205 protein-coding genes and 7 pseudogenes (2 of these 212 only partly in view) are annotated in these 222,010 nt (G+C 72.9%); 90 read left to right on the top strand and 122 right to left on the bottom strand.

Annotated features, from left to right (window positions below):
* Together ACTWO6_RS12525 and ACTWO6_RS12520 are read right to left on the bottom strand one after the other, a co-directional pair.
* Positions 1-101 carry the start of an MFS transporter gene (locus tag ACTWO6_RS12525; RefSeq protein ID WP_446220638.1) on the bottom strand. It extends 343 nt beyond the left edge of the window, so only the first 101 of its 444 coding nucleotides appear in the window; its start codon is at positions 99-101; its stop codon lies beyond the left edge, outside the window.
* A 115-nt stretch (positions 102-216) separates the two neighbouring features.
* The gene (locus ACTWO6_RS12520) at positions 217-1,275 is read right to left on the bottom strand and encodes a S1 family peptidase (protein WP_446219801.1); all 1,059 of its coding nucleotides are present in this window, start codon (positions 1,273-1,275) and stop codon (positions 217-219) included.
* 248 nt (positions 1,276-1,523) lie between these two features.
* On the opposite strand from ACTWO6_RS12520, the gene ACTWO6_RS12515 reads away from it, so the two are divergent.
* Positions 1,524-2,354: an SGNH/GDSL hydrolase family protein gene (locus ACTWO6_RS12515; protein ID WP_446219800.1), complete on the top strand. Its 831-nt coding sequence runs from the start codon at positions 1,524-1,526 to the stop codon at positions 2,352-2,354.
* 81 nt (positions 2,355-2,435) lie between these two features.
* Here the strand turns inward: ACTWO6_RS12515 and ACTWO6_RS12510 are convergent, their stop codons facing one another.
* Positions 2,436-2,912 (bottom strand): winged helix-turn-helix transcriptional regulator, encoded by a 477-nt coding sequence (locus ACTWO6_RS12510; RefSeq protein ID WP_446219799.1) that lies wholly within the window; start codon positions 2,910-2,912, stop codon positions 2,436-2,438.
* Positions 2,913-2,968: 56 nt separating this feature from the next.
* Between ACTWO6_RS12510 and ACTWO6_RS12505 the strand changes: the two genes are divergently transcribed.
* Positions 2,969-3,484 (top strand): PaaI family thioesterase, encoded by a 516-nt coding sequence (locus tag ACTWO6_RS12505; protein WP_446219798.1) that lies wholly within the window; start codon positions 2,969-2,971, stop codon positions 3,482-3,484.
* 152 nt (positions 3,485-3,636) lie between these two features.
* Here the strand turns inward: ACTWO6_RS12505 and ACTWO6_RS12500 are convergent, their stop codons facing one another.
* From ACTWO6_RS12500 to ACTWO6_RS12490, 3 genes are all read right to left on the bottom strand, one after another.
* Positions 3,637-4,575, bottom strand: a complete 939-nt coding sequence (locus ACTWO6_RS12500; protein ID WP_446219797.1) for an acyl-ACP desaturase — start codon at positions 4,573-4,575, stop codon at positions 3,637-3,639.
* 70 nt (positions 4,576-4,645) lie between these two features.
* Positions 4,646-5,968 carry a histidine--tRNA ligase gene (gene hisS / locus ACTWO6_RS12495; protein ID WP_446219795.1) on the bottom strand — a complete coding sequence of 441 codons (1,323 nt, stop codon included), beginning with the start codon at positions 5,966-5,968 and terminating at the stop codon, positions 4,646-4,648.
* A gap of 55 nt (positions 5,969-6,023) precedes the next feature.
* On the bottom strand, positions 6,024-6,743 hold the full coding sequence (locus tag ACTWO6_RS12490) for an MBL fold metallo-hydrolase (protein WP_446219794.1): 720 nt from the start codon (positions 6,741-6,743) through the stop codon (positions 6,024-6,026).
* Between the two features lie 261 nt (positions 6,744-7,004).
* On the opposite strand from ACTWO6_RS12490, the gene ACTWO6_RS12485 reads away from it, so the two are divergent.
* Together ACTWO6_RS12485 and ACTWO6_RS12480 are read left to right on the top strand one after the other, a co-directional pair.
* Positions 7,005-7,871: a peptidylprolyl isomerase gene (locus ACTWO6_RS12485; protein WP_446219793.1), complete on the top strand. Its 867-nt coding sequence runs from the start codon at positions 7,005-7,007 to the stop codon at positions 7,869-7,871.
* 62 nt (positions 7,872-7,933) lie between these two features.
* The gene (locus ACTWO6_RS12480; RefSeq protein ID WP_446219792.1) at positions 7,934-8,770 is read left to right on the top strand and encodes a peptidylprolyl isomerase; all 837 of its coding nucleotides are present in this window, start codon (positions 7,934-7,936) and stop codon (positions 8,768-8,770) included.
* A 64-nt stretch (positions 8,771-8,834) separates the two neighbouring features.
* Here the strand turns inward: ACTWO6_RS12480 and ACTWO6_RS12475 are convergent, their stop codons facing one another.
* The 9 genes from ACTWO6_RS12475 to ACTWO6_RS12435 all read right to left on the bottom strand — a co-directional run bounded on the left by ACTWO6_RS12475 (position 8,835) and on the right by ACTWO6_RS12435 (position 18,712).
* The gene (locus tag ACTWO6_RS12475; RefSeq protein ID WP_446219791.1) at positions 8,835-11,324 is read right to left on the bottom strand and encodes a RelA/SpoT family protein; all 2,490 of its coding nucleotides are present in this window, start codon (positions 11,322-11,324) and stop codon (positions 8,835-8,837) included.
* A 219-nt stretch (positions 11,325-11,543) separates the two neighbouring features.
* Positions 11,544-12,110: an adenine phosphoribosyltransferase gene (locus ACTWO6_RS12470; RefSeq protein ID WP_446219790.1), complete on the bottom strand. Its 567-nt coding sequence runs from the start codon at positions 12,108-12,110 to the stop codon at positions 11,544-11,546.
* A 99-nt stretch (positions 12,111-12,209) separates the two neighbouring features.
* Positions 12,210-13,397, bottom strand: coding sequence for a protein translocase subunit SecF (secF, locus tag ACTWO6_RS12465; RefSeq protein WP_446219789.1), 1,188 nt, complete (start codon positions 13,395-13,397; stop codon positions 12,210-12,212).
* Between the two features lies 1 nt (position 13,398).
* Positions 13,399-15,342: a protein translocase subunit SecD gene (gene secD, locus ACTWO6_RS12460; protein WP_446219788.1), complete on the bottom strand. Its 1,944-nt coding sequence runs from the start codon at positions 15,340-15,342 to the stop codon at positions 13,399-13,401.
* A gap of 220 nt (positions 15,343-15,562) precedes the next feature.
* The gene (yajC, locus tag ACTWO6_RS12455) at positions 15,563-15,856 is read right to left on the bottom strand and encodes a preprotein translocase subunit YajC (protein WP_446219787.1); all 294 of its coding nucleotides are present in this window, start codon (positions 15,854-15,856) and stop codon (positions 15,563-15,565) included.
* 194 nt (positions 15,857-16,050) lie between these two features.
* Positions 16,051-17,115: a Holliday junction branch migration DNA helicase RuvB gene (gene ruvB / locus ACTWO6_RS12450; protein WP_446219786.1), complete on the bottom strand. Its 1,065-nt coding sequence runs from the start codon at positions 17,113-17,115 to the stop codon at positions 16,051-16,053.
* The gene (gene ruvA, locus ACTWO6_RS12445; RefSeq protein ID WP_446219785.1) at positions 17,112-17,714 is read right to left on the bottom strand and encodes a Holliday junction branch migration protein RuvA; all 603 of its coding nucleotides are present in this window, start codon (positions 17,712-17,714) and stop codon (positions 17,112-17,114) included. The genes ruvB and ruvA overlap by 4 nt, the downstream gene beginning before the upstream one ends.
* Positions 17,711-18,238 carry a crossover junction endodeoxyribonuclease RuvC gene (ruvC, locus tag ACTWO6_RS12440; RefSeq protein WP_446219784.1) on the bottom strand — a complete coding sequence of 176 codons (528 nt, stop codon included), beginning with the start codon at positions 18,236-18,238 and terminating at the stop codon, positions 17,711-17,713. Before ruvC ends, ruvA begins: the two co-directional genes overlap by 4 nt.
* Positions 18,239-18,364: 126 nt before the next feature.
* Positions 18,365-18,712, bottom strand: a complete 348-nt coding sequence (locus ACTWO6_RS12435; protein ID WP_446219783.1) for a DUF1905 domain-containing protein — start codon at positions 18,710-18,712, stop codon at positions 18,365-18,367.
* A 220-nt stretch (positions 18,713-18,932) separates the two neighbouring features.
* Here ACTWO6_RS12435 and ACTWO6_RS12430 point away from each other — a divergent pair, with 220 nt between their 5' ends.
* On the top strand, positions 18,933-19,715 hold the full coding sequence (locus ACTWO6_RS12430) for a 3-hydroxybutyrate dehydrogenase (protein ID WP_446219782.1): 783 nt from the start codon (positions 18,933-18,935) through the stop codon (positions 19,713-19,715).
* A gap of 14 nt (positions 19,716-19,729) precedes the next feature.
* A complete protein-coding gene (locus ACTWO6_RS12425; RefSeq protein ID WP_446219781.1) occupies positions 19,730-21,649 on the top strand; it encodes a helix-turn-helix domain-containing protein in 1,920 nt (639 codons plus the stop codon).
* 93 nt (positions 21,650-21,742) lie between these two features.
* Here ACTWO6_RS12425 and ACTWO6_RS12420 read toward each other — a convergent pair whose 3' ends face one another.
* The 3 genes from ACTWO6_RS12420 to ACTWO6_RS12410 form a co-directional block, all read right to left on the bottom strand.
* Positions 21,743-22,351: a TetR/AcrR family transcriptional regulator gene (locus ACTWO6_RS12420; RefSeq protein WP_446219780.1), complete on the bottom strand. Its 609-nt coding sequence runs from the start codon at positions 22,349-22,351 to the stop codon at positions 21,743-21,745.
* Between the two features lie 11 nt (positions 22,352-22,362).
* Positions 22,363-23,931: an MFS transporter gene (locus ACTWO6_RS12415; protein ID WP_446219779.1), complete on the bottom strand. Its 1,569-nt coding sequence runs from the start codon at positions 23,929-23,931 to the stop codon at positions 22,363-22,365.
* Between the two features lie 121 nt (positions 23,932-24,052).
* On the bottom strand, positions 24,053-25,114 hold the full coding sequence (locus ACTWO6_RS12410; RefSeq protein ID WP_446219778.1) for an FAD-dependent monooxygenase: 1,062 nt from the start codon (positions 25,112-25,114) through the stop codon (positions 24,053-24,055).
* A 55-nt stretch (positions 25,115-25,169) separates the two neighbouring features.
* Between ACTWO6_RS12410 and ACTWO6_RS12405 the strand changes: the two genes are divergently transcribed.
* Positions 25,170-25,727, top strand: coding sequence for a TetR/AcrR family transcriptional regulator (locus ACTWO6_RS12405; protein ID WP_446219777.1), 558 nt, complete (start codon positions 25,170-25,172; stop codon positions 25,725-25,727).
* Between the two features lie 232 nt (positions 25,728-25,959).
* Here ACTWO6_RS12405 and ACTWO6_RS12400 read toward each other — a convergent pair whose 3' ends face one another.
* The 6 genes from ACTWO6_RS12400 to ACTWO6_RS12375 form a co-directional block, all read right to left on the bottom strand.
* Positions 25,960-26,976, bottom strand: a complete 1,017-nt coding sequence (locus ACTWO6_RS12400; protein WP_446219776.1) for a branched-chain amino acid ABC transporter permease — start codon at positions 26,974-26,976, stop codon at positions 25,960-25,962.
* Complete coding sequence (locus tag ACTWO6_RS12395) at positions 26,973-27,854, bottom strand: branched-chain amino acid ABC transporter permease (RefSeq protein WP_446219775.1); 882 nt, start codon at positions 27,852-27,854, stop codon at positions 26,973-26,975. Before ACTWO6_RS12395 ends, ACTWO6_RS12400 begins: the two co-directional genes overlap by 4 nt.
* 7 nt (positions 27,855-27,861) lie before the next feature.
* Positions 27,862-29,118, bottom strand: coding sequence for an ABC transporter substrate-binding protein (locus tag ACTWO6_RS12390; RefSeq protein WP_446219774.1), 1,257 nt, complete (start codon positions 29,116-29,118; stop codon positions 27,862-27,864).
* Positions 29,119-29,163: 45 nt separating this feature from the next.
* Positions 29,164-29,856, bottom strand: coding sequence for an ABC transporter ATP-binding protein (locus tag ACTWO6_RS12385; RefSeq protein WP_446219773.1), 693 nt, complete (start codon positions 29,854-29,856; stop codon positions 29,164-29,166).
* The gene (locus ACTWO6_RS12380) at positions 29,843-30,604 is read right to left on the bottom strand and encodes an ABC transporter ATP-binding protein (RefSeq protein WP_446219772.1); all 762 of its coding nucleotides are present in this window, start codon (positions 30,602-30,604) and stop codon (positions 29,843-29,845) included. The genes ACTWO6_RS12385 and ACTWO6_RS12380 overlap by 14 nt, the downstream gene beginning before the upstream one ends.
* A 348-nt stretch (positions 30,605-30,952) precedes the next feature.
* Complete coding sequence (locus ACTWO6_RS12375; RefSeq protein ID WP_446219771.1) at positions 30,953-32,152, bottom strand: FAD-dependent monooxygenase; 1,200 nt, start codon at positions 32,150-32,152, stop codon at positions 30,953-30,955.
* Between the two features lie 190 nt (positions 32,153-32,342).
* Here ACTWO6_RS12375 and ACTWO6_RS12370 point away from each other — a divergent pair, with 190 nt between their 5' ends.
* A complete protein-coding gene (locus ACTWO6_RS12370; RefSeq protein WP_446219770.1) occupies positions 32,343-33,290 on the top strand; it encodes a TetR/AcrR family transcriptional regulator C-terminal domain-containing protein in 948 nt (315 codons plus the stop codon).
* Here the strand turns inward: ACTWO6_RS12370 and ACTWO6_RS12365 are convergent.
* The 3 genes from ACTWO6_RS12365 to ACTWO6_RS12355 are packed head-to-tail and all read right to left on the bottom strand — an operon-like array spanning position 33,274 to position 36,500.
* Positions 33,274-34,350, bottom strand: a complete 1,077-nt coding sequence (locus ACTWO6_RS12365) for an alcohol dehydrogenase catalytic domain-containing protein (protein WP_446219769.1) — start codon at positions 34,348-34,350, stop codon at positions 33,274-33,276. The two genes, ACTWO6_RS12370 and ACTWO6_RS12365, sit on opposite strands and share 17 nt — an antisense overlap.
* Positions 34,347-35,789 carry an aldehyde dehydrogenase family protein gene (locus ACTWO6_RS12360; RefSeq protein WP_446219768.1) on the bottom strand — a complete coding sequence of 481 codons (1,443 nt, stop codon included), beginning with the start codon at positions 35,787-35,789 and terminating at the stop codon, positions 34,347-34,349. Before ACTWO6_RS12360 ends, ACTWO6_RS12365 begins: the two co-directional genes overlap by 4 nt.
* A 45-nt stretch (positions 35,790-35,834) precedes the next feature.
* Positions 35,835-36,500 carry a TetR/AcrR family transcriptional regulator gene (locus ACTWO6_RS12355; protein WP_446219767.1) on the bottom strand — a complete coding sequence of 222 codons (666 nt, stop codon included), beginning with the start codon at positions 36,498-36,500 and terminating at the stop codon, positions 35,835-35,837.
* A 172-nt stretch (positions 36,501-36,672) separates the two neighbouring features.
* On the opposite strand from ACTWO6_RS12355, the gene ACTWO6_RS12350 reads away from it, so the two are divergent.
* On the top strand, positions 36,673-37,845 hold the full coding sequence (locus ACTWO6_RS12350) for an acyl-CoA dehydrogenase family protein (RefSeq protein ID WP_446219766.1): 1,173 nt from the start codon (positions 36,673-36,675) through the stop codon (positions 37,843-37,845).
* Positions 37,846-37,884: 39 nt separating this feature from the next.
* Here ACTWO6_RS12350 and ACTWO6_RS12345 read toward each other — a convergent pair whose 3' ends face one another.
* The gene (locus ACTWO6_RS12345; RefSeq protein ID WP_446219764.1) at positions 37,885-38,922 is read right to left on the bottom strand and encodes an aminotransferase class V-fold PLP-dependent enzyme; all 1,038 of its coding nucleotides are present in this window, start codon (positions 38,920-38,922) and stop codon (positions 37,885-37,887) included.
* Positions 38,923-39,169: 247 nt separating this feature from the next.
* On the opposite strand from ACTWO6_RS12345, the gene ACTWO6_RS12340 reads away from it, so the two are divergent.
* A complete protein-coding gene (locus ACTWO6_RS12340; protein ID WP_446219763.1) occupies positions 39,170-39,511 on the top strand; it encodes an NIPSNAP family protein in 342 nt (113 codons plus the stop codon).
* 133 nt (positions 39,512-39,644) lie between these two features.
* On the opposite strand, the gene ACTWO6_RS12335 is transcribed toward ACTWO6_RS12340, so the two are convergent.
* The gene (locus ACTWO6_RS12335; protein ID WP_446219762.1) at positions 39,645-41,039 is read right to left on the bottom strand and encodes a cation:dicarboxylate symporter family transporter; all 1,395 of its coding nucleotides are present in this window, start codon (positions 41,037-41,039) and stop codon (positions 39,645-39,647) included.
* A 135-nt stretch (positions 41,040-41,174) separates the two neighbouring features.
* Between ACTWO6_RS12335 and ACTWO6_RS12330 the strand changes: the two genes are divergently transcribed.
* Together ACTWO6_RS12330 and ACTWO6_RS12325 are read left to right on the top strand one after the other, a co-directional pair.
* Positions 41,175-42,761 carry an ATP-binding protein gene (locus ACTWO6_RS12330; protein WP_446219761.1) on the top strand — a complete coding sequence of 529 codons (1,587 nt, stop codon included), beginning with the start codon at positions 41,175-41,177 and terminating at the stop codon, positions 42,759-42,761.
* A complete protein-coding gene (locus ACTWO6_RS12325; RefSeq protein WP_446219760.1) occupies positions 42,758-43,441 on the top strand; it encodes a response regulator in 684 nt (227 codons plus the stop codon). Before ACTWO6_RS12330 ends, ACTWO6_RS12325 begins: the two co-directional genes overlap by 4 nt.
* A 280-nt stretch (positions 43,442-43,721) precedes the next feature.
* On the opposite strand, the gene dnaE is transcribed toward ACTWO6_RS12325, so the two are convergent.
* Positions 43,722-47,255, bottom strand: coding sequence for a DNA polymerase III subunit alpha (gene dnaE, locus ACTWO6_RS12320; RefSeq protein ID WP_446219759.1), 3,534 nt, complete (start codon positions 47,253-47,255; stop codon positions 43,722-43,724).
* Between the two features lie 235 nt (positions 47,256-47,490).
* Here dnaE and ACTWO6_RS12315 point away from each other — a divergent pair, with 235 nt between their 5' ends.
* Both ACTWO6_RS12315 and ACTWO6_RS12310 read left to right on the top strand, forming a co-directional pair.
* The gene (locus ACTWO6_RS12315; RefSeq protein WP_446219758.1) at positions 47,491-48,036 is read left to right on the top strand and encodes an RNA polymerase sigma factor; all 546 of its coding nucleotides are present in this window, start codon (positions 47,491-47,493) and stop codon (positions 48,034-48,036) included.
* Between the two features lie 78 nt (positions 48,037-48,114).
* Positions 48,115-48,624, top strand: coding sequence for a hypothetical protein (locus tag ACTWO6_RS12310; protein ID WP_446219757.1), 510 nt, complete (start codon positions 48,115-48,117; stop codon positions 48,622-48,624).
* A gap of 10 nt (positions 48,625-48,634) precedes the next feature.
* On the opposite strand, the gene ACTWO6_RS12305 is transcribed toward ACTWO6_RS12310, so the two are convergent.
* A complete protein-coding gene (locus ACTWO6_RS12305) occupies positions 48,635-50,005 on the bottom strand; it encodes a serine/threonine-protein kinase (protein WP_446219756.1) in 1,371 nt (456 codons plus the stop codon).
* A 144-nt stretch (positions 50,006-50,149) separates the two neighbouring features.
* On the opposite strand from ACTWO6_RS12305, the gene ACTWO6_RS12300 reads away from it, so the two are divergent.
* Complete coding sequence (locus ACTWO6_RS12300; protein ID WP_446219755.1) at positions 50,150-50,491, top strand: PadR family transcriptional regulator; 342 nt, start codon at positions 50,150-50,152, stop codon at positions 50,489-50,491.
* Complete coding sequence (locus ACTWO6_RS12295) at positions 50,488-51,432, top strand: HAAS signaling domain-containing protein (RefSeq protein ID WP_446219754.1); 945 nt, start codon at positions 50,488-50,490, stop codon at positions 51,430-51,432. The genes ACTWO6_RS12300 and ACTWO6_RS12295 overlap by 4 nt, the downstream gene beginning before the upstream one ends.
* Before the next feature lie 469 nt (positions 51,433-51,901).
* Here ACTWO6_RS12295 and ACTWO6_RS12290 read toward each other — a convergent pair whose 3' ends face one another.
* The 7 genes from ACTWO6_RS12290 to pgsA all read right to left on the bottom strand — a co-directional run bounded on the left by ACTWO6_RS12290 (position 51,902) and on the right by pgsA (position 57,868).
* Positions 51,902-52,654, bottom strand: a complete 753-nt coding sequence (locus tag ACTWO6_RS12290; RefSeq protein WP_446219753.1) for a YebC/PmpR family DNA-binding transcriptional regulator — start codon at positions 52,652-52,654, stop codon at positions 51,902-51,904.
* A 217-nt stretch (positions 52,655-52,871) separates the two neighbouring features.
* Positions 52,872-53,477, bottom strand: coding sequence for a pyridoxal 5'-phosphate synthase glutaminase subunit PdxT (gene pdxT / locus ACTWO6_RS12285; protein WP_446219752.1), 606 nt, complete (start codon positions 53,475-53,477; stop codon positions 52,872-52,874).
* Positions 53,478-53,482: 5 nt separating this feature from the next.
* Positions 53,483-54,400 carry a pyridoxal 5'-phosphate synthase lyase subunit PdxS gene (gene pdxS / locus ACTWO6_RS12280; protein ID WP_446219751.1) on the bottom strand — a complete coding sequence of 306 codons (918 nt, stop codon included), beginning with the start codon at positions 54,398-54,400 and terminating at the stop codon, positions 53,483-53,485.
* Between the two features lie 153 nt (positions 54,401-54,553).
* Positions 54,554-55,057, bottom strand: a complete 504-nt coding sequence (locus ACTWO6_RS12275; RefSeq protein ID WP_446219750.1) for a hypothetical protein — start codon at positions 55,055-55,057, stop codon at positions 54,554-54,556.
* A gap of 81 nt (positions 55,058-55,138) precedes the next feature.
* Positions 55,139-56,299: a glycosyltransferase family 4 protein gene (locus ACTWO6_RS12270; protein WP_446219749.1), complete on the bottom strand. Its 1,161-nt coding sequence runs from the start codon at positions 56,297-56,299 to the stop codon at positions 55,139-55,141.
* Between the two features lie 13 nt (positions 56,300-56,312).
* Positions 56,313-57,251, bottom strand: coding sequence for a phosphatidylinositol mannoside acyltransferase (locus ACTWO6_RS12265; protein ID WP_446219748.1), 939 nt, complete (start codon positions 57,249-57,251; stop codon positions 56,313-56,315).
* A complete protein-coding gene (pgsA, locus tag ACTWO6_RS12260; protein WP_446219747.1) occupies positions 57,248-57,868 on the bottom strand; it encodes a phosphatidylinositol phosphate synthase in 621 nt (206 codons plus the stop codon). Before pgsA ends, ACTWO6_RS12265 begins: the two co-directional genes overlap by 4 nt.
* A gap of 253 nt (positions 57,869-58,121) precedes the next feature.
* Between pgsA and ACTWO6_RS12255 the strand changes: the two genes are divergently transcribed.
* Complete coding sequence (locus ACTWO6_RS12255; RefSeq protein WP_446219746.1) at positions 58,122-60,284, top strand: elongation factor G-like protein EF-G2; 2,163 nt, start codon at positions 58,122-58,124, stop codon at positions 60,282-60,284.
* A 63-nt stretch (positions 60,285-60,347) separates the two neighbouring features.
* Here the strand turns inward: ACTWO6_RS12255 and ACTWO6_RS12250 are convergent, their stop codons facing one another.
* From ACTWO6_RS12250 to thrS, 5 genes are all read right to left on the bottom strand, one after another.
* Complete coding sequence (locus ACTWO6_RS12250; RefSeq protein WP_446219745.1) at positions 60,348-60,551, bottom strand: hypothetical protein; 204 nt, start codon at positions 60,549-60,551, stop codon at positions 60,348-60,350.
* 61 nt (positions 60,552-60,612) lie between these two features.
* Positions 60,613-61,671 (bottom strand): aldo/keto reductase, encoded by a 1,059-nt coding sequence (locus tag ACTWO6_RS12245; protein WP_446219744.1) that lies wholly within the window; start codon positions 61,669-61,671, stop codon positions 60,613-60,615.
* Positions 61,672-61,796: 125 nt separating this feature from the next.
* Positions 61,797-62,429 carry a CG0192-related protein gene (locus ACTWO6_RS12240; RefSeq protein ID WP_446219743.1) on the bottom strand — a complete coding sequence of 211 codons (633 nt, stop codon included), beginning with the start codon at positions 62,427-62,429 and terminating at the stop codon, positions 61,797-61,799.
* Between the two features lie 56 nt (positions 62,430-62,485).
* Complete coding sequence (locus ACTWO6_RS12235) at positions 62,486-63,043, bottom strand: HIT family protein (protein ID WP_446219741.1); 558 nt, start codon at positions 63,041-63,043, stop codon at positions 62,486-62,488.
* A 141-nt stretch (positions 63,044-63,184) separates the two neighbouring features.
* The gene (gene thrS, locus ACTWO6_RS12230) at positions 63,185-65,197 is read right to left on the bottom strand and encodes a threonine--tRNA ligase (protein WP_446219740.1); all 2,013 of its coding nucleotides are present in this window, start codon (positions 65,195-65,197) and stop codon (positions 63,185-63,187) included.
* 217 nt (positions 65,198-65,414) lie between these two features.
* Here thrS and ACTWO6_RS12225 point away from each other — a divergent pair, with 217 nt between their 5' ends.
* The gene (locus ACTWO6_RS12225) at positions 65,415-66,272 is read left to right on the top strand and encodes a DUF1775 domain-containing protein (protein ID WP_446219739.1); all 858 of its coding nucleotides are present in this window, start codon (positions 65,415-65,417) and stop codon (positions 66,270-66,272) included.
* Between the two features lie 36 nt (positions 66,273-66,308).
* On the opposite strand, the gene ACTWO6_RS12220 is transcribed toward ACTWO6_RS12225, so the two are convergent.
* Positions 66,309-67,229, bottom strand: coding sequence for an ADP-ribosylglycohydrolase family protein (locus tag ACTWO6_RS12220; protein WP_446219738.1), 921 nt, complete (start codon positions 67,227-67,229; stop codon positions 66,309-66,311).
* 73 nt (positions 67,230-67,302) lie between these two features.
* Between ACTWO6_RS12220 and ACTWO6_RS12215 the strand changes: the two genes are divergently transcribed.
* A complete protein-coding gene (locus ACTWO6_RS12215; protein WP_109800074.1) occupies positions 67,303-67,992 on the top strand; it encodes a response regulator transcription factor in 690 nt (229 codons plus the stop codon).
* Positions 67,993-68,021: 29 nt separating this feature from the next.
* Complete coding sequence (locus tag ACTWO6_RS12210; RefSeq protein ID WP_446219737.1) at positions 68,022-69,413, top strand: HAMP domain-containing sensor histidine kinase; 1,392 nt, start codon at positions 68,022-68,024, stop codon at positions 69,411-69,413.
* A 320-nt stretch (positions 69,414-69,733) separates the two neighbouring features.
* Here the strand turns inward: ACTWO6_RS12210 and ACTWO6_RS12205 are convergent, their stop codons facing one another.
* Both ACTWO6_RS12205 and ACTWO6_RS12200 read right to left on the bottom strand, forming a co-directional pair.
* Complete coding sequence (locus tag ACTWO6_RS12205) at positions 69,734-70,759, bottom strand: adenosine deaminase (protein ID WP_446219736.1); 1,026 nt, start codon at positions 70,757-70,759, stop codon at positions 69,734-69,736.
* Entirely contained in the window at positions 70,756-71,550 is a 795-nt protein-coding gene (locus tag ACTWO6_RS12200) for a trans-aconitate 2-methyltransferase (protein WP_446219735.1), read from the bottom strand. Before ACTWO6_RS12200 ends, ACTWO6_RS12205 begins: the two co-directional genes overlap by 4 nt.
* 85 nt (positions 71,551-71,635) lie before the next feature.
* Between ACTWO6_RS12200 and ACTWO6_RS12195 the strand changes: the two genes are divergently transcribed.
* Together ACTWO6_RS12195 and ACTWO6_RS12190 are read left to right on the top strand one after the other, a co-directional pair.
* On the top strand, positions 71,636-72,619 hold the full coding sequence (locus ACTWO6_RS12195; protein ID WP_446219734.1) for an aldo/keto reductase: 984 nt from the start codon (positions 71,636-71,638) through the stop codon (positions 72,617-72,619).
* 73 nt (positions 72,620-72,692) lie between these two features.
* Positions 72,693-72,887 (top strand): hypothetical protein, encoded by a 195-nt coding sequence (locus ACTWO6_RS12190; protein WP_446219733.1) that lies wholly within the window; start codon positions 72,693-72,695, stop codon positions 72,885-72,887.
* Between the two features lie 122 nt (positions 72,888-73,009).
* Here the strand turns inward: ACTWO6_RS12190 and ACTWO6_RS12185 are convergent, their stop codons facing one another.
* From ACTWO6_RS12185 to ACTWO6_RS12155, 7 genes and pseudogenes are all read right to left on the bottom strand, one after another.
* Positions 73,010-73,213, bottom strand: a complete 204-nt coding sequence (locus ACTWO6_RS12185) for a cold-shock protein (RefSeq protein WP_007458127.1) — start codon at positions 73,211-73,213, stop codon at positions 73,010-73,012.
* Positions 73,214-73,501: 288 nt separating this feature from the next.
* Positions 73,502-73,774, bottom strand: coding sequence for a DUF4235 domain-containing protein (locus tag ACTWO6_RS12180; RefSeq protein WP_446219732.1), 273 nt, complete (start codon positions 73,772-73,774; stop codon positions 73,502-73,504).
* Positions 73,775-74,010: 236 nt separating this feature from the next.
* Positions 74,011-74,211, bottom strand: a pseudogene (locus tag ACTWO6_RS12175) (DUF3618 domain-containing protein); the annotation flags it as partial.
* On the bottom strand, positions 74,208-74,642 hold the full coding sequence (locus ACTWO6_RS12170; protein ID WP_130334151.1) for a phage holin family protein: 435 nt from the start codon (positions 74,640-74,642) through the stop codon (positions 74,208-74,210). The pseudogene ACTWO6_RS12175 and the gene ACTWO6_RS12170, both read right to left, overlap by 4 nt.
* A gap of 368 nt (positions 74,643-75,010) precedes the next feature.
* Entirely contained in the window at positions 75,011-76,204 is a 1,194-nt protein-coding gene (locus ACTWO6_RS12165) for a mechanosensitive ion channel family protein (protein ID WP_446219731.1), read from the bottom strand.
* Positions 76,205-76,304: 100 nt separating this feature from the next.
* A complete protein-coding gene (locus ACTWO6_RS12160) occupies positions 76,305-77,126 on the bottom strand; it encodes a DUF1206 domain-containing protein (protein ID WP_446219730.1) in 822 nt (273 codons plus the stop codon).
* A gap of 61 nt (positions 77,127-77,187) precedes the next feature.
* The gene (locus ACTWO6_RS12155; RefSeq protein ID WP_446219729.1) at positions 77,188-77,553 is read right to left on the bottom strand and encodes a hypothetical protein; all 366 of its coding nucleotides are present in this window, start codon (positions 77,551-77,553) and stop codon (positions 77,188-77,190) included.
* A 74-nt stretch (positions 77,554-77,627) separates the two neighbouring features.
* On the opposite strand from ACTWO6_RS12155, the gene ACTWO6_RS12150 reads away from it, so the two are divergent.
* Positions 77,628-78,854 (top strand): cysteine desulfurase-like protein, encoded by a 1,227-nt coding sequence (locus ACTWO6_RS12150; RefSeq protein ID WP_446219728.1) that lies wholly within the window; start codon positions 77,628-77,630, stop codon positions 78,852-78,854.
* Positions 78,851-79,138, top strand: a complete 288-nt coding sequence (locus ACTWO6_RS12145) for a GNAT family N-acetyltransferase (protein WP_406043548.1) — start codon at positions 78,851-78,853, stop codon at positions 79,136-79,138. Before ACTWO6_RS12150 ends, ACTWO6_RS12145 begins: the two co-directional genes overlap by 4 nt.
* Positions 79,139-79,156: 18 nt before the next feature.
* On the opposite strand, the gene ACTWO6_RS12140 is transcribed toward ACTWO6_RS12145, so the two are convergent.
* Positions 79,157-80,668 carry a glycoside hydrolase family 3 protein gene (locus ACTWO6_RS12140; protein WP_446219727.1) on the bottom strand — a complete coding sequence of 504 codons (1,512 nt, stop codon included), beginning with the start codon at positions 80,666-80,668 and terminating at the stop codon, positions 79,157-79,159.
* Between the two features lie 108 nt (positions 80,669-80,776).
* Here ACTWO6_RS12140 and ACTWO6_RS12135 point away from each other — a divergent pair, with 108 nt between their 5' ends.
* Positions 80,777-80,929: a hypothetical protein gene (locus ACTWO6_RS12135; protein WP_446220877.1), complete on the top strand. Its 153-nt coding sequence runs from the start codon at positions 80,777-80,779 to the stop codon at positions 80,927-80,929.
* 93 nt (positions 80,930-81,022) lie between these two features.
* On the top strand, positions 81,023-81,973 hold the full coding sequence (locus ACTWO6_RS12130) for a TIGR03557 family F420-dependent LLM class oxidoreductase (RefSeq protein ID WP_446219726.1): 951 nt from the start codon (positions 81,023-81,025) through the stop codon (positions 81,971-81,973).
* Here the strand turns inward: ACTWO6_RS12130 and ACTWO6_RS12125 are convergent.
* Positions 81,956-82,174 carry a hypothetical protein gene (locus tag ACTWO6_RS12125; RefSeq protein WP_446219725.1) on the bottom strand — a complete coding sequence of 73 codons (219 nt, stop codon included), beginning with the start codon at positions 82,172-82,174 and terminating at the stop codon, positions 81,956-81,958. The two genes, ACTWO6_RS12130 and ACTWO6_RS12125, sit on opposite strands and share 18 nt — an antisense overlap.
* An 83-nt stretch (positions 82,175-82,257) precedes the next feature.
* Here ACTWO6_RS12125 and ACTWO6_RS12120 point away from each other — a divergent pair, with 83 nt between their 5' ends.
* Positions 82,258-83,889: a RecQ family ATP-dependent DNA helicase gene (locus tag ACTWO6_RS12120; protein ID WP_446219724.1), complete on the top strand. Its 1,632-nt coding sequence runs from the start codon at positions 82,258-82,260 to the stop codon at positions 83,887-83,889.
* Between the two features lie 69 nt (positions 83,890-83,958).
* Complete coding sequence (locus tag ACTWO6_RS12115) at positions 83,959-84,462, top strand: hypothetical protein (RefSeq protein ID WP_446219723.1); 504 nt, start codon at positions 83,959-83,961, stop codon at positions 84,460-84,462.
* 278 nt (positions 84,463-84,740) lie between these two features.
* Here the strand turns inward: ACTWO6_RS12115 and ACTWO6_RS12110 are convergent, their stop codons facing one another.
* From ACTWO6_RS12110 to ACTWO6_RS12075, 8 genes are read right to left on the bottom strand one after another with little or no spacing between them, the layout of a single operon-like run.
* Positions 84,741-85,724 carry a DNA topoisomerase IB gene (locus ACTWO6_RS12110; RefSeq protein WP_446219722.1) on the bottom strand — a complete coding sequence of 328 codons (984 nt, stop codon included), beginning with the start codon at positions 85,722-85,724 and terminating at the stop codon, positions 84,741-84,743.
* The gene (locus ACTWO6_RS12105) at positions 85,708-86,676 is read right to left on the bottom strand and encodes a glycosyltransferase family 9 protein (RefSeq protein ID WP_446219721.1); all 969 of its coding nucleotides are present in this window, start codon (positions 86,674-86,676) and stop codon (positions 85,708-85,710) included. Before ACTWO6_RS12105 ends, ACTWO6_RS12110 begins: the two co-directional genes overlap by 17 nt.
* A complete protein-coding gene (locus tag ACTWO6_RS12100) occupies positions 86,673-87,374 on the bottom strand; it encodes an SDR family oxidoreductase (protein ID WP_446219720.1) in 702 nt (233 codons plus the stop codon). The genes ACTWO6_RS12105 and ACTWO6_RS12100 overlap by 4 nt, the downstream gene beginning before the upstream one ends.
* Positions 87,371-88,906 (bottom strand): PfkB family carbohydrate kinase, encoded by a 1,536-nt coding sequence (locus tag ACTWO6_RS12095; RefSeq protein WP_446219719.1) that lies wholly within the window; start codon positions 88,904-88,906, stop codon positions 87,371-87,373. The genes ACTWO6_RS12100 and ACTWO6_RS12095 overlap by 4 nt, the downstream gene beginning before the upstream one ends.
* The gene (locus ACTWO6_RS12090) at positions 88,903-89,613 is read right to left on the bottom strand and encodes a D-sedoheptulose-7-phosphate isomerase (protein WP_446219718.1); all 711 of its coding nucleotides are present in this window, start codon (positions 89,611-89,613) and stop codon (positions 88,903-88,905) included. Before ACTWO6_RS12090 ends, ACTWO6_RS12095 begins: the two co-directional genes overlap by 4 nt.
* Positions 89,613-90,830: a glycosyltransferase gene (locus ACTWO6_RS12085; RefSeq protein ID WP_446219717.1), complete on the bottom strand. Its 1,218-nt coding sequence runs from the start codon at positions 90,828-90,830 to the stop codon at positions 89,613-89,615. Before ACTWO6_RS12085 ends, ACTWO6_RS12090 begins: the two co-directional genes overlap by 1 nt.
* Positions 90,815-91,789 (bottom strand): glycosyltransferase, encoded by a 975-nt coding sequence (locus ACTWO6_RS12080; protein WP_446219716.1) that lies wholly within the window; start codon positions 91,787-91,789, stop codon positions 90,815-90,817. The genes ACTWO6_RS12085 and ACTWO6_RS12080 overlap by 16 nt, the downstream gene beginning before the upstream one ends.
* Positions 91,786-93,501 carry an HAD-IIIA family hydrolase gene (locus ACTWO6_RS12075; RefSeq protein ID WP_446219715.1) on the bottom strand — a complete coding sequence of 572 codons (1,716 nt, stop codon included), beginning with the start codon at positions 93,499-93,501 and terminating at the stop codon, positions 91,786-91,788. The genes ACTWO6_RS12080 and ACTWO6_RS12075 overlap by 4 nt, the downstream gene beginning before the upstream one ends.
* Positions 93,502-93,706: 205 nt before the next feature.
* On the opposite strand from ACTWO6_RS12075, the gene ACTWO6_RS12070 reads away from it, so the two are divergent.
* The 3 genes from ACTWO6_RS12070 (at position 93,707) to ACTWO6_RS12060 (ending at position 96,023) form a co-directional block, all read left to right on the top strand.
* Complete coding sequence (locus ACTWO6_RS12070; RefSeq protein ID WP_446219714.1) at positions 93,707-94,144, top strand: SRPBCC family protein; 438 nt, start codon at positions 93,707-93,709, stop codon at positions 94,142-94,144.
* Complete coding sequence (locus tag ACTWO6_RS12065; protein ID WP_446219713.1) at positions 94,141-95,142, top strand: SDR family oxidoreductase; 1,002 nt, start codon at positions 94,141-94,143, stop codon at positions 95,140-95,142. Before ACTWO6_RS12070 ends, ACTWO6_RS12065 begins: the two co-directional genes overlap by 4 nt.
* A gap of 113 nt (positions 95,143-95,255) precedes the next feature.
* The gene (locus ACTWO6_RS12060) at positions 95,256-96,023 is read left to right on the top strand and encodes a polyprenol monophosphomannose synthase (protein WP_446219712.1); all 768 of its coding nucleotides are present in this window, start codon (positions 95,256-95,258) and stop codon (positions 96,021-96,023) included.
* 93 nt (positions 96,024-96,116) lie between these two features.
* Here the strand turns inward: ACTWO6_RS12060 and ACTWO6_RS12055 are convergent, their stop codons facing one another.
* Entirely contained in the window at positions 96,117-97,721 is a 1,605-nt protein-coding gene (locus ACTWO6_RS12055) for a phytoene desaturase family protein (protein WP_446219711.1), read from the bottom strand.
* A 72-nt stretch (positions 97,722-97,793) separates the two neighbouring features.
* On the opposite strand from ACTWO6_RS12055, the gene ACTWO6_RS12050 reads away from it, so the two are divergent.
* Positions 97,794-99,227, top strand: coding sequence for an aldehyde dehydrogenase family protein (locus ACTWO6_RS12050; protein ID WP_446219710.1), 1,434 nt, complete (start codon positions 97,794-97,796; stop codon positions 99,225-99,227).
* 56 nt (positions 99,228-99,283) lie between these two features.
* On the opposite strand, the gene ACTWO6_RS12045 is transcribed toward ACTWO6_RS12050, so the two are convergent.
* Entirely contained in the window at positions 99,284-99,688 is a 405-nt protein-coding gene (locus tag ACTWO6_RS12045; protein ID WP_446219709.1) for a ChaB family protein, read from the bottom strand.
* 153 nt (positions 99,689-99,841) lie between these two features.
* On the opposite strand from ACTWO6_RS12045, the gene ACTWO6_RS12040 reads away from it, so the two are divergent.
* From ACTWO6_RS12040 to ACTWO6_RS12025, 4 genes are all read left to right on the top strand, one after another.
* The gene (locus ACTWO6_RS12040) at positions 99,842-100,819 is read left to right on the top strand and encodes a YihY/virulence factor BrkB family protein (protein WP_446219708.1); all 978 of its coding nucleotides are present in this window, start codon (positions 99,842-99,844) and stop codon (positions 100,817-100,819) included.
* A gap of 65 nt (positions 100,820-100,884) precedes the next feature.
* Entirely contained in the window at positions 100,885-101,301 is a 417-nt protein-coding gene (locus ACTWO6_RS12035; protein ID WP_446219707.1) for a DUF2795 domain-containing protein, read from the top strand.
* Positions 101,302-101,353: 52 nt separating this feature from the next.
* Entirely contained in the window at positions 101,354-101,815 is a 462-nt protein-coding gene (locus ACTWO6_RS12030) for an SRPBCC family protein (protein ID WP_446219706.1), read from the top strand.
* Positions 101,816-101,923: 108 nt separating this feature from the next.
* Complete coding sequence (locus ACTWO6_RS12025) at positions 101,924-102,187, top strand: hypothetical protein (RefSeq protein WP_109800852.1); 264 nt, start codon at positions 101,924-101,926, stop codon at positions 102,185-102,187.
* A 146-nt stretch (positions 102,188-102,333) separates the two neighbouring features.
* Here the strand turns inward: ACTWO6_RS12025 and ACTWO6_RS12020 are convergent, their stop codons facing one another.
* On the bottom strand, positions 102,334-103,665 hold the full coding sequence (locus ACTWO6_RS12020; protein WP_446219705.1) for an MFS transporter: 1,332 nt from the start codon (positions 103,663-103,665) through the stop codon (positions 102,334-102,336).
* Between the two features lie 213 nt (positions 103,666-103,878).
* Here ACTWO6_RS12020 and ACTWO6_RS12015 point away from each other — a divergent pair, with 213 nt between their 5' ends.
* Complete coding sequence (locus ACTWO6_RS12015) at positions 103,879-104,040, top strand: hypothetical protein (RefSeq protein ID WP_446219704.1); 162 nt, start codon at positions 103,879-103,881, stop codon at positions 104,038-104,040.
* An 18-nt stretch (positions 104,041-104,058) separates the two neighbouring features.
* Here ACTWO6_RS12015 and ACTWO6_RS12010 read toward each other — a convergent pair whose 3' ends face one another.
* Complete coding sequence (locus tag ACTWO6_RS12010) at positions 104,059-104,676, bottom strand: transposase (RefSeq protein ID WP_446220637.1); 618 nt, start codon at positions 104,674-104,676, stop codon at positions 104,059-104,061.
* Positions 104,677-105,039: 363 nt separating this feature from the next.
* Positions 105,040-105,489, bottom strand: a complete 450-nt coding sequence (locus tag ACTWO6_RS12005) for a hypothetical protein (protein WP_446219703.1) — start codon at positions 105,487-105,489, stop codon at positions 105,040-105,042.
* A gap of 166 nt (positions 105,490-105,655) precedes the next feature.
* On the opposite strand from ACTWO6_RS12005, the gene ACTWO6_RS12000 reads away from it, so the two are divergent.
* Positions 105,656-106,018, top strand: a complete 363-nt coding sequence (locus ACTWO6_RS12000; RefSeq protein WP_446219702.1) for a DUF6401 family natural product biosynthesis protein — start codon at positions 105,656-105,658, stop codon at positions 106,016-106,018.
* 56 nt (positions 106,019-106,074) lie between these two features.
* Here the strand turns inward: ACTWO6_RS12000 and ACTWO6_RS11995 are convergent, their stop codons facing one another.
* Positions 106,075-106,923 (bottom strand): membrane protein, encoded by an 849-nt coding sequence (locus ACTWO6_RS11995; protein WP_446219701.1) that lies wholly within the window; start codon positions 106,921-106,923, stop codon positions 106,075-106,077.
* 199 nt (positions 106,924-107,122) lie between these two features.
* Between ACTWO6_RS11995 and ACTWO6_RS11990 the strand changes: the two genes are divergently transcribed.
* The 3 genes from ACTWO6_RS11990 to ACTWO6_RS11980 all read left to right on the top strand — a co-directional run bounded on the left by ACTWO6_RS11990 (position 107,123) and on the right by ACTWO6_RS11980 (position 111,425).
* Positions 107,123-109,258, top strand: a complete 2,136-nt coding sequence (locus ACTWO6_RS11990) for an ATP-binding SpoIIE family protein phosphatase (protein ID WP_446219700.1) — start codon at positions 107,123-107,125, stop codon at positions 109,256-109,258.
* Positions 109,259-109,302: 44 nt separating this feature from the next.
* Positions 109,303-109,980 (top strand): HAD family hydrolase, encoded by a 678-nt coding sequence (locus tag ACTWO6_RS11985; protein ID WP_446219699.1) that lies wholly within the window; start codon positions 109,303-109,305, stop codon positions 109,978-109,980.
* Positions 109,981-110,129: 149 nt separating this feature from the next.
* The gene (locus tag ACTWO6_RS11980; protein ID WP_446219698.1) at positions 110,130-111,425 is read left to right on the top strand and encodes a cation:proton antiporter domain-containing protein; all 1,296 of its coding nucleotides are present in this window, start codon (positions 110,130-110,132) and stop codon (positions 111,423-111,425) included.
* 74 nt (positions 111,426-111,499) lie between these two features.
* Here the strand turns inward: ACTWO6_RS11980 and ACTWO6_RS11975 are convergent, their stop codons facing one another.
* From ACTWO6_RS11975 to ACTWO6_RS11960, 4 genes are all read right to left on the bottom strand, one after another.
* The gene (locus tag ACTWO6_RS11975; protein WP_446220636.1) at positions 111,500-112,447 is read right to left on the bottom strand and encodes an NAD(P)/FAD-dependent oxidoreductase; all 948 of its coding nucleotides are present in this window, start codon (positions 112,445-112,447) and stop codon (positions 111,500-111,502) included.
* A gap of 58 nt (positions 112,448-112,505) precedes the next feature.
* The gene (locus ACTWO6_RS11970; RefSeq protein WP_446219697.1) at positions 112,506-113,006 is read right to left on the bottom strand and encodes a metallophosphoesterase family protein; all 501 of its coding nucleotides are present in this window, start codon (positions 113,004-113,006) and stop codon (positions 112,506-112,508) included.
* A 74-nt stretch (positions 113,007-113,080) separates the two neighbouring features.
* A complete protein-coding gene (locus ACTWO6_RS11965; RefSeq protein WP_446219696.1) occupies positions 113,081-113,860 on the bottom strand; it encodes an SDR family oxidoreductase in 780 nt (259 codons plus the stop codon).
* 11 nt (positions 113,861-113,871) lie between these two features.
* Positions 113,872-115,704 (bottom strand): glycoside hydrolase family 15 protein, encoded by a 1,833-nt coding sequence (locus tag ACTWO6_RS11960; RefSeq protein ID WP_446219695.1) that lies wholly within the window; start codon positions 115,702-115,704, stop codon positions 113,872-113,874.
* A gap of 166 nt (positions 115,705-115,870) precedes the next feature.
* Between ACTWO6_RS11960 and ACTWO6_RS11955 the strand changes: the two genes are divergently transcribed.
* Entirely contained in the window at positions 115,871-116,458 is a 588-nt protein-coding gene (locus tag ACTWO6_RS11955) for a general stress protein (protein ID WP_446219694.1), read from the top strand.
* 39 nt (positions 116,459-116,497) lie between these two features.
* On the opposite strand, the gene ACTWO6_RS11950 is transcribed toward ACTWO6_RS11955, so the two are convergent.
* Together ACTWO6_RS11950 and ACTWO6_RS11945 are read right to left on the bottom strand one after the other, a co-directional pair.
* Positions 116,498-117,085 (bottom strand): DUF1684 domain-containing protein, encoded by a 588-nt coding sequence (locus ACTWO6_RS11950; protein WP_446219693.1) that lies wholly within the window; start codon positions 117,083-117,085, stop codon positions 116,498-116,500.
* Positions 117,086-117,110: 25 nt separating this feature from the next.
* Complete coding sequence (locus ACTWO6_RS11945; protein ID WP_446219692.1) at positions 117,111-117,641, bottom strand: GNAT family N-acetyltransferase; 531 nt, start codon at positions 117,639-117,641, stop codon at positions 117,111-117,113.
* 163 nt (positions 117,642-117,804) lie between these two features.
* On the opposite strand from ACTWO6_RS11945, the gene ACTWO6_RS11940 reads away from it, so the two are divergent.
* The 3 genes from ACTWO6_RS11940 (at position 117,805) to ACTWO6_RS11930 (ending at position 121,202) form a co-directional block, all read left to right on the top strand.
* Positions 117,805-118,287 carry a MarR family winged helix-turn-helix transcriptional regulator gene (locus ACTWO6_RS11940; protein ID WP_446219691.1) on the top strand — a complete coding sequence of 161 codons (483 nt, stop codon included), beginning with the start codon at positions 117,805-117,807 and terminating at the stop codon, positions 118,285-118,287.
* Positions 118,288-118,297: 10 nt separating this feature from the next.
* Positions 118,298-119,284 (top strand): pirin family protein, encoded by a 987-nt coding sequence (locus ACTWO6_RS11935; RefSeq protein ID WP_446219690.1) that lies wholly within the window; start codon positions 118,298-118,300, stop codon positions 119,282-119,284.
* 328 nt (positions 119,285-119,612) lie between these two features.
* Entirely contained in the window at positions 119,613-121,202 is a 1,590-nt protein-coding gene (locus ACTWO6_RS11930; protein WP_446220635.1) for a phospholipase D-like domain-containing protein, read from the top strand.
* On the opposite strand, the gene ACTWO6_RS11925 is transcribed toward ACTWO6_RS11930, so the two are convergent.
* Positions 121,151-121,894, bottom strand: a complete 744-nt coding sequence (locus ACTWO6_RS11925) for a hypothetical protein (protein WP_446219689.1) — start codon at positions 121,892-121,894, stop codon at positions 121,151-121,153. The genes ACTWO6_RS11930 and ACTWO6_RS11925 overlap by 52 nt on opposite strands.
* Positions 121,895-122,267: 373 nt before the next feature.
* Here ACTWO6_RS11925 and ACTWO6_RS11920 point away from each other — a divergent pair, with 373 nt between their 5' ends.
* Positions 122,268-123,092: a SigB/SigF/SigG family RNA polymerase sigma factor gene (locus ACTWO6_RS11920; protein ID WP_446219688.1), complete on the top strand. Its 825-nt coding sequence runs from the start codon at positions 122,268-122,270 to the stop codon at positions 123,090-123,092.
* A gap of 91 nt (positions 123,093-123,183) precedes the next feature.
* Here ACTWO6_RS11920 and ACTWO6_RS11915 read toward each other — a convergent pair whose 3' ends face one another.
* From ACTWO6_RS11915 to ACTWO6_RS11900, 4 genes are all read right to left on the bottom strand, one after another.
* The gene (locus tag ACTWO6_RS11915; protein WP_446219687.1) at positions 123,184-123,915 is read right to left on the bottom strand and encodes a class I SAM-dependent methyltransferase; all 732 of its coding nucleotides are present in this window, start codon (positions 123,913-123,915) and stop codon (positions 123,184-123,186) included.
* A 97-nt stretch (positions 123,916-124,012) separates the two neighbouring features.
* The gene (locus tag ACTWO6_RS11910) at positions 124,013-124,603 is read right to left on the bottom strand and encodes a GNAT family N-acetyltransferase (RefSeq protein ID WP_446219686.1); all 591 of its coding nucleotides are present in this window, start codon (positions 124,601-124,603) and stop codon (positions 124,013-124,015) included.
* Complete coding sequence (locus ACTWO6_RS11905; protein WP_446219685.1) at positions 124,600-126,141, bottom strand: APC family permease; 1,542 nt, start codon at positions 126,139-126,141, stop codon at positions 124,600-124,602. Before ACTWO6_RS11905 ends, ACTWO6_RS11910 begins: the two co-directional genes overlap by 4 nt.
* A gap of 42 nt (positions 126,142-126,183) precedes the next feature.
* Entirely contained in the window at positions 126,184-126,810 is a 627-nt protein-coding gene (locus ACTWO6_RS11900; protein WP_446219684.1) for a GOLPH3/VPS74 family protein, read from the bottom strand.
* A gap of 138 nt (positions 126,811-126,948) precedes the next feature.
* Here ACTWO6_RS11900 and ACTWO6_RS11895 point away from each other — a divergent pair, with 138 nt between their 5' ends.
* The 3 genes from ACTWO6_RS11895 to hrpB are packed head-to-tail and all read left to right on the top strand — an operon-like array spanning position 126,949 to position 130,611.
* Positions 126,949-127,791, top strand: a complete 843-nt coding sequence (locus tag ACTWO6_RS11895) for a helix-turn-helix domain-containing protein (RefSeq protein ID WP_446219683.1) — start codon at positions 126,949-126,951, stop codon at positions 127,789-127,791.
* Between the two features lie 40 nt (positions 127,792-127,831).
* Entirely contained in the window at positions 127,832-128,032 is a 201-nt protein-coding gene (locus ACTWO6_RS11890) for a DUF397 domain-containing protein (protein ID WP_089015226.1), read from the top strand.
* A 23-nt stretch (positions 128,033-128,055) separates the two neighbouring features.
* Positions 128,056-130,611, top strand: a complete 2,556-nt coding sequence (gene hrpB, locus ACTWO6_RS11885) for an ATP-dependent helicase HrpB (RefSeq protein WP_446219682.1) — start codon at positions 128,056-128,058, stop codon at positions 130,609-130,611.
* 4 nt (positions 130,612-130,615) lie between these two features.
* On the opposite strand, the gene ACTWO6_RS11880 is transcribed toward hrpB, so the two are convergent.
* On the bottom strand, positions 130,616-131,341 hold the full coding sequence (locus ACTWO6_RS11880) for a PP2C family protein-serine/threonine phosphatase (RefSeq protein ID WP_446219681.1): 726 nt from the start codon (positions 131,339-131,341) through the stop codon (positions 130,616-130,618).
* 827 nt (positions 131,342-132,168) lie between these two features.
* Between ACTWO6_RS11880 and ACTWO6_RS11875 the strand changes: the two genes are divergently transcribed.
* Genes ACTWO6_RS11875 through ACTWO6_RS11855 form a run of 5 tightly spaced genes read left to right on the top strand, consistent with a single transcriptional unit; the run spans position 132,169 to position 134,950 of the window.
* Positions 132,169-132,894: a DUF5753 domain-containing protein gene (locus ACTWO6_RS11875; protein ID WP_446220634.1), complete on the top strand. Its 726-nt coding sequence runs from the start codon at positions 132,169-132,171 to the stop codon at positions 132,892-132,894.
* A complete protein-coding gene (locus ACTWO6_RS11870) occupies positions 132,882-133,082 on the top strand; it encodes a DUF397 domain-containing protein (RefSeq protein WP_446219680.1) in 201 nt (66 codons plus the stop codon). Before ACTWO6_RS11875 ends, ACTWO6_RS11870 begins: the two co-directional genes overlap by 13 nt.
* 55 nt (positions 133,083-133,137) lie before the next feature.
* On the top strand, positions 133,138-133,458 hold the full coding sequence (locus tag ACTWO6_RS11865) for a DMT family transporter (protein WP_446219679.1): 321 nt from the start codon (positions 133,138-133,140) through the stop codon (positions 133,456-133,458).
* Positions 133,459-133,514: 56 nt separating this feature from the next.
* A complete protein-coding gene (locus ACTWO6_RS11860) occupies positions 133,515-134,441 on the top strand; it encodes a hypothetical protein (RefSeq protein ID WP_446219678.1) in 927 nt (308 codons plus the stop codon).
* The gene (locus ACTWO6_RS11855) at positions 134,438-134,950 is read left to right on the top strand and encodes a hypothetical protein (protein ID WP_446219677.1); all 513 of its coding nucleotides are present in this window, start codon (positions 134,438-134,440) and stop codon (positions 134,948-134,950) included. Before ACTWO6_RS11860 ends, ACTWO6_RS11855 begins: the two co-directional genes overlap by 4 nt.
* Positions 134,951-134,954: 4 nt before the next feature.
* Here ACTWO6_RS11855 and ACTWO6_RS11850 read toward each other — a convergent pair whose 3' ends face one another.
* The gene (locus ACTWO6_RS11850; protein ID WP_446219676.1) at positions 134,955-135,467 is read right to left on the bottom strand and encodes a GNAT family N-acetyltransferase; all 513 of its coding nucleotides are present in this window, start codon (positions 135,465-135,467) and stop codon (positions 134,955-134,957) included.
* Between the two features lie 38 nt (positions 135,468-135,505).
* Here ACTWO6_RS11850 and ACTWO6_RS11845 point away from each other — a divergent pair.
* From ACTWO6_RS11845 to ACTWO6_RS11830, 4 genes and pseudogenes are all read left to right on the top strand, one after another.
* Positions 135,506-135,616 (top strand): annotated as a pseudogene (locus ACTWO6_RS11845) (hypothetical protein); the annotation flags it as partial.
* A gap of 67 nt (positions 135,617-135,683) precedes the next feature.
* On the top strand, positions 135,684-135,833 hold the full coding sequence (locus tag ACTWO6_RS11840) for an HAD-IA family hydrolase (protein ID WP_446220633.1): 150 nt from the start codon (positions 135,684-135,686) through the stop codon (positions 135,831-135,833).
* Positions 135,834-135,938: 105 nt separating this feature from the next.
* Positions 135,939-137,228, top strand: a complete 1,290-nt coding sequence (locus ACTWO6_RS11835) for an MFS transporter (protein WP_446220632.1) — start codon at positions 135,939-135,941, stop codon at positions 137,226-137,228.
* A gap of 13 nt (positions 137,229-137,241) precedes the next feature.
* The gene (locus ACTWO6_RS11830) at positions 137,242-137,775 is read left to right on the top strand and encodes a GNAT family N-acetyltransferase (RefSeq protein WP_446219675.1); all 534 of its coding nucleotides are present in this window, start codon (positions 137,242-137,244) and stop codon (positions 137,773-137,775) included.
* A 179-nt stretch (positions 137,776-137,954) separates the two neighbouring features.
* Here the strand turns inward: ACTWO6_RS11830 and ACTWO6_RS11825 are convergent, their stop codons facing one another.
* Genes ACTWO6_RS11825 through ACTWO6_RS11805 form a run of 5 tightly spaced genes read right to left on the bottom strand, consistent with a single transcriptional unit; the run spans position 137,955 to position 142,545 of the window.
* Positions 137,955-138,212 carry a UBP-type zinc finger domain-containing protein gene (locus ACTWO6_RS11825; RefSeq protein ID WP_446219674.1) on the bottom strand — a complete coding sequence of 86 codons (258 nt, stop codon included), beginning with the start codon at positions 138,210-138,212 and terminating at the stop codon, positions 137,955-137,957.
* 28 nt (positions 138,213-138,240) lie between these two features.
* Entirely contained in the window at positions 138,241-139,821 is a 1,581-nt protein-coding gene (locus ACTWO6_RS11820) for a Na+/H+ antiporter (protein WP_446219673.1), read from the bottom strand.
* Positions 139,822-139,858: 37 nt separating this feature from the next.
* Entirely contained in the window at positions 139,859-140,824 is a 966-nt protein-coding gene (locus ACTWO6_RS11815) for a TIGR03885 family FMN-dependent LLM class oxidoreductase (RefSeq protein ID WP_446219672.1), read from the bottom strand.
* Between the two features lie 41 nt (positions 140,825-140,865).
* Positions 140,866-142,278 carry an NADP-dependent succinic semialdehyde dehydrogenase gene (locus tag ACTWO6_RS11810; protein WP_446219671.1) on the bottom strand — a complete coding sequence of 471 codons (1,413 nt, stop codon included), beginning with the start codon at positions 142,276-142,278 and terminating at the stop codon, positions 140,866-140,868.
* Positions 142,279-142,290: 12 nt separating this feature from the next.
* The gene (locus ACTWO6_RS11805) at positions 142,291-142,545 is read right to left on the bottom strand and encodes a DUF6343 family protein (RefSeq protein ID WP_446219670.1); all 255 of its coding nucleotides are present in this window, start codon (positions 142,543-142,545) and stop codon (positions 142,291-142,293) included.
* Between the two features lie 172 nt (positions 142,546-142,717).
* Between ACTWO6_RS11805 and ACTWO6_RS11800 the strand changes: the two genes are divergently transcribed.
* The 4 genes and pseudogenes from ACTWO6_RS11800 to ACTWO6_RS11785 all read left to right on the top strand — a co-directional run bounded on the left by ACTWO6_RS11800 (position 142,718) and on the right by ACTWO6_RS11785 (position 145,796).
* A complete protein-coding gene (locus tag ACTWO6_RS11800; protein WP_446219669.1) occupies positions 142,718-143,329 on the top strand; it encodes an antibiotic biosynthesis monooxygenase in 612 nt (203 codons plus the stop codon).
* A gap of 112 nt (positions 143,330-143,441) precedes the next feature.
* Complete coding sequence (locus tag ACTWO6_RS11795; protein WP_446219668.1) at positions 143,442-144,320, top strand: hypothetical protein; 879 nt, start codon at positions 143,442-143,444, stop codon at positions 144,318-144,320.
* 10 nt (positions 144,321-144,330) lie between these two features.
* A complete protein-coding gene (locus tag ACTWO6_RS11790; RefSeq protein WP_446219667.1) occupies positions 144,331-144,825 on the top strand; it encodes a zinc ribbon domain-containing protein in 495 nt (164 codons plus the stop codon).
* 131 nt (positions 144,826-144,956) lie between these two features.
* Positions 144,957-145,796, top strand: a pseudogene (locus tag ACTWO6_RS11785) (GDSL-type esterase/lipase family protein).
* Between the two features lie 54 nt (positions 145,797-145,850).
* On the opposite strand, the gene ACTWO6_RS11780 reads toward ACTWO6_RS11785, so the two are convergent.
* From ACTWO6_RS11780 to ACTWO6_RS11770, 3 genes are all read right to left on the bottom strand, one after another.
* Positions 145,851-146,588 carry an EcsC family protein gene (locus ACTWO6_RS11780; RefSeq protein ID WP_446219666.1) on the bottom strand — a complete coding sequence of 246 codons (738 nt, stop codon included), beginning with the start codon at positions 146,586-146,588 and terminating at the stop codon, positions 145,851-145,853.
* 35 nt (positions 146,589-146,623) lie between these two features.
* Positions 146,624-146,770, bottom strand: a complete 147-nt coding sequence (locus ACTWO6_RS11775; protein WP_446219665.1) for a hypothetical protein — start codon at positions 146,768-146,770, stop codon at positions 146,624-146,626.
* Between the two features lie 105 nt (positions 146,771-146,875).
* A complete protein-coding gene (locus ACTWO6_RS11770; protein WP_446219664.1) occupies positions 146,876-147,769 on the bottom strand; it encodes a peptidase M23 in 894 nt (297 codons plus the stop codon).
* A 434-nt stretch (positions 147,770-148,203) separates the two neighbouring features.
* Between ACTWO6_RS11770 and ACTWO6_RS11765 the strand changes: the two genes are divergently transcribed.
* The 3 genes from ACTWO6_RS11765 to ACTWO6_RS11755 are packed head-to-tail and all read left to right on the top strand — an operon-like array spanning position 148,204 to position 150,356.
* Entirely contained in the window at positions 148,204-149,124 is a 921-nt protein-coding gene (locus ACTWO6_RS11765) for a proteasome assembly chaperone family protein (protein ID WP_446219663.1), read from the top strand.
* Between the two features lie 60 nt (positions 149,125-149,184).
* The gene (locus ACTWO6_RS11760) at positions 149,185-149,982 is read left to right on the top strand and encodes an exodeoxyribonuclease III (RefSeq protein ID WP_446219662.1); all 798 of its coding nucleotides are present in this window, start codon (positions 149,185-149,187) and stop codon (positions 149,980-149,982) included.
* A 53-nt stretch (positions 149,983-150,035) separates the two neighbouring features.
* Positions 150,036-150,356, top strand: a complete 321-nt coding sequence (locus ACTWO6_RS11755; protein WP_446219661.1) for an antibiotic biosynthesis monooxygenase family protein — start codon at positions 150,036-150,038, stop codon at positions 150,354-150,356.
* Between the two features lie 6 nt (positions 150,357-150,362).
* Here ACTWO6_RS11755 and ACTWO6_RS11750 read toward each other — a convergent pair whose 3' ends face one another.
* Together ACTWO6_RS11750 and ACTWO6_RS11745 are read right to left on the bottom strand one after the other, a co-directional pair.
* Positions 150,363-151,040 (bottom strand): class F sortase, encoded by a 678-nt coding sequence (locus tag ACTWO6_RS11750; RefSeq protein ID WP_446219660.1) that lies wholly within the window; start codon positions 151,038-151,040, stop codon positions 150,363-150,365.
* A gap of 8 nt (positions 151,041-151,048) precedes the next feature.
* Positions 151,049-151,612, bottom strand: coding sequence for a hypothetical protein (locus tag ACTWO6_RS11745; RefSeq protein ID WP_446219659.1), 564 nt, complete (start codon positions 151,610-151,612; stop codon positions 151,049-151,051).
* A 129-nt stretch (positions 151,613-151,741) separates the two neighbouring features.
* On the opposite strand from ACTWO6_RS11745, the gene trmB reads away from it, so the two are divergent.
* The 3 genes from trmB to ACTWO6_RS11730 all read left to right on the top strand — a co-directional run bounded on the left by trmB (position 151,742) and on the right by ACTWO6_RS11730 (position 157,335).
* Positions 151,742-152,476, top strand: coding sequence for a tRNA (guanosine(46)-N7)-methyltransferase TrmB (trmB, locus tag ACTWO6_RS11740; protein ID WP_446219658.1), 735 nt, complete (start codon positions 151,742-151,744; stop codon positions 152,474-152,476).
* Positions 152,477-152,610: 134 nt separating this feature from the next.
* Positions 152,611-155,124: a DEAD/DEAH box helicase gene (locus ACTWO6_RS11735; protein ID WP_446219657.1), complete on the top strand. Its 2,514-nt coding sequence runs from the start codon at positions 152,611-152,613 to the stop codon at positions 155,122-155,124.
* A gap of 921 nt (positions 155,125-156,045) precedes the next feature.
* Positions 156,046-157,335 (top strand): CDP-glycerol glycerophosphotransferase family protein, encoded by a 1,290-nt coding sequence (locus tag ACTWO6_RS11730; protein WP_446219656.1) that lies wholly within the window; start codon positions 156,046-156,048, stop codon positions 157,333-157,335.
* On the opposite strand, the gene ACTWO6_RS11725 is transcribed toward ACTWO6_RS11730, so the two are convergent.
* From ACTWO6_RS11725 to ACTWO6_RS11705, 5 genes are all read right to left on the bottom strand, one after another.
* Positions 157,304-158,329, bottom strand: a complete 1,026-nt coding sequence (locus ACTWO6_RS11725) for a phosphotransferase (protein ID WP_446219655.1) — start codon at positions 158,327-158,329, stop codon at positions 157,304-157,306. The two genes, ACTWO6_RS11730 and ACTWO6_RS11725, sit on opposite strands and share 32 nt — an antisense overlap.
* Positions 158,319-159,014, bottom strand: a complete 696-nt coding sequence (locus ACTWO6_RS11720; RefSeq protein ID WP_446219654.1) for a hypothetical protein — start codon at positions 159,012-159,014, stop codon at positions 158,319-158,321. Before ACTWO6_RS11720 ends, ACTWO6_RS11725 begins: the two co-directional genes overlap by 11 nt.
* 62 nt (positions 159,015-159,076) lie before the next feature.
* Complete coding sequence (locus ACTWO6_RS11715) at positions 159,077-160,258, bottom strand: hypothetical protein (RefSeq protein ID WP_446219653.1); 1,182 nt, start codon at positions 160,256-160,258, stop codon at positions 159,077-159,079.
* Entirely contained in the window at positions 160,255-161,553 is a 1,299-nt protein-coding gene (locus ACTWO6_RS11710) for a lipopolysaccharide biosynthesis protein (protein WP_446219652.1), read from the bottom strand. The genes ACTWO6_RS11715 and ACTWO6_RS11710 overlap by 4 nt, the downstream gene beginning before the upstream one ends.
* 25 nt (positions 161,554-161,578) lie before the next feature.
* The gene (locus ACTWO6_RS11705; RefSeq protein WP_446219651.1) at positions 161,579-163,702 is read right to left on the bottom strand and encodes a PKD domain-containing protein; all 2,124 of its coding nucleotides are present in this window, start codon (positions 163,700-163,702) and stop codon (positions 161,579-161,581) included.
* A gap of 280 nt (positions 163,703-163,982) precedes the next feature.
* Between ACTWO6_RS11705 and ACTWO6_RS11700 the strand changes: the two genes are divergently transcribed.
* The 3 genes from ACTWO6_RS11700 to ACTWO6_RS11690 are packed head-to-tail and all read left to right on the top strand — an operon-like array spanning position 163,983 to position 166,494.
* Positions 163,983-165,878, top strand: a complete 1,896-nt coding sequence (locus ACTWO6_RS11700; RefSeq protein ID WP_446219650.1) for a hypothetical protein — start codon at positions 163,983-163,985, stop codon at positions 165,876-165,878.
* Entirely contained in the window at positions 165,875-166,237 is a 363-nt protein-coding gene (locus ACTWO6_RS11695) for a hypothetical protein (RefSeq protein ID WP_446219649.1), read from the top strand. The genes ACTWO6_RS11700 and ACTWO6_RS11695 overlap by 4 nt, the downstream gene beginning before the upstream one ends.
* Positions 166,234-166,494, top strand: coding sequence for a hypothetical protein (locus tag ACTWO6_RS11690; RefSeq protein ID WP_446219648.1), 261 nt, complete (start codon positions 166,234-166,236; stop codon positions 166,492-166,494). Before ACTWO6_RS11695 ends, ACTWO6_RS11690 begins: the two co-directional genes overlap by 4 nt.
* A gap of 209 nt (positions 166,495-166,703) precedes the next feature.
* Here the strand turns inward: ACTWO6_RS11690 and ACTWO6_RS11685 are convergent.
* The 6 genes and pseudogenes from ACTWO6_RS11685 to ACTWO6_RS11660 form a co-directional block, all read right to left on the bottom strand.
* Positions 166,704-167,215 (bottom strand): annotated as a pseudogene (locus ACTWO6_RS11685) (IS1634 family transposase); the annotation flags it as partial.
* A 121-nt stretch (positions 167,216-167,336) separates the two neighbouring features.
* Positions 167,337-168,638 (bottom strand): glycosyltransferase family 2 protein, encoded by a 1,302-nt coding sequence (locus tag ACTWO6_RS11680; RefSeq protein ID WP_446220631.1) that lies wholly within the window; start codon positions 168,636-168,638, stop codon positions 167,337-167,339.
* A 64-nt stretch (positions 168,639-168,702) separates the two neighbouring features.
* Complete coding sequence (locus ACTWO6_RS11675) at positions 168,703-168,939, bottom strand: hypothetical protein (RefSeq protein ID WP_446220876.1); 237 nt, start codon at positions 168,937-168,939, stop codon at positions 168,703-168,705.
* 106 nt (positions 168,940-169,045) lie between these two features.
* A pseudogene (locus ACTWO6_RS11670) lies at positions 169,046-169,285 on the bottom strand (phosphotransferase); the annotation flags it as partial.
* A 133-nt stretch (positions 169,286-169,418) separates the two neighbouring features.
* Positions 169,419-170,375: a glycosyltransferase family 2 protein gene (locus ACTWO6_RS11665; protein WP_446219647.1), complete on the bottom strand. Its 957-nt coding sequence runs from the start codon at positions 170,373-170,375 to the stop codon at positions 169,419-169,421.
* A gap of 442 nt (positions 170,376-170,817) precedes the next feature.
* Positions 170,818-171,247 (bottom strand): annotated as a pseudogene (locus tag ACTWO6_RS11660) (IS5 family transposase); the annotation flags it as partial.
* 826 nt (positions 171,248-172,073) lie between these two features.
* Between ACTWO6_RS11660 and ACTWO6_RS11655 the strand changes: the two are divergent.
* Positions 172,074-172,718: a hypothetical protein gene (locus tag ACTWO6_RS11655; protein WP_446219646.1), complete on the top strand. Its 645-nt coding sequence runs from the start codon at positions 172,074-172,076 to the stop codon at positions 172,716-172,718.
* A 165-nt stretch (positions 172,719-172,883) separates the two neighbouring features.
* On the opposite strand, the gene ACTWO6_RS11650 is transcribed toward ACTWO6_RS11655, so the two are convergent.
* The 4 genes from ACTWO6_RS11650 to ACTWO6_RS11635 are packed head-to-tail and all read right to left on the bottom strand — an operon-like array spanning position 172,884 to position 176,831.
* Positions 172,884-173,828, bottom strand: coding sequence for an ABC transporter substrate-binding protein (locus tag ACTWO6_RS11650; RefSeq protein ID WP_446219645.1), 945 nt, complete (start codon positions 173,826-173,828; stop codon positions 172,884-172,886).
* Entirely contained in the window at positions 173,828-174,697 is an 870-nt protein-coding gene (locus tag ACTWO6_RS11645) for an ABC transporter ATP-binding protein (protein ID WP_446220630.1), read from the bottom strand. The genes ACTWO6_RS11650 and ACTWO6_RS11645 overlap by 1 nt, the downstream gene beginning before the upstream one ends.
* Before the next feature lie 26 nt (positions 174,698-174,723).
* Positions 174,724-175,788, bottom strand: a complete 1,065-nt coding sequence (locus ACTWO6_RS11640; protein WP_446219644.1) for a FecCD family ABC transporter permease — start codon at positions 175,786-175,788, stop codon at positions 174,724-174,726.
* Entirely contained in the window at positions 175,785-176,831 is a 1,047-nt protein-coding gene (locus ACTWO6_RS11635; RefSeq protein WP_446219643.1) for a FecCD family ABC transporter permease, read from the bottom strand. The genes ACTWO6_RS11640 and ACTWO6_RS11635 overlap by 4 nt, the downstream gene beginning before the upstream one ends.
* A 195-nt stretch (positions 176,832-177,026) precedes the next feature.
* On the opposite strand from ACTWO6_RS11635, the gene ACTWO6_RS11630 reads away from it, so the two are divergent.
* Positions 177,027-177,386: a YciI family protein gene (locus ACTWO6_RS11630; RefSeq protein ID WP_446219642.1), complete on the top strand. Its 360-nt coding sequence runs from the start codon at positions 177,027-177,029 to the stop codon at positions 177,384-177,386.
* A 5-nt stretch (positions 177,387-177,391) separates the two neighbouring features.
* On the opposite strand, the gene ACTWO6_RS11625 is transcribed toward ACTWO6_RS11630, so the two are convergent.
* On the bottom strand, positions 177,392-177,865 hold the full coding sequence (locus ACTWO6_RS11625) for a cytidine deaminase family protein (protein WP_446219641.1): 474 nt from the start codon (positions 177,863-177,865) through the stop codon (positions 177,392-177,394).
* Positions 177,866-177,981: 116 nt separating this feature from the next.
* Between ACTWO6_RS11625 and ACTWO6_RS11620 the strand changes: the two genes are divergently transcribed.
* The gene (locus ACTWO6_RS11620; RefSeq protein ID WP_446219640.1) at positions 177,982-178,659 is read left to right on the top strand and encodes an MFS transporter; all 678 of its coding nucleotides are present in this window, start codon (positions 177,982-177,984) and stop codon (positions 178,657-178,659) included.
* A gap of 89 nt (positions 178,660-178,748) precedes the next feature.
* On the top strand, positions 178,749-182,762 hold the full coding sequence (gene hrpA / locus ACTWO6_RS11615) for an ATP-dependent RNA helicase HrpA (RefSeq protein ID WP_446219639.1): 4,014 nt from the start codon (positions 178,749-178,751) through the stop codon (positions 182,760-182,762).
* A gap of 9 nt (positions 182,763-182,771) precedes the next feature.
* Here hrpA and ACTWO6_RS11610 read toward each other — a convergent pair whose 3' ends face one another.
* The gene (locus ACTWO6_RS11610; protein ID WP_446219638.1) at positions 182,772-183,704 is read right to left on the bottom strand and encodes a LysR family transcriptional regulator; all 933 of its coding nucleotides are present in this window, start codon (positions 183,702-183,704) and stop codon (positions 182,772-182,774) included.
* A gap of 134 nt (positions 183,705-183,838) precedes the next feature.
* Here ACTWO6_RS11610 and ACTWO6_RS11605 point away from each other — a divergent pair, with 134 nt between their 5' ends.
* From ACTWO6_RS11605 to ACTWO6_RS11585, 5 genes and pseudogenes are all read left to right on the top strand, one after another.
* Positions 183,839-184,471: a succinate dehydrogenase cytochrome b subunit gene (locus ACTWO6_RS11605; protein ID WP_446219637.1), complete on the top strand. Its 633-nt coding sequence runs from the start codon at positions 183,839-183,841 to the stop codon at positions 184,469-184,471.
* A 2-nt stretch (positions 184,472-184,473) separates the two neighbouring features.
* Positions 184,474-186,411 (top strand): fumarate reductase/succinate dehydrogenase flavoprotein subunit, encoded by a 1,938-nt coding sequence (locus tag ACTWO6_RS11600; RefSeq protein ID WP_446219636.1) that lies wholly within the window; start codon positions 184,474-184,476, stop codon positions 186,409-186,411.
* Positions 186,408-187,169, top strand: a complete 762-nt coding sequence (locus ACTWO6_RS11595) for a succinate dehydrogenase/fumarate reductase iron-sulfur subunit (RefSeq protein ID WP_446219635.1) — start codon at positions 186,408-186,410, stop codon at positions 187,167-187,169. Before ACTWO6_RS11600 ends, ACTWO6_RS11595 begins: the two co-directional genes overlap by 4 nt.
* Before the next feature lie 178 nt (positions 187,170-187,347).
* Positions 187,348-187,481, top strand: a pseudogene (locus tag ACTWO6_RS11590) (glutathione-dependent formaldehyde dehydrogenase); the annotation flags it as partial.
* 206 nt (positions 187,482-187,687) lie between these two features.
* Entirely contained in the window at positions 187,688-188,830 is a 1,143-nt protein-coding gene (locus tag ACTWO6_RS11585; RefSeq protein WP_446219634.1) for an MBL fold metallo-hydrolase, read from the top strand.
* Positions 188,831-188,855: 25 nt separating this feature from the next.
* On the opposite strand, the gene ACTWO6_RS11580 is transcribed toward ACTWO6_RS11585, so the two are convergent.
* Positions 188,856-190,367, bottom strand: coding sequence for a deoxyguanosinetriphosphate triphosphohydrolase family protein (locus ACTWO6_RS11580; protein WP_446219633.1), 1,512 nt, complete (start codon positions 190,365-190,367; stop codon positions 188,856-188,858).
* A gap of 97 nt (positions 190,368-190,464) precedes the next feature.
* Between ACTWO6_RS11580 and ACTWO6_RS11575 the strand changes: the two genes are divergently transcribed.
* Entirely contained in the window at positions 190,465-192,864 is a 2,400-nt protein-coding gene (locus tag ACTWO6_RS11575; protein ID WP_446219632.1) for a Tex family protein, read from the top strand.
* A 50-nt stretch (positions 192,865-192,914) separates the two neighbouring features.
* Here ACTWO6_RS11575 and ACTWO6_RS11570 read toward each other — a convergent pair whose 3' ends face one another.
* Complete coding sequence (locus ACTWO6_RS11570; RefSeq protein WP_446219631.1) at positions 192,915-193,559, bottom strand: class I SAM-dependent methyltransferase; 645 nt, start codon at positions 193,557-193,559, stop codon at positions 192,915-192,917.
* A gap of 458 nt (positions 193,560-194,017) precedes the next feature.
* The gene (locus tag ACTWO6_RS11565; RefSeq protein ID WP_446219630.1) at positions 194,018-194,992 is read right to left on the bottom strand and encodes an LCP family protein; all 975 of its coding nucleotides are present in this window, start codon (positions 194,990-194,992) and stop codon (positions 194,018-194,020) included.
* Positions 194,993-195,221: 229 nt separating this feature from the next.
* Between ACTWO6_RS11565 and ACTWO6_RS11560 the strand changes: the two genes are divergently transcribed.
* Positions 195,222-195,653, top strand: coding sequence for a hypothetical protein (locus tag ACTWO6_RS11560; protein WP_446219629.1), 432 nt, complete (start codon positions 195,222-195,224; stop codon positions 195,651-195,653).
* Here the strand turns inward: ACTWO6_RS11560 and ACTWO6_RS11555 are convergent.
* Complete coding sequence (locus tag ACTWO6_RS11555; protein WP_446220629.1) at positions 195,565-196,590, bottom strand: DUF389 domain-containing protein; 1,026 nt, start codon at positions 196,588-196,590, stop codon at positions 195,565-195,567. The two genes, ACTWO6_RS11560 and ACTWO6_RS11555, sit on opposite strands and share 89 nt — an antisense overlap.
* A 316-nt stretch (positions 196,591-196,906) precedes the next feature.
* Between ACTWO6_RS11555 and ACTWO6_RS11550 the strand changes: the two genes are divergently transcribed.
* The 3 genes from ACTWO6_RS11550 (at position 196,907) to ACTWO6_RS11540 (ending at position 201,438) form a co-directional block, all read left to right on the top strand.
* Positions 196,907-198,058, top strand: a complete 1,152-nt coding sequence (locus ACTWO6_RS11550; RefSeq protein ID WP_446219628.1) for a DegT/DnrJ/EryC1/StrS family aminotransferase — start codon at positions 196,907-196,909, stop codon at positions 198,056-198,058.
* A 1-nt stretch (position 198,059) separates the two neighbouring features.
* Positions 198,060-199,142: a GNAT family N-acetyltransferase gene (locus ACTWO6_RS11545; protein ID WP_446219627.1), complete on the top strand. Its 1,083-nt coding sequence runs from the start codon at positions 198,060-198,062 to the stop codon at positions 199,140-199,142.
* A 1,570-nt stretch (positions 199,143-200,712) separates the two neighbouring features.
* Positions 200,713-201,438: a sugar transferase gene (locus tag ACTWO6_RS11540; RefSeq protein WP_446219626.1), complete on the top strand. Its 726-nt coding sequence runs from the start codon at positions 200,713-200,715 to the stop codon at positions 201,436-201,438.
* 5 nt (positions 201,439-201,443) lie between these two features.
* Here the strand turns inward: ACTWO6_RS11540 and ACTWO6_RS11535 are convergent, their stop codons facing one another.
* The 6 genes from ACTWO6_RS11535 to ACTWO6_RS11510 form a co-directional block, all read right to left on the bottom strand.
* Entirely contained in the window at positions 201,444-202,613 is a 1,170-nt protein-coding gene (locus ACTWO6_RS11535) for a glycosyltransferase (RefSeq protein WP_446219625.1), read from the bottom strand.
* Between the two features lie 16 nt (positions 202,614-202,629).
* Positions 202,630-203,409: a glycosyltransferase gene (locus ACTWO6_RS11530; RefSeq protein ID WP_446219624.1), complete on the bottom strand. Its 780-nt coding sequence runs from the start codon at positions 203,407-203,409 to the stop codon at positions 202,630-202,632.
* Positions 203,406-204,524, bottom strand: coding sequence for a glycosyltransferase family 4 protein (locus ACTWO6_RS11525; RefSeq protein ID WP_446219623.1), 1,119 nt, complete (start codon positions 204,522-204,524; stop codon positions 203,406-203,408). The genes ACTWO6_RS11530 and ACTWO6_RS11525 overlap by 4 nt, the downstream gene beginning before the upstream one ends.
* Entirely contained in the window at positions 204,521-205,531 is a 1,011-nt protein-coding gene (locus ACTWO6_RS11520; protein ID WP_446219622.1) for a glycosyltransferase family 4 protein, read from the bottom strand. The genes ACTWO6_RS11525 and ACTWO6_RS11520 overlap by 4 nt, the downstream gene beginning before the upstream one ends.
* A 208-nt stretch (positions 205,532-205,739) precedes the next feature.
* Positions 205,740-207,008 carry a lipopolysaccharide biosynthesis protein gene (locus ACTWO6_RS11515; RefSeq protein WP_446219621.1) on the bottom strand — a complete coding sequence of 423 codons (1,269 nt, stop codon included), beginning with the start codon at positions 207,006-207,008 and terminating at the stop codon, positions 205,740-205,742.
* A gap of 288 nt (positions 207,009-207,296) precedes the next feature.
* A complete protein-coding gene (locus ACTWO6_RS11510; protein WP_446219620.1) occupies positions 207,297-208,916 on the bottom strand; it encodes an O-antigen polymerase in 1,620 nt (539 codons plus the stop codon).
* 643 nt (positions 208,917-209,559) lie between these two features.
* Between ACTWO6_RS11510 and ACTWO6_RS11505 the strand changes: the two genes are divergently transcribed.
* Positions 209,560-211,458: a polysaccharide biosynthesis protein gene (locus ACTWO6_RS11505; protein WP_446219619.1), complete on the top strand. Its 1,899-nt coding sequence runs from the start codon at positions 209,560-209,562 to the stop codon at positions 211,456-211,458.
* 31 nt (positions 211,459-211,489) lie between these two features.
* Here ACTWO6_RS11505 and ACTWO6_RS11500 read toward each other — a convergent pair whose 3' ends face one another.
* Positions 211,490-211,699, bottom strand: coding sequence for a hypothetical protein (locus tag ACTWO6_RS11500; RefSeq protein ID WP_446219618.1), 210 nt, complete (start codon positions 211,697-211,699; stop codon positions 211,490-211,492).
* Positions 211,700-211,761: 62 nt separating this feature from the next.
* Here ACTWO6_RS11500 and ACTWO6_RS11495 point away from each other — a divergent pair, with 62 nt between their 5' ends.
* On the top strand, positions 211,762-214,872 hold the full coding sequence (locus ACTWO6_RS11495; RefSeq protein WP_446219617.1) for a M14 family zinc carboxypeptidase: 3,111 nt from the start codon (positions 211,762-211,764) through the stop codon (positions 214,870-214,872).
* A gap of 90 nt (positions 214,873-214,962) precedes the next feature.
* Positions 214,963-215,886, top strand: coding sequence for an NAD(+)/NADH kinase (locus ACTWO6_RS11490; RefSeq protein WP_446219616.1), 924 nt, complete (start codon positions 214,963-214,965; stop codon positions 215,884-215,886).
* Between the two features lie 44 nt (positions 215,887-215,930).
* On the opposite strand, the gene pgm is transcribed toward ACTWO6_RS11490, so the two are convergent.
* Both pgm and glgC read right to left on the bottom strand, forming a co-directional pair.
* Positions 215,931-217,574 carry a phosphoglucomutase (alpha-D-glucose-1,6-bisphosphate-dependent) gene (gene pgm, locus ACTWO6_RS11485; RefSeq protein ID WP_446219615.1) on the bottom strand — a complete coding sequence of 548 codons (1,644 nt, stop codon included), beginning with the start codon at positions 217,572-217,574 and terminating at the stop codon, positions 215,931-215,933.
* Positions 217,575-217,624: 50 nt separating this feature from the next.
* A complete protein-coding gene (glgC, locus tag ACTWO6_RS11480; RefSeq protein ID WP_446219614.1) occupies positions 217,625-218,857 on the bottom strand; it encodes a glucose-1-phosphate adenylyltransferase in 1,233 nt (410 codons plus the stop codon).
* Between the two features lie 72 nt (positions 218,858-218,929).
* Between glgC and glgA the strand changes: the two genes are divergently transcribed.
* Together glgA and ACTWO6_RS11470 are read left to right on the top strand one after the other, a co-directional pair.
* Positions 218,930-220,138, top strand: a complete 1,209-nt coding sequence (gene glgA, locus ACTWO6_RS11475) for a glycogen synthase (RefSeq protein ID WP_446219613.1) — start codon at positions 218,930-218,932, stop codon at positions 220,136-220,138.
* A 38-nt stretch (positions 220,139-220,176) separates the two neighbouring features.
* Positions 220,177-222,010: the 5' portion of a maltotransferase domain-containing protein gene (locus tag ACTWO6_RS11470; protein ID WP_446219612.1), read on the top strand. The gene runs 260 nt beyond the window's last position; 1,834 of the gene's 2,094 nt are visible here — the first part of the coding sequence; it begins with the start codon at positions 220,177-220,179; the stop codon falls past the right edge of the window.

Below are 222,010 nucleotides of genomic sequence, written 5' to 3'. Positions count from 1 at the left end.
AGGGCGAGGTGCGGTTCGGGCCAGTAGATCGCCGGGTCGCGGTTGACCCCCCGGGTCTCCCGCAGCAGCCAGACGAGGACGCTCAGCGCGCTGACCGCCATCACCGCCCCGGCCGCGACGAGCGCCACCATCAGGCTGGTCAGCGCCAGCAGCAGCACGGGCAGACGCACCGGAGCGGGCCGCCGGTCACCCGGCGACCCGCTCGCGGCTGATCGGTCAGTAGACGCTGACGCCGTAGACGCTCAGCGCCTCGGTCACCGGCTGGAAGTAGGTGGTGCCGCCGGAGGAGCAGTTGCCGCTGCCGCCGGAGGTCAGACCGAGCGCGGTGTTGCCGGCAAAGAGCGAGCCGCCGCTGTCACCCGGCTCGGCGCAGACGGTGGTGCGGATCAGGCCGGAGACGCTGCCCTCGGCGTAGTTGACGGTGGCGTTGAGCGCGGTGACGGAGCCGCCGTGGACGCCGGTGGTGCTGCCGGAGCGCGACACCGACTGGCCGACGTAGGCGTTGCCGGCGCCGGTGATGTCACGCGAGGTGCCGTTGTAGAGGTAGACGGTGCCGGGGTGCGTCAGGCTGGTGTTGCTGTACCGGACGATGCCGTAGTCGTTGCCCGGGAAGCTGGTGCCGGCGCGCGGGCCGATGTAGGTCGTCTGGCTGGAGTTGGTGTACCAGCTCGCCGAGATGTTGGTGCAGTGCCCGGCGGTCAGGAAGTAGTAGGTGCCGGCGCTGTTGCGCACGTTGAAGCCGAGCGAGCAGCGGCCACCGCCCCCGGCGTAGATCGCCTGCCCGCCGTTGATCCGGGTGCTCAGCACGCCGGCCTCGGCCTCGATCCGGACGGCGCCTCCGGTGCGGGCTGCCGCGGCCTTGACCTTGTCCAGCTTCGCACCGGTGACGGTGCTGTCGACGGAGACCACGACCTGGTTGGTGGCCGGGTCGGTCCACCAGGCGGTGCCCGGAATCTTCGCGGACCGCTCCAGCTCGGCGGCGGCCCGGTTCAGCACAGCGGCGCCGCGGGCGACGAGCTTCGGGGTCGCGCCGGCGGCGCGGACCTCGCGGGCGGCGGCGTCGTCGGTAACGGCGACGACCATCCTGCCGCTGGCGTCGGCGTACGTGCCGGCGGCGCGGTCGCCGAGCCGAGTGGCCAGGTTGGCCGCGGCGTCGGGGGAAGCGGGCGAGGAGGGTGCCGCCTGGGCGGGCACGCCGAGCAGCGAGCCGGCTACCAGGGTTCCGGCGACGGCGACGGTGACGGCGCGACGGAGCGATGACCTCGTGGGTCGCATGAACAGCCTCCCGGATGGGGGATGGGGGGCCAACTCGTGGCGAGGGCCCTGGACCAACCCGGCCTAGCTGGGGGAACCGGCCGGGCTGAGTGAAGTATTCACATGTTTAAGATCCTATGCAAGACCATGGTTTGCCCGAATTCACCCGGCGGCCACAGGTAACTGCTCCGCAACATTGTGGACACAGACCGCCATCTATACCATCCGGTCACCGTCGCATTCCCGGCACCCGTGATCCGGAGGCCCCGATGACCATCCCCCGACGTGTGCTGGCCACCCTGGCCAGCCTGACCGCCCTCGTCCTGCTCGCCGCCAGCCCGGCTGCCGCCGCCACCACCCCACCCCCCAACTCGATGGCCAGCCTCGGCGACTCCATCACCCGCGGCTTCAACGCCTGCGGCTGGTACGTCGACTGCACCTCGCGGTCGTTCAGCACCGGTGACTACTCCACCGTGAACAGTCACTACCTGCGCATCCGCGCCGTCAACGCGAACATCCAGGGCCGCAACCACAACGACGCCCGCAGCGGCGCGAAGTCCGCCGACATGTACGGCCAGGCCGGCACCGCGGTCAGCCAGGGGGTCGAGTACGTCACCATGCTCATCGGCGCCAACGACGCCTGCACCAGCTCGGAATCGACCATGACCTCGGTGGCCACGTTCCGGGCCAACGTCGACAGCGCGCTCAACCGCCTCAAGGCCGGGCTGCCCAACGCCCGGGTGGCGGTGATCAGCGTGCCCGACATCCACCGGCTCTGGTACATCGGCAAGAGCAACTTCAGCGCGCTCAGCGCCTGGTCGACCTTCGGCATCTGCCAGTCGATGCTGGCCAACGCCACGTCCACCGCCCAGGCCGACGTCGACCGCCGGGCCCGGGTCCGGCAGCGGGTGATCGACTACAACAGCCAGCTCGCCCAGGCCTGCACCGCGTACGGCGCGAACTGCGACTTCGACGGCAACGCGGTGTTCAACTACCCGTTCGTGCTCAGCCAGGTCTCCGGCTGGGACTACTTCCACCCCAACACCAGCGGTCAGGCGGTGCTCGCCAGCGTCTCGTACGCCAACGGCTTCGGCTGGTAGTCCCTCCCCACGGCGCGCGGGCGGTCCGCCGCCCGCGCCGGCCCGCGCCCGTTCCGGCGTGCCGGACGCGGACATCGGCGGTCAGTCGACCCGGCGGCGCGTCCCGGGGCCCGGCCTGGGCAGCACGTCGCGGGGGTCCGCCACCTCGTGCCCCTCGGCGCAGCGCAGCTCGGCGTGGACCTCGGCGCCGCAGTCCCGGTGCGTCACCCGAAGCGGCGAGCCCTCGGGGTCGGCGAGGTAGCGGTCGCCCCAGCCGAGCACGGCCACCAGCACCGGCCAGAGGTCGAGGCCCTTCTCGGTCAGCCGGTACTCGTGGCGTACCCGGCTGCCCGGTTCCTGGTACGGCTCCCGGCGCAGCACTCCTTGCTCGACCAGGGTGGCGAGCCGCTTGGTGAGCACCTGTCGGGGAATGCCGGTCCGCACCCGCATGTCGTCGAAGCGGCGGATGCCGTTGAAGACCTCGCGGAGCACGACCAGCGTCCAGCGCTCGCCGAGGATCGCCATCGCCCGGGCGATGGTGCAGTTCTCCACCGACCAGTCCAGTGCTGCGGGTCTCATGCCGACCAGGCTAGGTCTGATTGACAGACTCAGCAACGCGCTGCCAGGCTGAGTCCATGACTCAGACGCAGGACCCGACGCGCAGCCGTACCTTCTCCTGGTCCGATCCGGTCGCGGGCGCGGCGCACGTCGGCCGGCGTAGCGGTCTGGAGCTGCTCCGCGCGATGATCGCCGGCGAGCTGGCCGCGCCGCCGATCATGCACCTGATCGACATGGCCCGGATGGAGGCCGAGGAGGGCCGGGTCGCGGTGGAGCTGATGCCGCAGGAGTTCCACTACAACCCCCTCGGCACCGTCCACGGCGGAGTCATCTCCACCCTGCTGGACACAGCCGCCGGCTGCTCGGTGCACACCACCCTGCCCGCCGGCGTCGGCTACACCTCGCTCGATCTGAACGTGAAGTTCCTCCGCCCGGTGACGGTCGCCAGCGGCACCCTCCGCTGCGAGGGCGCCGTCCTCCAGCGCGGCCGTCGCACCGCCCTCGCCGAGGCGAGGCTCACCGACGCGCAGGGCCGCCTAATCGCCCACGCCACGTCGAGCTGCCTCCTCTTCCCCCTCGACCCCCCCGCCTGACCCCCTCCCCTCTCCGCCCGCCCCGCCCCCGCCCCCTCCCCCGCCGATCTTGCACTTGGGGCCCTCGGCACGGGCAGGATGCGGCTTTTGCCGGGGCACCAAGTGCAAGATCGCCGAAGCGGAGGCGGGGGTGGGCGGGGGGTGGGGTGGGGTCAGCGGAGGGTGGCGAGGCGGGCGGCGCGGGCGGCGCGCTTCTCCTCGAAGCGGGACGCGGCCTGCTCCAGGTCGTCGAGGTGGCGGGCGATCTGGTCGCGGGCGACCTCACCGTCGGGGTTCAGGCCGGCCACCGTGAAGACGTCCCACTGGCGCAGCACGGGGACGACCACCTCGTCGCGGTGCTGGCGCAGGTCGTAGATGCCGGCCAGGGCGATCGCCACGGACTTGCGGGCGAAGCCGTCGATGCCCACGCCGGGCATCTGGAAGTCGGCCAGCACGTCGGCCACGGCCCGCATCGCCTGGCTCGGGGCCAGCTCGAAGGCCGCGGCGAGCAGGTTGCGGTAGAAGACCATGTGCAGGTTCTCGTCGGCGGCGACCCGGGCCAGCAGCGCCTCGCAGGCCGGGTCGCCGGTCGCCCGGCCCGTGTTGCGGTGCGAGATCCGGGTGGCCAGCTCCTGGAACGAGACGTACGCCAGGGAGTGCAGCACCTCGTCGCCGTGCGCATTGACGTAGCCGGCGGACATGTGGGTCATCCGGGCGCGCTCCAGGGCCACCGGGTCGACCGCCCGGGTCACCGTCAGGTAGTCCCGGATCGCGGTACCGTGCCGCCCCTCCTCGGCGGTCCACCGGTGCACCCAGTTCCCCCACGCGCCGTCCCGGCCGAAGAGGGTGGCGATCTCGTGGTGGTACGAGGGCAGGTTGTCCTCGGTGAGCAGGTTGACGATCAGCGCCGTGCGGGCCACGTCGGGGATGGTGGAGTCGCTGTCCGCCCAGGCTTCCCCGCCGAGCGGGCCGTCGAAGGTGCGTCCCTCGCTCCACGGGACGTACTCGTGGGGGAACCACTCCTTCGCCATCGACAGGTGCCGGTCGAGGTTCTTCTCCACCACGGCTTCGAGTTCGAGGAGCAGGGCGGTCTGGCTCATCGGGCCGGTCATACGAATCTCCCTACGGTGGCGTAACTTACGCTACCGTAGGTCCTCTACCCCGTACGCGCCAGTAAGGAACTCAGCTGACCAGTGGTTTCAGATCCGCCCGGGGCGGCGTCCACTCCCCCGCCGCCGCGGCGACCTGCTCGCCGGAGCGGATGTCCTTCACCTCGTCGCCCTCGGCGCCCGGGAACCAGACGTACGGGATGCCCCGCCGCTCGGCGTACCGGATCTGCTTGCCGAACTTCGCCGCGCTCGGCGACACCTCGGTGGGAATGCCCCGGGAGCGCAGCGCCTCCGCGACCTTGTTGCTGGCCGGGCGCTCGTCCTCGCTGGTGACGGCGACCAGCACACAGGTCGGCACGCTGCGGGAGATGGAGAGCTCACCAGCGCCGAAGAGCAGCCCGAGCAGACGGCTCACCCCGATGGAGATGCCGACTCCGGGGTAGGTGGAGCCACCCGCGCTGACCAGATTGTCGTACCGACCGCCGGAGCAGATCGAGCCGAACCGCTCGTACCCCACCAGCTGGGTCTCGTAGACCGTGCCGGTGTAGTAGTCGAGGCCGCGGGCGATCCGCAGGTCGGCAACGCAGAGGCCCGGCGAGTGCGCTGCCGCGGTCTCCACCACGGCGGTCAGCTCCGCGATGCCCTCGTCGAGCAGCGGGTGACTGACCCCGAGCGCACGCACGGCGTCGGCGAAGGAGCCGTCCGGCGCGGAGATCTCGGCCAGGGCCAGGCACGCCTTGGCCTGCGCCTCACTCGCCCCGGCCGTCTCGGCCAGCAGCTCGGCCACCTTCGCCGGGCCGATCTTGTCGAGCTTGTCGACCGCGCGCAGCGCCGCCTCCGGGTCGGTGAGCCCGATGCCCCGGTAGAAGCCCTCGCAGACCTTGCGGTTGTTGACCTGGATCTTCACCGGCGGAATCGGCAGCGAGCGCAGCGCGTCACCGACCACGAGGGGCAGCTCCGCCTCGTAGTGGGCCGGCAGGGTGTCCCGGTCGACGATGTCGATGTCGGCCTGGAGGAACTCCCGGTAGCGACCCTCCTGTGGCCGCTCGCCCCGCCAGGCCTTCTGGATCTGGTAGCGGCGGAACGGGAACTGGAGCTTGCCGGCGTTCTCCAGCACGTAGCGGGCGAACGGCACGGTCAGGTCGAAGTGCAGGCCGAGCGCATCGTCGCCGGTCGCACCCTCCGGGTCGGCGTGCAGCCGGCGCAGGACGTAGACCTCCTTGGAGGTCTCCCCCTTGCGCAGCAGCTGGTCGAGCGGCTCGACCGACCGGGTTTCGATCGGGGCGAAGCCGTACAGCTCGAAGGTGCCGCGGATCCGGTCGAGGACGAACTGCTCGATCATCCGCTGCGCGGGCGTCCACTCCGGGAAGCCGGAGATGGGCGTGGGCTTGCTCATGGCGTACTCCTTGCGTCCCGCGCGGGCCGCGCGGGGAGGTCGTGGGTGCGGTGAGTCAGAGACCGCGGGTAGGTGCCGCCGGGCGCGCGCCGCCGGTGCCCGCCACCTCGAGGAGGTACGGGTTGCTCGCGCGCTCGCGGCCGATGGTGGTCGCGGGGCCGTGGCCGGGCAGGACGACGGTGTCGTCGGCCAGCGGGAGGACCTTCTCCCGCAGGCTGGACAGCATCCGGGGCATGCTGCCGCCCGGCAGGTCGGTGCGGCCGATCGAGCCGGCGAAGAGCACGTCACCGGAGAGGCAGATCTGCTCGGCCTCCCAGGGCGAGCCGGCGCCGGGCATCCGGAACAGCACCGACCCGCCGGTATGGCCGGGGGCGTGGTCGACGGTGATCTCCAACCCGGCCAGGGCCAGGGTCGCGCCGTCGGTCAGCTCGGCCACGTCGTCCGGCTCGGTGTACGGCAGCCGGCCGCCGAAGACCTGGGTGAGGTCCGCCGAGAGCGCCTTGGCCGGGTCGGCCAACAGCTCCCGGTCGTCGGGGTGGACGTAGGCGGGGATGCCGCGGGCACCGCAGACCGGCGCCACGGAGAAGGTGTGGTCCAGGTGGCCGTGGGTGAGCAGCACGGCGACCGGGTGCAGGCGGTGCTCGGCGAGCAGGGCGTCGAGCCGGTCGAGCACCCCGATGCCGGGGTCGACCACCACGCACTGCTCCCCCGGCGCGGTCGCCACCACGTAGCAGTTGGTGCCGAAGGCGTCCGCGGGAAAGCCGGCCACGAGCACGTCCGCTCCCCTTCCGTCGAGTCGTCGTCTCCGCCCAGCAGCCTAGTCGGACGGGCGAGCGCATTGTTCCGACCCAGCGGTCCCAGCCGTCCCGGTGGGCACAGTGATGTACCCCGATAAACCGAGGCTGGACCTCGTACACCACTTTCACAGCGGCTACCCGTACACTCTGGCGGGCGTGTGGCGTGGCGCACTTGCCGCCCGACGGGCGGATGGCGCCCGGACGCCGGCGACGACCAGGGTAAAGGAAGGGGAGCACGGGTGGCTTCCAGCAGGGACCGGCAGCGCAAACTGGCGCGGGCCAAGCTCGACCGGCAGCTCGCCCGGCGGGCCTCGGCCGCGAAGCGCCGCCGGCAGATCCAGGCCGGCGTGGGCGCCGCCGTCGTGCTCGCGCTGATCGTGGTCGGGTCGGCCTGGGCGCTGGGCGCGTTCGACGCGAAGCCGGAGAAGAAGGCCGCCGAGGACGTCTGCGTGTGGACCCCGCAGGACGCCAGCGCGAACGCCAACCTCAAGGACGTGGGCACCCCGGCCACCACCGGGCTGCCGACCTCCGGCACCCGGGCCATGACGATCACCACGAACCAGGGCGCCCCGATCACCGCCCAGCTCGACCTGGCCGCCGCCCCGTGCGCCGGGGCGAGCATCGCCCACCTGGCCGGCAGGTCGTTCTACGACAACACCAAGTGCCACGAGATCACCGCCGAGGGCGCGCTGCGCTGCGGCGACCCGAGCGGCACCGGCATCGGCGGCCCCGCGTACTCGTTCTACGACGAGAACCTGCCCACCCCGGCGCCGAGCGCGTCCGGCAAGCCGGCCGCCGGGCAGCCCCCGGCATACCCGAAGGGCACGGTCGCCATGATCGCGAACCCGCCGGGCAGCAACGGCAGCCAGTTCCTCGTCTTCTTCAAGGACTTCAACCCGGCCAAGCCGGCCTACCCGGTCATCGGCAAGGTCACCGGCGGGCTGGACGTGGTGGAGAAGATCGGTGCCCTGCCGACCGTGGACAATGGGAGCGGGGCCAAGGTCAAGCCGAAGACCGACGTGGTGATCCAGAGCCTCACGGTCGGCGAGCCGACCACCGGACCGGCCGCCACCAGCGCGCCCACGGCCAGCCCCAGCGCCGGCTGACCCGGCCGCCCACCCACCGCAGCGGCACCGTCCGCGCCCGAGAAGTTTCGTAAGGAGTGACCGTGACGTCCACGAGAGAGCGGCAGCGCGCGGCGGCGCGGGCCCGACTCGAGCGGGAGATGGCCGAGCGCGCGGCCCGCGCCCGCAAGCGCCGGCAGACGCAGGCGATCGTCGGGGCCGGTGCGGTCCTGCTGCTGGTGGTCGCCGGCACCGTCTGGCTGGCCACCGCCCTCGGTGGCGACGACGACAAGAAGCAGACCGCCACGTCGGCGGGTGCCGCCCAGTGCGCCTACACCGAGGTCCCCAAGGAGGGGCGCACCAAGCAGATCAAGGACGTCGGGCTGCCCGGCGGCCAGCAGAAGAACACCGGCACCCAGACCATGACGATCGACACCAACCTGGGACCGATCACCGCGAAGATCGACCGGGCGGCCGTGCCCTGCACCGCGGGCAGCTTCACCCACCTGGCCAGCAAGGGCTTCTTCGACAACACCAAGTGCCACCGACTGGTCACCGAGGGCATCAAGGTGCTCCAGTGCGGCGACCCGAGCGCGACCGGCAAGGGCTGGCGCGAGACCGACGGCACCGGCGGCCCGAGCTACAACCTGGCCGAGGAGAACCTGCCGACCGACAAGCGCCCGCCGTACCCGGAGGGCGTCATCGCGATGGCCAACTCCGGCCAGCCGGGCAGCACCGGCAGCCAGTTCTTCATCGTGTTCGGCGACTCGCAGCTCGACCCGAACTACACCGTGCTGGGCACCATCACCGGCGGCATGGACGTGGTCAAGCAGGTCGCGGCGGCCGGTGACGACAAGGCCTTCGCGCAGCAGGCCGGCGGCGGCCACCCGAAGAAGGAAATCGTCATCAACAAGCTGGCGATGAGCGACATCCAGGGCTGAGCCCGCCCGTACGACGACGAAGCGCCCGCCGGCTCCAGCCGGCGGGCGCTTTCGTGTGCGTGCCTCAGGCGCCCGAGGTGACCCGGTACGCGTCGAAGACGCCGTCGACCTTCCGCACCGCGGCCAGCAGGTGGCCCAGGTGCTTCGGGTCGGCCATCTCGAAGCTGAACCGGCTCACCGCCACCCGGTCCCGGGTGGTGGTGACGGTGGCGGAGAGGATGTTCACCCGCTCCTCCGACAGCACCCGGGTGACGTCGGCGAGCAGCTTGTGCCGGTCCAGCGCCTCGACCTGGATGGCGACGAGGAAGGTGGAGGCGGAGGTGAGCTTCCAGCTGACCTCGACCACCCGTTCGCTCTGCGCCCGCAGGTCCTCGGCGTTGGCGCAGTCGTCCCGGTGCACGCTCACCCCGCCGGAGCGGGTGACGAAGCCGAAGACCGCGTCCGGCGGCACCGGGGTGCAGCAGCGGGCCAGCTTGATCCAGACGTCGCTGACGCCCCGCACCACGACGCCCGGGTCGCTGCTGCTCTGCCGGCTGCGCGGGGGCCGGGTGGCGACGGCGGTCTCGGCGATGTCCTCCGCCGCGCCCTCCTCGCCGCCGTACGTGGCCATCAGCTTCTGCACGACCGACTGGGCGGAGACCTGGCTGTCGCCGACCGCCGCGTAGAGCGAGGCGACGTCGGCCAGGTGCAGGTCCCGGGCGATCGCCATCAGCGCGTCCGAGGTGAGCATCCGCTGCAACGGCATGCCCTGCTTGCGCATCGCCTTGACGATCGAGTCCTTGCCGGCCTCGATCGCCTCCTCGCGCCGCTCTTTGTTGAAGTACTGGCGGATCTTCGTCCGCGCCCGGGGGCTCTTGACGAAGCCCAACCAGTCCTGCGTCGGGCCGGCCGTGTCCGACTTCGAGGTGAAGATCTCGATCACGTCGCCGTTGGAGAGCGTCGACTCCAGCGGCACCAGCTTGCCGTTGACCCGGGCGCCGATGCATTTGTGCCCGACCTCGGTGTGCACCGCGTACGCGAAGTCCACCGGCGTCGACCCGGTCGGCAGCGGGATGACGTCACCCTTCGGGGTGAAGACGTACACCTCCTGGCTGGACAGGTCGAAGCGGAGCGCGTCGAGGAACTCGCTCGGGTCGGCCGCCTCCCGCTGCCAGTCCAGCAGCTGGCGCAGCCAGGTCATCTCGTCGATGTGTGCCGGCGGGCCGACGATCTGGGTGCCCTTGTGCTCCTTGTACTTCCAGTGCGCGGCGATGCCGAACTCGGCGGTGCGGTGCATCGCGTACGTGCGGATCTGCATCTCCACCGGCTTGCCGGTGGGCCCGATGACCGTCGTGTGCAACGACTGGTACATGTTGAACTTGGGCATCGCGATGTAGTCCTTGAACCGGCCCGGCACCGGCTGCCAGTTGGCGTGGATGACACCCAGCGCCGCGTAGCAGTCCCGCACCGTGTCGACCAGGATCCGCACCCCGACCAGGTCGTAGATGTCGTTGAAGTCGCGACCCCGCACCATCATCTTCTGGTAGATCGAGTAGAGGTGCTTCGGCCGGCCGGTGGTCTCCGCCTTGATCTTGGCAGCCTTCAGGTCGGTCGACACCTTCTGGGTCACCTGACGCAGCAGCGCCTCCCGCTGCGGCTGGTGCTCCCCGATCAGCCGGTTGATCTCCTCGTACCGCTTCGGGAAGAGGGTGCCGAAGGCGAGATCCTCGAGCTCCCACTTGAGGGTGTTCATACCGAGGCGGTGCGCGAGGGGAGCCAGGATCTCCAGCGTCTCCTTCGCCTTCTGCTCCTGCTTGGGGCGGGGCAGGAAGGTGAGGGTACGCATGTTGTGCAGCCGGTCGGCCAGCTTGATCACCAGCACCCGCGGGTCCTTGGCCATCGCCACGACCATCTTGCGGATCGTCTCCGCCTTGGCGGCGTCACCCAGCTTGACCTTGTCCAGCTTCGTCACGCCGTCGACCAGGAGGGTCACCTCCGGGCCGAAGTCCGCCCGCATCTGGTCGAGGGTGTACTCGGTGTCCTCGATGGTGTCGTGCAGCAGCGCGGCGACCAGCGTGGTGGTGTCCATCCCCAGGTTGCCCAGGATGGTCGCCACCGCAAGCGGGTGGGTGATGTACGGGTCACCGGACTTGCGGTACTGACCGGAGTGCCAGCGCGCCGCGGTGTCGAACGCGCGCTGCAGCAGCCGGGCGTCGGCCTTGGGGTGGTTCTCCCGGTGGGTGGCGATCAGCGGTTCGAGCACCTCGCTGACCTGCGAGGTCTGCCAGGGCGCGTTGAACCGGGCCAGCCGGGCGCGGACCCGCCGGCCGGTGGGCGCGTTGGACAGCGCGAAACCACCGCTCGGCGTGGGATCGACCGAGCCGTCGGTCGGGAACGGCACCACGACCGCGCCGGCGGGCGACGTGCCGTCGTCCGTGCCGGCGTCGGGGGCGACGCCGCTGCCAGAGCCCGTCACCCGGGCCGGCGGGTTGCCGCTCCGCTCGGTCACCGAGCCGTCCGCGTCGCCTGTCGGGTGCACCGTGCCCTCCACCGGAGGGACGACATCGTGGGACACCGGCCTCCTCACCGCTCGCCGGGATGCGCCGACCGTACGGCCGACGTTCGTATCAACCGGCTGTGGGGCCGGTGTTGTTCCGCGCCGGCCCGCGGCCGGCGGTCTTCCCGCCGCAGGACGGTCGCCCGCCCGGTCAGCAAAGGGCAATGCTACCCGTACGCAGGGTGCCCCGCCGCTCCGCCGGACGGTCCGCGCGGGCTTGGCCCGACGGCCGCGGCATCAAACGGTCAGCAGGGCATGGACCGGACGCGGGGCCAGCCGCTCCCGCCCCTTCAGGAAGCTCAGCTCCAACAGCACGGTGAAGCCGGCGACGGTGCCACCGGCCCGCTCGACCAGGTCGAGGGTGGCCTCGGCGGTGCCGCCGGTGGCGAGCACGTCGTCGACGACCAGCACCCGGTGGCCGGCGGTGAAGGCGTCCTGGTGCACCTCCAGGGTCGCCTCGCCGTACTCCAGCGCGTAGGAGGCCGAGTACGCCGGGCGGGGCAGCTTGCCGGCCTTGCGCACCGGCACCACGCCGACCCCGGTCGCGTACGCGATGGCGGCGGCGATCACGAAGCCGCGCGCCTCGATGCCGACCACCGCGTCGAACGAGTCACGCCCGTGGTACCCGACGATCCCGTCGATCACCTCGCGGAACACGTCACCGTCGGCGAAGAGCGGCATCAGGTCCTTGAACATGACGCCGGGCTTCGGGAAGTCCGGCACGTCCAGCACCCGGCTGGCCACCAGCCGGGCGACCTCCGGGCCGCTGTCTCCCCGTACCGCCGTGCTGTGGGTCTCCGTCACGGTTGTCCCGCTTCCCTTCAAACGAGGACGGCGTCCGCCATGCTGCGCACAGCATGGCGGACGCCGTCAGGTCGATCGCTACCGGGTCCGGTGGAGCGGTCAGCGGCGCTTGGCGCCGCCCGGCCGGTTGCCCCCGGCGCCGGGACGACCGCCCCGCGCGCCGGTCGGGCGCTTGCTCACCGGTCGGGCGCCCACCTTCGGCGCCGAGCCGGCCAGCGCCGCCGTCTCCGGGTCGATGGCCTCCTCGCCGGCCTCGGCGGCGCGCGGCGCGCCCTTCGGGGTCAGCTCGCCCCGGGCGATGGCGCCCCGGCGGGCCAGCACCCGCTTGTTGTGCGCGCTGATCCGCGGGTCCTGGTTCTTCAGGAGCACCAGCAGCGGGGTGGCCAGCAGGATCGAGGTCAGGAACGCCACCGCCATACCGACGAAGAGCACCAGACCGAGGTCCTTCAGCGTGCCCGCGCCCAGCAGGCCGGCGCCGATGAAGAGCAGACCGCCGACCGGGAGCAGGGCGACCACCGACGTGTTCAGCGACCGCATCAGGCTCTGGTTCAGCGCCAGGTTGGCCGCCTCGCCGTAGGTCAGGTTGTTGTTCGCGGTGATGCCCCGGGTGTTCTCCTGGACCTTGTCGAAGACCACCACCACGTCGTACAACGCGAAGCCGAGGATGGTGAGGAAGCCGATGATCGTCGACGGGGTGACCTCGAAGCCGACCAGCGAGTAGATGCCGGCGGTGAGGAACAGGTTCATGAACAGCGAGCTGATCGCGGCGACGGCCATCCGCCACTCGAAGCGCAGGATCAGGTAGATCGCCACCACCGCGATGAAGAGCAGCAGGCCGAGCAGCGCGCGCTCGGTGACCTGGCTGCCCCACGCCTCGGAGACCTGATTGCCGCTGATCTGGCCGGGCTGGATGTCGAACCTCTCGGCGATCTCGCCCTTGACCGCGTTGGCCTGCTGCGGGCTGAGCTGCGTGGTGCGCATCTCGTAGTACTGGCCGCTGGTGCTGCCGACCTTCTGCGCGGTGACCACCTCGGCACCGCCGCCCTCGGCCTTGAGGGCGGCGTTGACCTGCTCCTCGGCCCCGTCCAGCGTGCCGACGCTGGCCGGCACCTGGAACGAGTTGCCGCCGGCGAACTCGATGCCCAGGCTGAAGCCGCGCACGGCGAAGCTGAGCACCGCGAGCAGCACCAGCCCGGCGGCGACGCCGAACCACAGCTTGCGCCGGCCGACGATGTTGAGATCGGCCTCGCCCCGGTACAGCCGGGACGCCAGACCACTCTTAGCCATCTCAGGCCTCCTTGACGCGCGGGTTGCGGGCGGTGCCCTGCTCGGTCGAACGGGCCGGCAGGGCCCGGCCGAGGCCGCTGACCCGCGGGGACAGGAACGCCCGGGTCCGGGCGAACATCGTCATGATCGGGTGACGGAAGAGGAAGACGACCAGCAGGTCGAGCACGGTCGCCAGGCCGAGGGCGAAGGCGAAGCCCTTCACCGTGCCGACCGAGACGATGTAGAGCACCACGGCGGACATCAGGGTGATGGCGTTCGCCGAGATGATCGTCCGGCGGGCCCGGATCCAGGCCCGCGGCACCGCGCTGCGCGGGCTGCGTCCCTCGCGGATCTCGTCCTTGAGGCGCTCGAAGTAGATGACGAACGAGTCCGCCGCCACGCCGAGCGAGACGATCATGCCGGCGATGCCGGCGAGGGTGAGGGTGAAGCCGATGGACCGGCCGAGCACCACCAGCGAGCCGAAGACCAGCAGCGCCGAGAGCACCAGGCTCAGGAAGATCACTGAACCGAGCAGCCGGTAGTAGAAGAACGAGTAGATGATGACCAGCAGCATGCCGATGCCGGCGGCGAGCAGACCGGCCCGGAGCTGGCTGTCGCCGAGGGTGGCGGTGACGTTCTGCTGCTCCTGCGGCACGAAGGTCACCGGCAGCGCGCCGTAGCGCAGCTGGCTGGCGAGCGCGTTCGCGGCCTTGTTGTCGAAGCTGCCGGTGATCTGGGAGTCACCGGTCAGCACGCCCTGGATCTCCGGCGAGGAGACGATCTGGTTGTCCAGGACGACCGCGACCCGGCACTTGCCGTCCTGCCCGATCGCGGTCTGGTCGCAGGCCTGGCCCTCGTTGTTGAACGCCTCGCGGGTCAGGTTGGTCCAGTGCTCCTGGCCCTTGCCGGTGAACTGGAGGCTGACCACCCAGGAGCTGGTCTGGTCGAGCTGGGCGGAGGCGTCCTTGACGTCGGTGCCGACCACCTTGGCCACGTCGAGCAGGTACTTCCCGCCGCTCTCGCAGGCGACTGCCTGCTGCTTCTCGTCCTTGATCGAGGCCGGCGGACGCTTGTCGAGCTGGGCGCAGGTGATGGTCGGGACGTTGAACTGCATGTCCACTGGCAGCACCGCGATCTCCTGCGGGGAGAGCGCGCCGAACGGCTTGAGCTTCTCGGCCAGCGACGGGTCGGCGGAGACGTCGGCCGGGGCCTTCAGGCCGCTGGCGGCGGCCCAGGCGGCCGGCCCGACCTTCTGCTCGACGGCCTTGCGCTGCTGCTCGACGCTCTGCGGCACCGGCGCGGCGCTGGCGCTCGGCGACGGCGAGGCGGCGCTCGGCGAGGCCGTCGGGGTCGGCGCGGCGGCGCTGGCGCTCGGCGTCGGGGCCATGCCGCCCTGCCCGCCGGCGCTCGGCGAGGCGGTGACCTTCGGGGCGCTCGCGGACGGCTTCGGGGCGGCGCTGCCGGACGGCTTCGGCGTCGCGCTGCCGGACGGCTTCGGCGTCGCGCTGCCGGCCGGGGCCGGGGTCGCGCTGGCGGTCGGGGCCGGGGCGGCGGTCGCGCCGCTGCCGTCGGTCGCCTTGAGCACCTTGCGGAAGCGCAGCTCGGCGGCGCTGCCGACGTCGGTCAGGTCCCGGTTCTCACCGGGCAGGGAGATGACGATGTTGCGGTTGCCCTCGGTGACCACCTCGGCCTCGGCCACGCCGTACGCGTTGACCCGGTTCTCGATGATCTGGCGCGCCTCTTCGAGGTTGGCGGCCGTCGGTGGCTTGCCGTCCACGCTGTTGGTGGCCTCGAGCGTCAGCCGGGTGCCGCCGATCAGGTCCAGGCCGAGCCGCGGCTCCAGCCGGTCCTTCCAGCCACCACTGGCGCCGCCCGAGAAGAACACCAAAAGATAGAGGACGACGAAGACGAGCCCGAGAACGGCGAGCTGCCGTCCGGGGCGCATCTGTCCCTGAGGTGGTGCCACGGCTGTCCTGTCTCCCTGTACGGTCGCGCCGCCGGCGCAGCGGCGACGAATGTCGGACCGGGGGTGTCCGGCCGACTGCTCTGGCGGGTCGACGCCGCCGACCGACACGCCTCCGGGTCACGACGCGGCGGCGTCGGGGGAGTTTCCGCGTGTCGGCGTCGGGCGCCGACCCAACTATCCACTTTTCGGGATGAATCCGCTGCCCCGTCGGGGCGGTCGGTCACTCCTTGACGGCGTCGGCTTCCTCGGCCACCGGCTCGGTCGCCTCGGGGCGCTCGGCCCGGGTGGTCACCCGGGCGATGGCCGGGCGGGCGTACCGGGTCTGCACGCCCGGAGCGACCTCGAGCAGGACGGTGTCGTCGTCCACCTCGGTCACCGTGCCGTAGAGACCGCCGATGGTGACCACCTCGTCGCCCGCGGAGAGAGCGGACTGCATCTGCTCGGCCTCGCGCCGGCGCTTCTGCTGGGGGCGGATCATCATGAAGTACATGACGCCGAAGAGCAGAGCGATCATGAGGATCGGCGTCAGACCGCCGGCTCCTCCGCCACCCGCTGCTAGGTAAAGCACGGTTGTCGACCTTCCCATTGGCCCCCGCGCCTGGCCCGAGGGCGCCGGAGCGGAGGCGGATTCTCACATCCTGTACAGACCGCGGCGAAGTCTAATCCCTGCACCTGAGAACACCGAATGCGGCAGAGATCACGTTCGGATCACGGCTGATCGGGCTGCGCGGAGAACAGATCGGGCACGGGAGGGGCATCCGTGCCAAATGTACCATTCGGCGGTGTACGCCCCAGATGCCGCCAGGCGGCCTCCGTCGCGACCCGGCCCCGCGGGGTACGCGCCAGCAGCCCCGCCCGGACCAGGAACGGCTCACAGACCTCCTCGACGGTGTCCGGCTGCTCCCCCACCGCGACCGCGAGGGTGGAGAGCCCGACCGGGCCGCCCCGGAACGAGTCGACCAGCGCGGTCAGCACCGCCCGGTCCAGCCGGTCCAGGCCCAGCGCGTCGACGTCGTACACGGTCAGGGCGGCCCGGGCGGTCTTCAGGTTGACCACGCCGTCGGCCCGGACCTCGGCGAAGTCCCGCACCCGGCGCAGCAGCCGGTTGGCGATCCGCGGGGTTCCCCGGGACCTGCCGGCGATCTCGGCCGCGCCCTCCTCGGTGATCGGCACGCCGAGGATCCGCGCGGAACGGCGCAGCAGCGTCTCCAGGTCGGCCGGGGCGTAGAAGTCGAGGTGGGCGACGAAGCCGAAGCGGTCCCGCATCGGCCCGGTGAGCAGGCCGGATCGGGTGGTCGCGCCGACCAGGGTGAACGGCTCGACGTCGAGCGGGATGGCGGTGGCCCCCGGGCCCTTCCCCACCACCACGTCGACGCGGAAGTCCTCCATCGCGCTGTAGAGCAGCTCCTCGGCCGGCTTGGCGATCCGGTGGATCTCGTCGATGAAGAGCACGTCGCCCTCGGCGAGGCTGGTCACGATGGCCGCCAGGTCGCCGGAGCGCTCGATCGCCGGACCGCTGGTCACCCGGATGCCGGCGCCCAGCTCGGCGGCGACGATGTTTGCCAGGGTCGTCTTACCCAAGCCAGGTGGCCCCGAGAGGAGGATGTGGTCGGGCGGGGAGCCGCGCCGCATCGCGCCCTGCAGCAGCAGGTCGAGCTGGTCGCGGACCCGGTGCTGGGCGATGAACTCGTCGAGTCGCTTCGGCCGGACGCTCGCCTCCGCGTCGAGCTCGGCGTCGCTGACGTACGCCGAGACCAGGTTCTCCCCGGTCATCGCGAGCGACCCAGCAGGCGGATGGCCTGCTTGAGCAGGACGGGCACCGGCGGGGTCTCCCCGTCGACGGTCTCGGCGACCACGGCCACCGCCTGTTCGGCCTGGGCGGTGGACCAGCCGAGCCCGACCAGCGCCTGGCGGACCTGCTCGGGCCAGGCGCCGCCGGTCACCCCGGCCGCGCCGTCGACGCCGACCGGCACCGGGCCGATCCGGTCCCGCAGCTCGAGGACCAGCCGCTCGGCGCCCTTCTTGCCGATGCCCGGCACCCGGGTCAGCGCGGCGGTGTCGGCGTTGGCGATGGCCTTGCGGACCGCGTCCGGGGTGTGCACGGCGAGCACCGCCTGGGCCAGCCTGGGGCCGACCCCGCTGGCGGTCTGCAGCAGCTCGAAGAGCTGCTTGGCGTCGTCGTCGGCGAAGCCGTACAGGGTGAGCGAATCCTCCCGGACGACCAGGCTGGTGGCGAGCCGGGCCGGCTGGCCGACCCGCAGCTCGGCGAGGGTGCCGGGGGCGCACTGCACCGCCAGGCCGATCCCGCCGACCTCCACCACCGCATGGTCGGGACCGGTCGCGGTCACCGTGCCGCGCACGCTGGCGATCATCGCGCTCCTTCTCGTCGGGCCCGCTCGGCCGCGGCGGCCAGCTTGGACCGGGTGCCGCCGCGCCACACGTGGCAGATGGCCAGGGCCAGGGCGTCGGCGGCGTCGGCCGGCTTCGGCGGCTCGGCCAGCCGCAGCAGCCGGGTCACCATGGCGGTCATCTGCGCCTTGTCGGCCTGACCGGAGCCGGTCACCGCCGCCTTGACCTCGCTCGGCGTGTACGTCTGCACGGGCAGCCCGGCTCGCGCCCCGGCGAGCACGGCGATCCCGCTGGCCTGGGCGGTGCCCATCACCGTGCGGACGTTGTGCTGGCTGAACACCCGCTCGACGGCCACCGCGTCCGGCCGGTGCTCGGCCACCAGGTCAGTCAGCGACCGGTCCAGGTGCAGCAGGCGCAGCGGCAGCTCGTCGGCCGGGTCGGTGTAGACGACGTAGTAGGCGACCAGCGTGCAGGGCCGGCCCGGCACCCCCTCGACCACGCCGACCCCGCACCGGGTCAGCCCCGGGTCGACGCCGAGCACGCGCACGCCGCCTCCTCCCCAGCCGTCAGCAGTACGTGTGTTCGACACCCTACTTGTGCTCCGGAACGGCCGCCGGTCGGGACACGCCGGGGCGGCGGACCTGGCAGCAGGCACACCGCACCGGACACGGGCCTACAGCCGCGCGTGGTCGATCTCGATCGCGACGCCGACCACGTCCCCGTGGTCCTTGCCGGCCCGGATCCCCGCTGGTACGGCCAGCAACCAGCCCGCCTTCCGGTCCCGCCACACACTGGTCCGCCAGGTGCGGGAGTCCACGGTCGCGACCACCGGCACCCGGCCGAACGGGCCCGCCGCGCTGGGCGCGTGTTCGTCCGGCACCGGGGCGAAGACCCATCCGCTCGCGCCGGACCAGCGGACGAGGACCGCCTCGAAGACCGTCGGGGAGGACGACGTCGGCTGCTGGCGGCCGTCATCCCGGGCGTCGGCGGCAGCTCGGCGGGACCGTGCTGTGGTTCCCATGGTCACGTCCGTTCGGTCGGTCAGCCGGGCGGTGATGGCGGCCGGCCCCGGGGTGCGGTCACTGTGCCACGGGCCGGCGACGTTTCTCGCCGGAGGGCCGGGGCACCGCCCGGTGGCGGGGCGGGCCTGTCGGAGGTCGGCGGGTCCACACAGAGCGGCAGTGGAGTATGTGTCGCCGCCCCATGTGCCGCCGGCCACACAGCTCGTAACTTCTTGCGCCATGACGGCAGAACCCGTGGCGGTCCCCCACGTCGTACGCGTCGACCTCTCCGGTCGTAGCGCACTGGTGACCGGTGGTGGCAGCGGCATCGGCCGGGCCTGCGCGCTGCGCCTGGCGGCGGCCGGGGCGAGCGTGCTGGTGGTGGACCGGAACGTGGAGGCGGCGAAGGCGGTGGCCGCCGAGGCGGGCGGCCGGGCCGAGGGGATCGACCTGGCCGACCCGGCCGCGGTGGACCGGCTCGACGCCGACGTGGACATCGTGGTGAACAACGCCGGCCTCCAGCACGTGGCGCCGGTGCAGGACTTCCCCACCGACCGCTTCGCCTACATCCACCGGGTGATGGTGGAGGCGCCGTTCCGGATCATCCGGCGGGCCCTGCCGCACATGTACGCCCAGGGCTGGGGGCGGATCGTCAACATCTCCTCCGTCCACGGGCTGCGCGCCTCGCCCTACAAGTCGGCGTACGTGTCGGCGAAGCACGCCCTCGAAGGGCTGTCGAAGGTGGTCGCACTGGAGGGTGCGGCGCACGGCGTGACCGCCAACTGCATCAACCCCGCGTACGTCCGGACCCCGCTGGTGGAGAGTCAGATCGCCGACCAGGCGGCCACCCACGGCATCGGCGAGGACGAGGTGGTCGAGAAGATCATGCTGGCCCGGGCGGCGATCAAGCGGCTGATCGAGCCCGAGGAGGTGGCGGAGCTGATGGCGTACCTCTGCGCCCCGCCGGCCGACTTCATCACCGGCGCCTCGATCGCCCTCGACGGGGGCTGGACGGCCAACTAGTGGCCTCGCGCACAATGTCGCTCATGTCGTCGCCGGTCGAGTTCCTGGAACTACTGGCCCGGGAGGCCGCCGCGGTCGAGTTCGAGGGACCGCTGGTGGCCGCCCGGGCCGCCGGCCTGCCCGCCGAGCGGCTCGCCGAGCTGGAGCAGGCGAAGGTGGTGGCGCTGCGGGTCCGCGCGCTGCTGGAGCGCCGGCGCCGCCGGGAGATCGAGCTCTCCGGCCTGTACGACACGGCGAGCGACCTGGCCGGGCTGCGCGACCTGGACGACGTGCTGCGGGCGATCGTGCACCGGGCGCGGATCCTGCTCGGCACCGACGTGGCGTACATGACGCTCAACGACGACGAGCGCGGCGACACGTACATGCGGGTCACCGACGGCTCGATCTCGGCGCGCTTCCAGCGGCTGCGGCTGGAGATGGGCGACGGCCTGGGCGGCCTGGTGGCGCAGACCGGCACCCCGTACGTCACCTCCAACTACCAGGAGGACGACCGCTTCAAGCACACCGGGGAGATCGACGGCGGGGTCGGCGAGGAGGGACTGGTCGCCATCCTCGGCGTGCCGCTACGGCTCGGCTCCAGCGTGATCGGCGTGCTCTACGCGGCCAACCGGTCGGCCCGGCCGTTCGCCCGGGAGGAGGTGTCACTGCTGGTGTCGCTCGCCGCGCACGCGGCGGTGGCGATCGACACCGCCCGGCTGCTCGCGGAGACCCGCTCGGCGCTGGCGGAGCTGTCGGGGGCGAACAGCACCATCCGGGCGCACAGCAGCTCGGTGGAGCGGGCCGCCGCGGCGCACGACCGGATGACCGCGCTGGTGCTGCGCGGCGGCGGGGTGGAGGACGTGGCGGCCGCGGTGACCGACGTGCTGGACGGGGCGCTGCTGGCGCTGGATGCCGAGGGACGCCAGCTCGCCCGGGTAGGGCAGATCGACGAGCCGGACCGGGCCGACATGGTGGAGGCGGTGGCCGCCTCGCGTACCGAGGGGCGCAGCGTGCGCCGGGGGCCGCTCTGGTACGCCGCGGTGGTGGCGGGCGCGGAGAACCTGGGCGCGCTGGTGCTGCGCCCCGACGGCGAGCTGGTCGACGCGGACCAGCGGATCCTGGAGCGCGCCGCGCTGGTCACCGCGCTGTTGCTGCTGTTCAGCCGGACCGTCGCCGAGGCGGAGGGGCGGGTCCGGGGCGAGCTGCTCGACGACCTGATCGCCCGGCCGCTGCGCGACGCCGACGCGCTGCGCAGCCGCGCCCGCCGCCTCGGGGTGGACCTGGACGCGCCGCACGTGCTGGTGGCGGTCGGCGACGACGCGATCGCCGCGACCGGCTCGGCCCGGCAGCGGGTGCTCTCCTGGGCCACCACGTACGCCTCGACGCGGGGTGGGCTGGCGGCGGCGCGCGACGGCCGGGTGGTGCTGATGCTGCCCGGGCGGGACGCCGGCGGCAGCGCCCGGGCGGTGGCCCGGGACCTGTCCCGGGTGACCGGCCGCCCGGTGACCGCCGGCGCCAGCGGCCCGTCCAGCGGTCCGGCGTCGCTGACCACCACCTTCGCCGAGGCGGAGCGCTGCCTCACCGCGCTGGGCGCGCTGGGCCGCTCCGGGCAGGGCGCCAGCACGGCGGAGCTGGGCTTCGTCGGGCTGCTGCTCGGCGCGGTCGGCGACTCCGGCGACCGGGACGTGGCCCGGTTCCTCACCACGACGGTGGGGCCGGTGGTCGACTACGACGCCCGGCGGGGCACCGCGCTCGTGAAGACCCTGGAGGCGTACTTCGGGGTGGGTGGCAGCCTGGCCCGCGCGGCGGAGCTGCTGCACGTGCACGTCAACACGGTGACCCAGCGGTTGGAGCGGGTCGGGCAACTGCTCGGCGCGGACTGGCAGAAGCCGGAGCGGGCCCTGGAGGTGCAGCTGGCGCTGCGGCTGCACCGCCTGCGTACGCCCGCCGGCTGACCCGGCGGGACCCGGCCGCCGGATCGCCGACTGGCGGCATCCGAGTCCTTCGGATACCCCCACGTCGGCGACCTGGAGTGGATGGGGCCGGGCTCAGCGGGGGCGGATGCCCTCCAGGACGGCGTCGACGACCGGCTCGGGCAGGATGCGGTCGTCCAGCTCGGGGTGCCAGCGCAGCATCCGCTGGATCAGCATCGGCCCGGTGAGCAGCGCCATCGTCAGCTCGATGTCGAGATCGGCCCGCAGTTCGCCGCTGGCGACGCCGCGCCGGAGCACCTCGCGCATCAGCTTTCGCCGGGGCTCGATGATGTTCTGGTAGAGCTGGAAGTGGTCGGGGCTGCGGTTCACCTCGGGCACCAGGCAGGGCATGATCTTGGCGGCCCGGGGGTCGATGTTGTGCCCGACCGCGCCGACCAGCAGCACCAGGTCGTCCCGGACGGAGTGGCCGGCCGGCTGCGGCAGGATGCCCTTGAGCCGGCGCAGCGCGTCGAGCAGCAGGGCGTCCTTGCCCGACCAGCGCCGGTAGATGGTGGCCTTGCCGACCCCGGCGCGGGCGGCGATCGCCTCGATGGAGAGCGTCTCGATGCTGCTGCCCTCGGCGAGCAGGTCGAGGGTGGCCTCGATGATGGCCTCGTCCGCGCGGACGCTCCGCGGTCGCCCGGGCGACCGCGGAGCATCGGCGGTGGAAGTCATGTCAGACATTGTCGCCCAACCTAGGCGGTCCCGGCCAACTCCGGCTCGACGACCGGTTGAGCCTCGGTGGGGCCGGCCGCCGGGCGCGCCGGCAGCCAGCGCAGCGCGATCAGGATGCCGAGCGCGGCCACCACCGCGGAGAGCCCGGCCGCCCAGTGCATCGCCGCGACGAACGAGTCGTTGGCCGCCGCGATCAGCTTGGGCGCCGCCGGCCCGAGCTGGGCCGCCGCCGCGTACGCGCCGGAGATGGACTCGTCGGCGGCGTCCCGGGCCGGCGCGGGCAGGCCGGCGAGCGCCGAGGCGATGTCCTCCCGGTAGACCGCGGAGAGCACCGAGCCGAGCACCGCGACGCCCAGCGCGCCGGCGACCTGCCGGACGGTGTTGCTGACCGCGGAGCCGACGCCGGCCTTCTCCCGGGGCAGCGCCGACATGATCGACTCGGTGGCCGGCGGCATGATGTTGGCCATGCCGGTGCCCTGGAGGAAGGTCAGGACCAGGACCACCCAGATCGGCGTGACCTCGTCGACGAAGACGAACGCGCCGAGCGCCACCGCGGTCAGCACGAGGCCGACGACGGCGACCGCCCGGCCGCCGAAGCGGCGGACCATCGCCGCGCTGCGCGGCGCGAAGAACAGCTGGGCGGCGGCGAAGGGCAGGAAGAGCAGACCGGTCTCCAGCGGGCTGTAGCCCCGCACCAGCTGCAGGTAGAAGGCGTTGAAGAACATCACGCCCATGGCGGCGAAGAAGACCAGCCCGACCAGCGCCACCGGGGCGGCGAAGCGGGGCACCCGGAACAGCCGGACGTCCAGCGACGGGTGGTCGCTGCGCAGCTCGTGGGAGATGAACCAGCCCAGCACGGCCAGGCCGCCGACGATCGAGGCCCAGACCAGCGGCCGGTCGAAGCCGTGCTCGCCGCCGTCGATGATGCCGTAGGTGAGCGCGACCAGGCCGACCACCGAGAGCAGCACGCCGAGCAGGTCGACCCGGCCCGGGTTCGGGTCGCGTGACTCGGGCACCAGGACGGCGACCAGCGCCACGCCGACCGCCACCACCGGCACGTTGATCAGGAAGACCGAGCCCCACCAGTAGTGCTCCAGCAGGGCGCCGCCGAGGATCGGGCCGATCGCCACGGCGAGCCCGACCGCGCCGGCCCAGATGCCGATCGCCCGGCCGCGCTCGCGCGGGTCGAAGACGTTGGAGATGATCGAGAGGGTGACCGGCATGATGGCCGCGCCGCCGATCCCCATCAGGGCACGGGCGCCGATCAGCTGCGCCGGGCTCTGCGCGTACGCCGACAGCAGCGAGGCGAGGCCGAAGACGACCAGGCCGACCATGAGGAAGCGCTTGCGGCCGGCGCGGTCGCCGAGCACCCCGAAGGTGAAGAGCAGGCCCGCGAAGACCAGCGTGTAGGAGTTGATCGCCCATTCCAGCTCGCCCTGGCTGGCCCCGAGGCCGTGCACCGGGTCGGCGAGGGTGCGCAGCGCGACGTTGAGGATGGTGTTGTCGAGGACGACCACGAGGAGGCTGATCACCAGCACCCCGAGGATCGCCCACCTCCTCGGGTGTCCGGTGTTCTCGTGCGGTTCCATGTCCGGTTCTCCCCCCGGCTTCCCCCGCGTCGAAATACGATACGGGGCAGACTCGTAACGATGCCGAGCGTAGGTGAAGGGGTTTCGATACGGAACCGGATCGTATCGTTTGTGTCCCAGCTCACCCGGGCGGGACGACGGCCAGCGCCAGTCGCAGCAGCGCGTCGCGGGCCGGCAGTAGGCGCCGGGCCTGCGACAACCGGCCCGCCCGCCGGGCCGTCGCGGCGATCCGCTGGGTGGGCCGCCGGCGCCGCCGGTCGTACGCCCGCAGCGCGGCCGGTACGTCGTCGGCGCCGCGCAGACACTCGGCCAGCGCCACCGCGTCGATCAGCGCCTGGCAGGCGCCCTGCCCCAGATCGGGGGTCATCGCGTGGGCGGCGTCGCCGAGCAGCGCCACCCGACCGGCCACATAGGAGGGCAGCGGCGTCAGGTCGCGTACCTCGTGCCGGAGGACGCCGTCCGCGGTGAGCGCGTCGAGCAGCCGCGGGATCGGCTCGTGCCAGTCGCCGAAGAGCCGGCGCAGCTCGACCCGGTCGTCGACGGGCGGCGGGTGCCCCTCGGGCAGGGCGACGGCGGCGTACCAGTTCGTCCGGCCCGGGCCCTCCGGAGTGACGCCGAACTTGCGGCCCCGCCCCCAGGTCTCGCCGCCGGTGGCCACCTCGACGTCGGCCACCCCGCGCCAGGCCACCATGCCGGTGTGACGCAGCGGGTGCCGGTCCCCGTACAGCGCGGTCCGGACCACGCTGCCGATCCCGTCGGCGCCGACCACCAGGTCGTACGCCTCGGCGAGGGCGGCCGGGTCGTCGACCGGCGAGCCGAACCGGACCGTCCCGGGCGGCAGCGCCCCGGCGAGGGCGGCCAACAGCACCGGCCGGGTCACCAGGTGCACCGGCTCGCCGTGCCGGCGTTCCAGCCGGCCGACGTCGATGGTGGCGATCCGGGAGCCGTCCGGGCGGCGGATCACCCCGTCGCTCTGCCGGCGCCCCCGCCGACGCACCTGCTCCCCCACGCCGAGCGCGTCGAGGGCCCGCAGCGCCGGCGGCCAGATGCCCAGTCCGGTGCCGGTCTCCGGCAGCCCGGCCGCCCGTTCGAGGACAGTCACCTCCCAGCCGGCGGCCCGCAGCCCGATCGCCGCCGCCAGGCCGCCGATCCCGCCGCCGACCACCGCCGCATGCATCCCCATGGCCGCACCGTACTACAGCTGTAGTCAGCCCGACTACGCCTGTAGTGTGACCGGTGTGGCGGATCGGCGACAGCACCTGCTCGACGCGGCGATCCGGGTGCTCGGCACCCGGGGGCCGCGCCAGCTCACCCACCGGGCGGTGGACGTCGAGGCCGGCCTGCCGGAGGGCTCGACGTCCAACCAGTTCCGCACCCGCGACGCCCTGGTCGCCGGCGTGTTCGGCCGCCTCGTGGAGGTGGAGACGGCCGCCTGGGACCAGCTCGCCACGGAGCTGCCGCCCGGTGACGTCGACGCGTTCGTCGCGGTGCTCGGTCGGCTCATCCGCCAACTCACCGGCGAGGGCCGGGTGATCGTGCTGGCCCGGCACGCGCTCTTCATCGAGGCGGCCGTGCACCCCGAGCTGCGCCGCGAGATCGGCATCGGACGGGAGCGACTGGCCGAGTGGGGCGTGCCACTGGTCGCCGGGCTCGGCTCCGCCGATCCGCCGGCCCACTTCCGGATGCTGCTGAGCCTCATCGACGGGCTGTTCAGCAACCAGCTCGCATACGCGGAGGACGACTTCGACCCGGAAGCGGCGATCGGCGCGCTGCTCCGCGGCCTGTTGCCCCGCTGATCGGCGGCGACCCTCCACCGCCCGGCGGTCACGGCCCGGCGCAGCCCGGGGCGCTTCGTCACCTCGGCGCGGGCGGGGCGAGGCAGGCCCCGACGGCGGCGGAGAGTGCGTTACGCGCGGCCGGTGACCGAGGTCTGCGCGGCTCCGTCAACACCAGACGTACCCCCGGGTAGACGTTCACTACCAGGGGGTCCGTCGGGACGGCGGCGTCCGGATACGCCGGTGGAAGAAATTATCGGCTGCGGGCGGCTCCCCACCGTCTGGCCAGGGCGGCGACCGTGCCCCAGATCCCCCGCCGGAACAGCAGGACGACGAGCACGAAGATGCCGCCGGTGACCAGGCCGATCGCCTCGAACCCGGAGAACGACAGCCAGTCCTCCAACCGGACCACGATCGCCGCGCCGAGCACGCCGCCCCAAAGGGTGCCGATGCCGCCGAGCACCACCACGATCACCGCCTTGCCGGAGGTGGTCCAGTGCAGCACGTCGAGGGAGACGAAGCGGTGGCTGACGGCGAAGAGCCCGCCGCCCAGCCCGGCGATGAAGCCGGAGAGGACGAACGCGGTCAGCTTGTACCGGTGCACCGGGTAGCCGAGCGCCCGGGCACGGGCCGGGTTGTCGCGGATGCCGACCAGCACCCGGCCGAACGGCGAGTGCACGATCCGCCAGGCGGCGGCCAGCCCGAGCAGCACGATCGGCAGGATCGCGTAGTAGAAGTAGTAGTCGTCGGTGAGGTCCACCCCGAAGAACTCCCGGGGCACGCCCTGCAGCCCGTTCTCGCCCCGGGTCACCGAGCGCCACTCGTTGGCCACGTAGTAGACCAGCTGCGCGAAGGCCAGGGTGACCATCGCGAAGTAGATCCCGGTGCGCTTGACCGCCAGGTAGCCGATCGGCACGGCGAGCAGCGCCGCGGCGAGCGCGCCGGCCAGCACCGCCGCCGGGAACGGCAGGCCGGCGTGGATCGCCACCAGGCCGGTCACGTACGCGGAGGTGCCCCAGAACGCGGCGTGCCCGAAGGACATCAGCCCGGTGAAGCCGAGCAGCAGGTCCACCGAGACGGCGAAGAGCGCCCAGCAGAGGATGTCCACCGCCACCGCCGGGTAGAGGCCGTTGGGCAGCCAGAACGCCACCAGCAGGCCGGCGGCGAGCAGCGCGTACCGGACCCAGCCCGGGGCGCGGGCGACAGCGACCAGGCCGGACGGTGGGACCGGCCGGGCCGCGTCGGCGGGGGTGTCGACGGCGCTGGTCATGCCGGTGCCTCCTCACGGCCGAACAGGCCGGCCGGGCGCCAGAGCAGCACCACGGCCATCACCACGAAGACGACGGTCTGGGACACGATCGGGAACTCCGACAGGTACGCCTCGCCCCAGGCCTGGACCAGGCCGATGCCGAAGCCGGCGGCGACCGAGCCGAAGATCGAGCCGAGGCCGCCGATCACCACCACTGCGAAGACCACGATGATCAGGTCCGCGCCCATCAGCGGGTTCACCGCCCGCATCGGCGCGGCGAGCACCCCGGCCAGGCCGGCCAGGCCGATGCCGAAGCCGAAGACCGGGGTGACCCACCGCCCCACGTCGATGCCGAAGGCCCGGGTCAGCTCGGGCCGCTCGGTGGCCGCCCGGACCACCATGCCGATCCGGGTCCGCCCCAGCACCCACCACACCGCGACGCAGAGCAGCAGGGTGAAGCCGAGGATGAAGACCCGGTACGTCGGGAACTCGAAGAGCCCGAAGTCCACCGAGCCGCTCAGCGCGGACGGCGTGGCGTACGGGCTGGACTGGATGCCGTACCGGGACTTCACCAGGTCCTGCAGGATCAGCGTCAGGCCGAAGGTGAGCAGGAAGTTGTAGAGCGGGTCGAGCCGGGTCAGCCGGTGGATCACCGCCCGCTCCAGCGCCATGCCGAGCACGGCGAGGGCCACTGGCATGATCACCAGGGCCGCCCAGAACGGCACGCCCGCCTCGGTGAGCAGGACGTACGCCCCGAACGCGCCGAGCATGTAGAAGGCGCCGTGGGCGAAGTTCACCACCCGGAGCATGCCGAAGATGACCGCTAGCCCGAGGGCGAGCAGGGCGTAGAACGCCCCGCTCACCAACCCGTTGAACGTGTTCTGCGCAAAACCGGACATCAGCCCGTCACATCTTGCAGTCGGCCGAGGGGGCGCGGAACGCCTCGGCGGCCGGGATGGTCTTGAGGATCTTGACGTAGTCCCAGGGCTCGGTCACCTCGGCCTGCGGCTTCACCTGGGCCAGGTACGCGTCGTGGATGACCCGGTGGTCCTCGGCGCGGATCTTGCCGTTGCGCAGGAAGACGTCGTTGATCTCCTTGCCCTCCAGCCCCTTGACCACGGTGTCGGCGTCGTCGGTGCCGGCGGCCTGCACCGCCTCCAGGTACTGCATCGCGGCGGAGTAGTTGGCCGCGTGGGCGAAGGACGGCCGGGTGCCGGTCTCCTTCTGGAACCGGTCGGCGAACTCCCGGTTCTGCTGGTCGAAGTTCCAGTACCAGGCGTCGGTGTAGGTGGTGCCGGCCAGGGCCGCCGGGGTCAGCGAGTGGATGTCGGTGATGAACATCAGGCCCACGGCCAGCCCGATGCCCTTGTCCCGGAGCTTGAACTCGTTGTACTGCTTCACCACGTTGACCAGCTCCGCGCCGGCCTGCATGGTGCCGAGCACCTGCGGCTTCGGGTTGAGGGTGGGCGCCTTCAGCAGGAACGACGAGTAGTCCCCGGTGGTGTTCGGGAACGGCGCGCCGTCCTTGCCGACCACCTGCCCGCCGGCCTGGGCGATCGCCGCGGAGAAGCTCTTCTCCATGTCCTGGCCGAAGGCGTAGTTCGGGTAGAGGATGTACCAGTTCTTGCCGACCTGCTCGGTGGTGGTCTTCCCGGTGCCGTTGGCCAGCATGTACGTGTCGTACGCGTAGTGGAACGTGTACTTGTTGCAGCTCTTGCCGGTCAGGTCGGTGGTCGCCGCGCCGATGTTGAAGTAGAGCTTCTTCTTCTCCTTCGCCACGTCGGCGACCTTGAGGGCGGCCGAGGAGGTCGGCACGTCGAGGATGATGTCGACGCCCTTGCGGTCGTACATCTCGGCGGCCTTGCTGTTGGCCACGTCCGGCTTGTTCTGGTGGTCGGCCGTCTCCACGGTGATGTCCTTGGTGACCGCCTTGTCGCCGTACTTCGCCTTGAAGTCGGCGATGGCCAGCTCCACGGCCTTGACCGAGTTCTTGCCGGACAGCTCCGAGTAGGCCCCGGACTGGTCGTTCAGGACCCCCAGCACGATCTTGTCGCCGGTCAGCTTCTGGTCGCCGCCGGACTGCGGACCACCGCCGCCGCAGCCGGCGACCAGCAGCACCGCCGCCGACGCGGCGGCCACACCCACGCTCCTACGCATGTCCATCCCTTTCGTACCGCGCGGTCCGCGCGGGTCAGCCGTCGAAATAATTCAGATCCCGAGGTACGCCAGCAGCTCGCGCTCCCGCGAGCGCACCTCGGAGTTGTCCATCGCCTCCGCGATGCGTCCCTCGGCCAGCAGGTAGTGCCGGTCGGCGACGCCGGTGGCGAAGTGCAGGTTCTGCTCGACCAGCAGCACGGTCACCCCGTGCTGCTTGGCCTCCCGCAGCAGGTCGCCGACCTGCTGCACGAGCAGTGGGGAGAGCCCTTCGGTGGGCTCGTCGCAGAGCAGCAGCCGAGCGCCCATCCGCAGTACCCGGGCCAGCGCGAGCATCTGCTGCTCGCCGCCGGAGAGCATGGTGGCCGCCGAGTCGCGCCGCGCGTACAGGGCGGGGAACGCCTCGTAGACCCGTTCGAGCGGCCACGGGTCGGGGCCGACCCGGGGCGGCAGCGTCAGGTTCTCGGTGACGGTGAGGGTGGCGTACGCGCCGCGGTCGTCGGGGACCCAGCCGAGCCCGAGCCGCGCCCGCTTGTACGCCGGCAGCTTCGTCAGGTCCCGGCCGTCCAGGGTGACGGTGCCGCGCTGCCCGGAGTGCAGGCCCATCACGCAGCGCAGCAGGGTGGACTTGCCGGCGCCGTTGCGGCCGACCAGGGTGACCACCTCGCCGGCGGCGACCTCGAGGCTCACCTCCCGCAGCACCTGCGCCTCGCCGTAGAACGCGGAGAGGTTCTCAATGCGCAGCATCAGCGGCTCCCAGGTAGGCGGTGATGACCCGCTCGTCGGCGCGGACCTGCTCGTAGGGCCCCTCGACCAGGACCTTGCCGGCCTGGAGCACGGTGACGGTGTCGGCGAGCCGCCCGACGACGCTCATGTTGTGCTCGACCATCACCACGGTCCGACCCTTCCGGACCTTCGCGATCAGGTCGACGGTGCGGTCGACGTCCTCCAGCCCCATCCCGGCGGTGGGTTCGTCGAGCAGCAGCACCTTCGGGTCGAGGGCGAGGGCGATGGCCAGCTCCAGGGCCCGCTTGCGCCCGTACGCCAGCGCCTCGGCGGGAGCCTCGGCCAGTTCGGCGAGGCCGACCATGGCCAGCAGCTCGTCGGCGCGTTCCCGGTAGCGGTCCATCAGCTTCGCCGAGCGCCAGAACCGCCAACCCAGCCCGCTCGACGACTGCAACGCCAGCGCGACGTGCTCGCGGGCGCCGAGCTGCGGGAAGAGGCTGGTGATCTGGAACGAGCGGGCCACGCCGAGCCGGGCGACCCGTTCCGGGGGCAGGCCGGTGACGTCCCGGCCGGCCAGCTCGATCCGCCCGGCGGTCGGTGGCAGGAACCCGGTGAGCAGGTTGAACAGCGTGGTCTTGCCGGCGCCGTTCGGGCCCACCAGGGCGTGCACGGACTCCGGTGCCACGTCGAGGTCGACGCCGTCGACCGCCCGGAAGCCCCGGAAGTCGCGGGTCAGCCCGCGGGCCGACAGGAGCGCTTGCCCGGCCATCGCCACATCCTCCGCAGGTGTCCGGCGACGGCCGGGTCGGTGATCGGGGTCACAGGGCCGTCGCGTGGAGGAAACCTACGGTGCACCGGCCGAGTCGAGCCATGTCGGTCCCCCACACTTTCCAGCCGGTCGACGCGGGGTCGGCCGACATGTCCGTCATCGCGCGGCCGGTCGGGGCGGATCGACGGTGGCGAGTGGGCGGGTCGGGCGAGCGCTCCCATGTGGCCCGGCCACCTGACTGCGCGAGGGGCGGTACGGAGCACCGCCTGCGTGAACGCCGGCCGCCGCTGCACCTGGCCGCCGGACGCGGGGGTCGGCCGGGGCACGCCGGCCGACCCCGCGCGGGGTTCACCCGGCCACCGCGTACTCCGGCAGGGGCAGGCCGTCGGCCTGGCTGAAGAAGAGCCGGGTGGTGAGCCGGCGCAGCGGGCGGGAGGTCATCGCCCGCATCGACGCGTCCCGCAACCGGATCGCCGCGCGGCTGGCCGGCAGGAAGCCCGAGATCCCGCCACCGGGCACCTCCTGGCCGCGCCGGACGTGCGCCCGCAGCACCTCCTCGTACCGGCGGTACGCGACCGTGTGGTCGCCCCCGACGGCGGCCAGCTCGCCGGCCAGCACGTACGCGCCGACCAGGGAGAGGCTGGTGCCCTGCCCGGTCAGCGGGGACGGGCACCAGGCCGCGTCGCCCAGCAGCGCCACCCGGCCGGCACTCCACCGGTCCGCCCGCACCTGCCCGTACAGGTCGAAGTAGAAGTCCGGGGCGTCGGCCATGACGGCCAGCAGTTCCCGGGTCCGCCAGCCGACGTCGGCGAAGCGCTCGGCGAGCAGGCGCTGCTGGCCGGCGACGTCCCGCCGGTCCAGCCCCAGCGGCGGAGAGACGAAGCTGAACAGCGCGCTGGTCCGGCCGTGCCGGGTCGGGCGGGTCCCCACCACCCGGCCACCGGGGGCGTTGTGCATCAGGAACCAGCCGTCGTCGTCCGGGTACGGCGTGCCGAAGTACGCCAGGTACGCCCCGAGCGGCTGGACGTACGCCGACTCCGGCCCGAACGCCAGCGCCCGGGTCCGGGAGTGCATCCCGTCGGCCCCCACCACCAGGTCGACGGTGCGCGGGGCGGAGCGTTCGAAGGTGACCCGCACCCCGTCGCCGGTCTCGGTCAGCGTCTCGATCGAGTCGTCGAAGAGGTACTCGACCCCGTCGCGGGTCTCCTCGTACAGCAGCCGGCCCAGGTCCCCCCGCTCGATCTCGATCTCCGCGACGATGCCCTCACCGGCGAAGGCGTGCACCGGCATCCGGCAGGTCACCTCGCCGCGGGCGTTCACGTAGGCCATCCCGTGCTCCGCGACGCACTCGGCGCGGACCCCCGCGGTCAGCCCCATCCGGTCGACCACCTCGCGGGCGGTCCCCCGGACGTCGACCGCCTGCCCGCCGGGGCGCGGGCCGGGGGCCCGCTCCACCACCGTCGGGCGGAAGCCGTACCGGCGCAGCCAGAAGGCGAGGGCGGGGCCGGCGATGCCGGCGCCGGAGATGAGCACGGTCCTGTCGTCCATCGAGGCGCTCCAACGGTCGTGCGTACACCGTCAGTCCGGCGGCGCCGGACCCGGTCGGAGGGGGTGCCCCCGCGCGGTGAACGGTAGGTTCGGCCGTGACGCCCGCGCTCGCCGCGAACTAGTACGCTGCGCCGGGCAGGCGGGTTCCGCCGCCGGTCGTACTAGTACGCTCCGCGCCGGAGGTGTCGCCATGCCCAGCACAGCGCCCGGGTCGGAGCCGCCGTACCGGCGGATCGCCGCGGAGATCCGCCGCCGGATCGACCTCGGGGAGCTGCGGCCCGGGGACCCGGTGCCCTCGGCCCGGCGGATCACCCGCGAGCACGGGGTCGCCATCGCCACCGCCACCAAGGTCCTCGCCCTGCTCCGCGCCGAGGGGCTGGTGCTGACCCGACCGGGGGCGGGCACCGTCGTCGCTCCCGGCCGCACCGCGACGCCCGGGGCGCGACGCGCCGCCGACCGGCCGGAGCCGGAGCTGACCCGGGACCGGGTGATCCGTACCGCGATCGCGCTCGCCGACGCGGGCGGCCTGGCCGCGGTCTCCATGCGGCAGGTCGCCGCCGAGCTGGGGGTCGCCACCATGTCGCTCTACCGGCACGTGCGCGGCCGGGACGAGCTGGTCCTGGCGATGGCCGACGCCACGCTGGCGGACGCGCCGCTGCCCGTCGTCCGGCCGGCCGGGTGGCGGGCCCGCCTGGAGCTGCTCGCCCGCGCGCAGTGGGCGATCTACCGGCGGCATCCCTGGCTGCCGCACGTCATCTCGATCTCCCGGCCGCAGCCGATGCCGCGCGGCATGACGCACACCGAGTGGGCGCTGCGCGCGACCGCCGACCTGGGCCTCGACCGGCACCTGCGCTGGCATCTCGCCCTCACGCTGATGGCGTACGTCCGGGGCATGGGCACCAACCTGGAGGCGCGGGCCCGCTCGGAGCAGGACACCGGCCTCACCGACGACGAGTGGGTGGAGCGCCACGGGACCGAGTTCCAGCGGATGATGGCCGACGGTCGCTACCCCACCATGGCGGGGCTCTTCGCCGAGGGGGACGTGGACCTGGACCTGGACAGCGTCTTCGCGTTCGGTCTGCGGAGCCTGCTGGACGGCTACACCACCCTGATCGAGGGGATCACCCGGGGAAGGTGACCACCCAGCGGGCCCCCTCGCCGCGGGCCAGCCGGTCGAAGGCGGCCGGCGCCTCGTCCAGTCCGACGGTGCCGCTGACCAGCGGGCGCAGGTCCAGCGTGCCGTCGCCGAGCGACCGGGCCAGCTCGGGCACCTCCCGGTCCGGGTCGGAGGAGCCGTACACCGAGGAGCGCAGCGTGCGCGCGGAGTGGAAGATGTCCAGCGCGGCGAGGCTGACCAGGTCGTCCTTCGCGCCCATGCCGACCACGGTGACCGCTCCCCCGCGCCGGGTGATCCGCCAGGCCGCCCGGATTGTGGCGGACCGGCCGACGCACTCGAAGGCGTGGTCGACGCCCCGGCCCTCGGTGCGCGTGCGCACCTCCTTCGACAGCTGGTCGTCGGAGCGGAGGAAGTCGGTGGCGCCGGCCGCCAGGGCCAGGCCGCGCTTGGCCTCGGCGACGTCGACCGCGAGGATCGGCGTCGCGCCGGCGGCCCGGGCGGCGGTGAGCACGGCGAGCCCGACCCCGCCGAGGCCGATCACCGCGACCGACTCGCCCGCGGCGACCCGGGCGGTGTTGCGGACCGCGCCGGTGCCGGTCAGCACCGCGCAGCCGAGCAGCGCGGCCTGCTCGGGCGGGAGCCCGGCGGGGACCGCGACGGCGGCGTGCTCCGGCACCACCACCTCCTCGGCGAGGGCGCCGAGCCCGAGGGTGACGTGCAGCGGGTCGCCGTCGGCGGTCTCGCCGCGGGCCACCGCCGGGGCCGTGTTGGCGGCGCAGAGCCATGGCTCGCCGTGGCGGCAGAACCAGCAGTCCCGACAGGCCGGCGCCCAGTTGAGCACCACCGGGGTGCCGACCGGCAGCCGGGTCCCGGGGCCGGCCTCGGCGACCACGCCGGCCGCCTCGTGCCCGAGCACCAGCGGGTACGCGGGCGCCAGCGTGCCGTCCACCATGGACAGATCGGAGTGGCAGATGCCGGCGGCCCGGATCCGGACGCGCAGCTCGCCGGGGCCGGGCGCGGGGAGGCGTACCTCCTCGACGCGCAGCGGCGCGCCGGGGCCACGGGCCACCAGGGCCCTCATCGCTGGATCGCCTTGATCTCGCGGAACTCGTCGACGCCGTACGCGCCCAGCTCGCGGCCGAGGCCGGACTGCCGGTAGCCGCCGAAGGGGGCGAGCGGGTTGAACGCGCCGCCGTTGACGTCGACCTGCCCGGTGCGCAGCCGCCGGGCGACCGCGAGCGCCGCCTCCTCGTCTGCGGACCAGACCGCGCCGGCCAGCCCGTAGCGGGAGTTGTTGGCGATCGCGACCGCCTCGTCGGTGTCGGCGAACGGGATGACGGCGAGGACCGGGCCGAAGACCTCCTCCTGGGCGAGCGCGCTGTCCGGGTGCACGTCGGCGAGGACGGTCGGCGCGACGAAGTGGCCGCGGGGCGGGAGCGGGGCGTCCGGGCCGCCGGCGACGAGCCGCGCCCCGTCGGCGAGCGCCCGGTCGACGTGCCCGCGGACCCGCTCGGCCTGGGCGGCGGAGACCAGCGGACCCAACCGGGTCGCCGGGTCGAACGGGTCACCCAGCCGGTACCCCCCGACGGCCGCCGCGAGCAGCTCGAGCGCCTCGTCGTAGCGGTCGCGGTGGACCAGCATGCGGGTCCAGGCGGTGCAGGTCTGGCCGGAGTTGAGGAAGGCGTTGCCGACCCCGACCTTCACGGCGGTGGCCAGGTCGGCGTCGGCGAGGATCAGGTTGGCCGACTTGCCGCCGAGCTCCAGGGCGACCCGGGCGATCCGGTCGGCGGCGAGGTGGGCGATCCGGCGGCCGGTGGCGGTGGAGCCGGTGAACGAGACCAGGTCCACGTCCGGGTGGGCGGCGAGGGCCTCGCCCACCACCGGGCCGGTGCCCGGGACCAGGTTGACCACCCCCGGCGGCAGCCCGGCCTCGGTGATCGCGTCGAAGAGCAGGTACGCCGTCAGCGGGGTCAGCTCGCTGGGCTTGAGCACCACCGTGCAGCCGGCCGCCAGGGCCGGGGCGACCTTGGCGACGACCTGGTGCAGCGGGTAGTTCCACGGGGTGATCGCGCCGACCACGCCGACCGGTTCGCGGACCACCAGCGAGTTCCCGACGGTCTCCTCGGCGGGCGGCCGGGCGGCGAGCTCGACCATGCTGCGCAGCACGGTCAGCGGCAGGCCGGTCTGCACCCGGGCGGCGAGCTTGAGCGGGGTGCCCAGCTCCCACGCGACGGTCCGGGCGATCTCGTCGGCGCGCGCGGCGAGCGCGGCGTGCAGCCGGTCCAGGTGGGCGGCCCGCTCGGCGGGGGCGGTGGCCGCCCAGCCGGGGAAGGCGGCCCGGGCGGCGGCCACGGCCCGGTCCACGTCGGCCGGGGTGCCGGCGGGGACCTGGCCGACGGTGTCGGCGGTGGCCGGGTTCTCGACGGGGATGGTGTCGCGCCCGGTGGGGTCGACCCACTCGCCGGCGACGTGCAGGTGGTGACGGACCAGGAGGGCGGGCGGCGCGGCGGCGAGATCCATGTCGTCCTTCGCGGGGGCGGGAAACTAGCGCTGGGAGTTTGGACGCTACTCCGAACGGCCGGTCGGCTCCAGCGGGGCGAGCGGCCCGACGGTCCGCTCGTACTCGGCGGCTAGCCCGTGCAGCAGCGCGTCGAGGCCGAGGGCGAAGGCGCCCTCGTCGACGCTGCGCTGGCGCCCGGCGAGCCGGTGCGCCTGCGTCAGGTGCGGGTAGTGCGCGGCGTACAGCGCCGGGTCCTCGACGAAGCCCCGGGCGAACGAGCCGAGCGCCGAACCGGCGACGAAGTAGCGCAGCGCCGCCCCGATGTGGGTGGCGCGGGCGGGCGGCCAGCCGGCCCGGACCAGGCCGCCGTAGACCGCGTCGGCCATGGCGAGCGCGGCCGGCCGCCGGCCGGGCCCCTGGGCCAGGTACGGCACGACGTTGGGGTGCGCGGAGAGCGCCTCCCGGTACGACCAGGCCCACCGGCGCAGCGCCTCCCGCCAGTCGAGCCGGGCGAAGAAGCCGGTGTCCACGGTGGCGGTGACGCTGTCCGCCACCGCGTCGAGGATGGCGTCCTTGGTCGCGAAGTGGTTGTAGAGCGACGGGCCCTGGACGCCGAGGGCGGCGGCCAACCGCCGGGTGGAGACGGCGCCGAGCCCGTCGGCGTCGATCAGCGCGAGCGCCGTGGCCACGATCCGGTCCCGGGTGAGCAGAGCCTGTCGGGGTCGGGGCACCGGTGTCTCTCCCTCGTGGGCCTGGCCGGTTCACCGGCGGTCCCGTGCACCCTAGCCGCGCCGCCCGGGGCGGCCCGTCCTCCGTCGGGTGGGACGTGGGGTCTGGACGGACTAAAACTTACACCGCTAGTTTGAGGGCGACCCATCGCCGCGCCAACGCAGGGGGACCACCGTGGACTTCTCACTGACCGACGAGGAACGGGCCGTTCGGGACACCGTCCGGTCGTTCATCAGCCGCGAGGTGATGCCGCTGGAGCAGGAGGTGCTCCGCCGCGAGCGCGCCCACCAGCCCGGCCTCGACCGCTCGGAGCTGCGGGAACTCCAGCTCAAGGCGAAGAAGTTCGGCTTCTGGGGGCTGGCCACCCCGGAGGAGTACGGCGGGATGGATCTGCCCGCGGTCATGCAGTCGCTGATCTGGACCGAGCTGGGCCGCACCTTCGTGCCGTTCCGCTTCGGCGGCGAGGCGGACAACATCCTGTTCCACGCCACCGAGGAGCAGAAGCGGGAGTTCCTCCTCCCCACCATCGAGGGGGAACGTATCTCCTGCTTCGCGATCACCGAGCCGGGCGCCGGCTCCGACGCGGCCAACATCCGGCTGTCGGCCCGCCGCGACGGCGACGACTGGATCCTCGACGGCGAGAAGACGTTCATCACCAACGGCAACGACGCCGACTTCGCGATCGTGGTGGCGGTGACCGACCGGGAGAAGGGCGCCCGCAACGGCGGCGCCACCGCGTTCCTGGTGGACCGGGCGATGGGCTGGCGGTCGGAGTTCATCCAGACCATGGGCGAGGGCGGCCCGGCGTCGCTGATCTTCGACGGCGTCCGGGTGCCGCACCGCAACATCCTCGGCGAGGTCGGCCGGGGCTTCGCGCTGGGCATGGAGTGGATCGGCAAGGGGCGCTACACCATCCCCTCGCACGCCATCGGCATCGCGGAGCGGGTCCTGCAGATGGCGATCGACCAGGCCAACACGCGGGAGACCTTCGGCGCGAAGATCGGCACCAACCAGGCCATCCAGTGGATGATCGCCGACTCGGAGACCGAGCTGGAGGCGGCCCGCTGGCTGGTGCTGCGCTCCGCCTGGACGGTGGACCAGGGCCTGGACCCGCGGCACGCCTCCTCGATGGGCAAGCTCTACGGCGCCGGCATGGTCAACCGGGTGGTGGACCGGGCGCTGCAGATCCACGGCGGCATGGGCTACACCCGGGAGCTGCCGATCGAGCGCTGGTACCGGCAGGTGCGGCTCTACCGGATCTTCGAGGGCACCGACGAGATGCAGCGGCTGATCATCTCCCGTGACCTGCTGCGCGGGTACACGAAGATCGGCGGCCACCTGGCCTGAGCGGGTGCTCCCGCCCGGTCCCGGGGCGGGAGCACCCACTCAGCTCGTCAGCGCGTCGAGCGCCAGGTCGACGTCGTCCTCCGTGCAGTAGAGGTGGAACGCGGCCCGGACCCGGCCGGCGCGGACCGCCGCGCGCACCCCGGCCCGCGCCAGCTTCTCCTCCGCCCCCGGCACCTCGACGGTCACGATCGCACTCTCGCCCGGCGGCCGGCCCAGCCCGGCGAGGAACCGGTTGGCCAGGGCGACGTCGTGGTCGCGGACCGCGGGCAGCCCGATCTCGCCGAGCAGCTCCAGCGCGGGCGCCGCGCCCACGTAGGAGAACCACGCCGGGGAGATGTCGAAGCGCCGGGCGTCCTCGGCCAGCCGCAGCGGCGGACCGTAGTAGGAGGCGTGCGGGTCGGCGCCCGCGTACCAGCCGGCGGCGTCGGGACGCAGCCGGTCGCGCAGCGCCGGGGCGAGGTAGGCGAAGGCGGCGCCGCGCGGCGCCATCAGCCACTTGTACGCGGCGACGGCCACCACGTCGGCCCGGCCCGCGTCGAAGGGCAGCCAGCCGCAGGCCTGGGTGGCGTCCACCGCGACGAGGGCGCCGTGCGCCCGGGCCGCGGCGACGATCTCGTCGTACGGGGCGACCGCGCCGTCGGCCGACTGCACCAGGCTGAACGCGACCAGGTCGGTGTCCGCGTCGATCGCGTCCACGAGGCCGGCCAGCGGGACCGTGCGTACCGTGACGCCCCGCCGCTCCTGCACCAGCCAGGGAAAGAGGTTCGAGGTGAACTCGATCTCCGGGACCACCACCGTGGCCCCCGGCGGCAGCGCGGCCGCCACCGGGGCGAGCAGCTGCGACGCCGTACTGCCGATCGCCACGTCCGCCGCCGCCACCCCGACCAGGGCGGCGAACGCGGCCCGGGACCGATCGACCGACCCGCCCCACCCCTCCCAGGAGATCCGCCCCACCCGCCAGTCGGCCAGCGCCTCCTGCAGCGCCGTCCAGGCCGGCTCGGGCGGCAGCCCGTAGCTGGCGGTGTTCAGCCAGCCCGGCTCCGGCTGCCACAGCTTCTGCGCCTCTCCCAGCTCCATGGCGCCGACGCTAGCCAGGCCCGTCGCCGACCGGAACGGCCAATCCACACCCCGCGGCCCGCGCACCACCCCCGGCGGGCCGGGGCGGTCCCGGGGGCGGTCCGCGATCCGGTCAGGGCCGCGGCCGACCTGAAGCTGCCGGCCGACGAGGTCGTGGACCTGGACACCATCGGCGGGTAGCCACCGCCTGGTGGCGCCGGGTGCGTGCCGGTTAACGTCGGCCTGTCATCCACTCCGGAGGTCGGCGATGATTCTCGAGATCCGCACCTACCGCCTCAAGCCCGGCACCATCGACGAGTTCGTCCGGCTGATGCGCCAGGAGGCGGCGCCGCTGCTGGCACGCTTCGGGATCCGGGTGGTGGCCGCCGGAGCGTCCCTGGTCCGCGAGGACGGGCACGAGGAGGCGTACCTGATCCGGGCCTTCCCCTCCCTCGCGGTCCGCGACGAGCGGGAGGAGGCGTTCTACGGCAGCGACGCCTGGCGGGACGGCCCGCGCGAGGCGATCCTCTCCCGGATCGAGAGCTACCACACCGTGGTGCTGGAGACCGCCGAACAGTCGGTCGATGTGCTCCGGCCGCGCCGGTCCTGAACCTCGGGCCCCGGCGACCGTTCCCCGGACAGGGGCAGCGGCGCCCGGCCCGGTATGGGGGCGACCGCCGCACCCGGGGCGCACCGGAAACCGGCGCGACCCCGGGTGGCAGGGTGATCCTCGACCGGCCGGCTCAGGCCGGCGCGCCGGCCAGCGCCGGGGGCCGCTGGCCCGGCTCGCCGTCCGCGGGCCGATCCTCGGCCGGTTCGTCCTCGTCGAGCATGGTGGCCTCGTCGAACGGACGCTGGCCGCTGAGCACCGCCTGGGCCTGGTCGCGGTCGAACTCGCCGGTCCAGGTGCCGACCAGCACGGTGGCGACCGCGTTGCCGGCGAAGTTGGTCAGCGCCCGGGCCTCGGACATGAACCGGTCGATGCCGACGATCAGCCCCACCCCGTCGACCAGGTCCGGCCGGTGCGACTGCAGGCCGCCGGCCAGCGTGGCCAGGCCAGCGCCGGTCACCCCGGCCGCGCCCTTCGAGGCGATGACCATGAACGCCAGCAGGCCGATCTGCTCGCCGATCGACATCGGCTTGCCCAGCGCGTCGGCGATGAAGAGCGACGCCATGGTCAGGTAGATCGCCGTGCCGTCGAGGTTGAACGAGTAGCCGGTCGGCACGGTGATGCCGACGACCGGCTTGCTGACCCCGAAGTGCTCCATCTTGGCGATCAGCCGGGGCAGCGCCGACTCCGACGACGAGGTGGAGAAGATGAGCAGGAACTCCCGACCCAGGTAGCGGAGCAGCGAGAAGATCGAGACGCGGGCGACGAGCCAGAGCAGCGTGCCGAGCACCACGAAGACGAAGATCGCACAGGTCGCGTAGAAGCCGAGCATGACCTGGGCCAGGCTCTTCAGCGCGTCCACGCCGGTCGCGCCGACCACCGCGGCGATCGCCCCGAACGCGCCGATCGGGGCGACCCACATGATCATCGCCAGCACCTTGAATACGAGCCGCTGGAGCACCCCCACGGCCCGCAGCACGGGCTCGCCGCGCGTGCCCATGGCCTGCACGGCGAAGCCGACCAGCAGGGCGACCAGCAGGGCCTGGAGCACCTCGCCCTCGGTGAGCGCGGAGAAGAGCGTGGTCGGGATGATGCCGAGCAGGAAGTCCACGGTCCCGCCGCTCTCGCCACCGGCGGCGGCCTTGCCCGCGCCGGCCAGGTCCGGGCCCAGGTTCAGACCGGCGCCGGGGTGGATGACGTTGCCGACCACCAGGCCGATGGCCAGCGCGATGGTGGACATGACCAGGAAGTAGCCGAGGGCGAGACCGCCGACCTTCCCGACCTTGGCCGCCTGCCGGACGGATCCGACACCGAGGACGATCGTGCAGAAGATGACCGGCCCGATCATCATCTTGATCAGATTGACGAAGCCGGTGCCGAGGGGCTTCAGCTCTTTACCGAACTCCGGGGCGGCGAGGCCGACCAGGATGCCGGCGGCGACGGCCACGATGACCGCCAGGTAGAGGTAACGGGTCCGGTCCCGGCGGGCGGGCCGGGCGACCACGGGGGTGGGTGTGGTGGTGTCCATGCCCACAATGTGAAGCGCGTCTCAACACAAGGCATCCTTGCGTTCATTCTGTTCACCCCCGTGACTCGCGGCCGAAACGGGCGCCGGACGGGTGCGCCACACTTGCGGACGACGACCGGACGGAAGGAGGGGGACGTGGCCCGACGGCAGTGGAGCATCGCGGGGCAGCTGTTCGCCCTCCAAGCCGTGGTGGTGACCCTGCTCGTGCTCGCCGGCGCGGCGGGCGCCGTCTGGCTGGCCCGCAGCGACTCCCGGCAGGCGGCGGAGGAGGAGGTGCTCGCCGTGGCGCAGACCGTGGCCCGCTCCCCCGACGTCCGCGCCGCCCTGACCTCCCCCGATCCGGCCACTCCCCTCCAGCCGTACGCGGAGTCGATCCGGGTGGCGACCGGAACGAACTTCGTGGTCGTGATGGCCCCCGACCGGACCCGGTACTCGCACCCCAACCCCACCCTGATCGGACGGCCGTTCATCGGGGAGATCGGCCCCGCCCTCGCCGGTGAGCCGTTCACCGTCACCAACGTCGGCACGCTCGGCGAGTCGGTGCGCGCGGTCGTGCCGGTGTACGGCGACGACCGCCGGATCATCGGCTTGGTCTCCGTCGGCATCACCACCCAGGCGATCAACCGCAAGCTGCTCGCCCAGGTCCCGGTGCTGCTGTACGCCGCCGCACCGGCGCTCGCCCTCGCGGCCACCGGCTCCTGGCTGCTCAGCCGCCGGCTCCGCCGGCAGACGCACGGCCTCGGACCGGCCCAGATGACCCGGATGTACGAGTACTACGACGCGGTCCTGCACTCGGTCCGGGAGGGGCTGGTGGTGCTGACCCGGGACCGCCGGGTGGCGCTGGTCAACGACGAGGGGCGCCGGCTGCTCGGGCTGGACGAGGACACGGCGGTGACCGACCAGCCGGTGGCCGGGATCGACCTGCCGCCCGCCGTGGCGGAGCTGCTGGCCTCCGGGCGGGACGCGCACGACGAGCCGGTGCTGGCCGGCGACCGGGTGCTGGTGGCCAACCAGCGGACCACGCGGTTCGAGGGGGCCGCGCTCGGCACCGTGCTGACCCTGCGCGACCAGACCGAGCTGCGGAACCTGGCCAGCGAACTGGACTCGGTACGCGCGCTGACCGAGGCCCTGCAGGCCCAGACCCACGAGTCGGCCAACCGGCTGCACACCGTGCTGACCCTGGTGGAGCTGGGCCGCGCCGACGAGGCCGTCCGGCTCGCCACCCGGGACCTCGAGCTGGCCCAGCAGCTCACCGACCGCGTCGTCGGCGCGGTGACCGAGCCGGCGCTGGCCGCCCTGCTGCTCGGCAAGTCGGCGCGGGCCGGCGAGCGCGGCGTGGACCTCGTGATCGAACCGGACTGCCGCCTCGACGACAGCCCCCTGCCCACCGCCGACCTGCTCACCGTCGTCGGCAACCTGGTCGACAACGCGCTGGAGGCGGTGGCCGGCAGCGAGCCGCCGCGGCGGGTACGCGTCTTCGTCGGCACCGTCGACGACGACATCGTCGTCCGGGTCGGCGACAACGGACCGGGGCTGGACCCCGACCGGGTCGCGGACGCGTTCCGGCGTGGCTGGTCGACCAAGAGCGCCGGCCGCGGTCTCGGCCTGGCGCTGGTCGGGCAGGTGATCCGGCGGCACGGTGGCCGCTGCGACGTGGCCGCCGCCGACGGCGGCGGGACGGTGTTCACGGTCCGGCTGCCGATCCCGGAGGGCCGGTCGTGACCGACATCCGGGTGCTGGTGGTGGAGGACGAGCCGCTGCTGGCGGAGGCGCACAAGGCGTACACCGAGCGGGTGCCCGGCTTCGTGGTGGTCGGGGTGGCGCACACCGCGCGGGAGGCGATGGCGGCGCTGCGGCACCGGGCGGGCGAGGGCGTGGACCTCGTACTGCTGGACTTCCGGCTGCCCGATCTGCACGGCCTGGACGTCTGCCGGGCCCTGCGGGCGGCGGGCAGCAGCGTGGACGTGCTCGCGGTGACCTCGGCCCGGGACCTGGCGGTGGTCCGCACCGCCGTCTCCCTCGGGGTGACCCACTACCTGCTCAAGCCGTTCACCTTCGCCGCGTTCCGCGACAAGCTGGAGCGGTACGCCGACTACCGGCGCCAGGCGCTCGCCGGCGGTGAGGTCGCCGCCCAGCACGAGGTGGACCGGATGTTCGCCACCCTGCGCGGCGCGGCGCAGCACACCCTGCCCAAGGGGCTGGACGTGCAGACGTTGAACCGGGTGCTGTCCGCCCTCAGGGAGGGGACGGGGCTCTCCGCGACCGAGGTGAGCCAGCGGACCGGGATCTCCCGGGTGACCGCCCGCCGCTACCTGGAATACCTGGTGACCATCGACCGCGCCGTGCGCACGTCGCGCTACGGCACCCCGGGCCGGCCGGAGGTTGAGTACCGGCCGGTGTGACCGGCGGCCGGCGCTGATCGTCCGGCGCCGCGCCGCCGCGGGGCGCGGCGCCCGCGTACGACTAGACGACCGGCGCCAGCAATCGGCGGACGGCGGCGGTGATGATCGCGATCAGCGCGGCGCTGATGACGTTGACCGCGACGGCGACGAGGACCTGACTCATCTGCACTCCTCGGATTTCCTGGTCCGGCGGCCCGCCGGGTGGCGAGCCGCCGGGGAAGCGTAGGAAGCCGAGATGACGCGCAGGTTTACCGACAGTGATATTCCCTGGTCAGCATGCTCAGCTGACGTTGGTGGGGCCGAGGACGCTCTTCAGGTCACCCATCAGCGCGGTGGTGGCGGCCACCCGGAACGGTCCGAGCCGCAGTGTCGTCACCTTGCCGCCGTTGAGCAGCTTGACGTGCACCTCGGTGTCGCCCGGATGCAGCACCAGGGTCTCCTTGAGCCGTTCCACCAGCGGCGGGGTGCACCGGTGCACCGGGATGGTGAGGGTGACCGGCTTGTTCGCCGGGTTGCTGCTGACGTCCGGCATGGACATGTCCATCGCCATGATCCGCGGGGTGTCGTCGCGCCGGTCCACCCGCCCCTTGACCACCACGATGGCGTCCTCGGCGATGTACTGCCCGATCACCTCGTAGGTGTTCGGGAAGAAGAGCGTCTCCACCCCGCCGGCCAGGTCCTCCAGGGTGGCCGAGGCCCAGGCCCGGCCCTGCTTGGTGACCCGGCGCTGCACGCCGGAGAGGATGCCGGCGAGGGTGACCACCGCCCCGTCGGGCACCCCGCCCTCCTCGGCGAGCGCGGCGATCGTGGTGTCGGCCGCCGCGCCGAGGACGTGCTCCAGGCCGAAGAGCGGGTGGTCGGAGACGTACAGGCCGAGCATCTCCCGCTCGAAGGCCAGCTTGTCCCGCTTGTCCCACTCGCCCTCGCCGATGGTCGGCATGACCGTGGTGCTGCCGCCGGTGTCCGCCTCGCCGAAGCCGGCGCCGAAGAGGTCGTACTGGCCGACCGCCTCCTTGCGCTTGACGTCGGCGTACGCGTCGATGGCGTCGGCGTGCACGGCGAGCAGGCCCTTGCGCGGGTGGCCGAGCGAGTCGAAGGCGCCGGCCTTGATCAGCGATTCGATGGTCTTCTTGTTGCAGACCACCGCGTCCACCTTGGACAGGAAGTCGTAGAAGTCGGCGTACTCGCCCTTCTCCTCGCGGCACCGCATGATCGAGGCCACCACGTTCGCACCGACGTTGCGGATCGCGGCGAGGCCGAAGCGAATGTCGCTGCCGACCGGGGTGAACGGCCCGGCGGAGGTGTTCACGTCCGGAGGCAGGACCTGGATGCCCATCCGTCGGCACTCCGACAGGTAGAGCGCCATCTTGTCCTTGTCGTCACCGACGGAGGTGAGCAGCCCGGCCATGTACTCGGCCGGGTAGTTGGCCTTCAGGTAGCCGGTCCAGTACGACACCAGGCCGTAACCGGCGGTGTGCGCCTTGTTGAAGGCGTAGTCGGCGAACGGGACGAGGATGTCCCACAGGGTCTGGATGGCCTCGTCGGAGTAGCCGTTGTTCCGCATGCCGTCGCGGAACGGGATGAACTCCTTGTCGAGGACCTCCTTCTTCTTCTTGCCCATCGCCCGGCGCAGCAGGTCGGCCTGGCCGAGGCTGTAGCCGGCGAGCTTCTGCGCGGCGCGCTGCACCTGCTCCTGGTAGACGATCAGGCCGTAGGTGGGGCCGAGGATCTCCTCCAGCGGCTCGGCCAGCTCCGGGTGGATCGGGGTGATCTCCTGCTGGCCGTTCTTGCGCAGCGCGTAGTTGGTGTGCGAGTTGGCGCCCATCGGACCCGGCCGGTACAGCGCCAGGACCGCGGAGATGTCCTCGAAGTTGTCCGGCTTCATCAGCCGCAGCAGCGAGCGCATCGGGCCGCCGTCGAGCTGGAACACGCCGAGGGTGTCGCCGCGGGCCAGCAGCTCGTACGTGGGCTTGTCGTCCAGCGGCAGGGTCAGCAGGTCGACCTTGCGCCCGTGGTTGAGCTCGATGTTCTTCAGCGCGTCGTCGATGATCGTCAGGTTGCGCAGGCCGAGGAAGTCCATCTTCAACAGCCCGAGCGACTCGCACGTCGGGTAGTCGAACTGGGTGATGATCGCTCCGTCGGCGTCCCGGCGCATCAGCGGGATGTGCTCGATGATCGGCTCCGCCGACATGATCACGCCGGCGGCGTGCACGCCGGTCTGCCGGATCAGCCCCTCGATGCCCTTGGCGGTGTCGATGACCTTCTTGACGTCCGGGTCGGACTCGTAGAGGCCGCGGATCTCGCCGGCCTCTGCGTACCGGGGGTGCTTCGGGTCGAAGATGCCGGTGAGCGGGATGTCCTTGCCCATCACCGCCGGGGGCATCGCCTTGGTGATCCGGTCGCCCACCGCGTACGGGTAGCCGAGCACCCGGGCCGAGTCCTTGATCGCGGCCTTCGCCTTGATCGTGCCGAAGGTGGCGATCTGGGCGACCTTGTCCTCGCCCCACTTGTCGGTGACATACTTGATCACCTCACCGCGCCGACGCTCGTCGAAGTCGATGTCGACATCCGGCATGGAGACGCGCTCGGGGTTGAGGAACCGCTCGAAGATCAGGCCGTGCGGAATCGGGTCGAGGTCCGTGATGCCCAGGGCGTACGCGACGAGCGAGCCGGCGGCCGAGCCACGACCCGGACCCACCGCGATGCCCTGGCTCTTCGCCCACTGGATGAAGTCGGCGACCACGAGGAAGTACGACGGGAAGCCCATCTGGATGATGATCCCGAGCTCGTACTCGGCCTGGACGACGTGGCCCTCCGGGACGCCGTTGGGGAACCGGCGGGCCAGCCCGCGGAAGGTCTCCTTGCGGAACCAGGACTCCTCGGTCTCCCCCTCCGGGACCGGGAAGCGGGGCATCAGATTGTGGAACTCGAACATCCCGGTCGGGTCGACCTTCTCGGCGACCAGCAGGGTGTTGCGGCAGCCCTGCTGCCACAGCTCCGAGGAGTCGACCGCGCGCATCTGCTCGGCGGACTTGATGAAGTAGCCGCCGCCCTCGAAGCGGAACCGGTTGGGGTCGTCGATGTTGCTGCCGGTCTGCACGCAGAGCAGCACGTCGTGCGCGGTGGCCTGCGCCTCGTGGGTGTAGTGCGAGTCGTTGGTGACCACCGGCGGGATGTCGAGCCTGCGGGCGATCTCGGTGAGCCCGTCGCGGACCCGGCGCTCGATGTCGAGGCCGTGGTCCATGATCTCCAGGAAGTAGTTCTCCTTGCCGAAGATGTCCTGGTAGCTGGCGGCGACCTTGAGCGCCTCGTCGAACTGGCCAAGCCGCAGCCGGGTCTGCACCGCACCCGAGGGGCAGCCGGTGGTGGCCATGATCCCCTCGGCGTGCTCGGCGATCAGCTCCATGTCCATCCGGGGCCACTTGACGTAGTGGCCCTCCATGGAGGCGCGCGAGTTCAGCGTGAACAGGTTCTTCAGGCCGGTGGCGTTCCGCGCCCACATGGTCTTGTGGGTGATCGCGCCGTTACCCGAGACGTCGTCGCTCTTCTGCTCCGGCCGGCCCCACTTGACCCGCGCCTTGTGGAAGCGCGACTCCGGCGCCACGTACGCCTCGACGCCGAGGATCGGCGTGATCCCGGCGGCCATCGCCTGCTTGTAGAAGTCGTTCGCGCCGTGCATGTTGCCGTGGTCGGTGATGGCCACCGCCGGCATGCCGAGCCGATTGGCCTCGGCGAAGAGGTCCTTGAGTCGGGCCGCCCCGTCGAGCATCGAGTACTCAGTGTGCACGTGCAGATGCGCGAACGAATCGCCCATGCGTGGCGCCCCCCGGGTCGGCTTCGTGGGTGGTGAGAAGTCGGTCGGCCCACCCTATCCCCGCCCTCGAAGGCACCTCCAGCAGCCGCGCGGGCAGATCACCGTCGGGTGGCGTGGATCTCCCGGACCGACCCTGGGCGGGGCGGCGAGTCGGCTGCCGGACTCGGCCCGGCCGGGGCCGCGCGACCGGTCGTAGCCTGGACGGCAAGCACCTCGGCGAGCACGGGAGGGCGTCATGCCCCTCGCGGACGGTATCGACGATCTGGCCAGGTCGGCCTCCCTGGGCGACCGGGCAGCGCTCGACGCCCTGCTGGTGGCCGTCCGCCCGGAAGTGCTGCGCCTCTGCGCCCGCCTGCTGCCGAATCGGGAGGACGCCGAGGAGGCGTGCCAGGACACGCTGCTCGCGCTGGCCCGGGGCATCACCGGTTTCGAGGGCCGGTCCTCGTTCCACACCTGGCTCTACCGGCTGGCCGCCAACCGGGCCCGGTCGACGTACCGGGTGTTGCGCCGCCGCTGGCGGGTGGAAGCCGCCGGCGTGCCGCTGCCCGAGTCGCCCGATCCCCGGCGGACCAGCGTGGTCGCCGGGACCCGGCTGGATCTGCTCGACGCGCTCGACTCGGTCCGCCCCGAACTCGCCGAGGCGGTGACCCTGCGCGACGTCCTCGGGCTGAGCTACCGCGAGATCGCCGCCCTGTTGGGCCTGCCGGAGGGGACCGTGAAGTCCCGGATCCACGTGGCGCGACAGCAGGTCCGCCAACGGCTGGCAGACGACCGGACATGAGCCCACGATTCCTCGAACCGAACAGGCCGCGGCGGCGACAGACACGGTGAACGGCACGCTCACCGAAGGAGGATCGCCATGAGGAGCAGCACCCCTGGACGCCGGATCTCGGCCGCGGCCGCGGCCGTTGCGCTGATCGCTGCCATCGGGGCGTGCGGGGAGGAACCGGTCTCGCCACTTCCGGTCCAGCCGCCCACCGCGGCGACCGGGGCCACTCCGTCCGGACCCCCCGGCACGCCGACGACCCCGCGACCCGCTTCGGTCGCCTCCCCGCCGTCCGCGACCGGCGGCATTCCCCGGGCGACGCCATCGGCGACCGGGGCGCCCGCCTGTCTCGGGGCGATCCGCTACGACCTCAAGGTGGATGAGCAGGAGCTGGCGCTGCTCACGTCGCTCTGCCTGGCCACCGGCGGGGTCCTCCGTATCGAAGGGATCGGACCCGGTCAGGTCACCGTCAACCGGAAGGACCTGGCGTCCACGAGTTACGAGGCGGGAATCGTGAACGTCCGCTTCCTGCGTCGCGGAACGGTCGCGGTCACGATCCCGCACGGCGGCCGGACGTACACGGTGACGGTGGTGGTGCGGTAGCCCTCCAGGCCTACCGCAGCCGCACCCCGGCGAGCAGCGTGTAGACGAAGTCGGCGCCGCTGCCCGCCGGCGGTGCGATCTGCACGTAGATCAGCCCGCTGCGGCCCGGTCCGAGGCCCGCCGCCTCCACGATTTCCGGCCTGCCGCGCTCGCAGCTGAACCGGGCCACCACCCAGTCGACTCCCGCCTGGCGGGTCCTGCGCACCGGCGCGGCGGCACAGGTCGCGTGCGGGCGTTCGGCGAGAAAACCCTCGGGGCTGGTACGCGCGGCAATGCTGGCGGAGAGACCGACGAAGGCACCCGGCAGGGTGGGGTCGGCGGCCCACCGCTGCGGGTCGGGCGACATCACCAGCGCCGGTTCGAGCCGACCGTCGTCGCCGAACTGGCCCGCCCAGCCGGTGCCCGCCGCCCGCCACCCCGCCGGCAGCGCGACGGTGAGCGGCCCGCTCGTCCAGGTGGCACGGGGCCGCTGAACGATCGCGGCGTCGCTCGCCGTGCCGCCCAGTCCGACGAGCACCATGGCCGCCGCGGCGGCGACGCCGAGCCGGCGCCGGCGGACGGGCTGCCACCCGGTCGACCGGCCCGCACCGGCCGACCCAACCGTGGGCGTCGCCGCCCGCCGCAGTGCCGATCCGAAGGTCGCCGCGTCGGGGTAGCGGTCTGCCGGGCGGGGTGCGGAGGCCCGGCGAAGCACCGCCGCCACCTTCGGCGGAACCCCCTCCCGCAGCCGGCTCGCCGCGCTCGGCCGCGCCATCTCGACGCCGAGAAGTCGGACGCCGAGCCGACCCAGGCCGAACACGTCGGCGCGGGTGTCCACCACCGCGAACGGATCGTCCTGCTCCGGCGCCATGTAGCCGGGGGTGCCCGCCCTGGCGGTGAGACCTGACGCGGCGGCGACCGCCTTGGCCAGCCCCAGATCGGCGATCAGTACGCGTTCCCCGCTCGTACCCGAGCGGAAGAGGATGTTGCCCGGTGTGAGGTCGCGATGCACGACACCGTGGCGGTGCAGGACCGCGACTCCGGCGGCGATCTCCACCAACAGGTCCACGGCCGGCGCCAAGGGCATCGGGCCGCGCGCCAGCCGGTCCCGCAGGCTGCCGCCGTCCGCCCAGGCCAACACCGCGTACGGTCGGCCGTCGGGCAGTTCGCCCACGCCGTGCACGGGGACCAGCCGTTGGTGGTCGAGTCGCCGCAGCAGCCGGGCCTCGTCCAGGAACCGTTCCCGCACCCGCAGGTCGTGGCTCCAGTTCTCAGCCAGCACCTTGATCGCCACCCGGGAGTCGAGCACCGGGTCGTGGCCCAACCAGACGGTCGCGAAGGACCCCGTCCCGAGCAGCCGCTCGATGCGGTAGGAGCCGATCCACGCCGGAGTGTCCACCATCTCACCCCCGTCCCCGCTTCGACGGTAGACGGCGCGGGCCGGCCGGCGTACCGAGCCAGCCGGCATGGAGAACCACAGTGACGTCTAATGGCACAACGATGTCGCGCTAGACATTGGTGTGTGCCACACAGTATCGTGTGAGTCATGGTGAGCGAGGAGATCCTGCGGACCCATCTCCAGGAGTTGCGCCGCGGCACGGTGGTGGTGGCGAGCCTGGTCGCCCTGCGCCGCCCCGACTACGGCTACGCGCTGCTGCAACGCCTCGCGGCGCACGGCTTCCCGGTCGACGCCAACACGCTCTACCCGCTGCTGCGGCGGCTGGAGGAGCAGGGGCTGCTGACCAGCGAGTGGAACACCGAGCAGAGCCGCCCGCGCAAGTTCTACCGCACCAGCGCGGAGGGCGAGCTCGTGCTGGGCCGTCTCCTCGAGGACCTCGCCGCCGTACAGAGCTCCGTGACCGGGCTGATCGAAGGAGTGGACCGATGAGTTCCCTGACCGACCGCTACCTCGCCGCCACCCTCCGAGCGGTGCCGGCGCCGCGGCGCGCGGAGATCGCCACCGAGCTGCGCGCCGCCATCGAGGACATGATCGACGGGCGCACCGACGCCGGGCAGGAGCGCGGCACCGTCGAGCGCGAGGTGCTGACCGAGCTGGGCAACCCCGAACAGCTCGCCGCCCGCTACACCGACCGCCGGTTGCAGCTCATCGGTCCCCGCTACTTCCTGGTCTGGTGGCGGCTGCTCCGGATGCTGCTCACCTTCGTGCCGGCCATCGTGGGCGTCGTGACGGGCGTGGTCAAGGCCACGGTCGGCGGCGAGCCCGGCCCGGCGATCGGCGCCGGGGTGGCCAGCGCGTTGCAGACCGCGGTGCAGATCGCGTTCTGGGTCACCCTCTGCTTCGCCGTACTCGAGCGCACCAACACGCCGCTGAACCTGCCCGCGTGGAGCGTCGACCAGCTGCCCGAGGCGCCGAAGGAGCGGCGGGTGACGCTGGTCGACAGCTGCGCCTCGATTGCGTTCCTGGTGCTCGCCATCGCGTTCCTGCCCTGGCAGCACTTCCAGCCCTGGCTGTCGGGTGACGGCTCCCGGCTGCCGATCATCGACCCGGCGCTGTGGGGCTTCTGGCTGCCGGTGCTGCTGGCGGTGCTGGTCGCCACCGTGGGCCTGGAGATCGCGAAGTACCGGGCCGGCCGGTGGACCTGGCCGCTGGTCGCGGCCAACGCCGTGCTGGACCTCGCGTTCGCCGTGCCGGTCGCCTGGCTGCTGCTCACCGACCGGCTGCTCAACCCCGAGCTGGTACGCCGGTTCGAGTGGCTGCGCGAGGGCGGCGTGCACGACCTGACCCGAATCGCCGTCGTGGTCACCGCCGCCATCACTGCGTGGGACGTCATCGACAGCGCCGTCAAGGCGCGGCGGCACGCCGCCTGAAGCGGTCCCGGCCCGACGCACACGGGGCGCCGGGCCGGGAGCGCCGCGTCAGACGTCGGTCGCACGTCGCCCTGCTCGCGCAGCGCGGTGCGCCGGCACTTGCGCGCCAGCGCCTCCCGGCTCGCGGCCTCGTCGTTCGGGCCGAAGTAGAGGTAGCGGGTGACGTCCGGGCGGGACTGGCAGGCGGTGGTCCGGGACGAACGCGTGCAGGCCGAGGAGGTGGGCACCCTGCGCACGGGCGCGGACGCGTCGCGCCGCTCGACCGGCGACCAGCCACACCGAACGCTACGAAGCTGATGTCGTGGATGGATCGCCGGGCGCCGGACCGGGCGACGCGGCCAGCGGCGGTGCGGACGACGACGAATCAACGCCGCAGCGGTGAATCGTTCACGACATCAGCTTCGTAGTACCTCGCCGGGATGTCCGGAGCCGCGCGCCACCGCAACCCGGGGCGCGCCGGCACCGACGGTCAGGCGTCGACGGCCGCCATCACGTCGTCGGAGACGTCGAAGTTCGCGTAGACGTTCTGCACGTCGTCGCAGTCCTCCAGCACGTCGATCAGCTTGAAGACCTTGCGCGCGCCCTCCTCGTCCAGCGGCACGTTCATGCTGGGGATGAGGGAGGACTCGGCCGACTCGTACTCGATGCCGGCGTCCTGCAGGGCGGTGCGGACCGCGATCAGGTCGGTCGGCTCCGAGACCACCTCGTACGCCTCACCGAGGTCGTTGACCTCCTCGGCGCCGGCGTCGAGGACCGCCATCATCACGTCGTCCTCGGTCGTCCCGGCCTTGGGGAGGATCACCACCCCCTTGCGGGAGAACATGTACGAGACCGAGCCGGCGTCGGCGAGCGAGCCGCCGTTGCGGGTCAGCGCGGTCCGCACCTCGGTGGCGGCGCGGTTGCGGTTGTCGGTGAGGCACTCGATGAGCATCGCGACGCCGTTCGGGCCGTAGCCCTCGTACATGATCGTCTGCCAGTCGGCGCCGCCGGCCTCCAGGCCGGAGCCCCGCTTGACCGCGCGGTCGATGTTGTCGTTCGGGACCGAGTTCTTCTTGGCCTTCTGGATGGCGTCGTAGAGCGTCGGGTTGCCGGCGGGGTCGCCGCCGCCGGTCCGGGCCGCGACCTCGACGTTCTTGATCAGCTTGGCGAACATCTTGCCGCGCTTGGCGTCGATGACGGCCTTCTTGTGCTTGGTCGTCGCCCACTTTGAGTGGCCGGACATCTCATACCTCCGTCTGTTGACTCACGCCTGCGTCGACTGTCCGCGCCAGCTCCACCGCCAGAACCGGCGGCCGGTCGGGTGGAGGGCTGCGGCGGGCGGTGAGCCCTGCCGAACCGCGGCAATCCTACCGAGGTCGCACCCGGCGGTGTCACACACGCACCGGCCGGGCGTGGATCGGGCCTCCCTCCCGTCGGGAGGGAGGCCCGGGTCGGACGCCTCAGGCGGCGCGGACCAGCTCCACGAAGTAGCGGTGCAGCCGCAGGTCACCCGTGAGCTCCGGGTGGAACGAGGTGGCCACCAGGTTGCCCTGCCGGACCGCGACGATCCGGTCGGCGGCCGGCCCGTCGGTGACCCGGCCCAGCACCTCGACGCCCTCGCCGACCCGCTCGACCCAGGGGGCCCGGATGAAGACGGCGTGGAACGGCCCGCCCTCGACCCCGGTGATCGCCACCGGCGCCTCGAACGAGTCGACCTGCCGGCCGAACGCGTTGCGCCGCACCGTCATGTCGATGCCGGCGAAGCCGCGCTGGTCGGGCCGGCCGTCCAGGACCTCGGTGGCCAGCATGATCATGCCGGCGCAGGACCCGTAGACCGGCATCCCGCCGGCGATCCGCTTGTCGATCGGCTCGCGCATCTCGAAGATGTCGGCGAGCTTGCTGATGGTGGTGGACTCGCCCCCGGGGATGACCAGCCCGTCGACCGCGTCCAGCTCCGCCGGACGGCGTACCGGGCGGGCGTCCGCGCCCGCGCCGGCCAGGGCCGCGACGTGCTCGCGCACGTCCCCCTGCAGCGCGAGGACACCGATCTTCGGCTGGTCACCCATCGGCGTCACCAACCGCGCTCGGCCAGGCGGTGCGGCTGCGGGATCTCGTCGACGCTGATGCCGACCATCGCCTCGCCCAGGCCGCGGGAGACCTTGGCCAGCACGTCCGGGTCGTCGTGGAAGGTGGTCGCCTTGACGATCGCGGCCGCGCGCTGGGCCGGATTGCCCGACTTGAAGATGCCGGAGCCCACGAAGACGCCCTCGGCGCCGAGCTGCATCATCATGGCGGCATCGGCCGGGGTGGCGATGCCGCCCGCGGTGAACAGCACCACCGGCAGCTTGCCGGTCTGGGCGATCTCCTTGACCAGCTCGTACGGCGCCTGCAGCTCCTTGGCGGCGACGAAGAGCTCGTCCTCCGGCAGCGACTGCAGCCGACGGATCTCCTGGCGGATCTTGCGCATGTGGGTGGTGGCGTTGGAGACGTCACCGGTGCCGGCCTCGCCCTTGGAGCGGATCATCGCCGCGCCCTCGGTGATCCGGCGCAGCGCCTCGCCCAGGTTGGTCGCGCCGCAGACGAAGGGGACGGTGTAGGCCCACTTGTCGATGTGGTTGGCGTAGTCCGCCGGGGTCAGCACCTCGGACTCGTCGATGTAGTCGACGCCGAGCGACTGGAGGATCTGCGCCTCGACGAAGTGGCCGATGCGGACCTTGGCCATCACCGGGATCGAGACGGCCTCGATGATGCCGTCGATCATGTCCGGGTCGCTCATCCGGGAGACGCCGCCCTGCGCGCGGATGTCCGCGGGCACGCGCTCCAGCGCCATGACGGCGACCGCGCCGGCGTCCTCGGCGATCTTGGCCTGCTCGGGGGTGACCACGTCCATGATCACGCCGCCCTTGAGCATCTCGGCCATGCCCCGCTTGACGCGGGCGGTGCCGACGACGGGCGTGGCGTTGGCGTTCGGGGAGGTGGATTCGGGCACGGGTCATCGCTCCTTGGGCGTGCTCAGGGGGTGGCTGCAAAAATGCTACGACGGGGTCAACGCCGGTCCGACAGCCAATCAGACCCACGGTGGACTGCTCTGTGGCCCGCATCACCCCTGACCAGGGCCGCTGCGCGCGGCCCGGGAGCCCGGTCAGCCGGTGGTGACGTCCGCCGGCACGGCGAGGGTGGGGTCGTCGACGTCGAAGTAGCGCGGCCACTGGTGCCGGCGTCCCATCCGGAGCAGGCGTACCAGCGGACGGCCACGGGCCGACCGCGCGTCCCGGACCAGGTCGGTGTGCACCTGCCGGGCCAGCGCCAGCCGCCGGCTGGCCGCGATCACCGCCTCACAGGCCGGGTCGGCCGGGTCCAGCTGGACCCCGCGCAACTGCCGGGTGAGGTCGTTCTCGGCCGCCTCCCGCTCCTCCGGCGGGGCGTCCAGGGCGATCCGGGCCGCCGCGTACAGCTCCACGCCGTACCGCTGCTCGGCCAGGACCGCCGCGGCCGCGGCGCGGCGCAGCAGGTGCGCGTCGAGCGCCCGGGCCGCCGACTCCGCGCGGGCCTGCAGCCGCTCGACCCGGCCGGCCGTCCAGATCAGGTACGCCCCGACGAGCCCGACGACCAGGACCGCGCCCACCACCCACCACATGCCCGGCATCGTAGTGCTGCTCCGTTCCCGCCCGGTTCGGCGCGGCTGTCGCCGACGCGCTCGTCACATCGGCCCCAGCGGCCCCGCCGCTCAGCCCATCCCCACCCATTCCTGGTCGATGACCCGACCGTCGGTGGCTTCGATCGCCGCTGCGTATACCTCCAGAACGCGGCGGGCAACCACGGGCCAGTCGAAATTCGCCACCACCTGGTCGCCGCAGGCGGTCAGCGCGGCCCGCTGCTCGGCGTCGTCGAGCAGCGCGGCGAGCGCGGTACGCAGCGCGGCCGGGTCGCCGGTCGGGAAGAGCCGGCCGGCCCGCCCGCCGTCGAGCACCCGGCGGAACGCGTCCAGGTCGCTGGCGACCACCGTGGTGCCGGCGGCGAGTGCCTCGGTGAGGATCATCCCGAAGGATTCCCCGCCGGTGTTCGGTGCGACGTAGAGGTGCACGCTGCGCAGCATGCGTGCCTTGTCCGTCTCGGAGACCAGGCCGAGGAAGGTGACCCGGTCGCGCAGCTCGGCGGGGAACTGGTCGTACAGGTCGTCCGGGTCGCCCGGGCCGGCGACCAGCAGCCGCAGCCCGGGCCGGTGCGGGGCGAGCGCGACGAACGCGTCCCGCAGGATCGGGAAGCCCTTGCGGGGCTCGGTGAACCGCCCCAGGAAGCCGAGCGTGCCGCCGGTGCCCGGCCCGCACTCCCCCGGCCAGCCGGGCAGCGGCGCGACCCCGGCGAACTTGGCCACGGTCACCCCGTTCGGGATCTCCACCGCGCCGCCGTCCATGTGCTCGACCTGCACCTTGCGGGCGAGGGCGCTGACCGCGATCCGGGCGGTGATCCGCTCCAGCAGGATCTGCAGCACGCCCTGCGCCGCGGAGAGCACCCGGGACCGGGTCATCGCGGTGTGGAAGGTGGCCACCACCGGGCCGCGGGCACAGAGCACCGCGAGCATGGAGAGGCTGGGCGTCAGCGGCTCGTGCACGTGCAGCACGTCGAAGTCGCCGCGGGTGATCCAGCGCCGCACCCGGGCGGTGGAGACCGGCCCGAACGCGATCCGGGCCACCGAGCCGTTGTACGGCAGCGGGACCGCCCGCCCCGCCGACACCACGTACGGCGGCAAGGACGAGTCCTCGTCGGCCGGGGCGAGCACGCTCACCTCGTTCCCCAGCCCGATCAACGCCTCGGCCAGGTCCATGACGTGGTTCTGCACCCCGCCGGGGACGTCGAAGGAGTACGGGCACACGATGCCGATCCGCATTGCGCCCGCTCCCTCAGCTCGTCCAGGTGGCGGCCGACGGCTGCGCCGCGGTCCCGCCGTCGGTCGCCGTGCGCTGGTCCAGCCACATCCGCTGCAACATGTGCCAGTCTTCCGGATGGCGGGCGATGCCCGCCGCCAGACCGTCGGCAATCCGTTGGGTCAGCGTCCGGACCCGCTGGTCCAGCGGCCCGCTGTCCGGATCGGGCAGCTCCAGCGGCCCCTCGAGGGAGGCGCACGCGGCGTTCGGCTCGTACCACAGCGAGGCGACGTAGAGCGGCGCCCCGGTGCGCAGCGCGAGCAGGGCCGGCCCGGCCGGCATCCGGGTCCGGCCGCCGAAGAACTCGACCTCGACACCCCGGGCGGAGAGGTCCCGGTCGGCCAGCAGCGGCACGACCGCCCCCGCCCGCAGCCGGTCCACCAGCACGTCGAACGCCGGCCGCTCGCCGCCGTGGGTGGGCAGGATCTCCATGCCCAGGCTCTGGCGGAAGGCGAGGAACCGCTCGTAGACGCCCTCCGACTTGAGCCGCTCCGCGACGGTGGTGATCGGCCAGCCGGCGGCCGCGACCCAGGCGCCGGCGGCGTCCCAGTTGCCGGCGTGCGGCAGCGCCACCACCGCCCCGCGGCCGGCCGCCACGTCGGCGGCGAGCTTCTCCTGACCGTCGAGGCGGAACCCGGCGAGGATCTGCCGGCGGCTCAGCGCGGGCAGCCGGAAGGCCTCCATCCAGTACCGGGCGTACGACCGCAGGCCGCGCCGGACCAGCGCGTCCAGCTCGGCCTCGGGCAGGTCGGGGCCGACCACCCGGCGCAGGTTGGCGCGGAGTCGGGCCGTACCGCCGCCGCCCTTGCGGTGGGCGCGGTCGGCGCCCAACCGGAAGGCCGCGGCCACCACGGGCCGGGGCAGCGCGCGGACCAGGCGCCAGCCGGCGACGTAGCCGAGCTCGGCGAGGTTCACTCCCGGCCGACCAGCTGGGCCTGCCGGTACACGTGGACCATCCGCTGCCCCACCGTGAAGATGGAGACGGCGGCCAGCAGCCAGAGCGCGATCTCCAGGGCCAGCGGCACGCCGAAGCCGGTGAGCAGGCCGCCCACCCCGACGATCAGCAGCCGCTCGGTGCGCTCGGCGACGCCCACGTTGGCGGTCATGCCGAGCCCCTCGGCCCGGGCCTTGACGTAGGAGACCAGCCCGCCGGCGGCCAGGCAGATCAGCGCGGCGGCCGTCCCGGCGTGGTCGCCCTCGGTGGCCAGCCAGTACGCGACCGCGCCGAAGACGGCGCTGTCGGCGATCCGGTCCATGCTCGAATCGAGGAACGCGCCGAACCGGGTGGAGCCGCCGCTCATCCGGGCCATCGTCCCGTCGAGCAGATCGGTGAGCGCGAAGACCGTGACAATCAGGGCACCGGCGACCAGGTGCCCGCGGGCGCCGAAGCCGAGCGCGCCGACGAGCACGCCGAGGGTGCCGGTCACGGTGACCGCGTTGGGGGACACGCCTGCGCGGAGCAGGCCGCGCGCGACCGGCTCCACGACGCGGGTCATCCCCGCGCGGGCCGTCACTTGGAAGATCTTCGCCATGGGGGTCCCACGATAACGGCCGGCGGCGGTCCGCGATACGGCCGGTCGTGCCGACCCGCGGGCGGGAGGCTTGTGCGGGGTGGGCAACGGGTGTGAGATCGGAAGTGGGAGGTGAGCCAGCTCACCGACCCACCCGTTGATTACCCGTCGTCCAGGAGACCACCGGAGGATATCGCCGCGGCACCCGCCCGGGCCCGCTTCCCCGTCGCGCGCGGCGGTCGCCACCACCACCGGCTGAGGGAGGTGCGCCGCGATGGCGCAGAAAAATCAGGAGAAGGGTGTCACCGGCGGCGCGCCGGTGGTGACCGAACCCGACAGGGTTCGCAACGTGGTGCTCGTGGGGCACTCCGGCGCTGGCAAGACCACGCTGGTCGAGGCGCTGCTCGCGGCGAGCGGCACGATCGGCCGGGCCGGCAATGTCACCGACGGCACCACCGTCTGCGACCACGACCCCGCGGCGGTACGCCAGCAGCGCTCGGTGAGCCTGGCCTGCGCCCCGCTGCTGCACAACGACGTCAAGGTCAACCTCCTCGACACCCCCGGGTACGGGGACTTCGTCGGCGAGCTGCGCGCCGGCCTGCGCGCCGCCGACGCGGCCCTCTTCGTGGTCTCCGCGGTGGACGGGATGGACACTGCCACCGCCGCGCTCTGGGAGGAGTGCGCCGCGGTGGACATGCCGCGCGCCGTCGCGGTGACCCGGCTGGACCACCCGCGCGCCGACTTCGACGAGGCGGTGGCGCTGTGCCAGCGGGTCTTCGGCGACAACGTGCTCCCGCTCCACCTGACGATGCTCGGCGACGACGGCGTGTCCGTGGTCGGCCTGCTCGGGCTGATCACCCGGCGGGTCTTCGACTACACCGCCGGGTTGCCGGCGGCGGTGCGCGAGCCCGACCCGGAGCACCTGCCGGCGATCGTGGAGTCCCGCAACGAGCTGATCGAGGGGATCATCGCCGAGAGCGAGGACGAGACCCTGATGGACCGCTACCTCGGCGGCGAGGAGATCGACACCGAGGTGCTCATCGCCGACCTGGAGAAGGCGGTCGCCCGGGGTCACTTCTACCCGGTGGTGCCGGTCTGCGCGCAGACCGGCGTCGGGCTGGACGTGCTGCTCGACGGGCTCGTCTCGGCGTTCCCCTCCCCGCTGGAGCACGACCTGCCGGCGGTCACCGGGGTGGACGGCTCGCCCCGGTCGCCGCTGACCTGCGACCCGGACGGGCCGCTGGTCGCCGAGGTGGTCAAGACCACCGTCGACCGGCACGTCGGGCGGGTCTCCCTGGTCCGGGTCTTCTCCGGCACGCTCCGCCCCGACCAGGTGGTGCACGTCTCCGGGCACGGGATGGCCGAGCGCGGCCACCCGGACCACGACGCCGACGAGCGGGTCGGGCACATCTACAGCCCGCTCGGCGCGGCGCTGCGCGAGGTGCCGCTCTGCGTCGCCGGCGACATCTGCGCGCTCACCAAGTCGGGCAGCGCGGAGACCGGCGACACCATCTCCGCCAAGGAGGAGCCGCTGCTCATCGCGCCCTGGGAGATGCCCGAGCCGCTGCTGCCGGTGGCGATCGTGGCGAAGAGCCGGGCAGACGAGGACGCCCTGGCCCGCAACCTGAGCCGGCTGGTCGCCGGCGACCCGACCCTGCGCCTGGAACGCAACCCGGAGACCCACCAGCTGGTGCTCTGGTGCATGGGCGAGGCGCACGCCGACGTGGTGCTCGACCGGCTGCGCAGCGGCGGCGTCGAGCTGGAGACCGAGCCGGTGCGGGTGGCGCTGCGCGAGACCCTGACCGTCGCCGCCAAGGGGCACGGCCGGCACGTCAAGCAGTCCGGCGGCCACGGCCAGTACGCCGTCTGCGACATCGAGGTGGAGCCGCTGCCCCGGGGCGCCGGCTTCGAGTTCGTCGACAAGGTCGTCGGCGGGGCCGTCCCGCACAACTACATCCCGTCCGTGGAGAAGGGCGTCCGGGGGCAGATGGAGCGCGGCCTGGTCGCCAGCTACCCGGTGGTGGACCTGCGGGTGACCCTCTTCGACGGCAAGGCGCACAGCGTCGACTCCTCCGACGCCGCGTTCCAGACCGCCGGCGCCCTGGCGCTGCGGGACGCCGCGGAGAAGGGGCAGCCGGCCCTGCTGGAGCCCGTCGACGAGGTGACCATCCGGGTGCCCGACTCGTCGGTCGGCGCGGTCATGGGTGACCTCTCCGGCCGGCGGGGCCGGGTGCTCGGCACCGAGCCGGACCCGGACGCCGAGGGCCGCACCCTGGTCCGCGCCGAGGTGCCGGCGACGGAGCTGCTCCGGTACGCCGTCGAGCTGCGCTCGATGACCGCCGGCGCCGGCACCTTCCGCCGCGAGTTCGTCCGCTACGACCCGATGCCCGCCCACCTGGCCGACCAGGCCCGCAAGGAACACGGCACCCACCCCTGACCCGCCCCTCCCCGCGGCGCTCCGGCCGGCCGAAGGTTGCGGATGATCAGGACGCCCCTCCCCTCACCAGGGGAGGGGTCCCTCGACGTCGAAGTAGCCTCCGGTCGGGCCGTCGGGGCCCACCTGCGCCATCCGGACGATGATCTCGGCGCCCTCCTCGACGGTCTGCGTGCCCGTGTGCCGGTTCAGGTCCGTCGCGGTGTAACCGGGCTCCACCGCGTTGATCCGCATGTTCGGGAACGCCTTCGCGTACTGCACGGTGATCATGTTGACCGCGGTCTTCGACGCCGGATAGACGCCCTCCAGCGGTCCATGACCGTTCCCGCGGTCAGGGGCGGGCGGCGGGGACGGGGGGCATCGGCCAGTGGGGGCGGTCCGCGTCGCGGAGGGCGGCGGTGCGGAGCGCGGCGAGCTGGCGTTCGACCTCGGCGAAGTGGTCGGTGGTCAGGGGGCCCCGGTGCAGGGCGGCGGCGTTCTCCTCCACCTGGGCGACGGTGCGCGCGCCGGGGATCGGCACCGCGCGACCGCTGCGGGCCCAGATCCAGCCCAGCGCTCCCTGCGCGAGGGTCCGGCCGTCGGCGGTCAGCGCGCCCCGGACCGCGGCCACCCGGCGCAGCCACTCCGGCGCTGGCCGGCCGCTGCGGAACCACTCCAGCCAGTTCGGGGCGGTGCCCCGCACGTCGTCGCGGGGCAGCATCGAGTCGGTGGTGTACTTGCCGGTCAGCAGCCCCATCCCGAGCGGCCCGCGGGCCACGCTGGCCAGGTCGTGCTTGTCGCAGACCGTCAGCATGGCCGGCGCGTCCCGCAGCACCGACAGGCCGTGCTGCACGGCGCTGGCGCCCCGGGCGACCTGGGCGAAGGCCGCCGCCCGGTCGGGCCGGTCGGTGCTCCAGCCGTACGCCCGGACCAGGCCGTCGGCGACCAGCTTTTCCAGCGTGTCGATCAGCGCCTCGACCCGGGGCAGCGGCAGGTCGCCGAGGTGCAACTGGTAGAGGTCGATCCGGTCGGTGCCCAGCCGACGCAGCGAGTCGGTCACCGCGCGCCGCAGGTACGCGGGCGAGGCGTCCTCCCCGGTGGCCTGCCGGGTGGTCTCGTCGAAGGTGTAGCCCCACTTGGTGGCGATCACCGCCTCGTCGCGGCGGCCCGCCAGGGCCCGCCCGAGGATCCGCTCGCCGTGCCCCGCCCCGTACGTGTCGGCGGTGTCGAAGAGGGTCACCCCGAGGTCCAGCGCGCGGCGGACCGCCCGGACCGACTCCTCGTCGTCCACCGCGCCCCAACCGAGCGGGCGGGAGCCCTCGGCCCACGGCCCGCCGATCGCCCAGCACCCCATGCCGAGCGCGCTGACCTCGATGCCGCTGCGGCCCAAGGTCCGCGTGATCACTGCCATCGACGCATCCTGTCACCTCGAGCGCGCTGGAGGGCGAGAAGCTCACCCGTCGTGCACGCGCGACCACATGCGACGGCGGGGCGTGGACGTCGGCGGCGTTCCGCCCCCGCCGGCCCGGGCCGGGTTCAGCGGGGCGTGGCGTAGGCCAGCGGCAGCGGGGTGGACTGGCCCGGCCAGGTGCCGGAGAGCGTGGCGCCGGGGCGCCCGTCGACCGCACCGGGTCGGCGGACGACGGCCAGCTCCACAGTGTCGGTCCCGATGAGCGTCGGGTCGCCGTCCACCACCCGGCGCGGGGCGCCCACGGCGGAGACATCGACGTCCCCGGCGCCGCTGCTGGTGATGCTCATGCTCGGCGCGCGGACCTGGCGCTCGCCGTCGACCTCGAAGAACTCCTCCGCCTGGCCGGTCCCGCCGAGGATGGCGGCGGCCAGCGCCGCGGCGTAGACCGGATCCCCGCAGGCGTCGTAGACCCAGCGCGGGCCGAGCACCGAGTGGTGGGTGGTGCCGACCAGCCACCCGTCGGCGCCGTCCAGCGGCGCTCCGCGGTAGGTCAGCGGCACCTGGTGCACCGGCCCGTCACCGGCGCGGACGAGCATCGTCTCGATCCCGACCGCGCCGGCCGGGTCGTCGAAGCGGAATCCCGCCACCCGGACGACGTCCGCGCCCGCCGGGCCGTGGAACCAGGGCCGGCCGGGCAGCCACGCCGCCAGGAGTTCGAGCTTGGTGGGGCGCAGTTCCGCCCGGTGCAGCAGAGCCATGCGGCGCATCGTACCGAGGCGCGCCGCCGCGCCGGGGGGCCGGGATCCGCGCCCGGTCAGGCGGAGGGCCAGGCCTTGGCGAGCAGGTCGCGGGTGTCGGCGAGCAGCTGCGGCAGGACCTTCGTCCGGCCGATCACCGGCATGAAGTTGGCGTCGCCGCCCCAGCGCGGCACCACGTGCTGGTGCAGGTGCGCCGCGATGCCGGCGCCGGCCACCCCGCCCTGGTTCATCCCCAGGTTGAAGCCGTGCGCGTTGGAGACCTGCCGGACCACCCGCATGGCGTCCTTGGTGAAGGTGGCCAGCTCGGCGGTCTCCGGCGCGTCCAGCTCGGTGTAGTCGGCCACGTGCCGGTAGGGGCAGACCAGCAGGTGCCCCGGGTTGTACGGGTAGAGGTTAAGCACCGCGTAGACGTGCTCGCCCCGGGCGACGACCAGGCTCTCGTCCGGCGGCAGCCCGGGGGCCAGGCAGAACGGGCAACCGGTGGGCTTCTCGTAGCCGCCCTCGGGCCGGTCCTCGCCGGAGATGTAGGTCATCCGGTGCGGCGTCCAGAGCCGTTCCAGCCCGTCCGCCAGACCGTCGGTGCCGTTGTCGAAGTGCCGCGCCGCCCCAGTCACACCGTCGATCCTACGGTCACCGCAGCGGGTCCCACCCGTCCGCACCAGCCGGCCAGCGCCGGGCTGCGCCGAGTGGCGGTGCCCCCGGTCGGGGACACCGCCATTCGCGGCGAACGGGGTCGATCGGCGACGCGGGGGACGTCAGCTCTCGGCGGACGGCCCCGAGTTGGTCCGGGAGCGGATCACGTCGAGGACGTGCGCGACCGCCTCGGCCATCGGCACGCCGTTGCGCTGCGAGCCGTCCCGGTAGCGGAAGGAGACCGTGCCGGCGGCCACGTCGTCGTCGCCGGCGATCACCATGAACGGGATCTTCTGCTGCTGCGCGGTGCGGATCTTCTTCTGCATCCGGTCGTCACCGGCGTCCACCTCGGCCCGGACACCCTCGGCGCGCAGCGTGGCGACGAACCCGGCCAGGTACTCCGCGTGCTCGTCACGGATCGGGATGCCGACCACCTGCACCGGGGCCAGCCAGGCCGGGAACGCCCCGGCGTAGTGCTCGGTGAGCACGCCGATGAAGCGCTCGATGGACCCGAACTTGGCGCAGTGGATCATGACCGGCTGCTGCCGGCTGCCGTCGGCCGCCTGGTACTCCAGCCCGAAGCCCCTGGGCTGGTTGAAGTCGTACTGGATCGTCGACATCTGCCAGGTGCGGCCGATGGCGTCCTTGGCCTGCACCGAGATCTTCGGACCGTAGAAGGCGGCGCCGCCGGGATCGGGCACGAGCTCGAGCCCGGTCTCCGTCGCGCACTGCTCGAGCACCGCGGTCGCCGTCGCCCAGTCCTCGTCCGAGCCGACGAACTTGTCGGGCCTGGCGTCGTCGCGGGTCGACAGCTCCAGGTAGAAGTCGGTGATCCCGAAGTCCTGCAGCAAATTGAGCACGAACGCCAGCAGGTGCTTGACCTCGGCAGGCGCCTGTTCCCGGGTGCAGTAGGAGTGCGAGTCGTCCTGCGTGAAGCCGCGCACCCGGGTGAGCCCGTGGATGACGCCCGACTTCTCGTACCGGTACACCGACCCGAACTCGAACAGCCGCATCGGCAGCTCACGGTAGGACCGCCCGCGCGACCTGTAGATCAGGTTGTGCATCGGGCAGTTCATCGCCTTGAGGTAGTAGTCGCTGCCCTCCATCTCCATCGGGGGGAACATCGTGTCCTTGTAGTAGGGCAGGTGACCCGAGGTGTGGAAGAGCCCTTCCCTGGAGATGTGCGGGGTGCCGACGTACTGGAAGCCCTCCTCGATGTGGCGGGCGCGGACGTAGTCCTCCATCTCGCGCTTGATCACGCCACCCTTGGGATGGAAGACCGGCAGGCCGCTGCCGATCTCGTCGGGGAAGCTGAACAGGTCGAGGTCCGCGCCGAGCTTGCGGTGGTCGCGCCGGGCGGCCTCCTCCAGGAGCTTCAGGTACGCCTTCAGCTCGTCCCGGGTCGGCCAGGCGGTGCCGTAGACCCGCTGCAGCTGCGGGTTCTTCTCCGACCCCCGCCAGTACGCGGCGGCCGAGCGCATCAGCTTGAACGCGCCGATCAGCCGGGTGTTCGGCAGGTGCGGACCCCGGCAGAGGTCCGACCAGCAGACCTTGTCCTCACCGGCGGCGAGGTTGTCGTAGATGGTCAGCTCGCCGCCGCCCACCTCCATCACCTCGGAGGAGTCCAGCCCCTCACCCTTGACGTCGATCAGCTCCAGCTTGAACGGCTCGGCGGCGAGCTCGGCCTTCGCCTCGTCGAGGTTCTTGAAGCGCCGCCGGCGAAACCGCTGGCCGGACTTGATGATCTCCTGCATCCGCTTCTCGAGCTTGGCCAGGTCGTCGGGCTGGAACGGCTTGTCGACCTGGAAGTCGTAGTAGAAGCCGTTCTCGATCGGCGGGCCGATGCCGAGCTTGGCCTCCGGGAAGACGTCCTGCACCGCCTGGGCGAGCACGTGCGCGGTGGAGTGGCGCAGCACGTTGAGCCCGTCCGGGGTGTCGATGCCCACCGGCTCGACGGTGGTCTCCTCGGCCGGCTTCCAGTCCAGGTCGCGCAGCACGCCCTGCGGGTCGCGGACCACGACGATCGCCTTCGGGCCCGTGCTGGGCAGCCCGGCCGCGGCCACCGCGTCGGCCGCCGTCGTCCCGGCGGCGACGACGACGGGGTCGGCCACGACGGGGGTACGGGGTGCGGACACGGTGACTCCTGTCGTCGATGCTGATCGGATGTGCCGGTTACCGGCTCCTGCGATGCTATCGGTCGCCCGTTCGGCACCGTCGGCGACGCCACCGGCGTCCCGCGCCGCGGTCACCGCTCCGACTTCCGCCGACCGTTGAACCTTTCCGCCCTCCCGGCCGAACTACCCGGTGTGGCCGGATCCGGTGCCGGCCGCGTGGAGACGGATGGGGAAGACCATGACGATGACCCGTCGGGACCGGGTCCGCGGGACGCTGCTGCTGGCCGCCGTGGCGGCCGGGGTGCTGCTGGGCTGGGCCGGCCCGGCGCAGGCCGCCGAGGTGTCCATCACCACCGCCCCGGCGCAGGTCCACCAGGGCGACGCCGTCGAGGTGACCTTCGCGGTGCCCGAGGAGCGGTCCGGGACGCGAACCGAGCGGATCGAGATCAGGATGCCCGGTGACGCGCCCGTCGGGGAGGTGTACCCGATGTCGGTGCCCGGCTGGGCGCCCCGGATCACCACCCGCACCCTCGATCAGCCGGTGGCCGGCATCCACGCCCCGGGGGTGGACACGGTGACCGACTCGGTGACGTGGATCCGGGTGCCCGGCGCGGCGGCGGGACCGGCCCGGCTCGCCCTCGGCATGGGCCCGATGCCGGCGACGGACCGGCTGGCCTTCCAGGTCGTGCAGACGTACGCGGACGGCACGGTGGTCCGGTGGGCGGAGCCGGCGGGTGGTGCGCACCCGGCCCCGGCCCTCGCGCTGCTGCCGGCGGCGCCCGGCGCGGCCACGGGCGGGCACGCCGGCCACGGCGGGACCACCGCCGAGGGGCCGGTCGACCCGGCCGCTGGGGCCGACGCCGCGGGTGCGGCCGGTCCGGCGCCGGACGCCGACGGCCAGGACGCCCCGAGCGCCGATCTGCTGCTCGGCGGCGGGCTGCTCGCCGGGCTGGCCGGCGGCGCGGCGATCGGCTGGCTGTTCAGCCGGCGGCGACGCGGGGAGCTGGCGCTGGCCCCGGGGCAGGCCGACGCCGCCGGGCACGAGGACCTGGACGATGCCGCGGCTGCGCCGGTGGAATCAACGGCCGCCCGCTGAGGGACCGTCCCACCCCGGCGCCGTGCATGAGCGGGGTCAGGCCAACCAGTCAGGCAGCGGCTCGCGGGCGGCGAGCCAGCCGTCCGGCACACCGCCGGGAGTGCCGACGCCGGTGTACGCGGCGACCACCGCGCCGACGATCGCGGATGTGGTGTCGACGTCCCCGCCGGCCTCGACGCACACCCGGATCGCCGTCGGGTAGTCGTCCAGATGGATGGCGGCCACCCAGAGGGTGAACGGGACCGTGTCCTGGGCGGTCACCCGGGAGCCGTTGCCGAGCGCGTCCGCGGCCTCCGCCGCCGGGCGGTTCAGCAGGGCGGCCGCCCGGCGTACGCCCCGGTGCACCTCCCCGGCCGGGTCGAGGGCCGCCGCGACCGCGCCGATCAGCCGGGCCGGGTCGGGCCGGTCGCCGTCCAGGCGGGCCCGGGCGGCGAGCGAGGCGGCAACGGCCACCGCGATGGCCCCGGCGATCCCCTCCGGGTGGGCGTGGGTGACCTCGGCCGAGGCCCGGGCCTGGTCGGCGGCCCGGCGGGTCGAGTCGGCGTACCAGGCGCCGAGCGGGCCGACCCGCATGGCGGCCCCGTTGCCGCAGGAACCCTGCCCGTCGAACGCCGACGCGGCCGCCACCGGCCAGGGCGTGCCGGTGCGGATCAGCCGGAGGATGGTCACCGCGCCCGGCCCGTAGCCGCGGTAGGGCTCGCAGCGCTCGGCGAAGTCGAGCGCCAGCCGGTCCCGGTCGAGCTGGCCGCCGGCCGCCAGGGCGGCCACCACCGAGCAGGCCATCTCCGTGTCGTCGGTCCACTGCCACGGCGGTGGTGGCAGCCGTCCGGCGGCGAGATCCGTGGGGTGCCGGCCGGGGACGAAGAACTGCGAGCCGAGCGCGTCGCCGACCGACAGGCCGGCGAGCGCGTCCCGGGCGAGCGCCAGCCGGGTGTCGGGGAAGAGGGTGAACGTCATCGTCGTCCCAGCTTGCCCGGTTCGCTGGAGTGCCGCAACGCGATCAACTTGCCACGCCAAGTACCGTCTTGACGTGGCCACCGTGCTCCTGGTCGAAGACGATCACGTCGTACGCGGCGCGATGCTGCGGTCCCTCACCGACCGGGGGCACGCCGTGCACGCCGTCGGTACGGCCCTGGACGCGCTGCGCCGGGTCGCCGCCGAGACCCCCGACCTGGTCGTGCTCGACCTCGGCCTGCCCGACCTGGACGGCTCCGACGCGCTGCGGATGCTGCGCGGCATCACCGACGTGCCGATCATCATCGCCACCGCCCGCGACGACGAGCAGTCGGTGGTCCGGCTGCTGCGGGCGGGGGCCGACGACTACATGGTCAAGCCGTTCACCGGCGCGCACCTGGACGCCCGGATCACCACCGTGCTGCGCCGCGCCGGCCGGGCCAGCCGCACGGTGCAGCCGGCCGTGCACACCGTCGGCGGCCTGCGGGTGGACGTGGGCGAGCGCAGCGCCCTGCTCGACGGGGAGCCACTGGCGCTGACCCGCAAGGAATTCGACCTGCTGGCGTATCTCGCCGCACGTCCCGGCCGGGTAGTGTCCCGGCGGGAACTCTTGGAGGAGGTATGGCGGCAGCCATCGGTCGGCGAGGACCAGACCATCGACGTGCATCTGTACTGGCTGCGCCGCAAAATGGGCGAGTCCGCGGCGAAGCCGCGCTACCTGCGCACCGTGCGGGGGGTCGGCTTCCGGCTGGTGGCGCCGGACTGAGGCCGTCGCTGGCCTGGCTCACGGCCGGTATGTGCAGCCTCGTCGCACTCGCCTTCCTCATCCCGCTCGGGATCAGCCTCGGCGACCAGGCGCGCGCGGAGAAGCTGGCGGACGCCGCCCGGCGCAGCGCCCTGGTCACCGGCGCCCTCGCCGTCAGCACCGACCCGGCGGTCGTCCGGCGGGCCGTGGCGGCCAGCGGTGACGACCCGGCGACCCGGCCGGTCGTCCACGGGCTGGGCGGGGACGAGTCCGCGGGCCGCGCCGACGCCGCGGCGCTGGCCCGGGCCGGCGCCGAGCGCCGTTCGGTGGTCACCGACGTCCCCGGTGGCGTGCTCCGGCTCGACCCGGTGGTGCTCGGCGACAAGGTCGCCGTGGTGGAGGTCTTCGTCCCCGACGAGGTGCTCGACGAGGGCTTCGGCGGCCGCTGGCTGCTGCTGCTCGCGGTGGCCGTCGCGCTGGTGGGCGCCGCGGTCATCGTGGTCGACCGGGTCGCCGCCCGCGCGGTCGACTCGACCGGCGAGCTGGTGAAGGCGGCCCTGGCGATCGGCGACGGCGACCTCGGCGTGCGCGTCGCGCCGAGCGGCCCGCGGGAGCTGGCCGAGGCCGGGCACGCGTTCAACCGGATGGCCGACCAGCTGGTGGCGCTCCGCGCCGACGAGCGGGAACTCGTCGCCGACCTCTCGCACCGGCTGCGCACCCCGTTGACCGTGCTGCGCCTGGATGCCGAGGCGCTGGAGTCCGACGACACGAGCATCGGCACGTTCAGCGAGGCGGAGCTGGACCGCCGGCGGGGCATCCGGCGGATCCGCCAGGCCATCGTCACCCTGGAGGGCGAGGTCGACCAGCTGATCAACACCACCCGCAAGGCGATCACTCAGGAGACCGGCCCGGCGATGTGCGACGTCAGCGAGGTGGTCCGGGACCGGATGGTCTTCTGGGCGGCCCTCGCCGGGGACCAGAACCGGCCGCACGGGGTCAGCGGGGCGCAGCTGCGCATCCCCGCGCCGGTGCCCCGGGCCGAGCTGGCTGCCGCCCTCGACGCGGTGATCGGCAACGTCTTCCGCTACACCCCGCAGGGCACCGCCTTCGAGGTGGCCGTCAGCCGGCGCGACGGGTACGTGGCGATCCGGATCGACGACGCCGGTCCGGGCATCGCCAACCCCGACCGCGCGCTGCGCCGCGGCGCCAGCGATCAGGGTTCGACGGGGCTGGGACTGGACATCGCCAAGCGGGTGGCGTTGCAGGCCAGCGGTTCGGTGAGCATCGACCGGGCGCGGCTCGGCGGCGCCAGCGTGGTGATGCTGCTGGCCGACCCGGAGGCGACGCCCCGGCAGGTCAACCGGTTCGGGCTGGTCGGCCGGATGGCCCGGGAGGGGCGGGAGCAGAAGACCAGCGGGCGCCGCTGGCCCCGGCCGCGCTGACCCCGCCGGCTGTGCGCCGGCGCAAGTCTTCCTTAGATCCGGGTTAACGACGGCGTCGGGACCACCGGCGACTGACAGGATCAGGGACGAACCCATCAGTTCCGTCGGCCGGAACGCCCCGTAACACCCACCGGCCGGTGGTGCCGTGCGCGCGGCGGGAGTTCGGTCCCCCCACACCTCGCTCCCGCCGCGCGCCACTCCCCCGTCGAGCCGCACCCCGGGCGTGAGGTGACCTTGATGACGCCGACCGCCAGCCGCCTGCTCCGCCGGGCGGCGCCGGCCGCCGCGGGTGTCCCGGCGGCCGGCCCCGTCCCGACCGCTCAGCGTGCCGCGGCCAGCAGATAGGCGTCGATCTCGCCGCTGATCCGCGCCTTCTCCCCGGGCTCCAGGAACGAGGCGGTCACCGCGGCGCGGGCCAGCCCGGCCAGCCCCTCCGGGCCGGCGCCGAGCAGCCGGGCGGCGACGGCGTACTCGTCGTTGAGGGTGGTGCCGAACATCGGCGGGTCGTCGGAGTTGATCGTGACCAGCAGCCCCGCCTCGACGAGCTGCGGCAGCGGATGCTCCTCGATGGTGGCCACCGCCCGGGTCCGCACGTTGGAGGTGGGGCAGACCTCCAGGGCGATCTGCCGCTCGGCGAGGTGGCTGAGCAGTTGCGGATCGAGCGCGGCGGAGATGCCGTGCCCGATCCGCTCCGCGCCCAGCTCGCGCAGCGCGTCCCAGACCGTCTCCGGGCCGGTGGTCTCCCCGGCGTGCGGCACCGAGCGCAGGCCGGCCGCCCGGGCCTGGTCGAAGTACGGCTTGAACTGCGGCCGGGGCACCCCGATCTCCGGGCCGCCCAGGCCGAAGCTGATCAGCCCGTCCGGCCGCTCCCCCAGGGCGATCCGCAGGGTCTCCTCGGCGGCGGGCAGGCCGGCCTCACCGGGGATGTCGAAGCACCAGCGCAGCGCGATGCCGAAGTCGGCCTCGGCCCGCTTGCGGGCGTCCTCGATGGCCTCGCAGAACGCCGGGGCGGGGATGCCCCGGTGCACGTGCGAGTACGGGGTGACGGTCAGCTCGGCGTACCGGACCTGCTGGCGGGCGAGCTCCCGGGCCACCTCGTGGGTGAGGATCCAGACGTCCTCCGGGTCGCGGATCAGGTCGACGACGCTCAGGTAGACCTCGATGAAGTGGGCGAAGTCGCGGAACGCGAAGTAGTCGGCGAGGGCGTCCGGGTCCGCCGGGACGGGGCTGCGCCCCTCGTGCCGGGCGGCCAGCTCGGCGACGATCCGGGGCGAGGCGGAGCCGACGTGGTGCACGTGCAGCTCCACCTTGGGCAGTCCGGCGATGAAGGTGGACAGGTCGGTCACAGGTTCTCCTCTGCGTGGGCGCCCGTGCGGGCCACCACGAAGATCCGGCGGAACGGGAAGTACACCTGACCCTGCCGCACCGGGTACGCCTCGGTGAGGCGTACCCCCAGCTCGGCCCGGAAATCGGCCCAGCCGGCGGGATCCAGCGCGGCCCGGACCGGGCGCAGCGCCGTCCCCTCCATCCAGGTCAGCACCGGGTGGTCCGCGTCGGCGGGGGCCGGGAGCAGGTGCACGTAGGTAGTCTCCCAGGCGTCGACCGCGCAGCCGGCCTCGACCAGCAGGGCGGCGTAGTCGACCGGGTCGCCGACCGGCGCCTCGCGCAGCAGCGGGGCCAGCTCGGCCCGCCAGCGGTCCCGCCCGGCGACCTCGCGCAGCGCCCGGTGCGACGGGGCGTCGAAGTTCCCCGGCACCTGCACCGCCAGCCAGGCGCCGGCGGGCAGCTCGCGGGCCCAGCGGGTGAGCAGGTCCCGGTGGCCGGGCACCCACTGGAGGACCGCGTTGGAGACGACCACGTCCACGTCCGCCCCGGGCCGCCAGTCGCGGACGTCGCCGACGGTGAAGCTGACCGGCACGCCCAGCGTGGCGGCCCGGTCGATCATCTCCGGGGAGGAGTCCAGGCCGACGATCCGGCTCCGCGGCCAGCGTTCGGCGAGGGTGGCGGTGAGGGTGCCGGGTCCGCAGCCGAGGTCGACGACGGCCCGCGGCTGACCCGCCGGGATCCGGGCCACCAGGTCGTGGAACGGCCGGGACCGCTCGTCGCCGTACCGCAGGTAGGTGGTCGGGTCCCACATGACAGCCTCCAAACCGTACGTACGTTTTGTTGGAACCTTACGGCCCGACGCGCGCCCCGGCAAGGGGATCACTAGGCTCGTCGGGATGGAACAGCGCAGCTTCGACCGGCTCGGCCGGCACGTCGGCATCGTCGGACTCGGCGCCTGGCAGCTCGGCGGCGACTGGGGCCAGGTCAGCGAGGACGCCGCGATGGCCGTGCTGGCCGCCGCCGTGGACGCCGGCGTCACGTTCCTGGACACCGCCGACGTTTACGGCGACGGGCGCAGCGAGCAGCTCATCGGCCGGTTCCTCCGGGAGCGCCCCGGCCACGGGCTGACCGTCGCCACCAAGATGGGCCGCCGGGTGGAGCAGACGCCGCAGGCGTACACCCTGGACAACTTCCGGGCCTGGACCGACCGGTCCCGGGCCAACCTCGGCGTGGACACCCTCGACCTGGTGCAGCTGCACTGCCCGCCCACCGCGGTCTTCGCCGACGACCGGGTCTTCGACGCGCTGGACACCCTGGTCGCCGAGAAGCGGATCGCCGGGTACGGGGTCAGCGTGGAGACCTGCGACCAGGCGCTCACCGCCATCGCCCGGCCGGGCGTGGCCAGCGTGCAGATCATCCTCAACGCGGTCCGGCACAAGCCCCTGGAGCGGGTGCTGCCCGCCGCCGAGGCGGCCGGGGTCGGCATCATCGCCCGGGTGCCGCTCGCCAGCGGCCTGCTCTCCGGTCGGTACGACGAGCACACCACCTTCCCCGCCGACGACCACCGCAGCTACAACCGGCACGGCGAGTCCTTCGACGTCGGCGAGACCTTCTCCGGGGTGGACTACGACCTCGGCCTGGCCGCCGTGCGCCGGCTCGCCCCGCTGGTCGGCGAGGGCCGCACGATGGCCCAGTTCGCGCTGCGCTGGATCCTCGACCAGCCCGGCGTCACCGTGGTCATCCCCGGCGCCCGCAACGCCGAGCAGGCCCGGCGCAACACCGCCGCCGCCGACCTGCCGCCGCTGACCGACGCCGAACTGGCCGCCGTGCGGGCGACCTACGACGAGCTGATCCGGCCGCAGGTGCACGACCGGTGGTGACCGGCGCGGCGCCGACGTGCCGGGGCGCCGTCGGGCATGCTTGCACCGGTGCCGTACGCCGGGAGGGGATTCGATGAGGGGCTGGCTCACGCTCACACTCGGGCTGCTGGCGGTGGTCGTCGGCGCGGTCTGGACCGTGCAGGGCCTCGGCTACCTCGGCGGCAGCGTGATGACCGACCAGCGGATCTGGGCGGTGATCGGCCCGGTGGTCGTCCTCATCGGACTCGCCGCGGTCTGGTACGGCATGCGCCGCCGCCACCGATCCTGACCCGCTCCGCCCGGGCCACACCCCGGAAACGCGGAAAGCCCCGCATCCCGGGCGGGGTGCGGGGCTTCACATCGATCCGGGGGGCCGGACCGCAGTGGCCGGCGGCTGCCGGCCGGCACTGCTCAGAGGGGGCGGACCTGCTCGGCCTGCGGACCCTTCTGACCCTGGGCGATCTCGAACTCCACCCGCTGGTTCTCCTCCAGCGACCGGTAGCCGCTGGTCTGGATGGCCGAGAAGTGGACGAACACGTCAGCACCCCCGCCGTCGACGGTGATGAAGCCGAAGCCCTTGTCTGCGTTGAACCACTTCACGGTTCCCTGCGCCATGTGTATCTCCTTCTAAAACTGGCGGCCGAGCACGCCGTGCGGCCGATTGGCCGTTTTCGAGCAGCGGTGCCTGAGGCGGCCCCCAAGTAGGAGACTTCTCTCAACCCACGCCGTCTCTCAACAGCGGGGAACAGCAAACCACGTACGCAAAAACTCTGCACAGCCTACCCGACGAACTTCTCCGACATGTGACCTGACGGATGCGTCAGATCAACTGGGCGGGCAGGCGGGACCATGCGAAAGGCCCCTTCCCCGTCGATGCCTGGGGAAGGGGCCGACACCTGCGGATCAGTCGGGCCAGCGGCCGGTCAGCCGGCGCACGCCCACCGCGCCGCCCCGGTCCACAGCGGCCCGGACGACCGCGAAGATCGCCCCCTGCAACGCCGCGGCGGCCAGGACCTCGCCCCAGCCACGGTCCTCGTCGGTGGCGCTGGGCGCCTCGCCGTCGCCCGCGGTCACCTTCCAGACCTGCCGGAAGATCACCCCGGCGACCGTACCGGCGGCCAGCCCGAGCAGCACCCCGACGGGCCGGTACGCGGCCTTGCCGATCTTTCCGCTCACCTGCGCCTCCCCCGGACGATCAACAGCGCCACCACGGTCGCCACCGCGCCGGCCGCGACGGCCGCCCACGGCACCGGGTTGCGCCGGACCGCCCCACCCTTGTCGTACGCCTGCGCCCGCGCGACCCGGGCCTTCTGCGCCGCCTGCCCGCGCATCACGCCGGCCTTCTCCGCCGCCTGCCCGCGCACCACGCCGGCCTTCTGCGCCGCCTGCCCGCGCATCAGGCCGGCCTTCTGCGCCGCCTGCCCGCGCACCCGGGCCATGGTCAACGCGGCCTGCTCGCGCATCCGCGCCTTCGCCTGCTCGGCGGACTCCTTCAGCCGGGCCTTGACGTCGGCCCTGGCGGCCAACAGCTCCACCGTCTCACCCAGCTCCACCCGGGTACGCCGGATCTCCTCGCGGAGCGCCTCCGTGTCGCCGGTCCCGTTGCCCGTCATGCCCGCCTCCCGTCCTTCACCGCGGCGGTGACGGTGTCCACGTCCGCCCGGACGCTGCGGACCGTCGCCTCCGGCACCGGCGGGACGGCACGGCTGACCTGCTTCTTGCCGACCAGGGCGAGAATCCCGGCCAGCAGGAAGAGCGCCACCGCCACGATCAGGGCGGCGAGCCACGCGGGCATCACCAACGCCAGCAGCAGGATCGCCGTGGCGACCAGGGCGCCCGTCCCGTAGAGGGCCATCACCCCGCCGCCGCCGAAGAGGCCGATCCCGATCCCGGCGTGCTTGCCCTTCTGGGTCAGTTCCGCCCGGGCCAGCGCCAGCTCGTCCCGCACCAGCCGGGAGACCTGCTCGGTGGCCCGCTGCACCAGTTCTGCGGTGGACGGCTCGCTCCCGGTCCGGGACGTGCTGCGACTCGCGACGTCAGCCATGCTGTCCTCCTTTCATCATCACCGCGCTGTATGCCCGGAGTCGCGGCCCGCCAATCCTGCCCGGAGCACCGGTCGCGCCGCCCACCGTCCGGCACGCGGGGCGCGGGCCGGAGCAGGGGCGTGCGCAGCAGGTCCCCCGAACGCGACGGAACAAACGCACCGGCAGCCAGATGTCCCGTAACGGGCGACCCCTCGCGGGTCCCGCCGCGGCGGGACGCCTCCCCGGCAGGTGCAACGGCCGGGCCGGCGGCGAGGTCACGTCGCGCCGCCGGGGGCCAGGTCACGTCACCGGCCGGCGGGCGGCCCGGACAGCGCGGAGCCCCCGGCGCCGCGGGGGCGGCCGGGGGCTCCGGGCGGCGGACCGCCGGTCAGCGGCGGGTCTCGGCGTGGTCCTCGCGGCCCACGAAGACCTCGCTGCGGGCCTCGCCGTCGTCGCTGCCGCCGAAGACCCGGGCGTCGTCCGGCACGTCGGTGTCGGGGAGCCGGCGGACGGGCCGGCGCGGCTGGACCGCCTGCCACGGCAGGGCGCCGGAGGCGTCGCCGACCTCGGCGCGCATCCGGGGCAGCGCGGTCGGCCGCTGGTCACGGACCCAGGCCACCAGGTGCTCGCGGACCAGACAGCGCAGGTCCCAGAGGCTGCCGGCGTCCGCGGCGCTCACCAGCGCCCGGACCTTGATCATGCCGCCGGTGGCGTCGGTGACCTGGAGTACGCAGACCCGGCCGTCCCACAGCTCGCTGGACTCGGCCAGCCGGCGCAGCTCCTCCCGCATCGCCTGCACCGGGATCGACCAGTCGACGTCGAGCTCGGCGGTGCCGAGCACCGCCGCCTCGGTCCGGGTCCAGTTCTCGAACGGGGTGCTGGTGAAGTACGAGGTGGGCAGGATCAGCCGGCGGTCGTCCCAGATCTGCACCACCACGTAGCTCAGGGTCAGCTCCTCGATCCGGCCCCACTCCCCCTCGACCACCACCACGTCGTCGAGGCGTACCGCGTCGCTGAAGGCGAGCTGGAGGCCGGCGAAGACGTTGCCGAGCAGGCTCTGCGCGGCGAGCGCGGCGACCACACCGACCACCCCGGCGCTGGTCAGCACGCCGGCGCCGATCCCGCGTACGGCGGGGAAGGTCATCAGCATCACGCCGATGGCCAGCACCACGATCACCGCGATGGTGAGCCGGCGCAGCAGCACCACCTGGGTGCGTACCCGTCGGACGTGCCGGTTGTTCGGCACGTCCATGCGGAACCGGGCCAGCGCGGTGTCCTCGATCACCACCAGCAGCGAGGCGACCAGCCAGGACACGGTGGCGATGATCCCGAGGACGAGCACGTGCAGGACGATCTGCCGCCACGGGCCGACCGCGTACCCGGTGCTGAACCGGACGCCGAGCTGGACGGCGAGCACGGTCGCGGACACCTGGAACGGGCGGTGCGAGTGATCGGTGAGTTCGGTCATCAGCAGCGAACGCCGGCCGAGTCGGCGGGTGACCCGGTGCACCACCTCGACCACCAACAGAGCGATCGCCGCCGCGGCGAGCGCGGCGACGATCGTTTCGAGGTAGCTCTGCACAGGTACTGCTCCCTCCAGCCGGGCGGGGACGCTTCGGGCAAAGGCCCAATGGTGCCCGGCGGTCGCGGAATCGACCAGGTCAGACCCTCCGGTACCGGGGTCAGACCTTGCGGTACCGGGACTGGAGGAAGCAGTAGATCCCGAAGGCGGTGATGCCGAGCGCCATCAGCGCGAGGATCACCGGGCCCCAGGGCTGGTCGCGGAGGGTCCGCAGGGCGGCGTCCAGGCCGCGGGCCTTCTCCGGGTCGTACTTGACGGCGGCCACGACGACCAGGATGCCGGCGACGGCGAAGACGGCGCCGCGGGCCGCGTAACCGGCCATGCCGAGGCGGCGGGCCAGGGTGTGGGTCTTCGGGCTCATCTCACCGGTCTTGAGGTTCTTCTCGAACTTCTTCTTGAGCCCGTAGACGACCATCCCGATGCCGACGATCGCGAGCACCAGCCCGGCGAGCGCGACCAGCCAGCGGCCACCGGTGGAGGCCATCAGCTTCGCGGAGAGCGCCTCCTGCTGGTCGGAGGCGTTGGCGCTGGCGTCCTGGAAGACCTTGACCGCGGTCCAGGCGAGCCAGAGGAAGACCACGGTGCGGACGACGGAGGTGATCCGTTCGAGGAGCCGGTCCCTGCCGCGCAGCGCGCGGTGGCCGACGGCCGCCTCCAGCGCCTGCCAGATCGCCATGGCCACCAGGCCGACCGCGATCGTGATGAGCAGGAACTTGCCCATCGGCTGGGCGCCCAGGGTGCGGAGCGCGCCGTTCTGGTTGCCCTCCTCGCCCGACTTGCCGAACGCGATCTGCAGCGCCAGCCAGGCGAAGAGGAGATGCACGATGCCGTAGCCGATGAATCCGGCCCGGGCCAACAGTTCGAGCCACCGGCTGTTCTTGGCCTCGGAGGCGGCGGCTTCGGCGTTCCGGGTGAGTGACATGGCGCCTCAATCTCCGGATGCGAAGATTTCCAAACGTCGGCCGCCGCCGCCCGCGACCGGGTCAGCTGCTGGAACCCTTCGCCACGCGGATCTTGACCTGCTGGTCGGTGACGCTGTCCAGGGTGACCTGGAGGCCGCCCGCCTCGGCGGCCTGCTGGCCGGCGGTGAGCGTGAGCTGCTCGCCGGCCACCTCGACGGTGACCTGGTCGCCCTGGGCGCCGATCAGCTTCGCCTCGACGCCGAGGATGCTGGCGCTGGCGTCGACGCCGCGGTCGAAGGTGACCGTGCAGGCGTCCAGGCCGCAGTCGGTGGAGGCGCCCTCCGAGCTGCAGCCGGAGAGCAGCGCGACGCCGAGCGCCAGGCCGGCCAGCAGGCCGGCGGCCCGACGGGTGGGGGTCAGGGAGGGGGAAAGGGGTCGGTTCGTCACCCGGCAAGGGTACGGGACGTCGTCCAGCCCCGGCACCCGCCGGTGATCACCACCGGCCGCGTTAGGGTCCCCGCATGCCGTTCGACATCGCCCGGACCCGGGCCGCATACCCCGCCCTGACCGAGGGCTTCGTCCACTTCGACGGTGCCGGCGGCACCCAGACCGCCCAGCCGGTGATCGAGGCGGTCACCGCCGCGATGCGCGCGGCGATCGGCAACCGCAGCGCCGCCTTCGTGCCCGGCCGGCGGTCGCTGGACCTGGTCGCGGCCGCCCGGTCCGCGGTGGCCGACCTGCTCGGCGCGCGACCCGAGGGCGTGGTGCTCGGGCCGAGCGCCACGGCGCTGACGTACACCCTGGCCCGGACGCTCGCCGCGGCCTGGCGGCCGGGCGACGAGGTGGTGGTCTCCCGGCTCGACCACGACGCGAACGTGCGGCCCTGGGTGCAGGCGGCCGAGGCGGCCGGCGCCACCGTGCGCTGGGCGGAGTTCGACCCGGCGACCGGTGAGCTCCCCGCCGGCCAGTACGCCGACCTGGTGGGCGAGCGGACCCGCCTGGTGGCGGTGACCGCCGGCAGCAACGCGATCGGCACCGCGCCGGACGTCGCCGCGATCGCGAAGACCGCGCACGCGGCGGGCGCGCTGGTCTGCGTCGACGGGGTGCACTCGGTGCCGCACGGCCCGACCGACCTCGCCTCGCTGGGCGCGGACTTCCTGGTCACCAGCGCGTACAAGTGGTCCGGGCCGCACCTGGCCGCGATGGTCGCCGACCCGGCCCGGTGGGAGCAGCTGCGCCCGGCGAAGCTGCTCCCCTCCTCCGACGCGGTCCCGGACCGGTTCGAGTACGGCACCCCGAGCTTCGCGCTGCTGGCCGGGGTGGCCGCCGCGGTGGACCACCTGGCCACCCTCGACCCCGGCGCCACCGGCAGCCGGCGGGAGCGGGTCCGCGCCGGGCTGGCCGCCGCCCAGGCCCACGAGGAGGAGGTCTTCGACCGGCTGCTCGCCGGGCTGACCGCGCGGCCGGCGGTGACCGTGTACGGCTCCCCGGCGCGGCGCTGCCCGACGGTCTCCTTCCGGGTCGCCGGGTTGGCGCCGGCCGAGACGGCGACGGCGCTGGGCGCGGCCGGCTTCTGCCTCTCCTCCGGCGACTACTACGCCTACGAGTACTTCCGCACGATGGGCCTGCGCGATGGCGGCGGGGCGGTCCGGGCCAGCGTCTACCACTACAACACGGTGGACGAGGTGGACCGGTTGCTCACCGAACTGGACAGGATCGTCGCCGGTGGGGAGAGAATGGCCCGGTGAGCTTCCTGGTCGAGGAGAACCCCGCCAAGCACCGCTTCGAGATCCTGGTCGACGACGCGCTGGCCGGGTTCACCGCGTACATCCCGCGCGGCGAGCTGCTCGTCTTCACCCACACCGAGGTCGACGAGCGGTTCCAGAACATGGGCGTGGGGTCGGCCCTGATCCGGGGCACCCTCGACCAGATCCGCGAGCGCGGCGGCCGGCTGGTGGCGAAGTGCCCCTTCGTGGCGGCCTTCATCAAGCGCCACCCCGAGTACGCCGACCTGGTGGTCGCCGAGGCCTGACCGGGTCGCGCGGGCGGCTCAGCCGGCGCCGGTGAGGAGTTCGGCGGCGGCCCGGGCGGCCGCCCGGGTGGCGCCGTGGGTGGCGACGTGGACGGCGCCGGTGACCAGCTCCGGGACGCCGAGCTCCACCACGACGGCGTCCGGGCGGGCGGCCAGCGCGCGGCGTACCGCGGCCCGCATCCAGTCGTGCCGGTGCAGGTCCCGCACGACCAGCACGACGGGGCGGCCGGCCGCGCCGGCGGTCGGGTCGGCGGGCGCCTCGCCCTCGGCGTACCGGGCGACGGTGGTCCCCGGGACCAGGTCGGCCAGGGGCGCGCCGATCCCCCACGGGGTCTCCGCGCCGATGGCCATGTTGTGCGGCGGGGCGAACTCCACCACGTGCGCCGGGCGGCGCAGCGGCAGCGCGTCGGTGCCGGCCGGTCCGGTGACCACCCGGACCGCCCGTCGGGCGGCGGCCAGCCCGACCGCCGAGCCGTCGGTCCGGGTCGGGGCGCCGGCCGGGCGGGCGGCGCGGGCGGCGACCGTCCAGGCGGCGAGCTGACCGACCCGCTTGGCCGCCTCGGCGAGCCGCTCCTCCGGCAGCTCCCCGGCCACCACGGCGGCGACGATGGCGTCGCGCAGCTCCCGGGCGTCCGCCTCGGTGGCCCGCTCCCCACCCACGCAGATCGCGTCCGCCCCGGCGGCCAGGGCGCGCACCGCCGCGCCGGCGAAGCCGTACCGGTCGGCGACGGCCCCCATCTCCACCGCGTCGGTGACCACCACCCCGTGGAACCCCAGCTCCTCGCGGAGCAGCCCGCCGAGGATGCGCGGGCTGAGGGTGGCCGGCAGCTCCGGGTCGAGCGCGGGCACCAGCAGGTGCCCGGTCATCACCGCCTGCACCCCGGCGGCGACGGCGGCCCGGAACGGGGCCAGCTCGACGGCGTCGAGGCGGGCCCGGTCGCCGCCGATGCGGGGCAGGTCGTGGTGCGAGTCGACCCGGGTGTCGCCGTGGCCCGGGAAGTGCTTGGCGCAGGCGGCCACGCCGCCGGCCTGGAGTCCGCGTACCCAGGCGGCGGTGTGCCGGGCGACCAGGTCGGCGGCGGCGCCGAACGAGCGGACGCCGATGACCGGGTTGGCCGGGTTGGAGTTGACGTCGGCGTCCGGGGCGTAGTTGAGGGTCACCCCCACCCCGGCCAGCTCGGCGCCGAGGTCGCGGGCCACCGCCTCGGTCAGCGCCGGGTCGTCGACCGCGCCGAGGGCGAAGTTGCCGGGCCGGGAGCTGCCCCGGCCGGACTCGATCCGGGTGACGTCGCCGGCCTCCTCGTCGATGGCGACGATGACGTCCGGGCGCTCGGCGCGCAGCGTCTCGGTGAGCGCGGCGAGCTGCCCGGGGTCGACGATGTTGCGGGCGAAGAGGACCACCGAGCCGAGCCCCTCGCCGAGCCATCGGCAGACCCAGAGGGGCGGGGTGGTGCCGACGAAGCCGGGTTGCAGGACGGCGGCGGCGAGGCCCGCCAGGTCTCCGGTCGCCCCCGCGGTCGGCTCGCTCATGCGCTGTCGTACCCCCGTCTTCCCCACCGACCCGCCGCCCCGGCGGGTGCTGCCATGGTCACATCGCCCCCGGAAATAGTCAATAAACCTTACTGTTAGCGCCTGGCGGTGCCCGGTACTCCATGGGAGAGTGCGACCATGCACCCCGCGCTGCTCGCCGACGCCACCAGCGCGGCCGACGTCCCCGGCGTACGGCTGCTCGGCCTGGTGGTCGGCGGCCTGTTCCTGCTCCTCGCGATCCGGGCGATGTTCCGCCGCTGACCCGCCCCCGCCCGCCGGTTCGGCCGGCACCCTCGGGGTACGGCTCTCGTTGTCCATCCGGTGCGCCCGCACCGCGAGCAGCGAGGGGAAACGATGAGGATCGGCTACTTTCTGTCCAGCGAGGAGTACACCCCGGCGGAGCTGCTGGAGCAGGCGCGCGGCGCCGAGCGGGCCGGCTTCGAGGCACTGTGGATCTCCGACCACTACCACCCGTGGGTGGACGCGCAGGGCCAGAGCCCCTTCGTCTGGTCGACCATCGGCGCGCTCAGCCAGGTCTGCGCGCTGCCGGTGACCACCGCGGTCACCTGCCCCACGGTCCGGATCCACCCGGCGGTCATCGCGCAGGCGGCGGCGACCAGCGCGGTCATGCACAACGGCCGGTTCGTGCTCGGCGTCGGCAGCGGCGAGGCGCTCAACGAGCACATCCTCGGCGACGCCTGGCCGCAGACCGACGTCCGGCTGGAGATGCTGGAGGAGGCGGTCGAGGTGATGCGCGAGCTGTGGCGGGGCGGGTTCGTCAACCACCACGGCCGGCACTACACCGTCGAGCACGCCCGGATCTACACGCTGCCGGACACGCCCCCGTCGATCTACGTCTCCGGCTTCGGCCCCAAGTCGATCCACCTGGCCGCCCGGATCGGCGACGGGTACATCAACACCATGCCCGACGGCGAGATGGTCCGCCGGTTCCGCGAGAACGGCGGCGGCGACAAGCCGTGCCAGGCCGGCTTCAAGGCGGCGTACGCCGACAGCGAGGACGCCGGCGCGCGGATCGCGTACGAGAAGTGGCCGAACGCCGGGGTGCCGGGCGAACTGTCCCAGGTGCTCCCCTCGCCGCGCCACTTCGAGCAGGCCGCCCAGCTGGTCAAGCCGGAGATGGTGAAGGAGTCGTTCGTCTGCGGCAACAGCGCCGACGCGCACCTGGAGATGATCGACAAGTACGCCAAGGCCGGCTTCGACGAGGTCTACGTGGCGAACACCGGGCCGCACTGGCCGGGCCTGTTCGACCTCTACCAGCGGGAGGTGCTACCCCGGCTGCGCTGAACAGCGCGCCGTCCCGGGCGGGTCGCTGCGCCGGGACTCAGCCGACCCCCAGTGCCCGGGCTGGGTGGTCAGCCCGGCGAAGGCCGGCAGGATCGCCGCGTGCAGGGCCGGCGCCCGCCGGAGGTACGCCCGCAGGTTCGCCTCCACGGTCTTGTCGCCCGGTCGGGGCGGCGCCCCCTCCTGCTCCGCCTCGCACGTCAACGCCCGTTCTGGGGGTCGGCTGAACCACCCCGTCGGAAGCCTCCGGTTTCGCCCGATCCCCCCTCGGGTACCTGCGGCCACTGATGAAGCTGACCACGCACTCGACGACGTTGCGCCGCGCGGCGCGAAGCCTCTTCGGCTGGACCGCGCTCCGGCCCAACCAACTGGCCGCGATGCGCGCGGTGATGAAGCGACGCGACGCCCTGGTGGTGCTCCCCACCGGCGCCGGCAAGTCGGCGATCTACCAGATCCCGGCCAGCCTGATCCCCGGACCCACCGTGGTCATCTCCCCGCTGCTGGCGCTCCAGCAGGACCAGATCGCGGCCCTCAACGAGCGGCAACGCCCCGAGCTGCGCGCGGTCCGGGTCAGCTCCGACGAGACCGCGGCCCAGCAGGCCGAGGCGATCGTCGAGATCCGGGAGGGGCGCGCCGAGTTCCTCTTCATCACCCCGGAGGCGCTCAGCAACCCGGACCGGATGGCCGAGGTCCGGTCGCTGAACCCGGCGCTGGTGGCGATCGACGAGGCGCACTGCATCTCGGCCTGGGGGCACGACTTCCGCCCCGACTACCTGGCGCTGGGCCACCTGATCGACGGCCTCGGCCGGCCGCCGGTGGTCGCGCTCACCGCCACCGCCTCCCCGCCGGTACGCGACGACATCATCGCCCGGCTGCGGCTGCGCGACCCGGAGGTGGTGGTCTCCGGACTGGACCGGCCCAACATCTTCCTCGAGGTGGCGTACTGCCCCACCGACGACTACCGCTGGCGGCGCCTGGTCGCGCTGCTCAGCGACGACGAGCGCCCCGGCATCATCTACGTGCCGACCCGGCGGGCGGCCGAGGAGCTGGCCCAGCGGCTCACCGACGCCGGGTATCCGGCGCAGTACTACCACGGCGGGATGCCCACCAACGCCCGCAACGAGCTGCACGAGGCGTTCCTCGCCGACCAGGTGCCGATCATGGTGGCGACGTCCGCGTTCGGCATGGGCATCGACAAGCCGAACATCGCCTGGGTGGTGCACATGGCGCTGCCCGACTCCCCGGACAGCTACTTCCAGGAGATCGGCCGCGCCGGCCGGGACGGGGAGCCGGCCCGGGTGCTGCTGCTCTGGCGCGCCGAGGACGTCGGGCTGCAGCGCTACTTCAGCGGCGGCCTGCCGGACGAGACCGAGCTGCGGGACCTCGCCGCGGTGCTGCGCAAGCAGGCCCGGCCCAAGAAGGAGCTGCGCGAGCTGACCGGCCTCGGCCCGCGCAAGCTCGGCCAGTACCTCTCCCTGCTGGAGCAGGTCGGGGCCGTGGAGCCGCGCGCCCGGCAGCAGCTCGGCGCGCCGCGCTACTCCCCGAGGCCGGCCGCCGCCGCCGCGGCGGCGCTGGCCGAGGCGGAGCGGCAGCAGACGGTCACCCGGTCGCGTACCGACATGATGCGGGCCTTCGCCGAGACCACCGGGTGCCGGGGGCAGGCGCTGCTGGCGTACTTCGGCGAGCGGATGAGCGAGGTCTGCGGGCACTGCGACAACTGCCACGCCGGCACCAGCGTCGCCGACGACGGGGCGAGCGGTCCGTTCCCGGTGCACAGCCAGGTCCGGCACCCGGAGTGGGGCGCCGGCCTGGTGCTCAGCTACGAGGAGGACCGGATGACGGTGCTCTTCGACGAGGTGGGGTACAAGACGTTGTCCGTGCGCGTGGTGTCCGAACAGGGCCTGCTGACGCTGGACTAACCTGACCCGGGCGCCGGCGTGGCGCCCGGCACCACTGACGACGATGACCAGGGCGAGAGGGGCTCACTCGTGATCGAGCAGCCGGCGTACACCGGGTTCGGATTCTCCGACGAGGAGTGGGGGCTGCTGGTCGGCCTGCCGCAGTCGGTGTTGACCGCGGCGAGCGCGGCCGAGTCGGACGGCACCAAGCGCACCATGGCGGAGAACGCCGCCGGGCTGGAGGGCATCGCCGCCGGGCGCGAGTCGGCCAGCCCGCTGGTGGCCGCGGTCGCCGGCGAGATCGTCGCCCGGGTCGGCGACCCGGAGGCCGGCGAGGAGCTGCCGGTCATCGAGCCCGCCGACCCGCAGGCGATGATCGACGACGTGCTGGCCCGGGCCGGCCAGGCGGCGGCCCTGCTGACCGCCCGGGTCGACGAGGGTCAGGCCGGAGCGTACAAGCACTGGCTGGTGGAGATCGCCGAGCAGGTGGTGACCGCGGCGTCCACCGGCGGCCTGCTGGGCCTCGGCGGCGACGTGGTCAGCGACTCGGAGCGCCACTTCCGGGACCGGCTCTCCCAGGTGCTCAACGACTGACACCCGGAGACATCCGCGTCCGACGCCTGGGCAGCTCGGCACGGATCGTCAACTCTCTGGCGTCAATGGTCAACCCCGGGCGGAGATACTGGTCGCGGGCCGCCAGCCGGGAGACCGGCACGGCCCACTGGTATCGGGGGGCCGTGGCGAGGCGCCCGCGACGGTCGGTCGCGGGCGGCCGCCCGGTGCCGAGGGCTCCCGCTCGCACCGGCAGGGCCACCGGACACGCCGACTCCGGCCCCGTCGTTCTTCCCCCCAAGGACCGACGACGGGGCCGGTCAGGCCTCCTCCAGCAGTGCCAGGACGACCCTCTCCACGGCGCCGCGCGGCATCTCCGGCTCGACCGGCGCCACCACCCCGTCGTGGTAGAGGTCCACCACCCGAGGGTCCACGTAGGACGTACGGGCCACGGTCGGGGTGTTGCCGAGCAGCTCCGCGACGGAGCGCATCACCGCCGTGACGGCCCGCTTCCGGGCGGTGACCGAACGCTGCCGGCCGGCCGTGGCCAGCTCCGTCGCCGCCAGCACGGTCGCGTGCCAGGTACGGAAGTCCTTCGCGGTCATCTCCCCGCCGCTGGCGTCGCGGAGGTAGTCGTTCACCTCGTCGCTGCGCACGTCGCGCCAGCTCCGGCCGTCCCAGTAGCCGAAGAGCCGCTCCTCGGCCCGCCGCCGCCGGCGCAGGTTGGTCAGCACCCGGCACAGCTCCGGGTCCTCGATCCGGCGCACCTGGTCGATGCCGCCCTTGGCCGGAAACTCGAAGACCACGCATCCCCGGCGGGACCGGGCGTGCTCGGGGCGCAGGGTGGAGACGCCGAAGGTCGGGTCGTCGCCGGTCGCGTACTGGTCGCTGCCGACCCGGAACATGCCCATGTCGAGCAGCCGGGCGACGGTGGCGAGGACCCGCTCGCGCCGCAGCCCGCGCAGACCCAGGTCGTGGTCGACCCGCTCGCGCAGCCCGGGCAGCCGGCGCGCCACCTCCAGCACGTGGTCGAACTTCGCCTCGTCCCGCTTCTGCCGCCACATCGGGTGGTAGAGGTACTGCTTGCGGCTGGCCGCGTCGACGCCGGTGGCCTGGATGTGCCCGTTCGAATACGGCGAGATCCAGACGTCCTGCCAGGCCGGGGGGATCACCAGCTCCCGGAGGCGGGCCAGCTCCTCGGGGTCGCGCACCGGCTCGCCGGCCGGGTCGAGGAAGAGCCAGCCCTTGCCGCGCCGGCGGCGGCCGTACCCCGGCCTGCCCGGATCACTACGCCGCAACCGCACCGGAGACCCGCACCGCCCGTTCCGCGTCGTCCACCGCGGCCAGCACCTCATCGACGGAGATGGCCGCCAATGTCGGGGGCGTTCCTACCCCGTGCGCCCCGGTCCAATCACGACGGATCCGCGCCCCGCCCGCGGCGTCGAGCACCCGGTGCCGGGGGCGGTCCGGCGGCGGCCCCCAGTGGGTCGGCGGGACCGGTCCGAAGAGCACCACCGAGGCGGTGCCGTACCCGGTGGCCAGGTGGGCGACGCCGGTGTCCCCGCTGACCACCAGCCGGGCGGCGGCCACCAGGGCGGCCAGCTCGGCCAGGCCGGTCCGGCCGGCGAGCACGGCCTCCGGGGCCAGCCCGGCGGCGCCGGCCACCCGGGCGACGAGGTCCCGCTCGTCGGCGGAGCCGGTCAGCACCACCCGGTGGCCCCGGTCGGTCAGCGCCCGGGCGAGCGCGGCGAACCGCTCCGCCGGCCAGCGCTTGGCGTCGATCTTGCCGCCGGGGTGCAGCACGGTGGCGCCGGCCGGGACCGCCGCCGCGGGCGGCGGCAGCAGCGCCAGGTCGGCGGGGTCCGCCGGCAGGCCGTACCAGAGCAGGAGCCGGCACCAGCGGCGGACCTCGTGCTCGTCGTGGTCCCACTCCGGACCGTCGGCGTGCCCGGCCCCGGCGTTGGCGAAGGCGAGCAGCCGGCCCGGCCGGGCGGCGGCGAGCAGCCGGTGCGACTGCGGGCCGCGGCCGTGCAGGTTGACCGCCACCTCGGGCGGCGGGGTCGACCAGGCCGGTGCGCCCAGCCCGTCGGTGGGCAGCACCCGGTCGATCCCGCCGACCAGGTCGGCCAGCGGCGCCAGCCAGGCCGGGGCGGCCAGCACCAGCTCCCGGTCGGGGAACCCGGCCCGCAGCCCGCGCAGCGCCGGGACGGCGGCCGCCAGGTCGCCGACCCCGAGCGCCCGGAGCACCAGGATCACGGGTACGACGACTCCTGCTCGGCGCAGACCACCAGCTCCCGTACCGCGCACCCGGGCGGCTGGGAGAGCGCGAACATGATCGCGGCGGCGGTGTCGGCCGGCTCGTTGAGCGCGGCGTCCGGGCCGGGCCGGTACTGCGCGTCCCGCTCGTCGAAGAACGCCGTGCGCATGCCGCCCGGGATCAGCAGGGTGACCGCGACCGACCCGGCGAGCTCCGCCGCGAGGGCCCGGGTGAAGCCCACCACCCCGAACTTCGCCGCGCAGTACGCGGTCGCGTCGCTGACCGCCTTCACGCCGAGGGTGGAGGCGACGGTGACGATGCTGCCCCGGGAGGCTTCAAGGAACGGCAGCGCGGCGCGGATCACCGCGGCGGTGGCGAGCAGGTCCACCGTCACGATCCGTTCCCAGGTCCCGCCGGGCACGTCGGCCAGCTTGCCCGGGACGTCGATGCCGGCCGCGGTGACCACGGCATCCAGGCCGCCGGAGCGTTCGGCAAGCTCGCGGGTCGCCGCCTCGGCGGCCCGGGTGTCGGCCAGGTCGCACTCGACCCACGGCACCCCGTCCCCGGGCCGCTGCCGGTCCAGCACGAGGGGCCGACCGCCGGCCCGGGCGACCGCGGTGACCACGGCGGCGCCGAGGCCGCTCGCGCCGCCGGTGACCAGGACGGTGGGGCCCGCCCCCGGGGAACTGCCGCTCATCGTGCTCCCTCCGCCGTCGACCGGACGGCCGTCGTGCCGGACCGGGTCACGGTCGGCCCGCCGGGTGTCCCCCGGCCACCGGCGCGGGCCGCGGCGATCATGTCGGTGGTCGACCGCCCGTCCAGGTACGGCACCACCACGGTCTGCCCGCCCCAGCGCCGCAGGATCTCCGCCTCCGGCAGCGTCTCCTCGCCGCCGCCCGTGGCGTAGTCACCGCCCTTGACCCAGATGTCCGGGCGGAGCCAGGACAGGGCCGCGTGCGGGGTGGGCTCGTCGAAGATCAGCACGGCGTCGACGCAGCTCAACGCGGCGAGCAGCCGGCTGCGGTCGCCCTCCGGCACCACCGGGCGGTCGGGCCCCTTGAGGCCGGCGACGCTCTGGTCGGAGTTGAGGCAGACCACCAGGCAGTCACCGAGCTGGCGGGCCGCCTGGAGGGTGGCCACGTGCCCGGCGTGGAGCAGGTCGAAGCAGCCGCCGGTGGCCACCACCGTGCCGCCGGCCGCGCGTACCTCGGCGATCACCGCGCCGGCCGCGGCCGGACCGATCCGGTCACCGCCGCCGTGCGCCACGGCCGGGAAGGCCGGTCCCGCCTCGACGGCCGGCCGGTCGGGCCGGGCCCGGACCGGTGCCGGCAGGGCGGCGGTCACTCCCCCGTCCGCCACGTACGCGGACGCCTCGGCGACCGCCGCCTGCACCGCCTCGGAGACCAGGGCGCCCCGGGCCACGGCGAGGGTCGCCGCGGCCGCGAACCGGTCCCCCGCCCCGCAGGTGTCCCCCTCGGCGCTGGCCGGCGCGGGCACCACCAGCGGGGTGGTGCCGGCGTGGCAGAGCAGCGCCCCCTCGCCGCCGAGGGTCACCGCCACCGCGCCCGCCCGCCACCGGTCGCGCAGGGCCTGCGCGCCCCGGGCCGCGGTCACCAGCCGGGAGGCGCCCGGGGCCGCCTTCGCCAGCTCCCGCGCCTCGGCCTCGTTCGGGGTGGCCAGGCGCACCCCCGGCACCGCCGCCGGCCCGCGCGGGTGCGGGTCCCAGACCACCGGCGCCCGGGTGGCGGCGAGCGCGGCCCGCAGCGCCGGCTGCCCGGCGACCCCCCGGCCGTAGTCGCTGACCAGCACCGCGGACGCCCGGGCGATCAGCTGCAGCACCGCCTCACCCGGTTCGCCCGGGTCGCCGGGCGTCCCGCCCCGGTCGTGCCGCAGCAGCACCCGGCCCCGGACCCGCAACCGGATCTTCTCCGGCGTGGCCCCGGCCAGCGGAAGGGCGTACAGCTGCACGCCCGCGGCGGCCAGCAGCGAGCTGAGCCGGGCCCCTCCCGCGTCGTGGGCAATGGCGGTGACCAGGGCCACCTCCGCACCCTGGGCGGCGGCGAAGACCGCCGCGAGGCCGGCGCCGCCGGGCCGGTCGACGTACGTGGTCTCGTCGAGCACCGGCACCGGGGAGTCCGGACAGAGCCGGTTCACCACCCCCTCGACGTCCCGGTCCAGCAGCGTGTCACCGATCACCACCACGGGTCCCGTCACGCTCGACCTCCTCATCGGGCCTCGACCTCCGGGGCCTCGTCCGCGAGCACCACCTCCACGCCGGTGCGCACCGGCGTGGATCGGGCGGGGCCGGTCGACACGGGCTGCGCCGCCCGGCCGGCGAGCGCCGCCGGCAGCGCCCGGTCGACGTACTCGCAGAGCACGTGGGTGGCGACCAGGTGCAGCTCCTGCACCACCTGGCTCTCCGGGGAGTCGATGGCGAGGGTCTCCGCGCAGGCGTCGGCGAGGGGGTTGGGGGTGGGGCCGGTGAAGGCCCAGCAGCGCAGTCCGGTGTCGCGTCCGGCGTGGGCGGCGGTGAGGAGGTTGGCGCTGGTGCCGCTGGTGGACATGAGCAGGAGGATGTCGTCTGGTCGGCCGTGGGCGCGGACCTGGCGGGCGAAGACCTCGTCGTAGCCGTAGTCGTTGCCGATGGCAGTGAGGGCGCTGGTTTCGGCGTGCAGGGCGATGGCGGAGAGGGGTTCGCGGTCGTCGCGGAGCTTGCCGACGAGTTCGGCGGTGAGGTGTTGGGCCTCGGCGGCGCTGCCGCCGTTGCCGGCGACGAGCAGCCGCCCGCCGGTGGCCAGCCGGTGCGCCAGCTCCCCGCCCCAGCGGGCGAGGAGCTGCTCCGCGCGGCGGAAGGGCAGCAGCGCCGCGGCCAGGTGGGCCAGGTGGGTGTCCAGCACAGTTCCGGCGCCGTCGCCGGTCCGGCCGGGCGCCGCCATCAGGCGACCACCCGGGTCGGCCGACGCACGGCCGCCACCTCGCCGTACACCTCCGTCAGCCGGTCCGCCGTGGTCGACCAGGAGTAGCAGCGGCGGGCCCGTTCCAGCGCCGCCGTGGCGTACCCGAAGCGCCGGATCCGGTCCCCGAGCAGCCGCTGGATCGCCGCGCCGAGCGCCTGCGGGTCGCGGGCCGGAACGAGGTCGCCGGTCCGCCCGTCGACGACCGTGTCGATCAGCCCGCCGACGGCGGTGCCGATCACCGGTACGCCGCACGCCATCGCCTCCAGCGGGGTGAGCCCGAACGGCTCGTACCAGGGCGCGGCGACCAGCACGTCCGCGGACCGGTACCAGCGGCCCATCTCCTCGCGGGGCACCGCGCCGACCAGGCGCACCCGGTCGGCCACCCCGCAGGACTTCGCGAGCGTGCGCAGCCGGCGGGCGTACGGGTCGGTCTCCAGCAGGCCGGCCGGCGGACCGCCCACCACCACGCACTCCGCCCCGGGGACCAGGGCCGTCGCCCGGATCACGTCCTGGAAGCCCTTGCGCTCCACCAGCCGGCCGACGGTGAGGATCCGCGGCCGGTCGCCGTCGCGCTCGGCGGCCGGGCCGAGCGGGGCGAAGGTGCCGAGGTTCACCCCGGACGGGACGATCGTCATCCGGGACCGGGGCACCCCCATCCGGACCAGCTCCCCGACCTCGTCCTGGCACTGGGCGACCACCCGGTCGGCGGACCGGCCCAGCTCCCGTTCGTGGCGGATCCGGCCCGGCGGACTGGTGTCCTGCGGCCCCTGGTGGCGCCGCTTCACCGTGCCGAGCGCGTGGTACGTCTGCACCACCGGCACCCCGGTCCGCCGGCCGGCGGCGAGCGCGGCGAGGCCGCTCATCCAGAAGTGCGCGTGGATCACCTCGGGCTGCCAGTCGCCGGTGCGCCACCGCTCCGCCAGCCAGCCGCCGAACTCGGCCATGTACGGCAGCAGCTCGTCCTTGGCGACGGGCTCGGCCGGACCGGCCGGCACGTGCACCACGTCGAAGCCGTCCGGGGCCCGTACCGTCACGGGCAGGTCCACGGCGTCGCGGCGGGTGTAGACGCGGACGTCGTGGCCGGCGGCCACCAGCGCGGCGGAGAGTTCCGCGACATGCGTGTTCTGGCCGCCCGCGTCCTCGCCGCCGAGGACGGCGAGCGGGCTGGCGTGCTCCGAGATCATCGCAACGCGCATACTTCCTCCTCCAGCAGCCGGTCCCAGTCGGCGAGGAAACGGTCCAGGCCGTAGCGGTTCCGTGCGGCCACCCGCGCCTCGGCGCCCGCCCTGCGGGCCGCCGACGGGTCCTCGACGAACCGTCGGGCCGCCGCCAGCAGGACGTCCACCCGGGTGGAGAGGGCGCCGGCGGACGGCGGCACCGCCTCCACGGCCTCGGTGGTGGCGAGCGCGACGACCGGCATGCCGATCGTCATGGCCTCGATGAGGCTCAGCCCGAGCGAGGTCCACCGGCACAGGTGCAGGTACGCCCGCCGCTTGGCCAGTTCGGTGTGCATGGCGTGCTGCGGGACGTCGTCGTGGCTGGTGACCCGGTCCGCCGGCAGCCCGAGGTGGTCGGCCAGCCCGGCCACCCCCATGCCGTAGACGTCCAGCGGGGCGATCTCGGCGAACCGGGGCAGCAGGTCCGTCCCGGTGACCCGCCAGCGGCGGACCGGTTCGTTGATCACCACCGCGAGCCGGTCCAGCTCCCCGGTCCACTCGACGGCCGGGGCGAGGACACCGTGTTCGACGACCGCGGTGCGGGTGCCGCCGTTGTCCCAGAACAGCTCGTTGAAGTGGGTGACGTGGGTGAGCAGCAGGTCGTCGCGGTCGGCCATCGGGTGGCGGCTGTTCGGCACGTCGCCCTTGGGGGTGTTGTGCTCGACGTAGATCGCCGGCACGTCCCGGCCCACCCGGCGGCCCAGCCACTCGCAGGCGAGGTCGAACTCCTCGGGGCGCTGGAGCAGGACCACGTCCACGTCGGCCCGGCCCAGCTCCTGCGGGGTCACCTCGACGGCGCTGTCGGGCCACGGATAGGTCCGCGCCCGGCCGAGGCCGTACGGGCCCCGGTCGGGGGTGACCGGCACCACGTACCGGTGTTTCCCGTGCACGAAGGACGTGGTCCAGGAGCCGTGCACGTGCCACAGCAGGATGTTCATCGGGCCACCCCGCCGGTGGCGGTCACCGCCGGTTCCCGCGGCGGTCCGGCGACCACCGCCTCCGGCCCGGCCGGCGCGTCGGCGGGTACCCCGAGCAGCCGCAGCGCCGCCAGGACCCGTCCCGGCTCGACGGCGGAGAGGCACGGGTGCCCGGAGACCGGGCAGCGGGTGGCCCGGGTGTCCCGGCAGGGCGCGCCCGCGTCGCCGAGCCGGACCGTGGGCACCCGGTACGGCCCCCACTGTCCGAACGGGACGGTCGGCGCGAAGAGGCTGACCACCGGCACCCCCAGCGCCGCGGCCAGGTGCGCCGGCCCGGTGTTGCCGACGACGAGCGCGCCGGCCCGCGCGATGATCGCGGCCAGCTCGCCGAGTCCGGTCCGGCCACCGAGGTCGATTCCGCCGGCGGCGGCGACCCGGGCGGTCAGCTCGCGCTCGTCCGGTCCGCCGGTGACCACCACCCGGTACCCGGCGGCGTGCAGCACCCGGACGATCCGGGTGGCCAGCTCCGGCGGGCAGGCCCGGGTCTCGACCGACGACCCGGGGTGCAGCACCACGTAGCCGGGCTCGCCGGGGCCGGCCGGCGCGGCCGGCAGCCGGTCGTCCCGCAGCCGCAGCCCCGGTTCGTCGTCGGGGGCCAGGGGGAAGCCGGCGGCGGCGGCGAGGGAGAGGGCGCGTTCGGGTTCGGGTACGCCGACGGGGACGCGGTGGCGGACGTCGAGCAGGGCGCCGGGGTAGTCGTCGCTGATCGCGCTGATCCGGGGTACGCCGGCCATCCGGAGCAGCAGGGCGAGGGGGAGGGGGGACTGGTGGAAGGAGGTGAAGATGACGGCTTCGTCGGCGCCGATCCGGGTGAGGCGGGTGGTGAGGTGGTGCATGTCGTCGGGGTCGACGGGGGCGGGATCGCCGTCGATCCAGGGCAGTGGCCATTCGATGATCTCGTCGATGCCGGGCAGCAGGTCGGCGGCGGCCCGGCCGCGGGGGCCGCAGAGCAGGACGACCCGGTCGGCTCCGGCGGCGACGGCCCGGATGCCGGGGCCGGTGACCAGCACGTCCCCCGCGGCGTCGCTGCGCACCACCAGCACCGTGCCCCGCCGCCCGTGCGACGCGGGCGGGCAAACCAGGCCGATCTGGTCCAGGATCCGCGCCACCGCCGCGGGCAGGTCCTCGACGACCGTGGGCGCGGCGGCGACCTCGGCCGGCCGGGTGGCCGGGGTGGGGACCATGATCCCCGCGGCGCCGGCCGCCGCGGCGGCCTCCATGTCGGCGCCGATGTCGCCGACCATCACGCAACGGGTCGGGCTGGTGCCGAGCGCGCGGGCGGCGGCGCGCACCAGACCCGGAGCGGGCTTGCGGCAGCCGCAGCCGTCCCGCTCGCCGTGCGGGCAGATCTGCCAGGCGTCGAAGGGTCCGAGCAGCTCCTCCACCCGCGCGTTCACCCGGCGCAGCTCGTCGTGGGTGAACAGGCCTCGGGCCAGTCCCGACTGGTTGGTCACCACCGCCAGCCGCAACCCGGCGGTGCGCAGCCGGTCCAGGGCCTCCCGGGCCCCCGGCACGGGTCGGACCTTCTCCGGGTCACCGTTGTAGGGCACGTCCTCGACGAGTGTGCCGTCCCGGTCCAGCAGGACCGCGTCGAAGAGCCCCGGCGGGAACCGGTCAGAACCCGGGTCAACCCGGGCTGACCTGCACTGATCCCGCTCGCGGTCCCGTCGCACGGCGGGCGGGTTCCCGAGCCCCCGAGGAGTAAACATCATCTTCGGCGGAGCCGCCCCGACCGCCACCCGGCGTCCCGGGCGTGCCCGGCCGGTCCGTCGCGCCACTCCCCCGCCCGGTGCGGCGTTACCCGCCGCCGCCGAGAAGCTAACCCGGTGGCCCCGTTAGCGGCGGACCAGACGGGGGTATGGGACTGCCGTGGCGATTGTGGAGAAAGTGATCGACACGCCCCCGCAGCAGGTCTTCGACGTGCTGGCCGACGGGTGGACGTACAGCGACTGGGTGGTGGGCACCGCGCACGTGCGGAACGTGGACGACACCTGGCCCCGGGTGGGCAGCCAGCTGCACCACCGGGCGGGACCGTGGCCGTTCTCGCTGCAGGACTCCTCCACCGTGCTGGTCTGCGAGCCGCCGCGCAAGCTCGTCATCAAGGCCGGGCTCTGGCCGGCCGGCGAGGCGACCGTGGTCTTCACCCTGGACCCGGTGGGCGACGGCGCCACCCGGGTCCGGATCGGCGAGGACTTCGCCGCCGGTCCGCTGCGCTGGGTGCGCAACAAGCTCAACGACCTGGTGCTGCACCTGCGCAACAAGGAGACGTTGAACCGGCTCTCCGACATCTCCACCCGGCAGAAGGCGGACCGATGACCCAACGGGTGGTGATCACCGGGGCGAGCGCCGGGGTGGGTCGGGCGGTCGCGCGGGCGTACGCGGCCCGGGGCGCCCGGCTGGGGCTGATCGCCCGGGGCGAGGCCGGCCTGGCCGCCGCCGAGCGGGACTGCCGCCGGCTCGGCGCCGCCGACGTGCGGACGTACCAGGTGGACGTCGCCGACGCGGGCGCGGTGCAGCGGGCCGCCGACGACGTGGTGCACCACTTCGACGGCCTGGACGTCTGGATCAACGACGCGATGGTGTCGGTCTTCGCCCCGGCCTGGGAGATCACGGCGGCCGAGTTCCGCCGGGTCACCGAGGTGAACTACCTCGGCACGGTGCACGGCACCCTGGCCGCGCTGCGGCACATGCGCGCGCAGGGCCGCGGCGGCATCGTGCAGGTCGGCTCCGCCCTGGCCTACCGGGGCATTCCGCTGCAGTCGGCGTACTGCGCCAGCAAGCACGCGGTGCAGGGGTTCAACGACTCGCTCCGGGCCGAGCTGCTGCACGACTGTCCCGGCGTACGGCTGTCCATGGTGCAGCTGCCGGCGGTCAACACCCCGCAGTTCTCCTGGGTACGCACCCGGTTGCCCCGGCATCCGCAGCCGGTGCCGCCGATCTTCGCGCCGGAGGTGGCCGCCCGGGCGGTGGTCTGGGTCGCGGACCACGGGCCGCGCGAGCTGAACGTGGGCGGGTCGACCTGGCGGGCCCGGCTGGGCAACGTCCTCTTCCCCGGCCAGCTCGACCGGCAGCTGGCCCGCAGTGGGTACGACAGCCAGCAGACCGAGACCCCGATCGACCCGGCGCGGTGGCGGGACAACCTGGACCGGCCCGGCGACGACGAGCAGGACTGGGGCACGGAGGGGGTCTTCACCGACCGGTCCCGCCGGCACTCGGCCGCACTCTGGGTGAGCGCGCACAAGCCGACGGCGTCGGTCCTCGCCCTGGGTGGGCTGGTGATGGCGGTCACCGGGCTGGCCCGCTGGTTACGCTGACCGACCGGCGCGACGACGCTCCGCAGCCTCGGGGCGGGCGTCTGTGCGGACCGGGCCGAGGCACCTGGCTACCCTCTCAGATGAACACTGTCGGCCGACCGAGGATGTCCGTGATGATCGAACCCGTGCAGTTGCCCGTTCCGTGGCGGGACGCACGCCTGACCGTCGTCGTTCCCACCTACAACGAGGCGGGGAACCTCCCAGTGCTGGTCGAGCGGCTCCTCGCCCTGCCGCTGCCAGGGCTGAAGGTGCTGGTCGCGGACGACAACTCCCCGGACGGGACGGGCGAGGTGGCGGACAAGCTGGCCATCGAGCACCCGGACCGCGTGCAGGTGGTGCACCGCGCGGGCAAGGAAGGGCTCGGCCGGGCGTACGTGGACGGGATCGGCCGGGCGTTGGACGGCGGCGCCGAGTACGTGGCGCAGATGGACGCCGACCTGTCGCACCCGCCGGAGGCGCTGCCGGGCATGCTCGGCGCGCTGCTCTCCACCCAGGCCGGCGTGGTGATCGGTTCCCGTTACGTGCCCGGCGGGCAGCTGGACGAGAACTGGCCGCTGTACCGGCGGGCGCTCAGCGGTTGGGCCAACCTGTACGTGCACACGCTGCTGCGGGTGCGGATCCGGGACCTCACCGCCGGCTTCAAGATCTGGCGGGCCGACGCCCTGCGCGGCATCGGGCTGGACCGGGTGCAGTCCAACGGCTACAGCTTCCAGGTCGAGATGCACTACCTCGCCACCAAGCTGGGACACACCATCCTGGAGGTGCCGATCCGCTTCGAGGAGCGCCGCGAGGGCGCCTCGAAGATGACCACCGCCACCAAGATCGAGAGTGCGCTGATGCCGTTCAAGCTGCGCTCCCGGCACCGCAACATCGAGGGCTGAGCACGGCGTCCCGCCCCGCCGCGGCCGTGACGCACGGTCATGGCGGGGCGCGCTGAGCTGCGGTTACCGCCGTGACCGGCGGTCCCGCCCGGCTCAGCGGTAGACGGCCCGGTGCGCCGCGCCGATCACCCCGGCGTACAGCTCGCCGGTGAGCGCGCGGTCGCGGGCCAGCGCCGCCCGGGCCGCGTTCGCGCCGGGCGCGCCGTGCACGCCGCCACCCGGGTGGGCCGACGCGCTGGCCAGGAAGAGCCGGTCCACCGGGGTGTCCGCCCGGCCCAGGCCGGGGATCGGGCGGAGGAAGAGCTGCTGGTACGCGGCCGCGGTGCCCCCGCCGACCGCGCCGCCGACCAGGCTCGGGTCGCCCTGCTCCAGGTCGGTCGGGCCGGCCACGTGCCGCCCCACGATCAGCGACCGGAAGCCGGGCGCGGCCTCCTCCAGCACCTCCTCCATCCGCTCGACGTGTCCGGCGATCTCCTCGGCCCGCCAGTGTCGACGGAACGGCAGGTGGGTGTACGACCAGAGCGACTCGGTGCCCGGCGGGGAGTGGCTCGGGTCGGCCACCGACATCTGCCCGACCAGCAGGAACGGGTCGCGGGGCACCTCGCCCCGGGCCAGCGCGGCGGAGTAGGTGGTCAGCCCGTCGAGGTCGGCGCCGAGGTGCACGGTGCCGGCGGCGGCCACGGCCCGGTTCTTCCACGGCACCGGCGCGGAGAGCGCCCAGTCCACCTTGAGGGTGGAGCCGTCCCACTTGAAGTGGGCCAGGTCCTCCACCAGCCGGGGCGGCAGCGCCGCCGCGCCGACCAGGTCCAGGAAGAGCGCCGGCGCGGGGACATCGGCCAGCACCGCCCGCCGGGCCCGCCAGGTGGCGCCGCCGACGGTGCGGACCCCCATGGCGCGCCCCCGGGCGGTGAGCACCCGGTCGACCCGGGCGCCGTAGTCGATCCGGCCGCCCCGCGCGACCAGCCGGGCCACCAGCGCGTCGGTGATCTTCTGGGACCCGCCGACCGGCACCGGCCAGCCGACCTGCTGGCCGAGCATGGCCAGCAGCCAGCCGTACACCCCGGAGCCGGCCTCCTCGGGCGACAGGTCGGTGTGCAGGGCGCAGCCGGCCAGCAGCGCCGGCCCGCCGTCGCCGTCGAAGAGCTCGTCGCCGAGCTTGCGGACCGGCACCACAAGCCGGCGGGCCAGCCGCAGCGCGCCCGAGACGCGCAGCCGGCGCAGCAGGGTCAGCCCGCCGCGCACCGGCGGGAAGGGCGTGGTGATGGTGTCGAGCATCGGCTCGGCCACCTCGCGCCAGTCGGCGTACGCGTGCCGCCAGCGGTCCCCGTCCCCAGGGGCGAACGCCTCCAGCGAGGCGGCGGTCGTGTCGACGTCCCGGTTGACCACCGCGGCCCGTCCGTCGGGCAGCAGGTGGGCCAGCACGTCGGGGGCGTGCGTCCAGGTCAGCCCGTACCGGTCGAGGTCCAGCCCGCGCAGCACCGGCGAGGCGTACCCGAGCGGATAGAACGAGCTGTAGAGGTCGCTGAGATAGCCGGGGGCGGTCACCTCGGCGGAGCGGACCGCCCCGCCGGGGGCCTGGGTCGCCTCCAGCACCAGGACGTCCCAGCCCGCGTCGGCCAGCAGGTTCGCGGCCACCAGGCCGTTGTGGCCGGCGCCGACGACGACGGCGTCCGCGCTGGCCGTGGCGGTCGTGGTCATCCGATCCGCCTACCCGGCCGCTTACCGGGCGAAACGCGTTTGCCTCGCCGGGGCCGGGGCATCCACCGCCGCATGTACACGGTTGCACAGCTCATAGGCGGAGTGTGGGGGGCGGGTGGCACGGGAGGGGAGCTGGTCGTACACGATCCGACCGACGGCTCGCCGGTGACCACGGTGCCGGTGGCGACGGCGGACGAGGTGGCCAAGGCGGTCGAGGCCGCGCGGGAGACGGCGGCGGAGTGGGCGGCGACCGCCCCGGCGGAGCGGGCGGCGGCGCTGCACCGGGCCGCGGACGCCGTGGAGGCCGCCGCGGAGGAGCTGGCGCAGGCGACGACGGCGGAGATGGGCAAGCCGCTGGACGACGCGCGCGGCGGGGTGGCGGCGGGGGTCGGCACGCTGCGACACTACGCGGAGCTGGCGCCGGTGCGCGGCGGCCGGACGCTGCACGGCGGGCAGTCGTCCATCGACTTCATGGCCCCCGAGCCGCACGGCGTGGTCGCCGCGATCACCCCGTGGAACGACCCGGTGGCGGTCTCCTGCGGGCTGCTCGGCGCGGCCCTGGTCACCGGCAACGTGGTGCTGTACAAGCCGAGCGAACGCACCCCGGCGACCGGCTGGCTGCTGACGAAGGCGCTGGACTCCGCACTGCCCGCCGGAGTGCTGTCGCTGCTGACCGGCGGCCCGGAGGTGGGCGCGGCGCTGGCCGGCCAGCAGGTGGACGTGGTGGCCCACGTCGGCTCCACCGCCACCGGCCGGGAGATCGCCGCCGCCGGGGCCCGTACCGGCGCGAAGGTGCTGCTGGAGAACGGCGGCAGCGACCCGCTCGTGGTGGACAACCACGTCGACCCGGTCTGGGCGGCCGGGCAGGCGGCGCTCGGCTGCTTCGCCAACGCCGGGCAGATCTGCGTGGCGGTGGAACGGATCTACGTGCACCGGGACGTGGCGGAGGACTTCGTGGACGCGCTGGTGCAACGCGCCGAGGCGCTGACCATGGGCCCGGGCCGCGACCCCGGGTCGCAGCTCGGCCCGCTGGTGGACCGGCGGCACCGGGACCACGTGCACGGGCAGGTCACCGCGGCGATCGCGGAGGGGGCGCGGGTGCGTACCGGCGGGACGGTGCCGGACGGGCCGGGAGCGTTCTACCCGGCGACGGTGGTGACCGACTGCCGGCACGAGATGGCCCTGGTCCGCGAGGAGACGTTCGGGCCGGTCGCCCCGGTGATCGTGGTCGACTCGTTCTCGGAAGGGCTGCGCTGCGCCGCCGACTCGCCGTACGGGCTGGCGGCCACGGTGCTCACCGGGTCGATGAGCCACGCCCAGCGGGCCTGGCGGGAGCTGCCGGTCGGCACGGTCAAGGTGAACGCGGTCTTCGGCGGCGCGCCCGGCGGGGCCGCGCAGCCGCGCCGGGGCAGCGGCCAGGGCTTCGGGTACGGCCCGGAGCTGCTCGACGAGTTCAGCACGGTGAAGACCGTGCACATCGAGGCGCCGGGCGGCGGCCACTGGTGACGACGACGCGGGAGCCCGGGACCAGTCGGTCCCGGGCTCCCGTGATGTCGGGGCGGTCAGCGGCGGGCGCGGGCCTCGCGGGTCTGCTTGTCGTTCGCCTTCTGGATCGCCTTGACCAGCTCCGGCTTGGTCATCCGGGACCGGCCCGGCACGTCCAGCTTCTTGGCCACCTCCATCAGGTGCTCCTTCGGCGCATTGGCGTCCACTCCGGCGGCCGTGGGGGCTCGCCGCGCGGGGCCACCCCCGGCGGCCTGCTGGTCGCTGGGGCCCTTGCGTCCCTTGGGCTCCCAGTGGTCGCCGACCTTCTCGAACTCGTGCTTCACCGCGGCGAACGCGGTGCGGTGCGACCGCTCCCCCTCGCCGTACGTCTCCACCGCCGAGTCGTGCGTCTTCTCCCACGTCCGCTGGGCCTTCTCCGGGGAGCGCCGCAGCGTGCTGGGCAGTACCTCGCGCCCGGGCATCTCGTCCTCCTCCGTGTCGCTGGGTTACCCAGTGAAGTTCCCGCACCGCCCAGCGGCAAACCGGCACCCGGTTTGTCGACTTTCCCGGCGGGGTACCGCCCGGGCCACCACGTGCGGGGGTGCGCCCGGGCGGCGGAACACAGGGGGAGCGCCATGGCAGCGACGACGGAGCCGGCGGTCACCGGCCGGCAGCGGGCCCGGATCCCCCGCCGGATGCGCCAGCTGAGCTGGGCCACCTGGCGCGGGGTGCTGGTCCGCAGCGGGCGGAACTTCCTCAAGGACAACTGCGCGGACTGGGCGGCGGCGCTCACCTACTACGGGGTGCTGGCGCTCTTCCCCTCCACCATCGTCGTGGTCGCCCTGGTCGGGCTGGTCTCCGACGGCGAGCGCACCGTGGACACGGTGATCGACCTGGCCCGGGAGATCGGCGCCGGCTCGGTGGTCGGCAACGACGGCTTCGTCAACGTGGTCCGCGGCGTGGTCGAGCAGCAGGGGCAGGCGAAGATGCTGCTCAGCTTCGGCCTGCTCGGCGCGCTCTGGTCGGCCTCGGGCTTCATCGGGGCGTTCACCCGGGCCTCCAACGCCGTCTACGGCGTCGCGGAGGGCCGCCCCTTCTACCGGCTGCGCCCGTTGCAGATCGGCCTGGCCGGGGTGTCGCTGGTCCTGCTGGCGATCGTCGCCACCGGCCTGATCGTCAGCGGACCGGTCACCGACGCGGTGGGCGACCGGCTGCACGCCGGCGGGCTGGCCCGGACGGTGTGGAGCGTCACCAAGTGGCCGGTGCTGGCCCTGGTGGTGATGACCCTGCTCTCGCTGATGTTCTGGATCGCGCCGAACGTGCAGCAGCCCCGGTTCCGCTGGCTCACCCCGGGCGGCGCGCTCGCCCTGCTCGCCTGGGTGGTCGCCTCGTTCGGTTTCGGCCTCTACGTCGCCAACTTCGGCTCGTACGACGTGACCTACGGCAGCCTCGGCGCCGTCATCGCCTTCCTGGTCTGGCTGTACCTGTCCAACTGCGCCCTGCTGCTCGGCGTCCAGGTCAACGCGGAGGTGCAGCGTGGCCGGGTGCTGCAGGCGGGCGGCGGGGATCCGGGCGAGCCGGTCCTGCCGCCCCGGGCGCCCGCCGATTCGTGACCGAATGACCGGCTCCGCGCGCCGGCCCCGGTTTACCGGCGGCCCCCTCGGGCATGTCAGGAGGCATGGAACGTGGCAACAGCAAGCACTCGCCGAGGGTCGACGACAACATGAGCCAGGAGGTCGCCGGGCTCGTCCAGGGGCCGGGGGCCGGTGGCTCGCGCGTCGAGGAGTCCCGCCAGCCGGAGCCGGCGGGCGAGGACCAGCCGGAGCCGAAGACGGTGACGGCCGGCGCGAGCCGCGGCGGCAACCCGCAGGGGATGAGCATGGACGACGTGGAGGGGCGCAGCCGCCTCGGCCGGTTCATCACCATGACGGCGCTGCCGGGCGACCGGGCGACGCTGATCGCCAACGCCCAGGAGAACGCGGCGCCGGCGGACATCATCACCGCGCTGGAGGGGCTTCCCGAGGGCATCCGTTACCAGACGATTTCCGAGGTGTGGGCCGCCCTCGGGCACAAGAACGAGACGACGCGCTGGTGACCGGATCGGCCCACGATCCGGAGACTCACCGGCGGGCAGAGGAGGATTCTTCATGAGCGGCGTTATCGAGCACGTGGACGTCTCCGTCCCGATCCGGACCGCCTACGACCAGTGGACCCAGTTCGAGGAGTTCCCCCACTTCATGGAGGGTGTCCAGGAGGTGCGGCAGCTCTCCGACACGATGACCCACTGGACGGTGGAGATCGCCGGGGTGAAGCGGGAGTTCGACGCCGAGATCACCGAGCAGCTGCCGGACGAGCGGGTCGCCTGGAAATCCACCGGCGGCACCCAGCAGGCCGGCGTGGTGACGTTCCACCGGCTCGACGAGGGCACCACCCGGGTGACCCTGCAGATGGACTTCGAGCCGCACGGCGTGGTCGAGCAGGCCGGCGACAAGCTGGGCGTGGTCGACCGCCGGGCCAAGGGCGACCTCGCGCGGTTCAAGCAGTTCATCGAGCGGCGCGGTCAGGAGACCGGCGCCTGGCGCGGCAAGGTCGACCGGCCGACGCCCTGATCCCCTGACCCCCCGGACAGACAACTCCGATGGCCGCCGGTGATCCGGCGGTCATCGCCGTGCCCGCCGCGGCCGTTTGCGATCACCGCCGCCGGGTACCGCTGGGGAATGACCGACAACGACAGCCACGTGTGGCGCGACGAGGACCGGACCCCGCTGCGCGAACTGGACCGGGCGATCGCCCGGTCCACGCTCGACGGGCAGGCCGACGACGCCACCGGCAACGACGCCGGCGAGGAGGCCGCGTTCGGGCACGGTCCCGAGGCGGTGGACCGCGGCGCCGGCCCGGAGGCCGAGCGCCGGGAGATGACCGACGCGGACCGGGCGTACCGGCCCTCGACGACCGGACGGACCGGCCCCGACAGCATGTGAGGCGGGCGGGCCCGGTCCGCGGGCACCGGCGGCGGCCGGCGGACGGGGCCGCCGGAATCCCCGCGCGTGACTCCGGGCCACGCCGGGCGCACGGCGGCGTCCTGAGCCGTCAGGGCCGCCGGAACAACCCGGTGTGCCGGGGCAGGTCAGGGCCGCCGGGACGCGGCGGCGTGCAGGGCGATCAGGGCCGCCGCCAGCACGACCAGCGCCGGCCCGAGCGCCTGCACCGACGTACGCCCGAGCAGCACCCCGATCCCGGCCGGGACCAGCGCGCCGCCCAGGCCGGCCGCGCCGATCTGCAGGCCGATGACCCGGTCCGCGTGCGCCCCGCCGACCCGCTCGGCGGTGGTGAGGGTCAGCAGCGGGAAGACCGGGGCCGCGGCGAAGCCGACCACCAGCAGCCCGGCCACCGCCACCCAGGCCGGCGCGGGGAGGGCGATCAGTACCGCCCCGGCGGCCATCCCGAGCAGGCTCCCCCGCAGCACCCGCGCGCTGCCCAGCCGCTCGGCGACCACCCCCTGCACCACCCGGCCGACGAAGAGGCTGCCCCAGTAGCCGGAGACGCAGATCCCGGCGACCGCGGCGGGCAGCCCGCGCCCCTCGGTGAGCAGCAGGAACGCCCAGAGCCCGGCGGCCACCTCGATGGCCACGTAGACCGCGAAGGCGACCGCGCCGAGCCAGACCGCCGGCAGCCGCAGCGTCTCCCCGATCCGTACCGGCCGGGCGACGCCCGCGCCACCCGGACCGTCCGACCCCCGCGGCACGTCCCCGGCGTCCGCCGCGTGCGGGCCGGGCGCCGCCGCGCCGGCGTCCGCCGCGTGCGCCCCGGGTGCCACGGCGCGGGCGTCCGCGCCGGGGAGCACCGCCGGGGCGATCGGGTCGGGCGGCACGATGCCGGTGCCGGCCGGGGTCCGCTCCCGCCAGGCGCGCACAGTGAGCGCGAACGCGGCGGCCAGGAGGAGCTGGGCGGTCGCCACGATGCCGTACCCCCAGCGCCAGGCCAGGCCGGCGCTGAGCGCACCGGTCATGATCAGCGGGCCGATCGCGACGCCGAGGCCGAAGAAGGCGTGCATCCAGTTCATGTGCCGGGGTCCGAAGGCTCCGGCGGCGTAGGCGTTGAGCCCCGAGTCGATCGCGCCGGAGCCCAGCCCGAGCAGCAGCGCGCACCCGGCCATCAGGGCCAGCGCGGGGGTCAGCGCGTACCCGGTGAGGGCCAGGCTGGCCAGCAGGGTGCTGCCGGCGAGCAGCCACCCGACGCCGAGCCGGGCCAGGGTGAACCCGGCGAGCACGCTGGAGGTGAGGTAGCCGACGGTCCCCGCGGTGAGCACCACGCCGACCGCCTCGGTCGGTACGCCGAGGTCGGCCCGGATCGACGGCCAACCCACCCCGATCAGGCCGTCGGGCAGGCCGAGGCTGACGAAGGCGAGGTAGGCCAGCAGGAGCAGGGACGCCCGGGGCGGGGCGGGGGTGCGCGACACGGTGGGTCATCCTGCCGCACCCCGACGGATCCGCCGACGCCGACCGGCGACTCCCCCGAAACGACAAAAAGTGACGCCCGGACGGCTGATAAACAGGACAGGTCATCCAGAATCGGCCGAACAGGTGACGGCAATGCCGGGGGGCCGCGTAAGACTTTCGGGATGCAACAGGGTTCCGGCTTCCTCACTTCTCGTCAGCGTCGCCTGGCTTGGTTGGGCTTCCTGCTCGCCGCCGTCCAGGCGCCCATCGCCGCGAAACTCGTCGCCGACGACTCCTGGCTGTTCAGCCTCTGCGTCGCGCTGATGGTGGCCACGGTGATCATCGCGGACGACGCCTCCCGGCGCCGTCCGGCGGGAGCCGCCTCCTCGGACTAGTGCGGTGTCCACTAACGTTCACCGGGTTTGCGGTGGGTGTTGTGGATCCTCGCCCTGAAGGGCGAGCGACTCCCCACCGGGTGGTGGGGCGGGCCTCCGCGGGCCAACTGATCCTCGCGCCGGCCCGGGTGGGCGGCGGGGGTCACGTCGGGACTGGCCGGCACCGGGCAGGTTCCGGCCGGCTCGACGGTGCGTGACCACCTCCGGCAGCACGACCGCTGCCGGGGTGGTGGGTCCGCCGCCCGGGGTGCGGGTGGCGATGCTGGCGGCCGCGACGAGGTCGCGGTGGCCGGAGAATGCGCAGTGCGGGCAGGACAACGTCCGCCCACGGGGTTTCGGCACCCGCCTTCCGCAGGCGGGGCAGGTGGACGAGGTGCCGCGTTCGTCGACCAGCCGGACGGTGATACCGGCCAGGGTGGCCTTGTCGGTGAGGACCTGCAGGAGCCGGCCGATCTGCCACTGCCGCAGCCGAAGGTTGTGCCGCCGCCCGTGCCCTTGGCTGTGGGGATCCGGACCCGGCGCCTGTCGAGGGTGAACGTGCCGTGATACCAGCGCAGCGGCACCAGCCCCCGCCGGCGACGCGGGAACCGGGCCGACAGGTCGCCGGCGCTGCGGCGTTTCGCCGCCGCGAACCACGCATCCGAAAACCGGCGCAACACCGACCGGGCACCCGTAGGAATCCAGCTCCGCGAACGTGCCCGGCCCCGACGCGGCCAACTCCCGGCATAGCTGCTGACAGCCGACCAGTGGCGCGTCGCCACGGCGGTGGCGCCACGTGTTGGCCTCCAGCACACACGCCCACAGGTCACCAGCCGAGCGCAGCAGCCCGAAACACCGCCGCCGCTGGCCGGGCGTCACCCGCAACGCGACGCGTGCGGTGCGGTGCACGACCCGCGGGGCGGCGGGATCCCGACGACGAGGCACGAACCGAAGCCAACACCACCCCTACGACACTTTCCCCAACCCCGACCAACCCGGTCAACGTTTGTGGTCAGAGCACTAGCCGTCCGCGCCGGGGCGCGCCTCGTGCCCCGGCCGCCCCGGGGTGCGGCGGTGCTCCTTCATCTCCGCCTCGTACAGGTGTCGTCGGCCGTCGACCAGCTCGTCGCGGGCCCGGCGGTCCAGCTCCCGGAACAGGGCGTAGTAGCCGTCGTCGAAGTCCTCGACGATCTGGAAGGTCCAGCGTCCGGCGATCACGTTCCGGCCGAGCAGGTCCCGGCCGATCCGGTCGGCGATGTCGTCGTGCCCGGCGGACCGGAACAGCTCGACCGCGTCGTCGAGCATCAGGTCGGCGTGGCCGATGAGCTGGTGCAGCGAGTAGAGGTGGCCGCGGGCCCGCTCGACGGTCTCTAGGGCCTCACTGAGCTTGCCGAGGGCCTCGACCGTGTCGTCGCTCACGCCGGCCGGCCGCCGGTGCCGCTCGTCGGGTTCGTCCGTCTGCTGTCCCATTTCGCTCCTCCGCGAGGTCGCCTGCGCCGGTTCGCGCGGTTTCCCTTCTGCCCGGTCCCGACCGGGTCAATCCCCGCGGAGGAGGCCGGACACCCTCCCCGGCCGACCGACACTCAGCCGGTCGGCCGAGGTCGGCCCGGTCACGGCGTGATTAGCCTCGGTTCCCATGCGTGTGCCGAACAACCGGGTCGCGACCCGCTCCGCCGCCGGGTCCGCGCGGTCCGCCCTCACCGCGCTCACCACCTCCGTCGGCACCGCCGGCCTGGCGGCCGCCGCCGCCCGCCCCGGGCTGCTCGCCCTGGTCGACCAGCACGCCGCCGCCGTCCGGGACAGCCTGGACGGCGACCGCCGACCGCTCACGGTCGCCGCGCTCGCCGGGTACGCCGAGGGCGTCCGCGCCGCCGCGATCGAGGACGGCTGGCAGCCGCCCGCCGAGCCGACCGACTGGTCGGCGCCGGACTGGCTGCACACCCGCCTGCTGGCGGTCTGTGCCCTGGCCCGCGGTCTGGACCCGCGGCACCTGGCCTGATCCGCCGAGAGTGCCCGCGATCGCACCGCGGACACCCTCCCCTGGCACCGGTCGGCTCAGCCGCCCGGACGGCGGAACTGCTGGGTCTCGTCGCCCCGGGCGCCGGACATCGACTCCTGGCCGCGGGACATCACCTGGGTACGCTCCGCGGCGCTCCGGTCGGCCATCTGCCGCTCGTAGTCGCTGCGCCCGGCGCCCTGCGCCTGACGCTGCTCCCGGATCGCGCGGGACTCCTGCGCGGCCCGGTCCAGCCAGCCGTCCCAGCGGCTCTGCATCGGCTTCACCAGACCACCGCCGACGCCGACGATCAGGATGCCGGCCACCGTGGCGAGCACCGCGATCAGCACCGGAGTGGTCACCGTGGTGGCGATGCCCACCTGGTTGAGCGCGGCGATCACGCCGAGCGCCAGGATGAAGATCGCCGTCAGGTCGGCGAGGATCTTGCCGTACGAGAGCCCGCCCAGCGCGCCGGTGATCAGGTCCCGGACCGCGTTGGCGATGGCCGCGGCGATCACCACGATGACGATCGCCACGAAGGCCCGCGGCAGCCAGGCGACCACGCCCCGGATCAGGTCGCTGATCGCGTTCGGTCCCCACACCCCGAAGGCGAACTGCAGGGTGAACAGCAGAACGGCGTAGTAGGCCAGTTTTGCCAGGATGTCACTCGCGTCGTACTTGGTTCTCTCGAGCGCGCGTTTGACGCCGCCCCGTTCGACCCAGCGGTCGAAACCCACCCGTTCCAGTGCCGCGTCCACGATCTTGAGGACGGCTCGTGCGATGAGCCAACCCACCACGAGGATCACGATGAACGCGATGGCCCTCGGGATGAAAAGCAGCACCGACCTCCACATGTCGGCCAGGGCGTCACCGATGTCGGCCTGCCCGGCCGCGAGGGTTTTCGGCATGATGTCCCTCCTGTCGCGTGAACTGCCCCGCCCGCATACCCGGTCGTCACCGGGGCACGCCGCGCCACCGGCCGGCATTTTCCCGACATCCCTCCCCGAAGCGGCCCTGACCTGTTGAAACGGCCGGACCGGCCGACACCGGGGGCGCTGCCCCGTGCATGATCGAACGTCCGCGTCACGCTCCGGATAGGCTGCGGTCATGCCAGGCACGGTCAGGCGGGTCCCCACGCCATCAGCCCCGGTCCCGGGAGCTCCTGTGGACCCGGGCGCCAGCAGCTCCGGCGCGGCGGCCGCCGTGCTCGCCCATCCGTGGGCCGGCACGTCGCTCGGCGCGCCCGAGCGGTGGGACCCGGCGGTACGCGCCGTGGTCGATCTGGTCCTCGCCTCGCCCGTCCCGATGGCCCTGCTCTACGGCGACGACCTGGTGCTGCTCTACAACGACGGGTACGCCGAGCTGATCGGCGCCCGGCACCCGGCGGCGCTCGGGCGGCCGGCCGCGGCGGTCTTCGCGGACGTCTGGCACGAGCCGGGCGCCGGGGAGGTGCTCGAACGCGCGTACCGGCACGGCGAGTCCTTCCTCGAGCGGGAGGCGGTGCTGCCGGCCGACCGGCACCTGGTCGGCGGCGAGCCGGCGGTCTTCACCCGGGGCCACTCCCCCGTACGCGACAGCACCGGCCGGATCATCGGCGTGCTCACCGTCGCGGCGCAGACCACCCAGCTCACCCAGCAGTTGCAGAGCCTGAGCGACTTCGCCGCGGCCCTCTCCGGCACCCTCACCCTCGACGACGTCGCCCGCGTCACCCTCCGGTACGCCATCAACTCGTTCGACGCCGACCGGGTCGCCTTCGCCGTCGACGAGGGCGGCAGCTGGCGGATGGTCCGGCGGATCCGCGGCGAGCTGCTCGACGAGGCCGACGAGCGGCTGCCGCCGCTGTGGCGGCGCGCCCCGGCCGACTCGCCCGGCCCGGTCGTGGTGACCGCCCGCAGCGGGGTGCCCTTCTACGTCAGCGACGGCCAGCCGCTGCGGGAGACCGCGGTCGACCGGCACGACCAGAAGATCCGGGCGTTGGCCGCCCTGCCGCTGCGCTCCTCGGTGGTCCGGGGCACGCTGGCGGTCGGCTACCAGATCCCGCACATCTGGTCCGCGGCGGAGCGGGCGCTGCTCGTCGCCTCGGCCGAGCTGGTCGGTCAGGCGGCCGAACGGGCCCGCCGGTTCGAGACCCAGCACGGCACCGCCCAGCTGCTGCAGCGCAGCATGCTCCCGGAGCAGCTGCCCGACCTGCCCCGGCTGCGCATCGCCGCCCGATACGCCCCGGGGGTCGACGGCAACGCCGCCGGCGGCGACTTCTACGATGCCTTCGTGCTGCCCACCGGGGCGCTGGGCGTGGTCCTCGGCGACGTGGCCGGCCACGACGTGCAGGCGGCCGCGCGGATGGGGCAGGTGCGGGCGGCCCTGCGGGCGCTCGCCCTCAGCGATCCCCGTCCCGACGCGGTGCTCGGCGGGCTGGACCGGCTGGTCTCCAGCCTGGGCGCCGAGGCCGGGACGCAGGAACTCTTCGTCACCGTGGTCTTCGGGGTCGTCGAGGCGGACCGGGAGCGGATCACGCTGGCCAGCGCGGGCCATCCCGCACCGCTGATCCGGCGTTGCTCGGAGAGGGACGAACCCGTCGCCGAGTACGTCGACGTGCCGCCCGGCGCCCCGCTGGGCCTCGGCTGCCGGCCCCGTACGGTCACCGTGCCGTTCCGCCCCGGCGACACCCTGCTGCTGTTCAGCGACGGGGTGGTCGAGCGGCGCTGGCAGGACCTGACCGCCGGGCTGGTCGGGCTGGCCGCCGCGGTGACCGCCGCCAGCAGCGGCGACCCCCGGGCGCTCTGCGCGGCGGCGACCGGCGCCGTGCCGGGGGCCACCGAGGACGACGTCGCTGTGCTGGCGGTGGAGCACGCGGTCAAGCCGAGCCGGTCGGCCAGCATGGAGGTGCCGGCCGAGCCGACCGCGCCGAGCCGGGTGCGGCACTGGATGACCGCGCAGCTCACCGAGTGGCGGGTGCCGGAGGCCGTGATCGGCGCGGCGGTGCTCTGCACCAGCGAGCTGACCACCAACGCGTTGCTGCACGCCGGCACCGCCGCCCGGGTGGAGATCGACCTGAGCGCCGAACGGCTGCTGGTGTCGGTCGCCGACTCGGGCACCCGCGGCACGGTGACCCGGGCGCAGACCGACACGCTGAGCAGCCGGGGGCGGGGTCTGGGCCTGATCGAGGAGCTGAGCGACGCCTGGGGCACCGACCCGACGGTGCGCGGCTCGACGGTCTGGTTCGAGATCCTCATCCCCTCCTGACGACTCGCGCGTCAACGCGAGCCCGGCCGGGTAGGAGGGGAGCCATGCCTACCGACAACCGCTGCGGCGTCCTCCTCGACGTCGACGGCACCCTCGTCGACACCACCTACCTGCACACCGTGAGCTGGTGGGAGGCGCTGTGCCAGGCCGATCACCGGGTCCCCATGGCGCTGATCCACCGGTCGATCGGCATGGGCTCCGACAAGCTCCTCGACCACCTGCTGAGTCCGGAGCGCGACCGGGGCGACGACGGCAAGCTGCGGGACGCCCACGACAGCTTCTTCGGCGAGTACTGGGACCGGCTCACCCCGCTGCCCGGGGCCGCCGACCTGCTCCGGGCCTGCGCCGCCCGGGGGCTGCGGGTGGTGCTGGCGACGTCGGCGGCCGAGCACGAGGTGGCCGCGCTGCGGGCCGCGCTGGACGCCGACGACGCCATCGACACGGTCACCTCCTCCGCGGACGCGCAGGAGAGCAAGCCGGCGCCGGACATCCTGGTCGCCGCGCTGGAGCAGTCCGGGCTCACGGCGGAGCGGGTGGTCTTCGTCGGCGACTCGGTCTGGGACGTCGCGGCGGCCGGCAAGCTGAACATCCCCTGCATCGGCCTGACCTGCGGTGGCACCAGCCGGGGCGAGTTGGCCGGCGCGGGGGCGGCGGCGGTCTACGACGACCCGGCCGCGCTCCTCGACGGCCTCGCCGACAGCGCCATCGCCGCCCTGGTCTGACCCGCCGGCGCCGTCGCGCGCCCTCCGTGTGGGCGAGGTCCGGGTGACCGGTCCCACCGGGGCAAGCCGGACACCAAGGCTTAGCGGGCGCAGGTACGGGGCACTGGTCATCACCTGCCCGCACCGCGGGCGGCGGGAAGGGTGGTGCGGTGGAACCGGTGGACGTGGCGTTCGCGCTGGTGGGTGTGGGCGCACTGCTGGCAGGGATCCTGCCGCGCGTGCTGGAGCGGCGCCCGCTCTCCATGCCGATCGCCTTCCTCGGCCTGGGCATGCTGGTCTTCCTGCTCCCGACCGGGATGCCCACCCCGGACCCGCTGCGCTGGCCGGAACTCACCACGCATCTCACCGAGATCGGGGTGATCGTGGCGCTGATGGGCGCCGGCCTGAAGATCGACCGGCCGCTGAGCTGGGCCCGCTGGTCGTCGACCTGGCGGCTGCTGGCCATCGCGATGCCGCTCTGCATCGCCGCGGTGGCGCTGCTGGGCTGGTGGTGGGCCGGCCTGGTGCCGGCGGCGGCGCTGCTGCTGGGCGCGGCGCTCGCCCCCACCGACCCGGTGCTCGCCGCCGACGTGCAGGTGGGTGAGCCGACCGACGTGGAGGACTCCGAGGACGAGGTGCGCTTCGCGCTGACCTCGGAGGCGGGGCTGAACGACGGCCTGGCCTTCCCGTTCGTGTACGCGGCCATCGCGATCGCCACCACCAGCCTGGCCCCGGCGGACTGGCTGGCGCACTGGTTCACCGTCGACGTGCTCTACAAGCTCGCCGTCGGCGTGGGGGGTGGCCTGCTCGTCGGCTGGCTGCTCGGCAAGCTCTTCTTCCGGGCCCCGAGCGAGCTGCGGCTGGCCCGGCACGCCGAGGGCTTCCTCGCGCTGGCCGCCACCTTCCTGGCGTACGGGCTGGTGGAGGTGGTCGGCGGGTACGGCTTCCTGGCGGTCTTCGTGGCGGCCCGGGCGATCCGGGCCGCGGAGCGGACCCACGAGTTCCACTCGGTGCTGCACGACTTCGCCGAGCAGATCGAGCGGCTGCTCACCGTCATGCTGCTGCTGCTCTTCGGCGGCGCGGTGATCGGCGGTCTGCTCGCCCCGCTGACCTGGCCGGCGGCGCTGGTGGGGCTGGCGCTGGTCCTCGTGGTCCGGCCGCTGGCCGGCTGGCTGTCGCTGCGCGGGGCACCGGGCCGGCCGGCCGAGCACTGGGTGATCTCGTTCTTCGGCATCCGGGGCGTCGGCTCGTTCTACTACCTGGCGTACGCCACCAGCAAGACGGACTTCCCGCAGGCCGAGCTGATCTGGGCCACGGTCGGCCTGGTGGTGATCGTCTCGGTGGTGGTGCACGGGATCGCGGCCACCCCGGTCATGCAGCTGCTCGACCGGGCCGGCGAGCGGACGCAGGAGCACCCGGAGCGGGGGCCCGCGGAGGAGCCCGCCCTGGGCGGTGCCCGGAGCTGACCGGGGGCGGCCGAGGGCCGGCGCCGGTCGGCCGCGCCGGGCGCGGGGGCCGAGCGGCCGAGGGCGGGCGCCGCTCAGCCGCGCGGGCCGCGCAGCCGGTCGACCAGCGCCCGGCCGAGGTCCCGGCCGGAGAGCCAGGCGCTCTGCACCCGGGGCTTGCCGAACGCGTCGCCGGCGATGCCGATCCCGTCGTCGTCGAGGTGGTACGTCCCGTTCGCGGCGGTGGCGGGCTTCGCGTACGTCCAGCAGTGCACGTGCACCAGCTCGGCCGGTTCCGGGAGGCCGAGCAGGTCCCGGACCGCCAGCTCGATGGCGGGGCCGGCGGCGGTGGGCTGCAACAGGTGGCTCGAGGCGAACTCGGGGGTGGTGTGGGCGACCAGCACCGGCGCGCCGTCGCCCCGCCGGTCCCCGTCGTCGCAGATCAGGCTGAGCACGGGATGCCCGTTGACGAAGGCGCCCCGGAGGTCGGACCAGCGGCGCGCCGGGAAGCGCAGCACCGCGCTCAGTGCCGGGGACCAGCGCTGGCCGGTGACCGCGCGGGTCGCCGCGCCGAGCGCGGGATCGAGCAGCAGGGCCGCCTGGGGACCCGGCATGGCCAGCGCGACCGCCGCGCAGTCCTGGCCGTCGACCCGCGGCCCCGGCTCGACCGTCAGCACCAACCGGTCGTGGACCACGGGCAGATCCCGGGCGAGGTGCTCGACGAGCGAGCGCAGCCCGCGCGGGGCGGACCAGCGCGTCGGGCCCGCCAGCTCCCGCCGGCCCTCCGGCCCGTACGCGACCAGGGTGTCGGTCCACTCCCGGGCCAGCCCGTCGGCCCGCCACCCCTCGGCCACCTCGGCGAAGTCGGGGTGGTCGACGGTGAAGTAGGCGGCGCCGAGGTCGGCGGGGCGGCCGTCGAAGCGCTTGCTGGCCATCCGACCGCCGGTCACCCGGGCCCGCTCCCGGACCTGCACCGGGATGCCGGCCCGGACCAGCTCGGCGGCGCAGGCCACGCCGGCGATGCCCGCGCCGACCACCACCACGCCCGCCCGGTCCACCGTCACCCGGTGATCGTATTCGGGCCCGGGCGCGGGCGGTGAATCAGCGCGGGGGCAGGCGGTGCAACTCGACCTGGTCGAGCCGCCCCGCCGCCACCCGCGCGCTCAGCCAGGTCGCATACGGCTGGGCCCGCCGATCGGTGGGCGAACCGGGGTTGAGCAGCCGCAATCCGCCCGGGGCGACGGTGTCCCACGGGATGTGGGAGTGCCCGAAGACCAGCAGGTCGCAGTCGGGGAAGCGGGCCGCGCAGCGTTCCTCCCGTCGGGTCTTCGGCCCGGTCTCGTGCACCACCGCCACCCGCAGCCCGTCGAGCTCCTCCCGGGCCACCTCGGGCAGCCGGGCCCGCACCTCCGGGCCATCGTTGTTGCCGTAAACGGCGACCAGCCGGCGGGCCCGCGCCGCCAGCGCGTCCAGCAGCGAGACGTCCACCCAGTCCCCCGCGTGCAGCACCACGTCGGCGGCGTCGATGGCGGCCCAGAGCGGCGGCGGCAGGTCCCGCGCCCGCTTCGGTACGTGGGTGTCGGCCGTCATCACCAGCTGCATCCCCCCGACCCTCCCCGCCTCCGCCCGATCTGTCGCGCGGCGGGCGGGCTGCGGGCGCCGGTCGCCTGACGGGCTCAGGCGCCCTGGCCCTGGTTCTGCATCAGGCCGCCGTCCATGAAGTACGTCGAGCCGGTCACGTACTCGGCGTCGTCGCTGGCCAGGAAGACCGCCAGCTTGGCGATCTCCTGCGGCTGCGCGGCCCGCTTCCACGGGATGCTCTGCACCTGTTCCTCCAGGTACTGCGGGTCGTCGATGGCCCGCTGGTTGAACGGGGTGAGCACCATGCCGGGACCGATGTTGTTGACGTTCATGTGCATCGGCGCCACCTCCAGGGCCAGGCTCTTGGCCAGTTCCAGCATGCCGCCCTTGCTGGAGTCGTAGTCGGCGCCGCCGGCCCGGGCCACCTCCTGGTGGATGGAGGTGATGTTGATGATCTTCCCCTGGCCGCCCTGGTCGCGCCGGTGCTGCACGAACCGGCGGCAGCAGAAGAACATCCCGTAGAGGTTGGTGCGGATGCACCGGTCCCACGTCTCGGTGTCCAGGTCCGCCACGGGAATGCCGGAGGCGTCGACACCCGCGTCGTTCATCAGCACGTCCAGGGTGTCGAACTCGGCGAGCGCCTCGTCGAACATCGCCTTCACCTGGTGCTCCACGCTGATGTCGCCCTGCACCACCACGGCCCGGCGGCCGGCCTTCTCGATCTCGGCCTTGGTGTGGTTCGCCCCGGCGTGGTCGTGCAGGTAGTGCACCACCACGTCGGCACCCTCGCGGCCGAACTCGATGGCGGTGGCCTGGCCGATGCCCGAGTCCGAGCCGGTGATCAGGGCGGTCTTGCCCGCCAGTCGTCCGGTCATCTGCGTGCTCCTCACGTGGTCACCATGCCGGTCGGCAGGGCCTCTCGCTCGGCAAAGCCGCCGAGCCGCTTGGCGGCCGCGGTGATCCAACCCGCGGCGTGGATCAGGCCGATGTGCGAGAAGGCCTGTGGGAAGTTGCCCAGGTGCTCGCCGGTGGTCTGGTCGATCTGCTCGGCGTAGAGCCCCAGGTCGTTGACCCGGGCGGCGAGCTGGTCGAAGAGCCGCCGCGCCCGGTCCAGCTCGCCGGCCCCGGCGAGGCAGCTGACCAGCCAGAACGAGCAGATCACGAAGCCCGCGGGGTCGTCGTCCCAGCGCCGCAGCAGGCCGTCCCGGCAGAGCCGGCGCTCGACCACGTCCATCGTGGACCGCATCCGGGGGTCGTCGGCCGGCAGGAAGCCGACCAGCGGCATGATCAGCACCGAGGCGTCGAGGTTGTCCGAGTCGAAGGCCCCGGTGTACGCGCCGAGTCGCTCGTTCCAGCCGCGGGTCAGCACCGTCTCCCGGATCTCGTCCCGGGCCGCCGCCCAGCGGGCAACGTCGGCCGGCTCGCCGAGCCGGGTTCCGAAGCGCACCGCCCGGTCCAGCGCGGTCCAGCAATGCACCTTGGACGATACGTAGTGCCGCTCGGCGTCGCGGGCCTCCCACATCCCGGCGTCCGGCCGGCGCCAGTCGACCACCGCCCGATCGGCCAGGGCGTGCAGCAGGTGGTGTACTTCGGGCGTCATCGGGTCGAGGTAGTGCCGCATCAGCCAGGCGGCGTCGAGGATCTCGCCGAGCACGTCGGTCTGCCGCTGCCGCCACGCGTCGTTGCCGATGAAGACCGGACGACTGTCGGCGTACCCGGACAGGTGGTCCAACCGGTGTTCGGTGAGGTCCCGCTCGCCGTGGACGCCGTACATGATCGGCACCGGCTCGTCGCCGATCCGGCCCATGGCCCGGGACACCCAGGCGAACTGCCGGTTCGCCTCGTCTGGGCAGGCGGCCAGCCAGAGCGCCTGGAGGGTGAGGCTGAAGTCGCGTACCCAGACGAACCGGTAGTCGTAGTTGCGGTCGCCGCCCAGCTCTTCTGGCAGCGACGTGGTGGCCGCCGCCACGATCGCCCCGCTGGGCTGGTAGGTCATGCCCTGCACCACGATCGCGCTGCGCCACACCTGGTCCCGGTACTCGCCCCGGTACTGGTCCCGATGCAGGTCGGCCCAGGACCGCCACCCGGCGACCGCGTCGGCCACCACCCGGTCGGCATCCGGCAGGGCCGGCGGACGCCCCCCGTAGGTGTCGGCGTGGCCGAGAGTGAAGTGGTGGCGAATGCCGGCGCGGGCGGTGAACCGCCCGGTGGCCTCGCCGTCGCCGAGGTCCAGCGGAACGTTGGTGCGCAGGCTCAACCGGCAGGTGCCGGCGGTGGCGTCGAACTGCCCGTCGGATTCGGTGAGGTACGCGCAGACCCGCCCGTACTCGAAGCGGGGCTGGTACTGCACCCGCATCGGGACCTCGCCGGTCAGTCCCTCGACCAGCCGGGCGAGAACGCGGGGTGAGCGCAGGCCGATCTCGTGGCCGCGCGCGCCGGGTTCCAGCGCCAAGGCGTCGGTCACCGCCACCGAACCGGTCCGGGTGGTGAAGACGGTACGCAGCACCAGCGTGTCGTCCAGATAGGACCGTTCGCTGGTGAAGTCCTCCTCCGGGCGGATGGTCCAGTGCCCCGCCCGGTCGTCGAGCAGCCGGCCGAATACGGAGGGCCCGTCGAAGCGCGGCGGGCACCACCAGTTCACCGAACCGGCCAGGTCGACCAGCGCCGCACTGCAGCCGTCCGCCAGAAAGCCGTGCTCCCCTATCCGTCCGCTCTCCACGCCGGTGTCTACCCGGGTGCACCGGCGGCATTCCGCGCGGCCGGCATTCGACCTGCGCCGAGCGGATGTCCCACCGGCCGGCACCCTCCGGCGGGCATCCGACGCCGGCGGCGCGTTACCGCCCGACGGCGGTGGGAACCCGGGCGGTTGACGAAGGAGGATGCTCATGACCAGACCCTCGACTCCGACCGCGGCCTGGCAACCCGGCATGCCGGGCGGCGACAACCTCCCGTCCGGTCCGGCTGGCCGGCCGGCGGCGCCCAGCGGGGACGGACACGGACCAAAGCCGGGTACGCCGACCGTGACGATCGGCTCGTACCCGGACTATCCGTCCGCCCAGCGGGTGGTGGACTACCTGGCCGACAACCGGTTCCCGGTGGAACGCAGCGCGATCGTCGGCACCAACCTGACCCTGGTGGAGACGGTGATGGGCCGGATGACCACGGGCCGGGCCGCCCTGGTGGGCGCCGGCACCGGCGCGTGGTTCGGGCTCTTCATCGGGTTGCTGTTCGGCATCTTCACCGCCGGCAACTGGGTGGCGGTGATCCTGGTCGGGCTGGTGATCGGCGCGATCTGGGGCGCCGTCTTCGGCGCGGTGGCGCACGCGATGACCGGCGGGCAGCGGGACTTCACCTCGGCCAGTTCGCTGCGGGCCGGCCAGTACGCGGTGACCGTGGACGCCGACGTGGCCGAGCAGGCACGGCAACTGCTGGGTCGGATGCACCTGACGCCGACGGGCGCGACCGCCCGTTGACCGCTCCGACCGACGCCCCGGCGCAGGCACGCCGGGGCGTCAGTCGTGGTACGCCAGCTCCCCGGCCCGGATCGGCACGTCCACCCGGTTCTCCGGCGGGGCGAGCGGGCAGGCCCACCGGTCGTCGTACGCGCAGCTGGGGTTGTAGAGGTAGTTGGCGTCGAGCCGGACCCGCTCGCCCGGCAGCACGGTCAGCCCCCGACCGAAGGTGCCCTTGACGGTGTCGGTCAGGTACCGGCCACCGCCGTACGCCTCCGTGCCGCAGGTCCCGTCGCGCAGCGGCACGAACAGCCCACCGCCGTACGCCTCGATCCACCACAGGGTCAGCGGCCCCCACGGGGTCTCCGCGATCGCGACCCGCCGGTAGCGCACCACCCCGTCCGGCCCGCCGGTGTCGATGCTCTCGGTGCCCGAGGCGGGGCGCAGCGGCGCCTCCACCACCGCGTCCGGGTTCGGCGGGTGGTAGCGCAGCCCGGTGAAGCCGGGCCGGTCCTCGACCGGCAGCGGGCTCTGCGGGTGGCTACGGAACAGCTCGTCCCGTTGCGCCCGGAAGCCGGCCAGGTCGAGGTCGGAGAGGTGGAGCCGGGCGATTCGCTCCCGCCAGTCGAGCAGTTCGAGATCGTCCATGACCCGAGCCTAGCCAGCGGCGCGGTCAGATGTCGGTGGCCAGCCGGGCGTGCAGGTGCTCGTCGTAGCGCCGGCCGTCGCCGTAGCGGTAGGACTCCCGCAGGGTGCCCTCGGCGGGGTAGCCGGCCCGCTCGGCGACCCGGCAGGAGGCCGGGTTGGCGACCGCGTGGCACAGCTCGATCCGGTGCAGCCGGAGCTGGGCGAACGCCCAGGTGGTGAGCGCGGTGACGGCCGCGGAGGCGACGCCCCGGCCGCGGGCCCCGGCGACGGTCCAGTACCCGATCGAGGCGTCGCCGGCGTGGATCCGGTGCAGCGACACCGAGCCGAGCAGTGCTCCGCCGTCCGGCCCGGTCACCGCCAGGGAGACGTGGTCGCCGGCGGACCAGTCGGCGCGTCGGCGGACCCACTCGCGCGCCCCGGGCAGGTCGGTGCCGCCGGGCGACGGATTCCACTGGGCGACGGCCGGCTCGCGCAGCGCGGCGAGGACGGCCGGAACGTCCCCCTCCCGCCAGGGGCGCAGCAGGAGGCCGGGGGCGGTCAGCTCGACATGGTCCACGGCCGGGAGTCTCGCACGGCCCGGGAAGCAGGTGCTCCCCGGTTATCCCCCAGGCCCGACCTTTCAAATTGCAATCACCCCCTTCAGACGGGGCTTTCACCCTCAGGACGAACACCCCGCGGAGGGGCTTGTTTAAATTTGAAAGAGTGCTACTCTCGTACCCGTGACCGAGAGCCTGAACCCGGAGCGGATGGCCTGCTGGCGCGCCTACATCGAGTCGAGCCAGCGGTTGTTCACCCAGCTCGAGGAGGACCTGCGCACGGACAGCGAGCTGAGCTTCGCCGACTACCACGTGCTGGTCCTGCTCTCCGAGGCGCCGGGGCAGCGACTGCGGATGGGCGAGCTGGCGAGCCGGCTGGTCTTCTCGCCCAGCCGGCTGACGTACCAGATCTCGTCGATGCAGAAGCGCGGTCTGGTCGCCAAGGAGTCCTGCCCGGAGGACCGACGGGGCAGCGAGGCGGTGCTCACCGCCGCCGGGCTGTTCGTCCTCCGCGACGCCGCGCCGCACCACCTGGCGTCGGTGCGCACCCACCTCATGGACGACCTCGACGACGCCGAGGTCGCCTGCCTCACCCGGGTCTTCGAGCGGCTCGGTCGGCGCCTGCGCGCCGCCCGCGACGCGTCGTCCACCCCGGCCGACAACTAAGGAGCCCGCGATGCCCGCCATCACCGTCGACGACGTCCTCGTCCTGCCCCGCCTGCCGCGGCTCGACGAGTCCACCACCTTCCGGCCGGTCCGCCGGCTCACCACCGCGCCGAGCGGCTTCGAGGGTGAGGGCTTCCCGGTCCGCCGGGCCTTCGCCGGGGTGCCGCTGACCGAGCTGGACCCGTTCATCCACCTCGACCAGATGGGCGAGGTGGACTACGCGCCGGGCGAGCCGAAGGGCACCCCGTGGCACCCGCACCGCGGCTTCGAGACGGTGACCTACATGATCGACGGGATCATGGACCACCAGGACTCGCAGGGTGGCGGCGGCACCATCACCGACGGCGACACCCAGTGGATGACGGCCGGCAGCGGCCTGCTGCACATCGAGGCGCCGCCGGAGCACCTGGTGACCAGCGGCGGCCTCTTCCACGGCCTCCAGCTCTGGGTCAACCTGCCCCGGGTGGCCAAGATGAACCCGCCGCGCTACCAGGACATCCGCGGCAAGGAGTCGGCGCTGCTCACCACCCCGGACGGCGGCGCGCTGATCCGGGTGATCGCCGGCGAGGTCGCCGGGCACCGCGGGCCGGGCTCCACCCACACCCCGATCACCATCACCCACGTGACGGTGCAGCCGGGAGCGGAGTTGAGCCTGCCCTGGCGGTCCGACTTCAACGCGCTGGTCTACGTGCTGGCCGGCCGCGGCACGGTGGGCACCGACCGGCGGCCGATCCACACCGGGCAGCTCGCGGTGCACGGCCCGGGCGACGCGCTGCGGGTGACCGCGGACGCGAAGCAGGACGGCAACACCCCGGCCCTGGAGCTCTACATCATGGGCGGCCAGCCGATCCGGGAGCCGGTGGCGCACTACGGGCCGTTCGTGATGAACACCCGGGACGAGCTGATGCAGGCCTTTGAGGACTTCCAGGCCGGCAAGCTCGGCGTGATCCCCGCGAAGCGCCTGCCGCACACCGGCGGCCAGGGCCCGCGTCCCTGATCGACCCGTACGAGATGGGCGTCCCGGTTCCTCCGGGGCGCCCATCGGCGGTTCAGGGGCGCCGGCGGTCAGGACACGGCGAAGATGCCGGCCACCCCGAGGATCACCATGAGCAGGACCGCCACCACCGCACCGCGTTCGCTCTCGACCGCCGGCTCGCGGTACTCGGTCACGGGGTTCGTCATCTCGGCGGACATGCTGGGGCCTCCTGGGTTGTCGCGTCTGAGGGGTGCGGCGGCCACCACGAGGGCTCCGACCTGCGGTCGGCGTGCGCACCCGCCGTGGGGGTCCTACCGTGAGGACGTTGTCGACCTCGGGAGGCTGGAACGTGGCGATGCGGAACTGGTTCCTCACCGCGCAGGAACGTGCCAACCCGGGATCTGAAATACCCGTCTGGACGACGGGAAACCTCGCCGAGCCGTTGATCCACGGCGCGGCGTACTTCGACCGCCTGGTCAGCGAGGTGGAGGCGCTGAGGGCCGGCGACCATCTCTTCTTCACCGACTGGCGGGGCGACCCGGATGAGCGGATGCGCCTGGACGGCCCGACCGTGGTGCAGCTCTTCGCGCAGGCCGCCCAGCGCGGCGTGGTGGTCAAGGGGCTGATCTGGCGGTCCCACCTCGACGTGCTCTCCTACAGCGAGGCGGAGAACCGCGACCTCAGCGAGGCGGTCTGCGCGGCCGGCGGCGAGGTGCTGCTGGACCAGCGGGTCCGGCGCGGCGGCTCGCACCACCAGAAGCTCGTGGTGCTGCGCCACCCGGACGCCCCGGAGCGGGACGTCGCCTTCGCCGGCGGGATCGACCTCTGCCACAGCCGGCGGGACGACGCCGAGCACCGGGGTGACCCGCAGCCCGTCGGCATGTCCCCGAGGTACGGCGACCACCCGCCGTGGCACGACGTCCAGCTCGCGGTCCGCGGCCCGGTGGTCGGCGCGCTCGACACGACGTTCCGCGAGCGGTGGACCGACCCGATGCCGCTGGACTCGGAGAACCCGCTGGCCTACCTGCGGGACCGGCTGCGCGGCTCCGACCTGAGCCCCGACCCGCTGCCCGACCAGCCGCCCGATCCCCCGGCGTGCGGCCCGCACCAGATCCAGGTGCTGCGCACCTACCCGGCGGTACGACCCCGGTACTCGTTCGCCCCGGACGGCGAGCGGACGGTGGCCCGCGGCTACACCAAGGCGCTGCGCCGGGCCCGGCGACTGATCTACCTGGAGGACCAGTACCTCTGGTCGACCGAGGTGGCGGACCTCTTCGCGAACGCGCTGCGGGACCAGCCCGACCTGCACCTGGTCGCCGTCGTGCCGCGTCACCCGGACGTGGACGGCCGGCTCGCGCTGCCGCCGAACATGGTGGGCCGGGAGCAGGCGCTCTCGCTGTGCGAGAAGGCGGCCCCGGACCGGGTGCACGTCTTCGACGTGGAGAACCACGAGGGCACCCCGGTCTACGTGCACGCCAAGGTCTGCGTGGTCGACGACGTCTGGGCCAGCGTCGGCAGCGACAACTTCAACCGCCGCTCCTGGACGCACGACAGCGAGCTCTCCTGCGCGGTGCTGGACGACACCCGGGACGAGCGGGCGCCCACGGACCCGGCCGGCCTCGGCGACGGCGCCCGGGTCTTCGCCCGGGACCTGCGGCTGCGGCTGTGGCGGGAGCACCTGGACCGGGACCCGGACGGTGGCCAGGACCACGACCTGCTGGACCCGGCCGCCGCCGTGCCGGCGATCACCGGGGCGGCGGACGCGCTGCAACGCTGGCACGACGGGGGCCGGGTGGGTCCCCGCCCGCCGGGCCGGCTGCGCCCGCACCGGCCGGAGCGGCTGCCCTGGTACACCCGCTTCTGGGCGCTGCCCGCGTACCGGCTGGTCTACGACCCGGACGGCAGGCCGCTGCGGGCCCGGCGCGCCGGCACCTGGTGAGCCGGCTCGGCGGCCGGCGGCTCGTCGAGCGCGTTCGGCGCGGACGGGTAGGCGAACGACACCCGTGGGGAGTAGTAGCCCCAGCAGATGGTGAGCGGGTTCGCCGGGCGTAGCGGGTAGACCGGGTGCTCGGTGGCGAGGAAGTCCACCCACTCGATCTCGAACGGGGTCACGGGCTCGGCCACGTACGGGTAGTCGGCGCTGGTCAGCTCCCCGTCCCGTCCGGTCAGGTAGCGGTGGTGGCCGCTGCGCACGACGTGTCCGGTGTGGCCGACCCGGGCCACGGTCCGGATGATGGGCCGCCCGTCGGCGCGGGTCTCCGCCGTGAGCTGGTCGCCCCGCACGTCGATGGTGGTCTGCCCGGCCTGGGCCGGGGCGCCCCGGGCGGCGGCGTATTCGCGGACCCGGGGGCTGGAGGCGAAGTGGTGGCTCCACCACCCGCCCGGAGTGTCGCCGTCCGGCGGGTCCATCCCGACCAGCGAGATCCCCAGGTAGGTCAGCGAGTAGGCCCCGAAGCCGGAGGTCTGGCAGTCGTCGTCCACCACGTACTGGCAGAGGAAGACCTGCCGGTCCGGGCGGGGCAGCAGCCCGGCCGGGAGGATCGCCGCGACCGCGTCGGGGTCCGCCGGCTGCCAGCTGAAGATCAGCACCCGGGCGTTGACGACGAGTTGCGGAGCGGCGGGATCGAGCACGGTGCCTCCGTAGACGTGTACACAGGGACGCTACGGGCGGTCCCGCGGACGGGACAACGACGGATAGTCGACAATGCGAACCGTTTGTCGGTTTCTTCGTTGACGGTCGGCGGGGCCGGTGGGCCGAGCGGTCAGCCGCCCGGGGGCGTCCGTCGACGCCGGGTCGGGCGGGCGGCCCGGTAACCGTGATCACAAAGTCGGGGCGTTATGTCTGTTGCAGGGCTTTTATGTCCTAAAATTACTTAAGTACATCGTACTTTCGGCTAGATTTCCCGGAGCCGATCAGGTTAAGGTGACTCCCGAACGGGCCAATTGAAGCTAAACCAAAGCGTCACGTCTTTTATCCGCGGACGAGGTGCAGGGAGGACCACCCATGACCGCGCCAACGATCAGCGAGCAGGCGACCACACCGCCGTCCACCACTGAGAAGCTCGACCCGCGCGCCCTCACCGACAGCGCCGCGGATCTGCTCAACGCGATGGCCGCGCTGCCCGCCAACCACCCGTCGCGCGCCGCGATGCGGGACAAGGCGATCGAGGCCTGGCTGCCGCTCGCCAACCACCTCGCCCACCGTTACAGCGGTCGCGGCGAGCCCACCGACGACCTGGCGCAGACCGCCGCCGTCGGCCTGATCAAGGCGATCGACAAGTTCGACCCCTCCCGCGGCGTCGACTTCGCCGGTTACGCCATCCCGACCATCATCGGCGAGCTCAAGCGGCACTTCCGCGACCGCACCTGGGACATCCGCGTGCCGCGTCGCCTCCAGGAGCTGCGGCTGGCCATTTCCGACGCCAACAGCACGCTGCTGCAGACCCTCGGCCGCTCGCCGACGGTCGCCGACATCGCCGCCCACCTCAAGCTGACCGAGGAAGAGGTCCTGGAGGGCCTGGAGGGTGCCCGCGCCTACAACGCGGTGTCGCTGTCCACCCCGACCGGCGACGGCGACCGGGCCACCGAGCTGGGCGACATGCTCGGCGGTGAGGACGGCGAGTTCGAGCTGGCCGAGCTGCGGGTCGCCCTGGGCCCGGCGCTCGCCACCCTGGACGAGCGCGAACAGAAGATCCTCACGCTGCGCTTCTACGGCAACCTGACCCAGTCGCAGATCGCCGAGCAGATCGGCGTCTCGCAGATGCACGTGTCCCGGCTGCTGGCCCGGGCGCTGACGAAGCTGCGCGGGCAGCTCGACGGAACGTACTAGGGGGTGGGGACGTTGGCCGGGTCGGCGGACCCGGCCAACGTCGCGTCCACAGGCCCGGTCGGCGGTTCGCCGGCCGGGCCTTTCCGTACGCTCAGCGCAGCACCAGCAGGTCCATCGTGTCCACCACCGGCGCGTCCGGCGTCCGCCCCGCCGCCGCGCGCATCCGCCGCACGCCCCGCGCGTAGTCGGCGTCGTCGAGCAGCAGCAGCGGGGTGTGCGCCGACCGGCGCAGCCGATCGGCGGCCTCCCGCAGCGACGCGGCGCTGACCTGCGGCACCGGCTCCAGCGCCACCGGCGCGAAGCCGACCCCGTCGAACGCCGCGCAGACCTCCGCCACCGAGGGGTAGCTCTCGACCACCCGCAGCGCCTCGGCGAACCACCGGAACAGGCTGATCCCGCCGCCCCGACCGGCGAAGACCGAGCGGATCAGCACCGGCGCGCCGCGCCGCAGCGTCCGGCGCAGCTCGGCGGCGACCGCCGACAGGTCCGGCAGGTGGTGGATCACCGTGGAGAGCCACGCGCCGTCCAGGCTGGCCGCCGCGAGCGGCAGGGCCTCCGCGCCGCCACCGACCATCCCCGGGTACCCGGAGCGGGCCCGCATGGCGGCCGACGGCTCGACCGCCACCACGTCGACGTCGTACCAGGCGTGGAAGGCGGTCGCCCAGGTGCCGGTGCCGGCCCCGAGGTCGAGCACCCGGGCGCCGGCGGTGGTCGGCAGGTGCCGCGCCACGGCCGCCCGCCAGCTCGCCAGGCCGTCGGGGGCCAGGTGCCGGGCGGCCGCGAAGGCGGCGGCGCTGCGATCGTCGTACGCGATACGGGCCATACCGTCAGCCAACGCGGTGCCGCGCACGCCGGTCAATATGAGAAGGCCGACAGCGACCCCCGGTCGCCAGTGGACACCGGGGGTCGCCGCGCGTCGGTCAGCCGCGCGGGTCGCGCCACATCGGGTGGAACGCCGACCCGTCGGGCAGCCGGAACGGCTCGGCGGCCTGGTAGCCGTGCCGGGCGTACAGGTCGCGGCTGCGCTCGCTGCTCGCCTCCAGGTACCCGCGCACGCCCTCGGCGTCGAGCACGGCGTGGTGGTGCCGCAGCAGCGCGCTGCCCAGCCCGCTCCCCTGCCGCTGCGGAGCCACCGCCAGGAACGCCAGGTGGTGGTGGTCGGCGTGCGGGTGGTTCGCCTCGAAGAGCTCGTCGAGGTGCTGGAACCGGGGCGTCCACTCGCCGCAGGCGGCGGCGAGGCGGGCGTCGTAGTCGGCCGGCGGCGGGGCCGGCTCGCCGGCCTGCGGGAACCAGACCGCGACCGCCGACCGGTCGGCGGTGCCGTGCACGATCCCGTGCCGCATCGCGTGGTCGACCAGGATCTCGAAGTTGTCGGCGAGCACCGCCTCCCGCTTCGACTCGTCCGGCACCAGCCAGCGGGTGACGTCGAGGTGGTGGAACGCTCCGGCGATCCGCTCGGCGACCGCCCGGGTCTCCGCCGGCCCCAGCCGCTCGATCGGCACCTCGGTCACCGGGCCGCCTCCGCGCCGGCGGGCGCCGGGTCGCCGGCGGCCGGCGGCACGTCGGCGGCCGGCGGCACGTCGGCGACCGCGCTGTCCGCGCCGAGCCCGATCCGGGCGTACACGTCAGGCCGGCGCCCGCGCAGCACCAGCCCCCAGAGCAGCCCGAGCAGCCCCGCGACCGGGTAGACCGCCGGGATCGCCCAGCGCAGCGGCGAGTCCGGGGCGACGCCGAGCAGGATGGCGAAGTTGTCCACCGCGACCACGATGATGGCGGTGAGGGCGATCGCGGCGAGGCCGGGCGCGATGGCCCGCCGCCACAGCGTCTCCGCCGTGCCCGTCCGGGCGAAGAAGGCGATCACCGCGACCGAGGTGGTGGCGATCAGCAGCAGCACGCCGAACCCGCCGCCGGTGCCGCCCCAGAAGAACAGCTGCACCAGCGGGTCCCAGCCGGCGACCGCGTAGAGCACGATCACGACCAGCCCGAGGACGCTCTGCGCCAGCGAGGCGACCCGCGGCGCGCCGGTGAGCGGCGAGGTCTGCCCGAACAGCGCCGGCAGCACCCGCTCCCGGCCGAGCGCGAAGGCGTACCGGGCGGTGGTGTTGTGGAACGAGATCATCGCCGCCAGCAGCGAGGTGAGGAAGAGCGCCTGGCCGATCGTCACCGCGGTGTCGCCGAGGTGCGCGCCGGCGAGGCTGAAGATGAGCCCCGTGCTCTGCTCGCGGGACTCGTCGACGATCCGGTCCGGCCCGGTGGCGACGGTCATCGTCCAGGCCGAGAGGGCGTACAGCGTGGCGATGATGGCCACCGACAGGTAGGTGGCCATCGGCACGGTCCGCTTCGGGTCCCTGCTCTCCTCGCTGAACACCACCGCGGACTCGAAGCCGGTGAAGCCGGTGGTGGCCAGCACCAGGATCGCGCCGACGCCCGGCACCAGCAGGTTGTCCGGCGACAGGGTGGCGAAGCTGACCGAGCCGCCGGCCGGGTGGGTGAGCTGCGCGAGGTCGAAGACGAGGATGACCAGGATCTCGGCGACCAGCAGCACGGCCAGCACCATGCCGTTGATGTCCACCCGGAGCACGCCCAGCACGGCGACCAGCGCCCAGGCGACCAGGGCCACCACCCACCAGGCGGGCGAGCCGCCGAAGAGCTGCTGGAGCACCGGCTCGGCCGCGGCGCCGATCGCGCCGTAGAGCCCCACCTGGAGCGCGTTGTACGCGATCAGCGCGATCCACGCCGCGCCCACGCCGGCCGGCCGGCCGAGCCCGCGGGCGATGTACGCGTAGAAGGCGCCGGCGTTGGTCAGCCGGCGGGCCATCGCCACGTAGCCGACCGAGAAGAGCGCGAGCACCACCGCGACCACCAGGAACGCCAGCGGGATGCCGGTGACGCCGGTGACCGCGTACCCGGTGGTGACCACCCCGGCCACCACGGTCAGCGGGGCGGCGGCGGAGAGGACGAAGAAGATGACCGACGGAATGCCGAGCCGGCCGCGGGCCAGGGCCTCGGAGACGTTGCTGGGACGGTCGACGGTGGCTGCAGGGGGCATGGGGGGTGCTCCGGTTCGAGGGAGGGATGAGGGGTCGGTGGGTCAGGGGGTGCCGCGCAGCACCGCGGCCCCGACGGCGGCCTCGGTCTGCCCGACCAGTTCCTTCAGCGGCGCCGGCAGCGCCGGGACGAGCACGCCCAGCCGTTGGTGGGCCAGCGGGCCGGCGCTCCACAGCACCTCGCGGGTCAGCCCGGTGGCGGCGACCAGACCGAGCAGCAGGGCGTCCGGCACGGAGGGGGGTTCGGGGCGCTCCAGCAGGGTCCGCAGCCGGGTCGCCGGCCAGGCCGCGGTGTTGAGGTCGACCGGCACGTAGCTCAGGTTGGTCCGCAGCAGCCGGCGGCTCTCCTGCCGGCGCAGCACGCCGGCGCGGGCCAGCCGCTCGCCGACCGAGGCCACGGCGGTCTGCGCCAGGAAGCTGAGCCAGGTGCGGACCGCCTGGTGCCGGGGCTCCCCGAGCAGCTGGTCGAGCACGGTGTGCGCGAGCGCGTCGGCCGGCGGCCGGCGGTCGAGCACGGTGACCAGTCCACCGGAGACGGTGATCCGTCCGAAGAGGACCAGCTCGCCGAGCAGGCCGGCGGCGAGCCCCAGCCCGGTCGCCGTGGGGTGCAGCCTGGCCTTGCCCCGGCTGTCGTTGTGGGCGATCAGGAAGAACTCGTCAGCGATGAGCAAACGAGCCTCCCGGCTGTCCACAAACGATCGACACCGGACAGAGGATGCACCCTGCACTCCTGCAATGCAACTCCCGAATTCAGCGGTTGCACTCCGTACCGGCACGACCTGCGGATCTTGTCGTGACAGACTCGGAGGGTGACCGCCAGTCCCACCGTTCGCCGCCGCCGCATCGCCCGGGAACTCCGCCAACTACGCGAACGCGCAGGGATGACCCTCGATGTGGCCGCCCGCCAGCTCGACATGTCCAAGAGCAACCTCTCCCGGATCGAGAACGCGCAGATCGGCATCAAGCCCCGGGACGTCCGCGCCGCGCTCGCGCTCTACCAGGTGACCGGCGCCGACGCCGAGGCGCTGATCGAGATCGCCCGGGGGGCGCAGCAGCGCGGCTGGTGGCAGAACTACAGCGACGTCCTGCCGGAGTGGTTCGAGTTCTATGTCGGGCTGGAGGCCGAGGCAGCCACCCTGCGGACGTACGAGGCCGAGTCGGTGCCGGGGCTGCTGCAGACCGAGGCGTACGCCCGGGAGATCTACCGGATCACCGCGGGCGAGGACGGCATCGAGCGCAAGGTCGCCGCCCGCCTGCACCGGCAGAACGTGCTGCACCGCGAGTCGCCGGTCCGGCTCTCCGTGGTGCTCAACGAGGCGGTGCTGCTGCGCGCCGTCGGCGGGCCGGCCGTGATGGCCGCTCAGCTCGGCCACATGGCGAAACTCGCTCAGTTACCGAACGTATCCATTCACGTACTTCCATTCAGTGCTGGCGGGCACCCGGCGATGAGTACCCCGTACGTCATCCTCGGCTTCGCCGACGCCGCCGACGCCACCGTGGTTTACCTGGACAACCTCACCATGGGGCTGGCTCTGGAGGACGTCGCGCAGGTGCACGGGTATAGCCTGCTGCATGAGGAGCTGTGCCGGATGGCACTGGATCCGGTGGCGTCGTTGCTCCGGCTGGAGCAGGCTTCTCGTAACTTTGCGTGACCGCTCGGCGGCACGCCGACGGAAGACGAGAGGTACGGGGATGACTGCGCTCGACCTGTCCCGGGCGGACTGGCGCACCAGCACGCGCAGCAGTGGCAACGGCAACTGCGTGGAGGTCGCCGCGGTGGGCGGTCGGATCGCCGTGCGGGACAGCAAGGACCGCGGCGGCCCGGCGCTGGTCTTCCCGCCGACGGCCTGGGCGGCCTTCGTCACCGGCGTGGACGGGGTGCGCCCGGCCTGAGCACCGGGTGCGAGAGTGGGACCGTGCTCTCCGACGTACCCCTCGACCTGCCGGTCCGGCCGGTGCTCCCGACGCTGGTCGAGGCGCTGCGGGCGACCGGCGACGCGGTGCTGGTGGCGCCGCCGGGCACCGGCAAGACCACCCTCGCCCCGCTCGCGGTGGCCGACGAGGTCGCCGGCCGGGTGCTGATCGCGCAGCCCCGCCGGGTCGCCGCCCGGGCCGCCGCCCGCCGGATGGCCGGCCTGCTCGGCGAGCGGGTGGGCGAGCGGATCGGGTACGCGGTCCGGGGCGAGCGCCGGGTCGGACCGGCGACCCGGGTCGAGGTGGTCACCACCGGCCTGCTGCTCCGCCGCCTGCACCGCGACCCGGAGCTGCCCGGGGTCGACGCGGTGCTGCTCGACGAGTGTCACGAGCGGCAGCTCGACGCCGACCTGGCCCTGGCCTTCGCGGTGGAGTCCCGCGGCACGCTCCGCCCCGACCTGTGGCTGCTGGCGATGTCGGCCACCCCGCAGGCGGACCGGTTCGCCGCGCTGCTCGGCGCCGACGGGCGGCCCGCGCCGGTCGTCCGGGCGGAGGCCGCGCTGCACCCGGTCACCCGGATCTGGGCGCCGCCGCCCCGACCGGTGGCCGCGCCGGGCGCGGGCCGGGTCGACCCGGCGCTGCTCGACCACGTGGCGGCCACCGTCCGGCGGGCACTGCGCGAGCGGGACGGGGACGTCCTGGTGTTCCTGCCCGGCGCCGGCGAGATCGCCGCGGTCACCGGCCGGCTGGCCGACCTGCGGGACCGGATCGCCCTGCTGCCGCTGCACGGCCGGCTGCCCGGGGCGGCCCAGGACGCGGCGCTGCGCCCTGCCGACCGGCGGCGGGTGGTGCTGGCCACCGCGGTGGCGGAGAGCAGCCTGACCGTGCCCGGGGTCCGGGTGGTGGTGGACGCCGGGCTGAGCCGGGTGGCCCGCACCGACCTGGCCCGCGGGCTCGGCGCGCTGGTGACCGTCCCGGTGTCCCGGGCGGCGGCCACCCAGCGGGCCGGCCGGGCCGGGCGGGAGGCCCCGGGCGCGGTCTACCGGTGCTGGTCGGAGGCGACGCACGCCCGGCTGGCGCCGCAGCCGGCGCCGGAGATCGCCACCGCCGACCTGACCGGCTTCGCGCTGGAGCTGGCCGCCTGGGGCGACCCGGACGGCGCCGGGCTGGCCCTGCCCGATCCCCCGCCGCCGGCCGCGATGACGGTCGCCCGGGAGACCCTCACCGCCCTCGGGGCGGTCGACGCGGACGGCCGGATCACCGCCCGGGGTCGGGTCATCGCGTCGGTCGGGGCGCATCCCCGGCTGGCCCGGGCGCTGCTCGACGGGGCGGACCGGGTGGGCCCGGACCGCGCCGCCGAGGTGGTCGCGCTGCTCGCCGAGGAGACCGTCGCCGGGCCGGGCGACGACCTGACGGCCGCCTGGCGCCGGCTGCGCACGAACGTGGACCCGGCCGCCACCGCCCGCTGGCGGGCCGAGGTGCGCCGGCTCCGGGCCGCCCTGCCCGCCGGCACGCCCGCCGACCGCCCGGAGGACGGGGGCGGTGCGCGGGCCGCCGCCGCGCGGGGGGACCGCCTCCCCGACGACCTGGCCGCCGGGCTGGTGGTGGGTCTGGCGTACCCGGAACGGCTGGCCCGGGCGCGGCGGGTCGGCGGTTCGGCGTACCTGATGGCGGGCGGCACCGCGGCGGAGCTGGCGGCGGGGTCGGGGCTGGCCGGGTCGGCGTGGCTCGCGGTGGCCGTCGCCGACCGCTCTCCCGGCGCCCCGGCGGCCCGGGTGCGGCTCGCCGCGCCGGTGGACGAGGCGACCGCGCGGGAGGCGGGCGCCGCGCTGCTGCGGTCGGAGCGTGAGGTGGGCTGGTCCGGTGGGGATGTGGTGGCCCGGGAGGTGGTCCGGCTCGGCGCGGTCGAGCTGGTCGATCGGCCGCTGGCCGCGCCGGGGCCCGAGCTGGTCGCCGCGGCGGTGCTGACCGGCCTGCGCCAGGGCGGGCTGGGGCTGCTGACCTGGACCCCGGCGGCGACCGCGCTGCGCGAGCGGCTGGCGTTCTGCCGGCAGGCGCTCGGCGACGAGTGGCCGGACGTGGGCGACGCCGCGCTGCTGGCCGAGGCGCCGCGCTGGCTCGGTCCGGAGCTGGCCCGGGCCCGCCGCCGGGCCGACCTCGCCCGGATCGACGTGGCGTCGGCGCTGCGCCGGCTGCTGGACTGGCGCCAGGCGGCCCGGCTGGATGAGCTGGCCCCGGAGCGGCTGGCCGTGCCGAGCGGCTCCCGGGTCCGGGTGGACTACGCCGACCCGGCCGCGCCGGTGCTCGCGGTGAAGCTCCAGGAGACCTTCGGCTGGCGGGACGCGCCGCGGATCGCCGACGGCCGGGTGCCGGTGCTGCTGCACCTGCTCTCCCCCGCCGGCCGGCCGGTCGCGGTCACCGCCGACCTGCCGTCCTTCTGGCGGTCCGGCTACCCGCAGGTCCGGGCGGAGCTGAGGGGTCGCTACCCGCGGCACCCGTGGCCGGAGGACCCGACCACCGCGGAGCCCACCCGGCGGGCGGCGCCCCGGCGGCGCTGAGGGGCTACTCGTCGACGATGTCGGCGATCACCACGGTGACGTTGTCCGGGCCGCCGGCGCGCAGGGCCAGGTCGATCAGCTGACGGGCGCACGCCTCCCGGTCGGCCTGGCCGGCCAGCACCTCGGCGAGGGTGTCCGGGCGGACCACGTTGGAGAGGCCGTCGCTGCACAGCAGCCAGCGGTCGCCGGCCCACGGCACCATCGTCGCGTACGTCGGGGAGACCTCGTCGCCCTGCAACGCCTGGGTGACCACCGCCCGGCGCGGGTGGCTGCTGGCCTGCTCGGCGGTGATCACGCCCTGGTCGACGAGCATCTGCACGAAGGTGTCGTCGCGGGTGACCTGCTTGAGCACCCCTTCGCGGAGCAGGTAGGCCCGGGAGTCGCCGACGTGGGCCAGGGCCAGGCAGCTCCCGGTCCGGGCGAAGAGCAGGGCGGTCAGCGTGGTGCCCATGCCCTGGCGTTCCGGATCCTCCTCCACCGCCTGGCGGATCCGCGCGGTGGTCAGCTCGATCCCGCTCTGCAGGGCGGCGACCAGCGCGTCCTCGGGGGTCTCGACGTCCAGTGGCCCGACCGCGTCGATGGCGATCCAGCTGGCCAGGTCACCGGCCGCCATGCCTCCCATGCCGTCGGCGACGGCGACGAGCCAGCTGCCGGCGTGGAGCGCGTCCTGGTTCCCGCTGCGGATCAGCCCACGGTCGCTCGCCCCGACGGAACGAAGCTTCAGGGTCATGGGAGGCAGCCTGCCAGGCGAAGGGCGCAGTTGTCTCTAGGAGATCAGGACGATGCCGTGTGGCGCGGTGAATCTCACGGTCCGTCGCGCGGCCGACCCGTCGCTCAGCTCATCGGGTCGGATCGATTGACAGCGGCGAGACGCGCTGGAAAACATCGGGCTGTCGGTGGGAGCGCTCCCGGAATCTTCTTCATGGTGTTTCTCCTTCTCGGTCGGTGACACGGGGTGTTCCATCAGGGACTTCGTCGTCGCCACCCGGCCTCGATGCACCTGGCGGGGACATTCCGGCCGGGTCCCGGCCCCGCGCTCGGGCCCAGCCGAGGAACCGCTCCGCCAGGTCGGCCGGCCGGGCATGCCCGTTGAGCTGGGCGAGCTGCTCCCCCGCCTCCTGCATCACCGTGCCGAGATACACCAGCAGCGCCGGCCGGTCGTCGCGGTACTCGACCAGCAGCGCGAGCCGGGCCGGCGGGCACGGCCACTCGGCACCGCACGCGCGGCACCGCCACAGCGGCCGCATGGGTACGTGCGGTCGCGCCGGCCGGCTCACCCCGGCGTCCCGGGACGGCGCGGCGCGGACGGGGCGGGTTCGCTGTGCCGGAACCGGATACGCACGGCGGGACCTCCTTCACGAGTGGTGGGGCGGGCCGCCCCGACGCCGTTGGCGGGGCGGCCCGGCGGTCCCGCCGACGGTTCGGGCCACGGCGGCGGTGCCGTTGATGGGAGCCTGCCGCGCGTCGCGGGACGAGCACACCGCGTAGCGGTAGCGTCGGCGGACGTTCGGGACGTCCCTGTGGAGGTGGGGTGTGAACGACGCGTTGCGGGTCGCCATGGCCGCGATCGGCGAGACGGCGGAGTCGCTGGCGGAGCGGGTCGGTGTCGACCCGAAGACGGCGGCCCGCTGGGTGACGCCCGGCCGGGTGCCGCATCCCCGGCACCGGGTGGCGGTGTCCCGGGCGCTCAGCCGCGAGGTCGGCGAGCTGTGGCCGGAGGTGGTCCGCCGACGCGAGCCGGCCTGGTTCCGGCCCTGGGCCGAGGTGGAACGGGAGGCCACCTCGCTGCGGTCCTTCCAGCCGTCGGTCCTGCCCGGCCTGCTCCAGACCGAGGAGTACGCGCACGCGGTGCTGAGCAGCGGACCGCTGGCCGACGACGAGGTGGAGGGCTACGTGGCCGCCCGGGTCGCCCGGCAGGCGGCGGTCTTCCACCGGCCCCGCCCACCGCTGACCGTCTTCGTGGTCGACGAGGCCGCCCTGCGCCGCGGCGAGCCGGAGATCATGCACCCGCAGCTCGACCACCTGATCGCCATGGCGCAACGGCCCCGCGTCCTGCTGCACGTGCTGCCGCTGCGCGCCGGCTTCCACCCCGGGCAGGCCGGGCCGTTCGTGATCGCCAGCGCCGACGACGGCGACGACGTGGCCTACCTGGACGACCAGGCCGCCGGCCGGACGACAAAGGACGTTGCCGCCCTCTGGCAGGTCTGGGACACTCTCAGGTCGGTGGCGCTCCCGCGCGACCAGTCGATCCAGCTCCTGAAGGCGCGACCATGGCTGACCTGACCGGCGCCCGCTGGCGCACCAGCATCCGCAGCAGCTCCAACGGCGGCGACTGCGTCGAGGTCGCCGACAATCTCCCCGACGTCGTCCTGGTCCGCGACTCCAAGGACCGCACCGGTGGCACGCTGAGCTTCACCCCGGCCGCCTGGCAGGCGTTCGTCGGCGGGCTCCCGGCTTCTCGCCGCGCCTAGCTCACCTCTCCACCCCGGTACCGTCCTCCCCGTACCGGCGTACCGGAGGAGACCTGTGGCGTACCTGTTCCTGCTGGCCGCGATCACCGCCGAGGTGATCGGCACGAGCCTGCTCAAGGCGACGGACGGCTTCACCCGGCCCTGGCCCACGCTCGGCCTGGCGGTGGCGTACCTGTCGGCGTTCGGGCTGCTCGCCCTGGCGGTACGGGACATTCCCGTCGGCGTGGCCTACGCGATCTGGTCCGGTCTGGGCACGGCGGCCATCATGGCCATCGGCGCGGCCTTCCTGGGCGAGCCGCTCAGCGGGGCCAAGGTGATCGGCGCAGGCCTGGTCATCGCCGGGGTGGTCGTGCTCAACCTCGGCGGCGCCCACTGAGCCAGCCGCCCCGAATCCGCTGGACGCGCGGCGGCACGTACGCGAGGGTGGCGGCCATGGACTCCGCCGAGCTGTCCGGCGCGGAGCGTCGGGTGTGGACGGCGCTTCCGGCGGGGACGCGCGCCACGCTGGCTGGTCTGCCCGCCGCGGATCTACGGACGCTGCTGCTGACGGTGGCCCGGGACCGCGCGGCGACGGTGCGCCCGGCTGACGTGCTGCGGCGCTGGCGGGAGGACCGCTTCGTCCGCCCGTCCGACGCCGACCCGCGCGTCCTCGCCGGGCTGGAGGCGCGGATGTGGGAGCTGCTGCCGGCCGACGTGGCGGGCGTGGAGCTGTCCCCGGTCACCCCGCCCGGCACCTGCTCCGCCGTCACGCCGGTCAGCCAGAACCGGATCGTCACCACCATGCGCGGCGCGGAGGTGGTGAGCGACCCCACGAATGCCCTCGCCGTCGAGGCGGCGGCGCGCCGGCAACGGCAGCCCCGGACCGGCGAGGTGCACCTGGCCGCCGCGCACCGGGTGCTCCGGGCGCAGGACTTCGGCCCCGGCGCGTCCGCGCACTTCCGGCTCTTCACGCTGGTGTCCAGCGCCCGCGACACCGGTTCGGGGCGTACCGAGGCCCGGCTGCTGGTCCGGCATCTGGCCTGGTGGCGGGCGGTCCTCGCCGAGTTGGCTCCGTCGAGCGCACCCCGGCTGCACGTCACGGTCCTCGACGACGCGGTGCTCGGCGAACGGCTGGCCGACACCGTCCGCCCGGCACTCGCCGCCGACGGAATCCCGCTGCGGGACGAGCCGGAGCGGGAACGCGGACGGGGCTACTACGTCGGCTGCGCGCTGCGACTCACCCTGCGCGACGGCACGTGGGAGGTCGGCGACGGTGGCCTCACCGACTGGACCGCCCGGCTGACCGGCGACGCCAAGGAACGCTGCCTGGTCTCCTGTCTCGCCACCGAGCGCCTCGTCACCGGCACGGTGCCCCGATGACGGCGCTGGTGGTCCAGCGGATCAAGGTCCGCTGGACCAGCCGCGACGCCGCCGCGGCCACCGTCCGCCGCGGGGTCGTCCAGGAGTACCCGCTCCCGGACGGGCCGGCCGACGGGATCACCGTGCACGACGTGCTGCTGGACGAGGCCACCGGTTACCGGCCCACGGACCGCCTCGGGTCGGGCGACGCGGCGGTCCGCGAGGCGGGCCTCTGGGTCGAGTGGCGCGGCGGCGCGGCGGTGGTGGACCACCTCCCGAGTCGGGCCTCGTACCCGGTCCGGGGGCTCCGCACCCGGTTGTTCTCCCTCGCGCCGGGCCAGCGCGGACGCTGGCGGGCGAACTTCCGTTTCACCGGATGCGCCTGCTCCGCCCGCTGGTGGTACGAACAGTGGACCGTGCAGGTCGCCCACGCCCCGGGCCGCCCCGACCTCTTTCACGCCGCACGGTACGCCCGCGACGTGGACCACCGGGTGCACCTCTACGGGGGTCCACGCCCCGGCCGACGCTGACGGGTCAGCCGACGGGCCGGCGCATGGCGACCCGCTCGGCCGGGTCCAGTCCCATCGCGGCCTCGGCGGCCAGCAGCTCGGCCAGCCCGGGCGTGACCTGCGCCCCGGTCAACTCCCGGAACCCGCACCGGGCGTAGTACGGCCCGTTCCAGGGCACGCTCCGGAACGTGGTCAGCGTCAACGCCGGCAGGCCCTGGTCGGCGGCCCACCCGGCCACGTCGTCGAGCAGTCTCCGCCCGATCCCCCGCCGGGCGTACGCCGGATCGACGCTGAGCTGCTGGACGTGCGCGCAGCCGTCCACCAGGTCGAGCACGGCGAAGGCGAGCGGCCGGTCCGCGGCGTCCACCGCCACCCGGAGTCGCCCGGCCCGCTGGCAGGTGGCGAGCACGTCCAGCGGCAGCGGTGGCATGTCGGCGACGTCGACCATGCCGATCTCCCGGAACGGCGCCCCGGAGGCCAGCTCCATCCGCTGCACCTCAATCAACTCGTCCGGCCGGGCGATCCTGATGCTCTCCACGCCGCCGAGCCAAGCAGAGCGGCGCGATCCGGGCCAGCGTGTTTTTCCGCCCCATCCCGTACCCTGCCCACGGGCGGTACCCGTTCGCCGTCGTCTCCGGCAGCACCCGGGAGTCCGTCACCGCCTCGCTCACCACGCTCGGCCTGCTCGACCGGTTCGACGTGCTGGTCTGCGCCGGCGACTACGCGCGGGCCAAGCCCGACCCCGGCAGCCTTCCTGGTCGCCGCCCGGCTGCTCGGCGTACCCCCGGAGTCCTGCCTCGTCTTCGAGGACACCGACCTGGGCATCGCGGCGGCCACCGCGGCCGGCATGGCGTCGGTCCGCGTACCGCAGCCCGCAGAGCGGGCGGTGACCGGTCTCCTGTGACCGGCGTCGCGTCGCCAGGGACAGCCGGCCCGGCCGGCCCTGCCTAGGGTCGGTGGCATGGCCGTCGATGAGGACGCCGCAGCTCCGCCACGACCGCCGCGTGGGCTGAGGAGAGTCCTGGGCGGGGCGGCCTCGCCGATCCCGCCGCCCGGGCGGCTGCGCACCCTCTCCCTGGCCACCCTGGCCAACACGGTCGGCTCGGGGCTGCGGCTGGCCGGCGCGGCGCTCTACCTCACCCGCGACGTGGGGCTCTCCGCCGCCTCGGTCGGCGCCGGGCTCACCGTCGCCGGGCTGGTCGGGCTGACCGCGAGCGTGCCGCTGGGCAGCCTCGCCGACCGGCGCGACCCGCGTACGCTCCGGGCGGTCCTGCAGCTGTGCCAGGCCGCGGTCGCCGCGTCGTACCTGCTGGTCGGCTCGTTCCCGGTGTTCCTGATCGTCGCGGTGCTCGACGCGCTGCTCACCTCCGGCAACCTGGCGGTCCGCGCCGCCCTGGTCGCCGCCGTCGCCGGGCCGCAGAGGCGGGTGCACGCCTTCGCCACGCTGCGCGCGGTGGCCAACCTCGGCATCGCCGTCGGCGCCGGACTGGCCGGGTTCGCGCTGGCCGCCGACACGCACCTGGCGTACCAGGTGCTGGTGGCCGGCAACTCGGCCACCTACCTGCTCTCGGCGGCGCTGCTGCTGCGCCTGCCGGCCTACCCGCCGGCGGCGGTCGGCGGCCGGGCCACGCGCGGCCCGCGCCGGGCGCTGCGGGACGGTCGGTTCCTCGCGGTCAGCGGGGCGTCGGCGGTGCTCGCGCTACACCTGACGGTGCTCACGCTGATCGTGCCGCTGTGGACGGTGGCCCGCGCCGGGGCGCCGCCGACGGTGGTGTCCGCGGTGCTGCTGACGAACACGCTACTCACCGTGCTGCTGGCGGTGCGGCTCAGCCGGGGCGCGGGCACCGCCGTCCCGGCGGCCCGGAGGATGCGTCGGGCCGGCCTGGTGCTCGCGGCGGCGATGCCGCTCTACGCGGCCACGGCCGGCCTGCCCACCGCCGCGGCGGTCGCGCTCCTGCTGGCCGCCACCGTCGTCTACACGTTCGGGGACCTCTGGCACAGCACCGCCGGGGCGGGTCTCGCCTACGACCTGGCCCCGCCGGACGCCATCGGGGCGTACCAGGGCGCGGACGGACTGCTCGCCGGCCTGGCCCGGGCGGTCGGCCCGGCCCTGCTGACCCTGGTCATCCTCGACGGGGGGACGGTCGGGTGGCTGCTCGTGGCCGCGCTGTTCGCCGGGGTCGGCCTGGCCACCCCGGCGTTGACGAACCAGGCCCTCGCGGACCGGCACGTCGGTCGCCCGCCGGCGGGCGCGGCCGGGACCAGGCAGTCCGATGATCGACCGTCCGCGCCGGTGTAGCAGCATGACGCTCATGAGCGATCAACGGACCATCACCATCCGGCCCGGCGGAGCCGACGACGCGGCCACCGTGCTGCGGCTGCTCGACCGCGCCACCGCCTGGCTGGTGGCCCGCGGCCGGACCGGCCAGTGGGGCACCGAGCCGGCGTCGACCGACCCGCGCCGGATCGCCCAGGCCGACGCCTGGGCGACGGGCGGCGGACTGCACCTGGCGGTGCTCGACGACATCCCGGTCGGCGCGCTGGTGGTCGGTTCCGCCACCGATTACGTCCCCCCGGCCACCGAGCCCGAGCTGTACGTCAACCTGCTGGTCACCGACCGGACGCACGCCGGCCTGGGGATCGGGGCGCGGCTGCTGGAGCACGCCGCGGAGCTGGCCCGGGCGCGCGGGCTGGGGCTGCTGCGGGTGGACTGCTACGGCGGGGACGACCGGGCGCTGGTCCGCTTCTACGAGGGCTGCGGCTTCACCGCCACCGACCGGTTCACCGTGGCGCGCCCGGGTCGGGAGCCCTGGCCGGGCCAGGTCCTCGCCCGCCGCCTCGGCTGAGCGCTCACACCTCGACGTCGACGGGGACGCCCGGCGGCAGCCAGCGGACTGCCCAACGGACCGGCTCGGGCGGGTGACCGCGCCGGCGGGGCGCTGGCTCAGCGGCGGGCACCGCCGGGCCGGTCAGCTTGCGCGAGGCGGTGCCCCAGCCGAACGTGTCGCGCCGGCCGGGCGCCGCGTCAGCCGATCTCCTCGTCTACGAAGCACCAGCGCCAGGTCTCTCCCGGCTGGACGGACCGCATCACCGGGTGTCCGGTGGCCTCGAAGTGCTTCGTCGCGTGCTGGTACGGCGAGGAGTCGCAGCAGCCGACGTGCCCGCACGTCAGGCAGGCCCGCAGGTGCACCCAGTCGGCGTTGCCGATGGCCACGCAGTCCGGACACTCGTCGGTGGTCTTCGGTTCGACCAGGCCCGGCTCGGCCAGATGCTGACAGCTCATCGGTCATCCTCCCGCTCGGCTCGGCGGCTCACTCGTCGGTCTCCTGACGCAGCAACGACTCCTCGAGGTCCAGGTCGCGGTAGGCGCGCACCAGCAACTCCTCGGGGATCTTCCCGGAGTCGCGGGCGGCCCGGAAGACCTCCCGCTCGGCGTCGATCATCTCCTGCCGCAGCCGACCGTACGCCTGGGACGGGGTTTCCCGCTCGGTGCCCCCCAGCCGTTCCCAGGCCAGGTTGGTGCGGCTCTGGACCAGCCCGCGCAGCCGCTCGACGACGGCCGGGGGCGCCCCGTCGGCCAGCTCGTCGAGGCGTTCCCGGGCGGCGCGGCTGGCCTGCTGCTGCACGGCGGCGGCGGAGAGCGCGTCCTGCACCGGGTCGTCCGCCGGCAGTTTCAGCCGCCGGGCGACGGTCGGCAGGGTGGCGCCCTGGGCGACCAGGGTGACCACGATCACCGCGAACGCCAGCCAGATGAAGAGCTGCCGGGGGTACGGCCGCCCATCGGCCAGGGTGAGCGGCAGGGCGAGCGCGGCGGCGAGGGTGACCACGCCGCGCATCCCGGCCCAGCCGAGGACGATGGGGGCCTGCACCGGCGGCGCCGGGTCCCGGCGCCGGACCCGGGGCACCAGCCGGACCAGGTAGGTGGCCGGGAAGAGCCAGACGAACCGGGTCAGGAAGACGACGGCCAGCACCGCGGCGGTGATCCCGGCCAGGAAGCCGAACGGCTCGTTGAGGTCCCGGACCACCTCCCGCAGTTGCAGGCCGACCAGCAGGAAGACCAGCCCCTCCAGCAGGAACCGGCTCAGCCGCCAGAACGCCGCGACCTGGAGCCGGGAGGCGGCCGACATCAGCAGCGGCATCTTGTGGCCGATGCCCAGCCCGGTCACCACCACCGCGACCACCCCGGAGGCGTGGATCTCCTCGGCGGCGAAGACGACCGCGAACGGCACGATCAGCGACAGCGCGTTGTCCAGCACCGCGTCGCTGGTCCGCTGGTGCAGGTACCCGAAGACGACGACGCCGAGCAGCCCGATCAGGATGCCGCCGCCGGTGGAGATCAGCACCTCGCGGGCCACGTCGCCGAACCCGACGCCGCCGCCGGCCGCGGTGGCCGCGGCGATCGCCACCCGCAACAGCACCAGCGCGGTGGCGTCGTTGATCAGGCTCTCCCCCTCCAGGATGGTGACGATCCGGCGGGGGAGGCCGACCTTCCGGGCCACCGCGGTGGCGGCGATCGCGTCCGGCGGCGCCACCACCGCGCCGAGGGCCAGGCAGATCGAGTACGGGACCTGGGGCAGCAGGAGGTGCACGACGGTGCCCACCGCGAACGCCGTGAAGATCACCAGCCCCACCGCGAGCAGCAGGATCGGCCGCAGGTTCAGCCGGAACGCCGGCACCGACGTCTCCAGGGCCGCCACGTAGAGCAGCGGCGGCAGGATGCCCACCAGCACCAGGTTCGGGTCCAGCCGCACCTGCGGGAAGAACGGCAGGAAGGAGAGCGCGAGGCCGAGCACGACCAGCAGGATCGGCGCGAGCAGGCCCAGCCGCCGGGCCAGCGCCGCGCCGAAGGTGGCGATCGCGAGGAAGACCACGACCTGGAACAGAGCTTCCATGGGGTACGAGCCTAGGGGTCGCGGCGGCGGACGGTGATCAGGCGGGCGTCCGCAGCTTCGGCAGCACCTCCGCGCCGAAGGCGTCGATGAACGCCCGCTGCTCCTGCCCGACGTGGTGCAGGGCGATCTGGTCGAAGCCGAGCGCCAGGTACTCCTCCAGCCAGCCGACGTGCCGGCCCAGGTCGGCGGAGACGTGCACGGTGGAGGTGACCTTCGCCAGCGGCACGTCCGCGGAGACGGCGTCGAAGTGCTCGGTCATCTCCAGGTCCCAGCAGACCGGCGGGGCGAAGACGTTGCTGCGCCACTGGTCGTACGCGATCGCCTCGGCCTCGGCCTGGTCGGGCGCCCAGCTCACGTGCGCCTGGAGGTGCAGCGGCCCCCGCCCGCCGGCGTCCCGGTACGCGTCGATCATCTGGCGGAGGTGGTGGACGGGCGCGTTGACGGTGATCAGGCCGTCGGCCCACTCGGCGCACCAGCGCGCGGTGGCCACGCTGACCGCCGCGCCGATCAGGGCCGGCGGCTGTTCCGGGCGGGTCCACAGCTTCGCCCGGTCGACCCGGACCAGCCCGTCGTGGCTGACCTCCTCGCCGGCCAGCAGCGCCCGGATCACGTCGACGCACTCGCGCAGCCGCGCGTTGCGGACGTCCTTGCGCGGCCAGCCGTCGCCGGTGATGTGCTCGTTGCTCGCCTCGCCGGTGCCCAGCGCGGCCCAGAACCGGCCCGGGTACATCGCGCCGAGGGTGCCGATGGCCTGCGCGATGATCGCCGGGTGGTAGCGCTGGCCGGGCGCGTTGACCACGCCGAAGGGCAGGTTGGTGGCCTGGAGCGCGGCGCCCAGCCAGGACCAGGCGAAGCCGGACTGGCCCTGGCGGGCGCTCCACGGGGAGAAGTGGTCCGAGGACATGGCGGCGCCGAAGCCGGCCCGCTCGGCGTGGATCACCGCCGCCAGCAGCTTGCTGGGGTGGATCTGCTCGTGGGACGCGTGGAAGCCGAACACCGTCATGGGCGCACCTCCTACCCATGACGGCGTCCGGCCAATCGCGGCTACTCGGCGTGCGCGCCGGCCCCGGCGGAGGCGGCGCCCTCCCCCACCCAGACGGTCTTGGTGTTGCAGAACTCCCGCATGCCGAAGGCGGAGAGCTCCCGGCCGTAGCCGGAGTTCTTCACGCCGCCGAAGGGAAGCTCCGGGAAGGACGTGGTCATGCCGTTGATGAAGACGTTGCCGGCGTCCAGGTCGGTGGCGAAGCGCTCCTGCTCGGCCGGGTCGGTGGTCCAGGCGTTGGAGCCGAGGCCGAACGTGGTGCCGTTGGCCACCTCGATCGCCTCGTCGTACGACGAGACCCGGTAGAGGCCGGCGACCGGGCCGAAGACCTCCTCGGACCACATCCGCATCTGCGGGGTCAGGTCGGTGACCACGGTCGGCGGGTAGTACCAGCCGTCACCGGCGGGCTTCTCGCCGCCACAGAGGACGGTCGCGCCCTGGTCGACCGCGTCCTGCACCTGGGCATGCACCTCGTCCCGCCCGTGTTCGCTGGCCAGGGGGCCGACGGCGGTGCCGCCGTCCATCGGGTCGCCGACCTTCAGCGCCGCCATGTTCGCGGCGAACTTCTCGGCGAAGGCGTCGAAGGCGTCAGTGTGCACGATGAACCGCTTCGCGGCGATGCAGGACTGGCCGTTGTTCTGGCAGCGGGCGGTGGTGGCGACCTCGGCGGCCCGGTCCAGGTCGGCCGAGGGCATCACCACGAACGGGTCGCTGCCGCCGAGTTCGAGCACCGTCTTCTTCACTTCCCGGCCGGCGATCTGGGCGATCGAGCGGCCCGCGGTCTCGCTGCCGGTCAGGGTGGCGGCGCGGACCCGGGGGTCGCTGAGGATCCGGTCGACGGCCTCCGAGCCGACCAGCAATGTGGTGAACGCGCCCTCGGGGAAGCCGGCCCGGCGGAAGAGGTCCTCCAGGTAGAGGGCGGTCTGCGGCACGTTGGAGGCGTGCTTGAGCAGGCCGGTGTTGCCGGCCATCAGGGCCGGCGCGGCGAAGCGCATGACCTGCCAGAGCGGGAAGTTCCACGGCATCACCGCGAGCACCGGGCCGATCGGCTGGTAGCGGACGAACGCCCGTTTCGCCTTCACCGCCTTCGCGTCGGCCGGCTCGTCGGCGAGCATCCGCTCGGCGTTGGCGGCGTAGAAACGGCAGGCGGTGGCGCACTTGGTCACCTCGGCCTGCGCCGCCGCGTACGTCTTGCCCATCTCGGTGGTCATCAGCCGGGCGGTGTCGCCGCGTTCGGCGTCGAGCAGGTCGGCCGCCGCGTTCATCCACTGCGCCCGCTGGGCGACGGTGGTGCGGTGCAGGTCCCGGTAGGCGAGGTCGGCCCGCTCGATGGCGGCGTCGATCTGCTCGTCCGACATCGGGTCGTACGTCTTGAGCACCTGTCCGGTGGCGGGGTTGGTGGTGGCGATGGGCATGTCGTGCTCCTGTCACTCGAACAGTGAGTGCCGCGCGCCCGGCTCCTCGCGGTGGCGGGCGGCGCGTCGGCGCTGGATGACGATCAGGTCCACCACGGCCACGACGGCGAGGACCGCGCAGAGGACGCCCAGCCAGGCCACGTGGGCCCAGAACGCCACCACCGCGAAGACGGTCATGGTCACCAGCCCGAAGGTGGCGAGCGCGAGCCGCAGGTTCAGCGCGCTGTACGCGTTACTGACCCTGCGGCGGGGCTGTGATCGCGTCATTCCTCCGGGCTACCCCGGCACGGGGCCCGCTAACCGGTCGCACCGCCGCTGGGGACCGCCGGTGATCCCGGCCACCGAGCGGGTATCCGGTGGATGCGAGCCCCCGGTGGGTTGCGTTACACCGGTACGCCGCGACCGGGCCGATCCCGGCGACGGCGGGGAGGATTGGGGCATGACCATGACCCACGCGGCGCCGGTGACCGTCGCCATCGCCCGACGCGCCGATCCGGCGCGCGGCGACGAGATGGTGGCGTGGATGCGGGCCGGCACGGCGCTGGCCGAGAGCTTCCCCGGCTTCCTCGGCGCCGGGTTCGTGCAGCGTGCGCCCGGGTCGCCCGAGTGGCACATGCTGTACCGCTTCGCCGACGACGAGACGCTGCGCCGGTGGGAGGAGTCCCCGCAGCGGAACTGGTGGCTCACCTCGGCCCAGGGCATCGTCGAGCACACCCGGATGGAGCGGCGGACCGGCATCGAGGGCTGGTTCGACGCGCCGGTTGACCACGTGGTGGAGAGGCTCGTCCCGGGCGACGCCGAGCCGGCGGTTCCGGCCGCGCCGCCGAGGTGGAAGCAGGCGGTGACGATCTGGCTGGCGTTCTTCCCGCTGAGCCTCACCGCGACCCTGCTCACCGCCCGGTTCATCGCCGACGTGCCCCTGGCGGTGCGGACCCTGCTGATGACGCTCTGCCTCACCCCGCTGATGACCTACCTGGTGCTGCCCCGGATCACCCGGGCCCTGCACTGGTGGCTGCACGGCCAGCCGGCCCCCTGGCGGACCGGCCGCTAGTGCTCTGACCACAAACGTTCGCCGGGTTGGTCGGGGTTGGGGGAAAGTGTCGTACCGGTGGTGTTGGCTTCGGTTCGTGCCTCGCCGTCGGGATCCTTCCGCCCCGCGGGTCGTGCATCGCACCGCGCGCGTCGCGTTGCGGGTGACGCCCGGGCAGCGGCGGCGGTGTTTCGGGCTGCTGCGCTCCGCCGGTGACCTGTGGGCGTGCGTGTTGGAGGTGAACGCGTGGCGGCGCCGCCGTCACGACGCGCCGCTGGTCGGCTATCAGCAGTTGTGCCGGGAGCTGTCCGCGTCGGGGCCGGGCACGTTCGCAGAACTGGACACCACGGGTGCCCGGTCGGTGTTGCGCCGGTTCTCCGATGCGTGGTTCGCGGCGGCGAAACGCCGCAAGGACGGTGACGTGTCGGCGCGGTTTCCGCGTCGTCGGCGGGGGTTGGTGCCGGTGCGCTGGTATCACGGCACGTTCACCCTCGACGGGCGCCGCGTCCGGATCCCGACCGCCAGGGGCAGTGCGGCGTTGTGGGTGCGCCTGGCGCGGGAGGTGCCGTATCCGGCCGAGCAGGTCCGGTCGATCACCCTGCTGTGTGAGGGTGGCCAGCTGTTCCTCGACGTCACCGCCGAGGTGCCGGTGGCGGTCTACCCGCCGGGTGAGGGACCGGACTCCGGCAGGGTGGCCGGGGTGGATCTCGGGATTATCCACCCCTACGCCGTGGCCGGCCCCGACGGGGAGGCACTGCTGGTGTCGGGGCGGGCGATCCGCGCCGAGCACCGCATGCACCTCGCCGACACCAAAGCCCGCCGCCGCGCCGTGGCACGGCGGGCGCCGAAACGTGGTGAGAAGGGGTCGCGGCGGTGGCGGCAGTACCGCCGCCGGACACGCCTGGTGGAGGGGCCGGCACCGGCGCAGGGTCCGCCAGGCCCAGCACGAAGCCGCCCGCGGCGTCGTCTCGTGGGCGGTGCGGCAGCGGGTCGGTGTGCTGCACGTCGGTGATCCCCGCGGGGTGCTGAATCTGCCGGCGGGGCGGCGGCACAACCTGCGGTTGCGGCAGTGGCAGATCGGCCGGCTCCTGCAGGTCCTCACCGATAAGGCCATCCTGGCCGGTATCACCGTCCGGCTGGTCGACGAACGCGGCACCTCCTCCACCTGCCCCGCCTGCCGCCGTCGGGTGCCGAAACCCCGGGGCAGGACATTGTCCTGCCCGCACTGCGCATTCTCCGGCCACCGCGACCTGGTCGCGGCCGCCAGCATCGCCACCCGCGTTCCGGGCGGCGGACCCACCACCCCGGCAGCCGTTGTGCTGCCGCAGGTGGTCACGCACCGTCGAGCCGGCCGGCACCTGCCCGGTGCCGGCCGGTCCCGACGTGACCCCCGCCGCCCACCAGGGGTGGCGCGAGGATCAGTTGGCCTGCGGAGGCCCGCCCCACCACCCGGTGGGGAGTCGCTCGCCCGCAAGGCGAGGATCCACAACACCCACCGGAAACCCGGTGAACGTTAGTGGACACCGCACTAGCACGCCAAATTTAACGACAGTTGTCAATGCCTAAAAGTTGACAGGAGTCGCTCCCCATCGCTCGGCGCGCATAGGGTCACCGTGCCGTTGCTCTGCGCCGCCGGACGGGGGACGTGATGCCTCGACGCTGGGTCGCCGCTCTCGCCTGCGTGGCGGCGCTGGTCGCGATCGCCTGTGACGGGGCGGACGCCTCGCCGCGACCGTCGGGCTCCGCGCGCCCCGGCGCGCCGGCGGTGATGTCCGCGCTCGGCGACTCGATCACCACCGGCTTCGCCTCCTGCCTGGTGCTGGTCACCTGCGAACGCAACTCCTGGTCCACCGGGGACGGATTGCGGGTGGAGAGCCACTACCGGCGGCTGCGTGAGCGCAACCCCGCGTTGCGGGCGTACGACCGGGCGACGCCGGGGGCCCGGGCCACGGCACTGGCCGGGCAGGCCGGCGCGGCGGTCCGCGACCAGGCGGACTACGTCACGGTGCTGATCGGCGCCAACGACGCCTGCCATGGCGGCATCGACGCGATGACCCCGGTGGCCGCCTTCCGCAGCCAGGTCGACCGGGGCCTGCGGGTGCTGCGCAAGGGCCGGCCCAGAGCGCGGGTGCTGGTGGTCAGCATCCCCGACCTGTACCGGCTCTGGGAGCTGGGGCACACCGAGCCCCGGGCGGTACGGGCCTGGGGATACGGCATCTGCCCGGCCCTGCTGGCCGACCCGACCTCGACGGCGCCCGCCGCCATGGCCCGCCGGGCCCGGTTCCGGCAGCGGATCGACGACTAGAACGGCCAGCTCCGCGCGGCCTGCCGGGCGTACGGGTCACGCTGCCGGTGGGACGCCGGGGCGGCGCACCGGCTCCGCTTCGGCCTCGACCTGGTCAACTCCCTGGACTGGTTCCACCCGAACGCCTCCGGCCAGGACCGGCTCGCCGACGTGAGCTGGCCGGCCGCCCGCTGGCCGGGTTGACCGGCGCCCGCCACCCGACTCGGGCGTCCTGCGGGAGCGCGGGACGGCGGCCGGTCAGGGGCGGCGCTGCCGGGGCAGGCCGTCCGGGCCGTTGCGGTAGAGGGCGCGGGCCCGCTCGGCGAGATCCTTGGTGGCCGAGGAGTTGGCCCAGGTGCCGAGGACGATCGCCGCGCCGGGGACCACCTTGGCGACGACCCGCTTCGCCGCCCGCATGCCGGCCATCTGGGCCAGCCGGACGCCGAGCTGGAGCATGACCCTGCCCAGCGGGCGCTCCCCGGCCATCCCGAAGAGGGCCTCGGCGCGTTCCCGCCCGGCGGCCACCCCGAGGGCGAGCCGGGCGGTCTCGGCGACCTTGTGCACCCGCTGCAGCACCAGCAGGTCGGTGGCCCGGTCGGGGTGCACCGGGTCGACGCCGTGCGCCGCCGCGACGTGCAGCACCAACCGGGCCTGGGTCCAGGCCAGCACGCCCACGTCGATCACCGCGCCGGGCAGCCCGGCGACGCCGGACACCGCGCCGGAGAGCCGGGCCCGGTTGACGAACCGGCGGACCGCCTGGTCGGCCAGCTCGTCACCCGGGACGTCGGGCCGGGCCGCGCGTTCCCGGGCGGCCCACTGCGCCGCCTCCGGCCCGAGTCGCCGGACGGCCTCCAGGGCCAGGTGCTCCGGGGCGTACTGCGGGTCGTCCCGCATTCGGTCCCAGAGCGTGGCCGGCGGCGCCTCGGGGGCGTCGGCCGGCGCGGCGGGCGGGGTCGGGACGGTGTGCTCACCGTCGACGGGCGCGGGTTCGGTCACCAGTGCTCCCGAGGGTCGGTTCGCGGCGTACGGGGTCAGCGCCGGCGGCTGGACAGCCGGGAGGCCAGCTGCTGGAGCTTGCGCTGGTTCTCCGGCTTGGCCAGCTGGCGCCGGCCCCGATCGACGAGCTGCTGACCGCGCGGCGAGCGCAGGAACGTGCTGATCCGTTGCACCAGTGACATGTCGTCCTCCTGTCGGCGGTCCCCCGTCATGTGTACCCGGGACCGGCAACCCCTGGTACCCGGAACCGCCGTCCGGCACGCGTCCACATTGCGGCCCGGCCCCGGTCAGCCGAGGATCGCGTCGACGACCTGCTCGGCCCGCCACTCGTGCTGGGCGTACGCCCAGGGGAAGGCGGAGACCTGTACGGCCTGGGCGGCATCGGTCAGCGCCATGTCCTGCCAGCCGGGGATCTCCTCCAGCGCGGCGAGGAACTGGTGGGTGGCGAACTTCGGGTCCATCAGGTCCCCCACCGACCCCCAGCCGCTGCTGGGGCGCTGCTGGAACAGCCCGACCGAGTCGTGGTCCCAGCCGATGGCCTGGTGCGGGTAGTTCTGCGACTCGGGCAACACCGCGCTGGCGTAGTTGTAGAGGTTGCTTTCCTGCATGGCGGTGGCCACCGCGATGACCAGGCCGCGACGGGGCACGCCCATGTCCCGGCCCGCGCGCACGATCGCCTTGGCGTTGTCCATCTGGTCCTCGTCGAGGCCGGCCACCGGGGCGATCCGCTTCGGCTTGGGCTTCGGCTTCGGCTTCGGCTTGGCCGCGGGCTTCTTCGTCGCCGACGGGGAGACGTCCGGGTCGGCGGTCTGCGCGACCGGTGCCGGCGTCTGCCGCTCGCTGCCCCGGGAGGCCGCGTCCGGGGTCGCCCGCTGGGCGACCTCCACCGGCTGGGCGGGGGTCTCGGTGCCACCGATCGCGCCGGCGCCGACCTGGGCGACGCCGACCAGGCCCAGGCAGCAGACTGCGCCGGTGGCCACGGCCAGCCGGGTTCGGCCGGGCCGGGCGGCGAGGGGGTTAGTGAACCCGCCGAGGCGGGTACGGAGGGAGCCGAGGGTGGAGAGCCGGGGAGCGGAGGGCTCGGTGAGGCTGGTTGACCGATCGGTGGATGGGGTATCGTCCGAACGGTCAGCCGAACCGCCGAGGCCGTACTGGTCGTCGAGGGTGCCGTCGTCACGCATTCGACGAGGTTAGGCAGGGCGAGCCCTGGTCACCCAGCGTCACGGAGTGGCCCTGCCCACAGTTGCGCCCTTCCGAACCGGACCCGGCCGGCCACCCCGGGCGCGGCCGGGAGGATCCTCGCGGACCGGTCAAACCTCCGCCCGGTCGTGAGTCCTGCCGCCCGGGGGAGGTAGCACGCGTCCGGCGACCGGCCGGCCCATGAACGACTAACTAGTCCTTTCGGCCGACCCGTCACTCCACCATCCGGTGACCTGGGGGTGCAAGATCGGCGTATTCGCCCTGATTTGATCATCCGGTGCGCCAAATTGTGATCATCCAACGGGTGCCGAGCCGGGTCCTGCCGGAATGGATCAGGATGGCGGGTACGTTGCCCGAACCGGGTGCCGTGCGCGCACGGCCACCCGTACGCGCGTATCCAGGGAGGTCCCAACCGGTGCTCGACCCACACGAGCTCTACGAACTCACCGACGAGCTGCCCGAACTCGGTCAACCGGTGCTGATCCAGGCGCTCACCGGCTTCGTCGACGCCGGCAGCGCCGCCCGGCTGGCCCGCGAGCAGCTGGTCACCTCCCTTGAGGCACGCCCGATCGCCCGGTTCGACGTCGACCAGCTCTTCGACTACCGCTCCCGCCGCCCGGTGATGACCTTCGTGGAGGACCACTGGGCCGACTACGACGCCCCGGCGCTGGAGCTGCACCTGCTCCACGACGACGACGAGACCCCCTTCCTGCTGCTCACCGGCCCCGAGCCGGATCTCCAGTGGGAGCGGTTCGTGGCCGCGGTCGCCGGGCTCTCCGCCCGGCTGGACGTCCGGCTCACCGCAGGGCTGAACTCCATCCCGATGGCGGTGCCGCACACCCGGCCCACCGGGGTCACCGCGCACGCCACCCGCCCGGAGCTGATCGCCGGCTACGAGCCGTGGCTGCAGCGGGTCCAGGTGCCCGGCAGCGTCGGCCACCTGCTGGAGTACCGCCTCGGCGAGCAGGGCCGCGACGCGCTCGGCTTCGCCGCGCACGTGCCGCACTACGTCGCCCAGTCCGAGTACCCGGCTGCCGCCGAGGCGCTGCTCGCCTCGGTCTCCCGCAGCACCGGCCTGCTGCTGCCCCGGGACGGGCTGCGCGCGGCCGCCGAGGTGGTCCGGGTGGAGATCGACCGCCAGGTCGCGCAGACCGAGGAGGCGGCCACCCTGGTCCAGGCCCTGGAGGAGCAGTACGACGCGTTCGCCCGGGGCCGCGGCGAGAAGAACCTGCTCGCCGCCGAGACCGGCCCGCTGCCCACTGCCGACGAGCTCGGCGCCGAGCTGGAACGCTTCCTGGCCGAGCAGACCCGCCCGGGCGACACCCCGGGAAGCTGATCGGGCGCGGCCGGCGCGCCTGCGGCGGCGGGTCGGGGCGGGATGCGGCAGGCTGAAGGCATGCGCCTGGCGACCTGGAACGTCAACTCGGTGAAGGCCCGCCTGCCCCGGCTGCTCGACTGGCTGGCCACCACGAAACCCGACGTCGTCTGCCTGCAGGAGACCAAGTGCCCCGACGGGGCGTTCCCGGTCGGCGAGGTGGGCGAGCTGGGCTACGAGGCGGCCAGCCACAGCGACGGCCGGTGGAACGGCGTGGCCATCCTCTCCCGGGTCGGGCTGGCCGACGTGGCCGTCGGGTTCCCCGCCGAGCCCGGCTTCCCCGAGCCCGAGGCCCGGGCCATCTCGGCGACCTGCGACGGGGTGCGGGTCTGGTCGGTGTACGTGCCGAACGGCCGCGCCCCCGACGACCCGCATTACACGTACAAGCTGGCCTGGTTCGCCGCGCTGCGCGACGCGCTCGAACCGGAGCTGACCACCGGGCTGCCCCTGGCCGTCTGCGGCGACTTCAACGTCGCGCCGACCGACGCCGACGTCTGGGACCCGGCGCTCTTCGTCGCCTCCACCCACGTCACCCCCGCCGAGCGGGCGGCCCTGGCCGCGCTGCGCGACCTCGGGCTCAGCGACGTGGTGCCCACCCCGATGAAGGGCCCGCACCCCTTCACCTACTGGGACTACCGCGCCGGGATGTTCCACCAGAACAAGGGCATGCGGATCGACCTGGTGTACGCCTCCGCCCCGTTCGCCCGCGCGGTCCGCTCCGCGTACGTGGACCGGGAGGCGCGCAAGGGCAAGGGCCCCTCGGACCACGCCCCGATCGTGGTCGACGCCGACCTGGTGCCGGCCGTCGAGGCGCTCTGAGCCGCCCGGCCGTCGACGCGGCCCGGTCCGGCAGCGGTCGTTAGGGTGGAGCAATGGCAGTCGTGAAGATCAACGCGATCGACGTCCCGTCCGGCGCCGGCGAGGAGCTGGAGAAGCGGTTCGCGGCCCGGGCCGGCGCGGTGGAGAACTCCCCCGGCTTCCTCGGCTTCGAGCTGCTCCGCCCGGTCGCCGGGGAGAGCCGCTACTTCGTCTACACCCGCTGGGAGTCCGAGGAGGCGTACCAGGCGTGGGCGGCCGGACCGTCCCGGGTCGCGCACGCCGGCGGCGCGGGTGGCGAACAGCGCCGGCCGGTCGCCAGCGGCGCCACCCTGCTGGAGTTCGAGGTGGTCCAGCAGGTGCCCGGCAAGGGCTGAGCCCGGTCAGGGCCGGCGGGTGTCGACCAGCGAGGCGAACGCGATCACGTTGTCCGCGTACCCGGCCCGCCCGCCCAACCACTCGCCGCCGCAGGTGATCAGGCGCAGCCCCGGCGGGCCCTCGTCGCCGTACACCCGGTCGGCCGGCAGGTTGGCCTTGTCGAAGTGCTCGACCGTGTCGACCTCGAAGGTCACCACGCTCCGGTCCGACCGGGTCACCTCGATCCGGTCACCGGGCTTGAGCTTGCCGAGCTGGTAGAAGACCGCCGGGCCGCTCTTGGTGTCCACGTGTCCGACGATGATCGCCCGGCCCGGCTCCCCCGGGGTCGGGCCGCGGTCGTACCAACCGGTCTGGTTGTGCTTGCTCAGCGGCGGCACGGCGATCGAGCCGTCCCTGGCCTGCCCGACGGGTGTCACCGGCGCACTGACCTTGATCGCCGGCACGGAGAGGCTGACCGGGCGGCTCGCCGGCAGCGAGCCCTCCGGCGGCGGGTCGCCCTGCCCGGGGCGTACCGCGTCGGCGGCCCAGTCGAACGGCCCCGCGGTGCGGCCGAGCCCCGCCCCGGTGGCGAAGACCCCGACCAGGACCAGCACCACGGCCAGCGGCGCGGACCAGGGGCTGCGGCCCGCCCGGTCACGCCGGGCCGGCCGGGCGGCCGGCTGCGGGGCGGGATGCGAGGCCATGGCGGGACTCAGCGGCGGGCGGCGCCACGGACGGTACGGGGCCGACGCGACGCCACGACGCCGACGGCCGCCCCGGCCAGGGTCAGCGCGAGTCCCATCGGCACCAGCAGGCCGCCGAGGCCGACCCCGGCGCTGCCGCCGAAGCCGGTCGCCGGTCCACGGCTGGGCGCGACCCGCTTCACCACCTGGAGCATCGTCGACGCGGTCTGCCCGCTCGGGCACTCCAGCTTGACCCGGTAGTTGCCGGGACGGGTGCGCTCGTTGACCATCGGCGAGGCGGTCAGCAGCCCGCGTTGCGGCTGCACCTGCACCCGGCCGAAGGCGTCCGACACCACGGTCGCCGGCACCGAGTTGTCCCGGCAGCTCGCCCGGATGCCGACCAGGAAGCCGGGCTCCACGGTGCTCGGGGTGACCTCAACGAAGATCACCTCGCCGGGCGGCGGTGAGGACTGCCCGGGCGCCGGCTCGGCGACGGGGACCGGGGCGGCCAGGGCGGGGACCGCCCCGACCAGCGGGGCGGCGAACGCGGCAGCCGCGATCACCAACGCCGCGCGGCGCGTGACTGACACCATGACCCCTCCCGGCGCCGTAGGGCGGTACCGGGCAGCGGGCCGCCCGTCCTGCCGTACGGGATGAATCCTCTCACCCCCGGCCGCACCTCACATCCGATCGGCCGAACCGTCGCGTAGGCTCGGGTCGCTGTGACCTCCACCGACCAGAACCCCGCCGCCCCGCCCGCGCACGTCGCGCCGATCCGCACCTTCCACCCCCGCCGGGGGCGGATGAGCGGTCGTCAGGTCGACGCGCTGGACCGGCTCTGGCCGGCGTACGGCCTGGACATCGCCGAGCTGGACGGGCCGTTCGATCCGGCGGCGCTCTTCGGCCGGCGGGCCCCGCTGGTGCTGGAGATCGGGTCCGGCATGGGCGACGCCACCGCCGCGATGGCGGCGGCCGATCCGGGCCGGCACTATCTGGCGGTCGAGGTGCACACGCCCGGCATTGCCAACCTCCTGGAGCTGGCGGAACGGCACCCGCTGGGCAACGTCCGGGTGGCCCGGGGCGACGCGCTGGACCTGGTCCGGGCGCTGCCGGAGGGCTCGCTGGACGCGGTGCACGTCTTCTTCCCCGACCCCTGGCCCAAGTCGCGGCACCACAAGCGGCGGCTGATCCAGCCCGGCCACGTGGCGCTGCTGCGGTCCCGGCTGGCCCCCGGCGGGACGCTGCACTGCGCCACCGACTGGGCCGAGTACGCCGAGTCGATGCGGCAGACCCTGACCGCCGACCCGGAGCTGGTCGACACCCACGGCGGCTTCGCCCCGCGCCCCGCGCACCGCCCGGTGACGAAGTTCGAGCGGCGCGCCCTCACCGCCGGCCGACCGGTCTTCGACCTGGTCCACCGCCGGGTCGCCGCCACCGCCGCGCCCGCCCGGGGCTGACCCGCGGGCGTACCCCTCCGGGTGGTCGGCGTCGGCCGGGATCGGGACGCGCGGGACGGATCGCGCGCCCGGCGGGCGCCGCCGACGCCCCGGTTGGCGCTGCGGCCCATGATCCAGGCACCATGGGGAGCGCTATGACGCTCACTGCCGCGCTGCCTCGACGCGCCGACCCCGACACCCTCTTCGACGCGTTCGCCGGCTGGGCGAAGGAGCGCGGCCTCGACCTCTATCCCCACCAGGAGGAGGCGGTCATCGAGATCGTCTCCGGCGCGAACGTGATCATGAATACGCCGACCGGCTCGGGCAAGAGCCTGGTCGCGATCGCCGCCCACTTCGCCGCCCTGGCCGACGACCGGACCACCTTCTACACCGCGCCGATCAAGGCGCTGGTCTCGGAGAAGTTCTTCGCCCTCTGCGAGGTCTTCGGCGCCGAGAACGTCGGCATGCTCACCGGCGACGCCAGCGTCAACGCCGACGCCCCGATCATCTGTTGCACCGCGGAGATCCTGGCCAACCTGGCGCTGCGCGAGGGCGCCCGGGCCGACGTCGGCCAGGTGATCATGGACGAGTTCCACTTCTACGCCGAACCGGACCGGGGCTGGGCCTGGCAGGTGCCGATCATCGAGCTGCCGCAGGCGCAGTTCGTCCTGATGTCCGCCACGCTCGGCGACACCACCCGGTTCGTCGACGACCTGACCCGGCGCACCGGCCGGCCGACCGCCGTCGTCCGCTCGGCCGAGCGGCCGGTCCCGCTCCTCTTCTCGTACGCGATGACCCCGCTGCACGAGACCCTGGAGGAGCTGCTGGCCACCAAGCAGGCCCCGGTCTACGTCGTGCACTTCACCCAGGCCGCCGCGCTGGAACGCGCCCAGGCGCTGATGAGCGTCAACGTCTGCACCCGCGCCGAGAAGGACATGATCGCCCAGGCGATCGGGAACTTCCGGTTCACCTCCGGCTTCGGCAAGACGCTGTCCCGGCTGGTCCGGCACGGCATCGGCGTGCACCACGCCGGCATGCTGCCCAAGTACCGCCGCCTGGTGGAGACCCTCGCCCAGGCCGGGCTGCTCAAGGTCATCTGCGGCACCGACACCCTGGGCGTCGGCATCAACGTGCCGATCCGCACCGTGCTCTTCACCGGCCTGTCCAAGTACGACGGGGTGCGCACCCGGCTGCTCAAGGCCCGCGAGTTCCACCAGATCGCCGGTCGGGCCGGGCGGGCCGGCTTCGACACCCTCGGCCGGGTCGTCGTGCAGGCGCCCGAGCACGTGATCGAGAACGAGAAGGCCCTCGCCAAGGCCGGCGACGACCCGAAGAAGCGCCGCAAGGTGGTCAAGAAGAAGCCGCCGGAGGGCTCGATCGGCTGGGGCGAGCCGACCTTCCAGCGCCTGGTCGAGGCCGAGCCGGAGCCGCTGACCTCCAGCTTCCAGGTCAGCCACTCGATGCTGCTCAACGTGATCGGCCGCCCCGGCGACGCGTTCGCCTCGATGCGGCACCTGCTCACCGACAACCACGAGGACCGGGCCGCCCAGCGGAGGCACATCCGCCGGGCCATCGCCATCTACCGGGCGCTGCTGGCCGGCGGGGTGGTCGAGCAGCTCCCCGAGCCGGACGAGACCGGCCGGCGGGTCCGGCTCACCGTCGACCTCCAGCTCGACTTCGCGCTCAACCAGCCGCTCTCCCCGCTCGCCCTGGCGACGATCGAGCTGCTGGACCAGGAGTCCCCGTCGTACGCCCTCGACGTGCTCTCGGTGATCGAGTCGATCCTCGACGACCCGCGCCAGGTGCTCTCCGCGCAGCAGTTCAAGGCCCGCGGCGAGGCGGTCGCCGCGATGAAGGCCGAGGGCATCGAGTACGAGGCCCGACTGGAACTGCTCGACGAGGTGACCTGGCCGAAGCCGCTCGCGGAGCTGCTGGACGGCGCGTACGAGATGTACCGGCAGGGGCACCCCTGGGTCGCCGACCACCAGCTCTCCCCCAAGTCCGTCGTCCGGGACATGTACGAGCGGGCGATGACCTTCACCGAGTACGTGCAGTTCTACGGGCTGTCCCGCTCGGAGGGCCTGGTGCTGCGGTACCTCGCCGACGCGTACAAGACGCTGCGGCAGACCGTGCCCGAGGACGCCAAGACCGAGGAGCTGGTCGACCTCATCGAGTGGCTGGGCGAGCTGGTCCGCCAGGTCGACTCCAGCCTGATCGACGAGTGGGAGCGGCTGCGCAACCCGTCCGACGTGGCGGAGGTGGCCCTGGCCCACGCGGCCCTGGACGACCGGCCGCCGGCCGTGACCCGCAACGCGCGGGCGTTCCGGGTGCTGGTGCGCAACGCGCTGTTCCGCCGGGTCGAGCTGGCCGCCCTGCGCCGCTGGGACCTGCTCGGCGAGCTCGACGCCGGGAACGGCTGGGACGCCGACGCCTGGGCGGACGCGCTGGAGCCGTACTTCGACGCGTACGACTCGATCGGGGTGGGGCCGGACGCCCGCGGGCCGGCGCTGCTCATGATCGAGCAGGGCCGGGACCGGTGGACCGTCCGGCAGATCCTCGACGACCCGGAGGGCGACCACGACTGGGGCATCAGCGCCGAGGTCGACCTGGCCGCCTCCGACGAGGTGGGCGCCGCCGTCGTCCGGATCACCGCCGTGGAGCAGCTGTAGAAATTTCTCTCCGAGGGGCCGTCCGGTGCGTCCGAAGGACGGTGTCCGGTCCGCTTCAACCTGGCCAATCAACGAGGCGGTGACCAGCGCTAGGACAGGTTGGGGTGGACGGTCGCGGCTCTAATCGTCCGGATCAAGTTGGCCAAATCTCGGAGGTCGCGATGCCGATCGCCCCGGATCGCCATCCGTCGTCCACTCGCGCCAGGCGGCGGTCAACGAACGGCTGTGGTCGTGGGTCGAGCCGCGCCGCTGCCGCGCTCCGCTTGTTCCGGATCTCAGTGCGCCACTTCGTCTCTGGGGCGGGGGACGACCGAATGGTCGTTGGAGTCGAGGTCGCCGTTACCGCACACCCCGCCTGGGCCGCGGGCGGGATCCTCGCGGCGGCGGTTCTCTGTCTGTCATGCACACACTGCTGCTGGCCTGGAAGCCGCAGGACGCCTTACGGGCTCCCGCGCCCGCCTTAGGGCCCGCTGAGCGGGCCCTTCGTGCATTCCGGGTCCGGCTGGTGGTCATGGCCCGGCCCAATGGATAGCCTGTCCTCCTCGTACAGCGGCGGGGGTCGGTGTTGCCGGTCGACACGTCGGTTGCTGGTTGGGATGCAGCTGCTGCAACCCACATCGCCCGATACTCACGGCAGCGATCTCATGGCTGTCGTTGATATGTTCGCCGCTTGAGTCGCGGAAACGACGGTCTCTCGCGACATCCGGCAGCGGAGCGAGCCGAAGCGGTGGATGCCTACCGTGAGTCGTAGCGGGCAACTCAACCGCGGCCTCAGCGACCTACAGTGGCGCACGGCTCACGGACTAGTGCGCTGACCAAGAACGTTCACCGGGTTGAGCGTCAGGCGGCCTTGGCTCGTGGCCGGCCCCATCGTTTCCCGAAACGAGACCAGCCGCCCCAGAAGTTGTGGATGCTTGGGTGATGCTTTCCAAGGTCCGTCAATGGCGCGTGGTGCGCCTGGCCGTACGCCGCGTGGGTGTGCACCGAGTAACGGCCGTCGCCGGGTTGGTGCAGGCCCCGCTCCTGGCGATCCTCGCGCTGGTCCTGCGCCGACTTCCGCGCAACGACCGGCTGGTCGTCATGGGTTCGCCGCTCGACCGCTTCGCCGACAACGCCGCTTACCTGTACGTGTATTTGTCGGAACACGTGCCCGACCGTCAGGTCGTCTGGGTGAGCGGCTCAATCGATGTGGTCCGTCGACTGCGCTCCCACGGCTACCGGGCGGAGACGCGCTGGTCCCGCGGGGGGATCATGGCGGCGTTGCGTGCCGGCACGTTCGTCTACTCTGGGTACTGCTCGGACATCAACCGCTGGCTGTGGCCGGGCGCCACTACCGTCTCGTTGTGGCACGGCCTCCCCATCAAGCGGGTGGAGGGCGCCATCGGAAGGGACGACCGGAAGGTGGGTGGACTGTTGCACAGGCTCGCCCAGGCAGCACGGGAGAGACCCCCCGACTTCCTGCTCGCTCCGAGCGAGTTCGTCACCCGGTGCTTCTCCCCCGCGTTCGGTGTACCGCCGGAGCGCTGCTGGCAGCTCGGTTACCCGCGCAACGACCACCTGCTCGCCGACCCGGCGAAGCCTCCTGCCGCCCTGGTGTGGCACGAACGCGAATGGGCACGGCTGAGCTCGGCCCGCCCGGTCGTCGGCCTGTTCCTCACCTGGCGCGACGGTCGCGTGAACGACACGGACTCCGAGCTCGTGCAGCAACTTGCCGAGGTGTGCTCGGCGCATGGCGGCGTCCTGGCCTACAAGGCCCACTACAACGTGGCAGCCGCCGAGGTCCGGTCCCCGATGTGCGTGACAATTCCCGCCGACGCCGATCTGCATGCCTATCTCGGCCTGTGCGACGTTCTCGTCACGGACTACTCGTCGATCGCCCTCGACTTCCTGCTCATCCGGCGACCGGTGGTCTACTTCATGCCGGACCTCGAGCACTATGCCGCGACGCGTGGCTTCGAGGTCGACCCCCTCGAGCTGCCCGGCGTGGTCACGCGCGACAGGGAGACGCTCATGGCGTCGCTCGACCGCATCCTGGCGGATCCCGGCGCGCTCCCGTGGCAGCCCTTGTACGACCGATTCCTGCAGCAGATGTGGGGCTCGTACACCGGCCACGCGTCGGAGACGCTTGCTGTGGCACTCGCAGCGCCCGAGGCGGTGGGCGCGCCGGGGGCAGGGATGGTCAGTAGAGGCGCGGCCAACCCGGCGCACTGACTTCGGCCAGTACCCGGGAGAAGTGCCGCCGCAGCAACTGCTGGCGGGCACGCGCGAGGCGCGGCGTCCGCTGCGCGATATCGGTGTGCCGGGTTGACCAACGCGACGCGACGCTGGCAAGCATGAGTGGCCGCAGGGCCACCGGCAAGGGTCGATCCCCGTAGTAGGCCGTTAGGAAGGTTGTGGCGGCCTCGCGGCGCAGCCTTTGGACGAGCGGCAGGTCCGCTCCCACAACGAAGAACGGCGCGTCGAACAGCATCAGCAGGAACCGGACCACGTCGCGCTCGGCCCAGTCCTTCTCTGCGAGGTCGGGCTCCAGGCAGCACAGCCCGGACGGGGCCAGCACGACGTTCTCGGGAGCGAAGTCCCCGTGCAGCACGACCTTTAAGCCTCTCGTGCTGCCTTTCTGCGGGAGGGCGTCCTCGAACCATTCCCGCCGGATCGGGAGGCCTGCGGCTCGGAGGACCTCGGGGCCACGGGAGCTCGCACCGCGGTAGAGCTTGGACGAGTCCACGACGTCCTCTACAGCCGGTTCGAGGGAGTGCAATGCCCGAAGCACCTGCGCCGCCCCCTTCACGCCCTGTAGCAGCGGATCCCGATGTGCCAGGAGACCGGGCCGGATAAGTGCCGTCACGGTCGGTCCCGGTACATACTCCATGATGTAGGCCGCGATCTCCGGCACGGAGGCGACGGGGCGAGGGACCGATACCCCATTGCGGCGCTCCTCGAAATGGGTGTACAGCCTGTGCAGCGCCTGGAACTGGTCCTCCGCTGACAACGGTGAGGCAAGGTCGTTCTGCTGGCTGTCGCTCTTCGGCTGCTTGACAACCCAACGGCACCTCTGGCCGTCACCAGCGAGGCCGAGAAAGTACAGCGACGAGCGTCGACGCGACGGGCCCCTTCGCACGATCGTGACACGCTCCAGGTCGCCGGGGGGCAGTTCGTGCGCCAGAGCCGGCTTCACATGCTCAAGAATGAGGCTTTCAGCGTCCATCGAGCACCGTTCTGACGTGTGACACGACGGTCTTCCCGATGACGTCCGGATCCTGTTTGGCGTCCAACGTCACCACCTGCGTCGGCCCGGTGGTCAGTACGTCGTAGAGGCGCGCCTGTTGGGACAGCTGCTCGACGGACCACTGCTCCGGCTTCCGCTCGTAGGCCACCGCGGGGTCCACCCGCAGCAGGAACTCGACGTCCGGGGCGGGAGCGAGGCGTCCGACGATGCGGGCGAGCCAGCGCCCCGGAACGTCGGAGTACCAGAACTGCAGCTTCACGATCGTGTCCAGCCGGTACCTGTCGAGCACGAGCACGTCAGCGGAGCTGGCATACGCCCGCCGCCGCAGGCTCAGGCCGGCCGAGACGGCGGCCAACGTGCCGACCACCCGCCACGGCAGGGACCGCGAAGCGTTGCCAGCCAGTCCCGCCCCCGGGTCATGGACGCCCTCTATTTTGTCGCCGTATCGAGACGTGGCGCGGTCGGACGCCTCGGCGGACCTGCGCCGCCGGGGGCCGAGCCGGCTGCGGAAGTCAGCCGGCAGCCGGTTGAGCAGCGACTCCGGCCAGATCCTGAACGGTATCCACAGCACCTCGACGGAGCGGTCCTGCTGCAGGGCGGCTACCAACGCCTCGATCTGACGCGTCTTGCCAGCACCGTCCAGACCGGAGAAGGAGATCCTCACCTGCCGGGAGCGAGACGCTTCCGCCAGCCGTCCTGTCGTCCTCGTCCTGGCGACAACCGCCATCACGTCCCCCTCTTCGTGCGGACCGCCCACTCGTCGGCGGTGTGTTTCGATCTGGCCGACGAGGAGCTCTGTTCTTTCCCTGGTCGCCGGCAGTGGCGTCGCCGGTACATCGGCGACGAGGACGTGCTCAGCTCCGCCCATGTCGCGGCGGTCATCTCACGCTGCGACGGAGATGTCACGCAGACCCGCTCCAAACCCGCGCGGGTCAGCCGGTTCCATGCGCCTGCGGCCCAGCGGTACCTCGCCTGCCGCAGCGCGCAGACGAGGCGCTCATGCAGTCCGTCGTCGACCAGGAGGTCCACCTCGCACAGCGCGGGCCGCCGGCGCAGCCCGAGGACGAGGACATCCACCGCCGTCTCCTCCACGACGCGTAGGACACGCGGGCTGGCGCCGAGTCCGGCACGGCGCCACACCACTGGGTAGGCCGCAGCGGCCATCGAGCGCGCCCACTGCCGTGGTTTTTGCACGGTCGCGGCCGGCAGGCGGGACATGCCCTTCGCCCGCGGGGCGGGGTCCACGTGCGCCGACGACGGGGATGCCGCCCCGGCCCGGGCCAGCATGGCCCGTCCCAGCGCGACGAGGGACGGCCAGTCTCCCGCTCGGGCGCGTTCCACCGCCCGGTCACCGGTCCATTCCGGCGGGCACAGGCTCTCGAAGAATTCCTGACCGGGGCTCGGCGTGACGACCACGGGCGCGGCGGCGGCGAGCTCGGCCCGGCGACGGTCGTTGACCGCCTGCTTGTCGAGCAGACAGTGCAGCAGCACCGTCCAGAACAGGTCCGTGGGATCGAGGACGTGAACCCGTCCATCGTGCACCCGCCGTTCGAGGAGCGGTCCTTCCAGCCCCGAGCGGAACCTCAGCTCCCGGTGGTAGATCAGCTCCACCACGATGTCCAGCTTGAGGCCGTGCCTCGACCTCCGGTCACCGATGACGTAGAACCGGTGCCACGGGTGCAGTGCCCGGGGCAGGGCGACACCGCCGAGCGCGAAGATGACCTCCTCGGCGCGCGCGAGGTCGGCCCCGGCGACGAGCAGGTCCACGTCCCGGCCGGCCAGGTCGAGGGTCGATCGTCCGCGCAGCAGGGCCCAGCTCACCCCGGTGCTGTCGAACCCGTCGAACACGTCGTCCAGCGCCGTGGCCGCGCCGCACTTCCCGTTTCCGGTCATGTCGTTCCCGGTCATGTCGTCTCCGGCAGGAGGGCCGGCCGGCGCCGCCACACCTGCGCCAGCGCGCAGGCGCCACCGGCCAGCTGGGCGATGAGCCAGGCCACGGCCATGCCGTTGGCGCCGACTCGCGGAGTGAGCAGGAAGGACAGCCCGAGAGCCAGCACGGCGTTCTGCGCCCGCAGCCAGACGATCACCCACATCCTGCGATGCGCTCGCGACTCGGCGATCGCGAAAGTGACGAGGCAGCGCGGCACACTGGCGAGGAGCAGGATCTGCAGCGTCGACGCGCCTTCCGCGCTGTACTGTGCCCCGTACAGGTGCAGGATCAGCGGCGCGGCCAGGAGGCCTAGCCCGCTGACGAGCGCGACGAGCGGGACGGCCCGACGGAAGATCGTTCGCCGGAGCGCGCGCGGATCCTCGCCGTACGACGTCTCCACGGTGAGCGCCGTGCCGACGTTGGTGGCCAGCAGGTCCATGGTCGAGCTGGTCAGCCACGCCACCGCGAACACCGAGGCGGCGACGGGCTCGAGGAGCTCCAGCGCGATAACCGGGAGGAAGAACGTGGACGAGACCTGGAAGAGGTACCCGACGTAGTCCAGTCCCAGCCTCCGCAGTGGCTCACGGGGGCCGTTCCCGAGAGCCGCCGAGCTGCCCTGGTTCCTCCCACGCAGGAAGATCAGGCCCGAGACCACGGGCACCATCACCAGCATCGGGATCAGCCAGCTGGCGAAGATTCCCATCGCGGGAAAGACCCCGGACAGTGTCACGACCAGCACGATCTTGAGGAATCCGAAGGAGGTGTTCTCGACCGGGATCAGCTTTCCCCACCGGAGCGAGACCAGGGCGGCGTCCTGCAGCGCGAAGAGATTGAACAGCAGCACCGCGACGGCCAGGACCACGATGGTGCCCGCGGAGTGGAGGACCTCCGACAGTTGGCTCAGGTGCGGGAGCACGGCCAGGAGGAACACGCTCAGCACCACCACTGAGAACGCCGTGACGGCGCCGTAGACGTAGAGCAGGATCCGTCGGGCCCTCGACCCCGCCCTGGGCACGAGCACGGCCAGGCTCGGCCCCATGTTGAGCTGCGAGATCCCGGACAGCGTGGTCATGGCGGCGATCAGCGCGGTGTTCGTCCCCACCGTGGCCCGGTCGTAGAGCCGAGCCGCGAGCACCCAGTAGGCCACACCGAGCAACCCGTTGGATCCGGTGTTCAGGATCAGTGGCCAGGCGCTCCGGCTGAGCGGGTCGCGGACGACGTGAGCAGCTCGCTGACGCAGTCGCGCAGGTGAGAGCATCTGCTGGCCAGTCATCGGCTGGCCCTCCACCGGCTGCCGCTCACTGGGCCTTCAGGGCAACGAGCCAACCAGCCCACGCCCGCTCACTTGAGAACTGCCAGGTCCTGTCGCCCGTCGCTCCGGCGCTGGACTGCACGGCGTCGTCGTACTCCTGCCGCTTCCCGCCGATGTCCCACGCCTGCGACATCCCGGACGGCCCGGTGATGGTAACCGTCGTCGATCCTGAGTTGATGCCCATGCAGCCCACCAGCATCGCGTTGGCCGTCGTCGTCGTGATGCCGGGCACCGTGCCTGAGGACGACGAGGCGCCGGACGCCTTCGACGCCGCGACGTCCAGGCCGGAGGCACCCGTGTACCGGGCGATACCGCCGCCGCTGGTCACGCTGGAGCTGAAGCCCCAGCGGTAGCTGGACGGCTCGGAGGCGCCCGCCACCTTGTAGTAGCCGTACACGTGGGGGTTGGGCACTCCGGTCGCCGCCGCGATGGACGTCCACCCGGCCGGCACACTGGTGACGCTGCCGCCGTTGATCGCGAGGCAGGACACCAGCAGGTCACCGCTGGAGACCGCCGTCGGCGCTGTGATCGTCAGACCCGTGTCGGCCGTGGTGGCGGCGCTCGTGCTCGTCCCGGCGCGGACGATCCCCGCCGACGCCTGGCTCACTGTGATGATCGTGGTCGCGGCCGGGCTCGAGCCGGCGCTGTTCGACGCCACGAGCGTGACGGTGTACGTGCCCGCCGAGTCGTACGTCGCCATCGGGTTCTGCTGGGTAGAGGTGGTGCCGTTGCCAAAGTTCCACGACCACGAGGTCGGGCTGTTGGTGGACGTGTCGGTGAACTGAACACTCAACGGCGCGGTGCCCGACGTCGGTGACGCGGTGAAGCTCGCGGTCGGGACCGCCAGGGCCAGGTCGGCGTGCCAGTAGCGGGCGGTCGACATGTTGCTGGCCAGCACAACCAGGCCGGTGCGGCTGTTGACGCTCTGTTTGGACGAGGTGGGGTTGTTCATGTTCGCCGACGCCGCGTCACGGATGACCGGGGTGCCCCGGCCAGGGGAGAAGACCGGGTTGTCGATCGGAGCCACCTTCTCGTAGATCGTCCCCGGAGCTCCCGAATACGGACACCCAGAGCTCGTGGGCGCGGTGGCAAACACGTAAACCTTCGCGTTCTCATCGTCGAGCATCACCACCGGACGGGTGTGGCAGTCGGCGAGCGTGCCGACCGTAGTGCTGGACCACGAGGCGGTCCCCGGCTTGAAGACGAGGAGGTTGATCTGTGGGTCCGACGGCGAGGACCCCGGCAGCTCGTCCAGGCTGGTCTTCACCGTCGCGAAGACCCGCCCTGCCTGGTCCGCCTGGATCGCCTTCAGGTTGAGGTGGTCGTCCGCCTGCTTCGGACCGCGTACCACAACACTGCCGTGCCACTTCGTCGCGGGTTCACCGTCGTTGTGGACCGCCCAGTACATCGTGTCGTCGAGGTGGTTGCTCCACATCACGCCGATCTTGCTGCGCTTGAACGCGACGACGGCTGATATGTCGTCGGGTGCCACGCTCGTGCCGGGCACCGGAAGCACCATGGGGGTCCCCCACACGCTGTCACTGCCCTGCGAGGAGTTGACGTAGACCTGGCTCGTGTAGCCGCTCGTCGGTGAGCCGCTCACCTGCGTCCAGGTGGCCCACAGCTTGCCCGTGGAGTCCTTGTCGAGGGTGAGCGACTCGCTGGAGTAGTTGTTGATTTCCACCGGATAGCCGCTGTCGAGCGAGTAGCTCTTGTTGGAGGAGTCGTACGAGTAGCGGTACAGGCGGGCCGGACGGCCGCTCACCGACTTCTTGATGGAGCTGTCGCTGCTCACCGTCGCCCACTGCGAGGCGATGTAGAGCTTCTGGCCGTCCCAGAGCGCGTCGGACAGCGTCTGGGGGCGGTCGTCAATGGGCGTGCCGGTGTCGACCGCATTCCCGGTCGACCGGTCCAGCCGGAATATGTGCCAGGTCTTGCTGACCGTGTCGAACATGGTGGCCCACCAGAGCCCGTCGTTGTACCACAGTTTGCTCTGCGGTTTGTCCGATGTCGGCGGATTCGACACGCCGCTGAAGCTCTGGTCCAGGTAACCGATGTCACCCGTTGTGGCCCGGGCGGGCAGCGCCGCCAGCAGGGCAGACGAACTCACGGCCAGCACGACTGCCGCAATGGTGCCGAGAATCTGTCTTGGCAGTCGCCTGTCGTGCCGCATGACCGTCCCTATCCCACTCGGCGGTACGAGCCCTCCTCCGTGCTACCTCTGTCACGCTATGCGTTCCCGAATCCTTATGGCACCGTACCCGGTAAAGATACACACACGTCCACCCAAAGGTGACTGGGTGGGTCATACTGTGACGAACCGCTAAGGGGTGGCGGCATCCTCTGACTACAGTGGCCGTCCATGAACCACCAGGAAAGCGAGGGGGCCGATGCCGTCCGACGGTCGCGTTGGGACGAAGTCGCTCCCGGATGGCTTCATTCTCGAGCTGATCCAGCGAGGGCGTCGCGCCGATCGGACTAGGACCATACCGGGGAAGGCTCAGCCGTCATGGGCGTTGCCTCCTCCGCGGGTGATGACGACGCGGCTGGCCTCGTGGTTCGGTGGGGCAGGGCCGTTACTCTTCCCCATCCTGGTCGTCATCGTCGGGTGCGTCGCGGCCAGCCGGGGTGACCAGGGGGCGATCCGGACGTGGGGACTGGTCCAGGCCCTCCCCTGGCTCTACTTCCTGAGCGTCGCCCTGCTCACCGGCTCCTTCTTCCTGGAGCTCTTCGGGCATCGGCGGGAGATGCGGCAGTTCCCGCTGGCGGTCCACCTGGTCGGCCTGGTCGTGCTGCTGCACGGAGCACCGGCGTTCCTGGAGCAGGAACCGCGGTTTGCCACCGCCTGGCTCCACGCAGGTTTCACCGGCCAGATCCTGGAGCACCAGGTCAGCCCGGGCGGCGTCGACGCCCGGTTCAACTGGCCCGGGTTCTTCTCAGCGGCCGCGGCGGTGACGGGCTCCGGAGGCCTGGACAGCGCAATCCCGTTGCTGCGCTGGGCGCCGATCTTCATCGTGCTGCTCTACCTCCCACCGATCTACGTGATTGGCCGGCAGTTGACCGGCTCGAGAACCGCCACCTGGCTCGGACTCTGGTTCTTCGTGCTGGTCAACTGGGTGGGCCAGGACTACTTCGCGCCGCAGAGCCTCGGGTTCGTGCTCTACCTCATGGCCGTCGCTTTGATCATCGCCTTCTTCCGGCAGCCGAGCCGGGCCTCCTCCGTCAGTCGTAACCGGTTGCCCTGGGACGGGCTGCCCGACGTCGAGGCTGGACCGGGCACACGGCTCGCCGTCGCCGTCCTGCTGCTCCTCCTGACGGGTGCCATCGCCGTAAGCCACCAGCTGTCGCCGATCATGCTGGTGCTCGTCTCCGCAGCACTCGTCCTCGTCGGACGCTTCAGACTCGCTCTCTTCCCCGTGATCGCGCTGGTAATGGTGCTCGGATGGATCAGCGTCGGCACCACGGCCTACTGGGTAGGCCACCTCCACACGCTCTTCGGCGGCTTTGGCAACGTGCAGGAGGTCGTCTCCAATTCGGTGGGGGAACGTATCGGTGGATCGCCCGCCCATCTCGCTGTCGTCAAGCTCCGCCTGGCGTTCACCGCGCTGGTGTGGTCGGCGATGGGGGCGTCGACGCTCCGGCTATGGATCCGCAAACGACCCCCGATAACCCTGTTCACGCTTGTCGTCGTCCCGTTCCTCACGCTGGCCCAGGACTACGGCAACGAGGGTGTGCTGCGCATCTTTCTCTTTTCCGCACCGTTCGCCTGCCTGGTCATCGGCCAGGCGGTGCTCGGCATGCTCCGGATGCGGTGGGTCCGGCCAGCCGTCATCGCCGCGGCTCTGCTGTCGGTCCCGCTCTTCCTGACTACGCGGTACGGCAACGAGTCGTTCGAACAGGTGCGCTCCGACGAGGTGGCCGCCATCCGGGCGCTGTACCGATTGGCACCACCGGACTCGGACCTGATCAGCCTCACATCCCAGGTGCCGTGGCGGTTCGCCTACGCAACGGAGCACGACTACAGCAGGCCGACGAACGCCGAAGGGTTCCTCGCAGGTGACCGGGAGGCCGTGCGGGGGCCGGTCGGGGGCGAGACGAGACGTACGGGCCGCGCCTACCTGATCGTCACCCGATCACAGGAGATCTACGCCTACGAGTCGCTGGGTCAGCGGGAAAACTGGTTCGACACCGTGCAGCCCCTGCTCACCAGGGAGAACGGCTACCGCCTTCTGTTTCATAACGAGGAAGCATGGATCTACGAGTACGAGTCAACATGGCGCCCATGACCGCGATTCTGCCCAGGCTCCGTCCGACCCAGCTGGTGCTCATCGGCTGGACGTTGCTCAGTTTCCTGCTGGCCCTGCTGCCGACCGGGGTGGGTGGATCCCCACGCGCCGTCAACGCAGTCCTGTTCATGACCCTCGGGCCGGGTTGCGCGATGCTGCTGGTCATCCTGCGCACCCTGCCCGTGGCCGTCGCCGCCGTGGTCGCCATCGGAACCTCCCTGGCCATCCTCGTTCTCAGCAGCCAGGCGCTGCTGATCGTGGGTATGTGGCGCCCCTGGGGGATCACCGGCCTGGTCGCCCTTACCACGACCGCGCTCACCCTGCTGCCGACCCTCCGCGAGGCCAGGGACGCCACATGAGGTCCCTGCTGGTGGACATCCTGACGTCGGCGCCGATGATCGTCGCCCTTGCGACCCTCGCCGTGTCGTCTCTCTTCTACGACCTGGTGCGACGTGAGGTGGTCCTGAAGGCCCCGTCGCCAAGGAGTACGGCACGGTCGTCGAGATGGCGGTGGGTGAAGCACTCGCTGACCCGTTGGTGCCGCACTTGTGGGATCGTGGCGACCGTCCTGTTCTCGGCGCTCGTGGCCCTGCGCTTCATCGCGCTCGGCGCCTGATCCCGGCCCCCTGCCCAGACGCCCCGAGCCGGGCAGCGATCACCGAAGCCGGCCATGAAAGGGCACAAGGAGGACGGCCTCCGCACCCGACTTCATCAGTAGGTAGACACACGCGGTCGGTAGATTCGCGGGCTGACCTGCGAGGACGGCATGCGGGGCCGGCGGAGGCGTGTTCCACGACTCCGGCGGGTGTTTTTCCAGTTCAGGGGCTATTCGGGAGTCTGGATGCCGGTCACCTTTGGTGGCATCGGCACACCGGCGTCGGTGAAGAGTTTCGCCTGGGTGTCGGTGAGGCGGGTGGTCTGCTGCAGGCGGCCGGCGGGGCCTGCGAGGGTGATCTGGTGGATGCGGCCGAGTTCGTTCGGATGGTGCGCCAGGTGGTGCCGGTGCGGCGTTCGGCGACACGGATCAGCAGCAGGGCGAGCCAGCACAGCAGCACTTGGGCGCGTATCCGCTCGTCCAGGCGGTGGTAGACCGGCCGCAAGTACAAGGTCGACTTCATCGTGCGGAAGGAATGCTCGGCCTCGAGGAGGTTCGTGTAGCCGAGCGCGACGTCCTCGGCGGACAGGTCCGGGTCGGAGGTGGCTAGGAGGTACTTGCCGTCGAGCTTGGCCTCGGCGGCGACCTTGGCCCGGTCGATGGACAGCCGCCCGGTGGCGGGGTGCTGCTTGAGCCAGCGCCCGAGCGTGGGGTGGTCGCGCAGGGCGCACTCGGCGGCCCGTGCGGCGATGATCCGCGCGGTGTCCGGGTCTTGTGGAGCGTTGTCCACGACGACGATCTAATAACGGGGGGTAGTCCAGCGCGGCGAGCGAGTCGAGCGCCGCCGTGCAGAGCGGCGAACGTCAGCACGACGGCACGACCACGCTGACCGACGGGTGCTCCGCTGGCCGGCGCGGCGGGCACGCGGGGCCGACGTCGAACTTGCCGTCGGGGCGTGCGTCGCGGCGCTCGAGCGGCGGCAGGCCGTCCTCGCGCAGGTGTTCGTCGACCGCCTCGGCGAGCCGTTCGCGGATCACGCCGGCCAGCCCGGCGGCGGTCAGCCCGCCGGCCGGCAGCGGGACGTCGAACAGCCCCAGCGGTTGCCCGTGCAGCCGGACCAGGACCTGCGCGGCGACGTACCGGTTCCCGTCCGGGCCACCGCCGTCGGGCACCGCGGGCACGCCCTCGGCGAGTTCGACCGCGAGCACCCGTACCGGCTCGGGTGCCGCGCCGCGCCGTGCCCGGTCCGGCCGGCCGGCGACGTGGGAGGCGCGCATCGCCTGCCCGAAGACGTAGCCGGACGCGGTCACCAGCAGCCCGGCCACGATCGCCCCGGCCCGCAGCAGCCCGGTGCGGTCGCCGTCGCGGAGCTGGCGCAGCCCCCGGCGTACCCCCTCCGGCAGCGCGCGGCGGGTGTAGGCCCGCTCAGCGGAGAGCCCGGCGTCGCCGCCGACCAGGCGGGCGACGACCGCCTTGGACCGTCCCTCCGAGAAGCAGCGCCGGCGGAAGTAGCGCCAGGTGGCCCGGTCCGTGGTCACCCGGTGCCGGACAAGCGCCGCGGGCTCATAGAGCACGACCCCCTCCGGGTGCTGCTGCCGGATCCGGATGCACAGCTCGGTCTCCTCGCAGCCCACCGGAGTACGCCCGATCCTGCCCAGCGCGGGATCGAAGCCGTCGGTCCGGGCGAGAACCGCACGGCGGAAGGACATGTTGCAGCCGATGACGTTGCGTACCGGGGAGGCCTCGGTCGGCTGCCCGATGAAGCTGCACCCCACCACCCAGTCGAACTCCGGTGGCAACCAGCGCGGTCGGTCCTCCTGCCACGCCGGCACCGCCCGCCCGCCGACGGCGAGCACCCGCTCGTCGCGGTAGTGCGGCAGCAGCCGGGCCAGCCAATCTGGCTCCGCCTCCGCGTCGTCGTCGAGGAAGGCCACGATCTCCCCGCGTGCCCGCGCCACGCCGGTGTTGCGGGCCGCGGAGAGGCCGCGCGGACCGGCGTTCGGCACGACGGTCAGGTCGGGGAAGGCGTGTCGGGCCCGGTCGAGCAGCGCGGGATTGTGGTCCACGACCACGACGATCTGCGCGGCCGGGACGTCCTGCGCGAGCACCGATCCGATCGCCCGCACGATCTGCGGCCAGCGCTGTTCGGTGTAGACGCAGATCACGACGGTGACGCTCGGCGCCAGCCCGGGGTCGGCCGGCGGCTGCGGGTCGGCGCTGGCGACCGGTTCAGACGTTGACGAGGACGCGGTCGACGTTGCCGCGGAACCACCGTGGGTTGTCATGGTCACCTTCCGAGTCGATGAACAGCAGGATGTGGCGCAGCCAGTACAGGAGCAGGGCCGCCCGCTGCGGGACGGTGTCCAGCCAGGCGGCGACCTCGCGGGCGGGAACGTCGAGCGCCTCGCCGATGCCGCGGCGCAGCGCGCGGACGACGGCCTCGCCGAGTTCCTCGCCGCCGGCCACCCGGCGGGCGAGGACGTGCAGGTGCAGCAGGTCGTGCAGGGGAAGCTGGCCGGGGGGTCGCGCAGTCCCAGTCCACGATCCCGGTCACCCGGGCGCCGAGCGGCGCGGCCAGCAGGTTCCCGGGCCAGAAGTCGCCGTGGATCCAGGAGATGGTGACGGTGTGGCCGACGAGAACGGCGGCGAGTTCCTCGCGCAGCCGCCCCACGGCGTCAAGGAGGCGGGCCGGCCGGGACCGGGTGAGCGCGTACGCCTCCAGCCGCCGCAGCGGGGCGTCCACCCACTCCTTGACCGCAACGCGGTCCAGCAGGGCCTGCTCGCGGGTACGGGCGTGCAGGTCGCGGATCATCCGGGTCGCCGCGCCGAGCAGCGCCGCGCGGTGGGCCCGACGCAGCATCATCGCGCTCGCGGCAATCCGCAGCACCCCGAGCAGCAGAGCGAGTCCCGTGCCCGCCGTCCGCGACCCCACCGTCCCGACGCGATCATGAGTGGACCCCCTCGGCCAGCGCCACCGGGTCGGGCAGCTCGGCGGCGATTGACTGCCAGTGGTGCAGGACCCGGTGGTCGATCGGGTCGACAACCGGCCGCGGCCGCCGCACCGCCCGCTCCCGGATCAGCGTGCGGAGCACCCGCTGGCCGTCGCGGAAGGTGTGCAGGTTCGAGGTCCCGCACCGCCTCGGCAGTTCGGTGCTCGGCACCTCGGCGATGCGCAGGTTCGCCTTCAGGGCGTGCACGACCAGTTCGGTCTCGATCTCGAAGCCGTGCACCGTGAGGGCGAGCTCCGGCAGGCACTCGCGGCGGAACGAGCAGAACCCGTAGCACAGGTCGGTGAAGCGGACGAGGAACATGCTGTTCGTCATCCGGACCAGCATCTGGTTACCGATCCTGCGCAGCGGGGTCAGATCCGTCGATCCGCCGCCGGTCAGGAACCGCGAGCCTTTCACGAAGTCGTACCCGTTTATCAACGGTGTGACGAAGCGGTGGATCTCGCCGGGGTCCATGCTGCCGTCCGCGTCGATCATCACGACGAGGTCGCCGCTCGCCGCGGCGAAGGCGACCCGCGCGGCGTCTCCCTTGCCCCGGCAATGCTGGGTCAGCACCACGATGTCGGGCCGGATGGCGCGCGCGACCTCCACCGTGCGGTCGGACGAGTGCCCGTCGACGAGGATCACCTCGTCCACGATGGACGGCATCCGCTCGAGCACCCAGGCGATGTTCTTCTCCTCGTTGAGCGCGGGGATGACCACGCTCACGGTCTGCCGCCCGGGAACCCCGCTGACGGATTCGGCGCCGGTGCCGTCGGACCATTGCCGCATCCGGAGGAGGCTCAGTGGCGGCTGGCCGTCACGCTCCGGTTGGGTCGTACGGTCCAGTTCCGGCGCGGAGAGCGAGCCGACGGCGGTGCCCACGGCATCGTCGATGTTGCGGGAGGCTGTCACCGGTCCCTCCCCGCGAGAGACACCGCCCGGTTCCTCCACAGCACGAATCTGGTCTCTCGCAGTCCGTGAGCACGCGCACTCGTTCTCATCAAGCCCCTCTTCCCCACTGATGCTCGAAGCGACTCGAGCCGACACGCAAAGAAGGCGCGACCCCAACCGCGCCCGGTCGCGTCCGAATCCGAATCGGACGTTAAGGGTGGGTGAAGGCGTGCATACCCGGCATCGCAAAATCGGGGCCGTTTTGGGGATCTTCACGGAAAAACAGGATATCCGTGGCCACTCCTGCTACCCGATCATTGGAGCGGAAGAAAGCGGAAGAAACCGCCATGGTCACCCGGTCGGCCGTACGACGCCGGCCCGGGTCGCAACGGCGATCCCGGGAGGGCGGTTCGGCGGTAGCCGGATCAGCGGTAGACCGCGCGGTTCGCCGTTTCGATGACAAGCGGCCGAGTGCGTGATCGGCCGGCTCGGTGTACACACCGCCGGGTGGTTCTTTCTGCAGGTGTCCATCGCGGCGGGCGCCGGCGCCGTGCTGGTGGACGCGGCTGGTCATCGAGTCCACGCTCACCGTCCAGCCGATGCCACCCCGAGCGTCGCCACGTGCCTGCAGGTCAGCCAGGATCCGGTCCCAGGTTCCATCGCGCTGCCAGCGGCGGAACAGGCCGTACACCGTCGGCCATGGCCCGTACTCGGGTGGGATGTCGCGCCACGGAGCACCGACCCGGATCCGCCACCGGATGCCGTTGATGAGCTGCCGCTTCTCCCATTTCGGCGGACGGCCCTTACCCGGCGCGGCAGGCAGCAGCGGGGCCAGGACGGCCCATTGCGGCGTCGGTCAGGTCATGCCGCGTCGTCACCGCTACGGTGGCCACGAGGTCTCCGGTATGAAGTTCTGCTTCGTCGCTGAACCACCTACCGGAGACCTCAGTTATCGATCACCGCCACGCCGTGACCTCGACCCCAAGCCCCCGACTTACGAAACACGCCTTAACCAATGCCCTTGCAAGGGTTGCCATCCCGTCCGCGCCCTCGGTGCTGGCGTCGGCTCCTGCCCCTACGAGGCGGGCACGCTTGCCAGGCTTGTTGGCGAAGCCGATCGTGTCCAAGGTCGGTACGCCGATGGACCCGGACCACATCGACCGGACCTGGCACAAGATCCGCGCCGCGAACAACTTCCCGCTGCACCTTGCGCCAGCTCAGTCCTGCTCACACCCTCCACCACCGGCTCACCCAACCCAGGCGTCGAGGCGCAAGCAACGGCCACCGCCGCCTGCGCCACATACCCCGCCGGCGTCAACCCCGCCAGCCGCGCGGCAGCGACAACGTCCTCGTGCTCATCGTCGCCAAACCGCACATACACCCGATGGGGACGACCTGGAACGAATGCTGCCGATGCCAACCCTGCGGATCTCCAACAGCCGTCATCCGGCCGAGCCCCGCGCCCCTTCGGCGCCGTCAGCCCCAACCCCGAACTTCGCCGTCGGCCGAACGCGAAGATCCCACACGATGCACAGCATCCCGGCACCGTACCGACTGGCCACCTTCACGCGGACACTGGCCACCTCTTTGGCCAACTCCCGCGGACTTGGCCAACTTGACGCGGACGGGACAGGACGGCCCCTTTTCTTCCCTGGGCGATGTCAGATCCGTCGATTAGAATGTATGTACTAATCGAGTTCCTGACCTGGGAGGATGCTCGTGACCGCGCCCATCTCCACTCCCCTGACGCCGTACGCCACCCTCCTCGGCTTCACCCGGTACGTGGACCGCACCGGGCCCACCAAGGCCACCTTCGTCGGCGGCCTGCGCAAGCAGCGCGCGAGCCGGCACGGGTTCAACCCACACGGTCAGTTCGTCAAGGCGCTCAAGGCCGACATCGCGTTCCACACCGGCGGCACCCACCTGGCCCAGGTGCCTGACCTGGTCAAGCCCCGCTGGCGCCCGCTCTACCAGGCGCTCGTCCCCGGCGCGACGGCCTGGCTCCAGTCACTCGGCGAGCCGGCCGGCGTCGACCTCGCCCAGACCCGGGACGCCCTGGCGATGCTCGGCGACCTGCCCGTCAAGATCAACCCTCACTTCGGCGTCCGGTACGCCGACGGCCGCGCCGAGGCGGTCCGCCTGCACTTCGACGAGGCGCCGCCCAGCGAGGAGGCGACCCTCGCCACCCTGCACCTGATGGCCCGGCACATGGACGCGGTGCTCCCGCACGCCGAGCCGGTCCTCGTCGACGTCCGCCGCGGCGAGGCCCACCGGATGCCCGAGACGGCCAAGCCCCAGCAGGTCGAGCAGTGGCTGGCCGGCGAGGCCGCCGCGTTCCGTGCCATCTGGTCCACCGCCGCCTGACCCCCCACCACGCCGGCCCACCGCCCGCCCGGACGGATGCACGGAGAAAGGACCCCTCTCTCTCCGTGCATCCACCTGAGCAGACCGGCAGCGGGCGACCGCCGCCGGCTCAGCCGACCCGGTCCGGGGCGAAACGGGCGAGCGGGTTGGCCAGCGTCCCGACGATCAGGCGGCCAGGTGCTTCTCCAGGTCGTCGAGGATCTTGTTGGCGGCGCCGACGCCGATGCCGGTCATCCAGACCTCGTCGGAGACCACGTGGGCCTTGCCCGCCTTCACCGCGGACAGGCCCTGCCAGAGGGTGCCGCCGGTGACCTTGGCCTGCTCGGCGGCGGCCTTCTCGCCGTACGCGGTCACGAAGATGACGTCACCGTCGACCTCGTTGATCCGCTCCGGGCTGACCAGGTCGAAGCGCTTGTCCTCCTTGCCCTCGAGCCGCTGCCGCGCCGGACGGCCCAGGCCGGTGTCGCCCACGACGATGCCGGAGAACGAGTCCGGCCCGTACACCCGGATGTTGCCCGGGATGAACCGCACGATGGAGATCTCCCGCGACGCGGCGTCGCCGAGCTTCGCGCCGAACTCCTTCGCCCGCTTCTCGTACGCGCTCAGCAGGTCCTTGGCCTGCTGCTCGCGGCCCAGGGCCTTGCCGTCGAGGAGCAGGTTCTCCTTCCAGGTGATGCCAACCTTCTCGGTGAAGACGGTCGGGGCGATGGCGCTCAGCTCGTCGTAGAACTTCTCCTGGCGGAACTTGCTGCCCAGGATGAGGTCCGGCTTGAGCGCGGTGATCGCCTCCAGGTCGGGCTCGGTGAGCACCCCGACCTCCTTGATGCCGGCCAGCTTCTCCGCGCCGAAGTAGGTGGGCCAGCTCTTCGCCTCACCGGCGGTGGCGGCGCCGACCGGCGTGACGCCCAGCGAGAGCGCCGTGTCGATCTTGTCGGTGTCGAGCACCACGACCCGCTTCGGGTCCGCCGGGACCTTGGTGGTGCCCATGGCGTGGGTGATCTCCCGGGTCTCCCCGGTGGCGGTGCCTGCGACCGGGTCGCTCTCCCCGCAGGCGGTCAGGCCCACGCCGAGAGCGACGGCCGCGGTGAGGGCGGCGGCGAGACGACGCATCAGATTCCTTTCGAAGGGTACGAGTCGACGGGCGGCAGGTCCGCGTCGGCGACGGAGGGGCGCGCCGCCGGAGCGGTCGGGCGCGCCAGGGAAGGACTGGTGAGGCCGGGCACCACGAGCGGCGCGCCGGTCACCGGGCAGGGCACGACCACGCAGTCGAGCCCGAAGACGTCACGGACCAGGTCCGCGGTGAGGATCTCGCGCGGCGGGCCGGCGGCGACCACCCTGCCCTCGCGCATCGCGATCAGGTGGTCGGCGTACCGGGCGGCCTGGTTGAGGTCGTGCAGCACGGCGACCACGGTCCGGCCGCGTTCGGCGCGCAGCCGGTGCAGCAGGTCCAGCACCTCCACCTGGTGGGCCAGGTCGAGGAAGGTGGTCGGCTCGTCCAGCAGCAGCGCCTCGGTGTCCTGGGCGAGGGTCATCGCGATCCAGACCCGCTGCCGCTGCCCGCCGGAGAGGGTGTCCACCGGGCGGTCGGCGAGTCCGGCCACGTCGGCCTGGGCCATCGCCCGGTCGACGGCGACGGAGTCCTGCTCCGACCACTGCCGCCACCACCGCTGGTACGGCTGCCGGCCCCGGCCGACCAGGTCCGCCACGGTGACCCCCTCGGGCACCAGCGGGCTCTGCGGCAGCACGCCGAGGCGGCGGGCGACCTCGCGGGTGGGCAGCTCGCGGATGGCCGTGCCGTCCAGCAGCACGGTGCCGCGGCGCGGGGTGAGCAGCCGGGCCATGGTCCGCAGCAGGGTGGACTTGCCGCAGGCGTTCGGCCCGACGATGACCGTGAAGGCGTCGGTGGGCAGCTCCACGTCGAGCCCGTCCAGGACGGTCCGCTCGTCGTAGCCGACGGTCAGGTCGCGGGTCGAGAGCATCGCGCCTCGGGTCTCAGGGGTGCGGTTCACGCGGACCTCCGCCGACGTCGGACCAGCAGGAACATCAGGTACGGACCGCCGATGGCGGCGGTGAGCACGCCCGCCGGCAGCTGGGTGGGGGCGAAGATCCGCCGGCCGGCCAGGTCGGCCAGCACCAGCAGCAGCGCGCCGACCAGGGCGGCGCAGACCAGCGGCGGCCGCTCGGCGCGGACCAGCCGGCGGGCCACCTGCGGGGCGACCAGCGCGACGAAGTCGACCGCGCCGACCTGGGCGGTGACGGTGGCGGCCAGCACGACGCCGGTGGCGGCCAGGCCGAGCCGCCGGGCCGCCGGGCGCAGCCCGATCCCCCGGGCGGTGTCGTCGTCCAGCGCGGTGCCGTTGAGCGCCCAGCCGGCCCAGGCCAGCACCGGCAGCAGGACGGCCAGGGTGAGCGCGATCCAGAGAGTCTCGGACCAGCCCCGGCCGGCCAGGGTGCCGATCAGCCAGATCTGCGCGCGCAGCCCGTCGATCGGGTCGGCGGAGAGCATGACCACCTCGGTCAGCGCCCGCAGGGCGAACGCGACGGCCACTCCGGCCAGCACGAACCGCTGGGCGGCCAGGCCGTGCCGGGCGCCGAGGACGAGCAGCAGCAGCGCGGCGGCCAGCCCGCCGAGCAGCGCCGCCGGGGCGACCAGCGCGGCGGCGGCGCCGGTGGTGATCGCGACGGTGGCGGCCAGGCCGGCGCCCTGGGTGATGCCGATGACGTCCGGGCTGGCCAGCGGGTTGCGGGCCACGCTCTGGATGAGCGTGCCGGCGATCCCGAAGGCCGCCCCGGCGGTCGCGGCCAGCACGATCCGGGGCAGCCGCAGGTCGCGCACCACCAGGTCGTACGGGGTGCCGGCGCCGGACAGCGAGCGGAGCACGTCGGCCGGGGCGACGTACGGGGTGCCGAGGGAGAGGCTGAGCACGACGGCGGCGGCGAGCAGCACGGTGGTCACGGCGGCGACGAGCACCGCGCGGCGGCGGACCTGCACGCTGACCGGCCCGAGCCGCAGCAGCGACCGACCGGGCAGCCCGGCGTACGTCGGGCGGGACGACTCGACGGCGGTCACGCGGTCACCACCTTCGCCCGGCGGACCAGGTACGCCAGCAGCGGGGCGCCGATCAGCGCGGTGACGATCCCGGCCGGCACCTCACCGGGCGGGGCGACCAGCCGGCCGACGACGTCGGCGCCGAGCAGCAGGGCCGGCCCGAGCAGGGCGGAGACCGCGAGGGTCCACCGATGGTCGGCGCCGACCAGCGCCCGGGCCAGGTGCGGCACGGCGAGCCCGACGAAGGCGATCGGCCCGGCGGCGGCCACGGCGGCGCCGGTGAGCAGCACGGCGGCGGCGCCGCCACCGAGGCGTACCAGGCCGATCCGGTGGCCGAGGCCGCGGGCCACGTCGTCGCCGAGGGCGAGCGCGTCGAGCCCCCGGGCGACCAGCGCGGCCAGCGCCAGCCCGGCGAGGACGAACGGCAGCACCTGCCCGGCGACGCCGACGTCCCGGCCGGTCAGCCCGCCGACCACCCAGAAGCGGTACTCCTCGAAGGTGCGCGCGTCGATGCTGAGCATGGCGTACACCCCGGCGGCGAGACTGGCGTCGAGGGCCGCGCCGACCAGCGCGAGGGTGACCGGGCTGGCGCCCTCGCGGGTGCCGCTGGCCACGGCGAGGACGAGCAGGCCGGCGGCGAGCGCGCCGGCGACGCCGAACCAGACGTACCCGGCGAGGCTGCCGACGCCGAAGACCGCGATGGCGAGCACCACGCCGAACGAGGCGCCGGCGCTGATGCCGAGGATCCGCGGTTCGGCGAGGGGGTTGCGGGTGAGCGCCTGGAAGAGCACCCCGGCGACGGCGAGCGCGAGCCCGACGATCAGCCCCAGGGCCGTCCGCGGCAGGCGCAGCTCCCGGACGATGGTGGTGGCCTCGCCGCCGTCGGGGGCGGTGAGCGCCTGCCACACCTGGTCGACGGCGAGCGGGCGGCTGCCGAGGGCGAGGCTGGCCAGCAGGGCCAGGACCAGCAGCAGGGCCGCCGCCGCGGCGACCGCCGCCCGGCGGCCGGACCGCCGGCGGCTCGGGACGCCGGCCCGCTCAGGTCGGGTGGCGACGGTGGTCACGGCAGGGTTCGCCCCTCTCAGCTTAGGATCGCCTTACCTTAGCCGAGCGTCTTAGGCCTGCCTAACTCGGATTCGTCGATGCGGCGTCGCCGACAGGGCCCGAGCGGGGGGCGCCGGCCGGTCGGCACCGCCCGGACGGGGCCGCTACCGGGAACAAGAAGACAATCAGCGCCTTGTCGCCCCTAGGCTGGCGGCATGCGATTCGACCAGCACACCGTCGTCCTCCTGGTCCGTCCGCCGGACCCGCCCGAGCTGCCGCTGGACGCGGTCGACCGCCTGCAGGACGCGCACCTGGCGCATCAGGCCGGGCTGGTGGAGCAGGGCGCGGTCCTCGCCGCCGGCCCGTTCCTCGGCGCCGACGACGAACGGCTGCGCGGCTTCGCCGTGCTCTCCGTGGACCCGGAGATGGCCCGCGAGCTCTACGCCAACGACCCGGCCGTCCGGGCCGGACGGCTGGCCGTCCAGGTGATGAGCTGGATGGTGCCGGAGGGCAACGTGCGCTTCGAGCAGGTGGCCGTCCCCCGGTCGATGCTGGAGGCGGCGTCGGGCGACTGACCGGGTCAGTCCTCCGCGGCCTGGCGGCTGCCGGGCACCACGGGCATCGGCCACACCCCGGCCCGCGGCACGGTCGCGACCTCCACCTGATGGTCGGCCCAGACATACGTCTCGGGCAGCAGGTCGGCCACCGGCACCGCGCGCAGCCCGTCCGCCGGCCCGACGATCACCTTGATCGACGGGAAGTAGTCGAGCAGCACCTGCCGGCAGCGGCCGCACGGCGGGATGACGCCCCGGCCCCGGTCCCCCACCGCGACGATGGTCTCCAGCTCGGTCACGCCCTGGGTGGCGGCGGCACCGATCGCCACCACCTCGGCGCACGGTCCGCCGGTGAAGTGGTAGACGTTCACGGCGGTGAAGACGCGCCCGTCGGCGCTGCGCGCGGCGGCGGCGACGGTGTGGTTCTCGCTGCGGCAGCGCAGCTTGGCGACGGCGGTGGCCGCCTGCACCAGCGCCCGGTCGGTGTCCCGCATGATCATCCCGCCCCCGTGCTCGACGTCGGTCGGCGAAACTCTAGCCCGTACGACCCGCGATCTCTGCTCGGGCGGGCCGGCCACGCCTCCGGTACGTCCGCATCTTGGCCCGGCTGCCGCAGATGCTCATCGTGCACCTGGTCGTCTGGGTGGTCACCGACCGGGGACTCGGACCCGGGCTCTTCGGGCTGGCGCTGAGTGCCGCCGGGGCGGGCGCGTTCCTGGGCACGGCCGTCTCGCTCAGGGTGGCCGCCCGGCTCGGCCACGGCCGGAGCTTCGCCTGCGCGCTCACCCTCTCCACCGGGACCCCGCTGCTGATCGCCGTCCTGCCCGGTGCCGGGACGAGCCTGGCCACCGCGCTCGCGTCGGTCCAGTTCGTCAGCGGCGTGGGGCTCGGCGTCGCCAACGTCCTCTCGATCACCCTGCGGCAGACCGTCATTCCCCGGGGCGGGCTGGCCCGGAGCAACGGCGGCTACCGGCTGCTCAACTACGGGGTGCTGCCGCTGGGCAGCGCGCTCGGCGGGGTGCTCGGTCACACCGTCGGCAGCCGCGCCGGGGTCGCGGTCGGCGCGGTGGGCCTGGCCGCGTCCGCGCTGCCGATGCTGACCCGGCGGATCCGCTCGCTGCGCAGCCCGGAGGACGCCCGAACGCCGCAGGCACCGGACGTCGCCGGCCCACATCGCGTCCCGGCCCCGGCGCCACTCGCGCGGCTGAAGCGCCAGGCGCGGCTGAAGTGCCGGGGGCGGCGCCCCGGCGGGCGGAGGGCCGGCGCGGGCCACCCGGGCGGGCGGTGCAGCTGATCCTCAGGCGCGGGGGGCCGCGCCTGCGGGGCGGGCGGGCGGTAACCCGGGGGCGGTCGGGCGTCGGCCTGCCTATTCTTGGCGACGACATGCAGAATCCAGCCGTACCCGCCGTGCCCGACGCCGTTCGCGAGCTGCACCGCCGCCTCCCCGACCTGATGTTCCGCGACCAGCGCCGGCTGCAGCGGCGGCTGGACGGGGTCCGCAGGCTGCGCGACCCGGAGCGCCGGGAGGCCGCGCTCGCCGAGATCAGCGCCGACGTCGCGCGCGCCGAGGCGCGGCTGGCGAGCCGGCGGGCCGCCGTGCCGGTGATCACCTACCCGGCACAGCTGCCGGTCAGCGAGCGCAGGGACGACATCGCCGCAGCGATCCGGGACCACCAGGTGGTGATCGTGGCCGGCGAGACCGGCTCCGGCAAGACCACCCAGCTACCCAAGATCTGCCTGGAGCTGGGGCGCGGGATCAACGGCCTGATCGGGCACACCCAGCCGCGCCGGCTCGCCGCGCGTACGGTCGCCGACCGGATCGCCGAGGAGCTCGGCACCGAGCTGGGCGACGTGGTCGGCTACAAGGTCCGCTTCACCGACCAGGTGGGCGAGAACAGCCTGGTCAAGCTGATGACCGACGGCATCCTCCTGGCCGAGCTGCAGACCGACCGGATGCTGCGCCAGTACGACACGCTGATCATCGACGAGGCGCACGAGCGCAGCCTCAACATCGACTTCATCCTGGGCTACCTCCGGCAGCTCCTCCCCCGCCGTCCCGACCTCAAGGTGATCATCACCTCGGCGACCATCGAGACCGACCGCTTCGCCCGGCACTTCGCGGACGCGGCGGGCGAGCCGGCACCGATCGTCGAGGTGTCGGGCCGCACCTACCCGGTCGAGGTGCGGTACCGGCCGCTGGTCGAGGTGACCGAGGCCGAGGAGGAGGACGCCGACGAGGAGAACGTCCGCGACCAGATCCAGGCGATCGGCGACGCGGTCGAGGAGCTCGCCGCCGAGGGACCCGGCGACATCCTGGTCTTCCTCAGCGGCGAGCGGGAGATCCGGGACACCGCCGACGCGCTCGGCAAGCTGGTGCAGAAGAAGCGGTCGCTGCTCGGCACCGAGATCCTGCCGCTCTACGCCCGGCTCTCCACCGCCGAGCAGCACCGGGTCTTCGCCCCGCACGCCGCACGCCGGGTGGTGCTCGCCACCAACGTCGCGGAGACCTCGCTGACCGTCCCTGGCATCAAGTACGTCGTCGACCCGGGCACGGCGCGGATCTCCCGCTACAGCAGCCGCCTCAAGGTGCAGCGGCTGCCCATCGAGCCGGTCTCGCAGGCCTCGGCCAACCAGCGCAAGGGGCGCTGCGGTCGCACCTCGGACGGCATCTGCATCCGGCTCTACGACGAGCAGGACTTCCTCTCCCGCCCCGAGTTCACCGACCCGGAGATCCTGCGCACCAACCTGGCCTCGGTCATCCTCCAGATGACCTCGATCGGGCTGGGCGACATCGGCGCGTTCCCGTTCATCGACCCGCCGGACCGGCGCAACGTCACCGACGGCGTGAACCTGCTGCACGAGCTGGGCGCGCTCGACCCGACCGAGACCGACCCGGCGAAGCGGCTGACCCCGCAGGGCCGGCGGCTGGCGCAGCTCCCGGTCGACCCGCGGCTGGCCCGGATGGTCCTAGAGGGCGAGCGCAACGGCTGCGCCACCGAGGTGATGGTGATCGCCGCCGCCCTCTCCATCCAGGACCCGCGGGAGCGGCCGGCGGAGAAGCAGGCCCAGGCCGACCAGGCGCACGCCCGGTTCGCCGACACAGAGTCGGACTTCGTCGCCTTCCTCAACCTCTGGCGCTACCTGCGGGAGCAGCAGCGGGCGCTGTCGTCCAGCGCGTTCCGCCGGATGTGCAAGGCGGAATACCTGAACTACCTGCGGGTCCGCGAGTGGCAGGACATCGTCAGCCAGTTGCGCCAGGTGCTGCGTACCCCGGAAGGAGGGCGACCGGCGCGCGAGGGCGACGGCGGGCGGCGCGGCGTCGGCGCGGACCTGCCGGAGGAGATCGACACCCCGAAGGTGCACCAGTCGCTGCTGCCCGGCCTGCTCTCCCACGTCGGGCTCAAGGAGGCCCAGAAGCACGAGTACCTGGGCGCCCGGGGGGCGAAGTTCGCGCTCTTCCCCGGCTCGGCGCTGTTCAAGAAGCCGCCGCGCTGGGTGATGGCCGCCGAGCTGGTGGAGACCTCCCGGCTCTGGGGCCGGGTGAACGGCCGGATCGAGCCGGAGTGGGTCGAGCCGCTGGCCCAGCACCTGGTCAAGCGGAGCTACAGCGAGCCGCACTGGGAGAAGAAGCAGGCCGCGGTGATGGCCTACGAGAAGGTCACCCTGTACGGCATCCCGCTGGTCACCTCCCGCAAGGTCAACTTCGGCCGGATCGACCCGGCGCTGTCCCGGGAGCTGTTCATCCGGCACGCCCTCGTCGAGGGCGACTGGCAGACCCACCACCAGTTCTGGCGGGACAACCAGCGGCTGCTGGCCGAGATCGAGGAGCTGGAGAGCCGGGCCCGGCGGCGGGACATCCTGGTCGACGACGAGACGATCTTCGGCTTCTACGACCAGCGGATCCCCGCCGACGTGGTCTCCGGACGGCACTTCGACTCGTGGTGGAAGAAGACCCGCCGGGACCAGCCGGACCTGCTCACCTTCACCCGGGAGCTGCTGGTCAACGCCGGCCGGGGCGGAGTGGACGAGGCCGACTACCCGGACGAGTGGCGGGCCGACGGGGTGGCGCTGCCGCTGACCTACCGCTTCGAGCCGGGCACCCCCACCGACGGGGTGACCGTCGACATCCCGCTGCCGATGCTCAACCAGGTGCCGGCGGAGAGCTTCGACTGGCAGGTGCCGGGGCTGCGCGAGGAGCTGGTGGTCGCGCTGATCCGGTCGCTGCCCAAGGCCGTCCGCCGCAACTTCGTCCCGGTGCCCGACTACGCCCGCGCCGCGCTCGCCGAGCTGCCGGCCGGCGAGGAGCCGCTGCTCGACGCGCTCACCCGGCAGCTGCGCCGGATGACCGGGGTGACCGTCCCCCGGGACGCCTGGGACCTGGCAAAGCTGCCGCCGCACCTGCGGGTGACGTTCCGGGTGCTCGGCGAGGACGACAAGCCGGTCGCCGAGGGCAAGGACCTGCCGACCCTGCAACGCCAGCTCCGCCAGGAGGTACGCCAGGTCGTCGCCGCCGCCGCGCCGGACGTGGCCCGCACCGGGCTGAAGGAGTGGAGCATCGGCACCCTGCCGCGCACCATCGAGCAGGTCCGGGCGGGCTACGCGGTGACCGCGTACCCGGCCCTGGTCGACGAGGGCGCCACGGTCGGGGTGAAGGTCTTCGACTCCGAGGCCGAGCAGGCCGCCGCGCACTGGGCGGGCACCCGGCGGCTGCTGCGGCTGACCGTGCCCTCCCCGGCGAAGTTCCTCCAGGGGCGGCTGTCCAATGAGGCGAAGCTGGCGCTGAGCCGCAACCCGCACGGCGGCGTGCAGGAGCTGATCGAGGACGCGGCCGGCGCGGCGATCGACAAGTTGATCGCCGACGCGGGCGACCCGGCCTGGGACGCCGAGGGCTTCGCCGCGCTGCGCGACAAGGTCCGCGCCGACCTGGTGGACACCGTGGTCGAGGTGATGGATCGGGTCCGCCGGGTGCTCGCCGCCGCGTACGCGGTGGAGCAGCGGCTCGGTGCGACCCGGAACCTGGCCGTGGTGGCCGCCCTGGCCGACATCCGCAACCAGCTCTCCGGCCTGGTGCACAAGGGTTTCATCACCGAGACCGGCTACGCCCGCCTCGCCGACCTGCTGCGCTACCTCACCGCGATCGAGCGCCGGCTGGACCGGCTGCCCGGCAACCCGCAGCGGGACAAGCAGCAGCAGGACCGGATCGCGGGGGTGCAGAAGGAGTACGCGGACATGCTCGCCGCGCTGCCGCCGGCCCGGCGGAGCTCGGCGGCGGCACGGCAGATCCGCTGGATGATCGAGGAGCTGCGGGTGAACGTCTTCGCCCAGGGCATCGGCACCCCGTACCCGGTGTCGGAGCAGCGGATCTACCGGGCCATGGACGACGCCGAGGGGCGCTGAGCCGCCCCGTCACGACAGCGGCTCGACGCCCGGCGGGAGCTGGTCGGTGGCGGTGGCGTCGTGGACGTACTCCAGGAGGATGCGGCGCAGCTCGCGCCCGGCGTGGGTGGGGACCACATCCTTGCGGCGGGCCACCGCGATGGTCCGCCGCACGCCCGGCGGGGCGAGCCGGGTGACCCGGATGCCGGGCCGGCGGGCGACCACGATCCCGGGCACCAGGGCGACGCCGAGCCCGGCCTCGACGAAGCTGAGCACGGCGTCCATCTCCCCGCCGTCGACCGAGAACGTCGGTTCGAAGCCGGCCTCCCGGCACGCCTGGAGGGTGGCGTCGCGCAGGTCGTAGCCCTCGCGGAACATGACGAGCGGCTGGTCGCGCAGGTCGGTGATGCGCAGCTCGCCGGTGCCCGAGGTGGCCGGCAGCGGGTCCACCGAGGCGACCACCAGGCTCTCCCGCAGGATCGGGTCGGCGCGCAGGCCGGGATCGGTGCCCGCCGCCGGCATGATGATCAGCGCCAGGTCGAGGTCGCCGCGGAGCAGGTCGCGGACCAGGTCCTGCGAGCCGCCCTCCTCGACCCGGAGGTCGACGGTGGGGTGGGCGTCACGGAACCGGCGCAGCACCGGCGGGGCGAGCGAGGTGGCCAGACTGGGGGTGGCACCGAGCCGCACCCGGCCCCGGCGCAGCCCGACCAGCTCCTGCACCTCCCGGCTGGCGGTGTCGACGTCGGCGAGGATCCGCTTGGCCAACGGGAGCAGCACCTCGCCCGCCGCGGTGAGGGCGATGTTGCCCCTTACCCGTTCGAAGAGCGGGGCCCCGAGGTCGGTCTCCAGGGCGTGAATTTGCTTACTCAACGAGGGCTGGGTTATGCCTACCAGGTCGGCAGCTTGGGTGAAATGTCGTACTTCTGCGACCGCGACGAAGTACCGGAGCTGATGGAGCTGCATCTACATAGCCTACGGCTATCAAGACTGCGAGGTCGATGCATTGGACGACTGATCAAACTGCTCCTAGCGTCGATCGCGTGGTAATCACGAAAACTCGGTCGCCTATCCGCTCCAGCGTCGGTCTCAAGGCCGTCATGGCGGTGACGGGCATTCTCCTGGTGCTGTTCCTGATCGCACACATGCTCGGCAACCTGAAGGTGTTCACGGGGGAGACCTCGTTCGACCACTACGCGCACTGGCTGCGCGACATCGGCACCCCGCTGCTCCCATCGACCTGGTACCTGTGGATCCAGCGGACCGTGCTGACCGTCGCCGTGCTGGCCCACATCGGCGCCGCGACCGTGCTCGCGATGCGCGCCCGCGCCGCCCGCCCGGTCCGGTACGCGCACCGCAAGAAGGTCCAGGGCAGCTACGCGGCCCGGACGATGCGCTGGGGTGGGGTGATCATCCTGCTCTTCGTGATCTACCACATCCTGGACCTGACCACCGGTCACCTGAACCCCCAGGGCGACGCCAGCAACCCGTACGGCAACGTGGTCGCCGACTTCGCGCCGGAGCGCTGGTACGTCACGCTCTTCTACGCCCTGGCGATCGTCACGCTCGGCTTCCACCTGCGCCACGGCGCCTTCAGCGCGTTCCGCAGCCTCGGCCAGCAGACCCCGAAGGGTGAACGCCGGGCGCGCAACGCGGCGCTGGTCTTCGCGGTCGTGCTCTGCGTCGGCTACCTGGTGGTTCCGTTCGCCGTACTCACCGGATTGGTGTCCTGACCATGGATCTCTTCATCGAGGGCGACCCGATCGCCGACACCAGAGCTCCCGAGGGCCCGATCGAGGCCCGCTGGGACCGCCGCCGCTTCGAGGCGAAGCTGGTCAACCCGGCCAACCGCCGCAAGATGACGGTGATCGTGGTGGGCACCGGCCTGGCCGGCGGCTCCGCCGCGGCCACCCTGGCCGAGCAGGGCTACCAGGTCAAGTCCTACTGCTACCAGGACAGCCCACGCCGGGCCCACTCGATCGCCGCGCAGGGCGGCATCAACGCCGCCAAGAACTACCGCAACGACGGCGACTCGGTGCACCGGCTCTTCTACGACACCGTCAAGGGCGGCGACTTCCGCTCCCGCGAGTCGAACGTGCACCGACTGGCCGAGGTCTCGGTCAACATCATCGACCAGTGCGTCGCGCAGGGCGTGCCGTTCGCCCGCGAGTACGGCGGCCTGCTCGACACCCGCTCCTTCGGCGGCGCGCAGGTGCAGCGCACCTTCTACGCCCGGGGCCAGACGGGCCAGCAGCTGCTGCTCGGCGCGTACCAGGCGCTGGAGCGGCAGATCGGCCTCGGCAACGTGGAGATGAACGCCCGGCACGAGATGCTGGAGCTGGTCATCGTCGACGGCAAGGCCCGGGGCATCGTCGTCCGGGACCTGGTCACCGGCGAGATCACCACCGAGATGGCCGACGCGGTCGTGCTCGCCTCCGGCGGCTACGGCAACGTCTTCTACCTCTCCACCAACGCCAAGGGCTGCAACGTCACCGCCACCTGGCGGGCTCACCGCAAGGGCGCGTACTTCGCCAACCCCTGCTACACGCAGATCCACCCGACCTGCATCCCGGTCTCTGGCGACCACCAGTCGAAGCTGACCCTGATGAGCGAGTCGCTGCGCAACGACGGCCGGGTCTGGGTGCCGAAGGCCAAGGGCGACGACCGCAACCCGAAGGACATCCCCGAGGACGAGCGGGACTACTACCTGGAGCGGATCTACCCCTCCTTCGGCAACCTGGTCCCCCGCGACATCGCCTCCCGCGCCGCGAAGAACGTCTGCGACTCCGGCCGCGGCGTCGGGCCGACCAAGCTCGGCGTCTACCTCGACTTCGCCGACGCGATCAACCGGCTCGGCCGCAAGGCCATCGAGGCCAAGTACGGCAACCTCTTCGAGATGTACGAGCGGATCACCGGCGAGGACCCGTACGAGGTCCCGATGCGGATCTACCCGGCCGTGCACTACACGATGGGCGGCCTCTGGGTCGACTACGACCTCCAGTCGTCGATCCCGGGCCTGTTCGTGATCGGCGAGGCGAACTTCTCCGACCACGGCGCGAACCGGCTCGGCGCCTCGGCGCTGATGCAGGGGCTGGCCGACGGCTACTTCGTGCTGCCCAGCACCCTCGCCAACTACCTGGCCGCCGGCCCGTTCGAGCGGGTCGAGGCGAGCCACCCGGCGGTGGTCGAGGCGCGCGCCGACGTCGAGGACCGGATCCAGCGGCTGCTGGCCGTCAACGGCGACCGGACGGTGGACTCGTTCCACCGGGAGCTGGGCCAGATCATGTGGGAGCACTGCGGCATGGAGCGCTCCGAGGCCGGTCTCCGCAAGGCCATCGACGAGATCCGGGCGCTGCGCGAGCAGTTCTGGCAGCGGGTCCGCGTCCCGGGCGACGGCGAGGGGCTCAACCAGTCGCTGGAGAAGGCCGGCCGGGTGGCCGACTTCTTCGAGCTGGCCGAGCTGATGTGCATCGACGCCCTGCACCGCGAGGAGTCCTGCGGCGGCCACTTCCGGGCCGAGCACCAGACCCCTGACGGCGAGGCGCAGCGCGACGACGAGCACTTCGCGTACGTGGCGGCCTGGGAGTACACCGGCACCGGCGAGCCGTCCGTGCTGCACAAGGAAGACCTAAAGTTCGAATACGTCCACCCCACGCAGCGGAGCTACAAGTGAACCTGACCCTGCGCATCTGGCGCCAGAAGGGCCCTGAGGACAAGGGTCGGATGGTGACCTACCAGGTCGACGACGTCTCCCCGGACATGTCGTTCCTGGAGATGCTCGACGTGCTCAACGAGCGGCTCATCCTCCAGGGCGAGGAGCCGGTGGCGTTCGACCACGACTGCCGCGAGGGCATCTGCGGCATGTGCGGCCTGATGATCAACGGCGACGCGCACGGGCCGCAGCGCGGCACCACCGCCTGCCAGCTCCACATGCGGCAGTTCAAGGATGGCGAGACGATCGACATCGAGCCGTGGCGGGCCCGCGCCTTCCCGGTCATCAAGGACCTGGTGGTCAACCGGGGCGCCTTCGACAAGATCATCGCCGCCGGCGGGTACATCACCGCGCCGACCGGCAGCGCCCCCGAGGCGCACTCCACGCCGGTGGCCAAGGCCAACGCGGACGCCGCCTTCGAGTCGGCCGCCTGCATCGGCTGCGGCGCCTGCGTGGCGGCCTGCCCGAACGGCTCCGGCATGCTCTTCACCGCCGCCAAGATCACCCAGCTCTCGCTGCTGCCGCAGGGCCAGCCCGAGCGGTACACCCGGGTGATCGGCATGGTCGACGCGCACGACGAGGCCGGCTTCGGCGGCTGCACCAACGCCGGTGAGTGCACCGCGGTCTGCCCGAAGGGCATCCCGCTGAACACCATCGGCCGGCTCAACCGCGACTACCTCGCGGCGACCGCCAAGCGCGGCGACACCCCGGGCACCTGAGCCCGCCGCCCCACCAGCGCGGACACCGACCGCCGTACTCCGCCCCGGGGTACGGCGGTCGGTCTTTCCGGGACCGGACGGCGGCGGCCCCGGGCCCGGGCACGCCGGGCACCGCCGGTTCAAGCGCCCCACCGCGGGTAGCAGTCCGATGGACGGCACGGCAGAGGGGCATTCAGGGATGAAGGCACTGACACGGCAGGGCAAGCGTGACGTCCGGGTCGAGGAGGTATCGGACCCCGCATCGAGGAGCCGACCGACGCGATCGTCCGGATCACCTCGACCGCGATCTGCGGCTCCGACCTGCACCTGTACGCACGACGGCATCGTGTTCACGCCGAACCCGGCGGTGAGTCGGTCCGGGGCGGCTGACTGCCGGACCTGTCGCAGGTGGTCCGCTCGGCGGGATCGGCGCGACGGTCGGCTCGGCGGCTCGGCGCCGGCTGGGCTGAGCGCGCGGGCGCGACGGCGGCCGGGTGGCTACCGTGTACTGCGGGACACGGCGGAGGGGACGGACGAGGATGGGCGAGACAGCGGATCGGGCGGTCGAGCGGGCGCTCGGCCGCCGACTGTGGCGGATGGCCGGGGTGGCGGCGCTGGCCGGCGTGGCCTGGGTGGGCCGCGACGTGCCGGCGCAGCTCGGCGGCCGGCTGACCGGCGCGCGGGCGGAGCGGGCGGCCCGCTCGCCCCGGTTCCGCGACGGCACCTTCCACAACCCGACGAGCACCCGCACGATGGTCGCCGACCCGGGCCGCAACCTGGTCAAGGAGCTGATCTTCGGCAAGCAGAAGCGGCGGCCCAACGGTGGGGTGCCGCTACTGCGCCCGTCCGCCGCGCCCGCCGCCGACCCGGCCCGGGAGCTCAACGTCGTCTGGTACGGCCACGCCTCGGCGCTGATCGAGATCGAGGGGCGCCGGGTGCTGCTCGACCCGGTCTGGAGCGACCGGTGCTCCCCGTCAACCCGGGTCGGCCCGCGCCGGATCCACGAGCCGCCGGTACGCCTCGACGAGCTGCCCCCGGTGGACGCCATCCTGATCTCGCACGACCACTACGACCACCTCGACCTGGCGACCGTACGCGGGCTGGTGGCCCACCAGTCGGCGCCGTTCCTGGTGCCGCTCGGCGTCGGCGCCCACCTCGACCGGTGGGGGGTGCCCGAGGAGCGGATCATCGAGCTGGACTGGTCGGAGAGCCACCAGATCGGCGGCCTGACCATCACGGCCACCGCCGCCCAGCACTTCTCCGGCCGGGGGCTGCGCCGCGACGGCACGCTCTGGAGCTCCTGGGTGGTGGCCGGCGCGCACCGCAAGGCCTTCTACACCGGCGACTCCGGCTACTTCGAGGGGTACGCCGAGATCGGCGCCGAGCACGGGCCGTTCGACGTCACGCTGATGCAGATCGGCGCGTACGACCGGGCCTGGCCGAGCATCCACATGTTCCCCGAGGAGGCGGTCGCCGCCCACCTCGACCTGCGCGGCGGGCTGTTCATCCCGGTGCACTGGGCGACGTTCAACCTGGCCCTGCACGACTGGGCCGAGCCGGTGAACCGGCTCTGGGTGGAGGCGAAGGCCCGGGACGTCCGCCTGGCCGTGCCGCGCCCCGGCGAACGGGTGGTGGTCGACGACCCGCCGGCCGTGGACGGCTGGTGGCAGGCGATCGTCTGAGCCGTCCGGCGGGGGCCGGATGGCCTCAGAGCACGAAGGCGTCCGTCCAGAGGGCGCCGGAGCGGCCGGAGAGGGCGTCCAGCATGGCCACCGCCTGGCCGTCGGTGAGCTGCGCGACGAAGTCGACGATGGCCCGGCCCCGGGCCCGGCCGATCCGGTCCGCCGTACGCGGGTGCAGCTCCGCCTCGGCCAGCTCCACCAGGTCGTGCAGCCGGCGGGGCAGCCGGGACTCCTCCTCCGGGTCGAGCAGCCACTCCCAGAGCGCCTCCACCAGGGTGCCCAGCAGCCGGGCCTGACCGCGCTGGTGCAGGGCCAGGTCGGGGCGGGCCAGCACGAACCGGTGGTGGACGAACTTGAGCACCTGCACCTCGTGCCACTGCGCCTCGGCCAGCAGCACGTGGCCGACGCGGACGTTCGGGTCGGCGGTCACGGTGATCGACTCGACGAACCGGGTGGACCAGCGGGCGGAGAAGCGGGCCACGTACTGCTCCGCCTCGATCGAGCCGTCGAACGGGAGTGCGAGCAGACCCTCCACCAGCTCCTCGCGGACGTGCTCGACCGCGGCGGCGAACGCGTCGTCGTCGGCGATCCAGGCGTCCTTGCGGTGCAGCTGTCGGCGCAGCCGTTCGATGGCCGAGCCGGGGCGACGGGCCGCGGCGGCCAGGGCGGCATCGGTGATCGCCCGGAAGTGCCCGCTCTCCCGCTGCCAGGCCATCAGCTCGGCGGCCACCGCGCCCTGCTGGAGCACCCCGACCCGGTAAAAGTCCTCCACGTCGTGGATGGCGTACGCGATGTCGTCGGCGGTGTCCATGATGGACGCCTCGGGGGTCTGCTGCCAGTCCGGGATCCGCCCGACGAACGGCTCGCGGGCCTGCCGCAGGTCGTCCACCTCGGTCCGGTACGCGCCGAACTTCGACGACCCACTCTCCGGGTCGTCCAGCGGTGGGGTGGCGCCGCGCGGCGCCGGGTCGAGATGGCGCGGGTGCGGGTCCGGGTGGTCGAGCCGGGTCCACGGGTACTTCAGCATCGCCGCCCGCACCGCGGCGGTGAGGTCCAGCCCGGTGGTCGCCGCGCCCCGGATCTCGGTGCTGGTCACGATCCGGTACGACTGCGCGTTGCCCTCGAAGCCGTCGGCCAGGCCGAGCCGCTGCCGGGCCAGCCGGTCCAGCACCCGCTCCCCCAGGTGCCCGAAGGGCGGGTGGCCGAGGTCGTGGGCGAGCGCGGCGGCCTCCACCACGTCCGGGTCACAGCCACCCAGCTTCTCCAGCAGGACGCGGTGCTCCCCGTCGGCGACGAGCCGTTCGGCGACCGCGCGGGCCACCTGGGCCACCTTCAGGCTGTGGGTGAGCCGGTTGTGCACCAGCAGGCCCGAACCGCCCGGGCTGACCACCTGGGTCACCCCGTTCAGCCGGGCGAAGAAGGGCGAGGCCACGATCCGGTCCCGGTCGGCCCGGAACGGGCTGACGGCCAGGTCGCCGAGGGCCCGGGCGCTGCCGCCGAAGAGCCGCCGCGCCCGTGGGTCGGCAGGTGGTTCCATGATCGCCACGCTAGTACAGCCGGCGGGGGCGGCGGCAGTCGTCCGGGGCGACCGGCAGAATGCACTGCGGAACCCACCCGAAAAGGCGGATCAGATCGTGACCCAGTCTGTGCACCAGCGCATCGCCGACGAGCTCGGCGTCGCCGAACGGCAGGTACGGGCGGCCGTGGAGCTGCTCGACGGCGGCGCGACCGTGCCGTTCATCGCCCGCTACCGCAAGGAGGCCACCGGCCTGCTCGACGACGCCCAGCTGCGCACCCTGGAGGAGCGGCTGCGCTACCTGCGCGAGCTGGACGAGCGGCGCGCCGCGGTGTTGGAGTCGATCCGGAGCCAGGGCAAGCTCGACGAGGCCCTGGAAGCCCAGATCATGGCGGCCGAGTCGAAGTCCCGGCTGGAGGACATCTACCTGCCGTACAAGCCGAAGCGGCGGACCCGGGCGCAGATCGCCCGCGAGGCCGGGCTGGAGCCCCTCGCCGACACGCTGCTGGCCGACCCGGCGCAGGACCCGCGCGCGACGGCCGCCGGCTTCGTCGACGCGGAGAAGGGCGTCGCCGACGCGGCCGCCGCCCTGGACGGCGCCCGCGCCATCCTCATCGAGCGCTTCGGCGAGGACGCCGACCTGATCGGCACGCTGCGCGAGCAGATGTGGTCGCGGGGCCGGCTGGTCTCCCGGGTACGCGACGGCCAGGAGGCCGCCGGCGCGAAGTTCGCCGACTACTTCGACTTCGCCGAGCCGTTCACCCGGCTCCCCTCGCACCGGATCCTGGCCATGTTCCGGGGCGAGAAGGAGGGCGTGCTCGACCTGACCATGGACCCGGAGGCCGAGGGGGACTCGGACGCCGCGGCGACCGGCCCGAGCCGGTACGAGGCGGCCGTCGCCGGCCGCTTCGGCGTCAGCGACCAGGGCCGGCCGGCCGACCGGTGGCTGGCCGACACGGTGCGCTGGGCCTGGCGTACCCGGATCCTCATCCACCTCGGCGCGGACCTGCGGATGCGGCTCTGGCAGGCGGCCGAGGAGGGGGCGGTGCGCGTCTTCGCCACCAACCTGCGCGACCTGCTGCTCGCCGCCCCAGCCGGCACCCGGCCCACCATGGGCCTCGACCCGGGCCTGCGCACCGGCGTGAAGGTGGCCGTGGTGGACGCCACCGGCAAGGTGGTCGCCACCGACACCATCTACCCGCACGAGCCGCGCCGGCAGTGGGACGCCGCCATCGAGACCCTGGCCCGGCTCGCCGGCGCGCACGGGGTGGAGCTGGTGGCGATCGGCAACGGCACCGCCAGCCGGGAGACCGACAAGCTGGCCGGTGAGCTGATCAAGCGGTACCCGCAGCTCCACCTCACCAAGGTGGTGGTCTCCGAGGCCGGCGCGTCGGTCTACTCCGCCTCCGCGTACGCCTCCCAGGAGCTGCCCGGGCTGGACGTCTCGCTGCGCGGCGCGGTCTCCATCGCCCGCCGGCTGCAGGACCCGCTGGCCGAGCTGGTGAAGATCGATCCGCGTTCGATCGGCGTCGGGCAGTACCAGCACGACCTGTCCGAGGTGAAGCTCTCCCGTTCGCTGGACGCGGTGGTCGAGGACTGCGTCAACGCCGTCGGCGTCGACGTCAACACCGCCTCCGCTCCGCTGCTCACCCGGGTCTCCGGCATCGGCGCCGGGCTGGCCGAGAACATCGTGCTGCACCGGGACGCCAACGGTCCGTTCCGCTCGCGGGCGGAGCTGAAGAAGGTGGCCCGGCTCGGCCCGAAGGCGTTCGAGCAGTGTGCGGGCTTCCTGCGCATCCCCGGTGGCGACGACCCGCTGGACTCCTCCAGCGTGCACCCGGAGGCGTACCCGGTGGTCCGCCGGATCCTGGCCAGCACCGGGCAGGACCTGCGCTCGCTGATCGGGAAGTCGGCGATCCTGCGCGGGCTGCGCGCCACCGACTTCGTCGACGACACGTTCGGCCTGCCCACCGTCACCGACATCCTCGCCGAGCTGGAGAAGCCGGGGCGTGACCCGCGGCCCGAGTTCCGCACCGCCACCTTCGTCGAGGGCGTGGAGAAGATCAGCGACCTCACCCCGGGCATGGTGCTGGAGGGCGTGGTCACCAACGTCGCCGCGTTCGGCGCGTTCGTCGACGTCGGCGTGCACCAGGACGGCCTGGTGCACGTCTCGGCGATGTCGCAGACCTTCGTCAAGGACCCGCGCGACGTGGTGAAGTCCGGGGACGTGGTCCGGGTCCGCGTGCTCGACGTGGACGTGCCGCGCAAGCGGATCTCGCTGACCCTGCGGCTTGAGGACGAGGCGCAGGGCGGCGCCGGTCGGGGCACCCCGGAGGGCGGGCGGCGCGAGCGGGGCGGTTCGCGCGGTGACCGGGGCGGGGAGCGCGGCCGGGCGCAGGGCGACCGGGCCGGATCTCAGCGGCAGGGCCGGGGCGGTTCCGGCACGTCGGCCCCCGGCGGGGCGATGGCGGACGCGTTGCGCCGGGCCGGGCTAGACAAGGGCCTCGGCAGCCGCTGAGTCACGGCGGCCCGTTTCGGCAGCGATCCGGGCTGCTACCCGGCCGGGCGCTATCCGGTCAATTCGAGCAGCAGATTCCACCGGTTAACCACGCTGATCCGGCGCGCATAGAGGTCCGAGAGGCGCAGCACCCTGAGAAAGTGGTCGGTTCTCATGGTCGGGATCAGCCTACGCAGACCGCGGGTCCAAAACAGGTACTCGATACGGTACCGGTCGAAACCAGCTGCCTCGGAAATTTGGTCCAGCGACTTGGGCGTGAACGGACGCACATGCGTGTAGTCGTCATAGAAGCCGCGCAGCAGCGACTGGGTCGACGGCACCACCAGGCATGCGTAGCCACCAGGCTCGAGGACTCGCCGGATCTCCCTCAGGCACCTCACCGGGTCATCAAGGTGTTCAAGCAGCCAGCAGGAGTACAGGCCATCAACCGAGCCGTCCGGCAACGGAATGTCGTACGCCGAGCCGAGGCGAATGTCCAGGCCTTGCTGCGAGTAGTGCTCCACGAGAGACTGCGAGTTGTCGATGGCGATAATCCTGTCCGGTGCGATGCGGGTGAAGTTGCAGCGCCCGGGACCGAGGTCGACTACCCTCTTCCGGCTACGAAACCGCGACTCGAACATGTACTTGTTGAAGAGCGCTTCCCAGTCTTGGCTCGACGTGCCGGTGGAGAGAATGCGTTGCCCATAGGTGTCCATAATCCTCAATTCCTCTTTGAATGGTGCCGACAATGGCTGCCGGCCAAAGGGCGGCCCGCGCCTGAAGCGTCCGACCCGACCAAGTGCATCTAGCCGAGGGGCACCTCATGCTCAACGGATAAGCCGGCGGTGGCGATACGCTGGCGACGGCGAGATGTCGTTGTCTCTGGGGCATCCGAGGCAACATCGGGCGGACCGGGGGTCGAGCGCGGCCGCGGACAGGGCGACCGGGGCGGCTCACGCGGCGGACCTCAGCGGCAGGGCCGGGGCGGGTCCGCCCCCAGCGGCCGACGGCGCGATGGCCGATGCCCTGCGCCGGGCCGGCCTGGCCTGACGGATAACCGTCGCGCCGGGCCCCGCCGCTGAGCCGGCCACGCGGGCCCGGCCCGGAGCGATCTGCTGGGCGGTGGTCCCGGGCCCACCATCGAGGTGGGTCAGGGACCACCCGCAAGGATCGGTCAGTTCGGGGAGTTGCGGGCGTTTGGATTCTCAGCCAGCCACTCGTCCATGGTGTCGTTCTTGACCGCCGTGAAGAGCTTCGCCGAGGCTGCCATGTCGGGGAAGAACACGCTCTGGTCGCCGACCATCCCCACGCCAGTTGTGGGGCTGGTCAACATGGTGACGTCCCCGGCGCTGACGCCATGCAGGTTCCAGATGGTGTCGAAGACCGACAGCTTTTGGTCGACCTGCACGGCGCCAGCGGTCGCCCGGAGGAAGTCGTTGAGCTGCGCGGGGTTCGTGAGGATGCCCGTGCGGCTGGCCTTCTGCATCACCGCGCTGATGATGGCCTGCTGGTGGCGCATCCGGCTGTAGTCTCCGTCGGCGAACTGCTTGCGCTCCCGGGCGTAGAAGAGGGCGAGCTCACTGTCCATGTGATGGACGCCCGGCTGGTAGACCCGTCCGTCTGACCCCCCAGAGGTGAAGCGACGGTCGACGTTGACGTCCACCCCGCCCAGCACGTCGATGACCTTTCCGAAGCCGGCGAAGTCCACCACGACGACGTGGTCGACGCGTACTCCGGTGAAGCCCTCGATCGTCCGGACCAGCAGGGGCGTCCCGCCCCAGGCGTACGCGGCATTGATCTTGGCCTTCCTCGGACCGCCGCCGTCCTCAGGGAGGGACGCCGGGATGGTGGTCCAGGTGTCCCGCGGGATCGAGATGAGCTGCGCCCGGTCCCAACTGTGCGGCACGTGGACCAGCATGATGGTGTCGGTACGCGAGACGGTGTCGCCCGGCTCGGACTGATCCTTGCCGACGATGAGGAAATTGAGCGCGGAATCCGCGGCCCGGACCGGTCGCTGCTCCTCCTGCAGCCCGTTGAAGGAGTCCACCTTCTCGACCTGCTTCTCCAATGACCGCACGTAGAGCCACCCGCCGACCCCACCGCCGCCGATCACCAGCAGCAGCACGAGGGCGGCGACGAGGATGGTCACCCGGGCCCACCGGCTCCTCGGCAACCACCGTCGACGTCGCCGTCGACCGGTGTCGTCGCCCCGCGGATTCCACGGCGGTCGGGACGACTGACCTATCTCGCCAGGATGCACCTGCTCCATCATGAATACGGACATTACCCGCTAAAAGCGATGCGGGTAGTCGAACCGATGTATACCCGTACGGGCTTCCGGGAGGGGCGAGCGACAGCGCATCGCGTACCGTCCAGACGTGGAGGACAACGGCCCGACATGGCACGAGCAGCGGCAGCGGGCGGTGCGGGCACGCGCGGCGGCCGAGGAGCGGCGCCGCGCGGCCGAACAGGCCGAGGCCGCGGAACTCGTCGCCCGGTTCGCGGCCGAAGCGACCCGGCGCGGTCTGCGCGCCGTGCCGCCGGCCGTCAAGCCATACGACGGCCCCGGTGGTTACCGGACCCGGCTCACCGGGTGGTACATCGACCGGGCCCGGTCCCGGGCGGTCGACGCCGACGGACGGTTCTACCTGCTGACCGTCCCGGCCAGCCTGCGGGCCCGGCTGTTCGGCGCCAACCCGCAACCCCAACCGCCGCCGTTGGTCATCGGAGCGGGCGGTCGGGACGGCGAGTCCGTTGCCCTGCGGCCGCTGCTCGATCGTCGGCTGGACGCCGGGGACGCCTGGGAGTGATCGGCCCGGTGGTGCGGCGAGCCACGTTCCACCACCACAGCTGCTGCACTGCCAGAGTCACCAGGCCTGCGAGGACGATCGCGCAGAGGTTGATGACCAACTGGAGCGCCGACCCGGCGGCCTCGTGCCAGACCCCGTACGCGGCGGCGACGGCGACGTTCGCGGCCGCGGGCACGGTGGTGACCGAGATCAGCACCCCGACGAGTGACCCGGACTTCTTCGAGGTGAGCGAGAGCATCCCGGCGACCCCGGCCAGCAGGCCGACCACCCAGGAGAGCGCGTCGGGCCGCCAGATGAAGTCGGTCAGGGGCCGCTCGGCGAGCAGCATCTCCCGACTGACGAGACCGGCGGCGGTGAGCGCCCAGGTGCTCAGCACCGTGGCGACCATGGCGACCAGGAACCCGACCACGAGGGCCTGCACCGACCGCAGGATGATTTTCGCCTTGCGCCGCAGCAGCGCGACGCAGAGTGCGGCGAGCGGACCGAACTCGGGGCCGACCACCATCGCACCGACGATGAGGATGGGCTGGTCGAGGAGCACGCCGATCCCGGCGATCATGGTGGCGACGACGATCAGGACCAGGTAGGTCCCGGACAGTTCGGTCTGCTCACCGGTCTTGGCGGCGATCTCGTCCCAGACCAGCGCGTCGGCGCCGCTGCCCGGAGCGTCCCGGGCGGCCCGGTCGGCGGCGGTCGACAGGGTCAACTCCACATCGTCGGCGGCGATCCCACCGCGGGCCTCGACCCCCAACTGCCGGAGTCCGTGCAACACGCCGTCCGCACTCTCCCGCACGACGTCGCAGAGGATCAGGTCGCCCGCGGGCTGGCGGCCGGCTCCGTTGAGCACGGCCAGGTGAGTGACCCCGGGATCCGCGGCCAGCAGGTCGGCCACCGCCGCCGTCTGGTCGGCGGGAGCGATGATCCTCAGGTGCAGCATGCCTCCCCCATCCGCCATTCGGCGACATCGTGGTCGGCCCACTCTACGGGGCAGTTTCCTGGGAATCGAAGACCGACTCGGCCACCCTCCAGCCTGCGCCACAGTGGACGATTGCCGCGCCGAGGGTTGCATCACTTATCCCCGAAAGATGGCAATACGGCCACGGGGGGACATTCTCCTCGTTAGCCTCGAAAGAACATTCGAGCGGGTCGGACGCGTATGCCCGAACCGCACACTGAGCGCCGGATGCCCTCGATGCCTATACCCGCCGGTTGCGCGGGCGACCGGCGTTCGCATCCACCAAGGAGTCTGTCCCGTGACCGATCCGGTCCTCCTGTCGCCTCCCGATGTCGGCCCACTCGAGGAGTCCTACGTCCTGGACGCGCTCCGATCCGGATGGGTCGCACCGGCGGGACCGCACCTGGAGGCGTTCGAACGAGAGGTCGCCCAGCGGGTCGGCTGCGCGCACGCCGTGGCGCTGGCCTCGGGCACCGCCGGCCTGCACCTGGCCCTGCTCGCCCTCGACGTACGGCCCGGGGACGTCGTCGTGGTCCCCACCCTGACGTTCGTCGCGACGGCCAACGCCGTGGTCTACACCGGAGCCGAACCGGTCTTCGTCGACTGCGAGCCCGCCACCGGCAACCTCGATCCGGCGTTGCTGGATGAACTGCTGCGCAACCTGCGCGCCCGGGGCCGCAGGCTCGCCGCCGTGATGCCGGTGGACATGTTCGGGGCCTGCGCCGACTACTCCCGGGTCCTGCCGCTCTGCGCCGAGGCCGAGGTACCGGTCGTGGAGGATGCCGCGGAGGCGCTCGGGGCGACCCGGCACGGCCGGGCCGCCGGGTCGTTCGGCCGGGCCGGGGTGCTCTCGTTCAACGGCAACAAGATCATCACAACGTCCGGCGGTGGGATGCTTCTCTCGGACGACGCCGACCTGATCGCCCGCTGCCGCTACCTGTCGACCCAGGCCCGCCAGCCGGTGTCCCACTACGAACACACCGAGGTGGGCTACAACTACCGGTTGAGCAACGTGCTCGCCGCACTCGGTCGGGCACAGCTGCGCCGGCTGGACGAGGTCGTGGCCCGACGGCGCCAGCTGCGGGAGCGGTACGCGAAACTCTTCGCCGCGGTTCCTGGCGTACGCCTGCTCGCCGACGATGACGTAGGTGCCAACTGCTGGCTCACCACTATCGCCGTCGATCCGGCAGCCGCCGGCTGGCGGGCAGCGGACCTCGCCGCCCACCTCGGCGCGTACGCCATCGAGACCCGGCCGGTCTGGAAGCCGATGCATCTTCAGCCTGTTTTCGCCGGTGCGCGCGCGCTGCTCACCGGCGCCGCGCAGCGGCTCTTCGAGAACGGCCTCACCCTGCCCAGCGGCACCGCGATGACCGAGAGCCAGGTTGTCCGGGTCCTCAATTCGATCGAACAGTTCCTCGAGGGCCGATGCCCCGGGGGGATGGGACGGTGAGATGAACTTCGAGATCTGGAACGCCCGGAGGATCGCGGATGCGACCCGATGGCTGGCTGCGCACCAGGCGTGGGCCGCCCGGGAGGTGTTCGCCCACCCCTCCTACGTACGCCTCCTCGCCGGCGAGCAGGACGAGCCGCTCGCGGCGTACGCCGAGACGCCGTCCGGGTTCATCCTGTACCCGTTCGTGCTCCGGCCGGTCACCGCGCCGCATCTGGTCAGCCCCGGCCGGCGGGTTTTCGACATCACCAGTCCGTACGGCTATGGCGGAGCGTTCCACAGCGGTGCTGGTGAGGTGGACGCCAAGGAGTTCTGGTCGGCGTTCGACGACTTCTGCCGGACCCGCAACGTGGTGTCGGAATTCACCCGCCTCTGCCTGTTCGAGGACCGGCGCCTACCGTACCCGGGCCAGACCAGACAGAAGCTCAACGTAGTGCAGGACCTGCGGCCGCCCCTGGAGCGCATGTGGCGGGAGTTCGACCACCAGATCCGCAAGAACATCAACAAGGCCAGGCGGCTGGGTGTCCAGATCGAGGTCGACGAGACCGGGACCCGCCTGGACGACTTCCTCGAGATCTACTACGGCACAATGGACCGCCGCCACGCCAGCGAGGGCTACTACTTCCCCCGGGAGTTCTTCCAGACGATCATCCAGGAGCTAGCCGGACAGTTCGTCTTCTTCCACGCCCTGCATGACGAGCGCGTCATCTCCACTGGACTCGTCCTCGCCTCAGCCGACAGGCTGTACTGCTTCGTGGGTGGCACTGACCGGTCCGCCTTCGACCTGCGCCCGAATTACCTGCTGACGTTCGAGATCTTCCGGTGGGGGCAGGAGCACGGGAAGACGCATGTCGTACTCGGCGGCGGCTATGAACCCGACGACGGCATCTTCCGCTACAAGCGGGCCTTCGCCCCCCACGGCCTGGTCCCCTACTCGGCCGGCACGAGAATCTTCGACCAAGGGACGTACGCGCAACTGGTCGACGCGCACCAGGCGGAGGGGCGGCGCCGGCTCGCCGGCTGGCAGCCGGATCCCGGTTTCTTCCCCGGATACCGCCAGGACCTGCCGCCCGTACCGGCCTGACCCACCCCCAGCTCGGCCATGGCCGGGATTGGGCCCACGACTCGCTCCCTCGGTCCGAGCAGGCCGATGTCGAGGGCGCGCCTCAGCGACACCTCAGATGCTTGCCGAGTTGCCCGTTTTGCGGATATTAGGAACATTGCCCGGATTGGGCGGATAGTATCGCAGTAGCCCCGTCGGCGGACACACCAGGCCGATCTGGGGCTGACCACCGCTGCCACCCATCGGCCACTTGCGACGACTTTCCCCTCCGACATTGCGCCGCAGGTGACTGGGTCGCCGGAGCATCGCGGACGGCATTCCGGTGGTCCCATTTCGCCCGGCTACCGCTCCGAAAAGGAGAGCGGTGTGGTTCCGGCCGCACGGAAGGAGAAATCCATGAATGTGGTGCTGGCCTCCGCAGTGCTGCTGCTCAGCCCGTTGATAGCCGACAGCACGCAGGACGTCCCGGCAACCTCTGGGCTGGCCAAATGAGAAAGGGCGACCGCTGGGAGGTCGGGTCCGCGTTCCCGCTGATGCTGCCGCGCGGCCTCGGTCGAGTTGAACCACCTGAGCAGGCCCGGCACTTCGGGTCGGGGCGGCAGGCACTGAGGGCCCTCATCGAGTTCGGCCGGCGGGATTGCGGGTGGGAGGCGGTACACGTTCCGGCCTACTACTGCCCCGCAGTGGTGCAAAGTGATCGTCGATCTGCTTCCCGTGTGCCGATACGATACCGGACCGATGGGGCCCGACCCGCGGCCCGAAGCTGGGCCGGCAGACGCGGTGATCACCGTTTCGTACTTCGGCGAGCCGCCCCTACTGCCGTCAACTCCGGCGGCCTTGATCATCGACGTGACGCACGACCAGGTCGCACCCTGGCTCGACCGGTCACGGGCCGACTACGTCTTCGCCTCGCTGTACAAGACCCTGCCGTTGCCCGACGGTGGAATGCTCTGGTCGGGCAACGGCCGCCCGCTGCCGCCCGCCGTGCCGCCGACCGAGGGTCACCTCGCCACGGTCAGCCGGGGCCTCTCCGCGATGTGCCTGAAAACGGCCTATCTGGACGGCGCGCCGCTGCGGAAGGAGGAATATCTCCCGCTCTACGCCGCGGGTGATGCGGGGTTCCACTCGGCCGCGGTGAGCGGCATCTCCGACCACTCCCGGCAGGCCCTGCACGTCCTCCCCGCTCAGGACCTGCGCCGGCGCCGGATCGCCGCCGCGGAGCTCGCTTCGTGGCTGCGGGACCGTGCCCGGCGTAGTGGTCCACACCCGCACCTTCGAGGTGGTGCTGGAGTTCGACCCGCCCGAACGACGCGAGTCGTCCGCCACGGACTGATCGCCAGGAACGTCTACCCGGCTGTGCTCTGGGACATCGCCCGGAGGGCACACCACCGCACCAGTTGGACTTCTGCCGCCGGATGCTCCACCCGCACACCGACCTCCGGTGGAACGGCAGTGACATGCGACAGGCGGCGACGGTCGTGCGCAAGCTGCGCCAACGGTATCCGTCGCGGCACGAACGGACATCCGTGTCCCACCCGATCACGACGTCCCCGGACCGACAGCCGAGTGTTTCTCCCAGATAGGAGCAAGAGTGAACAGTACGAGGCTGAGCGGCTCTGACCGGGCGGATGCGGGCGCACGGAAATCCGATGTTTCCATGCCTGCGCACCGTCAGCCCTACGACCGCGTCAAACGGGGACTCGACGCGCTGTTCGCCGGCCTCGCTCTGCTGGTCCTGTCACCGGTCCTGCTGGGCGTAGGCGTCGCGGTTGCCCTGATGATGGGCCGCCCCGTGCTCTTCCGGCAGACGAGGCCAGGTCTCGGCGGCAGGTTGTTCGAGCTTCGGAAGTTCCGGACGATGCATCCGATCGGTCCAGGTCGGGTCAGCGACGGCGAGCGGCTGACCCGTTTCGGCAGGTGGCTGCGCTCGAGCAGTCTGGACGAACTGCCGACCCTCTGGAATGTTCTGCGCGGCGACATGAGCCTGGTAGGGCCGCGCCCGCTCATGGTGTCATATCTCGAGCGGTACACGCCGGAGCAGGCACGCCGCCATGAGGTACGGCCCGGCATAACCGGACTGGCCCAGGTACGCGGGCGCAACGCGCTGAGCTGGGAGAAGAAGTTCAGCTACGATGTGCATTACGTCGATGCGCGCTGTCTCCGCCTTGATCTGCGCATCCTGCTGGAGACGGTGGTCGTGGTCCTCCGCGGCGAGGGCATCACAGCGGACGGTTACGCGACCGCCCCCGAGTTCCTCGGCACCGCCGACTCAGTGTCGCTGACGAACGCCGACCGTGGCGGCGCGCCCCCGGCCTGATCACACTAGCGGGCGGCGGGCGGCGCTTCAGGCTGACCTACCCCAGCCGCCACCGTTTCCGCCGGCGCGGCGACCGCTCCGCCTCGCCCTTCCCTGCGGCCACCGCCAGTTGATCTCGCGAGGGCGTCGAGGATCACCGAAGCGTGAAAGGCGACCACGTTCTCCTGTCGCCAGGACTCCAGCACCCCCGGCCCGATTCGTACGGTGCGTGCCCGTAGCTGTGAGAGCAGTGCCGAGGAGATGGAGGCAGCTCGTGGCGGGACGAGAATCAGTCCTTCCGCGACCTTTTCGGCGATCCCGCGCGTCCCCCGATTGTCGACCGCCACCACCGGCTTTCCCATTACCAACGCCTCGGCCACGGTCAGCCCGAACCCTTCACGGGGGCTGGTCGACAGTACGACATCGGCAGCAGCGAGTTCGACACCCGGTTCCGGTGTCCACCCGACCGCGCTGATGCCGGGCTCATCCGGCGGCACCCACGCGGGCTCACCGATGCTGGTCGAGCCGACGATCCGCAGTTCGAGGTCCGGTAAGGATCGCCGCGCCACCCGCCAGGCGCTGACGGCCAAGTCGAAGTTTTTGTCCGGCGTCAGCCGACCCATGACGACGACCCGTGGCGGCCGCCGTTCCCCCACCGGCTCGCCGGGCCCGGAGGCGCGCAGGCGTTCCGCGTCAACACCCGCTCCCCCGCACGGCGCATAGTGCACCCTGCTGCGCGGAGCGAGTCGGCGGTAGATCTCCTGGTCGTCTGGGTTGAGGGTGACGTAGGTGGGGGTGAGCCGGGCCGAGACCGTCTCGATGACCGAGAAGAGCTGACCGGCCCTGCCGGGAGCACCGAAGAGCGTCCCGTGCACCACCGCCACGTGTGGAGTCCTCGTGACCTGGGCGACGACACGCCCGACTGCGACCGCGTACGGGGTGTGCAGGTGCAGCAGATCCACCCGCTCCTCGCGCACAATCCGTGCGAGGTCTCGTCCCGCTCGGGCGAGGTTCCTGAGGCCTGCCCGCCGGAATGGCGCGACCTCGTGCACTGCGTCGAAGCTCCGGTGCAGCGACGGCGGTACGCTTCCACGGCCGGCAACGGCCACCGGTCGCAGCCCGTATGGCCGGAGCGCGCGGGACACCGGCGCCACGAAGCCTTCCAGGGTCGCACCCAGAGGTGCCAGAAAGAGCACGGACGCCGACCCCGACCTAGCCACGCTGCCACGCCTTCACGTGCTGCACGGTCAACCACGCGAAGTGCCGGGCGTCCGAAAGCGCGACACGTCCGGGATGGGATCCGGCCGCCCGGCGACGGGCCAGCCGGAGTTGCATGGTCTCAGCCGGCTCCGTGATGGGTCTGCTGTGCTGTTGGGAATGTCTCCGGTACCGGAGGAGCGGCGACGCCAGGTTGTCCAGCAGACCGCGGCGGGACATGCGAAGCCACAACTCGTAGTCCTGTGCCCGGACGAAGGTCGGGTCGTAGCCACCGGCCCGCAGGACCTGCTCCCGCCGCAGGACGGCGGACGGGTGAATGACGGCGTTCCGCCACAGCAGCTGCCGCCGTACCCGCTCGGGGCCGACCGGGACGGACAGCATGCCTATCTTCCTGCCGCGCTCGTCGATCACGGCGGCGCTGGAGCCGAGCACCACCAGTTCGGGCCGCGCGCGCATTTCCGCAATCTGTGTACGAAGTCGCTCCGGTTCACAGATGTCATCCGAGTCGAACCGCGCAACAAGTTCGGTGGAACTCGCCTCCAAGCCGGTGTTGAGCGCCCTCGCGACGCCCGATCCGGGTGGCACCACCTTGACGCGTATCCTGCCGGACAGCTGGGGCTGCTGCAGGACGGCACGATTCTGGTCGCACTCACCATCGAGAACCGCGACCAGGAGCCAGTCCTGGTGAGTCTGGGCGATCAGGCTTGAAACAGCTTGGCCAAGCCAGGCGGACCGTGGCGCAATGGGCATGAGAACACTGACCAACTCGCTCACGGAAGGACCTTCTCGTAGTAGTTCGTGGCTTCGTTGACTATCGACGACCACTCGAACCGCGCAACGTGCTGCGGCGCTCGTGCGCGCAGGGTCCCCGCGAGTTCCGGATCCTGGAGTAGGCGGGTCACCGCCTCGATGAAGCCACGGTCGTCGCCCTGTGGAAACAGAAGGCCACATGGCCCCACGGCCTCTGGAATCCCGCCGAGGTCTGCCGCCACCACCGGCGTCCCGCAGGCGGCAGCCTCCAGCGCCGCCATCCCGAACATCTCATCCCGTCGGGTCGGGAGTACGCAGACGTCAGCCGCGGACAGAAGTCCGGCGACGAGCTTCTCGTCCACCGCCCCGAGGCAACGCACTCCTGCTCCGGTGAGGACCTTCGTCAGCTCGGACGGGCCGTTGCGCGCGAAGCGCTCGGGCGGTCCGGCCGCGACGACGGTCACCTGCGGTAGCGTCCGCCGGAGGGCCGCGGCCAACGGTGCCAGCAGGTCCGACCCCTTCTGCTCGCAGACCCGGCCGAGATACACCACGAGCGGCCCGGACGGCAGGTTCAGCGCCGAGCGCGCTCGGCGGGCCGCCTCCGGGTCGTTGCGGAACTGAAGCGTGTTCACTCCGTTGTAAAGGACCCGGGTCCTGTCACCAAGATTCGGATAGAAGCCGACGAAGTGACGGGCGCAAAATTCGGACGCCGCCAGGATCAGGTCGAAGTCGTCAAGCCGCGCGCGATAGTAACGGTGCACCGCCCCGTTCGAGGTACCGCGGTACCGGAAGAAATCGACCGACTGCACGGTCGCGGCGAACCTGGCTCCCAGTGCGGTTGCCGCTACGGGCGATCCATGTGCGTGCAACACGTCATAACGGGGCACCCCGTTCAGCCACCGCCTCGCGCCGATCAACATTTCGTAGTCGCGTAAGGGCCGATGGCTACGCAGCGGAAGGCTTCTGACCTGGACCCCGTCCACATCCAGCACGCCGGAATGCTCACCCGGAGTGAGCACGACGACCTCATGACCGGCGGCGGCCTGAAGCCGTGCCATTTCCATGATCCTGCGCTGGAGCGCGCCCCCGAAGCGGTGCAGGACCGGCACGTCCGACGTGCCGATGTGTACGATCCTCACATTTCCCCCTTTTGCATGAGGCGCTGGTAGAGATCCAGATGCCGGGCGATCATGTGATCGACCGAGTAGTCGTTGGCGGCGGTTCGGGCACGCGCGAGCGCCCGGTTGGCGAAGTTTTCGTACGCCTGCAGCACGGTCGTGATCGCCGGCGCGAGACTGACCGAACTGGACGGACTGACAAGCACGCCTGCGTCGCGCACCTGGTCCGGTACGCCCCCAACCTCGCTGGCCACCACTGGCAGACCGGTCAGCAGGCCCTCGGTGACGACACTGGGCAGGCATTCGTACCCGAGCTCGGACGGCAGAACGAGCAGATGGGCCCGCCGGTACTCCTCCACCAGTTCCGGCCCACTGCGTTGGCCGACGAAGGTGACCCGATCGAGCAGCCCCAGGGCGCGGGCCCGCTCCCGCAGCCGGCACTCCAGCTCGTCGTTGTGGTAGACGAGCCGGAGGACGACCTGCCGGGGCAGGTCAGGCAAAGCCTCGATGACCCGATGGATCTGCTTCATCGCGATGAGCTGGCCAACGAACAGAAGGATGATCTGGCCGTCGGGGGCCAACCGACGCGGTCGACAGACGGCACTGGACATGCCTATCCCGTTCGGAATCACTTCCACACGCGACCGGGGGAGGCGATAGCGGCTTGTTGTCTGCTCCGCCTCCACCTGGCTCAGGCAGACGACCGCCGTTGCCCGGGACATGACCATACGCTGGGCCCTCCGCTGCAGCGGGGTCGGCGGCGGCGCGAAACGGTGCGCCGTGAAGACGAACGGGCGCGCGAGGGGCGAGAGAGCCGCGAGGACGGCCGCCTTCGACAAATGGTGTACGTGGACGATGTCGCTCTCGCGTGCCAGCGCCACTGTCCCACGGTCCTCAAGTCGACAGGCGCGCACCTCTATGCCGCGCCTCCGCAGGCCATCGACCAGTACGACTTCCGGGGCGGGCTCCCTTTTGGCCAGTTCCTCCGCCGAGTGGCGGAAAACGCCGCCAGCCACCAGCACCTTCATATATTGGCCTCCTTTTACGCGGGCGGTGGAAACCGCGACCGGTGTGAGTAGCATGTCGCCAGTCCCTGGCCCGCGAAAGTCGCGGCGCCGAATCCAGAGAGAAAATCGCGACCGCCGTCAGCGGGCACGGTTCGCTGAGGCGGACGAGCAGCGCGACGAATCACAGCACGTCATCTCGCCGAATTCCATCTTCTCCCCTGGGATCGCCTCAGACATGGAGATTTTCTGAATTGGCGGGTGGACGGCCCGGAACGGGGGCGGCTGACGAACCACCATCGCGTTCCGGCGAATTTCCCTGCAGGACACCGGGGAGCAGGAGGACGCCAAGCAAGGCGGCCGAGAGCGCATAGGCGCAGCCGGTTGCGATCGCCGCTCCATTCGCGCCGTACCGGGGAGTCAGGAGAACCGCGAGGATGCACAGCACGGCCGCCAGAACGACATCACTGATCACCCAGGCACGGATTCTGCCCAGGCCGACCGCCACACTGCCGAGCAGGTTGTTGGCAGAGACAGCGACGCCGGCCAACGCCATGATCACGATAACCGAGCCGAACTGTTCGAAGGTCGGGCCCACCAGTGCTGGCAGATATCTCGCCGCCAGGACAACCGAAAGCGAGGCCGCCAATGCCATGCTCATCCCGGTCTTGAAGATCCGGATTGTCATGGTTCGCCTCCGCAATGGGTCGCTCGGGCTGGCCAGGTAAGGGAGCGAGGCGGTGGCGACCGCAGTCGGAAGTAGGCTCACCATCAGGCTCAGTCGACTGGCCAGTGCGAATCCGCCATTCTCGGCGAGTCCGTCTGCTCTGGCCAGCAGAAGACTTTGAAGGATCCAGGCTGCCCCGTTGATCGCCAGCACGGCCGCACCGGCCGGAACCGCCCGCCGGGCCAGACTCGTGGCCTGGGTCGCAAGCTGGCGCCACTCGCCAAGGATCCACCAGCGCTCTTTGGGGACGATGGCCAAGGCGGCTGCCGCCATCATCATCTCGACGGCCCCTGCCGCAGCGGCCGAAACTGTCGCTGATCCGTACATCGCCCCGGCCGCGACCGTCGCGCATGCGACGACCACCGCCCTGGTGAGGGTCAACTTGGCCAGGGTAGCGAACCGCTTGTGACCCGCGAACACCGCCGAGATCACGATCCAGAGGCCGGTTGCCAGGGCCCAGAACACCACGACCGCGCTCCCGGTCCCCTGCAGCAACTCCTTTCCCCGACCCAACCAGTCGAACTTGGCTACTTCGACCAGCAACAGGAAACCGGTGCAACAGATGCACAGCTGAACGGCGGCGAGGGAGAGCCCCGCTGACGTGACCATTCCAGCCCGTCGCGAGTCGTCGGCGGCCGCTACGCCCTGATTGACCAGCGGTGCGAGCCCCGGGACGGCTAATGAATTGACCGTGCTCACGGTCACGGTCAGGAAGGCGAACACCCCGTACTGCTCGGAGCCGAGCACGGCCGCTGCCGCGAGCGCTGTCAACAACCCCACTGCTCCGGAGCCACCGGATGCGACCGCGGTGAGGACCGACGCCCTTCCGAGGCTGCCAGCCCTCAGCAAGTCCCGAACCCTCGCCCGACGGCCCGCGACAGCAAGACGCACAGCCTCTCCTCTATCCACTGCCTGACCCTCATGGCGAGGGAAGCCGACGTCTCCATTGGCCGGAAGACATGCCTAGGGCTTTCCGGTCTAACTCGAGCGTAGCGAATTAAAGGGATGAGGAAGGCGTATTGGCATAAACCTCCCCCGCCGAAGTGCCCCGACCAGGCCATATCAGAAATCAGCACCACCCCGCCGTCGCCACGTCGAACGGCCAACTCGTGCGCCTCCCGCCAAGAGCTTGAAGGTCAACAGTGGCAAACTGAAATAGATGAAAAGCTGAGATATGACGAGCATGGACACGATCGGGGTGAAGCTCAGCCAAACGCCGATGACCGCCAGGCCGTAAGCACCCGCGAATGAAGTTCTTCTCGAAAACCGCCTCTGTACCACCTCAAGCAGGGCGCCGAATATGCCAAAGATGAGTAGCACGCCTGGCGGTCCGAGGCTCCACCAGGCTTCCACCGCGAGCGGAAGGATCTGGTCGTTGTTGTCGGAAGTGCCATAGATGGCGCGGTTGTACATCGCATCACCACTGGAGTCCCGGTAAGGACGGCCGAGCGCGGGAATAGGCGAAAGTGCCGACGATACCAACGACTGCCCAGGATAATGTTGCGGCAGAGTTGACTCGAGCGCGAACGCCGGGAACTGGGGGCTCTGACCGTAGACCTGAATGGTTTCGAGGAGAGACGTGGCAGGTTCGTCTTCGAGGCCGACCTCGGCAAGGCTGTATCGCCCCCCTTCGGTGGCAAGGATCTCGCGCCGGGTATCGCCCATTTTATAAGCGAAGACGAGCAGGCCGACCAGAACCAAAATGGTAAGCGCCTTTCGCGACGTCAGCGCCAGGAGCCCGTAGGCGGCAAAGATGGCGATCACGGGTACCACGACCGCCGTCCGGTTGTAGCTATAGAGGCTTACAGGGGCAATGACTCCAACCAGAGGAAGGGCGATTTTTGACAGGGTCAGAGACCCGGATCTCCTCAACTGTTCGATCAGCAGCACGAACGCGAACGACAGGAAGGGCGGTCCGATCGCTGCCACCAGCCCCCGGAGAGCGCTGACGTTCTCGAGCTGCTTGCCGTCGATCCTGCCCTGGAAATACGCGAGCGCCTGACCGACCGTGCCCACTCGTGCGACGACACCGATAATTCCGACAGCAGCGAAGCCTGTGATCAGTCCCTTGAGGCTCCGCTGCGGGTGACGTCGCTGGCGGATCGGCCGACCGACCGGCGTGCCGGACGAGCCATCGCCGGCCCTGGACAAAACGCAGCTGGCTCCGACGAAGAACGCCACGTATGCCAACGTGTTGAGCAGGATCGCGCCGTTGATTGTGCGGTGCGGCGGGATGTAGGGCAGAGTGTTCGCCGATGGCGGAACAACGTTGATAATCGCGGGAAGCGCGACCATCACCAGGAACCACACCGCCAGGCAGACGTTCCGAGGCGCCAGCAAGGGGGTCACCGGACGGGCGGCCGGGACGACAAGCAAGATCACGAAGTACACCACGGCACTGATGGCAGCCGCCGGATACGGGGTCTCCGGCCGTACCAAGATGCCGACAAAGGCCACTACCGCAACCAGAGACAGCAAAGCGGCGAGGACCACGGTGACCGTCACGCCTTGGCCCTTGCCTTCTGGATCCGGCGTCGATACCCCCGCTTCGACACGGCTGGCTGAGGGCTCCGCCGTGGCCGCCCTCAGCCATGCAGACTCTGCGGAACGCGCACGCACTGGTGCCCGGGCCTCGGCGCCCTCCGACACCGCCGGCAGCTGTTCAGTCTGGCGACCGGTCAACGCTGGCACTCCTCTTCGTCTCGCCCCGCCCCACCTGATGAGAGCGGCCGGGCGCCGGCAAGACCGCCGACCTTTGACCGTTAGATCCGGTTTGTGCCCTATTCAACGAACAAGGTTGCCCGCGGTCACGCCCGAGTCCACACGTCACTGCCGACATGGCGGTTCGTCGACCGTTTAGCCGCCACCGCATCCGGGCCCACCTGCCGGGCCCCCGTCGTCCGCTAACGACAGGCCGAGGCGCCATGACCAAGCTGCCCAGCGAAGTTGTCACGGCCAACGGTCACGCGACCGGCCGGCCGCGGAGTTCTTCCATATCGGAGAGTCGCTCAGAGACGCCTACCACCGCAGCGCGTCAGGCCGTGCGATACAGCGAGATCCACAAGCGGGCCCACCGTCCGCCGCCGGGCGGACCCGAACCTGCACAAGATTCCCGTATGCCTGTTCGGGCTCGCACCGCGGGAGCCACCGTCACGGCCCGCCTCGTTGGCGGGACCTTTCGACCAAGAAAGCGCAAAAGCCGGCTTTTGCCCGGTCAGAGCGGATAGGTATGTATTACCCAACTTCGGCCGGGTCCCGCGGCTCGTAAAGCCCCCGGGTCGGACCGCCGGGGCGAACGCAGCCACGAGAACTCACAGGAGCGCAGATGCAGCTGGCCTCAGCCGCAGCAACCCGTACCCGGGCGAACCGCGACACCAAAAGGAGGCGCTGGGACCGGACCCCGGCAATCGTCGCGATCGACTCCACCGCCTGGATCGGCGGCTTCGCCATCGCGGCCTGGACCCGCTACGAGTTCGACGTCACGGCCGGCCGGGCGACGGCGGTACTCGGCGCCGGTGTGGTCGCCGCGGCCCTGTACGCCGTCGCCTCGCAACTGCGCCGCCGGTACTGGGGACGGCACCCGCTAGGCAGCCTGCAGGAACTCTGGACCCTCGCGGTCACGGTCGGCGCCGTTGCGGCAGTCATGCTCCTCACCGTCCTGGCGCTACCGGACCGGCCGGTACCCGCCAGCACGCCGCCGGTTGGTGCGGCCGTGGCGCTGTTAGCCATGCTCTGCGCCCGGGCGGCGTACCGCCACCGGCGGGACCGGGCGCTGCGACCGGCGGCCCACTCGGCCACGCCTGTCCTGCTCTTCGGCCTTGGCGAGGCGGGCCAGGCGCTGCTGCGGGCCATGTTGAGCGATCCTCGCGGCCGCTACCTGCCGGTCGGGCTGCTCGACGACGACTCAGACAAGCGGGATATGCGCATCGATGGCGTCCCGATGCTCGGTGGGCGGCACGACATCGGCACCGCGGTCGCCCAGACGGGGGCGGCAACGGTGATCTTCTCGGTCGCCAACGCCGACGCCGAGGTGATCCGCAAGATCCGGAACGCCACCCTGGCGGCAGGCGCCGCCTTCAAGGTGCTCCCGCCCATGCGGGAACTGGTCGATCACCGGATCAGCGTCGCGGACGTACGCGATGTGGACATCAATGACCTGCTCGGACGCCGGCACGTGGTGGCAAACCTCAAGAGCGCCGACACCGGACTCACCGGTCGCCGGGTGCTGGTGACCGGTGCCGGCGGCTCGATCGGCTCCGAACTCTGCCGACAGATCGCCCGCGCCAACCCCGGCGAGCTGATGATGCTCGACCGGGACGAGTCCGCGCTGCACAGCCTCCAGATGTCGCTCTCCGGCCGGGCGCTGCTGGACAGCTCCGACCTGATCCTCGCCGACGTCCGCGACACCGACCGGCTCGCCCGGATCATGGCCGAACGCCGGCCGGACATCGTCTTCCACGCCGCCGCGCTCAAGCACCTGCCGCTCCTGCAACAGCACCCCGGCGAGGCCGTGCAGACCAACGTTTGGGGCACCCTGGCGGTCCTGGAGGCGTGCCGGGGAGTGGCGAAGTTCGTCAACATCTCCACCGACAAGGCGGCGCACCCGATCAGCGTGCTCGGCTATTCCAAGCGGATCACCGAGCGGCTCACCGCGTACGCCGCGGCCAACTTCCCCGGGACCTTCCTCAGCGTCCGCTTCGGCAACGTGCTGGGCAGCCGCGGGTCCGTAGTCACCGCGTTCCGGGCGCAGATCGAGGCCGGGCTGCCGATCACGGTCACCCACCCCGAGGTGACCCGCTACTTGATGACCATCCAGGAGGCGGTGCACCTGGTGCTCCAGGCCGCCGCGATCGGCCGGGACGGCGAGGCGCTCGTACTCGACATGGGCAAGCCCGTTCGCATCGACGATGTTGCCCGGCAACTCGCGGCCCAGGCTCCCGGCCCCTCCCAGATCGTCTACACCGGGCTGCGGCCCGGGGAGAAACTCCACGAGGAGCTCTTCGGCGCCGGCGAGGCCGACGTCCGGCCGCTGCATCCACTGATCTCGCACGTCACCGTGCCCGCGCTCGACCCCATCGAGGTCAATTCCCTCGACCCCGCCGAAGAACCGAAAAAGCTGATCGCACGGTTGGCCGAGCTCTGTGACCAGCCGGGCCAGCTACTTTCGGCCGCGCTGGTGCCCAAGAGCCGGTCGGCCGACACCCCCGCCCCGCCGCCGCAATGAGCGGCGGCGCGGCGGCCGGGTTGGATTGCTGTCAGCGCAGACCGTTGCGGATCGCGACGCTGACCAGCAGATCCGGGTTGTCGGTGATGATCCCGTCGACGCCGAGGTCGATCACCCGCTGGCATCCACAGTTGAGGCGCCGGTGACCGCACCCGTCGGCGCTGGCCGGTAGGGTGCCGCGGGCGTGACAGCTGGTCCGGGCGATGCCGCGGAAGCCGCAGGGCTGGACCGATCGAGCCATTGACATACCTGCTCTGCGACGAAAGGCTCGCGCCTACAGGTCCTTCCACCGAAGGAGGCGCAATGAGGCGCACACGGCTGGCAATCGCCGGCGTGTTCACTCTGGTCGGCGCGATGGCGCTGACCGCACCGGCGAGCGCGCGGCCACCGTCCGACCCGGGCGGCCGCGACAGCTTGGAGGTGTACGTCGGCACGGTCAACGCCGAGCAGCTCGACCGGCTGCGGGCCGCCGGGGTCGACCTCGACGAGGACCACCGGTCCGCCGGCGCGAACGGCAGCACGACGATCGAGACCGTGCTCACCCGGCGGGAGGCGGCCCGGCTCACCGGCCAGGGCGTTCCGCTGAGCGTCAAGAAGGTGCACGGCAAGGACGCCTCGCAGGCGCTGCGCGAGCAGGCCGCCGCCGGCTGGCAGGCGTTCCGCTCGTACAGCGAGCCCGGCGGCATCCGGGACGAGATCACCGCCACCGCCGCCCGGTTCCCCGGGCTGGCCAAGGTGGAGACCCTCGGCCGTACGGTGCAGGGGCAGCCGATCCTGGCCGTCAAGGTCACCAAGAACGCCCGGACGGTCGCGGACGGCAAGCGTCCCGCGGTGCTCTACGCCAGCACCCAGCACGCCCGAGAGTGGATCACCCCGGAGATGACCCGTCGGCTGCTGCACCACGTGCTGGACAACTACGGCACCGACGCGGAGATCACCCGGCTGGTGAACACCACCGAGCTGTGGTTCCTGCCGGTGGCCAACCCCGACGGCTACGACCACACCTTCACCCCGGACAACCGGCTGTGGCGCAAGAACCTGCGGGACAACGACGGCGACGGCCAAATCACCAGCGCCGACGGCGTCGACCTGAACCGCAACTTCAGCTACAAGTGGGGGTACGACGACGAGGGCTCCTCGCCCGAGCCGAACAGCGACACCTACCGCGGCGCCGGTCCCAACTCGGAGCCGGAGACCAAGGCCCTGGACCGGCTCTTCAAGCGGGTCGACTTCGAGTTCTTCGTCAACTACCACTCGGCCGCGCAGCTGCTGCTCTACGGCGTGGGCTGGCAGGTGAGCACGCCGACCCCGGACGACCTCATCTACCAGGCGATGGCCGGCGACGACGCCCACCCGGCGGTGCCCGGCTACGACCCGGACATCTCGGCCGAGCTGTACACCACCAACGGCGACACCGACTCGCACGCCCAGGTCCGGTACGGCACCCTCGGCTTCACCCCCGAGATGTCCACCTGTCAGACCGCCGCCGCGTCCGACCCGGACGACCAGTGGCGGCCGGAGGACTGCGTCAGCGGCTTCATCTTCCCCGACGACGAGAAGCTGATCTCGGCGGAGGTGGCGAAGAACCTGCCGTTCGCCCTCGCGGTGGCGAAGTCGGCGGCCGACCCGGACGACCCGGTCTCGGTGGTCGGGCGGAGCACCCCGGACTTCGACGTGGACGCCTTCGACACCTCGTACGGGCGGACCCAGCAGGTCGCCACGACCGCCCGGCGGGCGCTCAAGGACGTCCGGATGCACTACGTGGTCAACGGCGGCCGGCCGAAGAGCGTCAAGGTCCGCGAGTGGCAGGGCGGTGAGCGGTACGGCGACACGAACGACGACTACTACGCCGAGCTGCGCGGCACGGTGACCGGCACGAAGCCGGGCGACCGGGTGGAGGTCTGGTTCACCGGGGTCAAGCCGCGCACGGGCCCGGTGGCCAGCGAGCACTTCACCTACCGGGTGCACACCGACATCAGCGGTGACGTGCTGGTGCTCGCGGCGGAGGACGTGACCGGGCTGAGCCCGACGCAGAACGCCACCACCGCCAAATACGCCGGCCAGATCGCCGCCTCCGTCGAGGCCGCCGGCCACCACGCCGACGTGTACGACTTCGACGCGATGGGTCGCAAGGCGCCGCACCCGCTCGGCGTGCTGTCGCACTACCGGGCGGTGGTCTGGGAGACCGGGGACGACATCATCCTCCGCTCGCCCGGCCAGGTCGGCGGTACCACCGCCGAGGCCGCGCTCACCACCGAGCTGGCCGTCCGCGACTACCTCAACGAGGGCGGCAAGGTGCTGGTCAGCGGCAAGTACGCGCTCTTCGCCCAGGGCGCCAACGGCAGCTACGTCTACCGGCCGGACGCCCCGCCGGAGTGCACCGACCCGGACGACGTGACCTGCCTGCCGGTGCTCAACGACTTCCAGCAGTACTACCTCGGGGCGTACAACTACGTCAGCGACGGCGGCACCGACCCGAACGGCGACCCGTACCCCCTGCGCGGATCCGACGGTCCGTTCGTCGGTTTCTCCGGCCAGCTGAACGAGGCGGGCTCGGCGCAGAATCACGAGCACACGGCGTCGTTCCTCACCACGTCGAGCTTCCTGCCGCCGGAGCAGTTCCCGCAGTTCGCCAGCTCCGCGACGGTGGACTGGGCGCGGCCGGGGGCGGCGCCGTTCGACCCTCGGACCGGTGACTGGTACCTGTACAGCGGCCGCGCCGACGAGTCGTACAAGCGGCTCACCCGGACCGTCGACCTGACCGGGGCCGCCACCGGCCAGCTGCGCTTCTTCACCTCGTACGACATCGAGCAGGACTGGGACTACCTGATCGTCGAGGCGCACGAGGTGGGCAGCGACTCCTGGACCACGCTGCCCGACCTCAACGGGCACACCGGCACGACGACCGGGGAGAGCTGCCAGTCCGGCTGGGTGGCGCAGCTGCACCCGTTCCTCGGTCACTACCAGGGCACCGACTGCTCCCCGACGGGCAGCACCGGCACCTGGAACGCGGCCACCGGGGCGTCCGGCGGGTGGCAGGAGTTCGCCGTCGACCTGTCGGCGTACGCGGGCAAGAAGGTCGAGGTCTCGATCTCGTACGTCTCCGACTGGGGCACCCAGGGTCTCGGGGTGTTCCTCGACGACGCCCGGGTGATCGCCGACGGGGCGGTGGTCTCGGAGACCTCGTTCGAGACGGCCGACCTGGGCGGCTGGACGGTCGCCGGCCCGCCGGCCGGATCCGCCGGCGCGCCGAACGACTGGGCGCGCAGCCAGCAGGCGTTCGAGGAGGGCTCGGCGGTGGTCACCGACGACAGCGTCTACCTCGGCTTCGGCCTGGAGGGGCTGGCCCCGGCGGCCCGGGACGACCTGGTCGCCCGGTCGCTGACCCACCTGACCGGCGCACCGCGCCGGTAGCGGTCCGCGGAGGTGCGCCGGCGGGAGCCACCGCCGGCGCACCTTCCGGTACGTCCGGCGCGTCCGACGCCGATGTGGTGAGCTGTACGGGTGGCGGGGCTGGGTCTGGTACTGCACCCCACCCGGGACGTCTCCGAGGTGGTCGAGATCATCGAACGGTGGGCGTCGCGCCACCGCAAGACGCTGATGGTGCGCGCGGAGGACGCGCACCGGGTGCCGCGCACCGTCGAGCCGGTCCCCGCCGGCGAGGTGGCCGTCCGCGCGGACGCCCTGATCAGCATCGGCGGGGACGGCACTATGCTCGGCGCACTGCGCTTGGCGGTACGGGATCCGAAGCCCGTGCTCGGGGTGCACCTGGGGCGGCTGGGTTTCCTGATCGAGGTCGAGCCGCCGGACCTGCCGGCGGCGCTGGACCGGATCAGCGCGCACGACTTCACCGTCGAGTCGCACGCCTGCCTGGCCTGCGACGTGTGCGGCGACGACGTGGTGGCGTTCAACGACATCGCGATGGTCCGCCAGCCCGGCTCCGGCTTCGTCACCGCCACCCTCGCCGTGGACGGCCAGCGGTACGGCTACTACCGCTGTGACGCCCTGGTGGTGAGCACGCCGACCGGCTCGACGGCGTACAGCTACGCCGCGGGCGGTCCGCTGGTCTCCCCGGCGGCGGACGCGGTGGTGGTGACCCCGTCGGCGCCGATGGCGGGCATCTCCCGGTCGGTGGTGCTCTCGCCGCAGGAGCGCATCCGGCTGGAGCTGGAGCCGAACTCGGCGGCGGTCGCCGTCGAGATGGACGGGGTGATTTTCAAGGACGCGGCGACCGAGGGGTGGGTGGACATCAGCTACCGCCGGGACGCCGGCCGGGTGGTCCGCTTCGACCCGCTCCGTCACCAGGAGCGCAACCAGCTCAAGTTGAGCCTGCTCGACCTGCCGTTCCTGCCCGACCAGCTCCGCGAGCTGCTTCCCGACGAAATACGGCGGCAGCGCCACGAGCGGGAGCTGCCGCCGCCCTGCTGACCGGAGCCGCCCGCCCACCCGGGGTGGACGGGCGGCGGGTCTGCTCAGGCCTTGGCCAGCACCCCGTCCACCAGTGCCTTCGCCTCCTCCTGGATCTGGGCGAGGTGGTCGGCCCCGCGGAACGACTCGGCGTAAATCTTGTAGACGTCCTCGGTGCCGGACGGGCGGGCGGCGAACCAGCCGGACTCGGTGGTCACCTTCAGCCCGCCGATCGGCGCGCCGTTGCCCGGGGCCGTGGTGAGCGTGGCGGTGATCGGCTCGCCGGCCAGTTCGGTGGCGGTGACCTGCTCCGGGGAGAGCTTGCCGAGCACCGCCTTCTGCTCGCGGGTCGCCGGGGCGTCGATCCGGGCGTACGCGGGGGCGCCGAAGCGCTCGGTCAGCTCGGCGTAGTGCTGGCTGGGCGTCTTCCCGGTGGTCGCGATGATCTCCGAGGCGAGCAGGCAGAGCAGGATGCCGTCCTTGTCGGTGGTCCAGGTGCCTCCGTCGGGGCGCAGGAAGGACGCGCCGGCGCTCTCCTCGCCGCCGAAGCCGACCGCGCCGTCGAGCAGCCCGGGCACGAACCACTTGAAGCCGACCGGCACCTCCAGCAGCGGCCGGCCCAGGTCGGCGGCCACCCGGTCGATCATGGAGGAGGAGACCAGGGTCTTGCCGACCGCCGCCGCCGGGCCCCAGGCCGACCGGGTCCGGAACAGGTGCCCGATCGCCACCGCGAGGTAGTGGTTGGGATTCATCAGGCCGCCGTCCGGGGTGACGATGCCGTGCCGGTCGGCGTCGGCGTCGTTGCCGGTGGAGACCTGGTAGGTCCCGCGGGCGGCGATCAGCGAGGCCATCGCGTTCGGCGACGAGCAGTCCATCCGGATCTTGCCGTCGCCGTCCAGGGTCATGAACCGCCAGGTCGGATCGACCAGCGGGTTGATCACCGTGAGGTCCAGGCGGTGCCGCTCGGCGATCTCCCCCCAGTAGGCGACGCTGGCCCCGCCGAGCGGGTCGGCGCCGATGCGGACCCCCGCGTCCCGGATGGCGTCGATGTCGATCGCGGCGGGCAGGTCGTCGACGTAGTGGGCGAGGAAGTCGTACGTCCCGGTGGTGGCGGCGGCGCGCGCCCGGGCGTACGGGATCCGCTTCACCTCCTTGAGACCGGCGGCGAGGATCGCGTTGGCCCGGTCCTGGATCCACTTCGTGACGTCGGTGTCGGCGGGGCCGCCGTTGGTCGGGTTGTACTTGAACCCGCCGTCGTCGGGCGGGTTGTGCGACGGGGTGATCACGATGCCGTCGGCGAGCCCGCTGGTGCGGCCCCGGTTGTGGGTGAGGATCGCGTGCGACGCGGCCGGGGTCGGGGTGTAGCCGTCCCGGCTGTCCACCAGCACGGTGACGTCGTTGGCGGCGAGCACCTCCAGCGCGCTGGCCTCGGCCGGGGTGGAGAGCGCGTGGGTGTCCCGGGCCAGGAAGAGCGGCCCGTCCAGGCCCTGGTCACGCCGGTAGTCGCAGAGCGCCTGGGTGACCGCGAGGATGTGGTCCTCGTTGAAGGCGTTCTTCAGGCTGGACCCGCGGTGCCCCGAGGTGCCGAAGGAGACCTGCTGCGCCGGGTCCGCCGGATCCGGGTGCTCGGCGTAGTAGGCGGTCACCAGCCGGGGCACGTCGACCAGGTCGGCGGGCTCGGCGGGCTGGCCGGCACGAGGATGGGCCACTGCGGGGACCTCCTGACGGGTTGCTGCGTGCTGCGGGGACGGGGCGGGGCTCAGGGCTCGACGCGCTGGCCCTTGCCGATGACGACGATGCCGTTGTCGGAGACGGTGTAGCGCTGGCGGTCCTTCTCCAGGTCGACGCCGATCTCGGCGCCCTCGGGGACGTACACGTTCTTGTCCAGGATGGCCCGGCGGACCACCGCGTGCCGGCCGATCTCCACACCCTCCATGAGGACCGCGCCGTCCACGTGCGCCCAGGAGTGCACCTTCACCTTGGGCGAGACGATCGAGTTCTCGACCAGCGAGCCGGAGACCACCGCGCCGGGCGAGACCATCGAGCCGACCGCCCGGCCGACCCGCTCGCCCCACTGGTGGACGAACTTCGCCGGCGGGTACGGCGGCTGGTTGCTGTAGATCGGCCAGTCGAAGTTGTAGAGGTTGAACACCGGGTGGACATTGATCAGGTCCATGTGGGCGTCGTAGAAGGAGTCGAGGGTCCCCACGTCGCGCCAGTAGCCGCGGTCCCGGTCGGTGCTGCCCGGGACCTCGTTGTCCTTGAAGTCGTAGACGTTGGCCTCGCCCCGCTCGACCAGCATCGGGATGATGCTGCCGCCCATGTCGTGCTTGCTGGTCTTGTCCTCCGCGTCGCGCTCGACGGCCTCGCAGAGCGCGCCGGTGCTGAAGACGTAGTTGCCCATCGAGGCGTAGATCTGGTCCGGCGCGTCGGGCAGCCCGACGGCGTCGGTGGGCTTCTCGCGGAACGCCCGGATCCGCCGGCCGTCCTCGCCGACCTCGATCACGCCGAACTGGTCGGCCATCGACAGCGGCTGGCGGATGCCGGCGACCGTCACCCCGGCGCCGGAGGCGATGTGGTCCTCCACCATCTGCCGCGGGTCCATCCGGTAGATGTGGTCGGCGCCGAAGACGATCACGTGGTCCGGCTGCTCGTCGTTGATCAGGTTGAAGCTCTGGTAGATGGCGTCGGCCGAGCCGGCGAACCACCACGGGCCGCGGCGCTGCTGCGCCGGCACCGGGGTGACGTAGTTGCCCAGCATCGTCGACATCCGCCAGGTCTGGGTGACATGCCGGTCCAGCGAGTGGGACTTGTACTGGGTCAGCACGACGATCTTCAGAAAGCCGGCGTTGGCCAGGTTGGAGAGGACGAAGTCGACCATGCGGTACATCCCGCCGAACGGGACGGCCGGCTTCGCCCGGTCGGTGGTCAGGGGCATCAGGCGCTTGCCCTCCCCGCCGGCCAGGACGATCGCGAGCACCTTGGCAGCCATGTCACGACGCTATCCACCCGGCTGCGACTTCACCACTCGTACGGACGGACTTCTGCACTAGGGTGCGGGGGCATGACGGAATCCGCTCGCCTGCGCGTTGACCTGCTCACCCGCGAGTACCCGCCGGAGGTGTACGGCGGCGCCGGGGTGCACGTCGAGTACCTCGCCCGCGAGCTGCGCCGGCTCGCCGACGTCCGGGTGCACTGCTTCGGCGTGCCGCGCACCGAGCCGGGCGTCACCGCGTACGCCGAACCGCCCGGCCTGACCGGCGCGAACGCCGCGCTGCGCACCATGGGCGTGGACCTGGAGATGGCGGCCGGCTGCGCCGGCACGGACGTGGTGCACAGCCACACCTGGTACGCCAACCTGGCCGGGCACACCGCGAAGCTGCTGCACGGGGTGCCGCACGTGGTCACCGCGCACAGCCTGGAGCCGCTGCGGCCGTGGAAGGCCGAGCAGCTCGGCGGCGGTTACGCGCTCTCCTCCTGGTGCGAGCGGACCGCCGTGGAGAGCGCCGACGCGGTGATCGCGGTGAGCGAGGGGATGCGCCAGGACGTGCTGACCGCGTACCCGGCCGTGAACCCGGACCGGGTCCGGGTGGTCTACAACGGCATCGACACCAGGCAGTACACCCCGGACCACAACACCGACGTGGTGGACCGGCTCGGCATCGACCCGGCCCGCCCGAGCGTGGTGTACGTGGGGCGGATCACCCGGCAGAAGGGCCTGCCGTACCTGCTGCGCGCGGCCCGCGAGCTGCCCGCCGACACCCAGCTGGTGCTGCTCGCCGGCGCGCCCGACACCGCGGAGATCGCCGCCGAGGTGGAGGGGCTGGTCGCCGAGCTGCGGGCCAACCGGTCCGGGGTGGTCTGGGTGGCCGAGATGCTGCCCAAGCACGAGGTGATCCAGGTGCTCACCCACGCCACGATCTTCGTCTGCCCGTCGGTCTACGAGCCGATGGGCATCGTCAACCTGGAGGCGATGGCCTGCGAGACGGCGGTGGTGGCGACCGCCACCGGCGGCATCCCCGAGGTGGTCGTCGACGGCGAGACGGGCCTGCTGGTCCCCATCGAGCAGGCGACCGACGGCAGCGGCCGGCCGCTGGACCCGGAGCGCTTCGTGGCCGACCTCGGCGCGGCGATCAACGAGCTGCTGGCCGATCCGGCGCGGACCGCCGAGTTCGGCCGGGCCGGCCGCCGGCGGGCCGTCGAGCACTTCTCCTGGGACGCGATCGCCGCCCGCACGATGGAGGTGTACCGGTCGGTGGGAGCGGCAGGTTGACCCGAGCGCGAAGCGATCTCGGGCAGTAGGTTGACGGGGTGACTGGACGGTTCCCGATCGAAGACGTCTCCCCCGTCGTCTCCTGCGGTCGCTACCCCGCGAAGGCGGTGGTCGGGGAGATCGTGCCGGTGTCGGCCCGGGCCTACCGTGAGGGGCACGACGCGCTCGGCTGCAACGTCGTCTGGCTCGGCCCGGACGGCGCGGCCCGCCCCTTCACCCGGATGCGCCCCGGTGAGCCCGGCCAGGACCGCTGGCACGCCACCATCCGGCCGGACGCGATCGGCGACTGGGTGTTCACCGTCGAGGCCTTCCAGGACCCGTACCTGACCTGGCAGAACGCGGTCACCAAGAAGACCGCCGCCGGTCAGGGCCCGGCCGAGCTGGCCAACGACCTGGCCGAGGGCGCCCGGGTGCTGGAGGCGGCGCTCGAGCTCGTACCGGCCGCCGACCGGGGCCGGGTCCGCGCGGCGGCCAGGGCGCTGCGCGACGCCAAGCTGCCGCTGCCCCGGCGGGTCACCCCCGCCCTCGACCTGGCCGACCTGCTCTGGGACCACCCGGTGCGGGAGCTGGTCACCACCGGCGAGGAGCACCGGCTCTGGGTGGACCGCCCCCGGGCGCTCTTCTCCGCCTGGTACGAGTTCTTCCCCCGCTCCGAGGGGGCCGTCCCGGCCACCGTGGACGAGCCGGCGCGGTCGGGTACCTTCGTCACCGCGACGGACCGGCTGCCCGGCGTCGCGGCGATGGGCTTCGACGTGCTCTACCTACCGCCGATCCACCCGATCGGCCGGGTCAACCGCAAGGGCCGCAACAACTCGCTCACCGCCGGGCCGGACGACGTCGGCTCGCCGTGGGCGATCGGCGCCGCCGAGGGCGGCCACGACGCCATCCACCCCGACCTGGGTACGCCGGCGGACTTCCGCGAGTTCATCGCCGCCGCCGCCGAGCAGGGCCTGGAGGTGGCGATGGACCTGGCGTTGCAGTGCGCCCCGGACCATCCCTGGGTGACCGAGCACCCGGAGTGGTTCACCACCCGGGCCGACGGCAGCATCGCGTACGCGGAGAACCCGCCGAAGAAGTACCAGGACATCTACCCGCTGAACTTCGACAACGACCCGGAGGGCATCCGGGCCGAGGTGCTGCGGGTGGTGCTGCACTGGGTCGGCGAGGGCATCCGGATCTTCCGGGTGGACAACCCGCACACCAAGCCGTTCGACTTCTGGCACTGGCTGATCCGGGAGGTGAAGCAGGTCGACCCGGACGTGCTGTTCCTGGCCGAGGCGTTCACCCGGCCGGCGATCATGCACGGGCTCGGCAAGATCGGCTTCACCCAGTCGTACACCTACTTCACCTGGCGCACGTCGGCGGCGGAGATGCGGGCGTACTGCGAGGAGCTGATCGCCGCGGCCGACTACATGCGGCCGAACTTCTGGCCGAACACGCCGGACATCCTGCACGAGTCGTTGCAGCACGGCGGCCCGCCGATGTTCAAGATCCGGGCGGTGCTGGCCGCGCTGCTCTCCCCCTCCTGGGGCATGTACGCCGGCTACGAGCTCTTCGAGCACGTCGCCCGCCCCGGCGCCGAGGAGTACCTGGACAACGAGAAGTACGAGCTGCGCCCCCGGGACTGGGCGGGCGCGCAGGCGCAGGGCCGCTCCCTGGCGCCGTTCATCGCCACCCTCAACCGGGTCCGCCGCGACAACCCGGCCCTGCACCAGCTGCGCAACCTGCGCTTCCACGACATCGACAACCCGGCGTTGCTCTGCTGGTCCAAGCACGACCCGGAGACCGGCAACACGGTGATCGTGGTCTGCTCGTTCGACTCGCACACCGTGCAGTGGGGCAACACCACGCTGGACATGCCGGCACTCGGCT

It is taken from the genome of Micromonospora sp. IBHARD004 (assembly GCF_052814115.1).
Note: the sequence above shows the minus strand (reverse complement) of the source record. Positions and strands in the feature narration are given on the sequence as shown.

What these genes read in the sequence shown, in the direction of transcription:
- ACTWO6_RS12520 (WP_446219801.1), bottom strand. Translation starts at nt 1,275, where the DNA reads ATGCGACCCACGAGGTCATCGCTCCGTCGCGCCGTCACCGTCGCCGTC.
- ACTWO6_RS12515 (WP_446219800.1), top strand. Translation starts at nt 1,524, where the DNA reads ATGACCATCCCCCGACGTGTGCTGGCCACCCTGGCCAGCCTGACCGCC.
- ACTWO6_RS12510 (WP_446219799.1), bottom strand. Translation starts at nt 2,912, where the DNA reads ATGAGACCCGCAGCACTGGACTGGTCGGTGGAGAACTGCACCATCGCC.
- ACTWO6_RS12505 (WP_446219798.1), top strand. Translation starts at nt 2,969, where the DNA reads ATGACTCAGACGCAGGACCCGACGCGCAGCCGTACCTTCTCCTGGTCC.
- ACTWO6_RS12500 (WP_446219797.1), bottom strand. Translation starts at nt 4,575, where the DNA reads ATGACCGGCCCGATGAGCCAGACCGCCCTGCTCCTCGAACTCGAAGCC.
- hisS (WP_446219795.1), bottom strand. Translation starts at nt 5,968, where the DNA reads ATGAGCAAGCCCACGCCCATCTCCGGCTTCCCGGAGTGGACGCCCGCG.
- secF (WP_446219789.1), bottom strand. Translation starts at nt 13,397, where the DNA reads ATGGCTAAGAGTGGTCTGGCGTCCCGGCTGTACCGGGGCGAGGCCGAT.
- yajC (WP_446219787.1), bottom strand. Translation starts at nt 15,856, where the DNA reads ATGATCGCTCTGCTCTTCGGCGTCATGTACTTCATGATGATCCGCCCC.
- ruvB (WP_446219786.1), bottom strand. Translation starts at nt 17,115, where the DNA reads ATGACCGGGGAGAACCTGGTCTCGGCGTACGTCAGCGACGCCGAGCTC.
- ruvA (WP_446219785.1), bottom strand. Translation starts at nt 17,714, where the DNA reads ATGATCGCCAGCGTGCGCGGCACGGTGACCGCGACCGGTCCCGACCAT.
- ACTWO6_RS12435 (WP_446219783.1), bottom strand. Translation starts at nt 18,712, where the DNA reads ATGGGAACCACAGCACGGTCCCGCCGAGCTGCCGCCGACGCCCGGGAT.
- ACTWO6_RS12430 (WP_446219782.1), top strand. Translation starts at nt 18,933, where the DNA reads ATGACGGCAGAACCCGTGGCGGTCCCCCACGTCGTACGCGTCGACCTC.
- ACTWO6_RS12425 (WP_446219781.1), top strand. Translation starts at nt 19,730, where the DNA reads ATGTCGCTCATGTCGTCGCCGGTCGAGTTCCTGGAACTACTGGCCCGG.
- ACTWO6_RS12420 (WP_446219780.1), bottom strand. Translation starts at nt 22,351, where the DNA reads ATGTCTGACATGACTTCCACCGCCGATGCTCCGCGGTCGCCCGGGCGA.
- ACTWO6_RS12415 (WP_446219779.1), bottom strand. Translation starts at nt 23,931, where the DNA reads ATGGAACCGCACGAGAACACCGGACACCCGAGGAGGTGGGCGATCCTC.
- ACTWO6_RS12410 (WP_446219778.1), bottom strand. Translation starts at nt 25,114, where the DNA reads ATGGGGATGCATGCGGCGGTGGTCGGCGGCGGGATCGGCGGCCTGGCG.
- ACTWO6_RS12400 (WP_446219776.1), bottom strand. Translation starts at nt 26,976, where the DNA reads ATGACCAGCGCCGTCGACACCCCCGCCGACGCGGCCCGGCCGGTCCCA.
- ACTWO6_RS12395 (WP_446219775.1), bottom strand. Translation starts at nt 27,854, where the DNA reads ATGTCCGGTTTTGCGCAGAACACGTTCAACGGGTTGGTGAGCGGGGCG.
- ACTWO6_RS12390 (WP_446219774.1), bottom strand. Translation starts at nt 29,118, where the DNA reads ATGGACATGCGTAGGAGCGTGGGTGTGGCCGCCGCGTCGGCGGCGGTG.
- ACTWO6_RS12385 (WP_446219773.1), bottom strand. Translation starts at nt 29,856, where the DNA reads ATGCTGCGCATTGAGAACCTCTCCGCGTTCTACGGCGAGGCGCAGGTG.
- ACTWO6_RS12380 (WP_446219772.1), bottom strand. Translation starts at nt 30,604, where the DNA reads ATGGCCGGGCAAGCGCTCCTGTCGGCCCGCGGGCTGACCCGCGACTTC.
- ACTWO6_RS12375 (WP_446219771.1), bottom strand. Translation starts at nt 32,152, where the DNA reads ATGGACGACAGGACCGTGCTCATCTCCGGCGCCGGCATCGCCGGCCCC.
- ACTWO6_RS12370 (WP_446219770.1), top strand. Translation starts at nt 32,343, where the DNA reads ATGCCCAGCACAGCGCCCGGGTCGGAGCCGCCGTACCGGCGGATCGCC.
- ACTWO6_RS12365 (WP_446219769.1), bottom strand. Translation starts at nt 34,350, where the DNA reads ATGAGGGCCCTGGTGGCCCGTGGCCCCGGCGCGCCGCTGCGCGTCGAG.
- ACTWO6_RS12360 (WP_446219768.1), bottom strand. Translation starts at nt 35,789, where the DNA reads ATGGATCTCGCCGCCGCGCCGCCCGCCCTCCTGGTCCGTCACCACCTG.
- ACTWO6_RS12345 (WP_446219764.1), bottom strand. Translation starts at nt 38,922, where the DNA reads ATGGAGCTGGGAGAGGCGCAGAAGCTGTGGCAGCCGGAGCCGGGCTGG.
- ACTWO6_RS12340 (WP_446219763.1), top strand. Translation starts at nt 39,170, where the DNA reads ATGATTCTCGAGATCCGCACCTACCGCCTCAAGCCCGGCACCATCGAC.
- ACTWO6_RS12335 (WP_446219762.1), bottom strand. Translation starts at nt 41,039, where the DNA reads ATGGACACCACCACACCCACCCCCGTGGTCGCCCGGCCCGCCCGCCGG.
- dnaE (WP_446219759.1), bottom strand. Translation starts at nt 47,255, where the DNA reads ATGGGCGATTCGTTCGCGCATCTGCACGTGCACACTGAGTACTCGATG.
- ACTWO6_RS12315 (WP_446219758.1), top strand. Translation starts at nt 47,491, where the DNA reads ATGCCCCTCGCGGACGGTATCGACGATCTGGCCAGGTCGGCCTCCCTG.
- ACTWO6_RS12310 (WP_446219757.1), top strand. Translation starts at nt 48,115, where the DNA reads ATGAGGAGCAGCACCCCTGGACGCCGGATCTCGGCCGCGGCCGCGGCC.
- ACTWO6_RS12305 (WP_446219756.1), bottom strand. Translation starts at nt 50,005, where the DNA reads ATGGTGGACACTCCGGCGTGGATCGGCTCCTACCGCATCGAGCGGCTG.
- ACTWO6_RS12300 (WP_446219755.1), top strand. Translation starts at nt 50,150, where the DNA reads ATGGTGAGCGAGGAGATCCTGCGGACCCATCTCCAGGAGTTGCGCCGC.
- ACTWO6_RS12295 (WP_446219754.1), top strand. Translation starts at nt 50,488, where the DNA reads ATGAGTTCCCTGACCGACCGCTACCTCGCCGCCACCCTCCGAGCGGTG.
- ACTWO6_RS12290 (WP_446219753.1), bottom strand. Translation starts at nt 52,654, where the DNA reads ATGTCCGGCCACTCAAAGTGGGCGACGACCAAGCACAAGAAGGCCGTC.
- pdxT (WP_446219752.1), bottom strand. Translation starts at nt 53,477, where the DNA reads ATGGGTGACCAGCCGAAGATCGGTGTCCTCGCGCTGCAGGGGGACGTG.
- ACTWO6_RS12275 (WP_446219750.1), bottom strand. Translation starts at nt 55,057, where the DNA reads ATGCCGGGCATGTGGTGGGTGGTGGGCGCGGTCCTGGTCGTCGGGCTC.
- ACTWO6_RS12270 (WP_446219749.1), bottom strand. Translation starts at nt 56,299, where the DNA reads ATGCGGATCGGCATCGTGTGCCCGTACTCCTTCGACGTCCCCGGCGGG.
- pgsA (WP_446219747.1), bottom strand. Translation starts at nt 57,868, where the DNA reads ATGGCGAAGATCTTCCAAGTGACGGCCCGCGCGGGGATGACCCGCGTC.
- ACTWO6_RS12255 (WP_446219746.1), top strand. Translation starts at nt 58,122, where the DNA reads ATGGCGCAGAAAAATCAGGAGAAGGGTGTCACCGGCGGCGCGCCGGTG.
- ACTWO6_RS12250 (WP_446219745.1), bottom strand. Translation starts at nt 60,551, where the DNA reads ATGATCACCGTGCAGTACGCGAAGGCGTTCCCGAACATGCGGATCAAC.
- ACTWO6_RS12245 (WP_446219744.1), bottom strand. Translation starts at nt 61,671, where the DNA reads ATGGCAGTGATCACGCGGACCTTGGGCCGCAGCGGCATCGAGGTCAGC.
- ACTWO6_RS12240 (WP_446219743.1), bottom strand. Translation starts at nt 62,429, where the DNA reads ATGGCTCTGCTGCACCGGGCGGAACTGCGCCCCACCAAGCTCGAACTC.
- ACTWO6_RS12225 (WP_446219739.1), top strand. Translation starts at nt 65,415, where the DNA reads ATGACGATGACCCGTCGGGACCGGGTCCGCGGGACGCTGCTGCTGGCC.
- ACTWO6_RS12220 (WP_446219738.1), bottom strand. Translation starts at nt 67,229, where the DNA reads ATGACGTTCACCCTCTTCCCCGACACCCGGCTGGCGCTCGCCCGGGAC.
- ACTWO6_RS12210 (WP_446219737.1), top strand. Translation starts at nt 68,022, where the DNA reads ATGTGCAGCCTCGTCGCACTCGCCTTCCTCATCCCGCTCGGGATCAGC.
- ACTWO6_RS12200 (WP_446219735.1), bottom strand. Translation starts at nt 71,550, where the DNA reads ATGTGGGACCCGACCACCTACCTGCGGTACGGCGACGAGCGGTCCCGG.
- ACTWO6_RS12195 (WP_446219734.1), top strand. Translation starts at nt 71,636, where the DNA reads ATGGAACAGCGCAGCTTCGACCGGCTCGGCCGGCACGTCGGCATCGTC.
- ACTWO6_RS12190 (WP_446219733.1), top strand. Translation starts at nt 72,693, where the DNA reads ATGAGGGGCTGGCTCACGCTCACACTCGGGCTGCTGGCGGTGGTCGTC.
- ACTWO6_RS12185 (WP_007458127.1), bottom strand. Translation starts at nt 73,213, where the DNA reads ATGGCGCAGGGAACCGTGAAGTGGTTCAACGCAGACAAGGGCTTCGGC.
- ACTWO6_RS12170 (WP_130334151.1), bottom strand. Translation starts at nt 74,642, where the DNA reads ATGGCTGACGTCGCGAGTCGCAGCACGTCCCGGACCGGGAGCGAGCCG.
- ACTWO6_RS12160 (WP_446219730.1), bottom strand. Translation starts at nt 77,126, where the DNA reads ATGTCACTCACCCGGAACGCCGAAGCCGCCGCCTCCGAGGCCAAGAAC.
- ACTWO6_RS12150 (WP_446219728.1), top strand. Translation starts at nt 77,628, where the DNA reads ATGCCGTTCGACATCGCCCGGACCCGGGCCGCATACCCCGCCCTGACC.
- ACTWO6_RS12140 (WP_446219727.1), bottom strand. Translation starts at nt 80,668, where the DNA reads ATGAGCGAGCCGACCGCGGGGGCGACCGGAGACCTGGCGGGCCTCGCC.
- ACTWO6_RS12130 (WP_446219726.1), top strand. Translation starts at nt 81,023, where the DNA reads ATGAGGATCGGCTACTTTCTGTCCAGCGAGGAGTACACCCCGGCGGAG.
- ACTWO6_RS12120 (WP_446219724.1), top strand. Translation starts at nt 82,258, where the DNA reads ATGAAGCTGACCACGCACTCGACGACGTTGCGCCGCGCGGCGCGAAGC.
- ACTWO6_RS12100 (WP_446219720.1), bottom strand. Translation starts at nt 87,374, where the DNA reads ATGAGCGGCAGTTCCCCGGGGGCGGGCCCCACCGTCCTGGTCACCGGC.
- ACTWO6_RS12095 (WP_446219719.1), bottom strand. Translation starts at nt 88,906, where the DNA reads ATGAGGAGGTCGAGCGTGACGGGACCCGTGGTGGTGATCGGTGACACG.
- ACTWO6_RS12090 (WP_446219718.1), bottom strand. Translation starts at nt 89,613, where the DNA reads ATGGCGGCGCCCGGCCGGACCGGCGACGGCGCCGGAACTGTGCTGGAC.
- ACTWO6_RS12085 (WP_446219717.1), bottom strand. Translation starts at nt 90,830, where the DNA reads ATGCGCGTTGCGATGATCTCGGAGCACGCCAGCCCGCTCGCCGTCCTC.
- ACTWO6_RS12080 (WP_446219716.1), bottom strand. Translation starts at nt 91,789, where the DNA reads ATGAACATCCTGCTGTGGCACGTGCACGGCTCCTGGACCACGTCCTTC.
- ACTWO6_RS12065 (WP_446219713.1), top strand. Translation starts at nt 94,141, where the DNA reads ATGACCCAACGGGTGGTGATCACCGGGGCGAGCGCCGGGGTGGGTCGG.
- ACTWO6_RS12060 (WP_446219712.1), top strand. Translation starts at nt 95,256, where the DNA reads ATGATCGAACCCGTGCAGTTGCCCGTTCCGTGGCGGGACGCACGCCTG.
- ACTWO6_RS12055 (WP_446219711.1), bottom strand. Translation starts at nt 97,721, where the DNA reads ATGACCACGACCGCCACGGCCAGCGCGGACGCCGTCGTCGTCGGCGCC.
- ACTWO6_RS12050 (WP_446219710.1), top strand. Translation starts at nt 97,794, where the DNA reads ATGTACACGGTTGCACAGCTCATAGGCGGAGTGTGGGGGGCGGGTGGC.
- ACTWO6_RS12045 (WP_446219709.1), bottom strand. Translation starts at nt 99,688, where the DNA reads ATGCCCGGGCGCGAGGTACTGCCCAGCACGCTGCGGCGCTCCCCGGAG.
- ACTWO6_RS12040 (WP_446219708.1), top strand. Translation starts at nt 99,842, where the DNA reads ATGGCAGCGACGACGGAGCCGGCGGTCACCGGCCGGCAGCGGGCCCGG.
- ACTWO6_RS12035 (WP_446219707.1), top strand. Translation starts at nt 100,885, where the DNA reads ATGGAACGTGGCAACAGCAAGCACTCGCCGAGGGTCGACGACAACATG.
- ACTWO6_RS12030 (WP_446219706.1), top strand. Translation starts at nt 101,354, where the DNA reads ATGAGCGGCGTTATCGAGCACGTGGACGTCTCCGTCCCGATCCGGACC.
- ACTWO6_RS12025 (WP_109800852.1), top strand. Translation starts at nt 101,924, where the DNA reads ATGACCGACAACGACAGCCACGTGTGGCGCGACGAGGACCGGACCCCG.
- ACTWO6_RS12005 (WP_446219703.1), bottom strand. Translation starts at nt 105,489, where the DNA reads ATGGGACAGCAGACGGACGAACCCGACGAGCGGCACCGGCGGCCGGCC.
- ACTWO6_RS12000 (WP_446219702.1), top strand. Translation starts at nt 105,656, where the DNA reads ATGCGTGTGCCGAACAACCGGGTCGCGACCCGCTCCGCCGCCGGGTCC.
- ACTWO6_RS11995 (WP_446219701.1), bottom strand. Translation starts at nt 106,923, where the DNA reads ATGCCGAAAACCCTCGCGGCCGGGCAGGCCGACATCGGTGACGCCCTG.
- ACTWO6_RS11990 (WP_446219700.1), top strand. Translation starts at nt 107,123, where the DNA reads ATGCCAGGCACGGTCAGGCGGGTCCCCACGCCATCAGCCCCGGTCCCG.
- ACTWO6_RS11985 (WP_446219699.1), top strand. Translation starts at nt 109,303, where the DNA reads ATGCCTACCGACAACCGCTGCGGCGTCCTCCTCGACGTCGACGGCACC.
- ACTWO6_RS11970 (WP_446219697.1), bottom strand. Translation starts at nt 113,006, where the DNA reads ATGCAGCTGGTGATGACGGCCGACACCCACGTACCGAAGCGGGCGCGG.
- ACTWO6_RS11965 (WP_446219696.1), bottom strand. Translation starts at nt 113,860, where the DNA reads ATGACCGGACGACTGGCGGGCAAGACCGCCCTGATCACCGGCTCGGAC.
- ACTWO6_RS11955 (WP_446219694.1), top strand. Translation starts at nt 115,871, where the DNA reads ATGACCAGACCCTCGACTCCGACCGCGGCCTGGCAACCCGGCATGCCG.
- ACTWO6_RS11950 (WP_446219693.1), bottom strand. Translation starts at nt 117,085, where the DNA reads ATGGACGATCTCGAACTGCTCGACTGGCGGGAGCGAATCGCCCGGCTC.
- ACTWO6_RS11935 (WP_446219690.1), top strand. Translation starts at nt 118,298, where the DNA reads ATGCCCGCCATCACCGTCGACGACGTCCTCGTCCTGCCCCGCCTGCCG.
- ACTWO6_RS11920 (WP_446219688.1), top strand. Translation starts at nt 122,268, where the DNA reads ATGACCGCGCCAACGATCAGCGAGCAGGCGACCACACCGCCGTCCACC.
- ACTWO6_RS11915 (WP_446219687.1), bottom strand. Translation starts at nt 123,915, where the DNA reads ATGGCCCGTATCGCGTACGACGATCGCAGCGCCGCCGCCTTCGCGGCC.
- ACTWO6_RS11905 (WP_446219685.1), bottom strand. Translation starts at nt 126,141, where the DNA reads ATGCCCCCTGCAGCCACCGTCGACCGTCCCAGCAACGTCTCCGAGGCC.
- ACTWO6_RS11890 (WP_089015226.1), top strand. Translation starts at nt 127,832, where the DNA reads ATGACTGCGCTCGACCTGTCCCGGGCGGACTGGCGCACCAGCACGCGC.
- ACTWO6_RS11880 (WP_446219681.1), bottom strand. Translation starts at nt 131,341, where the DNA reads ATGACCCTGAAGCTTCGTTCCGTCGGGGCGAGCGACCGTGGGCTGATC.
- ACTWO6_RS11875 (WP_446220634.1), top strand. Translation starts at nt 132,169, where the DNA reads ATGGCCGCGATCGGCGAGACGGCGGAGTCGCTGGCGGAGCGGGTCGGT.
- ACTWO6_RS11870 (WP_446219680.1), top strand. Translation starts at nt 132,882, where the DNA reads ATGGCTGACCTGACCGGCGCCCGCTGGCGCACCAGCATCCGCAGCAGC.
- ACTWO6_RS11860 (WP_446219678.1), top strand. Translation starts at nt 133,515, where the DNA reads ATGGACTCCGCCGAGCTGTCCGGCGCGGAGCGTCGGGTGTGGACGGCG.
- ACTWO6_RS11855 (WP_446219677.1), top strand. Translation starts at nt 134,438, where the DNA reads ATGACGGCGCTGGTGGTCCAGCGGATCAAGGTCCGCTGGACCAGCCGC.
- ACTWO6_RS11830 (WP_446219675.1), top strand. Translation starts at nt 137,242, where the DNA reads ATGAGCGATCAACGGACCATCACCATCCGGCCCGGCGGAGCCGACGAC.
- ACTWO6_RS11825 (WP_446219674.1), bottom strand. Translation starts at nt 138,212, where the DNA reads ATGAGCTGTCAGCATCTGGCCGAGCCGGGCCTGGTCGAACCGAAGACC.
- ACTWO6_RS11820 (WP_446219673.1), bottom strand. Translation starts at nt 139,821, where the DNA reads ATGGAAGCTCTGTTCCAGGTCGTGGTCTTCCTCGCGATCGCCACCTTC.
- ACTWO6_RS11815 (WP_446219672.1), bottom strand. Translation starts at nt 140,824, where the DNA reads ATGACGGTGTTCGGCTTCCACGCGTCCCACGAGCAGATCCACCCCAGC.
- ACTWO6_RS11810 (WP_446219671.1), bottom strand. Translation starts at nt 142,278, where the DNA reads ATGCCCATCGCCACCACCAACCCCGCCACCGGACAGGTGCTCAAGACG.
- ACTWO6_RS11805 (WP_446219670.1), bottom strand. Translation starts at nt 142,545, where the DNA reads ATGACGCGATCACAGCCCCGCCGCAGGGTCAGTAACGCGTACAGCGCG.
- ACTWO6_RS11800 (WP_446219669.1), top strand. Translation starts at nt 142,718, where the DNA reads ATGACCATGACCCACGCGGCGCCGGTGACCGTCGCCATCGCCCGACGC.
- ACTWO6_RS11775 (WP_446219665.1), bottom strand. Translation starts at nt 146,770, where the DNA reads ATGTCACTGGTGCAACGGATCAGCACGTTCCTGCGCTCGCCGCGCGGT.
- ACTWO6_RS11770 (WP_446219664.1), bottom strand. Translation starts at nt 147,769, where the DNA reads ATGCGTGACGACGGCACCCTCGACGACCAGTACGGCCTCGGCGGTTCG.
- ACTWO6_RS11760 (WP_446219662.1), top strand. Translation starts at nt 149,185, where the DNA reads ATGCGCCTGGCGACCTGGAACGTCAACTCGGTGAAGGCCCGCCTGCCC.
- ACTWO6_RS11755 (WP_446219661.1), top strand. Translation starts at nt 150,036, where the DNA reads ATGGCAGTCGTGAAGATCAACGCGATCGACGTCCCGTCCGGCGCCGGC.
- ACTWO6_RS11750 (WP_446219660.1), bottom strand. Translation starts at nt 151,040, where the DNA reads ATGGCCTCGCATCCCGCCCCGCAGCCGGCCGCCCGGCCGGCCCGGCGT.
- ACTWO6_RS11745 (WP_446219659.1), bottom strand. Translation starts at nt 151,612, where the DNA reads ATGGTGTCAGTCACGCGCCGCGCGGCGTTGGTGATCGCGGCTGCCGCG.
- ACTWO6_RS11735 (WP_446219657.1), top strand. Translation starts at nt 152,611, where the DNA reads ATGACGCTCACTGCCGCGCTGCCTCGACGCGCCGACCCCGACACCCTC.
- ACTWO6_RS11730 (WP_446219656.1), top strand. Translation starts at nt 156,046, where the DNA reads ATGCTTTCCAAGGTCCGTCAATGGCGCGTGGTGCGCCTGGCCGTACGC.
- ACTWO6_RS11725 (WP_446219655.1), bottom strand. Translation starts at nt 158,329, where the DNA reads ATGGACGCTGAAAGCCTCATTCTTGAGCATGTGAAGCCGGCTCTGGCG.
- ACTWO6_RS11715 (WP_446219653.1), bottom strand. Translation starts at nt 160,258, where the DNA reads ATGACCGGGAACGACATGACCGGAAACGGGAAGTGCGGCGCGGCCACG.
- ACTWO6_RS11710 (WP_446219652.1), bottom strand. Translation starts at nt 161,553, where the DNA reads ATGACTGGCCAGCAGATGCTCTCACCTGCGCGACTGCGTCAGCGAGCT.
- ACTWO6_RS11700 (WP_446219650.1), top strand. Translation starts at nt 163,983, where the DNA reads ATGCCGTCCGACGGTCGCGTTGGGACGAAGTCGCTCCCGGATGGCTTC.
- ACTWO6_RS11695 (WP_446219649.1), top strand. Translation starts at nt 165,875, where the DNA reads ATGACCGCGATTCTGCCCAGGCTCCGTCCGACCCAGCTGGTGCTCATC.
- ACTWO6_RS11690 (WP_446219648.1), top strand. Translation starts at nt 166,234, where the DNA reads ATGAGGTCCCTGCTGGTGGACATCCTGACGTCGGCGCCGATGATCGTC.
- ACTWO6_RS11650 (WP_446219645.1), bottom strand. Translation starts at nt 173,828, where the DNA reads ATGCGTCGTCTCGCCGCCGCCCTCACCGCGGCCGTCGCTCTCGGCGTG.
- ACTWO6_RS11645 (WP_446220630.1), bottom strand. Translation starts at nt 174,697, where the DNA reads ATGCTCTCGACCCGCGACCTGACCGTCGGCTACGACGAGCGGACCGTC.
- ACTWO6_RS11630 (WP_446219642.1), top strand. Translation starts at nt 177,027, where the DNA reads ATGCGATTCGACCAGCACACCGTCGTCCTCCTGGTCCGTCCGCCGGAC.
- ACTWO6_RS11625 (WP_446219641.1), bottom strand. Translation starts at nt 177,865, where the DNA reads ATGATCATGCGGGACACCGACCGGGCGCTGGTGCAGGCGGCCACCGCC.
- ACTWO6_RS11620 (WP_446219640.1), top strand. Translation starts at nt 177,982, where the DNA reads ATGCTCATCGTGCACCTGGTCGTCTGGGTGGTCACCGACCGGGGACTC.
- hrpA (WP_446219639.1), top strand. Translation starts at nt 178,749, where the DNA reads ATGCAGAATCCAGCCGTACCCGCCGTGCCCGACGCCGTTCGCGAGCTG.
- ACTWO6_RS11610 (WP_446219638.1), bottom strand. Translation starts at nt 183,704, where the DNA reads ATGCAGCTCCATCAGCTCCGGTACTTCGTCGCGGTCGCAGAAGTACGA.
- ACTWO6_RS11605 (WP_446219637.1), top strand. Translation starts at nt 183,839, where the DNA reads ATGGCGGTGACGGGCATTCTCCTGGTGCTGTTCCTGATCGCACACATG.
- ACTWO6_RS11600 (WP_446219636.1), top strand. Translation starts at nt 184,474, where the DNA reads ATGGATCTCTTCATCGAGGGCGACCCGATCGCCGACACCAGAGCTCCC.
- ACTWO6_RS11585 (WP_446219634.1), top strand. Translation starts at nt 187,688, where the DNA reads ATGGGCGAGACAGCGGATCGGGCGGTCGAGCGGGCGCTCGGCCGCCGA.
- ACTWO6_RS11580 (WP_446219633.1), bottom strand. Translation starts at nt 190,367, where the DNA reads ATGGAACCACCTGCCGACCCACGGGCGCGGCGGCTCTTCGGCGGCAGC.
- ACTWO6_RS11570 (WP_446219631.1), bottom strand. Translation starts at nt 193,559, where the DNA reads ATGGACACCTATGGGCAACGCATTCTCTCCACCGGCACGTCGAGCCAA.
- ACTWO6_RS11555 (WP_446220629.1), bottom strand. Translation starts at nt 196,590, where the DNA reads ATGCTGCACCTGAGGATCATCGCTCCCGCCGACCAGACGGCGGCGGTG.
- ACTWO6_RS11545 (WP_446219627.1), top strand. Translation starts at nt 198,060, where the DNA reads ATGAACTTCGAGATCTGGAACGCCCGGAGGATCGCGGATGCGACCCGA.
- ACTWO6_RS11520 (WP_446219622.1), bottom strand. Translation starts at nt 205,531, where the DNA reads ATGAAGGTGCTGGTGGCTGGCGGCGTTTTCCGCCACTCGGCGGAGGAA.
- ACTWO6_RS11505 (WP_446219619.1), top strand. Translation starts at nt 209,560, where the DNA reads ATGCAGCTGGCCTCAGCCGCAGCAACCCGTACCCGGGCGAACCGCGAC.
- ACTWO6_RS11500 (WP_446219618.1), bottom strand. Translation starts at nt 211,699, where the DNA reads ATGGCTCGATCGGTCCAGCCCTGCGGCTTCCGCGGCATCGCCCGGACC.
- ACTWO6_RS11495 (WP_446219617.1), top strand. Translation starts at nt 211,762, where the DNA reads ATGAGGCGCACACGGCTGGCAATCGCCGGCGTGTTCACTCTGGTCGGC.
- glgC (WP_446219614.1), bottom strand. Translation starts at nt 218,857, where the DNA reads ATGGCTGCCAAGGTGCTCGCGATCGTCCTGGCCGGCGGGGAGGGCAAG.
- glgA (WP_446219613.1), top strand. Translation starts at nt 218,930, where the DNA reads ATGACGGAATCCGCTCGCCTGCGCGTTGACCTGCTCACCCGCGAGTAC.